Source organism: Rhizobium sp. 007 (genome assembly GCF_015353075.1).
GTDB lineage: Bacteria > Pseudomonadota > Alphaproteobacteria > Rhizobiales > Rhizobiaceae > Rhizobium.
Window position 1 is genome coordinate 1,674,895 of the sequence record NZ_CP064187.1, and the last position, 223,262, is coordinate 1,898,156.

Annotated in this window: 219 protein-coding genes, 1 tRNA gene, 6 pseudogenes and 3 riboswitches (2 of these 229 only partly in view); of the genes and pseudogenes, 113 read left to right on the forward strand and 113 right to left on the reverse strand. The window is 61.0% G+C overall.

The window, feature by feature from the left end; all coding sequences use genetic code 11:
• Window positions 1–194 carry the beginning of a MerR family DNA-binding transcriptional regulator gene (locus tag ISN39_RS08495; protein WP_022715690.1) on the reverse strand. The gene continues 199 nt to the left of window position 1, outside the view, so the window shows 194 of its 393 coding nt (coding positions 1–194); its start codon is at window positions 192–194; its stop codon lies off the left edge, out of view.
• A 66-nt stretch (window positions 195–260) separates the two neighbouring features.
• Entirely contained in the window at window positions 261–1,676 is a 1,416-nt protein-coding gene (gene mgtE, locus ISN39_RS08500; RefSeq protein WP_074068230.1) for a magnesium transporter, read from the reverse strand.
• 236 nt (window positions 1,677–1,912) lie between these two features.
• Between mgtE and ISN39_RS08505 the strand changes: the two genes are divergently transcribed.
• Both ISN39_RS08505 and ISN39_RS08510 read left to right on the forward strand, forming a co-directional pair.
• Window positions 1,913–2,407 carry a peptide deformylase gene (locus tag ISN39_RS08505; RefSeq protein WP_194729754.1) on the forward strand — a complete coding sequence of 165 codons (495 nt, stop codon included), beginning with the start codon at window positions 1,913–1,915 and terminating at the stop codon, window positions 2,405–2,407.
• 75 nt (window positions 2,408–2,482) lie between these two features.
• Window positions 2,483–2,980: a BON domain-containing protein gene (locus ISN39_RS08510; protein WP_194729755.1), complete on the forward strand. Its 498-nt coding sequence runs from the start codon at window positions 2,483–2,485 to the stop codon at window positions 2,978–2,980.
• 114 nt (window positions 2,981–3,094) lie between these two features.
• Here the strand turns inward: ISN39_RS08510 and ISN39_RS08515 are convergent.
• Window positions 3,095–3,179, reverse strand: a tRNA-Leu gene (locus tag ISN39_RS08515).
• Window positions 3,180–3,353: 174 nt separating this feature from the next.
• On the opposite strand from ISN39_RS08515, the gene lipB reads away from it, so the two are divergent.
• The 9 genes from lipB to sugE all read left to right on the forward strand — a co-directional run bounded on the left by lipB (window position 3,354) and on the right by sugE (window position 12,680).
• On the forward strand, window positions 3,354–4,067 hold the full coding sequence (gene lipB / locus ISN39_RS08520; protein ID WP_194729756.1) for a lipoyl(octanoyl) transferase LipB: 714 nt from the start codon (window positions 3,354–3,356) through the stop codon (window positions 4,065–4,067).
• Window positions 4,068–4,126: 59 nt separating this feature from the next.
• A complete protein-coding gene (locus ISN39_RS08525) occupies window positions 4,127–5,065 on the forward strand; it encodes a DMT family transporter (protein WP_194729757.1) in 939 nt (312 codons plus the stop codon).
• Window positions 5,066–5,150: 85 nt separating this feature from the next.
• Window positions 5,151–5,843: a hypothetical protein gene (locus ISN39_RS08530; RefSeq protein WP_194729758.1), complete on the forward strand. Its 693-nt coding sequence runs from the start codon at window positions 5,151–5,153 to the stop codon at window positions 5,841–5,843.
• Between the two features lie 104 nt (window positions 5,844–5,947).
• A complete protein-coding gene (locus tag ISN39_RS08535; protein ID WP_194729759.1) occupies window positions 5,948–7,957 on the forward strand; it encodes an acetyl/propionyl/methylcrotonyl-CoA carboxylase subunit alpha in 2,010 nt (669 codons plus the stop codon).
• Between the two features lie 114 nt (window positions 7,958–8,071).
• Window positions 8,072–9,334 (forward strand): hypothetical protein, encoded by a 1,263-nt coding sequence (locus ISN39_RS08540; protein WP_194729760.1) that lies wholly within the window; start codon window positions 8,072–8,074, stop codon window positions 9,332–9,334.
• 130 nt (window positions 9,335–9,464) lie between these two features.
• Window positions 9,465–10,592, forward strand: coding sequence for an S-(hydroxymethyl)glutathione dehydrogenase/class III alcohol dehydrogenase (locus tag ISN39_RS08545; protein ID WP_194729761.1), 1,128 nt, complete (start codon window positions 9,465–9,467; stop codon window positions 10,590–10,592).
• Between the two features lie 310 nt (window positions 10,593–10,902).
• Complete coding sequence (locus ISN39_RS08550; protein WP_194729762.1) at window positions 10,903–11,376, forward strand: YaiI/YqxD family protein; 474 nt, start codon at window positions 10,903–10,905, stop codon at window positions 11,374–11,376.
• Window positions 11,373–12,206, forward strand: coding sequence for an S-formylglutathione hydrolase (fghA, locus tag ISN39_RS08555; protein ID WP_194729763.1), 834 nt, complete (start codon window positions 11,373–11,375; stop codon window positions 12,204–12,206). Before ISN39_RS08550 ends, fghA begins: the two co-directional genes overlap by 4 nt.
• 159 nt (window positions 12,207–12,365) lie before the next feature.
• Window positions 12,366–12,680 carry a quaternary ammonium compound efflux SMR transporter SugE gene (sugE, locus tag ISN39_RS08560; protein WP_074068251.1) on the forward strand — a complete coding sequence of 105 codons (315 nt, stop codon included), beginning with the start codon at window positions 12,366–12,368 and terminating at the stop codon, window positions 12,678–12,680.
• Between the two features lie 36 nt (window positions 12,681–12,716).
• Here the strand turns inward: sugE and ISN39_RS08565 are convergent, their stop codons facing one another.
• The 7 genes from ISN39_RS08565 to crcB all read right to left on the reverse strand — a co-directional run bounded on the left by ISN39_RS08565 (window position 12,717) and on the right by crcB (window position 18,229).
• Window positions 12,717–13,109, reverse strand: a complete 393-nt coding sequence (locus ISN39_RS08565; RefSeq protein ID WP_194729764.1) for a DoxX family protein — start codon at window positions 13,107–13,109, stop codon at window positions 12,717–12,719.
• A 124-nt stretch (window positions 13,110–13,233) separates the two neighbouring features.
• Window positions 13,234–14,766, reverse strand: coding sequence for an acyl-CoA carboxylase subunit beta (locus ISN39_RS08570; RefSeq protein WP_194729765.1), 1,533 nt, complete (start codon window positions 14,764–14,766; stop codon window positions 13,234–13,236).
• A 36-nt stretch (window positions 14,767–14,802) separates the two neighbouring features.
• The gene (locus ISN39_RS08575) at window positions 14,803–15,261 is read right to left on the reverse strand and encodes a hypothetical protein (protein WP_074068258.1); all 459 of its coding nucleotides are present in this window, start codon (window positions 15,259–15,261) and stop codon (window positions 14,803–14,805) included.
• A 68-nt stretch (window positions 15,262–15,329) separates the two neighbouring features.
• Window positions 15,330–16,115 carry an ATP12 family chaperone protein gene (locus ISN39_RS08580; protein ID WP_194729766.1) on the reverse strand — a complete coding sequence of 262 codons (786 nt, stop codon included), beginning with the start codon at window positions 16,113–16,115 and terminating at the stop codon, window positions 15,330–15,332.
• 9 nt (window positions 16,116–16,124) lie between these two features.
• The gene (locus ISN39_RS08585) at window positions 16,125–16,775 is read right to left on the reverse strand and encodes an HAD-IA family hydrolase (protein ID WP_194729767.1); all 651 of its coding nucleotides are present in this window, start codon (window positions 16,773–16,775) and stop codon (window positions 16,125–16,127) included.
• Window positions 16,772–17,764 carry an RluA family pseudouridine synthase gene (locus ISN39_RS08590; RefSeq protein WP_074068261.1) on the reverse strand — a complete coding sequence of 331 codons (993 nt, stop codon included), beginning with the start codon at window positions 17,762–17,764 and terminating at the stop codon, window positions 16,772–16,774. The genes ISN39_RS08585 and ISN39_RS08590 overlap by 4 nt, the downstream gene beginning before the upstream one ends.
• An 87-nt stretch (window positions 17,765–17,851) precedes the next feature.
• A complete protein-coding gene (gene crcB / locus ISN39_RS08595; protein ID WP_194729768.1) occupies window positions 17,852–18,229 on the reverse strand; it encodes a fluoride efflux transporter CrcB in 378 nt (125 codons plus the stop codon).
• A 121-nt stretch (window positions 18,230–18,350) separates the two neighbouring features.
• Here crcB and ISN39_RS08600 point away from each other — a divergent pair, with 121 nt between their 5' ends.
• A complete protein-coding gene (locus ISN39_RS08600; protein ID WP_194730132.1) occupies window positions 18,351–18,617 on the forward strand; it encodes a hypothetical protein in 267 nt (88 codons plus the stop codon).
• A 57-nt stretch (window positions 18,618–18,674) separates the two neighbouring features.
• On the opposite strand, the gene ISN39_RS08605 is transcribed toward ISN39_RS08600, so the two are convergent.
• Window positions 18,675–19,640 (reverse strand): copper chaperone PCu(A)C, encoded by a 966-nt coding sequence (locus tag ISN39_RS08605; RefSeq protein WP_194729769.1) that lies wholly within the window; start codon window positions 19,638–19,640, stop codon window positions 18,675–18,677.
• Window positions 19,641–19,718: 78 nt separating this feature from the next.
• Window positions 19,719–20,102 carry a hypothetical protein gene (locus ISN39_RS08610; RefSeq protein ID WP_194729770.1) on the reverse strand — a complete coding sequence of 128 codons (384 nt, stop codon included), beginning with the start codon at window positions 20,100–20,102 and terminating at the stop codon, window positions 19,719–19,721.
• Window positions 20,103–20,262: 160 nt separating this feature from the next.
• Window positions 20,263–20,351, forward strand: a riboswitch (glycine riboswitch).
• Between the two features lie 3 nt (window positions 20,352–20,354).
• Window positions 20,355–20,435, forward strand: a riboswitch (glycine riboswitch).
• Window positions 20,436–20,507: 72 nt separating this feature from the next.
• Here ISN39_RS08610 and gcvT point away from each other — a divergent pair.
• The 3 genes from gcvT to gcvP are packed head-to-tail and all read left to right on the forward strand — an operon-like array spanning window position 20,508 to window position 24,897.
• Window positions 20,508–21,644 (forward strand): glycine cleavage system aminomethyltransferase GcvT, encoded by a 1,137-nt coding sequence (gene gcvT, locus ISN39_RS08615; protein ID WP_194729771.1) that lies wholly within the window; start codon window positions 20,508–20,510, stop codon window positions 21,642–21,644.
• A gap of 26 nt (window positions 21,645–21,670) precedes the next feature.
• Window positions 21,671–22,033: a glycine cleavage system protein GcvH gene (gene gcvH, locus ISN39_RS08620; protein ID WP_194729772.1), complete on the forward strand. Its 363-nt coding sequence runs from the start codon at window positions 21,671–21,673 to the stop codon at window positions 22,031–22,033.
• Window positions 22,033–24,897: an aminomethyl-transferring glycine dehydrogenase gene (gene gcvP, locus ISN39_RS08625; RefSeq protein WP_194729773.1), complete on the forward strand. Its 2,865-nt coding sequence runs from the start codon at window positions 22,033–22,035 to the stop codon at window positions 24,895–24,897. Before gcvH ends, gcvP begins: the two co-directional genes overlap by 1 nt.
• 173 nt (window positions 24,898–25,070) lie before the next feature.
• On the opposite strand, the gene ISN39_RS08630 is transcribed toward gcvP, so the two are convergent.
• Window positions 25,071–25,871 (reverse strand): class I SAM-dependent methyltransferase, encoded by an 801-nt coding sequence (locus ISN39_RS08630; protein WP_074068271.1) that lies wholly within the window; start codon window positions 25,869–25,871, stop codon window positions 25,071–25,073.
• A gap of 816 nt (window positions 25,872–26,687) precedes the next feature.
• Here ISN39_RS08630 and ISN39_RS08635 point away from each other — a divergent pair.
• Window positions 26,688–26,963 carry a flagellar basal body protein gene (locus tag ISN39_RS08635; RefSeq protein WP_194729774.1) on the forward strand — a complete coding sequence of 92 codons (276 nt, stop codon included), beginning with the start codon at window positions 26,688–26,690 and terminating at the stop codon, window positions 26,961–26,963.
• 17 nt (window positions 26,964–26,980) lie between these two features.
• On the opposite strand, the gene ISN39_RS08640 is transcribed toward ISN39_RS08635, so the two are convergent.
• The 8 genes from ISN39_RS08640 to ISN39_RS08675 form a co-directional block, all read right to left on the reverse strand.
• Entirely contained in the window at window positions 26,981–27,616 is a 636-nt protein-coding gene (locus tag ISN39_RS08640; RefSeq protein ID WP_237361670.1) for a LysE family transporter, read from the reverse strand.
• Window positions 27,617–27,705: 89 nt separating this feature from the next.
• On the reverse strand, window positions 27,706–28,101 hold the full coding sequence (sufA, locus tag ISN39_RS08645; protein WP_039846772.1) for a Fe-S cluster assembly scaffold SufA: 396 nt from the start codon (window positions 28,099–28,101) through the stop codon (window positions 27,706–27,708).
• 315 nt (window positions 28,102–28,416) lie between these two features.
• The gene (locus tag ISN39_RS08650; RefSeq protein ID WP_027512444.1) at window positions 28,417–28,797 is read right to left on the reverse strand and encodes an SUF system Fe-S cluster assembly protein; all 381 of its coding nucleotides are present in this window, start codon (window positions 28,795–28,797) and stop codon (window positions 28,417–28,419) included.
• A gap of 11 nt (window positions 28,798–28,808) precedes the next feature.
• A complete protein-coding gene (locus ISN39_RS08655; RefSeq protein ID WP_074068276.1) occupies window positions 28,809–30,050 on the reverse strand; it encodes a cysteine desulfurase in 1,242 nt (413 codons plus the stop codon).
• Between the two features lie 13 nt (window positions 30,051–30,063).
• Window positions 30,064–31,338, reverse strand: a complete 1,275-nt coding sequence (gene sufD / locus ISN39_RS08660) for a Fe-S cluster assembly protein SufD (RefSeq protein ID WP_194729775.1) — start codon at window positions 31,336–31,338, stop codon at window positions 30,064–30,066.
• A gap of 23 nt (window positions 31,339–31,361) precedes the next feature.
• Complete coding sequence (sufC, locus tag ISN39_RS08665) at window positions 31,362–32,117, reverse strand: Fe-S cluster assembly ATPase SufC (RefSeq protein ID WP_022715290.1); 756 nt, start codon at window positions 32,115–32,117, stop codon at window positions 31,362–31,364.
• A 72-nt stretch (window positions 32,118–32,189) separates the two neighbouring features.
• The gene (gene sufB, locus ISN39_RS08670) at window positions 32,190–33,659 is read right to left on the reverse strand and encodes a Fe-S cluster assembly protein SufB (protein ID WP_074068280.1); all 1,470 of its coding nucleotides are present in this window, start codon (window positions 33,657–33,659) and stop codon (window positions 32,190–32,192) included.
• A gap of 141 nt (window positions 33,660–33,800) precedes the next feature.
• On the reverse strand, window positions 33,801–34,967 hold the full coding sequence (locus tag ISN39_RS08675) for a cysteine desulfurase family protein (protein ID WP_194729776.1): 1,167 nt from the start codon (window positions 34,965–34,967) through the stop codon (window positions 33,801–33,803).
• 201 nt (window positions 34,968–35,168) lie between these two features.
• Here ISN39_RS08675 and ISN39_RS08680 point away from each other — a divergent pair, with 201 nt between their 5' ends.
• Window positions 35,169–35,846: an alpha/beta hydrolase gene (locus ISN39_RS08680; protein WP_074068284.1), complete on the forward strand. Its 678-nt coding sequence runs from the start codon at window positions 35,169–35,171 to the stop codon at window positions 35,844–35,846.
• 3 nt (window positions 35,847–35,849) lie between these two features.
• Here ISN39_RS08680 and ISN39_RS08685 read toward each other — a convergent pair whose 3' ends face one another.
• A complete protein-coding gene (locus ISN39_RS08685; protein WP_074068286.1) occupies window positions 35,850–36,371 on the reverse strand; it encodes a GNAT family N-acetyltransferase in 522 nt (173 codons plus the stop codon).
• Window positions 36,371–37,489, reverse strand: a complete 1,119-nt coding sequence (locus tag ISN39_RS08690) for an anhydro-N-acetylmuramic acid kinase (RefSeq protein ID WP_194729777.1) — start codon at window positions 37,487–37,489, stop codon at window positions 36,371–36,373. Before ISN39_RS08690 ends, ISN39_RS08685 begins: the two co-directional genes overlap by 1 nt.
• Before the next feature lie 110 nt (window positions 37,490–37,599).
• Between ISN39_RS08690 and tyrS the strand changes: the two genes are divergently transcribed.
• The gene (gene tyrS, locus ISN39_RS08695) at window positions 37,600–38,856 is read left to right on the forward strand and encodes a tyrosine--tRNA ligase (RefSeq protein WP_194729778.1); all 1,257 of its coding nucleotides are present in this window, start codon (window positions 37,600–37,602) and stop codon (window positions 38,854–38,856) included.
• Between the two features lie 48 nt (window positions 38,857–38,904).
• Here the strand turns inward: tyrS and ISN39_RS08700 are convergent, their stop codons facing one another.
• Window positions 38,905–42,303 (reverse strand): AsmA-like C-terminal domain-containing protein, encoded by a 3,399-nt coding sequence (locus tag ISN39_RS08700; protein ID WP_194729779.1) that lies wholly within the window; start codon window positions 42,301–42,303, stop codon window positions 38,905–38,907.
• 122 nt (window positions 42,304–42,425) lie between these two features.
• On the opposite strand from ISN39_RS08700, the gene ISN39_RS08705 reads away from it, so the two are divergent.
• From ISN39_RS08705 to ISN39_RS08725, 5 genes are all read left to right on the forward strand, one after another.
• On the forward strand, window positions 42,426–42,899 hold the full coding sequence (locus tag ISN39_RS08705; RefSeq protein WP_074068294.1) for a peroxiredoxin: 474 nt from the start codon (window positions 42,426–42,428) through the stop codon (window positions 42,897–42,899).
• 11 nt (window positions 42,900–42,910) lie between these two features.
• Window positions 42,911–43,720: a ferritin-like domain-containing protein gene (locus ISN39_RS08710; protein ID WP_194730133.1), complete on the forward strand. Its 810-nt coding sequence runs from the start codon at window positions 42,911–42,913 to the stop codon at window positions 43,718–43,720.
• 101 nt (window positions 43,721–43,821) lie between these two features.
• Window positions 43,822–45,132 carry a M23 family metallopeptidase gene (locus tag ISN39_RS08715; RefSeq protein WP_194729780.1) on the forward strand — a complete coding sequence of 437 codons (1,311 nt, stop codon included), beginning with the start codon at window positions 43,822–43,824 and terminating at the stop codon, window positions 45,130–45,132.
• Between the two features lie 157 nt (window positions 45,133–45,289).
• The gene (locus tag ISN39_RS08720) at window positions 45,290–46,783 is read left to right on the forward strand and encodes a DEAD/DEAH box helicase (protein ID WP_194729781.1); all 1,494 of its coding nucleotides are present in this window, start codon (window positions 45,290–45,292) and stop codon (window positions 46,781–46,783) included.
• Between the two features lie 7 nt (window positions 46,784–46,790).
• A complete protein-coding gene (locus ISN39_RS08725; RefSeq protein ID WP_074068301.1) occupies window positions 46,791–47,213 on the forward strand; it encodes an NUDIX domain-containing protein in 423 nt (140 codons plus the stop codon).
• Here the strand turns inward: ISN39_RS08725 and ISN39_RS08730 are convergent, their stop codons facing one another.
• Genes ISN39_RS08730 through ISN39_RS08760 form a run of 7 tightly spaced genes read right to left on the reverse strand, consistent with a single transcriptional unit; the run spans window position 47,214 to window position 52,899 of the window.
• Window positions 47,214–47,531, reverse strand: coding sequence for a TfoX/Sxy family protein (locus ISN39_RS08730; protein WP_194729782.1), 318 nt, complete (start codon window positions 47,529–47,531; stop codon window positions 47,214–47,216). It abuts the gene before it with no gap.
• A 2-nt stretch (window positions 47,532–47,533) separates the two neighbouring features.
• Window positions 47,534–49,168, reverse strand: a complete 1,635-nt coding sequence (locus ISN39_RS08735) for a molybdopterin-binding/glycosyltransferase family 2 protein (protein ID WP_194729783.1) — start codon at window positions 49,166–49,168, stop codon at window positions 47,534–47,536.
• Complete coding sequence (locus tag ISN39_RS08740; RefSeq protein ID WP_194729784.1) at window positions 49,165–49,872, reverse strand: XdhC family protein; 708 nt, start codon at window positions 49,870–49,872, stop codon at window positions 49,165–49,167. Before ISN39_RS08740 ends, ISN39_RS08735 begins: the two co-directional genes overlap by 4 nt.
• Window positions 49,872–50,201 (reverse strand): XdhC family protein, encoded by a 330-nt coding sequence (locus ISN39_RS08745; RefSeq protein ID WP_074068307.1) that lies wholly within the window; start codon window positions 50,199–50,201, stop codon window positions 49,872–49,874. The genes ISN39_RS08740 and ISN39_RS08745 overlap by 1 nt, the downstream gene beginning before the upstream one ends.
• Window positions 50,198–51,457, reverse strand: coding sequence for a VWA domain-containing protein (locus ISN39_RS08750; protein ID WP_194729785.1), 1,260 nt, complete (start codon window positions 51,455–51,457; stop codon window positions 50,198–50,200). The genes ISN39_RS08745 and ISN39_RS08750 overlap by 4 nt, the downstream gene beginning before the upstream one ends.
• A gap of 2 nt (window positions 51,458–51,459) precedes the next feature.
• Window positions 51,460–52,383: a MoxR family ATPase gene (locus ISN39_RS08755; RefSeq protein WP_194729786.1), complete on the reverse strand. Its 924-nt coding sequence runs from the start codon at window positions 52,381–52,383 to the stop codon at window positions 51,460–51,462.
• 21 nt (window positions 52,384–52,404) lie between these two features.
• Window positions 52,405–52,899 carry a flavin reductase gene (locus tag ISN39_RS08760; protein ID WP_039845008.1) on the reverse strand — a complete coding sequence of 165 codons (495 nt, stop codon included), beginning with the start codon at window positions 52,897–52,899 and terminating at the stop codon, window positions 52,405–52,407.
• A gap of 173 nt (window positions 52,900–53,072) precedes the next feature.
• On the opposite strand from ISN39_RS08760, the gene ISN39_RS08765 reads away from it, so the two are divergent.
• The 4 genes from ISN39_RS08765 (at window position 53,073) to purB (ending at window position 56,819) form a co-directional block, all read left to right on the forward strand.
• Window positions 53,073–54,155 (forward strand): ABC transporter substrate-binding protein, encoded by a 1,083-nt coding sequence (locus ISN39_RS08765; RefSeq protein WP_074070279.1) that lies wholly within the window; start codon window positions 53,073–53,075, stop codon window positions 54,153–54,155.
• 115 nt (window positions 54,156–54,270) lie between these two features.
• Window positions 54,271–54,948 (forward strand): ribulose-phosphate 3-epimerase, encoded by a 678-nt coding sequence (gene rpe / locus ISN39_RS08770; RefSeq protein WP_074068315.1) that lies wholly within the window; start codon window positions 54,271–54,273, stop codon window positions 54,946–54,948.
• A 19-nt stretch (window positions 54,949–54,967) separates the two neighbouring features.
• The gene (locus ISN39_RS08775; RefSeq protein ID WP_194729787.1) at window positions 54,968–55,453 is read left to right on the forward strand and encodes a hypothetical protein; all 486 of its coding nucleotides are present in this window, start codon (window positions 54,968–54,970) and stop codon (window positions 55,451–55,453) included.
• A gap of 64 nt (window positions 55,454–55,517) precedes the next feature.
• Window positions 55,518–56,819 carry an adenylosuccinate lyase gene (purB, locus tag ISN39_RS08780; protein WP_074068320.1) on the forward strand — a complete coding sequence of 434 codons (1,302 nt, stop codon included), beginning with the start codon at window positions 55,518–55,520 and terminating at the stop codon, window positions 56,817–56,819.
• Window positions 56,820–56,864: 45 nt separating this feature from the next.
• Here the strand turns inward: purB and ISN39_RS08785 are convergent, their stop codons facing one another.
• A complete protein-coding gene (locus tag ISN39_RS08785) occupies window positions 56,865–57,329 on the reverse strand; it encodes a low affinity iron permease family protein (protein ID WP_194729788.1) in 465 nt (154 codons plus the stop codon).
• A gap of 85 nt (window positions 57,330–57,414) precedes the next feature.
• On the reverse strand, window positions 57,415–58,212 hold the full coding sequence (locus ISN39_RS08790) for a DUF2189 domain-containing protein (RefSeq protein ID WP_194729789.1): 798 nt from the start codon (window positions 58,210–58,212) through the stop codon (window positions 57,415–57,417).
• Between the two features lie 166 nt (window positions 58,213–58,378).
• Here ISN39_RS08790 and ISN39_RS08795 point away from each other — a divergent pair, with 166 nt between their 5' ends.
• The 6 genes from ISN39_RS08795 to ISN39_RS08820 all read left to right on the forward strand — a co-directional run bounded on the left by ISN39_RS08795 (window position 58,379) and on the right by ISN39_RS08820 (window position 63,970).
• A complete protein-coding gene (locus ISN39_RS08795) occupies window positions 58,379–58,933 on the forward strand; it encodes an alpha/beta hydrolase (RefSeq protein WP_194730134.1) in 555 nt (184 codons plus the stop codon).
• Window positions 58,934–59,062: 129 nt separating this feature from the next.
• A complete protein-coding gene (locus ISN39_RS08800) occupies window positions 59,063–61,312 on the forward strand; it encodes an EAL domain-containing protein (protein ID WP_246763357.1) in 2,250 nt (749 codons plus the stop codon).
• A 229-nt stretch (window positions 61,313–61,541) separates the two neighbouring features.
• Window positions 61,542–62,306 carry a phosphoribosylaminoimidazolesuccinocarboxamide synthase gene (purC, locus tag ISN39_RS08805; RefSeq protein ID WP_022715264.1) on the forward strand — a complete coding sequence of 255 codons (765 nt, stop codon included), beginning with the start codon at window positions 61,542–61,544 and terminating at the stop codon, window positions 62,304–62,306.
• A gap of 30 nt (window positions 62,307–62,336) precedes the next feature.
• Window positions 62,337–62,579 (forward strand): phosphoribosylformylglycinamidine synthase subunit PurS, encoded by a 243-nt coding sequence (gene purS, locus ISN39_RS08810; protein WP_039845014.1) that lies wholly within the window; start codon window positions 62,337–62,339, stop codon window positions 62,577–62,579.
• A 273-nt stretch (window positions 62,580–62,852) separates the two neighbouring features.
• Complete coding sequence (gene purQ / locus ISN39_RS08815; protein ID WP_194729791.1) at window positions 62,853–63,524, forward strand: phosphoribosylformylglycinamidine synthase subunit PurQ; 672 nt, start codon at window positions 62,853–62,855, stop codon at window positions 63,522–63,524.
• A gap of 47 nt (window positions 63,525–63,571) precedes the next feature.
• A complete protein-coding gene (locus tag ISN39_RS08820; RefSeq protein WP_074068330.1) occupies window positions 63,572–63,970 on the forward strand; it encodes a hypothetical protein in 399 nt (132 codons plus the stop codon).
• Here ISN39_RS08820 and ISN39_RS08825 read toward each other — a convergent pair whose 3' ends face one another.
• A complete protein-coding gene (locus tag ISN39_RS08825) occupies window positions 63,971–64,222 on the reverse strand; it encodes a DUF1127 domain-containing protein (RefSeq protein ID WP_246763311.1) in 252 nt (83 codons plus the stop codon).
• Between the two features lie 74 nt (window positions 64,223–64,296).
• On the opposite strand from ISN39_RS08825, the gene ISN39_RS08830 reads away from it, so the two are divergent.
• The 4 genes from ISN39_RS08830 to ISN39_RS08845 all read left to right on the forward strand — a co-directional run bounded on the left by ISN39_RS08830 (window position 64,297) and on the right by ISN39_RS08845 (window position 69,137).
• Window positions 64,297–65,715, forward strand: coding sequence for a PLP-dependent aminotransferase family protein (locus ISN39_RS08830; RefSeq protein WP_194729792.1), 1,419 nt, complete (start codon window positions 64,297–64,299; stop codon window positions 65,713–65,715).
• A 224-nt stretch (window positions 65,716–65,939) separates the two neighbouring features.
• A complete protein-coding gene (locus ISN39_RS08835; RefSeq protein ID WP_194729793.1) occupies window positions 65,940–66,521 on the forward strand; it encodes an acyloxyacyl hydrolase in 582 nt (193 codons plus the stop codon).
• 128 nt (window positions 66,522–66,649) lie between these two features.
• Window positions 66,650–68,884, forward strand: a complete 2,235-nt coding sequence (gene purL, locus ISN39_RS08840) for a phosphoribosylformylglycinamidine synthase subunit PurL (protein WP_194729794.1) — start codon at window positions 66,650–66,652, stop codon at window positions 68,882–68,884.
• A 19-nt stretch (window positions 68,885–68,903) separates the two neighbouring features.
• Window positions 68,904–69,137, forward strand: a complete 234-nt coding sequence (locus ISN39_RS08845; RefSeq protein ID WP_039845020.1) for a BolA family transcriptional regulator — start codon at window positions 68,904–68,906, stop codon at window positions 69,135–69,137.
• A gap of 25 nt (window positions 69,138–69,162) precedes the next feature.
• Here the strand turns inward: ISN39_RS08845 and ISN39_RS08850 are convergent, their stop codons facing one another.
• The gene (locus ISN39_RS08850; RefSeq protein WP_194729795.1) at window positions 69,163–70,314 is read right to left on the reverse strand and encodes a hypothetical protein; all 1,152 of its coding nucleotides are present in this window, start codon (window positions 70,312–70,314) and stop codon (window positions 69,163–69,165) included.
• Window positions 70,315–70,470: 156 nt separating this feature from the next.
• Here ISN39_RS08850 and ISN39_RS08855 point away from each other — a divergent pair, with 156 nt between their 5' ends.
• The 4 genes from ISN39_RS08855 (at window position 70,471) to ISN39_RS08870 (ending at window position 73,844) form a co-directional block, all read left to right on the forward strand.
• Entirely contained in the window at window positions 70,471–70,698 is a 228-nt protein-coding gene (locus tag ISN39_RS08855) for a hypothetical protein (RefSeq protein WP_074068338.1), read from the forward strand.
• Between the two features lie 146 nt (window positions 70,699–70,844).
• Window positions 70,845–71,177: a Grx4 family monothiol glutaredoxin gene (gene grxD / locus ISN39_RS08860; RefSeq protein WP_022715234.1), complete on the forward strand. Its 333-nt coding sequence runs from the start codon at window positions 70,845–70,847 to the stop codon at window positions 71,175–71,177.
• A gap of 140 nt (window positions 71,178–71,317) precedes the next feature.
• Entirely contained in the window at window positions 71,318–72,523 is a 1,206-nt protein-coding gene (locus tag ISN39_RS08865) for a multidrug effflux MFS transporter (protein ID WP_074068340.1), read from the forward strand.
• Window positions 72,524–72,563: 40 nt separating this feature from the next.
• A complete protein-coding gene (locus tag ISN39_RS08870) occupies window positions 72,564–73,844 on the forward strand; it encodes a multidrug effflux MFS transporter (RefSeq protein ID WP_194729796.1) in 1,281 nt (426 codons plus the stop codon).
• A 75-nt stretch (window positions 73,845–73,919) separates the two neighbouring features.
• On the opposite strand, the gene ISN39_RS08875 is transcribed toward ISN39_RS08870, so the two are convergent.
• Both ISN39_RS08875 and ISN39_RS08880 read right to left on the reverse strand, forming a co-directional pair.
• Window positions 73,920–74,678 carry an aminoglycoside phosphotransferase family protein gene (locus ISN39_RS08875; RefSeq protein ID WP_194729797.1) on the reverse strand — a complete coding sequence of 253 codons (759 nt, stop codon included), beginning with the start codon at window positions 74,676–74,678 and terminating at the stop codon, window positions 73,920–73,922.
• Window positions 74,675–74,935, reverse strand: a complete 261-nt coding sequence (locus ISN39_RS08880; RefSeq protein WP_074068346.1) for a DUF982 domain-containing protein — start codon at window positions 74,933–74,935, stop codon at window positions 74,675–74,677. The genes ISN39_RS08875 and ISN39_RS08880 overlap by 4 nt, the downstream gene beginning before the upstream one ends.
• A gap of 206 nt (window positions 74,936–75,141) precedes the next feature.
• On the opposite strand from ISN39_RS08880, the gene ISN39_RS37615 reads away from it, so the two are divergent.
• Window positions 75,142–75,270, forward strand: coding sequence for a hypothetical protein (locus ISN39_RS37615; RefSeq protein WP_257788081.1), 129 nt, complete (start codon window positions 75,142–75,144; stop codon window positions 75,268–75,270).
• 123 nt (window positions 75,271–75,393) lie between these two features.
• Here ISN39_RS37615 and ISN39_RS08885 read toward each other — a convergent pair whose 3' ends face one another.
• The 10 genes from ISN39_RS08885 to ISN39_RS08930 form a co-directional block, all read right to left on the reverse strand.
• Window positions 75,394–76,218: an inositol monophosphatase family protein gene (locus tag ISN39_RS08885; RefSeq protein WP_194729798.1), complete on the reverse strand. Its 825-nt coding sequence runs from the start codon at window positions 76,216–76,218 to the stop codon at window positions 75,394–75,396.
• A 31-nt stretch (window positions 76,219–76,249) separates the two neighbouring features.
• Window positions 76,250–77,134 (reverse strand): tRNA 2-thiocytidine(32) synthetase TtcA, encoded by an 885-nt coding sequence (ttcA, locus tag ISN39_RS08890; protein WP_194729799.1) that lies wholly within the window; start codon window positions 77,132–77,134, stop codon window positions 76,250–76,252.
• A gap of 56 nt (window positions 77,135–77,190) precedes the next feature.
• The gene (locus ISN39_RS08895) at window positions 77,191–78,120 is read right to left on the reverse strand and encodes a glutaminase (RefSeq protein ID WP_194729800.1); all 930 of its coding nucleotides are present in this window, start codon (window positions 78,118–78,120) and stop codon (window positions 77,191–77,193) included.
• Between the two features lie 72 nt (window positions 78,121–78,192).
• Window positions 78,193–78,810 carry a 30S ribosomal protein S4 gene (gene rpsD, locus ISN39_RS08900; protein WP_022715225.1) on the reverse strand — a complete coding sequence of 206 codons (618 nt, stop codon included), beginning with the start codon at window positions 78,808–78,810 and terminating at the stop codon, window positions 78,193–78,195.
• A gap of 466 nt (window positions 78,811–79,276) precedes the next feature.
• Window positions 79,277–79,465, reverse strand: a complete 189-nt coding sequence (locus ISN39_RS08905; protein ID WP_194729801.1) for a hypothetical protein — start codon at window positions 79,463–79,465, stop codon at window positions 79,277–79,279.
• Window positions 79,440–80,948, reverse strand: a complete 1,509-nt coding sequence (locus ISN39_RS08910) for an ATP-binding protein (protein ID WP_194729802.1) — start codon at window positions 80,946–80,948, stop codon at window positions 79,440–79,442. The genes ISN39_RS08905 and ISN39_RS08910 overlap by 26 nt, the downstream gene beginning before the upstream one ends.
• Window positions 80,949–81,098: 150 nt before the next feature.
• Window positions 81,099–81,425, reverse strand: coding sequence for an MmcQ/YjbR family DNA-binding protein (locus ISN39_RS08915; RefSeq protein WP_074068355.1), 327 nt, complete (start codon window positions 81,423–81,425; stop codon window positions 81,099–81,101).
• Between the two features lie 67 nt (window positions 81,426–81,492).
• Entirely contained in the window at window positions 81,493–82,296 is an 804-nt protein-coding gene (murI, locus tag ISN39_RS08920) for a glutamate racemase (RefSeq protein ID WP_074068357.1), read from the reverse strand.
• Window positions 82,277–83,107, reverse strand: coding sequence for an RNA methyltransferase (locus ISN39_RS08925; protein WP_074070284.1), 831 nt, complete (start codon window positions 83,105–83,107; stop codon window positions 82,277–82,279). The genes murI and ISN39_RS08925 overlap by 20 nt, the downstream gene beginning before the upstream one ends.
• Window positions 83,108–83,185: 78 nt before the next feature.
• A complete protein-coding gene (locus tag ISN39_RS08930; protein ID WP_194729803.1) occupies window positions 83,186–83,746 on the reverse strand; it encodes a hypothetical protein in 561 nt (186 codons plus the stop codon).
• 192 nt (window positions 83,747–83,938) lie between these two features.
• On the opposite strand from ISN39_RS08930, the gene ISN39_RS08935 reads away from it, so the two are divergent.
• From ISN39_RS08935 to ISN39_RS08945, 3 genes are all read left to right on the forward strand, one after another.
• The gene (locus ISN39_RS08935; protein ID WP_039845034.1) at window positions 83,939–85,153 is read left to right on the forward strand and encodes an NADP-dependent isocitrate dehydrogenase; all 1,215 of its coding nucleotides are present in this window, start codon (window positions 83,939–83,941) and stop codon (window positions 85,151–85,153) included.
• An 80-nt stretch (window positions 85,154–85,233) separates the two neighbouring features.
• Window positions 85,234–85,680: a GNAT family N-acetyltransferase gene (locus tag ISN39_RS08940; protein ID WP_194729804.1), complete on the forward strand. Its 447-nt coding sequence runs from the start codon at window positions 85,234–85,236 to the stop codon at window positions 85,678–85,680.
• A 63-nt stretch (window positions 85,681–85,743) separates the two neighbouring features.
• The gene (locus tag ISN39_RS08945; protein WP_039845036.1) at window positions 85,744–86,364 is read left to right on the forward strand and encodes a glutathione S-transferase family protein; all 621 of its coding nucleotides are present in this window, start codon (window positions 85,744–85,746) and stop codon (window positions 86,362–86,364) included.
• 73 nt (window positions 86,365–86,437) lie between these two features.
• Here ISN39_RS08945 and ISN39_RS08950 read toward each other — a convergent pair.
• The 3 genes and pseudogenes from ISN39_RS08950 to recA all read right to left on the reverse strand — a co-directional run.
• A pseudogene (locus ISN39_RS08950) lies at window positions 86,438–86,752 on the reverse strand (helix-turn-helix transcriptional regulator); the annotation flags it as partial.
• Window positions 86,753–86,986: 234 nt separating this feature from the next.
• Window positions 86,987–89,647, reverse strand: coding sequence for an alanine--tRNA ligase (gene alaS, locus ISN39_RS08955; RefSeq protein WP_194729805.1), 2,661 nt, complete (start codon window positions 89,645–89,647; stop codon window positions 86,987–86,989).
• A 153-nt stretch (window positions 89,648–89,800) separates the two neighbouring features.
• Window positions 89,801–90,889, reverse strand: coding sequence for a recombinase RecA (gene recA, locus ISN39_RS08960; RefSeq protein WP_028739637.1), 1,089 nt, complete (start codon window positions 90,887–90,889; stop codon window positions 89,801–89,803).
• A gap of 232 nt (window positions 90,890–91,121) precedes the next feature.
• Here recA and ISN39_RS08965 point away from each other — a divergent pair, with 232 nt between their 5' ends.
• On the forward strand, window positions 91,122–92,063 hold the full coding sequence (locus ISN39_RS08965) for a carbohydrate kinase family protein (protein WP_194729806.1): 942 nt from the start codon (window positions 91,122–91,124) through the stop codon (window positions 92,061–92,063).
• Window positions 92,064–92,093: 30 nt separating this feature from the next.
• Window positions 92,094–93,020 carry a pseudouridine-5'-phosphate glycosidase gene (locus ISN39_RS08970; protein ID WP_194729807.1) on the forward strand — a complete coding sequence of 309 codons (927 nt, stop codon included), beginning with the start codon at window positions 92,094–92,096 and terminating at the stop codon, window positions 93,018–93,020.
• A gap of 30 nt (window positions 93,021–93,050) precedes the next feature.
• On the opposite strand, the gene ISN39_RS08975 is transcribed toward ISN39_RS08970, so the two are convergent.
• Window positions 93,051–95,660 carry a PAS domain-containing sensor histidine kinase gene (locus ISN39_RS08975; RefSeq protein ID WP_194729808.1) on the reverse strand — a complete coding sequence of 870 codons (2,610 nt, stop codon included), beginning with the start codon at window positions 95,658–95,660 and terminating at the stop codon, window positions 93,051–93,053.
• Window positions 95,661–95,939: 279 nt separating this feature from the next.
• Between ISN39_RS08975 and ISN39_RS08980 the strand changes: the two genes are divergently transcribed.
• Window positions 95,940–96,986, forward strand: a complete 1,047-nt coding sequence (locus ISN39_RS08980; RefSeq protein WP_194729809.1) for a flagellar biosynthetic protein FliO — start codon at window positions 95,940–95,942, stop codon at window positions 96,984–96,986.
• A gap of 87 nt (window positions 96,987–97,073) precedes the next feature.
• Here the strand turns inward: ISN39_RS08980 and dksA are convergent, their stop codons facing one another.
• Entirely contained in the window at window positions 97,074–97,493 is a 420-nt protein-coding gene (dksA, locus tag ISN39_RS08985; RefSeq protein ID WP_028739636.1) for an RNA polymerase-binding protein DksA, read from the reverse strand.
• Between the two features lie 275 nt (window positions 97,494–97,768).
• Here dksA and ISN39_RS08990 point away from each other — a divergent pair, with 275 nt between their 5' ends.
• The 4 genes from ISN39_RS08990 to ISN39_RS09005 all read left to right on the forward strand — a co-directional run bounded on the left by ISN39_RS08990 (window position 97,769) and on the right by ISN39_RS09005 (window position 101,647).
• Complete coding sequence (locus ISN39_RS08990; RefSeq protein WP_194729810.1) at window positions 97,769–98,263, forward strand: histidine phosphatase family protein; 495 nt, start codon at window positions 97,769–97,771, stop codon at window positions 98,261–98,263.
• Window positions 98,264–98,338: 75 nt separating this feature from the next.
• The gene (locus ISN39_RS08995) at window positions 98,339–99,814 is read left to right on the forward strand and encodes a YcjX family protein (protein ID WP_194729811.1); all 1,476 of its coding nucleotides are present in this window, start codon (window positions 98,339–98,341) and stop codon (window positions 99,812–99,814) included.
• Window positions 99,811–100,893: a TIGR01620 family protein gene (locus tag ISN39_RS09000; protein ID WP_194729812.1), complete on the forward strand. Its 1,083-nt coding sequence runs from the start codon at window positions 99,811–99,813 to the stop codon at window positions 100,891–100,893. The genes ISN39_RS08995 and ISN39_RS09000 overlap by 4 nt, the downstream gene beginning before the upstream one ends.
• Window positions 100,894–101,095: 202 nt before the next feature.
• On the forward strand, window positions 101,096–101,647 hold the full coding sequence (locus ISN39_RS09005; RefSeq protein ID WP_074068381.1) for a hypothetical protein: 552 nt from the start codon (window positions 101,096–101,098) through the stop codon (window positions 101,645–101,647).
• 53 nt (window positions 101,648–101,700) lie between these two features.
• Here the strand turns inward: ISN39_RS09005 and folK are convergent, their stop codons facing one another.
• From folK to folP, 3 genes are read right to left on the reverse strand one after another with little or no spacing between them, the layout of a single operon-like run.
• Window positions 101,701–102,228 (reverse strand): 2-amino-4-hydroxy-6-hydroxymethyldihydropteridine diphosphokinase, encoded by a 528-nt coding sequence (folK, locus tag ISN39_RS09010; RefSeq protein ID WP_194729813.1) that lies wholly within the window; start codon window positions 102,226–102,228, stop codon window positions 101,701–101,703.
• Window positions 102,209–102,580: a dihydroneopterin aldolase gene (folB, locus tag ISN39_RS09015; RefSeq protein ID WP_194729814.1), complete on the reverse strand. Its 372-nt coding sequence runs from the start codon at window positions 102,578–102,580 to the stop codon at window positions 102,209–102,211. The genes folK and folB overlap by 20 nt, the downstream gene beginning before the upstream one ends.
• Window positions 102,580–103,443, reverse strand: coding sequence for a dihydropteroate synthase (gene folP / locus ISN39_RS09020; protein WP_194729815.1), 864 nt, complete (start codon window positions 103,441–103,443; stop codon window positions 102,580–102,582). Before folP ends, folB begins: the two co-directional genes overlap by 1 nt.
• A 103-nt stretch (window positions 103,444–103,546) precedes the next feature.
• On the opposite strand from folP, the gene ISN39_RS09025 reads away from it, so the two are divergent.
• Window positions 103,547–104,173 carry a DUF922 domain-containing protein gene (locus ISN39_RS09025; RefSeq protein ID WP_194729816.1) on the forward strand — a complete coding sequence of 209 codons (627 nt, stop codon included), beginning with the start codon at window positions 103,547–103,549 and terminating at the stop codon, window positions 104,171–104,173.
• Between the two features lie 282 nt (window positions 104,174–104,455).
• Here the strand turns inward: ISN39_RS09025 and ISN39_RS09030 are convergent, their stop codons facing one another.
• On the reverse strand, window positions 104,456–104,776 hold the full coding sequence (locus ISN39_RS09030) for a 2Fe-2S iron-sulfur cluster-binding protein (protein WP_022715198.1): 321 nt from the start codon (window positions 104,774–104,776) through the stop codon (window positions 104,456–104,458).
• A 203-nt stretch (window positions 104,777–104,979) separates the two neighbouring features.
• Window positions 104,980–105,348 carry an Hpt domain-containing protein gene (locus tag ISN39_RS09035; protein ID WP_022715197.1) on the reverse strand — a complete coding sequence of 123 codons (369 nt, stop codon included), beginning with the start codon at window positions 105,346–105,348 and terminating at the stop codon, window positions 104,980–104,982.
• A gap of 463 nt (window positions 105,349–105,811) precedes the next feature.
• Here ISN39_RS09035 and ISN39_RS09040 point away from each other — a divergent pair, with 463 nt between their 5' ends.
• Together ISN39_RS09040 and ISN39_RS09045 are read left to right on the forward strand one after the other, a co-directional pair.
• Window positions 105,812–111,973, forward strand: a complete 6,162-nt coding sequence (locus ISN39_RS09040) for a hypothetical protein (RefSeq protein WP_194729817.1) — start codon at window positions 105,812–105,814, stop codon at window positions 111,971–111,973.
• A gap of 165 nt (window positions 111,974–112,138) precedes the next feature.
• A complete protein-coding gene (locus tag ISN39_RS09045) occupies window positions 112,139–112,399 on the forward strand; it encodes a hypothetical protein (RefSeq protein WP_074068397.1) in 261 nt (86 codons plus the stop codon).
• Window positions 112,400–112,881: 482 nt separating this feature from the next.
• Here the strand turns inward: ISN39_RS09045 and ISN39_RS09050 are convergent, their stop codons facing one another.
• Genes ISN39_RS09050 through ISN39_RS09065 form a run of 4 tightly spaced genes read right to left on the reverse strand, consistent with a single transcriptional unit; the run spans window position 112,882 to window position 116,933 of the window.
• Window positions 112,882–113,496, reverse strand: coding sequence for an ABC-type transport auxiliary lipoprotein family protein (locus tag ISN39_RS09050; protein ID WP_194729818.1), 615 nt, complete (start codon window positions 113,494–113,496; stop codon window positions 112,882–112,884).
• Between the two features lie 32 nt (window positions 113,497–113,528).
• Window positions 113,529–114,899: an MlaD family protein gene (locus ISN39_RS09055; RefSeq protein WP_194729819.1), complete on the reverse strand. Its 1,371-nt coding sequence runs from the start codon at window positions 114,897–114,899 to the stop codon at window positions 113,529–113,531.
• A 9-nt stretch (window positions 114,900–114,908) separates the two neighbouring features.
• The gene (locus ISN39_RS09060; RefSeq protein WP_194729820.1) at window positions 114,909–115,757 is read right to left on the reverse strand and encodes an ABC transporter ATP-binding protein; all 849 of its coding nucleotides are present in this window, start codon (window positions 115,755–115,757) and stop codon (window positions 114,909–114,911) included.
• Window positions 115,758–115,766: 9 nt separating this feature from the next.
• Window positions 115,767–116,933 (reverse strand): MlaE family lipid ABC transporter permease subunit, encoded by a 1,167-nt coding sequence (locus ISN39_RS09065; RefSeq protein ID WP_246763359.1) that lies wholly within the window; start codon window positions 116,931–116,933, stop codon window positions 115,767–115,769.
• A 100-nt stretch (window positions 116,934–117,033) separates the two neighbouring features.
• Here ISN39_RS09065 and dgcA point away from each other — a divergent pair, with 100 nt between their 5' ends.
• Window positions 117,034–118,017 carry an N-acetyl-D-Glu racemase DgcA gene (dgcA, locus tag ISN39_RS09070; RefSeq protein WP_194729822.1) on the forward strand — a complete coding sequence of 328 codons (984 nt, stop codon included), beginning with the start codon at window positions 117,034–117,036 and terminating at the stop codon, window positions 118,015–118,017.
• Here the strand turns inward: dgcA and ISN39_RS09075 are convergent.
• Window positions 117,969–119,189 carry an MFS transporter gene (locus ISN39_RS09075; protein ID WP_194729823.1) on the reverse strand — a complete coding sequence of 407 codons (1,221 nt, stop codon included), beginning with the start codon at window positions 119,187–119,189 and terminating at the stop codon, window positions 117,969–117,971. The two genes, dgcA and ISN39_RS09075, sit on opposite strands and share 49 nt — an antisense overlap.
• A gap of 244 nt (window positions 119,190–119,433) precedes the next feature.
• Between ISN39_RS09075 and ISN39_RS09080 the strand changes: the two genes are divergently transcribed.
• On the forward strand, window positions 119,434–119,940 hold the full coding sequence (locus tag ISN39_RS09080) for a GNAT family N-acetyltransferase (RefSeq protein WP_194729824.1): 507 nt from the start codon (window positions 119,434–119,436) through the stop codon (window positions 119,938–119,940).
• Window positions 119,941–120,013: 73 nt separating this feature from the next.
• Here ISN39_RS09080 and ISN39_RS09085 read toward each other — a convergent pair whose 3' ends face one another.
• Window positions 120,014–120,820: a UDP-2,3-diacylglucosamine diphosphatase gene (locus ISN39_RS09085; protein ID WP_194729825.1), complete on the reverse strand. Its 807-nt coding sequence runs from the start codon at window positions 120,818–120,820 to the stop codon at window positions 120,014–120,016.
• A gap of 211 nt (window positions 120,821–121,031) precedes the next feature.
• Between ISN39_RS09085 and ISN39_RS09090 the strand changes: the two genes are divergently transcribed.
• Both ISN39_RS09090 and ISN39_RS09095 read left to right on the forward strand, forming a co-directional pair.
• Entirely contained in the window at window positions 121,032–123,344 is a 2,313-nt protein-coding gene (locus ISN39_RS09090; RefSeq protein WP_074068414.1) for an NADP-dependent malic enzyme, read from the forward strand.
• Between the two features lie 126 nt (window positions 123,345–123,470).
• Entirely contained in the window at window positions 123,471–124,556 is a 1,086-nt protein-coding gene (locus ISN39_RS09095) for a DUF2865 domain-containing protein (RefSeq protein WP_194729826.1), read from the forward strand.
• A gap of 7 nt (window positions 124,557–124,563) precedes the next feature.
• Here ISN39_RS09095 and bluB read toward each other — a convergent pair whose 3' ends face one another.
• The 3 genes from bluB to ISN39_RS09110 form a co-directional block, all read right to left on the reverse strand.
• A complete protein-coding gene (gene bluB, locus ISN39_RS09100; RefSeq protein WP_074068416.1) occupies window positions 124,564–125,250 on the reverse strand; it encodes a 5,6-dimethylbenzimidazole synthase in 687 nt (228 codons plus the stop codon).
• A gap of 75 nt (window positions 125,251–125,325) precedes the next feature.
• Window positions 125,326–125,510: riboswitch (cobalamin riboswitch) on the reverse strand.
• A gap of 18 nt (window positions 125,511–125,528) precedes the next feature.
• Complete coding sequence (locus ISN39_RS09105; protein WP_194729827.1) at window positions 125,529–126,359, reverse strand: PD40 domain-containing protein; 831 nt, start codon at window positions 126,357–126,359, stop codon at window positions 125,529–125,531.
• Between the two features lie 20 nt (window positions 126,360–126,379).
• Window positions 126,380–128,059, reverse strand: coding sequence for an NAD+ synthase (locus ISN39_RS09110; protein WP_194730136.1), 1,680 nt, complete (start codon window positions 128,057–128,059; stop codon window positions 126,380–126,382).
• A gap of 179 nt (window positions 128,060–128,238) precedes the next feature.
• Between ISN39_RS09110 and ISN39_RS09115 the strand changes: the two genes are divergently transcribed.
• The 3 genes and pseudogenes from ISN39_RS09115 (at window position 128,239) to ISN39_RS09130 (ending at window position 131,410) form a co-directional block, all read left to right on the forward strand.
• Window positions 128,239–130,173: an LTA synthase family protein gene (locus tag ISN39_RS09115; protein ID WP_246763312.1), complete on the forward strand. Its 1,935-nt coding sequence runs from the start codon at window positions 128,239–128,241 to the stop codon at window positions 130,171–130,173.
• 239 nt (window positions 130,174–130,412) lie between these two features.
• Window positions 130,413–130,795 (forward strand): annotated as a pseudogene (locus ISN39_RS09125) (type II toxin-antitoxin system VapC family toxin).
• An 81-nt stretch (window positions 130,796–130,876) separates the two neighbouring features.
• On the forward strand, window positions 130,877–131,410 hold the full coding sequence (locus ISN39_RS09130; RefSeq protein WP_194729828.1) for a DUF1003 domain-containing protein: 534 nt from the start codon (window positions 130,877–130,879) through the stop codon (window positions 131,408–131,410).
• Here ISN39_RS09130 and ISN39_RS09135 read toward each other — a convergent pair.
• The gene (locus ISN39_RS09135) at window positions 131,407–131,802 is read right to left on the reverse strand and encodes a GFA family protein (RefSeq protein ID WP_194729829.1); all 396 of its coding nucleotides are present in this window, start codon (window positions 131,800–131,802) and stop codon (window positions 131,407–131,409) included. The genes ISN39_RS09130 and ISN39_RS09135 overlap by 4 nt on opposite strands.
• Window positions 131,803–131,994: 192 nt before the next feature.
• Window positions 131,995–133,368 (reverse strand): 3-deoxy-7-phosphoheptulonate synthase class II, encoded by a 1,374-nt coding sequence (locus ISN39_RS09140; RefSeq protein WP_194729830.1) that lies wholly within the window; start codon window positions 133,366–133,368, stop codon window positions 131,995–131,997.
• A gap of 306 nt (window positions 133,369–133,674) precedes the next feature.
• Here ISN39_RS09140 and ISN39_RS09145 point away from each other — a divergent pair, with 306 nt between their 5' ends.
• Window positions 133,675–135,003, forward strand: a complete 1,329-nt coding sequence (locus tag ISN39_RS09145; RefSeq protein WP_194729831.1) for a pilus assembly protein TadG-related protein — start codon at window positions 133,675–133,677, stop codon at window positions 135,001–135,003.
• A 28-nt stretch (window positions 135,004–135,031) separates the two neighbouring features.
• Here the strand turns inward: ISN39_RS09145 and gor are convergent, their stop codons facing one another.
• From gor to rpiA, 3 genes are all read right to left on the reverse strand, one after another.
• A complete protein-coding gene (gene gor, locus ISN39_RS09150) occupies window positions 135,032–136,417 on the reverse strand; it encodes a glutathione-disulfide reductase (RefSeq protein ID WP_194729832.1) in 1,386 nt (461 codons plus the stop codon).
• 111 nt (window positions 136,418–136,528) lie between these two features.
• The gene (locus ISN39_RS09155; RefSeq protein ID WP_194729833.1) at window positions 136,529–137,110 is read right to left on the reverse strand and encodes a DUF2059 domain-containing protein; all 582 of its coding nucleotides are present in this window, start codon (window positions 137,108–137,110) and stop codon (window positions 136,529–136,531) included.
• A 17-nt stretch (window positions 137,111–137,127) separates the two neighbouring features.
• Window positions 137,128–137,826, reverse strand: a complete 699-nt coding sequence (gene rpiA, locus ISN39_RS09160) for a ribose-5-phosphate isomerase RpiA (RefSeq protein ID WP_194729834.1) — start codon at window positions 137,824–137,826, stop codon at window positions 137,128–137,130.
• 143 nt (window positions 137,827–137,969) lie between these two features.
• Between rpiA and ISN39_RS09165 the strand changes: the two genes are divergently transcribed.
• Window positions 137,970–138,728 carry an HAD family hydrolase gene (locus tag ISN39_RS09165; RefSeq protein ID WP_194729835.1) on the forward strand — a complete coding sequence of 253 codons (759 nt, stop codon included), beginning with the start codon at window positions 137,970–137,972 and terminating at the stop codon, window positions 138,726–138,728.
• 697 nt (window positions 138,729–139,425) lie between these two features.
• Here the strand turns inward: ISN39_RS09165 and ISN39_RS09170 are convergent.
• On the reverse strand, window positions 139,426–141,288 hold the full coding sequence (locus tag ISN39_RS09170; RefSeq protein ID WP_194729836.1) for a murein L,D-transpeptidase: 1,863 nt from the start codon (window positions 141,286–141,288) through the stop codon (window positions 139,426–139,428).
• 407 nt (window positions 141,289–141,695) lie between these two features.
• On the opposite strand from ISN39_RS09170, the gene fumC reads away from it, so the two are divergent.
• Complete coding sequence (gene fumC / locus ISN39_RS09175) at window positions 141,696–143,087, forward strand: class II fumarate hydratase (RefSeq protein WP_194729837.1); 1,392 nt, start codon at window positions 141,696–141,698, stop codon at window positions 143,085–143,087.
• A 309-nt stretch (window positions 143,088–143,396) separates the two neighbouring features.
• Here the strand turns inward: fumC and ISN39_RS09180 are convergent, their stop codons facing one another.
• On the reverse strand, window positions 143,397–143,597 hold the full coding sequence (locus ISN39_RS09180) for a hypothetical protein (protein ID WP_194729838.1): 201 nt from the start codon (window positions 143,595–143,597) through the stop codon (window positions 143,397–143,399).
• 245 nt (window positions 143,598–143,842) lie between these two features.
• Between ISN39_RS09180 and ISN39_RS09185 the strand changes: the two genes are divergently transcribed.
• Window positions 143,843–145,450, forward strand: coding sequence for a fumarate hydratase (locus ISN39_RS09185; protein ID WP_194729839.1), 1,608 nt, complete (start codon window positions 143,843–143,845; stop codon window positions 145,448–145,450).
• A 6-nt stretch (window positions 145,451–145,456) separates the two neighbouring features.
• Here ISN39_RS09185 and ISN39_RS09190 read toward each other — a convergent pair whose 3' ends face one another.
• Entirely contained in the window at window positions 145,457–145,681 is a 225-nt protein-coding gene (locus tag ISN39_RS09190; RefSeq protein ID WP_194729840.1) for a hypothetical protein, read from the reverse strand.
• A 348-nt stretch (window positions 145,682–146,029) separates the two neighbouring features.
• On the opposite strand from ISN39_RS09190, the gene ISN39_RS09195 reads away from it, so the two are divergent.
• Entirely contained in the window at window positions 146,030–147,097 is a 1,068-nt protein-coding gene (locus tag ISN39_RS09195; protein ID WP_194729841.1) for a GGDEF domain-containing protein, read from the forward strand.
• Window positions 147,098–147,121: 24 nt separating this feature from the next.
• On the opposite strand, the gene ISN39_RS09200 is transcribed toward ISN39_RS09195, so the two are convergent.
• Both ISN39_RS09200 and ISN39_RS09205 read right to left on the reverse strand, forming a co-directional pair.
• Complete coding sequence (locus ISN39_RS09200; RefSeq protein ID WP_194729842.1) at window positions 147,122–147,733, reverse strand: pyridoxamine 5'-phosphate oxidase family protein; 612 nt, start codon at window positions 147,731–147,733, stop codon at window positions 147,122–147,124.
• 50 nt (window positions 147,734–147,783) lie between these two features.
• Window positions 147,784–148,737, reverse strand: a complete 954-nt coding sequence (locus tag ISN39_RS09205; RefSeq protein WP_194729843.1) for an alpha/beta hydrolase — start codon at window positions 148,735–148,737, stop codon at window positions 147,784–147,786.
• 45 nt (window positions 148,738–148,782) lie between these two features.
• Between ISN39_RS09205 and ISN39_RS09210 the strand changes: the two genes are divergently transcribed.
• Window positions 148,783–149,250 (forward strand): MarR family transcriptional regulator, encoded by a 468-nt coding sequence (locus ISN39_RS09210; RefSeq protein ID WP_074068453.1) that lies wholly within the window; start codon window positions 148,783–148,785, stop codon window positions 149,248–149,250.
• A 2-nt stretch (window positions 149,251–149,252) separates the two neighbouring features.
• Here the strand turns inward: ISN39_RS09210 and ISN39_RS09215 are convergent, their stop codons facing one another.
• Both ISN39_RS09215 and ISN39_RS09220 read right to left on the reverse strand, forming a co-directional pair.
• A complete protein-coding gene (locus ISN39_RS09215) occupies window positions 149,253–150,443 on the reverse strand; it encodes a low temperature requirement protein A (RefSeq protein ID WP_194729844.1) in 1,191 nt (396 codons plus the stop codon).
• 27 nt (window positions 150,444–150,470) lie between these two features.
• Window positions 150,471–150,845, reverse strand: coding sequence for a DUF971 domain-containing protein (locus tag ISN39_RS09220; protein WP_194729845.1), 375 nt, complete (start codon window positions 150,843–150,845; stop codon window positions 150,471–150,473).
• A 133-nt stretch (window positions 150,846–150,978) separates the two neighbouring features.
• Between ISN39_RS09220 and moaA the strand changes: the two genes are divergently transcribed.
• Entirely contained in the window at window positions 150,979–152,025 is a 1,047-nt protein-coding gene (gene moaA / locus ISN39_RS09225; protein ID WP_074068458.1) for a GTP 3',8-cyclase MoaA, read from the forward strand.
• 19 nt (window positions 152,026–152,044) lie between these two features.
• Here moaA and ISN39_RS09230 read toward each other — a convergent pair whose 3' ends face one another.
• The 3 genes and pseudogenes from ISN39_RS09230 to ISN39_RS09240 form a co-directional block, all read right to left on the reverse strand.
• Entirely contained in the window at window positions 152,045–152,236 is a 192-nt protein-coding gene (locus ISN39_RS09230; protein ID WP_074068461.1) for a hypothetical protein, read from the reverse strand.
• A 50-nt stretch (window positions 152,237–152,286) separates the two neighbouring features.
• Entirely contained in the window at window positions 152,287–152,493 is a 207-nt protein-coding gene (locus ISN39_RS09235) for a CsbD family protein (RefSeq protein WP_194729846.1), read from the reverse strand.
• Between the two features lie 80 nt (window positions 152,494–152,573).
• Window positions 152,574–153,346, reverse strand: a pseudogene (locus tag ISN39_RS09240) (SDR family oxidoreductase).
• Between the two features lie 483 nt (window positions 153,347–153,829).
• On the opposite strand from ISN39_RS09240, the gene ISN39_RS09245 reads away from it, so the two are divergent.
• From ISN39_RS09245 to mobB, 3 genes are read left to right on the forward strand one after another with little or no spacing between them, the layout of a single operon-like run.
• The gene (locus ISN39_RS09245; RefSeq protein ID WP_194729847.1) at window positions 153,830–154,738 is read left to right on the forward strand and encodes a DMT family transporter; all 909 of its coding nucleotides are present in this window, start codon (window positions 153,830–153,832) and stop codon (window positions 154,736–154,738) included.
• Window positions 154,739–154,746: 8 nt separating this feature from the next.
• Window positions 154,747–155,376, forward strand: a complete 630-nt coding sequence (gene mobA, locus ISN39_RS09250; protein WP_194729848.1) for a molybdenum cofactor guanylyltransferase MobA — start codon at window positions 154,747–154,749, stop codon at window positions 155,374–155,376.
• A complete protein-coding gene (gene mobB, locus ISN39_RS09255; RefSeq protein WP_194729849.1) occupies window positions 155,373–155,894 on the forward strand; it encodes a molybdopterin-guanine dinucleotide biosynthesis protein B in 522 nt (173 codons plus the stop codon). The genes mobA and mobB overlap by 4 nt, the downstream gene beginning before the upstream one ends.
• 48 nt (window positions 155,895–155,942) lie before the next feature.
• Here mobB and ISN39_RS09260 read toward each other — a convergent pair whose 3' ends face one another.
• The gene (locus ISN39_RS09260) at window positions 155,943–158,069 is read right to left on the reverse strand and encodes an OmpA family protein (RefSeq protein ID WP_194729850.1); all 2,127 of its coding nucleotides are present in this window, start codon (window positions 158,067–158,069) and stop codon (window positions 155,943–155,945) included.
• Between the two features lie 324 nt (window positions 158,070–158,393).
• Between ISN39_RS09260 and ISN39_RS09265 the strand changes: the two genes are divergently transcribed.
• From ISN39_RS09265 to ISN39_RS09280, 4 genes are all read left to right on the forward strand, one after another.
• A complete protein-coding gene (locus tag ISN39_RS09265; protein WP_074068473.1) occupies window positions 158,394–159,167 on the forward strand; it encodes an ABC transporter substrate-binding protein in 774 nt (257 codons plus the stop codon).
• Window positions 159,168–159,280: 113 nt separating this feature from the next.
• Window positions 159,281–160,084 (forward strand): ABC transporter permease, encoded by an 804-nt coding sequence (locus ISN39_RS09270; RefSeq protein ID WP_194729851.1) that lies wholly within the window; start codon window positions 159,281–159,283, stop codon window positions 160,082–160,084.
• Window positions 160,081–160,911 (forward strand): ABC transporter permease, encoded by an 831-nt coding sequence (locus ISN39_RS09275; protein WP_194729852.1) that lies wholly within the window; start codon window positions 160,081–160,083, stop codon window positions 160,909–160,911. The genes ISN39_RS09270 and ISN39_RS09275 overlap by 4 nt, the downstream gene beginning before the upstream one ends.
• Before the next feature lie 157 nt (window positions 160,912–161,068).
• Window positions 161,069–161,335, forward strand: coding sequence for an usg protein (locus ISN39_RS09280; protein WP_039845088.1), 267 nt, complete (start codon window positions 161,069–161,071; stop codon window positions 161,333–161,335).
• Between the two features lie 5 nt (window positions 161,336–161,340).
• Here ISN39_RS09280 and ISN39_RS09285 read toward each other — a convergent pair whose 3' ends face one another.
• On the reverse strand, window positions 161,341–162,066 hold the full coding sequence (locus ISN39_RS09285; RefSeq protein ID WP_074068482.1) for a DUF2270 domain-containing protein: 726 nt from the start codon (window positions 162,064–162,066) through the stop codon (window positions 161,341–161,343).
• A 124-nt stretch (window positions 162,067–162,190) separates the two neighbouring features.
• Here ISN39_RS09285 and ISN39_RS09290 point away from each other — a divergent pair, with 124 nt between their 5' ends.
• The 3 genes and pseudogenes from ISN39_RS09290 to ISN39_RS09300 all read left to right on the forward strand — a co-directional run.
• Window positions 162,191–163,003, forward strand: a complete 813-nt coding sequence (locus ISN39_RS09290; protein WP_194729853.1) for a methyltransferase — start codon at window positions 162,191–162,193, stop codon at window positions 163,001–163,003.
• A gap of 185 nt (window positions 163,004–163,188) precedes the next feature.
• Window positions 163,189–163,881 (forward strand): glutathione S-transferase family protein, encoded by a 693-nt coding sequence (locus tag ISN39_RS09295; protein WP_194729854.1) that lies wholly within the window; start codon window positions 163,189–163,191, stop codon window positions 163,879–163,881.
• A 2-nt stretch (window positions 163,882–163,883) separates the two neighbouring features.
• Window positions 163,884–164,144: pseudogene (locus tag ISN39_RS09300) on the forward strand (metalloregulator ArsR/SmtB family transcription factor); the annotation flags it as partial.
• Between the two features lie 16 nt (window positions 164,145–164,160).
• Here ISN39_RS09300 and ISN39_RS09305 read toward each other — a convergent pair.
• From ISN39_RS09305 to ISN39_RS09320, 4 genes are read right to left on the reverse strand one after another with little or no spacing between them, the layout of a single operon-like run.
• Window positions 164,161–164,979 carry an ATP-binding cassette domain-containing protein gene (locus tag ISN39_RS09305; RefSeq protein WP_194729856.1) on the reverse strand — a complete coding sequence of 273 codons (819 nt, stop codon included), beginning with the start codon at window positions 164,977–164,979 and terminating at the stop codon, window positions 164,161–164,163.
• A gap of 10 nt (window positions 164,980–164,989) precedes the next feature.
• The gene (locus tag ISN39_RS09310) at window positions 164,990–165,826 is read right to left on the reverse strand and encodes an ABC transporter permease subunit (protein WP_194729857.1); all 837 of its coding nucleotides are present in this window, start codon (window positions 165,824–165,826) and stop codon (window positions 164,990–164,992) included.
• Between the two features lie 25 nt (window positions 165,827–165,851).
• A complete protein-coding gene (gene ssuD / locus ISN39_RS09315) occupies window positions 165,852–167,027 on the reverse strand; it encodes an FMNH2-dependent alkanesulfonate monooxygenase (protein ID WP_194729858.1) in 1,176 nt (391 codons plus the stop codon).
• 36 nt (window positions 167,028–167,063) lie between these two features.
• Complete coding sequence (locus tag ISN39_RS09320) at window positions 167,064–168,029, reverse strand: aliphatic sulfonate ABC transporter substrate-binding protein (protein ID WP_194729859.1); 966 nt, start codon at window positions 168,027–168,029, stop codon at window positions 167,064–167,066.
• A gap of 271 nt (window positions 168,030–168,300) precedes the next feature.
• On the opposite strand from ISN39_RS09320, the gene ISN39_RS09325 reads away from it, so the two are divergent.
• On the forward strand, window positions 168,301–169,170 hold the full coding sequence (locus ISN39_RS09325; RefSeq protein ID WP_074068499.1) for an NAD(P)-dependent oxidoreductase: 870 nt from the start codon (window positions 168,301–168,303) through the stop codon (window positions 169,168–169,170).
• The gene (locus tag ISN39_RS09330) at window positions 169,167–169,850 is read left to right on the forward strand and encodes a DNA alkylation repair protein (RefSeq protein WP_194729860.1); all 684 of its coding nucleotides are present in this window, start codon (window positions 169,167–169,169) and stop codon (window positions 169,848–169,850) included. Before ISN39_RS09325 ends, ISN39_RS09330 begins: the two co-directional genes overlap by 4 nt.
• Before the next feature lie 271 nt (window positions 169,851–170,121).
• Here ISN39_RS09330 and ISN39_RS09335 read toward each other — a convergent pair whose 3' ends face one another.
• From ISN39_RS09335 to ISN39_RS09345, 3 genes are all read right to left on the reverse strand, one after another.
• Entirely contained in the window at window positions 170,122–170,610 is a 489-nt protein-coding gene (locus ISN39_RS09335; RefSeq protein WP_074061474.1) for an Lrp/AsnC family transcriptional regulator, read from the reverse strand.
• A 68-nt stretch (window positions 170,611–170,678) separates the two neighbouring features.
• Window positions 170,679–171,308, reverse strand: a complete 630-nt coding sequence (locus tag ISN39_RS09340) for a uracil-DNA glycosylase family protein (protein WP_194730138.1) — start codon at window positions 171,306–171,308, stop codon at window positions 170,679–170,681.
• Window positions 171,305–171,811: a thermonuclease family protein gene (locus tag ISN39_RS09345; protein WP_194730139.1), complete on the reverse strand. Its 507-nt coding sequence runs from the start codon at window positions 171,809–171,811 to the stop codon at window positions 171,305–171,307. Before ISN39_RS09345 ends, ISN39_RS09340 begins: the two co-directional genes overlap by 4 nt.
• A 153-nt stretch (window positions 171,812–171,964) precedes the next feature.
• Between ISN39_RS09345 and ISN39_RS09350 the strand changes: the two genes are divergently transcribed.
• A complete protein-coding gene (locus ISN39_RS09350; protein WP_074070294.1) occupies window positions 171,965–173,500 on the forward strand; it encodes an MFS domain-containing histidine kinase in 1,536 nt (511 codons plus the stop codon).
• Window positions 173,501–173,542: 42 nt separating this feature from the next.
• Complete coding sequence (locus ISN39_RS09355) at window positions 173,543–174,019, forward strand: GNAT family N-acetyltransferase (protein ID WP_194729861.1); 477 nt, start codon at window positions 173,543–173,545, stop codon at window positions 174,017–174,019.
• A gap of 11 nt (window positions 174,020–174,030) precedes the next feature.
• On the opposite strand, the gene ISN39_RS09360 is transcribed toward ISN39_RS09355, so the two are convergent.
• Together ISN39_RS09360 and cobT are read right to left on the reverse strand one after the other, a co-directional pair.
• Entirely contained in the window at window positions 174,031–174,423 is a 393-nt protein-coding gene (locus tag ISN39_RS09360; protein WP_246763313.1) for a diacylglycerol kinase, read from the reverse strand.
• Between the two features lie 122 nt (window positions 174,424–174,545).
• Window positions 174,546–175,562 (reverse strand): nicotinate-nucleotide--dimethylbenzimidazole phosphoribosyltransferase, encoded by a 1,017-nt coding sequence (cobT, locus tag ISN39_RS09365; RefSeq protein ID WP_194729863.1) that lies wholly within the window; start codon window positions 175,560–175,562, stop codon window positions 174,546–174,548.
• 156 nt (window positions 175,563–175,718) lie between these two features.
• On the opposite strand from cobT, the gene ISN39_RS09370 reads away from it, so the two are divergent.
• The 10 genes and pseudogenes from ISN39_RS09370 to ISN39_RS09415 all read left to right on the forward strand — a co-directional run bounded on the left by ISN39_RS09370 (window position 175,719) and on the right by ISN39_RS09415 (window position 180,387).
• Window positions 175,719–176,501 (forward strand): adenosylcobinamide-GDP ribazoletransferase, encoded by a 783-nt coding sequence (locus ISN39_RS09370; RefSeq protein WP_194729864.1) that lies wholly within the window; start codon window positions 175,719–175,721, stop codon window positions 176,499–176,501.
• 18 nt (window positions 176,502–176,519) lie between these two features.
• Window positions 176,520–176,729: a DUF1289 domain-containing protein gene (locus tag ISN39_RS09375; protein WP_074068513.1), complete on the forward strand. Its 210-nt coding sequence runs from the start codon at window positions 176,520–176,522 to the stop codon at window positions 176,727–176,729.
• The gene (locus ISN39_RS09380) at window positions 176,726–177,427 is read left to right on the forward strand and encodes a TIGR02281 family clan AA aspartic protease (RefSeq protein ID WP_194729865.1); all 702 of its coding nucleotides are present in this window, start codon (window positions 176,726–176,728) and stop codon (window positions 177,425–177,427) included. Before ISN39_RS09375 ends, ISN39_RS09380 begins: the two co-directional genes overlap by 4 nt.
• Window positions 177,428–177,636: 209 nt before the next feature.
• Window positions 177,637–177,960 carry a metalloregulator ArsR/SmtB family transcription factor gene (locus ISN39_RS09385; RefSeq protein WP_074068517.1) on the forward strand — a complete coding sequence of 108 codons (324 nt, stop codon included), beginning with the start codon at window positions 177,637–177,639 and terminating at the stop codon, window positions 177,958–177,960.
• Window positions 177,957–178,388, forward strand: a complete 432-nt coding sequence (locus ISN39_RS09390) for an SRPBCC domain-containing protein (RefSeq protein ID WP_194729866.1) — start codon at window positions 177,957–177,959, stop codon at window positions 178,386–178,388. Before ISN39_RS09385 ends, ISN39_RS09390 begins: the two co-directional genes overlap by 4 nt.
• Before the next feature lie 44 nt (window positions 178,389–178,432).
• Window positions 178,433–178,660, forward strand: a complete 228-nt coding sequence (locus ISN39_RS09395; protein WP_194729867.1) for a hypothetical protein — start codon at window positions 178,433–178,435, stop codon at window positions 178,658–178,660.
• Window positions 178,661–178,665: 5 nt separating this feature from the next.
• Window positions 178,666–179,133, forward strand: coding sequence for a DUF1801 domain-containing protein (locus ISN39_RS09400; protein ID WP_194729868.1), 468 nt, complete (start codon window positions 178,666–178,668; stop codon window positions 179,131–179,133).
• A gap of 9 nt (window positions 179,134–179,142) precedes the next feature.
• Complete coding sequence (locus ISN39_RS09405; RefSeq protein WP_194729869.1) at window positions 179,143–179,592, forward strand: DUF1801 domain-containing protein; 450 nt, start codon at window positions 179,143–179,145, stop codon at window positions 179,590–179,592.
• Between the two features lie 98 nt (window positions 179,593–179,690).
• Window positions 179,691–179,900, forward strand: a complete 210-nt coding sequence (locus ISN39_RS09410) for a hypothetical protein (RefSeq protein WP_052451528.1) — start codon at window positions 179,691–179,693, stop codon at window positions 179,898–179,900.
• A gap of 36 nt (window positions 179,901–179,936) precedes the next feature.
• A pseudogene (locus ISN39_RS09415) lies at window positions 179,937–180,387 on the forward strand (hypothetical protein).
• 1 nt (window position 180,388) lies between these two features.
• On the opposite strand, the gene ISN39_RS09420 reads toward ISN39_RS09415, so the two are convergent.
• From ISN39_RS09420 to ISN39_RS09435, 4 genes are all read right to left on the reverse strand, one after another.
• Window positions 180,389–181,150, reverse strand: a complete 762-nt coding sequence (locus tag ISN39_RS09420; protein WP_074061487.1) for an ABC transporter permease — start codon at window positions 181,148–181,150, stop codon at window positions 180,389–180,391.
• The gene (locus tag ISN39_RS09425; RefSeq protein ID WP_074068527.1) at window positions 181,147–182,073 is read right to left on the reverse strand and encodes an ABC transporter ATP-binding protein; all 927 of its coding nucleotides are present in this window, start codon (window positions 182,071–182,073) and stop codon (window positions 181,147–181,149) included. Before ISN39_RS09425 ends, ISN39_RS09420 begins: the two co-directional genes overlap by 4 nt.
• A 104-nt stretch (window positions 182,074–182,177) precedes the next feature.
• The gene (locus ISN39_RS09430; RefSeq protein ID WP_194729870.1) at window positions 182,178–182,999 is read right to left on the reverse strand and encodes a sulfite exporter TauE/SafE family protein; all 822 of its coding nucleotides are present in this window, start codon (window positions 182,997–182,999) and stop codon (window positions 182,178–182,180) included.
• Window positions 183,000–183,337: 338 nt separating this feature from the next.
• A complete protein-coding gene (locus tag ISN39_RS09435) occupies window positions 183,338–183,688 on the reverse strand; it encodes a VOC family protein (RefSeq protein WP_074068530.1) in 351 nt (116 codons plus the stop codon).
• Window positions 183,689–183,981: 293 nt separating this feature from the next.
• On the opposite strand from ISN39_RS09435, the gene ISN39_RS09440 reads away from it, so the two are divergent.
• Window positions 183,982–184,425 carry an SRPBCC family protein gene (locus tag ISN39_RS09440; RefSeq protein ID WP_074068533.1) on the forward strand — a complete coding sequence of 148 codons (444 nt, stop codon included), beginning with the start codon at window positions 183,982–183,984 and terminating at the stop codon, window positions 184,423–184,425.
• Between the two features lie 169 nt (window positions 184,426–184,594).
• On the opposite strand, the gene ISN39_RS09445 is transcribed toward ISN39_RS09440, so the two are convergent.
• Together ISN39_RS09445 and ISN39_RS09450 are read right to left on the reverse strand one after the other, a co-directional pair.
• Window positions 184,595–185,884 (reverse strand): extensin family protein, encoded by a 1,290-nt coding sequence (locus ISN39_RS09445; RefSeq protein ID WP_194729871.1) that lies wholly within the window; start codon window positions 185,882–185,884, stop codon window positions 184,595–184,597.
• A gap of 111 nt (window positions 185,885–185,995) precedes the next feature.
• Window positions 185,996–187,810, reverse strand: coding sequence for a methyl-accepting chemotaxis protein (locus ISN39_RS09450; RefSeq protein WP_074070295.1), 1,815 nt, complete (start codon window positions 187,808–187,810; stop codon window positions 185,996–185,998).
• A gap of 293 nt (window positions 187,811–188,103) precedes the next feature.
• Here ISN39_RS09450 and ISN39_RS09455 point away from each other — a divergent pair, with 293 nt between their 5' ends.
• The 3 genes and pseudogenes from ISN39_RS09455 to ISN39_RS36205 all read left to right on the forward strand — a co-directional run.
• Window positions 188,104–188,490, forward strand: a complete 387-nt coding sequence (locus tag ISN39_RS09455; protein WP_074068537.1) for an acyl-CoA thioesterase — start codon at window positions 188,104–188,106, stop codon at window positions 188,488–188,490.
• Window positions 188,491–188,494: 4 nt separating this feature from the next.
• A complete protein-coding gene (locus ISN39_RS09460; RefSeq protein ID WP_194729872.1) occupies window positions 188,495–189,082 on the forward strand; it encodes a hypothetical protein in 588 nt (195 codons plus the stop codon).
• Window positions 189,083–189,286: 204 nt separating this feature from the next.
• Window positions 189,287–189,439 (forward strand): annotated as a pseudogene (locus ISN39_RS36205) (transposase); the annotation flags it as partial.
• A gap of 161 nt (window positions 189,440–189,600) precedes the next feature.
• Here the strand turns inward: ISN39_RS36205 and ISN39_RS09470 are convergent.
• Complete coding sequence (locus tag ISN39_RS09470; RefSeq protein WP_194729873.1) at window positions 189,601–190,254, reverse strand: alpha/beta fold hydrolase; 654 nt, start codon at window positions 190,252–190,254, stop codon at window positions 189,601–189,603.
• 391 nt (window positions 190,255–190,645) lie between these two features.
• On the opposite strand from ISN39_RS09470, the gene ISN39_RS09475 reads away from it, so the two are divergent.
• Both ISN39_RS09475 and ISN39_RS09480 read left to right on the forward strand, forming a co-directional pair.
• Window positions 190,646–191,131, forward strand: coding sequence for a VOC family protein (locus tag ISN39_RS09475; RefSeq protein WP_194729874.1), 486 nt, complete (start codon window positions 190,646–190,648; stop codon window positions 191,129–191,131).
• Window positions 191,128–191,349, forward strand: coding sequence for a DUF4287 domain-containing protein (locus tag ISN39_RS09480; protein WP_092587333.1), 222 nt, complete (start codon window positions 191,128–191,130; stop codon window positions 191,347–191,349). Before ISN39_RS09475 ends, ISN39_RS09480 begins: the two co-directional genes overlap by 4 nt.
• 152 nt (window positions 191,350–191,501) lie before the next feature.
• Here ISN39_RS09480 and ISN39_RS09485 read toward each other — a convergent pair whose 3' ends face one another.
• Complete coding sequence (locus ISN39_RS09485; protein ID WP_074068548.1) at window positions 191,502–191,828, reverse strand: GYD domain-containing protein; 327 nt, start codon at window positions 191,826–191,828, stop codon at window positions 191,502–191,504.
• A 453-nt stretch (window positions 191,829–192,281) separates the two neighbouring features.
• Between ISN39_RS09485 and ISN39_RS09490 the strand changes: the two genes are divergently transcribed.
• Window positions 192,282–194,288, forward strand: a complete 2,007-nt coding sequence (locus tag ISN39_RS09490) for an ABC transporter ATP-binding protein/permease (protein ID WP_194730140.1) — start codon at window positions 192,282–192,284, stop codon at window positions 194,286–194,288.
• A gap of 181 nt (window positions 194,289–194,469) precedes the next feature.
• Here the strand turns inward: ISN39_RS09490 and ISN39_RS09495 are convergent, their stop codons facing one another.
• The 4 genes from ISN39_RS09495 to ISN39_RS09510 all read right to left on the reverse strand — a co-directional run bounded on the left by ISN39_RS09495 (window position 194,470) and on the right by ISN39_RS09510 (window position 198,162).
• Window positions 194,470–195,642 (reverse strand): DUF1501 domain-containing protein, encoded by a 1,173-nt coding sequence (locus ISN39_RS09495; RefSeq protein ID WP_194729875.1) that lies wholly within the window; start codon window positions 195,640–195,642, stop codon window positions 194,470–194,472.
• Between the two features lie 9 nt (window positions 195,643–195,651).
• Window positions 195,652–197,172 carry a DUF1800 domain-containing protein gene (locus tag ISN39_RS09500; RefSeq protein ID WP_194729876.1) on the reverse strand — a complete coding sequence of 507 codons (1,521 nt, stop codon included), beginning with the start codon at window positions 197,170–197,172 and terminating at the stop codon, window positions 195,652–195,654.
• A 110-nt stretch (window positions 197,173–197,282) separates the two neighbouring features.
• Window positions 197,283–197,636: a DMT family protein gene (locus ISN39_RS09505; RefSeq protein ID WP_022715110.1), complete on the reverse strand. Its 354-nt coding sequence runs from the start codon at window positions 197,634–197,636 to the stop codon at window positions 197,283–197,285.
• Between the two features lie 142 nt (window positions 197,637–197,778).
• Window positions 197,779–198,162, reverse strand: coding sequence for a YciI family protein (locus tag ISN39_RS09510; RefSeq protein WP_194729877.1), 384 nt, complete (start codon window positions 198,160–198,162; stop codon window positions 197,779–197,781).
• Between the two features lie 214 nt (window positions 198,163–198,376).
• On the opposite strand from ISN39_RS09510, the gene ISN39_RS09515 reads away from it, so the two are divergent.
• The gene (locus tag ISN39_RS09515; protein ID WP_194729878.1) at window positions 198,377–198,535 is read left to right on the forward strand and encodes a hypothetical protein; all 159 of its coding nucleotides are present in this window, start codon (window positions 198,377–198,379) and stop codon (window positions 198,533–198,535) included.
• A 95-nt stretch (window positions 198,536–198,630) separates the two neighbouring features.
• On the opposite strand, the gene ISN39_RS09520 is transcribed toward ISN39_RS09515, so the two are convergent.
• The 3 genes from ISN39_RS09520 to tnpA form a co-directional block, all read right to left on the reverse strand.
• Window positions 198,631–199,881, reverse strand: a complete 1,251-nt coding sequence (locus tag ISN39_RS09520) for an MFS transporter (protein WP_194729879.1) — start codon at window positions 199,879–199,881, stop codon at window positions 198,631–198,633.
• Between the two features lie 187 nt (window positions 199,882–200,068).
• Complete coding sequence (locus tag ISN39_RS09525; RefSeq protein ID WP_194729880.1) at window positions 200,069–200,728, reverse strand: dihydrofolate reductase family protein; 660 nt, start codon at window positions 200,726–200,728, stop codon at window positions 200,069–200,071.
• A gap of 184 nt (window positions 200,729–200,912) precedes the next feature.
• On the reverse strand, window positions 200,913–201,371 hold the full coding sequence (tnpA, locus tag ISN39_RS09530; RefSeq protein WP_281438310.1) for an IS200/IS605 family transposase: 459 nt from the start codon (window positions 201,369–201,371) through the stop codon (window positions 200,913–200,915).
• Window positions 201,372–201,407: 36 nt separating this feature from the next.
• Here tnpA and ISN39_RS09535 point away from each other — a divergent pair, with 36 nt between their 5' ends.
• The 3 genes from ISN39_RS09535 to uvrB all read left to right on the forward strand — a co-directional run bounded on the left by ISN39_RS09535 (window position 201,408) and on the right by uvrB (window position 205,791).
• On the forward strand, window positions 201,408–201,737 hold the full coding sequence (locus tag ISN39_RS09535) for a helix-turn-helix domain-containing protein (protein WP_194729881.1): 330 nt from the start codon (window positions 201,408–201,410) through the stop codon (window positions 201,735–201,737).
• Complete coding sequence (locus ISN39_RS09540; protein ID WP_194729882.1) at window positions 201,734–202,654, forward strand: RNA-guided endonuclease TnpB family protein; 921 nt, start codon at window positions 201,734–201,736, stop codon at window positions 202,652–202,654. The genes ISN39_RS09535 and ISN39_RS09540 overlap by 4 nt, the downstream gene beginning before the upstream one ends.
• Window positions 202,655–202,716: 62 nt before the next feature.
• Complete coding sequence (gene uvrB / locus ISN39_RS09545; protein WP_194729883.1) at window positions 202,717–205,791, forward strand: excinuclease ABC subunit UvrB; 3,075 nt, start codon at window positions 202,717–202,719, stop codon at window positions 205,789–205,791.
• Window positions 205,792–206,085: 294 nt separating this feature from the next.
• Here the strand turns inward: uvrB and ISN39_RS09550 are convergent, their stop codons facing one another.
• Window positions 206,086–206,691, reverse strand: coding sequence for a J domain-containing protein (locus ISN39_RS09550; RefSeq protein ID WP_028739613.1), 606 nt, complete (start codon window positions 206,689–206,691; stop codon window positions 206,086–206,088).
• A gap of 762 nt (window positions 206,692–207,453) precedes the next feature.
• On the opposite strand from ISN39_RS09550, the gene ISN39_RS09555 reads away from it, so the two are divergent.
• Window positions 207,454–207,666: a cold-shock protein gene (locus ISN39_RS09555; protein ID WP_018900054.1), complete on the forward strand. Its 213-nt coding sequence runs from the start codon at window positions 207,454–207,456 to the stop codon at window positions 207,664–207,666.
• Window positions 207,667–207,730: 64 nt separating this feature from the next.
• On the opposite strand, the gene dusA is transcribed toward ISN39_RS09555, so the two are convergent.
• Complete coding sequence (gene dusA / locus ISN39_RS09560) at window positions 207,731–208,771, reverse strand: tRNA dihydrouridine(20/20a) synthase DusA (protein WP_074068563.1); 1,041 nt, start codon at window positions 208,769–208,771, stop codon at window positions 207,731–207,733.
• A gap of 340 nt (window positions 208,772–209,111) precedes the next feature.
• On the opposite strand from dusA, the gene ISN39_RS09565 reads away from it, so the two are divergent.
• Window positions 209,112–209,471: a VOC family protein gene (locus tag ISN39_RS09565; protein ID WP_194729884.1), complete on the forward strand. Its 360-nt coding sequence runs from the start codon at window positions 209,112–209,114 to the stop codon at window positions 209,469–209,471.
• Between the two features lie 450 nt (window positions 209,472–209,921).
• A complete protein-coding gene (locus tag ISN39_RS09570; protein WP_194729885.1) occupies window positions 209,922–210,614 on the forward strand; it encodes a substrate-binding domain-containing protein in 693 nt (230 codons plus the stop codon).
• A gap of 518 nt (window positions 210,615–211,132) precedes the next feature.
• On the opposite strand, the gene ISN39_RS09575 is transcribed toward ISN39_RS09570, so the two are convergent.
• On the reverse strand, window positions 211,133–211,672 hold the full coding sequence (locus ISN39_RS09575; protein WP_074068568.1) for a Pycsar system effector family protein: 540 nt from the start codon (window positions 211,670–211,672) through the stop codon (window positions 211,133–211,135).
• Between the two features lie 138 nt (window positions 211,673–211,810).
• Between ISN39_RS09575 and ISN39_RS09580 the strand changes: the two genes are divergently transcribed.
• From ISN39_RS09580 to ISN39_RS09595, 4 genes are all read left to right on the forward strand, one after another.
• Window positions 211,811–215,569 (forward strand): FecR domain-containing protein, encoded by a 3,759-nt coding sequence (locus tag ISN39_RS09580; RefSeq protein WP_246763314.1) that lies wholly within the window; start codon window positions 211,811–211,813, stop codon window positions 215,567–215,569.
• Window positions 215,569–217,551, forward strand: a complete 1,983-nt coding sequence (locus ISN39_RS09585; protein ID WP_194729887.1) for a CHASE2 domain-containing protein — start codon at window positions 215,569–215,571, stop codon at window positions 217,549–217,551. The genes ISN39_RS09580 and ISN39_RS09585 overlap by 1 nt, the downstream gene beginning before the upstream one ends.
• 75 nt (window positions 217,552–217,626) lie before the next feature.
• The gene (locus ISN39_RS09590; RefSeq protein ID WP_194729888.1) at window positions 217,627–218,328 is read left to right on the forward strand and encodes a fumarylacetoacetate hydrolase family protein; all 702 of its coding nucleotides are present in this window, start codon (window positions 217,627–217,629) and stop codon (window positions 218,326–218,328) included.
• A 10-nt stretch (window positions 218,329–218,338) separates the two neighbouring features.
• Window positions 218,339–218,869: a gamma carbonic anhydrase family protein gene (locus ISN39_RS09595; RefSeq protein WP_074068575.1), complete on the forward strand. Its 531-nt coding sequence runs from the start codon at window positions 218,339–218,341 to the stop codon at window positions 218,867–218,869.
• Window positions 218,870–218,884: 15 nt separating this feature from the next.
• Here ISN39_RS09595 and ISN39_RS09600 read toward each other — a convergent pair whose 3' ends face one another.
• From ISN39_RS09600 to ISN39_RS09610, 3 genes are read right to left on the reverse strand one after another with little or no spacing between them, the layout of a single operon-like run.
• On the reverse strand, window positions 218,885–219,283 hold the full coding sequence (locus ISN39_RS09600) for a Fur family transcriptional regulator (RefSeq protein WP_074068577.1): 399 nt from the start codon (window positions 219,281–219,283) through the stop codon (window positions 218,885–218,887).
• Complete coding sequence (gene znuB / locus ISN39_RS09605; RefSeq protein WP_074068579.1) at window positions 219,280–220,092, reverse strand: zinc ABC transporter permease subunit ZnuB; 813 nt, start codon at window positions 220,090–220,092, stop codon at window positions 219,280–219,282. Before znuB ends, ISN39_RS09600 begins: the two co-directional genes overlap by 4 nt.
• Window positions 220,085–220,948: a metal ABC transporter ATP-binding protein gene (locus tag ISN39_RS09610; protein WP_194730143.1), complete on the reverse strand. Its 864-nt coding sequence runs from the start codon at window positions 220,946–220,948 to the stop codon at window positions 220,085–220,087. The genes znuB and ISN39_RS09610 overlap by 8 nt, the downstream gene beginning before the upstream one ends.
• A 101-nt stretch (window positions 220,949–221,049) precedes the next feature.
• On the opposite strand from ISN39_RS09610, the gene ISN39_RS09615 reads away from it, so the two are divergent.
• Together ISN39_RS09615 and ISN39_RS09620 are read left to right on the forward strand one after the other, a co-directional pair.
• Complete coding sequence (locus ISN39_RS09615) at window positions 221,050–222,036, forward strand: zinc ABC transporter substrate-binding protein (RefSeq protein WP_194729889.1); 987 nt, start codon at window positions 221,050–221,052, stop codon at window positions 222,034–222,036.
• A gap of 79 nt (window positions 222,037–222,115) precedes the next feature.
• Window positions 222,116–223,262 carry the 5' portion of a GTP-binding protein gene (locus tag ISN39_RS09620; protein ID WP_194729890.1) on the forward strand. The gene runs 35 nt beyond the window's last position, so the window shows 1,147 of its 1,182 coding nt (coding positions 1–1,147); the start codon lies at window positions 222,116–222,118; its stop codon lies off the right edge, out of view.

Sequence of the window (223,262 nt, forward strand, 5' to 3'; positions counted from 1 at the left end):
GCGATCGTGAAGCCGATGCGGCGGCCGCGCAGGATTTCCTGGATCAGGCGCCGGTCGGCCGGACGAAAGAGGCGCGTGCGCCCGCGGCGTTCCGGATGGATCAGGCCCTCGTCTTCGTAGAAGCGAAGCGTGCGCGTCGACACTCCGAATTCGCGCGTCAGCTCCGTTATGCTATAGTACTTGTTCACTGGCATTGGCTTCCCACTCTCGTAGCCCATAATATTGACTTTTACGTAATAGTCAATTTAGGCAAGTCCGGCTCAGATACCGAACCACCAGGTGGCGATACCGAGGAAAGCGAAGAAGCCTGTGCAGTCGGTGACGGTGGTTACGAAAACGGACGACGCAATAGCCGGGTCCGCGCCGACTTTATCCAGAAGAAGCGGCAAAAGAATGCCCGCCAGCGCCGCAGCCACCAGATTGATGATCATGGCGGCGCCGATGACCATACCAAGCTGGTAGTCGTGGAACCACGCGCCGGCAATCGTGCCCATGATGCTGGCAAAGACGATGCCGTTCATGATCCCGACGCCCGCCTCCCTGCGGATGATGCGGCCGGCATTGTATATGTCGAGGTCGCGGGTCGCGAGCGCGCGCACGGTCACGGTCATCGTCTGCGTGCCGGCATTGCCTCCCATGGAGGCCACGATTGGCATCAGTACGGCAAGCGCGATCATCTTCTCGATCGAGGCGTCGAAGAGGCCGATGACACTGGCCGAAAGCATCGCCGTGCCGAGATTGATCATCAGCCAAAGGAAGCGCGAGCGGACGGTCGATATGACATTGTCGGACAGCTCTTCGTCACCGACGCCGCCGAGGCGTTTGATGTCCTCATCCGCTTCCTCGTGAATGACGTCGACTACATCGTCGATGGTAAGAACACCGACAAGACGCTCGTTCTCGTCCACGACGGCGGCTGAGAGAAGGTCGTATTGCTCGAAGAGCTGCGCCGCCTCTTCCTGGTCCATCTCGGCTGGAATCGGATGGGTCGTCTCGCGCATGATCGCTTCGATTTTTGTCTGCCGCTTGGTGCGGAGAATCTGGTCGAGATCGACGGCGCCGAGCAGCTTGAAGGTCGGGTCGATAACGAAGATCTGCGTGAAGGAATAAGGCAGGTCCTCCTCTTCGCGCATATAGTCGATCGTCTGACCGACAGTCCAGAATGGCGGCACCGCCACGAATTCCGTCTGCATGCGGCGGCCGGCAGAGCTTTCCGGGTAATCCAGTGCCCTACGCAGGCGCACCCGCTCGGTGAACGGCAGCTGCGCCAGAATTTCTTCCCGGTCTTCCTTGTCCAGGTCCTCGAGGATGTAGACAGCGTCGTCCGAATCGAGGTCGCCGATTGCAGCGGCAATCTGCTCGTTCGGTATCTGATCGACAATTTCGCGACGGATCGTTTCATCGACCTCCGTCAGCGCCGTCATGTCGAAATCGTCGCCGAGGAGGCGGACAAGCGCTAGACGCTGATCCGGCTGGATCGATTCCAGCAGGTCGCCTATTTCGGACTCGTGAAGACGCGCGACGTTCTGCCGGAGAAAAATCGTATCGCGGTCGGCGATGGCAGCGCCGACAAGCGCCAGAAAGTCGCTGCGGACATTGCCGTCCTCGTCGTAGATGTCGGCTCCTTCGTCGTCCGGACGTCTGCGGATGCGGTCGTCTTCTCCGGTTTCCGTCATCTGCCGTCCTCGCATTCCAAGATTAACGACTGTCGCGCCGCATTCGAGAATGGCGGCTGAAAAAGCATTGTCAACAAGCGGATAAACGAATTCCGCCTGCCCTCTCGGCCCGCCCGAATTCCAGCCCCTGCTAACCGAAATGCTCGGTGTCGTCTAGCGCCAAAGCGCATCGCGCAGATGACAATGCGCCGTCTTGCCGATAGTTTCCGCGCGCCAGCAAACAAGGACCGCCGCCGATGGCCATTCGCCCCATTCTTCGCTATCCGCATCCCGGCCTGAAGACAGTCTGCGAACCGGTGGCGGTCTTCGATTCGGCACTGCGTCGGCTTGCTGACGATCTGCTGGAGACGATGCGCGTGTCACCCGGCGTCGGCATCACGGCCGCCCATGTCGGCGTCTTCCTGCGGGTGGTGGTGATCGAGCTCAACAAGGCGGACGGGGTTCGGATCTTTATCAACCCCCATATCATTTCGGTTTCGGATGAACTCATGCGCCAGACCGAAGGAAGCGTGTCGATGCCGGGCGTGACCGACGAGGTGACGAGACCCCGCGCAGTCCGTTTCCGCTACCAGGACATCAACGGTGTCCAGCATGAAGAGCATGCCGATGGCTTCCTGGCGATTTGCATTCAGCACGAAGTCGACCAGCTTGACGGAATTTTCTGGCTTCAGCGCCTGTCGAAGCTGAAGCGCGACCGCCTGATCCGGAAATGGGAAAAAGCGACGCTGTGATTTCACGAAACTTTGGCGAACCATTCCGGACCACGAGCGTTCTTCGATCAAGGTAACGCCTGAGGGAGAATGACGATGCCAAAGAAGAACGACAAGACCACCTTTTCGCGCGAAGACGATTATCGCGATTACGAAGAACGCAATCTTGACGACGGCTGGCCCTACTCCGACGAAGCAGGTGCGCGATCGCCTGAACCGCAAAATCGAGCCTACGGCGAAACGCCCGCAAACTTCGATCGCGAGCCTAACAGCGGCTTTCGCGTTGACGGCACGGACGAAGACGGAAACGAAAACCGGCTCAAGGATTCGCTCAGGGCCGATACGATCCATCGCGACGAAAGCGATGACCTTGAAGCGCGCGTGACGGAGAACCTGGAAAACATCCCGGATCTGAACCTCGACAGCATCGATGTTCACGCCGACGGCCATACCGTAACGCTGGAAGGCGCGGTCGAGACCATCGGAATGGCCCGGAAGGTCGAACTCGGTGCCCTTTCAGTTGATGGCGTCCACCATATCCGCAACCGGCTGGAAACGATCGGTGTTGATTCGCATCTATCGGACGAGGATTGAAGTCCAAGGCCAATCGAACCGTCGGGCATGCCGCAAACGAAAAGGGACCGGAAACCGGCCCATTTTTCATGTCGCACGCGAGATGGGACGTTCTAAAATTTCTCTGGAAGAGAATGGTGCGGTCGAGAAGACTCGAACTTCCACGGGTTGCCCCACAGCGACCTCAACGCTGCGCGTCTACCAATTCCGCCACGACCGCATCGTGGTAGGTGCCGATTTGCGTCGGCGGGGCAGCATGTAGCAAAAGCATTTGGGGTGCACAAGGGCGATATGGCAGATTTTTGCAAAACAAATCACAGCATTTGAATTGCCCGTCAAACGGGGCCATATAGGCGATCTGCCGCCTGTGATCGCCGTGCGGCGAGGGAAGTCTATGCTGCGCACCGATCTACAATTCTCGATGTTTCCGCTTGCAGGCTCAAAGCCGGTGCGTTGGCGCATCTCCGATGGTCTCATTCCTTATAGCGAAGCCGTCGAGACGATGGAGCGCGAGGTGGCCCTGATCGCCGAGGGCGGCGACGAGCTTGTCTGGCTTGTCGAGCATCCGCCCCTCTATACGGCAGGCACCAGCGCCAATGCGAAGGACCTTGTGCAGCCGGACCGTTTTCCGGTTTTTGCGACCGGCCGCGGCGGCGAATACACTTATCATGGCCCCGGCCAGCGCGTTGCCTATGTGATGCTTGATCTCAAACGCCGGCGGCAGGATGTCCGCGCCTTCGTCGTGGCGCTTGAAGAAGTGGTGATCCTTACGCTCGATTCGATGAATGTACGCGGCGAGCGGCGCGAGGACCGCGTCGGCGTCTGGGTGAGACGGCCGGAGAAACCGCATCTTCCGGACGGCAGCATGAGCGAGGACAAGATTGCTGCGCTCGGCATCCGGCTTCGCAGATGGGTGACGTTTCACGGCTTGTCGCTCAATGTCGATCCCGACCTCGACCATTTTACCGGCATCGTACCCTGCGGGATTTCTGCCTACGGCGTGACGAGCCTTGTCGATCTCGGCCTGCCGGTGATGATGGCGGATGTGGATATCCGCCTGCGCGAAGCCTTCGAATCGGTCTTCGGCAAAACGGTGGGCGAACGCTAGGCCATATTGATCGGCATGCATTCCTGTGGTTGATGGCTTCGTTTTCGAAAGCCTGCACCATGTCCCAAGAACAATCTCCGCATAATCCGCTTCAAGGCATGGTCATCATGGCCGGCGCCATGGTCGTCCTGCCCGCCATGGACGCGATCGCCAAATACATGGCGACCTTCGAGGCGATGTCACCGGGGCAGGTGACATTCTATCGCTTCTTCTTTCAGGTCGCCTGCACGCTTCCTATCCTGCTTGCCGTCTTCCGCTGGAAGGCGCTTTCGGCAAAGCGGCCATGGATGAACCTGCTGCGGGGCGCCTTGCATGGCGCAGCCAGCCTGCTCTTCTTCGTCGCGGTCAAATACATGCCGCTCGCGGATGTCTTCGCGATCTATTTCGTGGAACCATTCATGCTGACGGCTCTTTCGGCGCTCTTCCTCGGCGACAAGGTCGGTTGGCGGCGGTGGGCGGCGATCGTCGTCGGCTTCGCAGGTGCGATGATCGTCATCCAGCCGAGCTACGAAATCTTCGGCCTGAAGGCGCTGCTGCCAGTGCTTTGTGCCTTCCTTTTCTCGCTCTATCTCTTCCTTAACCGCGCAATCGGTGAAGCCGATTCGCCGTTAACGATGCAGACCTTGGCCGGAATCGGTGGAATGCTTTTCATGGGGGCCGCGCTCCTGGGCGGAAATGCGCTTTCAATGCCCGATTTCGAAATGTCGCTTCCCTCGTCGGTATTGGGCCTCGTCCTTTTGCTCGTCCTCGGCACCATCTCCGGCTATGCGCATATGCTGATCGTCAGGGCATTCCGCCTTGCGCCGCTGTCGCTGCTTGCCCCGTTCCAATATTTTGAGATCATTTCGGCGACCGTGCTCGGATACGCGCTGTTCAACGATTTTCCCAATTTTTCCAAATGGATCGGCATTTTCATCATCGTCGCGTCCGGCCTCTTCATCATCTGGCGCGAACGGGTTCAGTCAAGATCGCTAAAATCATCGGAAACACCTGCGTAGTCGATTAACCCTTGTCGTTGAGGGTTCTTCAATTCCGCTGGGCTAAAATCATTTCTGGCTTCATGAAGAAGTCTGGAGATGAAAGATGAGCGAATTCCGACTCGCTTTTCCGGCATGCGTGATCGCGGGAAAGCATCGGCTGGCCGCCGACGATATCAGCCTCTTGCGCAAGCACAGCTTTCCGCACGGCGTCCGGAGGGCCGACGACGTCGTTGTCATGCTTGCACTGAACAATTCCTGTCCTGAAAAATGCCCGGAATGGAGCGCCTTCTTCGTGGAGGAACTCGCCGGTTTCATTGTCAACTACAGCTATCCGCAGGGCTCGCTGGACGAGATCAATGTCGCCTGGATCATGCGCATGTTCGCGACCGACGGCGTCATCAATTCGACGCTCGAACTGGAACTCATACTGCACATCATGGAGATTTCCTCCCATGTACCGGACGAGCTGCGCGCCTTTGCGCTCGATCAGCTGCGCCTTGCGATTACCGACGATGTCGGCGGCTACAAGCTGTCGCGTGCAGTGGACCGCAAAGGCATCGCCCGCCAGGACATCGATTTCGTGATGCGCGTGCTGCGGAACATCTGCGAGGGCGGTGTGATTCCAGTTTCGCATCTCACCTACAGCGTCTTGCGCCGGATCGAAGCGGAAACGCTGCCGTCCGCCAATCATCCCCGCTGGGCTGAAATCCTCCAGGCGCTTCAGCTTCGGGATTACGCCGAACCGCGCACCAGCCGCTGGCTGCGGATCGTGGACGACGAACAAGCCGTTGCGTGACTTGCGTTAGGACAGGTCCCTTCCCCACCGTCAGATTTCGCACGATTGTGCGTCCCGGCGTTTCTGCGTAGAACTTCTGGACGCATTTTTCGGGTGGAGTCTGCATGTTCAAGAAAATTCTGATCGCGAACCGCGGCGAGATCGCTTGCCGCGTGATCAAGACTGCGCGCCGCATGGGTATTGCAACGGTCGCGGTCTATTCGGACGCAGACCGCGATGCCCTTCACGTCGAGATGGCTGATGAGGCAGTGCATATAGGCCCGGCGGCGGCAGCCGAGAGCTATCTCGTCGCCGAAAAGATCATCGCCGTCTGCAAGGAGACCGGCGCGGAAGCTGTTCACCCCGGCTACGGCTTCCTTTCCGAACGGGCCTCCTTTTGCGAGGCCCTCGAAAGGGAGGGCATCGTCTTCATCGGGCCGAAACCGAAGGCCATCAGGGCGATGGGCGACAAGATCGAATCGAAGAAGTTCGCCAATGCCGCCAAGGTTTCAACGGTGCCGGGCTATCTCGGCGTCATCGAGGATGCAGCGCATGCCGAGATGATCGCCGGTGAGATCGGCTATCCCGTGATGATCAAGGCTTCGGCCGGCGGCGGCGGCAAGGGCATGCGTATCGCCTGGAACGAGGCGGAAGTCCGCGACGGTTTCGACCGTGCCCGCTCGGAGGCAAGGAGTTCTTTCGGCGACGATCGCGTCTTCATCGAGAAATACATTGTCGATCCACGCCATATCGAAATCCAGGTGCTGGCGGATGCGCACGGCAATACCGTCTATCTCGGCGAGCGCGAATGCTCGATCCAGCGGCGGAACCAGAAGGTCGTCGAAGAGGCACCCTCGCCTTTCCTCGACGAAAAGACCAGACAGGCGATGGGCAAGCAGTCCGTCGCACTGGCGAAGGCCGTCGATTATCAGAGCGCAGGAACGGTAGAATTCATCGTCGACCGCGACCGCAATTTCTATTTCCTCGAAATGAACACGCGGCTGCAGGTCGAGCATCCGGTGACGGAGCTGGTGACCGGGATCGACCTCGTGGAGCAGATGATCCGGGTTGCCGCGGGCGAAACACTTCCCATCAGCCAGAAGGACATAAAGCTGAATGGCTGGGCGATCGAAAGCCGCCTCTACGCCGAAGATCCCTATCGCAACTTCCTGCCGTCGATCGGCCGCCTGACGCGTTACCGCCCGCCCGCGGAAGGCTGGCACGGCAGCACGATCGTCCGCAACGATACCGGTGTCTTCGAGGGCGCCGAAATCTCGATGTATTACGATCCGATGATCGCCAAGCTTTGCGCTTGGGCGCCGGACCGTTCGGCAGCGATCGAGGCCATGGGCCAGGCACTCGACGGCTTCGTGGTTGACGGCATAGCGCATAATCTGCCGTTCCTCTCGGCATTGATGAAGCATCCGCGCTGGCGCGAGGGCAGACTTTCGACTGGTTTCATTGCCGAGGAATATCCGGACGGCTTTGCGCCGATGGCCCCGGATCAGCGGGAGGAGGCTCTGCTTGCGGCCGTAGCGCTGTCCACAGCGCTGATCGAAGCCAATCGCCGCGAACGCCATATCGACCGATTGCGCGCTTCGGACGGTAATCTTCGCAAGCAATGGGTCGTGAAGATCGGCACGGACTATGTGCCGGTGAGGCTTGCCGATGGACTGGTGACCATCCCGTTCGACATGGAGATGGAAGCAGCGGGAGAAAAGTTCCATGTTGTCACCGATTGGCGACCCGGTGCGCCAGTCTGGAACGGGGCAATCGGCGGACGGGCGGTGACGGCCCAGATCCGGCCGGTTCTGAACGGCATGCGCATCGATTGGCAGGGCCTTGCGGTCCGCGCCACGGTTTTCACGCCGCGCCACGCCGAACTCGATTGCCTGATGCCGGTCAAGCTCCCGCCGGATACCTCGAAGCTGCTGCTTTGCCCGATGCCGGGGCTGGTGATTTCGATCGCCGTCGCGGAAGGCCAGGAGGTAAAGGCCGGCGAGACGCTTGCCGTCGTGGAAGCTATGAAGATGGAAAACGTGCTGCGCGCCGAACGCGATCTGGTCGTCGGCAAGATCAATGCGAAGCCTGGCGAGAGCCTCGCCGTCGATGCCGTGATCCTGGAATTCGCCTGATCCGGATTGGCACAGGTCCGTCTGCGCCGCCGCTGACGCGACTTCGCATTTGTTAAGGTCTTGCAGCCTAGTATGCGGCGTTTTCGTCCTGTGGCTGGGGCCTCGGAGACACGAATGACGGCGCTGCAATCTGCCGCCCTGCTGCTTTTCATCAATCTTGGCCTGCTCTGGCTGCTCATGCGCATCCCACTCGGCGTGCGCACCATTCGCCTGACGCGGACATTCCAGAGACCGCCGGAGGAGCTGTGGAGAGCGATCGATCCCGCCGGCACCGACGCCGACTGGCACCATTCCGTCATCAGCAGCAAGCCGCTCAAAAACCGCGCAGGCATCGTCGAGCAGATCTACAGCCATTTGGACCGCGACGGCGCACCTCTGCGCCGCTTGCTGGCTTTGGAGCCGTTGCCGGCCGCCGGCGGACGCGGCTTTCGTTCGCGCGTCGCTGACGACAGCACGCTTGATTTGGCCTTCTGGCGGGATTTCAGCGAAAGCAGGATCGTCCGCCGCCTGCCCGACGGCGCCGAGATCGAAATTACGCAGACGGATCGTTACCGCGGCCTCGCCTTCCTTCTTTTCCGATATGTCATGCTGCGCCGCGAGCTGCGTGCGCTCGAAGGTTGGCTTGAAACCGGTGCATCGGTTCCGCAGGGATATTTCGAACATCCCACGTTTCAATGCGGCCTGGCTATACTTTCGACGTTTTTGCTTTGGCCGTTCTTCGGACTGACGACATCCGGGCTGATGATCTCGACATTTCTTACCCTCGTCATCGCTCTGCACGAGCTCGGGCATCTCGCCGCCTACCGGACTTTCGGACATGAATCCGTGCGCATGATCTTCGTGCCGCTCCTCGGCGGCATCGCGATTGGCGGCAGACCCTACAAGAGCCATTTCGAGGTTGCCACCTGTGCGCTGATGGGGCCCGGCATCTCGGCCTTCTTCGTGCCTATCCTGATTGCCGGGGATAACATTGCGGCACATGGCCTGCTGTCGGAGCAATTCCGCGGGCCGCTATTGATCTTCCTGCTCATCCTCGGCGCTTTCAACCTGCTCAATCTTCTGCCCATGCAAAGGTTCGACGGTGGTCAGGTCTTGCGGCAGATCTTCAGGACACCCCGCTCGCTGATCGGAGCGAGCTTTGCCATTACGGCCTGCATTCTCGTCATCGGCTGGGAGGTCGGCGTTTCCAGCGGCATCCTGGCTGCGGCGCTCGCCGTCTTCATCCTGCTCAGCATGATTGGCGCGGGATCCCTCAAGCCTCGCCACAAGCTCGAGGAGATGAAGGCCTGCGAGCGCCTGCTGGTCACCTTCGGTCTTTATGCTGCGATCCTCATTCACGGCTATGCCGTTATTTTTTCGGCGGAAAAGCTCTTTTGACGCTCTGAGCAAACTGGTTGTCGCAAGTAGCTGATTTTGCGTTAATGTCGTCGCCGCCTTTCCTTTTCGCTTGAGCCGCCGTCGCCCGGCATGCCAAGGTTACGCCGGAAAATCACGAGGAGATCAGACGATGGATGTTCGCGCCGCCGTTGCCGTTCAGGCTGGAAAACCGCTGGAAGTCATGACCGTGCAGCTGGAAGGCCCGCGGGCCGGCGAGGTTCTGGTCGAGGTCAAGGCGACCGGCATCTGCCACACGGACGATTTCACGCTGTCTGGCGCCGATCCGGAGGGCCTGTTTCCGGCAATCCTCGGCCATGAGGGTGCCGGCATCGTCGTCGATGTCGGACCGGGCGTCACTTCGGTCAAGAAGGGCGACCACGTCATTCCGCTCTATACGCCGGAATGCCGTGAATGCCCGTCCTGCCTGTCGCGCAAGACCAATCTCTGCACGGCGATCCGCGCCACCCAGGGCCAGGGCCTGATGCCGGACGGCACGTCGCGCTTTTCGATCGGCAAGGACAAGATCCATCACTACATGGGCTGCTCGACCTTTGCCAATTACACGGTGCTGCCCGAGATCGCCGTTGCCAAGGTCAATGCGGACGCCCCCTTCGACAAGATCTGCTACATCGGCTGCGGCGTCACCACCGGCATCGGCGCCGTCATCAACACCGCCAAGGTGGAGATCGGCGCAACGGCGATCGTCTTTGGCCTCGGCGGCATCGGCCTCAACGTCATCCAGGGCCTGAAGCTTGCCGGCGCCGACATGATCATCGGTGTCGACATCAACAATGACCGCAAGGTGTGGGGCGAAAAGTTTGGCATGACGCATTTCGTCAATCCGAAGGAGGTCGGCGACGACATCGTGCCCTATCTCGTCAACATGACGAAGCGCGGCGCCGACCAGATCGGCGGCGCCGACTACACCTTCGACTGCACCGGCAACACCAAGGTGATGCGCCAGGCGCTGGAAGCCAGCCATCGCGGCTGGGGCAAGTCGGTCGTCATCGGGGTGGCCGGTGCCGGCCAGGAAATCTCCACCCGCCCGTTCCAGCTGGTCACCGGCCGCAGCTGGATGGGCACCGCCTTTGGCGGCGCGCGTGGCCGCACCGACGTGCCGAAGATCGTCGACTGGTACATGGAAGGCAAGATCGAGATCGATCCGATGATCACCCATACGATGCCGCTCGAAGACATCAACAAGGGCTTCGAACTCATGCATTCCGGTCAAAGCATCCGGGGCGTGGTGCTGTATTGATCTCGTGTCGGTAATTTAAAATCGATCTGGCATTGCAGCCGGCCGATTGATAGATACGGCTGCATTCCAGCACTTGAGCCGCTCAGATGCATTCATTCTCGAATTGGAAAGGCGATATCGAATCTTTGCTGAAACCCGCTTCTCAGCGTACAGCGCTTTCCGAAATATCCAAGCATCAGGATGTTCCAGTATCGGGACGACATCATCATCTACGATCCGTTGCCGGACGGCGCAGGCCTGGAACTGATCCGCATTCTCAATGCGGCACGAGACTACCATCGCTATTTCGACGATTAGAAACGAACGACACATGCCGCAAATATATGTCGATGCAGACGCCTGCCCCGTGAAGCCGGAAATCCTGAAGGTTGCCGAACGCCACGGCATCGAGGTGACCTTCGTCGCCAATTCCGGCCTGCGGCCCTCACGTGATCCTATGGTCCGTAACGTCATCGTCTCCAATGCCTTCGATGCCGCCGACAACTGGATTGCGGAACACGCAACCAACAGCGACGTTGTGGTGACTGCGGACGTGCCGCTCGCCGTGCGGTGCGTTGCGGGTGGTTCACTGGTGTGCGGCCCCACCGGGCGCGTTTTCGACGACACAAATATCGGCATGGCGAGCGCCATGCGCGATCTCGGCGCGCACCTGCGGGAAACCGGCGAAAGCAAGGGCTACAACGCCGCCTTCAGCCCGAAGGACCGTTCGCGGTTCCTCGAAACCTTCGACCGGCTTTGCCGTCGCGCCAAGGCGGCAGCCCCAGGAACGGGAGATCAAAAATGAACATCATTTCCCAGGCGACCGCCTTCGGAGGCATGCAGGGCGTGTATTCGCACGAATCCGAAGCCTGCAAATGCGAGATGACCTTCGCAGTCTTTGCGCCGCCGAAGGCCATCAAGGAGCCCTGCCCAGTTCTCTGGTATCTTTCCGGGCTGACCTGCACGCACGCCAACGTCATGGAAAAAGGCGAGTACCGGCGCATGGCGGCCGAGCTCGGCCTGATCATCGTCTGCCCGGACACAAGCCCACGCGGCAATGATATTCCCGACGAGCTCACCAACTGGCAGATGGGCAAAGGCGCGGGCTTCTACCTTGATGCCACCGAAGAGCCCTGGGCAGAAAACTATCGGATGTACACCTACATCACCGAGGAGCTGCCGGCCCTCGTCGCCAAGCAATTTCGCATCGACATGAGCCGCCAGGGCATCTTCGGCCATTCAATGGGCGGTCATGGGGCACTGACGATCGCATTGAGGAACCCGGACCGCTTCAGGAGCTGCTCGGCCTTCGCGCCGATCGTCGAGCCGTCGACCGCCGATTGGTCGGCGCCGGCATTTGAAAAGTATCTAGGTTCCGATCGCGCGGCCTGGCGCAAGTACGACGCATGCGCCTTGGTAAGCGACGGCGCACGCTTCCCGGAATTTCTGATCGATCAGGGTAAGGCTGACGGCTTCCTCGACAACGGCCTTAGGCCGTGGCTTTTCGAAGAGGCGATCAAGGACACGGATATCAAGCTCACGCTGCGGCTGCATGAGCGCTACGACCACTCTTACTATTTCATCTCCACCTTCATGGATAATCACCTGAGGTGGCACGCCGAGCGGCTTGGATAAGGAACGCAAGAAACGGTGGCATGGCAGCTATGCCAATTCCTACCTTGCAACGACAGTCAAACCGCGCATATGAGCACCAACGCAGACGACTGCGGCGTCCACTCCCCTGCGGGCGCAAACGTCGCGGGGACGGCCTCGCTCTTTAAAAAGGAGAGTGAGATGGCTTGGTTTCTGCTGTTTCTTGCAGGTCTTTTTGAATGTGGCTGGGCAATCGGTTTGAAATACACCGATGGCTTCACGCGGCCCATGCCGACGGTCCTGACCGTCATTTCCATGGTGATCAGCATCGTGCTGCTCGGTCTGGCGGTCAAAACGCTGCCGATCGGCACAGCCTATGCGGTCTGGACCGGAATTGGCACCGTCGGAACGGTGCTGCTCGGCATCTGGCTGCTTGGCGACCCCGTCACCGCGGCCCGCCTCGGCTGCATCGCACTCATCATCGCCGGCATTGTCGGACTTAAGCTCACTGTATGACGATGAATGCCGCGGGACGAACCCGCGGCATTCTTCTCAGGCGTTGCGCTTGTCGACCGAAAAGGCGCCTGCACCGGCGAAAACCAGGAACAGGAAGACGAAGCAGTAGAGGATCGCCGATTCGCCCTGATTGACGGCCGGGTAGAAACCCATCGGCACATGCGCCATGAAATAGGCAACAGCCATCTGGCCGCTCAGGATGAACGCGATCGGACGTGTCAGGAAACCGACGAGAATTGCCAGTCCGCCGACGAATTCCAGAAGCGCCGCCACGAGCATGAGCGGCGGAAGCGGGCCGCCCTCTCCTTGCGGGATCGGGAATTCAAACAACTTCATCGTGCCGTGCTCGATGAACAGAAGCGCAGTGATGATCCTAAGAGCGGCCAGCGCGTAGGGTTGATAGGCGCTGAGACGTTCGAAACCGGACATTTGGGCTCTCCCTTGAGATAAGACAGTCGAGCGTTAATTTCCTAAACGACCGGAATGAATACACGGATCGGTGACGTGCGTTCACTTCCTGTTGATTTCGCTTGATTTTCACGATTCTCACACCTCAGAGCGGAATATTGTCGTGCTTCTTCCAGGGGTTCGAGAGATCCTTGTTGCGTAGCATCTTCAGACCGCGCGCCAGGCGGCGGCGCGTCGAATGCGGCATGATCACCTCGTCGATATAGCCGCGCTCGGCCGCGACAAAGGGCGACAGGAAGCGGTCCTCGTACATCTTTGTGTGTGCCGCAATCTTTTCCGGATCGGTGATGTCCTTACGGAAGATGATCTCGACTGCGCCCTTCGCACCCATCACTGCGATCTGCGCCGTCGGCCAGGCATAGTTGAGATCGCCGCGCAGATGCTTGGAGGCCATTACGTCGTAAGCCCCGCCGAACGCCTTGCGGGTGATGACTGTCAGCTTCGGCACGGTCGCCTCCGCATAGGCAAAAAGCAGCTTCGCCCCATGCTTGATGAGACCGCCATATTCCTGCGCCGTGCCCGGCAGAAAGCCCGGAACATCGACGAAGGTGACGATCGGAATACTGAAGCAATCGCAAAAGCGCACGAAACGCGCGGCCTTGCGTGATGCATCGCTATCGAGCACGCCGGCAAGCACCATCGGCTGGTTCGCCACAAAGCCGACCGTCGAGCCCTCGACGCGCCCGAAACCGCAGACGATGTTCTTGGCGAAGCTTGCCTGAATCTCAAAAAAATCGCCATCGTCCGCAACCTTGTGGATCAGCTCCTTGATGTCATACGGCTTATTGGCATTGGCGGGGATGAGCGTGTCCAGCGATTGATCCCCATCCATCACCGACTGGTAACATTCGATCTCCGGCACCGGCGAGGTGTTGGAGAGCGGCAGGAAATCGATGAGGCGGCGGACCTGCAGCAATGTGTCGACATCGTTGTCGTAAGCGCCGTCGGCAATTGAGGAACGCGTCGTGTGAACAGAGGCGCCGCCGAGTTCCTCGGAGGTTACGGTCTCGTTGGTGACGGTCTTGACGACATCCGGACCGGTCACGAACATGTAAGAGGTGTCGCGCACCATGAAGATGAAATCGGTCATCGCAGGCGAATAGACGTCGCCGCCGGCACATGGGCCCATGATCACGGAAATCTGCGGAATGACGCCGGAGGCGAGCACATTGCGCTGGAAGACTTCGGCATAGCCGCCGAGCGCAGCAACCCCTTCCTGGATGCGCGCGCCGCCCGCATCATAGATGCCGACGATCGGCGCCCGATTTTTCAGCGCCATGTCCTGGACCTTCATGATCTTCTCGGCATGCGCCTCGGAAAGCGAGCCGCCGAACACCGTGAAATCCTTGGCGAAGACGAAGACCGTCCGGCCGTTGACGGTTCCCCAGCCCGTGACGACGCCGTCGCCGGCAATCCGGCTCTTGTCCATGCCGAAATCCGTCGAGCGATGCTCAACGAACATGTCGAACTCCTCGAAAGAGTCTTCATCGAGGAAGAGGTCGATCCGTTCGCGTGCCGTCAGCTTGCCGCGCTTGTGCTGCGCTTCGATGCGCGCCTGGCCACCGCCCTGCCGAGCAATCTCCCGGCGCCGCTCCAGCTCGTCGAGAACTTCCTTCATGAAATCTCCCCTCGCCGCTCGATCGCGGCATGATCTTCAGCCGCGGCCGGTATTGAGCTTAAAGGCCGAGCGGACTCGCGCTGCGATATCCTCCGCTAGAATCTGATCCGCCATGGCCCGATCGTTGGCAGTGCTGGTCACCTCGAACGAGCTGACGGCGATGACCGAGCCCTCGTCGACGGACGCCGCATCGATATTGATCTTGGCGATATTCCTGTTTTTGTCGAAGCCTGTGACTTTCTGGAGGGAAGCGATGCGAATCGTCAGCACGACGCGCGGATAGACCTCGGTCCGAACCGTTGCATTGATAGCGGCATTGATGCGGTCGCCGATGCCTGAAAGCAGCTCGGGCGGTGTATTCGGACCGCCGAGAACCACGGCACTGCGGACATCGTAGATAGGAGCGGCCGGCTCATCGGAGGTCAGGCCCATGCAGGACGTCAGCATGGCGCAGACCAGCCCCAGCTGACAAAAAAGCGACCTAAACCAATTCATGCTGAATTCCGCACCTCTCCCGCTCGGAGTCGCAGATTTCGCCATAATGGCTGCCAAAGCAATATGTTTCAGGCCTTTAGCGCCAAAAAAACCTCCGCCGCTGCCTTGAACTCCTCAAAGCGCTTGGCACGGCGCAGTTCGCCCTCCTCGTCGCTGCCCCAATGCTCGATCGTCCAATCCTCATCGAGATGGGCAAGCGACCAGACCTCGTCCAGGGTCAGATGGCGCTCGGCGAACCCCAGGGCCAGAAGGGCCGACCCGGTTAGCGTCGTTATCGTGTGAAGGGAGGCAAGTGCCAACGCACTATCGTGTCTGCGCAAAGTGACGTCGAAGGCTGCGACCGCTTCGCGCGGCTGCTCGTGATGCATCACGCCTTCAATCAGGATGAAGCGCGCGCCGAGATCATTCGCCGCCCAATCGAGAACCGGGTCCCACTGCTCGGTCTGGCGCTGCACCAGGAGTTCCGGTCCTTCGGCGCGGTAGCAGAGAAGATCGCTCGAGGAAAACCGCAGGATGTCTTCGAAGACGGCTTGCGTGTCCATCGCGACGCCGTCGAGCGCGGTATTGACGAGGCGTGTCACGGGCATGGTCGCCGGGTCAATCACTTCAGCCTGTGCATCCCACTCGGCGGCGAGGAGCTCGGCCAGAGCCTCTACCGGCACCGCCAGAACCTGTTTGGCGGGCGTGCGCACGACCTTGCCATCAAGCTCGATCGCGAAGGCGTCGTCCCGCTCGGCAACCGTGACGTTCTTGTAGAAGCGTTTCGGCAGCGGCCTTTTCATCTGGATCTGCGCGCGGCGGATCGGATCGGGGTGGCTCAGTCCTTCGGAAAGGTCGTTCAGCAGGTCGCGCATGGCGTCACCTCAAAAATGGTCAAGCACGTCATTCGGATGGTAAGCGACAGTATCGGCGCCGGCGGCAATCAGGTCGTCAACGCTGGCATAACCCCAAGATACACCAATTGCCTTTGCGCCTGCAGCCTTTGCCATCTGCATATCGTAGACAGCGTCGCCGATGACAATGGCATCAGCGGCCTTCATGCCGGCTTCGTCGCAGCATTCGGTTACCATGGCCGGATGCGGCTTCGACGGACAATCGTCGGCCGTCCGCGAGACGATGAAATGCGGCGTGAAACCGTGTGTTTCGAGGACGTTGACAAGCCCGCGGCGCGACTTTCCGGTGACGGCGCCGATCAGGATGTCTTCCCGTGCGGCGAGCCTGTCTATCATCGGCTTTATCCCGGCGAAAAGGGGCACATCCATGCCGGACTCCTGCCTGACATCCATGTAGATCGACTTGTAGTGGGCCGTCATGGCGATCGCCTCGTCATCGACATGCAGCTTGCCCTGCATGCGGGCAATCCCGATATCGAGCGTCAGACCGATGATCGATTTGGTGCTGGAAAGATCCGGCCGTGAATGACCGAATTGAACGAAGGTTCTGGCCATCACCTCATGGATCAGGGCGGCACTGTCGACCAACGTGCCGTCGCAATCGAAGAGAATAAGCTTCATTCGTCAATCCTCTCCGCACCGGCAAGATCAAGGCCGAGAAGGTTCCAGGTCTGCACCATATGCGGCGGCAGCGGCGCCGTGATGCGCAGGCGTCCGCCTGCAGGATGCGGGATGTCGATATGACGGGCATGCAGGTGAAGCCGCTTCTGGATGCCGCCGGGAAAGTCCCAGTTCGGGTCGTCGATGAAGTATTTTGGATCGCCGATGATCGGATGGCCGATATGCAGCGCATGAACACGAAGCTGATGCGTACGGCCGGTGTACGGCTCCATCTCGAGCCAGGCCAGGTTTTGCGCCGCCGTTTCAATCACGCGGTAGTAGGACACGGCATGATCCGCACCCTCCTCGCCGTGCTTGGCAATGCGCATGCGATCGCCGTCGGCAGTCGCTTCCTTGACGAGCCACGTGGAGATCTTGTCCTCATGCTTGCGCGGCACGCCCTTCACCAACGACCAGTAGGTCTTCTTGGTGTCGCGTTCGCGAAAGGCAGCCGTCAGCTTCTGAGCGGCACCACGTGTGCGGGCAATGACGAGCACGCCCGATGTGTCGCGGTCAAGCCGGTGCACGAGCCGCGGCTTCTCGCCTTTGGGGCTCGTCCAGGCCTCCAGCATCTGGTCGATATGCCGGGTCAGGCCGGAACCGCCCTGCACGGCAAGTCCGGCGGGCTTGTTGAGCACGATCACCTTGTCGTCCTCATGCAGCACCATGCGCTGAAGAAGTTCGTAATCGCTGGAATGCTTCAGCTCCTTCCCGGCGATCGGACCGCTCTTGACCTTCGCATCGACATCGAGCGGCGGCACGCGAACCATCTGGCCCGGCTGCACGCGCGCGTCGGTCTTTACGCGTCCACCGTCGACGCGGACCTGGCCCGAACGCAGCAGCTTCTGAAGCTGGCCGAAGCCGAGGCCAGGGAAATGAATCTTGAACCACCGGTCGAGCCGCATTCCCGCCTCGTCGGCATCCACCTTGATATGTTCGATTCCGGCCATTCTTGTTCTTTCGGAAATTCTTGGGCGCGCCACGCGCGGCTGTTGCCGGTGGCTTTAGAGCATTTTTCTCCGCGCGGAAACTGCCTTTCAGATCAAAGCACGCACAAGCGCGAGACCAGCCATGACAGAGGCAATCGAAAGCCCGACGCTTGCGGCGACGTAAAGTCCGCCGGCGACTGCCTCGCCCCGCTCGAAAAGCGAGATCGCGTCAAGAGAAAAGGCGGAAAAGGTCGTAAAGCCGCCGAGGAAGCCGGTGATGAGCAGCAGGCGCATCTCGACGGAGGCGTTGAACCGGCGCGCGATCATTTCGGCAAAAACGCCAATGGCGAAACAGCCAATGACGTTGACAATTAGCGTGCCCCAAGGAAAGCCAGGCCCCAGGAGCCGCAGCGACCATTGGCCGACATAATATCTCAAAAGCGAGCCGATAGCGCCGCCGGCGCCGACAAGAAGAGCCTGGATCATCGTTCTGGTTTACCTGACGAATTGACCGTTTCCAATTGGATGAGAAGAAATCCTACCGTTCATTAAAATGCGAATGATTTCCTTAGCCGCGCACGAACCGGCGATGTGTATCAAACGTCCTATGACACAGGTCGTCACCATATCCGCGAGCACGGCCGCCGCCGCTTTCGAAACGCTGAGGATTGCTCCCCGCGTGCCGACGAGCATGGCGGCAAAGGACGCGCGCCGGATCGCAGACCGTCAGCTCAAGGGCCGACATGACCAGGAGCTGAACGAAACGGCAAGCATCATTCAGTCCACCGAAGTGGCGCTCGACCTGATGGCCAAGGGCAACAAGCAGCCGCAGGCAGGATTGCAGCAGGCATTGAAATCCTACGAGGATTTTTGAGTTTCTCACCTTTGGAAAGCAGACGGCCCGCGGCGACTGCCGCAGGCCTGTTGCTGGTTATTTGCCCTGGGCCGAGAGAACCTCCAACGTCACGTCGATCTTGCCTGCCTTCTCAAAGGTTAGCGTCACCGGCACGCTCTCACCCTGCTTGAAAGGCGCCTTCACCTTCTGGAACATCAGATGCAGGCCGCCAGGCGCTAGCTTCACCGTCCCGCCCGCTGGAATGGCAATCCCATCCTTCAGTTCACGCATCTTCATGACATTGTTCTGCATGGCCATTTCGTGCATTTGAACTTCGCCCGCGGTCGGCGAGGAAACGACGACGAGCCTGTCGTCGGTCTTGCCGTTATTCTTGACAGTAAAGAAGCCGCCGCCGACCGGCTGGCCGGGCAGCATTGCCTTCGTAAAGGCGCCGGAGATTTCGAGGTCGCCGAGTGTTGCAGTGCCGCCTGCTGCAGCATTCATGTCCATCCCGGCCATGTCGCCATGGTCATGGCCATTGTCGCCACCGGCAACGACCTTCAGCAACGGCGCCGGGCTCTTGAGCCTATGGGGATCGCCGCCATCGGTTGCCACCTGTTCCCATGCCTCGGCCGCATCGCCGCAAAGCTGCTTCACCGGAAAGGCCAGCGATGTTCCGGCATCCACGCCCGAAACCTTGCCCTGGATCACGAAGGTATCGTAAAAATCGTCCGAGAGGTTGCCGCCCTTCCAGCGGATTTCGACTGCGCCGGATTTCACCTTGGTGCCGTGATTGTCGTAGGTCTTCTGATAGTCGCCCTTGATCACTTCAAGTTCCCAGCCGGACTTCGGCTGCGGCTTGGCGAATACAAAGCCTTCCGGCAGCTTCACCTGCACTTCGTTGGTGGGCTTGCCGTCACAGCCATGCGGCACCTGCAGCGTTGCGAGGAACGTCTTTTCCTGTGGGGCTTCGGGATTAAGAAAGGTGACATGCGCCTGCGCTGCCGTGAATGCGGCTGCGAAAACCAGGGCCGCAGCGCTGAGTGTCTTGATTGTCTTCATCGGGTATCTCCTCGCCGGCTGCAGCTCCCAATGGCTGGCGCACCGGCATTGTCGTGTCATTTCGGTGGTGGCTGGAGATCAGGCCAGAACCGGCGGTGCCCTGGACTTCGGCCGTTCGACGGCGTGCACCCCGATGGGGGTGTCAGCAACAACCGGGGGGTTATGCAGCGTCGCGAACTCGAGATGCAGCCAGGAGCCGTTATCCGGCACCGGCAGGATGACGAAAGCCGTAAGCCGGCAGACTTCGCAATTCGGCTTCGGAGGGACCGTCTTGCCGCTGCTGTCCGTAGCGGTCACGCAAAGCGAGGCGCGGGTGCCGTCCGGCAGGACGTATGCGGCGCTATTATAGTCCGCGTCCGCCGCAGCCGCCTGCGGCGCCTGTTGCGCAAGGCCAAGCATAAGCAAGCTCAGCGCGCAGAGAATGCGCGTCAGCATGCCAGCGTTTCGGCCCGTTTTCGTCATCTGGATCCTCTTTAGCGGATTTCGCGATTAAGCACTTTATCCGAAAAAAGCAAAAGCTCATTTGACGCAGTTCAACACTTTGTCGAAAGACGGCGCGACAAAAATTTGTTCGGCGGCGACATTCCCCCTTGCCAAGAGCCTGTTCCGCCGGATAATTGCCGCAACCCTGTTGGGAGAATCCGGTCTACAGACGGCCGGTGCCGAAGGAGCAACCGCCCCGGAAACTCTCAGGCCGAAGGACCAGCAAGGGGCAGACGGAACTCTGGAGAGAAGCGTTCTCGAAACGCTCGCCGAAGGGATAACAATCTCAGGCACAGGGACAGAGGGGGCTCGAAAGCAAGGCGTACCCGCGCCTTCAGATTGAGCCCGCGCATGGAATTCCACGCGCAAACCCCGGAGGCGTCGTTGGACGATACTGCTGCCCTCAAGAAAACTCCGCTACACGCGCTGCATCTTTCGCTCGGTGCCCGCATGGTGCCTTTCGCAGGCTACGAGATGCCCGTTCAGTATTCAGCCGGCGTGCTGAAGGAACACCTGCAGACGCGCGCCGGCGCCGGCCTCTTCGACGTCTCCCACATGGGTCAGGTCGTCGTGAGGGCGAAGTCCGGCAGATATGAAGATGCCGCCCTCGCACTCGAAAGCCTCGTACCGGTCGACATTCTCGGCCTCGCCGAAGGCCGCCAGCGCTACGGCTTCTTCACCGACGAAAACGGCGGCATCCTCGACGACTTGATGATCACCCATCTCGACGACCATCTCTTCGTCGTCGTCAACGCCGCCTGCAAGGAGGCCGATGTCGCGCACATGCAAAGGCATATCGGCGACCGCTGCGACATAACCCTTCTCGACCGCGCGTTAGTCGCGCTGCAAGGTCCGCGCGCCGTCAACGTGCTGGCCGAACTCTGGGCGGATGTCGCGGCGATGAAGTTCATGGACGTGCGTCACTGCCGCTTGCACGACATCTCCTGTCTCGTTTCCCGCTCCGGCTATAGCGGCGAGGACGGCTTCGAGATCTCCGTACCCGTTAACAAGGCGGAGGATGTCGCCAGGCGGTTGCTCGAACATCCCGATGCGCAGCCGATCGGCCTCGGCGCCCGCGATTCGCTGCGTCTGGAGGCGGGACTCTGCCTCTACGGCAACGACATCGACGCCACCACAACGCCGGTCGAGGCGGCGCTCGAATGGGCCATGCAGAAGGCCCGCAGGACGGGCGGAGCGCGCGCGGGGGACTTTCCGGGTGCAGCACGCATTCTCGGTGAACTCGACAATGGTGCCACACGCCGCCGTGTCGGCCTGAAGCCGGAAGGCAAGGCGCCGGTGCGCGGCCATTCCAAACTCTATGCGGATGCCGAAGGCAAGACCGAGATCGGCGAAGTCACTTCGGGCGGCTTCGGCCCGAGTGTCGAAGGCCCGGTTGCCATGGGCTATGTGCCGGTTTCGCATGCCTCCGTTGGAACCCAAATTTACGCTGAGGTGCGCGGCAAGTATCTCCCCGCTACGGTCGCCGCCCTGCCTTTCATCACGCCGACCTACAAACGCTAAGATATTTTCCAGAGAGGAACAAAACCATGCTGAAATTTACCGAAGAACATGAATGGCTGAAAGTCGAAGACGGCGTGGCGACGGTCGGCATTACGAATTATGCCGTCGAACAGCTCGGCGACCTCGTTTTCGTCGAATTGCCGGAAGTGGGCGCGACCTTTTCCAAGAATGACGATGCCGCCACCGTCGAATCCGTGAAGGCTGCCTCGGAAGTCTATTGTCCGCTCGATGGCGAGATCACCGAAGTCAACGAAGCGATCACTGCCGATCCGTCGCTGGTCAATTCCGACCCGCAGGGCGCCGGCTGGTTCTTCAAGCTGAAGCTCAAGAATCCGGCCGATGCCGATGGCCTGCTAGACGAAGCGGCCTATAAGGAGCTCACCGCGTAATGACGACGCCGACAGAATTCCAGTTTACCGACTACCAGCCCTACGACTTCGCCAACCGCCGCCATATCGGCCCGTCGCCGGCCGAAATGAGCGACATGCTGAAGGTCGTCGGCTACAACAGCCTCGACAGCCTCATCGACGCGACCGTGCCGTCTGCGATCCGACAGAAGGCGGCGCTTGCCTGGGGCGCGCCGATGACGGAGCGCGAGGCGCTCGACAAGCTGCGCGAGACCGCCAACAAGAACAAGGTCCTCGTTTCCCTGATCGGCCAAGGCTATTACGGCACCATCACGCCGCCGGTCATCCAGCGCACCATCCTCGAAAATCCGGCCTGGTACACGGCCTACACGCCTTACCAGCCGGAGATCAGTCAGGGCCGTCTGGAAGCGCTCTTGAACTACCAGACGATGATCTGCGACCTGACCGGTCTCGACGTCGCCAACGCTTCGCTTCTCGACGAAGCGACCGCTGCTGCCGAAGGCATGGCGATTGCCGAGCGCGTCGCGAAGTCTAAGGCCAAGGCTTTCTTCGTCGATGCCGCCTGCCATCCGCAGACGATCGCGCTCATCCAGACCCGCGCCGAACCGCTCGGCTGGAGCGTCATCGTCGGTGACCCCTTCAAGGATCTCGATCCGGTGGACGTCTTCGGCGCCATCTTCCAGTATCCGGGCACGCACGGCCACGTGCATGATTTCACAGGCCTGATCTCCCGCCTGCATCAGACGGGCGCGATCGCCATCGTCGCGGCCGATATCCTCGCGCTGACGCTTCTGAAGTCGCCGGGCGAAATGGGCGCCGATATTGCGATCGGCTCGTCGCAGCGCTTCGGCGTTCCGGTGGGCTACGGCGGACCGCATGCCGCATATATGTCGGTCAAGGATGCGCACAAGCGCTCCATGCCCGGCCGTCTCGTCGGCGTCTCGGTCGATGCCCGCGGCAATCGCGCCTACCGGCTGTCGCTGCAGACCCGCGAACAGCATATCCGCCGCGAAAAGGCAACGTCGAACATCTGCACCGCGCAGGTGCTGCTCGCGGTCATGGCCTCGATGTATGCGGTTTTCCACGGTCCCAAGGGCATCAAGGCGATCGCCCAGCAGGTCCACCAGAAGGCCGTGCTGATGGCTAAGGGCCTAGAAAAGCTAGGCTACAGGATAGAGCCAGAAACCTTTTTCGACACGCTCACCGTCGATGTCGGCCACATGCAGGGCCTCATCCTGCGCGCGGCCGTCGCCGAGGGTATCAACCTGCGCAAGGTTGGCACGACCAAGATCTGCATGAGCCTCGATGAGCGCACGCGCCCCGCGACGCTCGAAGCCGCCTGGCGCGCATTCGGCGGCAATTTCGCCGTGGCCGATTTCGAGCCAGGCTACCGCCTGCCGAAGGACCTGCTGCGCACCAGCGAATATCTGACGCATCCGATTTTCCACATGAACCGCGCCGAAAGCGAAATGACCCGCTACATTCGCCGGCTCTCCGACCGCGACCTCGCCCTCGACCGCGCGATGATCCCGCTCGGCTCCTGCACCATGAAGCTGAACGCCACGGCGGAAATGCTGCCTATCACCTGGCCGGAGTTTTCGGATATCCATCCTTATGCTCCGGTCGATCAGGCGCTCGGCTACCGCGAAATGATCGACGATCTGACGGAAAAACTCTGCGCCGTGACCGGCTATGACGCCTTCTCGATGCAGCCAAATTCCGGCGCGCAGGGCGAATATGCCGGCCTGCTCACGATCCGCAACTACCATATCGCCAACGGCAACGGCCATCGCGACGTCTGCCTGATCCCGACCTCGGCGCACGGCACCAACCCCGCCTCCGCGCAGATGGCCGGCATGAAGGTCGTGGTCGTCAAGGTTCGCGGGAACGGCGACATCGACATGGACGACTTCCGCGCCAAGGCGGAGGAGCATGCGGAAAATCTCTCCTGCTGCATGATAACCTATCCTTCGACGCATGGCGTGTTCGAGGAAACGGTGAAGGAGATCTGCGATCTCGTGCACAAGCACGGCGGCCAGGTCTATCTCGACGGCGCCAACATGAACGCCATGGTCGGCTTGTCGCGTCCCGGTGACATCGGTTCCGACGTCAGTCACCTCAACCTGCACAAGACCTTCTGCATCCCCCATGGCGGCGGCGGTCCCGGCATGGGCCCGATCGGCGTCAAGGCCCATCTGGCGCCTCACCTGCCCGGCCACCCGGAAACGGACGGACGCTCAGGCGCCGTCTCGGCAGCGGCCTTCGGCTCGGCCTCGATCCTGCCGATCTCCTGGAGCTATGTGCTGATGATGGGTGGCGAAGGCCTGACGCAGGCAACCAAGGTTGCGATCCTCAACGCCAACTACATCGCCGCCCGCCTGAAGGGCGCCTACGGGGTGCTCTACAAGTCCGAGAGCGGCCGCGTCGCGCATGAATGCATCATCGACACGCGTCCGCTGGCCGACAGCGCGAGCGTCACGGTCGACGACATCGCCAAGCGCCTGATCGACTGCGGCTTCCATGCCCCGACCATGAGCTGGCCGGTCGCCGGCACACTGATGATCGAGCCGACCGAGTCCGAAACCAAGGCCGAGCTCGACCGCTTCTGCGAGGCAATGCTGGCGATCCGCGAGGAAGCCCGCGCCATCGAGGAAGGCCGCATGGACAAGGTCAACAACCCGCTGAAGAACGCCCCGCACACGGTGGAAGACCTCGTCGGCGAATGGGACCGCCCCTACAGCCGCGAACAAGCCTGCTTCCCGCCCGGGGCCTTTCGTGTCGACAAATACTGGTCCCCGGTCAACCGCGTCGACAATGTGTACGGGGACAGGAACCTCGTTTGCACCTGCCCGCCGGTGGAGAGCTACGCAGAGGCTGCGGAGTAGAAGCGGTCGGGCAAAGCCCGAGCCGATCGATCCGGTCAATCGATTGCAGCGACGGATGCCCCGAGCCTGAAGCGGGGCTGGAAGGCTCCTCGTCGGAGGGGCCTTCGATTCCAAGATCAAGGATCGTGCGTGTAAGAAACGGCGGGGGGCCGATCAGACCTCTGGCTGCCGGCTCAGGGAACGATGCCGCGACAGGCCCATGCAACATTTGCGAACGACCTTGGACCATCGGACCGGCCCGCCTCGTATGCGTCGCGTACGGCAGCATCGATGCGCGCCCGCTCAGCGGCGTCGAGCGTCGCCACATATTTGCCAAGAGGGCCTTCGCCTGCGGCAATAGGTGCCCAGTAATCATTAAAGTTTTGGTACTCCATGCGGATCACCAGCTGAGTTTCGGTAACGTCCAGCAGACCCTGCTCGACAAAAGTCCGCTTCATTTCGCCAGGCTGCATCATCGGCTGAAAGCAATAGCGATTGCGCAGCTGCCGCCCGGTCTCGCTGAGCGCCGCCACCGTGTCGACCATCATTCGCATGCCGGGCATGCCGCCGAGATGATCCCAGACAGCTGCGGCGACTACCCCGCCCGAACGCACGACGCGGCGCATCTCTCCAACGGCCCGGCCGGCCTCGGGCACGAAATGAAGAACGAGCAGTGCGAGCGCGCGGTCGAAGCCTCCGTCTTCGAAAGGCAAAGAGCAAGCGTCCGCCTGCCCGATCTTGATGCGCGGGTCGATGTTGCGCCGAATTGCCTCCTCGACGAAGACTGGCGAATAGTCGACGGCAGCGATCTCGCTGAGATCAGCGGCCTTGGCAAGGGCAAATGTCAGGCTGCCCGTGCCGCAACCGACATCAAGTACCTTCTCACCAGCGGCAAGACCCGCAAACCCAATGAATGGCGACGCGAGCTTTTGGCTCCAGCGTCCCATGAGCTGCTCGTAGCCGGCCGCGTTGTGAACGTTAAAGCTTGAGGACATCGAAAGCTCCATCAGCCAGAGGCATGGCAGTTAAAACTGAGCACTTGGCAGGGCGGCCAAGCGGTCATTGGCAATGGCCATATTGCGCCGAAAGGAGCTTAGGGCAAAGGCCGTCGCCTAGGCCTTTCCCTCGCCGAGCCTCTGCACCCTGGCCAAATCCTCCGGCGTCGCCGGCGAAGGCTGAACATTCGAGGCGAGTTCCCGACCTTATCGTCATGGGAGTGCTTCGCGCCCTGGCCGCAATTGCCGACATGATATTTGCGCCATATCGCCTCGAACGTTGCCCTGGAACGGCAGAGTTCATCGACCAGCGCCGCATTACTTCTGATGACCCCGGCCCGCGCCTACTGCGCCCAGAAGACCGCAACCGCGAAACGCGCCTCCCTCTCCCATTACGGCATATGCTACCTGACGCAAGCTTCTCATAGTGGCCCATATAAGTGAAGGTCAAAATCAATGGCCGGCGGTCCACCGTCTCGACGCCGGCCCCCTCTACCGTCGGGGCTCGAAAGAAGGGCCAGGCGGGCGGATGCAATCACGGCGGCGCCGGACAAGGCGGCGCTTCAAGGACATCGCCGCCGTGATCGGCCGCCAATCTTCGGTCCCTCGCATCTGCTCGAGGGTTTGGAACGAGCGCCATTTCAACGCTTGACGATTGGCTCCGCCACGGCCGGCCAATCGGATGCCCAGGCATGACAATGTGCCATTTCCGGACGCTATGCCGACGGTCCAAGCTCGGCATTAACGAACTGCGTTCAGCTTTCCCTAAAACCTCTGCTGTACAGCGGCTCCTATAGAGACAAGAGGGAAGGGCTGATGAATGTGTCGAGCGTCATGAACACCGCTCTTTCCGGCATGCGCACGCAGACCAACAAGGTCAGCGCGATCGCCAGCAACGTGGCGAGTATCAGCACGCCGGGCTATGGCCGCATCGATCTCGATAGGCTGCCTGCCGATGAAGGCCAAAGTGTCGATCCCGCCACGGAACTGACAGGCCTGATTCAGGCCGAGCAAAGCTTCAAGGCAAATGCTGTCGTCTTCGAGACGGGCGCTGACATCTGGGAACTACTGATGAGCATCAAGCGCGACTGACCGGCGCCTGTAACTCTCTACGCAAGCAGCAGCCGCGCGGCAAAGCCGAGAACGACGGTGCCGAAGGCAATGATCAGGCCCCCGGAAATGTGGCGGATCAGCAGCGTGAGATCGCTTGAAATCCTGTCGCGGGCGAGATTCACCGCCGCGCTCAGCGCCGTCCACCACACCATGGCCCCGAAGAACACGCCGATGACGATCGATGCCACCTCGGTGACGGTTTTGCCATCGACCAAACCAAGGCCAGCAAAGAGGCCCCCGAAGGACAGAAGCGCGCCGGGGTTGGAAATCGCCAGCAGAAATGTCGAGGCGATCGTGCGCAAGAGATCGCGCGCACCGACCTGCAAGGCACCGGCGGGCGGCGTCATCAGGTCTCGGATGCCGAGAAAGATCAGAAGTGCACCGCCGGCCGCCGCAATCGGCAGCGAATAGTCATCGACGATATCCGAAACCATCGCGAGACCGGCGGCCGCGACCAGCGCGTAACACGCATCGCCAAGCGCTGCCCCAATGCCGATGGCTGCACCCGATCCGAAACCACGATGAAGGCTGCGGTTGATGCAGAGCGTCGCGATCGGCCCCGGCGGCGCTGTGACGATGAGGCCGAGGAGCGCGCCTTTGGCAAAGAGCAGTAGCAGCGTTTCGATGATCATAAGGTAGAAACTGTTTCGCTGCTGAAAGGGACAAATCAAAATAACAAAGCCGCCATCGCTGGCGGCTTTCGGTTGCGGTCTCGAAGAATTCAGTGCGCGGCAGGCACCACCGCGTCGCCGCGCGCGGCAAGCGCCGCGAGATCGGCAGGCTTGAGCTCGACGGATTCGCCGCAGCCGCAGGCCGATGTCTGGTTCGGGTTCGTGAAGGTGAAGCCCGAGCGCAGCGTCGTGGTCTCGAAGTCCATTTCCGTGCCGAGCAGATAGAGGACCGCAGAGGGCTCCACCCAGACCTTGGCGCCGTCGCGCTCGATCAGGTCGTCCTTGGCATTGGGTTCGCTCACCAGCTCGATGGTATATTCCATCCCGGCGCAACCGCCTTTCTTGATGCCGACGCGGATGCCCTTGGCGTCCGGCCCGGAATTTTCAACGATTGCCTTCACGCGCGCCGCGGCGGTGCCGGTCATGCTCATCACTGCAAAGCCCATCGGCTCATTCTCCTTCCACACCGGGGTCAAGATCCGGCGCTTCATCTTTTCAATTTAGGCAGTTATGCCTAATGCTTCAATCCCTTAATCAAACGCGAAATTCATCTTACGCCTTTTCATTGATGTATGTCCTCTCATCGCCAGGCGTCTGGGCGTTCTGGCAAGTGCTAAAAACATGAGCCAGCCGGCGCGCGCGAGGTTGGAATGAGCCGCTCCGCGCTTTACAAGGCGCTGAGCGGCCATCATCAAAGAAATGAAAGCTCTCGGGATCGGCCTTGCTCCCTTCATGCCAATGAAAAGTCGGCCGCCTGACCCTCAATACCAGCCGACGGCCACCTGCGCCTCTTCCGACATGCGGTCCGGCGTCCACGGCGGATCGAAGGTCATTGCGACCTCGACGCCGGATACGCCTTCGACGGCGCCGACGGCATTCTCGACCCAACCCGGCATTTCGCCGGCAACCGGGCAGCCTGGCGCCGTCAGCGTCATGACGATCTTCACCATGCGGTCGTCTTCGATGTCGATCTTGTAGATCAGACCGAGTTCAAAGATGTCGGCGGGAATTTCCGGATCGTAGACGGTTTTCAGCGCCCCGATGACGTCGTCGCTGAGGCGCGCCAGTTCATCGGCAGGAATGCTCGAATGCACGATGCCCTCGCGCACGTCGGTCTTCTGTTCGCTCTCGTCCAGGCTCATACGGACACTCCTCAAGCAAAGAACTTGCGCGCATATTCCAGCGCGTCGGCCAAGGCATCGACCTCGGCACGTGTATTGTACATGCCGAAGGATGCACGGCATGTGGCGGTGACGCCGAAGCGTTTCAAGAGCGGCATGGCGCAATGCGTGCCGGCACGCACCGCAACGCCCTGCCGGTCGATGACCATCGAAACGTCGTGAGCGTGAAGACCGGCGAGTTCGAACGCAAAAATGCTGCCTTTACCGGGTGCCGTTCCGAAGACGCGCAGCGAATTGATCGACCGCAGCCGCTCGCCAGCATAGGCCGTCAGTTCGGCTTCATGACGCGAAATCGCCTCGCGCCCGACCTTCTCCATATAGTCCAGCGCATAACCGAGGCCGATCGCCTGAACGATCGGCGGCGTCCCGGCTTCGAAGCGATGCGGCGGGTCGTTGTAGGTGACCGCATCCTCGGTCACCTCAAAGATCATCTCGCCGCCACCCTGGAATGGACGCATCTCGCGAAGCCGGTCCTTCTTGCCGTAGAGCACGCCGATTCCCGAGGGACCGTAGAGCTTGTGGCCGGTCATGACGTACCAGTCGCAGTCGATATCCTGAACATCGACAGGCAGGTGCACGGCACCCTGCGAACCGTCGATCAAGACCGGAATGCCGCGCTCATGAGCAATACGGCAGACTTCCTTGACCGGAACGATCGTGCCGAGCGCATTCGACATATGCGTGATCGCGACAAGCTTGGTGCGCTCCGTCAGGCTCTTCTCGAAGTGCTCGATATGAAAGGCACCTTCGTCGTCCACCGGCACCCAGACCAGCTTGGCGCCCTGCCGTTCGCGGATGAAATGCCAAGGGACGATGTTGGAGTGGTGCTCCATGATCGAGACGACGATCTCGTCGCCCTCGCCGATCTTCGGCATGCCCCAGCCATGCGCGACCGTATTGATCGCCTCCGTCGAGGATTTCGTGAAGACAATGTCGTCGACCGACGGCGCATTCAGGAAACGGCGCACTTTTTCGCGCGCGCCTTCGTAGGCTTCGGTTGCGGCATTGGAGAGGAAATGCAGGCCACGGTGCACATTCGCATATTCGGTCGAATAGGTCCGCGAGATGGCGTCGATGACGGCCTGCGGCTTCTGTGCGGACGCGCCGTTGTCGAGATAGACCAGTGGCTTACCATAGACCTCCCGCGCAAGGATCGGAAAATCCTTGCGGATGGCTTCGACGTCGTAGGTGGCTGCCGGTACTATCTTGTCCATGGCGCTTTTCCGATCAGGCGTGCTTTTCGAGCCAGGCCGAGATGACGCCTTCCAGCGCCTCGACCAGGGCTTCGTCTTCAAGTTCTTCGACGATCTCCGCAACGAAGGCATTGACGAGCATCGCGCGGGCCTTGTTCTCCGGAACGCCGCGCGCCATCATATAGAAGAGATGATTGTCATCGATGTCGGTAACGGTCGCACCGTGGCCGCACTGGACGTCGTCGGCGAAGATCTCAAGCTCCGGCTTTGTCGAAAAGTCGGCATCGTCCGACATCAGCAGCGTGTTGCAGGACATCTTCGCATCGGTCTTCTGCGCGTCAGGCGCAACCCGGATCATGCCCTGGAAGACCCCCTTGGCGCGGTCGAAGACGACGTTGCGGATGATCTCCGTAGAACCGGTGTGCGGAACGTTGTGGCCAAGCACCATCGTCACGTCGGTATGCGTATCGCCGCCGAGCAGGTTGATGCCCCGGAGCGTCAGGTCCGCACCCTCGCCCGTCACCTTGATATGCATTTCCTGGCGCACCAGCTTGCCGCCAGCGTTGATGACAAAGAGCTTCAGCTTGGCGTTGGCGCCGAGATCGATACGGATCTGGCCGAGATGCGTATCCTCGCGGCCCTGCTGCTGCAGGATGATCCAGATAAGTTCCGTGCCCTCGCCGATCGTGACGTCACTGACATGGGACACGAATGCCGCATCCCCGGTCACCGACAGGTGACGCTCGATCACGGTTGCCTTGACGTTTTCGCCGAAGGACACCGGCAGGCGGGTATGGATCTGGCCGCCGGCGTGAACGACGTCGATCTCCAGCGGCTTATCGAACTCAGTCTTTGCAGGGATATCGACGACATAGCCGTCGCGCACGAAGCTGCCATTGATGCGGCCGACGGCGTCATCGGCGCCGAGCGCACCGAGCGCGGCGGCAGCCGAGCCGTCGATCAGGCGCTGCGCGTAGCTGGAAATTTCGAGGTCGCCCGCCCTTACGCTAGGGTCCGCATGGCCCTGCACGATCGAAAGAACCGAAGAACCTTCGATCAACGGCTCGATCTCTTTCGACGCGGCGTCCCCGGCAGTGGCCGGCACCTCACGCAGCAGGTTCTTGAGGTCGGTATAGTGCCAGGCCTCGATCCTCCGTGTCGGCAGGCCGCCCTTCTTCAGGTCGTCGAGCAGCCGGTCGCGGGTCGCCGTCACGGCGCCGTCGCCCGGCAGATCGCCGAATTGATTGTTGAAAGCCTCAACGAGCGCCGCTTCCGCGGCAGTCAGGCGGCTCGTCGTCTGCATGTTCATGAGACCCGTCCTTTCCGCCTGAATCAGGCTGCCGCTCCGATGATGTCGGCGTATCCGTTGGCTTCGAGCTCATAGGCCAGCGTCTTGTCGCCGGACTTGATCACCTGGCCCTTGTAGAGGACGTGAACGGTATCTGGAACGATGTAATCGAGCAGGCGCTGGTAATGGGTGATGACGACCACCGCACGGTCCGGCGAGCGCAGTGCGTTGACGCCATCGGCAACGATCTTCAGCGCGTCGATGTCGAGGCCGGAATCGGTCTCGTCGAGCACGCAAAGCTGCGGCTGAAGCAGCGCCATCTGCAGGATCTCGGCGCGCTTCTTCTCGCCGCCGGAGAAGCCGACGTTCAGCGGACGCTTCAGCATCTCGGTATTGATCTGCAGCTTGCCGGCCGCGTCCTTGACGAGGCGCATGAAATCTGGCGTCTTCAGCTCTTCTTCGCCGCGCGCCTTGCGCTGCTCGTTCATCGCGACCTTCAAGAACTGCATGGTGGCGACACCCGGGATCTCAACCGGATACTGGAAGGCGAGGAAAATTCCCTTGGCGGCGCGCTCGGCAGCGTCGAGCTCGAGGATGCTCTCGCCGTTGTAAAGAATATCGCCTTCGGTCACTTCATAATCTTCGCGACCCGCGAGAATATAGGAGAGCGTCGACTTGCCAGAGCCGTTCGGCCCCATGATGGCAGCGACTTCGCCGGCCTTCACCGTAAGGTCCAAGCCGCGGATGATTTCGGTGCCGTCTTCGGCGATGCGGGCGTGCAGGTTTCTGATTTCGAGCATGGTTATGTCCCATAAAAAGCAATCGTAGAAAGGCGCGCCGCGCGCGCCATCGCGTAGTCGTTTCGGTTGGCGTTAGCCCACGCTGCCTTCGAGCGAGATGCTGATCAGCTTCTGCGCCTCGACGGCGAACTCCATCGGCAGTTCCTGCAGGACTTCCTTGACGAAGCCGTTGACGATCAGCGCGATCGCCGCTTCTTCCGGGATGCCGCGCTGCAGGCAATAGAAGAGCTGATCTTCGGAGATCTTCGAGGTCGTCGCCTCGTGCTCGAAATGTGCCGTCGAATTCTTTGCCTCGATGTAGGGCACCGTATGCGCGCCGCACTTGCCGCCGATCAGCAACGAGTCGCACTGCGTGAAGTTGCGCGCGTTAGAGGCCTTGCGGTGGGCCGAAACCTGACCGCGATAGGTGTTCTGCGACACGCCGGCGGCAATACCCTTGGAAATGATGCGGCTCGAGGTGTTTTTGCCGAGATGGATCATCTTGGTACCGCTGTCGACCTGCTGATGGCCGTTGGACACGGCGATCGAATAGAACTCGCCGCGGCTATCGTCGCCGCGCAGGATGCAGGACGGGTACTTCCAGGTGATGGCGGAGCCGGTCTCGACCTGCGTCCACGAGATCTTCGATCGGTCGCCGCGGCAATCGCCGCGCTTGGTGACGAAGTTGTAGATGCCGCCCTTGCCCTGGGCATCGCCCGGATACCAATTCTGGACGGTGGAATACTTGATTTCGGCATCGTCCAGCGCGATCAGTTCGACGACGGCGGCGTGCAACTGGTTTTCGTCACGCTGTGGCGCCGTGCAGCCCTCGAGGTAGGACACATAGGCGCCTTCCTCGGCGATGATCAGCGTGCGCTCGAACTGGCCGGTATCCTTCTCGTTGATGCGGAAATAGGTCGAGAGCTCCATCGGGCAGCGGACGCCCTTCGGCACGAAGACGAAGGAGCCATCCGTGAAGACGGCGGAGTTCAGCGTCGCGTAGTAATTGTCGGTCTGGGGAACGACGGAGCCGAGATACTTCTGCACGAGTTCGGGATGTTCTCGGATCGCTTCGGAGATCGACATGAAGATCACGCCGGCCTTCTTCAGCTCTTCCTTGAAGGTCGTCACGACCGAAACGGAATCGAAGACCGCATCGACGGCGATCTTCGGCTTCTCAACGCCGGCAAGGATTTCCTGCTCGCGCAGCGGGATGCCCAGCTTCTCATAGACCTTCAGAAGCTCCGGATCGACTTCAGCCAGCGACGACGGGCCTGATGTGCTCTTCGGCGCAGCGTAATAGTGGATTTCATTGAAGTCGATCTTCGGATAGTCGACGCGCGCCCATGTGGGCTCGTCCATCGTCAGCCAGCGCTTGTAGGCTTCAAGGCGCCATTCGAGCATCCATTCAGGCTCACGCTTCTTGGCGGAGATGAAGCGAATGATCTCTTCGGACAGGCCCTTGGGTGCCTTGTCCATCTCGATGATGGTTTCGAAACCGTATTTGTACTGGTCCACATCGATCTGGCGGACGCGTTCAACCGTTTCTTGGACGGCGGGCATGTCGTTCTCCAATCTCGCCGGGGAAAGGTCCGGCAGCTTGTCTTGGGGAAATTTTCCTTACCCCGTATGTAGGTGGCCAAAAGGCGCTTTTCAGCCCGATTGGCAAGCGGAAATTTGTGTTTCCGCAATTTAATGAGGCCGTCAGGCGGCCTCTCCGGCCGGCCTGCACCGCCCGGCTATCTTCGCAAAGGCGGCGACCGCCCTGTCGATTTCCTCTTCCGTCGTCGCAAAACCGAGCGAGATGCGCAGCGCGCCCATTTTCGGGTCGCCGCCCATGGCCACAAGAACATGGCTTTCGCCGACCTTGCCGGACGAGCAGGCGGAGCCCGCCGAAAGCGCAACGCCTTCGAGATCGAAGGCGATCTGGCCGGTCTCGGCCTTGAGGCCCGGAAGCGTGAAGAAGCTCGTATTCGATACCCGCGGCCCGTCCGCGCCATAAATCAGTAAACCGGGCGCTGCGCGCCGCATTCCGGCCTCAAGACGGTCGCGAAGCCTTTCAAATCTGCTATTGCGCTCGTCGAATTCGGCAAGTGCCGCGGCTGCGGAGGCACCGAAGCCAATGATGGCGGCGGAATTTTCAGTCCCCGAACGGTGACCTTTTTCCTGGCCACCACCGCGGATCAGCGGCCTCGGCATCAGAACTTCACCGCGCGAAACAAGCGCGCCGGCGCCTTTCGGCCCGCCGAGCTTGTGTGAGGACACGATCAAAAAATCGGCACCGAGCTCGTTGATGTCGAGCTTCAGGCGTCCTGCTGCCTGCACCGCATCCACTACGAGAAGTCCGCCATACGTCTGTACGATCTTGGCGGCTTCGCGGACCGGCTGGACGATACCCGTCTCGTTGTTGACGAGCATGATCGCCACCATCGGCAAGCCCGGGGCCTTGTCGTGGCCCGCAAGCAATCTCTCCAGCGCTGCCAGATCCACGACACCTGCGGACGTAACTGGAATCTCGGTCGTCTTCTCAGCAGGAAAGCGCCCGCCTTCTCGCACGGCCGGATGCTCGACCGCCGAATAGTAGAGATGGTCGATCGCAAGCGGCGTGCGCCCCATGCGGAAATCCGGCGTCAGCACCATATTGGCCGCTTCCGTCGCGCCGCTGGTAAAAATCACATTTGCCGGTTCAGCCGCGGTCAGCGCCGCAATCTGGCGGCGCGCACCCTCGATCGCAGCGCGTACGGCGCGGCCTTCGCCGTGAACAGAGTTCGGATTTCCAAACAGAGCAAGCGCGCTTAGAACCGCCTCGCGCGCTGCGGGATGCAGCGGCGATGTCGCGTTCCAATCAAGATAAAGGCGGGGCGGCGCCATGCTCTTTTGTCCTGCGCTTGATCCTGCTAGGCTGCCACGGTTCATTTTCCTTGAAATTTCCGCCGGGCTTGCCTTATGACACGTCCACGATGCGTGGATCGCATGCAAGTTTCGAATTGTTCTAAACTGCGTTTTAGAAAAGCTGACAACGTTCGTCAAGTCTAAGCAGCAGGAACGCGAAAATAAAAACCCGGAGTACCGATGCCCGAAGTCATTTTCAACGGCCCAGCCGGCCGTCTTGAAGGCCGCTACCAGCCCTCCAAGGAAAAAAGCGCGCCGATCGCCCTTATCCTGCACCCGCACCCGCAGTTCGGCGGCACGATGAACAACCAGATCGTCTACCAGCTCTTCTACATGTTCCAGAAGCGCGGGTTCACGACATTGCGCTTCAACTTCCGCGGAATCGGCCGCAGCCAGGGCGAATTCGACCACGGCGCCGGCGAGCTTTCGGATGCCGCTTCCGCGCTCGATTGGGTGCAGAGCCTGCATCCCGATTCGAAGACCTGTTGGGTCGCTGGCTATTCCTTCGGCGCCTGGATCGGCATGCAGCTGCTGATGCGCCGCCCGGAAATCGAAGGCTTCATGTCGATTGCGCCGCAACCGAACACCTACGACTTCTCGTTCCTGGCGCCCTGCCCGTCTTCCGGCCTGATCATCAACGGCGACGCCGACAAGGTCGCGCCGGAAAAGGATGTCAACGGTCTGGTCGAAAAGCTGAAGACGCAGAAGGGCATCCTCATCACTCACCGTACCGTGCCGAATGCCAATCACTTCTTCAACGGCCAGGTCGAAACACTGATGGCGGAATGCGAGGACTATCTCGACCGCCGCCTGAACGGCGAACTGGTGCCGGAACCGGCAGCGAAGCGTATTCGCTGACAATCAAATGTCGGTGGCGCCGAGCTCGAATGTCGGCGCCACAAAGCCGTCGATCAGCCGCGGCGCGACCGGCCGCATTCCGATCTTCTTCAGTACATGCTGCGAGGCGAAGTTTTCCGGATGCGTGAAAGCGATGAAACGCGTAGCGAAGCCCTTGTCGAAGAACCACATCGCAAGCGCACTGGCCACTTCCGTCGCATAGCCCTTTCCCCATTCTTCCTCGCAAAGCGCGTAACCGAGTTCGAATTCGTTCTCGTCGCGGTCATGCATCGAAATGCCAGCGCGGCCGATGAAGCGGCCGTCATCTCTGCTCAGGAGCTTGTACTTTGTCGTACCGTCCTGCGCATTCTCTTTGAACCAGCTGGCAAGCCGCTCCTCGCACTTCTCGATGCTCCAAGGCGCGCCGCCGGACATATAACGCGTTGTGCCGATCGTCGAATGCAGCGTGCGGACGAGTCCCGCATCGCTTGCGTCCCACATCACCAGCCGCAGCCGCGACGTTTCGAGAATAAGCGTTCCCACCATCATGGCCTCGCAAGAATGCCGCCGCTGACTGGTTCCCTGACGCCGGTCGTGCCCGGAAAAGTCAGCGGCAGTCCCTCCAGCGACCGGACTGCTAGATAGGCCCAGGCTTCAGCTTCCATGGCATCGCCGTTGAAGCCCGCAACCTCGGCGGAGATCACGTCGGCATTCTGGCGGGCAGCGAGATCAGCAAGATCGCGCATGATCGTGCGGTTCAGCCGTCCGCCGCCGCAGACAATGTAGAGCGTCGGCATCACCGGAAGGTGACCGGCCGATTTGATGATCGAGGCGGCAGCCACATAGGCGAGCGTCCTCGCACCGTCCGCGAGCTCGGCGTCCGCTCCGCTCGGCGGTAGAAAGTCATTGCGATCGAGCGAACGGCGTTTCCCCGCAGTAAAGAACGGGCTTTCCAGATACAGCTCGGCCAGTTCGGCGACGATCTTGCCTTCCGAAGCAATCATACCGCCCTGGTCGAACGGAACTCCGGCATTTGTCTCGACCCATTGGTCGATCAAGGTATTTCCCGGCCCGCTGTCATAGGCGACGATCGAGCCGTCGGCGCCGATATAGGTGAGGTTCGAGATGCCGCCGATATTGACGAAGCAGACCGGCAGCTTTGCGTCTCGAAGAGTCCCAGAAAGCGCCGCATGATAGGCCGGCACGAGCGGCGCACCCTGCCCGCCATGCACCATGTCGTTCGCCCGCATGTCGTAGACGATCGGGATGCCGGTCTCGCTCGCAAGCAACGGCCCGTCGCCAAGCTGGACGGTCAGCGCCTCCTCCGGCCGGTGCAGCACGGTCTGGCCGTGGAATCCGACGACATCGATCGAGCTTCGATCCAGACCGCAACGATCGAGAAACTCCGTAACGGCAGATGCATGACGCAGCGTGAGCTCTCGCTCGATTGTTGCAAGTTCGCCGGGGCGTTCCTTGCGCCTGAGTATGGATTTTGCGCCTTCAAGCGAAAGCTTCAGCCTGTCGCGAAAGGCCGGATCGTAAGGCACACCCAGAAACGGCCCGCGTTCCACGCTGGCTTCACCGTCCGTACGAACCAGGGCGACATCGATCCCGTCCATCGACGTTCCGCTCATCAGGCCGATTGCGGTTCTTATTTTACCCATCCATCCTCCAAAACATTCCGAACGGAATAGTGCACTTTCGGCAAAACAGTGCTAAACGCGCCGCGGCAGTTCAACAAGTATCAATCCGACACCCCCGAAGAGACGAAGTCATGTCCGAGTTCAAATCCGATTTCCTGCGCATCCTGAAAGAGCGCGGCTTCATTCATCAGATCTCCGATGAAGCAGGCCTCGACGATCTGTTCGCCAAGGAAACCGTGACGGCCTATATCGGCTTCGATCCCACGGCGCCGAGCCTGCATGCAGGCTCGCTGATCCAGATCATGATGCTGCACTGGCTGCAGAAAACCGGCCACGGCGCGATTTCACTGATGGGCGGCGGCACCGGCATGGTAGGCGATCCGTCCTTCAAGGAGGAAGCACGCCAGTTGATGACCGTCGAAACGATCGAAAGCAACATCGCCTCGATCAAGCGTGTCTTCTCGAATTACCTGACCTACGGTGAGGGTCCGAAGGACGCCTTGATGATCAACAACGCCGAATGGCTGCGTTCGATCAACTACCTCGATTTCCTGCGCGATGTCGGTCGCCACTTCTCGGTCAATCGCATGCTGGCCTTCGACAGCGTGAAGACGCGTCTCGATCGCGAACAGTCGCTCTCGTTCCTCGAATTCAACTACATGATCCTGCAGGCCTACGATTTCGTCGAACTGGCAAAGCGCTACGGCTGCCAGCTGCAGATGGGCGGTTCCGACCAGTGGGGCAACATCATCAACGGCATCGACCTCGGTCACCGCATGGGGACTACACAGCTCTATGCCCTGACCTCACCGCTTCTGACGACATCTTCCGGCGCCAAGATGGGCAAGTCGGCGACCGGTGCCGTCTGGCTGAACGCCGATATGTTCTCGGCCTATGACTTCTGGCAATACTGGCGCAATACCGAAGATGCGGACATCCCGCGCTTCCTCAAGCTTTACACCACCTTGCCCATGGACGAGATCGCACGCTTGTCTGCGCTCGGTGGCTCGGAAATCAACGAGGTAAAGAAGATACTCGCAACCGAAGTAACGGCGATCCTGCATGGCCGCACCGTTGCCGAAGAGGCCGCGGAAACGGCTCGCAAAACCTTCGAAGAAGGCGGGATCGCCGAGAACCTCCCCTCCGTCGATGTTCCTGCATCCGAACTCGACGCCGGTATCGGCCTGCTTTCGCTGATGGTCCGCGCCGGCCTTGCTCACTCCAACGGCGAAGCCCGCCGTCACGTTCAGGGCGGAGCCGTGCGCATCAACGACCAAGCGGTCAGCGACGAGCGTAGGCTGATCGGCAGCGGTGAAATCACCGCCGATGGCGTCATCAAGCTGTCGCTCGGCAAGAAGAAGCACATCCTGATCCGCCGCGCGGCCTGAGCCACACGGTATCGAAATCCAAGGAAGCCGGCCTTCGCGCCGGCTTTTTTATTGGAACTCGAAGATGTTGCGGAAAACGCCCGGCGCAATGATCGACAGCGGATTGATCTGCATGGCCGGATGGTCGAACTTGCCGGTCAGCTTGAACGTGATGCCGATCAGGCCGCGATCCGAACCGTTCCCGAGAATGATGCCAATGACCGGCAGTTCGGCAAACAGCCGGTTCAAGCCATAGGCCGGCATGAAGGTGCCGGTCATATCCATGTTGCCGCGCTGATCGCGGATCACGCCCTGGAACGTGGCCCCGATCTGATCGCCGCGCACCACGCCGTTTTCGATACCGACCACGCCGCCGCGGGACACGACGCGCGCGAAGCCGCGCTGGAAGCGCTGCGCGGAAGTGTCGATATTGCGTTTGACGGCGGAATTGAGGCTGCGCTGGTTCTCACCGACCGGCGTTGAAACGATCGAGTGCAGGCGCTGTTCGTTGACGATGGCGAAGCGGCGTATATCGACCGAGCCATCCCAATTGCCGCCGTTGCCGAGCCTGATCGACATGTTGAGCAGCCCGCCCTGCATATGCTGATAGAGATCGGCGAAGCGCGAGACGGCACCGGCATCGCCGCTCGTGATATTCAAGGCACGGCTTTCCCTTGTCTGGCTGACGACCGCCTCGCCGCTGCCGGTGATGCCGGAAAAGTTCAGCGCCTGCAGCCGGCCGCCGCTCGATACGTACCTGGCCTCGAAATTGCCGATCTTTTCATCGTTGAAGCCAACGACGCTGTTGAGATTCGCACGAACAGAGACGCTGGCACTGCCACCACCATCCCCGTCGCTGTCGCCCTGTCCGTTCTTCAGTCGTGCAAGGATCGGACGCGCATCGGCAGTGTTCCCAGATACCGAAACGTCGAAATTGCCCCTGTTGCGCCGGATCGATATCGCAAAGTCATCAAGGGACGAAAGTCTCACGCTGTCGAAATCGGCAGACTCGAGGTCGCCCTTGCTGAGGGCAAACGAGCCGCTGGCGCCAAAGCCGTCGCCCTTCAGACGGAAACTCCTGATCTGCGTTTTCTCGGGCGGTCCCGATACTTCGAATTCCGCCGTTGCGCCGATCCCGCTTCCCTTCGCCCAGCCGATCCAGGGAAGCTGCAACGACGCCTTGTCGAGATCGATCTGAACATTCTGGCGTTCCTCATCGATTTTGGTCAGCTGCATCGTCAGGCTGCCGTCGATGATCCCGGATAGGCCAGGAAGCACCTTTGCGCGCTGAGCGTTGTTCAGCGTCGCCGTGATGATGCGCTGCGGCTTGACGCCGGACGATTTGTCGGTCGGCTCGACAAGCTCGATCTCGGCGGGCACGCCGTCGATCTGCCCCTCGGCGTCGAGCGCCACTTGCTGCGGATCGGCGTCGAGCGCGCCGTTGAGACTGGTAATCATCCGGCCCGACACCGGCTTGCCGACATCGACGCCGCTGAGCTGCATGGTCGCCTTCCATTCGGGCGGCGGAGGATCCTGCGATCTCAGAAGGCCAAGCCGCGCCTCGACGTCGGCGGTGATCTTGCCCTTCAGGTCGCCAGGCACGAGGCCGGCGCGCTGCAGGACCTGGACCGGCTTGTAGGTCAGGAGTTCGCCCACCGCATCGGCATCGCCGGAAATCGCGAGCTTCATTTCCGCCATCAGTGGCTTCTGGTAAGTCGAGGGCAGTACGAACTGACCCTCTCCGAGGCTGACGGAACGGCCCGACGCAAAATATGACGTGCCACTCTTGATCGAAATCGTCGCCCTCTGGCCGGTCAGATCGAAATGGGCGGACGTATCGCGGATCGGCGGAATATCGCCTGCCACGTTCATGCGCGCATTCGCGATATCGAAATTGATACGGATTTGCTCATCGCCGAGTCTCAGCCCCTTGCCGACGGCCTCGTCCAATTTCCCGGACGGAATGAATACGGAGATCGACGCATTCGTGACCGTGCCGCCGAAGAGATTTCCCAGAACCCATTCGCGCGCCCTGGGCGCCATCCAAAAGGGCCAGAGCTGCTTGATCGCAGCCGTCTGAAGCTGCTGCGATTGTCCGACGAAGCTGATTTCCGGCGATTTGTCGCCGAATTTGACATGAAGCGATCCGAACAGCTGCCCCAGAGGACTAGAAACTGTCATGCCCGCGAACTGCAGTTCCCGCGAGGCGACGAGATAGCGGCCGGTCGTCTGGATATCGAATGGGAGCGGCTGTTCGCCCGACCCCACCGGCGCAGCCGTGCCGCCGCTGATCAGGAGATCGATGCCAAAACCCTTGCCGACGGCCGGATCGAGCTTGTCGAGGTCGATGATTGCGCCGTTGAACGGGACGGCGGTGTTGCCGAACTGCGCTTGCGATCTTGCGATCTCAAGCGTCTGCTTCGTAAAGTCATAGCCGAGATTGATGCGGCCGCCGGAAAGCTGCTGCTCGTCCCCGTCGACATAGATCGACCCGGGCGCAAGATCCGCCCTCGCGGCCAGGGACGGCGCAACATCGCCCGCACCCCGCACGGCGGAAACGGCAACGTCCGCAAAACTGTTCACGCCCTGCCGAATTTCCCCGAGCCCGTTCCTCTTCAAGGTAAATGGCGTCAGATCGGCATGGGTGAGTTTTGCCATGAACCGCGACGCTTTCCCGGCGCTCTTTTCAGCAAGCACGTCCAGCATCGCCACTTCGCCGTTGATCGCCACCTCGCCCGTCAAATGCAGCGAAGATGGCCCCGCATGCGCAAAGACCAGATTGTCGACCACGATCGAAAGCGGACCATTCGCGGTATCGGCGAGCTTGATGTCGATGCCGGAGAGACGCACGGTATCCGTACCCCCGCGCTCAACAAAATCGTCCAGGATATCGAGATGAGAAAACGCAGCTTCCATCGCCTGCGGAATTGCGTCGATGCGAAGCTTGCTTAAGTTCAGCGGGCTGCCGGACGGCAGAAGGGCCGTGTCGAGCGCAATATCGTCGGCTTCAATCGCCGTCACGGCCACCCGGCCGCGAAAAAGCGCAAACGGATCGAGCGCCATGCGCATCGCGCCAGTCGTCGACAGATGCTGCCCGCTTTCCTGATCGACCATATTGACGTTACGGGCTTCAAGCGCGAGCTGTGCACCGGAGGTGAAACGGATGACGGTCGACCCCACCTCTGCCCGGTAGCGGGGACCTATCGCCGAATTCAACGCCGTCTGCGCCTGGCGCGACAGCGTCGCGTCGAACATTCCGCTTTCGATAGTGAAAATGATCGCCGCCAGAACAATGAGAACGGCGGCAAAGCAACCAGCCGTCACATTGGCCGCACGTCGCATGCGTGAACGCCGCGGCGGCGGGCAATGCACGATGATGGGGTCTTCGGCCTGTGCGGAGGGAAGCTCATGCAGCGCGACGATGTCTTTTTTGCGAAACGTAATCTTTTCGCCGCGGATCACCGACATGCGCTTTGGATAACCCCGAGTTAGAATGTGGCCGCCCGGTCTGGCGGGACGATTTGAGCTTCAATATATATCCGCGGAACATAGTGTCATCCATAAACCCGGCAAAAGAAAGGTTTCCACATATGGCGGTTCTCGGCATCGGCGCCACGGCGCCGGATTTCAACCTTCCCCGCGACGGCGGCGGGCGGGTATCGCTTGCCGATTTCCGCGGAAAATCGCTGGTTCTGTTCTTCTATCCGAAGGACGATACGACCGGCTGCACCGCGGAATCGCTGGCCTTTACCGCTCTGGCCGACGAATTCGATGCCGCGGGAGCGGCGGTCGTCGGGATGTCCCCTGATTCGGTCAAATGCCACGAACGCTTCATCAAGAAGTACAGCCTTTCCGTTGCGCTCGCCTCGGACGAGGAGAAAACGACGCTGCAGGCCTATGGCGTCTGGAAGGAAAAGAGCATGTATGGCCGCAATTTCATGGGTGTCGAGCGCACGACCTTTCTGATCCGCACCGATGGTACCGTCGCGATGATCTGGCAGAAGGTCAAGGTACCCGGCCATGCCGAAGACGTTTTGAAGGCCCTCAGGAACCTTACTGCGTGAGCACGCTTTCGATGACATCGCTGCGCGGTGGCGCGATCGAGGCCATCCGTTCCGCCGATCTCGATCGCAAGACAGCTCTGGCGCAGGAAGCTGCGACCCGCTGGTTCGAACGGAGGGTTTCCCTACGTTCGCCGCGCGATGCGTCGCTGCCGGATAGGCCGGGCCGCCCCGAAAAGCCGACACTGGTACCCCCGACGCAGGTCGAGAGGCGCTCGCTGCACACCATCAACGGCCGCATCGCGCTTCTTCACGCGATCGCCCATATCGAGCTCAACGCCGTTGACCTGGCGCTCGATATCGTTGCGCGGTTTGCCACCGAAGCGGTCCCCAATTCTTTCTTCGACGGATGGATGCAGGTTGCCTTCGAGGAGGCGAAGCACTTCCGCTTGGTGCGCGGGCGGCTGCGCGATCTTGGCGCCGATTACGGCGATATGCCCGCGCATGACGGCCTTTGGCAGGCGGCGCACGCGACCAGAAACGATCTGACGGCGCGGCTTGCCGTCGTTCCCCTGATTCTCGAGGCCCGCGGCTTGGATGTCACGCCCTCGCTGCAGGCGAAGATGCGTGAAACCGGCGATCTCGAAAGTGCGGCCGTCCTCGATGTTATCTACAATGACGAAAAGGGGCATGTGGCAATCGGCGCCAAATGGTTCCGCTTTCTCTGCGCCCGCGAGCGCCGCGACCCGGCCCAGACCTTCAAGGAGCTGGTGCGTGCAAACTTCCGCGGTCCGCTAAAACCGCCATTCAACGACCTGGCGCGCGCCGAAGCCGGCCTCACGCCTTCTTTCTATCGCTCATTGACATCGACCAGCAATCTATAAACCTATGCGTGCATTAATATGCCCGCTAAGGTATTTGTTAACCATAACAGTGTGTAATCATTCCTGATCGAAGCACGGGCGCATCAATTGGGAGATTCTCCGTGACGCATGCACAGCATAATCGCGTATTCGGCAAGCGTTCGCAGGAACATATCCTCATTCTCGCCAGTGGCGACAAGGTCCGGCACGTAACGATAAAGCCGTGGATGGCAGCCCTCGGCTTCTGTTTTTCCGCCGTTTTCGTGATCGGCTATCTGCTTGCAACCTCCTACCTCGTCCTTCGCGACGACCTGATCGGCGCCACCATGGCGCGCCAAGCCCGCATGCAGCATGATTATGAAGATCGCATTGCGGCCCTTCGTGCGCAGGTCGATCGGGTCACCTCGCGTCAGCTGCTCGACCAGCAGCTGGTGGAAGACAAGGTGGACAAGCTTATGCAGCAGCAGATGGCGCTGACCTCGCGCCACGGCAAGTTTGGCTCCCTCCTCGACCGTGCGGAAAATTCCGGCCTGACGAGGAAGGATGAGATGATACCGGCTCAATCCCTCGTGCCCGAAGCAAAGGACAAGCGTGCATCGCTTTCAGCCGGTGCCCGGGCGATCGACAAGCTCCTGGCAGGCACGGACGAACCCGCCGACGCAACGCCCGACAATTCCACGCTCGCCTACGTCCCCACACCCGAAACCGTCGGCGATCGTGCCGACCGCCTGTTCTCGAAGGTCACGCTTTCACTGAAAGGCGTCGAGGAAGAGCAGCGCGCCCGCGTTGAGCAGCTGACCGTGGATGCGGGCGATGCCGCCAGCAATATCGAGAAAGTCCTGACCCGCTTCAGGATTGCCGTACCGGAGCAGGCAGCCGTCAAGCCCGATGATGATGACAGCGCTGTCGGCGGTCCCTATGTCGAGCCGGAAAACGGCGACAACTTCAACAATTCCCTCGCGCAGCTCGATACCGCCCTGACCCGGCTCGAAGCCGTTCGCAGTACGGCGGAATCCCTGCCGTTCCGCAATCCGGCCATCGGCAAGGAAATCACCAGTCCCTTCGGCAATCGGCGCGATCCTTTCCTCGGACGTCTCGCCCTTCATTCCGGCGTCGACTTTCGCTTTGCTGCGGGCGAAAAGATCCGCCCGACAGCCCCCGGCAAGGTCGTCAATGCCGGCTGGACGGGCGGCTACGGCAACATGGTCGAGATCGATCACGGTAACGGCATTTCTACCCGTTACGGCCACATGTCGCAGATTCTGGTGAAGGCCGGCGACACGGTTGGCCGCTCGGATGTGATCGGTCTTGCCGGAAGCACCGGCCGCTCGACGGGCACCCATTTGCATTACGAGGTACGCCAGAACGGCCGCGCGGTCGATCCGGTGTATTTCTTGAACGCAGGCTTGAAACTCGCGACTTATATCAAATAACCAATTGCAGTAACCACAGTTTTACCTGTTCGACGGCTGCAGAGCCCGTATTCCTTGACTTGCAAGCCGTTTGGGACTATGTCGCGCTGCATTGCGGCATGCAATCCCGCCGACTCAACCAGAGTATGGCCGAACCTGAACGGAAATAGTTTTCCCCTTGACGACATTTGCTGACCTTGGCCTGAGCCAAAAAGTGCTTTCCGCCGTTACCGACGCCGGCTACACGATCCCCACTCCTATTCAGGCAGGAGCAATCCCGTTCGCCCTGCAGCGCCGTGACATTTGCGGGATCGCGCAGACAGGAACGGGCAAGACGGCATCCTTCGTATTGCCGATGTTGTCGCTGCTGGAAAAGGGCCGCGCCCGCGCCCGCATGCCACGAACGCTCATCCTCGAACCGACGCGCGAACTCGCCGCGCAAGTCGCGGAGAACTTCGAAAAATACGGTAAGAACCACCGCTTGAACGTCGCGCTGCTGATCGGCGGCGTTTCCTTCGAAGACCAGGACCGCAAGCTCGAGCGCGGTGCAGACGTTCTCATCTGCACGCCCGGCCGCCTGCTGGACCATTTCGAGCGCGGCAAGCTTTTGATGAGCGCCGTCGAAATCTTCGTCATCGACGAAGCCGACCGAATGCTCGACATGGGCTTCATCCCCGATATCGAGCGTATTGCCAAGCTCATCCCCTTCACGCGTCAGACACTGTTCTTCTCGGCGACCATGCCGCCGGAAATCCAGAAGCTCGCCGACCGGTTCCTGCAAAATCCGGAGCGAATCGAAGTCGCAAAGCCGGCCTCCGCCGCCAAGAACATCACGCAGCGTTTCGTTGCTTCGCACGGCAAGGACTATGAGAAGCGCGCCGCCCTGCGCGATCTGGTCCGCGCGCAGGAAGACCTGAAGAACGCCATCATCTTCTGCAACCGCAAGAAGGACGTGGCCGACCTCTTCCGCTCCCTCGAACGCCATGGCTTTTCCGTCGGCGCGCTCCACGGCGACATGGACCAGCGCTCGCGCACCAACATGCTTCAAAGCTTCCGTGATGGACAGCTGCAACTGCTCGTCGCCTCCGACGTCGCCGCCCGCGGCCTCGACATTCCGGATGTCAGCCACGTCTTCAACTTCGATGTTCCGATTCATGCCGAGGATTACGTGCACCGCATCGGCCGCACCGGCCGTGCAGGCCGTTCCGGCGCTGCCTTCACCATTGTCACAGGCCGTGACCAGAAACATGCCGACGCGATCCAAAAGCTGATCGGCGAGAAGGTCGAGTGGCTGAATGGCGATCTTTCCGCTCTTCCGCCTCCGGAACCCGGCCGCGAAGACGATCGCCCACGCCGCGCAGGTAGCCGGGATCGCGACAAGGGCCGTGGCCGCGTCAAGGAGCGCCGGGGTCATAAAACTGATATCGGCGCCGATGATAATGCCGCCGAAGCCATCGAAGCAGCAGCACCAGCAAAGGCCGAAAGCGTGAAGCACGAGCGCAAAGCAGAAAACAAGCCGCAGAACAACGCGCGCAACTCTCGGCCCTATCCGGCAAACGACGATAATCGCGAGCGCCGCCGCTATCGCGACCACGACGACGGCCCGACGCCGGTCGGCTTCGGCGACGACATTCCCGCCTTCATGCTGATCGCGGCAAACGCCAAGGTTTGATCGTCCGATGGGCAAGCCTGGCATTCATTTTCCAGGTCTCGGCGTCGGCCTGGTGATTTTGCGCGACGGCAAGATCCTGCTTTACAAGCGCATTCGTGTGCCTGAGGCCGGTCATTGGAGCATCGTCGGCGGCAAAGTCGATCATATGGAGCCAATAGCCGAAGCCGCGCGCCGGGAAGCCGAGGAAGAAACCGGATTGACGATTGCTCGAACCGAACTTCTCGGTCATGCGGAAGTGATTTCAGGCGCCGATGCGCAGCATTGGGTCTCGTTTCTCTATATAGCTAGAGAAGTCAGCGGCGATGCGCAGTTGACGGAACCGGAAAAACTCTCGGATTTCGGCTGGTTCACGCGATCAGAACTGCCGACACCACTTTCCGACTTTGCCAAGGCCGCAATCGGTTATCTCGACAACGAAGACTTCCGCTGATCATTCGGCTCTAAGCGCCGCCTCATAGGCAAGCCGCACCCATCTAGCCATTTCATCCGGATCGTCATAAGCCGCGTCCGGGATCGACCAGTAAGGCATTTTCAAAGGATTGCCCTTCTTGCCCTCATAGAACCATTGGCTGGAGCCTGCTGCGGCAAACTCCGGCGAGCTCTTGTCGTCGGCCTTGAGCAACACCTCGCCGCCAACTTCGACCGCGACGATACGGCCGAGGTGATAGATGCCCTTGCCGCCGAACATACGCTTGATCGTCACGGGGCCGAGCCCCTGAAACATTTCCTCTATACCGGCCGCGTCCATTGCTATCCCTTCAATATGCCGCCTGCTGCGGCAATCGCCTCCGGCGTATCCACGTCAAGATGCGCACTTTCGCCGATATCGACATCGACGACCGGCAGCCGCGCCGTCTCGACGATGTGGCGCGCGCCGACATCGCCTTCGAGTGAAAGCACTGCATAATACAATGATCGCGGCAGAATGACCGGATTTCCGCGTTTGCCTCCGGAGACCGCCCGAACGATCGCCCGGCCCTCGGCCTGCTCGAATGCGCCGATCAAGTGATCGAGGTCCGCCGTCGAGACCCCCGGCATATCAGCAAGCATGACAAGGACGCCCTCGGCGCCGTTCGCATGGGCATGTGCGAAGCCGGCCGCGAGAGAGCTTGCCATGCCGGAGGCATAATCGGCGTTGAAGACCGGCTGCACGCTCAAGCCTTCAAGTGCTGCTTCAATCTCAGCACGGCGATGCCCCGTTACGGCCGTAACCGATAAAGCCCTGCTGGCAACAGCAATGGATGCCGAGCGGCGCACCAGCGGCATGCCATCGAATTCCGCCAGCAGCTTGTGCTGGCCGCCCTCGCCCATGCGGCGCGCTCTGCCGGCGGCAAGCAGGACGATCGCAACGGAAGCGTCGGCACGTTTCCTGGCAGGCACATCGCGCGGCTGCGGCCGCGATTGTATCTCCATTAGCAGGCCTCCGACGCCCATTCCGGTCACCTCATGCGCGCTCGGCTCTTCACCGGCCAGAATGCGGTCGAGAACCCAGTCAAAACCGTTTTCCTTCGGACTGCGGGCGCAACCAGGCGCACCGACGACATAAGTCTCGCCGATGCTGCCGAGGACCATCAGATTTCCCGGATCGACGGGCATGCCGACGCTCAAGATACGCCCGCCCGCCTCGCGTATTGCCTGCGGAATGACATCCGCCGCGTCGATGACCGCCGAGGCACCGAAGACGATGACGAGCTTCGGCGCCTTCTCCGGAATCCTCATGATATCCTGGATCGAAGCGGCAAGAGCCTTGGTCTCATGCGGCACGCGCCGCTCCCGCAGCAGACGATTGCCGCAAGCAGCCAACCGCCGCTCAAGGATGCGCGCCGTCTTGTCCATCACCGACACTTTCAGCGAAGGCAGTTCCGTGGCAATCAGCGAAACGGCATGGTCGGCAAACAGCTTCACCTGAAATGGCCCACTCGCGCGAAGCTCCGCACAGGCGGCAATTATCTTCGCGCCCGGAACCGCCAGGGGAATGATCTTGAAGGTCGCCACCATATCGCCGGCGCTGACATGTGTATGATCGGCAAGACAGGCGAGCGTGATCGCCGGGTCGATGCGGTTCAGGCGATCGACGGCCTCCCGGTCAGCCACGAAAAGCCCGTCCGCCGCAGCATAGATGTTGACGCGGCCGGTCGCAGCCTCCGAAAAGCGGAGATGATCGGGCGCGATTGCCTCACTCAGCCGTGCGGCCGCTTCGTCCTCGCCTAGATCGCCGTCCTCCAGGCGTGCCGCAACAATCTTCTCGATGCCCGAGCTCTTCAGCCGCTCGACGTCGGCAGCGTCAACCACATGCCCTTTGGGCAAAGTCCCATCCGGCATCTTGACGGAATGGGCGAGCATGAGCCCTTCCGCACCGCCGACATCGAATTCGCCAAAGATCATGCTTTGTCACCTTTCGGAGAGGAGACGTCGCGCGAGCGCAAGGCTTGGATGATCTGCGCAAGGATCGCAACGGCAATCTCCGCCGGGCTGGAGGCGCCGATATCAAGCCCGATAGGGCCATTGATCCTCGCCAGTTCGCCGTCGGAACAACCCTCCTTCTTCAGCCGCTCGAGACGCGAACCGTGGGTCTTGCGGCTGCCGAGCGCTCCGACATAGAAACAGCCCGTTCGAAGCGCCTCGGCGATCGGGAAATCATCGATCTTCGGATCATGCGTGACCGCGACGACAGCGGTATAGGCATCGAGCGGACGGTCCTTCAGCACATCGACCGGCCAGTCGGCGGTGAGATCTATGCCGGCGAAACGCTCCGGCGTTGCAAAGGCGCTTCGCGGATCGATGATGCGGACATCGAAGCCGGCAAGCGCCGCCATCTGCGCCAGGACCTGGCTAATATGGACCGCGCCGATGATGACGATATGGGCTGGCGGCAGGTGCACATTCAGAAAGTACCTGCCGCCATCGATGTCGCAGATGCCGGACTTGCCGGAGCGGAATGCCGCAGCGACGGTATCGCTCAGTGCGCTATCGACCGGCCCGCCTTCGACGATCACGCGATCCGTTCCATGCTCCAAGTTGGTGACCAGCATCACGGCCTTGCGTGCTCGGCGGGCGGCGTTCAGCCGCTCCAGATTGGCGGCGTCCATCAGGTAAGCCTTTCGACAAAGACGCGGATCCGGCCGCCGCAGGATAGCCCGACGCGCCAGGCGGTCTCGTCGGCAACCCCGAATTCCAGCATCTTCGCCTTGCCGTCGCCGATGACGTCCATCGCCTCCGCGATCACCGCACCTTCGACGCAACCGCCGGAGACCGAGCCCTCGAAATTGCCGTCACCATCGATGACCAGATGGCTGCCGGCAGGACGGGGCGCCGAGCCCCAGGTTTCGATGACGGTCGCGATCGCCACACTGCGGCCGCTTTTCATCCATTCCTCCGCCGTCATCAGCGGATCGAGGTCGAAAGACGTCTCGCTCATGCAAAACCTCTCATTCTGTCGAGATAGCGCCGCGGATCGTGCGCCGGTGATCTGCCCGCGTCGAGCGCCGCAGCAAGGTCGCTCAAGGATGATAGATTGTGAACCGGACGGAGTTCGTCAACATGCGGCAACATGGCGCGAACGCCGCGAGCCCGCGGCTCAAAGCCCTCGAAGCGCAGAAGCGGGTTCAGCCAGATCAGCCGCCGGCAGGATCGGTGCAGCCGGTCCATTTCTTCGGCCAGCAATTCGATGCCTTCCCGCTCCAGCCCGTCGGTGATCAGCAGCACCAACGCGCCCTGCCCGAGGACGCGGCGTCCCCACAGCCGGTTGAACTCCCTCACCGTTTCGCCGATACGAGTGCCGCCCGACCAGTCCTTCACCGCGGCAGCACATTCGTTCAGTGCCTCGTCCGGATCCTTGTGGCGCATCTGCCTGGTGACATTGGTGAGCCGCGTTCCGAAAAGGAACGTATGGACGCGGCGCCGGCTCTCCGTCAGCACGTGCAGGAAATGCAGGAAGATACGGGTGTACTGGCTCATCGAGCCCGAAATATCCGCAAGCACCACCAAAGGCGGTTGGATCTCTTTCTGTTCGCGATAGCGCGGCAGGATCAGCGACCCGCCGGTGCGCAGCGCCGAGCGCATCGTCGCGCGCGGATCGACCTGCCGGTGAACATGCGATTGCCTGAAACGCCGAGTTGGAACGCTGTCGAGCGGCAGTTGCAGCCGGACCAGTTCTTTTCTCGCCAACGCAATTTCCGCCGCCGACATTTGCGCGAAATCCATCCGGCGAAAGACTTCGTTCCCGGAGGTGGTGAACCGCGCGTCGATCTCGATATCCGGCTCATCACGAGGGGGCCTATTGTCGCGCCGATCACCGAGAAGCGCATCGCTGGCGCGCGTTTCGCCCGCCTTCGCCTTTTCCCTTCGACGGTTGTCCGGCGCCTGCGGCAACATCATCGCAATCATCTTCTCCACGAGATCGCGGGAGCGCCAGAAAAGCCGGAAGGCTTCGTCGAAGACAGGCCTGTCCTCGTGCCGTTTGACGAAGACCGAAAAGAGCGCCGCGTGGAATTCCTCGCGCGAACCCATGCCGATCGCCTCGACAGCTTCGATAGCATCGGCAATGGATCCCGGACCGATCTTGAGCCCGGCGTTACGGAGCGCCCTGGCGAAGAAGACGATATTGTCGGCAAAGCGCCCCTCGGCCGGCGGCGGCGGAACGACGATCCCATCCTGCGCAGGTTGCGTTTTCATCTTTAACCCGCTGCCCTCAACTCGTCCTTGACCTCGGTCAGCACACGAGCGCCTTCGCCGCCATGAATGCGCGCAATGTCGTCCTGGTATTTCAGGAGCGTACCGATCGTGTCGGAAATGGTCTCCGGATCGAGCGCCAGACGGTCGAGTTCGGTCAGCGCCGTCGCCCAGTCGATCGTCTCTGCCACGCCGGGGTTCTTGAAGAGATCGAGCGTGCGCAGCTTCTGCACATAGGCGATAATCTGCTGGGAGAGAGCCTCGTTGCAGCCGGGCACCTTCCGGCGGATGATCTCCAATTCCTGCGCGGCCTCCGGATAATCGACCCAGTGATAGAGGCACCGGCGCTTCAACGCATCGTGCACTTCGCGCGTCCGGTTGGTCGTGATGATGACGATCGGCGGCTCGGCGGCCTTGATGGTCCCGAGCTCGGGGATCGTCACCTGGAAATCCGAGAGCACTTCCAGCAGGAAGGCTTCGAAAGCCTCGTCGGTACGGTCGAGTTCGTCGATCAGGAAGACCGGCGCACGGCCTTCCGCAGACGAAAGCGCCTGCAACACAGGGCGGCGGATAAGGTAGCGCTCGGAAAAGATATCGGATTCGATACGGCTGCGATCGGTCAATCCAGAGGCTTCGGCAAGCCGGATCTCCAGCATCTGCGCCGGATAATTCCACTCGTAGACGGCGGATGCGATATCGAGGCCTTCGTAGCATTGCAGCCGGATCAGCGGCCGGTCGAGCGCCTTCGACAGCACCTTCGCGATCTCGGTCTTCCCGACGCCGGCCTCTCCTTCGAGAAACAGCGGCCGCTTCATCTTCAGGGCGAGAAAGAGGACCGTCGCCAGCGACCGGCCTGCGAGATAATCCTCTCTTGCCAGCATGGCGATCGTCTCGTCGATAGACGCGGGCGGCAGCGGATGATCGGGCATGTCTCCTCCCTTTTAAGGGAGTTATAGCGTGTGGTAGTCGCGGTTCATATAGAGCAGCGCCGGTTTTGTTTCGTTGAAACGCACGGCCACGACCTCACCGAAAATGATGTGGTGGGTCGACATCTCCTTGATCTCCATCACCCTGCAATCGAAGGAGGCAAGCGAATCCCAGAGCACGGGCGCACCGGTGACCAGCTTGTCGAACTTGCCGGTCGCGAACCGCTCATCGTTGCTCATCGGCGTTCGTCCGGAAAAGGCGTCGGCCAGCGCCTGATGGTGCGCGCCGAGCGTGTTCAGCGCGAAAATGCCGCTCTGGAAGAAGATGTCGTTCTTCGGATTGCTGTTGTTGAGGCAGACGAGCACGCAGGCCGGATCGTCGGATACCGAACAGGCTGCGGTGATCGTCACCCCGCGGCGTGTCTCGCCAAGCACCGTCGTCACGAGCTGCACATGACCGCCGAAACGGCTCATGGCATCGCGATAGAGCTGCGGATCGATCGGCTGCCTGTTCAACAAATGCGGTCTCCTGCGGCCGCGCCGCCTATTCTTGTGCCGCTAATATGGATGCCATCGGTTACCTTTTCTACAATGAAGCCGACGAAATGCGGCGCATTCCGCCTGTTTTTCTTTGACGATTGCCGAAGGGCAGCTAAAAGGGCATGAAGGGCGACAGGGAACCGGCGATTTTCATGAGTATTCTGCGTGGCATAGCGGCTTTTTCGATGCTGTTTCTTGCAGCAGCCGAAAGCCATGCTGCGGGCGTTACGATCGGCGTCGTCGCCCCCCAGGGCGGCAACCTGCAGCAACTTGGCGCGCAGGTCTTCGCCGGAGCGAACTATCAGATCACCAAGGATGGCAATACCGTCGTCACAATCAACGAGCCCTGCGAGGAAAACAGTGGTGCCGCGATTGCCGATGCGCTGGTGAACGCCAAGGTGCAAGTCGCAATCGGCTTTCTCTGCAGCGAAACGCTGGAAAGTGCATTGCCGAAGCTCAAGGATGCGAACATTCCGGCGATCACCGTCTCGGTACGCGCACGCATCCTGATGGAAGACGCATTGAAGAACGGCTGGCCGTTGTTTCGTCTGGCGCCGGCCGATGGCGCCGAAGCCGCACGCATCATCGACGCGATCCTCAACGACTGGGAGGCAGCGCCGATCGCCCTCATCGAGGACGGCACCATCCATGGCCGCGAACTGACCGAGGCCATCCGGAATGCGCTTGAGGAAAAAGGGCTGAAGCCCGTCTTTACGGACACCTATCGCCCGGGTCAGGACCAGCAGATCGCCCTCGTCCGCCGCCTGAAGAAGGCCGGCGCCACCAAGGTTTTCATCGGCGGCGACCGCGGCGACGTCGCAGTCATCGCCCGAGATGCCGCAGCTGAGAAGATTCCGCTCGCTATTTTGGGCGGAGATGCAATGCGCGCGGCAAACCAGCCGCTGCCGCTTCCGGACGGCGTGCGTGCGGTCACCATGCCGGAATTCGACACTCTGCAGCCCGCACAAGCCGCAGCGGCGGCATTGCGCGCGCAAGGCATCGAGCCTGAAGGCTATGTCCTGCCGGCAGCCGCAGCAGCGGCCGTCGCGCAGCAGGCGGCAACGGCCGCCACGGCAGAAGGAAAGACGGTGGCGGAAAAACTCGTCGGCACGAGGTTCTCTACGCCGATCGGCGATCTAACGTTCACGGCTGGCCACGAGCTTTCGGAGAACCCTTACAGGCTGCTGGAATGGCGCCGCGGCATTTTCGCCGCGCCCGCCGCGCCCGGCGATTAGCCCGAGACGAGAATGCCGTTTACGCAGAGTTCACGAGTGCAGCGTTGATGCTGTTGCCCGTTCGATTGAGCCCTGCTAAACCGCCGCAAGTTCCCCACGGAGAGAGAAGAGTGCCATGACCCTGCCGATCCGGATTGCCCCCTCCATTCTGGCTGCGGATTTTGCCAAGCTCGGACAGGAAGTGCGCGATGTGACGGCGGCAGGCGCAGACTGGATCCACCTCGACGTCATGGACGGCCATTTCGTGCCGAACATCTCCTTCGGCGCCGACGTCATCAAGTCGTTGCGCTCCTATACGGACGCGACTTTCGATTGCCACCTGATGATCTCGCCGGCCGATCCTTATCTGGAGGCTTTCGCCAAGGCTGGCTGCGACCGCATCACGGTTCATGCTGAGGCAGGACCGCATCTTCACCGCTCGCTGCAGACGATCCGCAATCTCGGTAAGAAGGTCGGAGTGACGGTCAATCCGGCAACACCGCTGTCGGCGATCGAGAACGTTCTCGACGACGTCGACCTCATCCTCATCATGTCGGTGAACCCCGGCTTCGGCGGCCAGAAATTCATTCCCGCGATGGCCGGAAAGATTGCAGCCGCGAAATCCCTGATCGGTGACAGGCCGATCGAGCTTGAGGTCGACGGCGGCGTCACGGTCGAGACCGCACCGATCGTCGGCAAGGCGGGCTGCAATGTGCTCGTCGCCGGTTCGGCGATCTTCAAGGGCGCCTCCGTCGAAGCCTACCGCACCGCCATCAGCGACCTGCGAAGCGCTGCAAAGGCCGGGCGCTCATGACATTGGCATATCGTTGACGATGGACCGGATACGCGCTGCCAGACCACCCATTTTCGAGCTGTTTGGCGGCGCCGCGCTTTGGGGCTTCATGATGATGGCCTCGGCGATGTCGGCGCTTTACATGCGCAATCGCCTCGAGACGGAACACGCGGCCGAACTGGCGCTTCTCTATTTCGCCGGCGGCCTTTTCTCCTGGCCCTTCATGCTGCCGATCGGCCGCTTCTTCGCCTACCGGCGCCGGATCGAAACGCGCTTTGCCGCCTTCTTCGTCTGCCTGACGGCGGGCACGATGCTGATGACGGCATTTCTCTTTTCCATGGACTACCGCATTTTCTATTCGCGCTGGCATGCGCCGTTCGGCAGCCTGGTATGGACCTACCAGTTCATCTTCACCGGCGCGAACGCCGTCTATCAGTTCCTGGTCCTCGGTCTGCGGCTCTTCCTGCCGTTCGGCCTCGTCTTCCTGCTTGTAACCAGCTACGCGCTTGCAAAACGCATGCGTTGAGATTACCGCGCGTCTTTGCTACAGGGGCGCCAGAAAGTCTTCCTCGCAACGAAAGCAGTGTGCCATGATCCCGCGTTACTCCCGCCCAGAGATGGTCGCCATCTGGTCGCCCGAAACCAAGTTCCGCATCTGGTTCGAGATCGAGGCACATGCCTGCGACGCGCTGGCCGAACTCGGCGTCATTCCAAAGGAAGCAGCAAAGACGATCTGGGAAAAAGGAGGCGCGGCAGAGTTCGACGTCGCCAGGATCGACGAGATCGAAGCCGTCACAAAGCATGACGTCATCGCCTTCCTGACGCATCTTGCCGAATTCGTCGGACCGGACAGCCGTTTCGTGCACCAGGGCATGACCTCGTCCGACGTGCTCGACACAACGTTCAACATCCAGCTGGTGCGCGCCGCCGACATTCTGCTCGCCGATATGGACCGCGTACTCGCAGCGCTCAAGACGCGCGCCTTCGAGCACAAGGACACGGTCCGCATCGGCCGCAGCCACGGCATCCACGCCGAGCCGACCACCATGGGGCTCACCCTCGCCCGCTTCTATGCCGAGATGGGCCGCAACCACGCCCGCCTCGTCGCCGCACGCGCCGAGATTGCCACCGGTGCGATCTCCGGCGCTGTCGGCACCTTCGCCAATATCGACCCGCGCGTCGAAGAGCATGTCTGCGCCAAGCTCGGCCTCACGCCTGAGCCGGTCTCCACCCAGGTCATTCCGCGCGACCGCCATGCGATGTTCTTCGCCACACTCGGTGTCATCGCTTCGTCGATTGAGAACATCGCGATCGAGGTCCGCCACATGCAGCGCACCGAGGTACTGGAGGCCGAGGAATTCTTTTCGCCGGGCCAGAAGGGCTCGTCTGCTATGCCGCACAAGCGTAACCCGGTGTTGACCGAAAACCTCACCGGCCTTTCCCGCTTGGTGCGCATGTCGGTCGTTCCGGCACTGGAAAACGTGGCGCTGTGGCACGAGCGCGATATCAGCCACTCGAGTGTCGAGCGCGCCATCGGCCCGGATACGACGATTACGCTGGATTTTGCCCTGAACCGCCTGGCCGGCGTCATCGAAAAGCTCGTGATCTATCCCGAGAACATGGAGAAGAACCTCAACAAGTTCCGCGGCCTTGTCCATTCGCAGCGTGTTCTCCTGGCCCTCACCCAGGCAGGCGTTTCCCGCGAGGACGCCTATCGCCTCGTGCAGCGCAACGCCATGAAGGTCTGGGAACAGGGCAAGGACTTCCTCGAAGAACTGCTCGCCGACCAGGAAGTCCGTGCGGCACTTTCGGAAGATGATATCCGAGAGAAGTTCGACCTCGGTTACCACACCAAACACGTCGACACGATCTTCAAGCGCGTTTTCGGCTAACCCCCGGCTGCATTCGAAAACGGCGCCGGAGCAACGGCGCCGATGTCATTTCTGCTTGCGCGTTTTCGATGGTGCAGCGTGTTTGCTTCCCTGCGATCTTTTGCGGCGTCCTTCCACCGCCGGCGATACATTGCTCGCCTCCGTCCGGCCTTTCCCTCTGGCGGCTTTCGCCACCAGCCGGTCTAGATGTTTCAAATCCTCCTCGTCGAGGTTTTCGATACCGATGAAGCGGTTCTCGGCATGGCTGGTCAGGATGAGTTCATCGAGCTTGGCCTGGATGGCTCGCGTGTCGCGCATCTGCGCGTTCTGCAGCACGAAAACCATGAGGAAGGTCACGATCGTCGTGCCTGTATTGATGATCAGCTGCCATGTTTCCGAATAGTCGAAGAACGGCCCCAACACCGCCCAGACAATGACGACCGCGACCGCGAGAACGAAGACGGCCGGCTTGCCCGCCCATTCCGACACGTTGGTGGCAAAGCGGGTAAAGACGTGCCGCGGTGCTGGCATGGAAGCCTCCTTCAAAGACATCGTCAGATTAACTTTGAAGGAGGTTGCAGGTTCCGCTCGCTTAACGCACAGACTGCATCGTGCCTTATGCAGGCGTGACCAGTTTTCTGTAGAGATGCCATGTTGCGTGGCCGAGGATAGGCATCACCAGCGCCAGCCCGACAAAAAGCGGGATCGTGCCGATGACCAGCCCCGCAGCAATGATCAGGCCCCACAGCATGACCGGTACCGGGTTGACGACAGTTGCGCGGATCGAAGCCGCCATAGCAGCCACCAGCCCTACATCGCGATCGAGAAGCAAGGGAAACGTGACGACGGTCGTCGCCAGAACCACGATGGCGAAGACCAGCCCCAGCAGATTGCCCCAGATGATCAGTTGCATGCCTTCGGGCGTGCCGAAAATCTGCGAGGTGAACACTTCGATCGACCGCGGGAAAACATCGCCGAACAGGTTCGTGTAGAGCGTCTGCGCTGCGACGAGCCAGACGATGAAGAAGCCGAACAGCAGCAGCCCGCCGACGATAATCGACGGCAAGGCCGGCGATTGCCTGACTTCGAGCGCATGCCTCCACGACGTATCGAGACCCGCCTCGCGGCGGCGGCTGATTTCATAGAGCCCGATGGCGGCAATCGGCCCGATCAGTGCAAACCCGGACATCAGCGGAAAGATCATCGGCAGAAGGTTTGCGTCCGATGACGCAAGGGCAAGAAAAATGCCGGCAATCGGATACATGAGGCATAAGAACACGTAATGGGAAGGCTTTTCGCGAAAATCGTCCAGCCCGCGACGTAACGCGTCGAAGACGTCTGCGGTGCTGATCTTGTTAATAGCAAGACGTGCGTAGCGCTCGCCTGATCCTGTCATAACATGAAATGCCGACATGGCTTTCTCCTCCGTAAGCCGATCGGCCGGCGGCGGAAATGCATCGGCATTGACGCAGCCGACACGAGAAACCGCAACCGGCAATGGCGCGATCATAACGAATTTCACTGCCGTTGTCGCGCTTTCCCTTGACAGAACGGCCAAGCTTTCTCACATCGGCGGGATCATGAAAGCTTCTGACGTCGACATTCTCATCATCCCTGGCTACACGAATTCCGGCCCCGACCACTGGCAGACGCGCTGGGAAGCAAAGCTCAGCACTGCGCGGCGCGTCGAACAGGCGGAATGGTCAAAACCGGTCCGCGAAGATTGGGTCGCCCGCATCGCCGAGGAGGTGAACGCCTCGTCCCGCCCCGTCGTCCTTGTCGCCCACTCGCTCGGAATACCATCGGCGATCCATGCGATCCCGCATTTCAGGAAGAAGGTGGCCGGCGCTTTCTTCGTGGCACCGCCCGATGTCGCCAATCCGAAGATCCGCCCGAAGCACCTCATGACCTTCGGTCCCTACCCGCGCGATCCGCTGCCGTTCCCTGCAATCACAGTGGCAAGCCGCAACGATCCATTCGGCAGCTACGAGCATGCCGATGACGTTGCCGCAAGCTGGGGCTCGCTTCTGATCGACGCTGGTGAATCCGGCCATATCAACGCGGAGTCAGGCCACGGCCCCTGGCCGGAGGGAACGATGGTCTTCGCGCAGTTCCTGAGCCGCCTGAAGCCTTAGGCTCTGGAAAACCGAAAGTTTTCCACGTCTTTCAGGCACTGCTTAACAGTTATTTTATTCAATGACTTCAGACTGCCTGCACGCGAATTGGGCGAGTGCGCAGTGAAGCAGCGAAAACAGGTCAGCGCGATCAATACTGACAACAAGCTTGCGGTGAAGCAGGCACCGGATACCTCCGATCTGGCGGAGCGCGAGAGCCGTTGGAACTATGCGCTCGTCGGCTCTGGCCTCGGCGTCTGGGACCACAACAACCTAATCGGCACCAAATACTACTCCGATACATGGAAAGAAATCCGCGGCATGGCTCCGCACGAGGAGGCCGACGGAGACTACGAGGAATGGCTCAAGCTTCTTCATCCCGATGACCGCGATTTCGTCATTGGGGCCATTGAGAAGCAGATCGCAGGGGACCCGGATTATCACGTCTTCGAATACCGGGAGCGCCACAAGGACGGCGGCTGGGTCTGGATCGAATGCCGCGGCGCCTGCGTTGAATGGGACGAAAACGGCGCCCCTGCCCGCATCGTCGGCACGGATACGGACATCACGGCCCGCAAACGATCCGAGGAGATGCTCGAGCACCTGTCGCGCAGGCTGGATCTCGCTCTCGAAATCTCGCGCATAGGCGTTTTCGAAGCCGATCTCAACGCCGGAACAGTCGAGTGGGACGACCGCTTGCTGGCGATGTACGGGCTTGAAGGCACGCCGCGCGTAAAGTTGAGCGAGGCATGGGAGCAGGCGCTGCACCCGGACGACCGCGAGCGCACGCTGAAGAACCTGGAGGCAAGTCTCGAAAAAGACCGCGGCCTGCTGCAGGAGTTTCGTATCATCCGCGGCGATGGCGCCGAACGCGTCATTCGCGCCCGCTCGGCTTTCTTCCTGGATGCCGACGGCAAGCGCAAGCTCATCGGCGCAAATTGGGACGTCACCGAAGAGGTCAGTCTTCGCAACGATCTGCAGAAGGCAAAGGATCTCGCGGAAGCCCGCAATCAGGAACTCGAAGCCGCCAGGGAAAGCATCGAGCATCTGGCGCTTCACGATTATCTCACGGAACTGCCCAACCGCCGCTATCTCGACCGCATGCTTGACGAGCGTTCCGCCGGATGCCGCGAGAATGGCTTGACGCTCGCGATCCTGCATATCGACCTCGATCGTTTCAAGCAGATCAACGACACGCTCGGCCACCGCGCCGGCGACGCCATGTTGAAACACGCGGCCAGGGTGCTGAAGGAGAGCGTGCGCGCGAGCGATTTCGTTGCGCGCATCGGCGGCGACGAGTTCGTCGTACTTTGCACGATCGACAGCTCTCCGAAGAAGCTTTCCAATATGGCAGCCCGCATCATCCGCGAACTCAGCAAGCCGATCCGCTACGAAGGTCATGATTGTCGCTTCGGCGCCAGCATCGGCATTGCCGCGGAAAGCGGCAAGGACCTCGATGCAAAGCAGTTGTTGCTCAACGCCGATATCGCGCTTTACCGCGCCAAGGGCGCAGGCCGCAACCGCCATGAATTCTTCTCGAAGGACGCCCGCCGCACCATCATCGCGGCGAAGCGCCTGTCGGACGAAATGCTGCTGGGACTGGAGCGCAACGAATTCATTCCCTTCTATCAATTACAGTTTCATGCCCAGACCCTGGAGGTTGCCGGCGTGGAGACGCTGGCACGCTGGCGGCATCCGGAGCACGGATTGCTGACACCAGGCCACTTCCTGACGATTGCCGAAGATCTTGACGTCGTCTCAGCGATCGACGGCCTGATCCTCGAAAAAGGGCTGGCTGATCGCGCCGCCTGGGCGAGAGACGGTTTCGTCACACCGAAGCTTTCGGTGAATGTCTCCTCCAGGCGCCTGGCCGATCCGGGCCTTGGCAAGAAGCTGCGGGTGCAGAAGATCGAGCCGGGGATCCTCTCCTTCGAGCTCTTGGAATCCATATCGCTTGACGATTGCGATGATGCAGTCCTGACCAATCTCAGGCAATTCCGCAAGCTCGGGATCGATATCGAGATCGACGACTTTGGTACCGGTCACGCCTCGATCGTCAGCCTGCTCAAACTCAGTCCTCGCACGCTGAAGATCGACCGGGAGCTGATCCGCATGCTGCCGCAGTCGGCCGAGCAGAGAAAGCTCGTCCGTTCCATCATCGATATTGGCCGTTCGCTGAACATCCTCGTCACGGCCGAGGGTGTCGAAAGCATGGATCATGTCCGCATCCTTGGCGATCTCGGCTGCGACATGCTGCAAGGCTATGCCCTGGCGCGGCCGATGCCGGCCATGCAGATTCCGGCTTTTGTACGCAATGCGGGCTGGCGGCGGCACGACGGCGGCGCCCACGCCCTTCAGGGCGTTCTTCGCCAGCAGATCAAAAGCAACCGCAGCAAATAAAGCCTGCATAAGCGGCCGTGCTGGCGGCTTTGATTCCACCGCATCACAAAAAACTGTAAGCTTATCTCCAGAAAGTCTTCGATTCTCTTGGGCCGCGTTCCTACATATCTGGAATCCGGGGAAGGAGTGACAGGCGCATTGTGAAACTCTCTCTTTTCCTTTATGGGGACGCCACGAGATCCATCCACTCGCGCTATCCCAAGAGCGCCAACGACAGAGAACAACTAAAATGAACCGTCGCCGCCGTATCTACGAGGGCAAGGCCAAGATTCTATATGAGGGACCGGAACCGGGGACTTTGATCCAGTTCTTCAAGGATGACGCCACGGCCTTCAATAAGAAAAAACACGAAGTCATCGATGGCAAGGGCGTTCTGAACAACCGCATTTCGGAATACATCTTCAGCCATCTGAACAAGATCGGCATCCCGACGCACTTCATCCGCCGGCTCAACATGCGCGAGCAGTTGATCCGGGAAGTGGAGATGATCCCCCTCGAGATCGTTGTGCGCAACGTCGCTGCCGGTTCGCTGGCCAAGCGCCTCGGCATCGAGGAAGGCGTGGTTCTGCCGCGCTCAATCATCGAATTCTACTACAAATCCGATGCTCTCGACGATCCGATGGTCTCGGAAGAACACATCACCGCCTTCGGCTGGGCAAACCCTGCCGAGCTCGACGACATCATGGCGCTCGCCATCCGCGTCAACGACTTCATGACCGGCCTCTTCCTTGGCGTCGGCATCCAGCTTGTCGATTTCAAGATCGAATGCGGCCGGCTGTTCGAAGGCGACATGATGCGCATCATCCTTGCCGACGAGATTTCGCCTGATTCTTGCCGCCTCTGGGACATCGAAACCCACGAGAAGATGGACAAGGACCGCTTCCGCCGCGATATGGGCGGGCTTCTCGAAGCCTATTCCGAAGTCGCGCGCCGCCTCGGCATCATCAACGAAAACGAGCCTGTGCGCGGCACCGGCCCGGTTTTGGTCAAGTAAGACGTTCTGGTCAAAGACAGGGAAGAAGAAGTGATCAAGGCTCGTGTAACCGTCACGCTGAAAAACGGCGTTCTCGATCCGCAGGGCAAGGCAATCGAAGGCGCGCTGAGCGGCCTCGGCTTCACAGGCATCGGCCATGTCCGCCAGGGCAAGGTCTTCGACCTCGAGCTCGAAAGCGCCGACAAGGCCAAGGCCGAAGCCGACCTCAAGGCCATGTGCGAAAAACTCCTCGCAAACACGGTGATCGAAAATTACACTATTTCTCTCGACTGACGGTTGCGGAGAATGTGATGGCTGACCTGACGTAGGAAATTGCTGTTTGAAATCTTGAGGAAAATTCAGTCCGATGTCTCTATATTGAAGGAAGGACAGAGGGGCATTCGTCGAGATATCAACAGCCTGCGCAACCATATTGCACGTCATGCAGGGCGACACCAACAATCTGCATGGCACGATGAGCCAGGTACTTGATCGCCTGGGCCGCATTGAAAATCGTCTCGAACTTCGAGAATTGGCAGAAGCACAAGCAAGGTTTGAACCGCACCCATGAAATCAGCCGTCGTTCAACTTCCGGGCCTCAACCGCGATCGCGACATGATCGCAGCGCTTACGAAAATTTCCGGCCACGCGCCGGTGACAATCTGGCAGACGGAAACTGACATTCCCGACGTCGATCTGATCGTCATTCCGGGCGGCTTTTCCTATGGCGATTATCTGCGCTGCGGCGCGATTGCGGCCCGCATGCCGGTGATGCAGGCTATCGTCGACAAGGCTCACAAAGGCGTCAGGGTTCTTGGCGTCTGCAACGGCTTTCAGATCCTCGTGGAAGCCGGCCTGCTGCCGGGTGCGCTGATGCGTAACGCCTCGCTGAGGTTCGTCTGCCGCGAGATCAAGCTTGAGGTCGCCAACGCCGATACGGATTTCACCCGCGCCTATGCCAAGGGTCAGGTCATACGTTGCCCGGTCGCCCACCACGACGGCAACTATTTCGCGGATGCCGAGACGTTGGCTGAGATAGAAGGCAACGGCCAGGTGGTTTTCCGTTATGCGGAAGGCACCAACCCCAACGGTTCGATCAACGACATTGCCGCGGTGATGAACGCCAAGGGCAACGTTCTCGGCATGATGCCGCATCCGGAAAACTTGATCGAAGCAGCCCATGGCGGCTCCGACGGCTGCGGGCTGTTTGCTTCGGCGCTCGACGTAATCGCTGCTTAACCTTCGGCGCGTAAGACGCACTCAAGAGGTCCACCGGAGCAAGATTGATGCGCCCTTCCACGAATATCGCAGCGGTTGCGGCGGCAAGCATGCTGTGCATTTTGATCGCGTCGTGCCAGTCCAGGGCACCCGCCTCCGGCCCGGATCGCAGCGCGCTTTCCACCATGGAGCGCGTTGCCGTCGGCGCCAATTCGTGCTGGTTCAAATCCGGCGATGCTGCATTTTCAGCCTACCGCCTGGCGCCGGAACTCAATTCCTTCTCCGGCCGCCCACGAATCCTGGTTGTCCACAAGAACAGCCCGGAAGGCAGGCCACTGCTCGTCGTTCAGGCCGAAGGCAACCCAGCCCGCCTCCAGGCCTTCGGACCGATGATGTCCGAGCCGGTTTCCACCCGCATTGCTAGCGACGTGACCCGCTGGTCCGGCGGCGGCAAAACCTGCCGCTGATCAATCCCAAAAACGCGACTTGCTGATTTCTTTCGCCGCATCTGCCGGCGAAAGCCCGATGTCGCGCAGCTGCCAATCCGCCATCTCGCGCAGGGCTCGCCGCCCTTCGCGCTTCATGCTACAGCAAGACAGTATGTCCTGAATCTTGGCAAGCAGCCCTTGGGTTGGCCTGGGTTGCAATTTGTACCGCTCGCCCATGGCAACAATTGATACAATATGCTGATCGATCTTCTGATTGATAGACATCGTCATGAAGGTCCGCTTCGTTACTGACGATTGTTCATACTCTTGACATGTGAAGGGTGACAATCTATCAAATTGTTACCATGACAAATTGGCTCCCTGATCTTTCGCGCGGCTCCGGCCCAGTATACATGCGTCTGGCGGACAGCATCGAGTCCGCCATCGCCAGCGGCGCCCTCCCCGCAGGCAGCAAACTGCCGCCGCAGCGGAACCTTGCCTACGATATCGGCGTGACGATCGGCACAATCGGCCGGGCCTATGCTTTGGTGCACGAACGTGGACTGGTGGCGGGCGAAGTCGGGCGTGGAACCTATGTGCTTGATCGCGCGGAGACGGCGCCGGGCGAACAGGCCGATCCGCTGACGATTTCGCTTGGCGGCACGCGGGTTCTCGACGCGCCGGCAAACAAGATCCGCTTCGACACCACCGCGGCTCCCGATCTCGGCCAGGGCCGCATTATCGGTCAGATCCTCGCCGAAATCGGGGAGCAGAACATTTCGGAGATATCCTCCTACTCCCGCAATTTTCCGCGGAACTGGTTCCTGGCAGGGCAGAGGTGGCTGGCGCGAAATGGCTGGACGCCGGAGACGGAGAATATCGTTCCGACGCTAGGCGCCCATGCGGCCGCGGTGTCGATCATCTCGGCCGTGTCCTCGCCCGGCGACAAGATCGTCTTTGAGAACCTGAGCTACACGCAGGTGAGCCGCAGCGCCCGCCTGCTGGGTCGACGGACGATCACCGTCGATTCCGACGAGAACGGCGTCCTTCCTGACGACTTCGAGCGGCTATGCCAGCAGCAGCATCCCAAGCTCGCCTTTTTGATGCCAACCGCGCACAACCCGACGCTCGCAACCATGCCCTATGAACGCCGCGCCGCGATTGCTGCGACGGCCCGCAGGCATGGCGTCTGGCTAATCGAGGACGACCTTTATGGCGGCATGACGGGTGACGAAATCCCTTTGCTGGCGTCGCTGGCGCCCGACCGTACCTTCCTCGTCAACGGGCTTTCCAAATCGGTCGCTGCCGGCGTCCGCGGTGGATGGGTCGCCTGCCCGCCGCATTTTGCCCAGCGAATCAAGGTCACGCACAAGATGATCACGGGTGGCTTGCCGTTCATTCTCGCGGAGACCTGCGCACGCCTCGTCGAAAGCGGCATCGCCCATGCCATGCGCAAGGCAAGTATCACCGAACTCGCCACACGAGAGCGGCTCGTCCGCGAATTGCTGGACGGGTTCGATTTCGAATCACACCCGCATGTTCCCTTCCTCTGGCTGAGGCTTCCCGATCCCTGGATGTCCGGCACCTTCAAGAACGCCGCGTTTCGCGATGGCGTGCTCGTCGATGACGAGGATGAATTCAAGGCCGCCCGCGCCGACAAGGTCTATCACCGCGTGCGCATCGGCTTCTCCTCGCCGAAGAGCAAGGACGCGCTTGAAAACGGCCTGATCATTTTGAGAAGCCTGCTGGAAGGCGGCGGCTCGGCCTATGTCGGCGAAATTTAACATCTTCCCCGCCCGAAAGGATGGGGATTTTCAGGGGCGGCTCGGGCCGCCCTTTCGCGTTCTCGGGCGACGGGTTTAACCGCCTTCGATGGCCGTGTTCGGGCCGCTAGGATGTTGACCGCCGCGTTGACAGCATGAACATAAGACAGCCGTGCTGGCTTGGCAGCGACTCATGCTACCAATCCTCCTGTTCTGCCCTTGGCGCGGAACAAGGAGGACACCGGATGACGATCCCTAATCGCGGGTTGGTGCTGCGTTCCTTGAGTAGTCTGCTGGCGTCATTGATCGCCGACGTCTCGGACGTCTCGGCATCCGCTCATGCGGAGGAACGAATTTTCGATGAACTGCGTTTTGGCGCGTCAACCTCGACCCAGGGCGGCGACGAGCGTGAGGACGGCGTCTTCCCCGAAGTTACGGCATTCTTCGATCCCTTCGGCGCCGATTCCGCTACCGATTGGAAGCAAAAGCTGGTGCGCCCCCGCATTCACCTCGGCACGTCGATCGGAACCGGGGGTGAAGCGACCCAGGTCTTCGCCGGCCTTTCCTGGACCGCCGATATCAATGACAAACTTTTTGCCGAAGCCGGTTTTGGGGGCCTTATCCACACTGGCGATCTCGATGACGACGGCGATGGGCCGGCACTCGGCTGCCGACTGCTGTTTCATGAATATATTGGTCTGGGCTACCGTTTCGACACCCACTGGAACGTCACGGCGCAAGTTGCCCATTCCTCGCACGCAGATCTTTGTGACGGTCCGAACGACGGCATGACGCGCGCAGGCGTCCAGATCGGGTATAAATTCTAGGCGAACGCCTGGCCTCAAAGGCACTTCGTCCGCTCTTTGTTGACGGTGGGCATTTTCCTGTCGCGTGTCGCCCTTACATAGGTTAAAGACACCGCAAAACGCGCAACGGCAGGGACTTTCGAGAGCTCATGACCATATCCAATACCCGCCCGATCACCCCCGAACTCATCGCCAGCCACGGCCTGAAGCCGGATGAATATCAGCGGATACTGGACCTGATCGGCCGCGAGCCGACCTTCACCGAACTCGGCATCTTTTCGGCCATGTGGAACGAGCACTGCTCGTACAAATCTTCCAAGAAGTGGCTGCGCACGCTGCCGACCAAGGGGCCGCGTGTCATCCAGGGCCCAGGCGAGAACGCCGGCGTTGTCGATATCGACGACGGGGATTGTGTGGTCTTCAAGATGGAGAGCCACAACCACCCCTCCTATATCGAGCCGTACCAGGGTGCTGCGACTGGCGTCGGCGGCATCCTGCGCGACGTCTTCACCATGGGCGCCCGCCCGATCGCAGCGATGAACGCTCTTCGTTTCGGCGAGCCGGATCATCCGAAGACCCGCCATCTCGTCTCTGGCGTCGTCGCCGGCGTCGGCGGATATGGCAACTCCTTCGGCGTTCCGACGGTCGGCGGCGAGGTCGAGTTCGACGCCCGCTACAACGGCAACATCCTCGTCAACGCCTTTGCGGCGGGGCTCGCGAAGTCGAATGCCATTTTCCTGTCGGAAGCCAAGGGCGTCGGCCTGCCGGTCGTCTATCTGGGCGCCAAGACCGGCCGCGACGGCGTCGGCGGCGCGACGATGGCCTCCGCCGAATTCGACGAGTCGATCGAGGAAAAGCGCCCGACCGTCCAGGTCGGCGACCCCTTCACCGAGAAGTGCCTGCTGGAAGCCTGCCTTGAACTGATGCAGACCGGCGCCGTCATCGCCATCCAGGACATGGGTGCGGCCGGCCTCACCTGCTCGGCCGTCGAAATGGGCGCCAAGGGCGATCTCGGCATCCTGCTCGAACTCGACAAGGTTCCGGTCCGCGAAGAGCAGATGACCGCCTACGAGATGATGCTCTCGGAGAGCCAGGAGCGTATGCTCATGGTCCTCGAGCCGGACAAGGAGGCGGTCGCCAAGGCGATCTTCGTCAAGTGGGGCCTCGATTTCGCGATCGTCGGCAAGACCACCGACGACCTGCGCTTCCGCGTCGTGCATCAGGGCGAAGAAGTCGCCAATCTACCGATCAAGGACCTCGGCGACCAGGCGCCGGAATACGACCGCCCCTGGCGGGAATCCGGTAAGCGCGCTCCCCTCCCCGCTGAGCTCGTATCAGCACCGGACGATTATGGTAAGGCGCTGCTGCAGCTCGTCGGCTCGCCCAACCAGTCCAGCCGCCGCTGGGTCTACGAACAATACGATACGCTGATCCAGGGCAATTCGCTGCAGCTTCCGGGCGGCGACGCCGGCGTTGTCCGCGTCGAAGGCCATCCGACCAAGGCGCTCGCCTTCTCGTCCGATGTCACGCCGCGTTATGTCGAGGCCGATCCGTTCGAAGGCGGCAAGCAGGCCGTCGCCGAATGCTGGCGCAATATCACCGCGACGGGAGCCGAGCCGCTGGCTGCGACCGACAACCTCAATTTCGGCAATCCGGAGAAGCCGGAAATTATGGGCCAGTTCGTCGAAGCCGTAAAAGGCATCGGCGAAGCATGCCGTGCGCTGGATTTCCCGATCGTTTCCGGCAACGTCTCGCTCTACAACGAGACGAATGGCATCGCGATCCTGCCCACCCCGACGATCGCAGGCGTCGGCCTGCTGCCAGACTGGCAGGCGATGGCGCGCATCGGCGGCGCATCCGAAGGCGATCAGCTGATCCTGATCGGCACCGACGGCAGCCATCTGGGCTCCTCGATCTACCTGCGCGATATCGTCGGCAGCATCGATGGTCCGGCGCCGGAAGTGGATCTCTTCGCCGAGCGCCGCAACGGCGATTTCGTTCGTTCCGCAATCCGCAACGGCCAGGTCACTGCCTGCCACGATATCTCTTCCGGCGGCCTCGCTCTGGCGCTCGCGGAAATGGCGATGGCATCGGGGACGGGCCTGATGGTGACGCTTGCCGAAGGCAAGGGCGCGCCGCATGCCCTCCTATTCGGGGAAGACCAGGCACGCTACGTCATCGCGGTCAAACCCGACGTCGCCGATTTCGTCTGCGCCAATGCGGAAGGCGCCGGCGTGCCCTTCCGCCGTCTCGGCACGCTTGCCGGCAGCGACCTCGTTGTCGATGATCTTTTGTCGCTCCCCATTCAGCAATTGCGCAACGCCCATGAATCGTGGTTCCCTGAATTCATGGATAGCGCAGAGGCATTTGTCGCTGCGGAATGATGTGCAAGGAGTTACGATCATGGCCATGAAACCCGGCGATATCGAAGACATGATCAGGGCCGGGATACCCGGTGCCAAGGTGACGATCCGCGACCTTGCGGGCGACGGTGATCATTACGCCGCCGAAGTCGTGGCCGAAGCCTTCCGGGGCAAGAGCCGCGTCCAGCAGCACCAGATGGTGTATGAGGCCCTCAAAGGAAACATGGGCGGCATCCTGCACGCACTGGCGCTGCAGACATCGGCCCCGGAATGATGCTTCGATAATTGGGAATGCCCGGTCACAAGCCGGGCATTTTTTGCAGTCCGCCATCGGCGACAAGCGCGGCAGGCACCGGTCCCGCCGTCAGCAGCGTGAAATCGAAGGTTGCGCGCAGGTCCGGCCCCAGCACGTATTGCCGGTGCACCCGCAGGAAATCCAGCTTGATCTTCTTGTAGTGTTCCGGCGCCAGCATCTGCTTGACGCGGATGAACTGCATTCTTGCCTGCGGCGCGTCCGGATGGCCCGCTGCGGCGACAACCGGCACCTTGTAGAAATGGATGGCGTCCGTCAGGCAGTGCACGTCGAGCCAGAAGACGGATCGGCAGCACGCGATCCGCCCGACACGGGCGCGCAGCGCTTTTGCGGGTGACAGCAGCGCGCATTGCAGCACCGCCGAACCAAGCGAAGCAAAGACGACCTGCTTGCCGTCGAAGAGTTCCGGCTCCTTCTCAAGGAGCAGACCGACGACATGCGCGGCAACGCTCGAGCCCATGCTGTGCGACGAGATCACATATTCGTCAGCATCCTCCAGCAGCGCCTCGCGCGCCGCAGTCGCACAGCGTACGAGCCATGCGTCGACCTCGGGGCGATCCATGCGCCCGAGTGCAACCGCCATTTCCCAATCCGCGAAGAGATGCAGGGCGTAGAAGCGTTCGGCGAAAGGTAGGAAGACATAGACGAAGAAGGCAGCCGCCGCCGGCAGGCTCCAGACGATATGCCAAACCCGGAGACCGAAGCCCATCGGCGCCGAAGCGATCGTGGCCATCAGCATGAGGCCGAGCAGCATCAGCACGAACGGAAAGATGAAGAAAAGGCCGAAGCGCCAGGCATGGCGGAAATAGCCGGCCAATCCCCCGTCCACGATGATGCGGCCGCAGGCGGCAAAGCCGTCGACTATGCGCTTTACCGCCGGCTTGGCGCTAAGATGCTGTACCAGCACGTCATGATCGAAAACATGAACCCTGCTTGCGGTCTGCCAGAAATCGGACGCGGCGAGTACGTCGAATTTCGCAAACTCGTGGCAATCGCCTATTTCGCCTAACTGCGCCTGGAAGCCCCAAACCTTTCCGCTTTGTCTGGCCGTTCGCTCGTAGCGCGCCCGGTGAGCCTTCCCGTCCAGCGGTTCGAAACCCGGGAAGTGAAGTACCACCCTCTTCTTGATCAATTCCATAAATATCTTTCCGGCGAGCTCGGCCCGCCAATTCGCAAAACGCGCATGCATGTGAAATGTGGCGGAAAAAGCTCTCGTGCTGTTGAAGAGCGCTTGCTAACCGAAAGCATCGGGAATTCAATAGCCACGAAGCGTTTGGGTGCTGGAGGGATTTGAATGGCTGATATCGTGAAGGAACTCGTGAGCGGCGTTGTCGAGACCGTGCTCAAAGAAATCCTCAAGAAAACTGCGCTCCGAACCACCACCAAGCGAAAGAAGCGCCAGACACGCTCTTCCACGACCGGGCGCTTCACCCGCACTGGCTCAACAGCGAATAAACCCGCCCGCAAGCAGGTCAGCAAACGCCGCACTGCCACTGCCCGCAGCAGGCAGCGCAGCCGCTAGGCGTTCCGCCATCGTGCCATCATCCACCGTAAGCATGCTTATCTTTTTTTGATTTTGGCGGCTGGAATTTGAGCCGTCACATGCTATCTAAGGCTCACGATTGAAACGGCAGGCCTTTAACCTGCCTGTTGAAAGGATTAGGTCCCATGAGCGGTATCAACGAATTCATCGACAACGAAATCAAGACGAACGACGTCGTCCTTTTCATGAAGGGCACGCCGCAGTTTCCGCAGTGCGGTTTCTCCGGCCAGGTCGTCCAGATCCTCGATTACCTCGGTGTCGACTACAAGGGCATTGACGTGCTCGCCGATTCGGAAATCCGCCAGGGCATCAAGGACTATTCGAATTGGCCGACAATCCCGCAGCTTTACGTGAAGGGCGAGTTTATCGGCGGCTGTGACATCGTGCGGGAAATGTTCCAGGCCGGCGAGTTACAGCAGCACTTCCAGGAAAACGGCGTGACGGTTCGCGCCGCCTGACAGGTCACCGGGCGTCCGTCCGGTTTCCAAATCTGTTCTAATTCGAGTTCAAGGCGCTGTGCTCAACAGCGCCTTGACCTGTTTATGGGATTTTCATTGTGACAGATTCATCTCAAGCCGTGTCCGCGGGCCAGACGCCCATGGGCAAGCGTGAATTCATCGCGCTCGCCGCCTTTTTGATGGCAACCAATTCGCTGGCAATCGATATCATGCTGCCGGCTCTGCAGCAGATCGGCGCCAATCTGGGCGTCGAAAGCGAAAACCACCGGCAATTCGTCGTCTCGTCCTATCTTCTCGGCTTCGGCGGCGCTCAGCTCTTCTATGGCCCTATTTCCGACCGCTTCGGCCGGCGCCTGCCGCTTCTCGTCGGTCTGGGGATTTATATCGCTTCCGCGATTGGGATTGCTTTCATACCTTCGTTTGCCGGCTTACTCGTCCTGCGTTTCATCCAGGGCATCGGCTCTGCCGCAACGCGCGTCATCACCATTTCGATCGTCCGCGACATCTACGGCGGCCGGCAGATGGCCGAAGTCATGTCGCTGATCATGATGGTGTTCATGATCGTGCCCGTCGTCGCGCCCGGGAGCGGCCAGATCATCATGCTCTTTGCGAGCTGGCACATGATCTTCGTCTTCATCGCCGCAATGGGGGCGGCAATCGCCGCATGGACCTTCTATCGCCTGCCGGAGACGCTCGATCCGCGCAACATGCGCCCCTTCACCGCGCGCTCGATCCTCAGCGGCTTCCAGCTCGTTCTGACGAACCGCATTGCACTTTGCTATACGCTTGCGACCACCTTCATCTTCGGCTCGCTGTTCGGATTCATCAACTCCGCGCAGCAGATCTATGTCGGCATCTACGATCTCGGCGTCTATTTCCCCTTCGCCTTCGCCGCTGTCGCGGTCTTCATGTCCATTGCGTCGTTTCTCAATTCGCGCTTCGTCGGCAAGTTCGGCATGCGGCGGCTGTCGCATGGATCGCTGCTCGGTTTCGTCGCCGTCAACACGCTCTGGATGATCGTGCAGGTCGTTGGCCCGCAGCCAATGCCTTTCTTCCTATTCATCGGCTTCTTCGGCATTGCGATGTTCCAGTTCGGCTGGATCGGCTCGAACTTCAACTCGCTCGCCATGGAGCCGCTCGGCCACGTGGCGGGCACCGCCTCCTCCGTCCTCGGCTTCATGAGCACGATCGGCGGCGCAATCATCGGCGCGGCAATCGGCCAAGCCTTCGACGGGACGGCGCTGCCGATGGTCTCCGGTTATTTCGCCGTGTCGATCATCGCACTCGTCTTCGTCCTGATCGCCGAGAAGGGCCGTCTGTTTCAGCCTCACAATCCGCGTCTCTGAGCAGGCCATCTAACCATTTTACATTGACTGGATTTGAAGAATGATCCCGCAGCATAAACCGCACACTGAAAATCAGGGCTCCAGCCGCATCGGCATGGGCTTTACGGAATTCGTCATAACCATCGCGATCATGACCGCCAGCATCGCCATGGCAATCGACAGTATGCTGCCGGCGCTTCCCGCCATCGGCCGCTCGCTGAGCGTGACGAGCACCAACGATGCGCAACTCATCATCGGTGTCTTCTTCTTCGGCTTTGGTGTCTCGCAGATCATCTTCGGCAGCCTGTCCGACACCTTCGGCCGCCGCCGCATCCTGCTCGGCGGCCTCGCCGTCTACGTGCTGGCGATGTTCGGCGCGGCACTGACCGGCAGCTTCGAGATGCTGCTCGTCATGCGCTTCGTCCAGGGGATTGGCGGTGCCGCGGTGCGCATCACCACGATGGCGGTTGTCCGCGACTGCTTCGGCGGCCGCGAAATGGCCCGCGTCATGTCCTACGTGATGATCGTCTTCATGATCGTGCCGATCGTCGCGCCTTCCGTCGGCCAGCTGATCATCAGCTACGCCGACTGGCATTGGATCTTCATCCTGCTCGGCATCGTCGGCGCGGTCCTCTTCCTCTGGGCACTGCTACGCCTGAAGGAGTCGCTGCCGGTCGATGAGCGCATCCCGCTCTCCGTCGGCTCGATCGTCGACGGCTTCAGGACCGTTCTCACCAACCGCATCACCTGCGGCTACATGATCGGGCTCACGATGTTCACGGGCGTAATCAGCGCCTATGTGATCTCCGTCCAGCAGGTTTTCGGTGAAGTCTACGGGCTCGGCGATTGGCTGCCGATCGCCTTTGCGGCAACGGCAGGCGGCATTGCCGTTGCCAACTTCGCCAACGGCTTCTTCGTGCGCACCTTCGGCATGCGCCGCATCTCGCACACCGCAATGATCCTCTTTACGGTGATTTCGGCATTCGGCTACGTCATGGCGCTCGATGCCAACGTCAATTTCGCGTTGGACTACGCTCTTTTCTCCATTCTGCTGATGATGTTTGCCGTCATCGCCACGAACTTCACGGCAATCAGTCTGGAACCGATGGGCAATCTTGCAGGCACGGCGACCGCCATCACCGGTTTCGTCTCGACCTCCGTCGGCGCGCTGCTCGGAGGAGGCGTCGGCCAGCTCTTCAACGGTACCGTCCAGCCGCTCTTTGCAGGCTTTGCGGTCTTCGGCGCAATCAGCATCGTCGCCACGCTCTTTGCCGAAAAGGGCAAACTCTTCACCCACCCGGGCGACAGCCCGCAACTCGACCCGGGTGCTGCGCATTTGTGATGGTGTGCCATGTCAGCCTGCGCCTTGCGCCCGAAGGCGGAACTTCGATTTGGAGAATTTGCGATTGGCGCGCGATCAGATATCTGACCAACCCGTGTCAGCCATACGTATCAGTTCGTCTTCTTCCTTCGAAACTCCCTCTGCCAGCCGGGCCGCGGCAACAAAGGGCAACCAGGCGAAAATATCGCCTAGGGCAAGGCCGCTGGCTCTTGCATAGGTTTCGGCATAGGAAGTGGCTATTTCGGGAGCTGCATGACGTATTAGGACATAGGTGCGACAGACATCGGCGGCCGGGCTGCCGGCGCATGCGTCCAACCAATCCACGACCATCGCTTGACCAGGTGAGCCGAGGATGTTTGAGGGATGAAAATCTCCGTGACAGAGAGCGTTCCCGTTCGGCAGCGTATCGAGCCCCCTCAGAAGCCTTTCACGATGTGCTGTATTTAAGGATGGCGCATGCCGAATATTTGAGGCCAGTCTCGCCTTAAGCTCCGGAAGTGCGCGTGCGGATTGGCCGTGGATTTCCCTGTGCAGCCGCACCATTTCATCCAGGTATTTTGGAATCAACGCGGGCTGAGAGATCATCGCGTTGGCAAATGGCTGCCCGCGGGCCCGGGTCATCACCAGTCCCCAGCGGTCGCCATACTGTCTGACGTCTGAAACCTTTGGCGCCGGCAGGCCAAGTGGCTCGATGTGTGCGAGAATCGCGGCTTCTCTGAACGCAGCACTTTTGGACGCGGTGACCCTGTAAAGCTTAAGGACCAGCGCCCCATGCTCGTAGACCTCCGCCTCCTTGCCGGTACCGAGCAGATCGCCAATATCAATGGAGCTCATCGAGCCGGATCAGACAAATATTCCAGGTGCGCCTCGCTGGCCGCGACCAGGAACTTCTTCCGCACCTCAGCGGCCGGCGTCGCATCGTTGAAGGCATCCAGACATGTGATCTCGGCGCGGTAGAGCGCCGGGCCATCGTGGATCGGCCATTCGGTGACCATCAGCTTGTAGGCATCGTGAACCGTCCTGACGACGCGATAGCGTCCGCCGAGTTTGATCCTGACGGGCGGGAATTTCCGGATATCCTTTTTCTCCATGACGCAATACCTCACGCAAAACATTCGACTCAACGAATCACCGGGCGACTCGTTCCAGCACAATCGCTCGGGTACCGAGCAGTCTGACGGCACGCCGCACGCGACGATGCGGAGACTTTCCATGACGTTTTGTTCATCTGGCGTTCATATTTCTTGTGGCCATCGCCCTTTCGGGCTAATCTGCCCTGGCAACGATGGAGCAAGAGATGATCAAGACCACCGTCGCGGCTTCTGTATTTGCCGCTTATGCCTTTGCGATGTTCGCAATCGCATCCCTCCCGCAAAACTCGCCTGGCATCCCGGTCGATCAGGTGACGACAAGTTCGACGAACTAAGCCCAACCCGACACGAAAAACCCCGCTTAGAAGCGGGGCGGTATCGTGATCAAAACAGCTTGGGAGGAAATATGCATTTCTGCCTATATGTCGGGCATGGATCGAGGCTTACGCCCTCAATCCTCAGACCGTGAAAACCTCCCGCCGCAGCAACTCCCACGACGCCTTGTCCGGAGCGATCAGCAATCCGCCGCCGACGTGGTGCGGAAGGTAGGCCGTTCCATCGAAACGCGCCGCATGGGCGCCCGCCTCCTGGCAGATCAGCGTTCCCGCCAGATGATCCCAGGGCATCAGCTTATTGTACATCAGGTAATGCACGTGTCCTGACGCGAATGTCCGGTATTCATGCGCGGCGCAGCGGTAATTCACGAGAAAGCGTACCTTTGCGAGATTTGCGAGAATTTCCGGACGCTTCTCCTTCGGGAGGTAGCCGGTCGAAGCCATACCGACCATCTGTTCCAATGCCACCGGCGCTGCCACCGAAAGCCGCTGCGCCTCGCCCTCCGGCCGTCGCAGCCAGGCGCCGCCCCCCTTTTCCGCCATCACCCAGTCGTCGCCCATCGGGTCGTAGATGATGCCGGCAACGGTTTCGCCCTTCGACACGACTGAAGCCATGACGCCGAAGGCGGGAATGCCGGAAGCAAAATTGAAGGTGCCGTCGACTGGATCGACGACGATCGCAAGATCCGCTCCCTGCAGCTTGCCGAGCAGCGCAGGGTCGGCAGCAACCGACTCCTCGCCGATGAAGACTGCGTCCGGCCAGCGTTTTGCCGCCTCCGCCTTCATCATCCGCTCAGCCTGCTCGTCGGCTTCCGTCACCAGGTCAGTCGCCTCGGTCTTGACCCGTACGTCGCCGCTGCCAAGCCGCCGGAAGCGCGGCAATATCTCGGCCTTCGCCGCCCGCCTGAGGAGATCGGAGAGCGTCGTCACATCAACTGTCGAAGTCATGGCATGTCCTTACTTTTGAGCGTTCGCCCAGTTATGCGCTCTTCGGTGACGGCTCTGTGACCATCAGGCTGGAAAAATCGAAAAGCTGCGGATCGAGCAGGTGTGAAGGGTTCACATGCGCGAGCGCCCGCAGCATCGTATCCTTGCGGCCCGGCATGCGCCGCTCGATATCCGCAAGCATATCCTTCATCGCATTGCGCTGCAGGCCGTCTTGCGAGCCGCAGAGATCGCAGGGGATGATTGGAAACCGCATGGCCGCAGCAAACTTCGCCATGTCGTCCTCTGCGCAATATGCAAGCGGCCTGAGCACCATGAGGTCGCCTTCGTCGTTGAGCAGCTTCGCCGGCATGGAGGCGAGACGCCCGCCATGGAAAAAGTTCATGAAGAAGGTCTCGAGGATATCCTCGCGGTGGTGGCCGAGCACCAGGGCATCACAGCCCTCCTCCCGCGCGATGCGGTAAAGGTTGCCGCGGCGAAGACGGGAACAGAGCGAGCAGTAGGTCGCCCCCTCCGGTACCTTCTCCTTCACGATCGAATAGGTATCCCGATATTCGATGCGGTGCTTCACGCCGATCCTCGTCAGATAATCCGGCAGGATATGTTTCGGAAAGTTCGGCTGGCCCTGGTCGAGATTGCAGGCGATCAGCTCGACTGGCAGCAGTCCACGCCATTGCAAGTCGAGCAGCAGCGCCAGCAAACCGTAGGAATCTTTGCCGCCTGAAATGCCGACCAGCCAGCGCTTCTGACCCTTCAGCATGCCGAAATCGTCGAAGGCTTGGCGAACTTGCCGGAGCAGGCGCTTGCGCAGCTTGTTGAACGAGACGGAACCCGGGGCATCGGCAAAGAGCGCATGGCCGGTCACGCCGTCTCCCGCAGCCTCCCCGAATGCCTCATCAATGTTGGCTGCGCTATTCATCGTCCTACCCAATCCAATAACTCTGCCTTAGCAGAAAGCCATGCGTCAACGAAGCATCAATCGCCGAAAACCGACCAGCCCGTGCGCGCGGCGAGCATCTCCAGCGCCACGGCCGCAAGCTGCGAATTGCCCACCTTGTTCAAACCTGGCGACCAGGCGGCGATCGAGGCGACCCCCGGGGCAACAGCGAAGATGCCGCCGCCGACGCCGCTCTTGCCGGGAAGGCCGACATGATAGGCGAAATCGCCCGAGCCGTCGTAATGGCCACAGGTGAGCATCAGGGCATTGATGCGCCGCGCGCGCTTCGGCGACACGACCGAATGGCCGGTCATGGGATTGCTGCCGCGGGCTGCAAGGAACAGCCCGGCCGTTGCGAGTTGCTCGCAGCTCATAGACAGCGCGCATTGATGGAAATAGACGCCAAGCACATGTTCGACCGGATGATCGATGTTCTTGTAGGCGCGCATGAAATTGGCGAGCGCGAAATTCCGGTATCCGGTCTGCGTCTCGGAGCGCGCCACCTTCTCATCGATCGTCACCGACTCGTCGTCCGCCAGATAGCGAACGAAGCGCAGCAGCTCGCCGATCGCCTCGCGCGGCGCATGACCGGCCATCACGACGTCGGTGACGGCGATTGCCCCGGCATTGATGAAGGGATTGCGCGGGATTCCGTGCTCATGCTCGAGCTGGACAATGGAATTGAAGGCTGACCCGGAAGGTTCGCGCCCGACGCGCTTCCAGAGTCCCTCGCCGACCTTGCCGAGCGCTAAGGTCAGCATGAAGACCTTGGAAATGCTCTGGATGGAGAACGGCACGTCGGCATCGCCGGCGCGGTAGATCTTGCCGTCGACCGTCACGACCGCCATGCCGAACTGGTTCGGATCGATCTTTGCAAGCTCAGGGATATAGTCCGCGACCTTGCCCTCGCCGATGCGGGGGGTCAGCTCCTCGTAGATGCTGTCGAGGACGGCCTGCAAATCCACCATGGCTTTCTCTCCAGAGAACAAAAAAGCCGCCCAGGAGGCGGCTTTTCCGTATGCGAAAACGCCTCGCGTCGATTATCGCGAATAGAATTCGACCACCAGATGCGGCTCCATGACGACCGGATACGGAACGTCGGAGAGCGAAGGAACGCGTGCGAAGGTCGCAACCATCTTGTTGTGATCAACTTCGATGTATTCCGGAACGTCACGCTCAGCGAGGCCGATGGATTCCAGAACGGTTACGAGCTGCTTCGACTTCTGGCGAACTTCGATGACGTCGCCGGCCTTGCAACGGTAGGAACCGATGTTGACGCGGACGCCGTTCACGGTCACGTGGCCGTGGTTCACGAACTGGCGGGCAGCGAAAACGGTCGGAACGAACTTGGCGCGATAGACGATCGCGTCGAGACGGGACTCCAGAAGACCGATCAGGTTTTCCGAGGTGTCACCCTTGCGGCGGTTGGCTTCGTCGAAGATTGCACGGAACTGCTTCTCGCGCAGGTCACCGTAGTAACCCTTCAGCTTCTGCTTGGCGCGCAGCTGCACACCGAAGTCGGAAAGCTTGCCCTTGCGGCGCTGACCATGCTGGCCCGGGCCGTATTCGCGGCGGTTCACCGGGGATTTAGGACGGCCCCAGATGTTTTCGCCCATACGGCGGTCAATCTTGTACTTGGACGATTCGCGCTTGCTCATCGTATTTCCTTTCAGAGTGTTAGGACGGTTTGTTGCCAAACCGCGCGAAGGAAACACGCCCTCCTTTGGCTTTCTTCCGAAAGCCCGACAGGACTATCCCATTACGCGAACAGGACAAATCCACGGGACATGTCAAATGAAACACCGGACATTGCTGCCCGGTGCTCACGCGGTCTTTAGGGGCTCGTCATGAAAATGTCAACAGCGGAGCGCGTTGGGGATATCGCGTTTATCGCTATATTCAGCTGCTCGTTGATCGCTATCGCGAATATCACAATGCCGCACATCGGTCGCTCGAAAATTCTCAGGTTGGTTGGGCCACACGTGCAATTACAGAAAATGGCCTCATAAGAATTATTGCCAATCCCAGGTATCCTGACAGCACGAATTCTCCGCTGATGTTGTGGAATGCGATCCGAGATATGAGTTTTGGCCGGAGGCGGTCAGAATTTGGATAGCCGCTTTTTCAGACCGAATCGCTTACTGTCGTCCCGACAGACAACAGATAGATTCTGTTAGGATAGGCGGCCGATACGGCGGCTACCTTGCAACGTTCGACCGACGCATCAATGCCGATGCCGTCATCGGCGGTGTCGAAGCCCTCCATCTGATTGAAGCTTAGCTGTGCGTCATTCCGCCGCTTGTCGCGCATCATCAGGCGCATTCGCATCGCCCGGCGCAGTCTGGCAGTTCATATCCGGGAAAGCCACAATGCGTTTGCCCGCGAAATCAGTGTGCACGACGATCGTACCCTGCTCCTCGAAATAGCCGAGGAGACGCCTGGCCCGGCGGGCCGAATGCGTGCCGTAGGCACGCGCTATCCGGGCGTCGGAGGGGCAAGGCTCGCCGCAGACCGCGGCCTTGGCCAGCATCAGGAACACGCCCTGCAGATCGTCGGTCACGCCGGTTGAAAGCGACAGCGCCGTCGCCCAGGCTGCCGTCCCGGCCGTTGCGGCATCGACGCCCGACCGCGAGATTGCCACGTGCCGGCGGAACTCCGGAAGCGACATCGGCGGCCCGGGCACGCGGCGCATGCGCAGCCGCACCAGGAATTCCTGATAGAGTACCGAATCCGTCCGGAAACCCGAAGCCGGATCGTCGAGGATTTCCAAAAGCACGGCCGAAAGCCGTTCCTCGCGCTCCTCGGTGGAGAGATCCGGATGGTTTGCACGCGGCTCGGCCGGCGCTGCCGTCGCAGCGGGCGCGGAGCGCGAAAGTTCTGCCAGGATGTCCGTCGTCGGCCGTGGCGCCGGTGCCGTTCGGCGCATGATTGGCCGCTGGAATTCCTCAGGGTCAGGCGTGAAGATCAGATCCTCGACATCCCGCGGCGCATCCGGCAGCGGCATCAGCTTTGGGCTCGACGAGCGCGCTGAGGTTTCCACGGCACCGATCTGGATCGGCAGCGGACGGCGAGACAGTGCCGGACCGAGGGCCACGAAGTTGCCGCGCTTCAGATCGCGGAACATTTCGGCCTGACGCCGGTCCATGCCGAGAAGGTCGGCGGCACGCGCCATGTCGATGTCGAGGAAGGTGCGGCCCATCAAGAAGTTCGAGGCTTCCGCCGCAACGTTCTTCGCAAGTTTCGCGAGGCGCTGCGTGGCGATTACGCCCGCCAGCCCGCGTTTGCGGCCGCGGCACATCAGGTTCGTCATGGCGCCCAGCGACATCTTGCGGGCGTCTTCGGAAACATCGCCACCGACCGACGGGGCAAACATCTGTGCCTCGTCGACGACGACGAGCACCGGGTACCAGTATTCGCGATCGGCATCGAACATACCGTTAAGAAAGGCAGCCGCAGCCCGCATCTGCTGCTCGATGTCGAGACCTTCTAGCGTCAGGACGCAGGAAACGCGATGCTGGCGGATACGGTTGGCAATGCCCGCAAGCTCAGCCTCGGTCCGTTCGCCATCGACGACGACATGGCCGAACCGGTCGCTGAGCGTGACGAAGTCGCCTTCCGGATCGATGATGACCTGCTGGACCCATTGCGCGGACTGTTCAAGCAGGCGTCGCAGCAGATGCGACTTGCCGGAGCCGGAATTGCCCTGGACGAGAAGACGGGTCGCCAGAAGCTCCTCGATATCGAGCGTCGCCGGGGTGTTCCCTGACGCCATTCCCATATCGATACCAACCTGCAATGCAATGACCTATCAGATGAGACTCAATGATACGAAGCGCCATTGTCCTGAAACGGCGCGCTTCCGTCTATCAAAGATTTCCGGACATTTCGCCCACGCGTTTGCAAAACCCACAGCGAATGCGGATATTCCGCCTACGCGGTCTGGCGTTCATCGCCGGGCCGGCTTCCCAGGCTGCGCATGCGCCCACGCCATGCGCAATGCATTCTCGAGATCCTCCTCGCCCAGCCGCGACAGATCGGTGGCCGTCCAGCCCCGCCTGCCCCAGGCATTCGGCACCGGCGAGAAAGCATCCGGCAACATCATGCATTTGAATTGCTGTTCGTCGGGCGTTAAATTGAAGTTTGCCGTCCGGCCGTCGGCGGCGAGTGTGACGTAGATTCGCGCGACCTTGAATGCCATTCGATCGAAATGCGGGGCCTCGAGCGTACCCGCCAGTGATAGCGCGATGCGCCGCAAGTCTTCGCCCGTCGCCATTGCACGCCCACCTTCGAGGTTGATCCGATCGTGCACCGTATCCTATCACGATTGAGTACCGGAAGCGTCACCTGACTGTCAGCCCGAAGCCTTGCATCAAGCGCGTTGTGGCGAAATCCGGATTGCCCGAGGTGAAGACCGCAAAGTCGAAATCGTCGGGGTGAACGCCATCGGCCACCTGCGGCACAAGGCTGCGCGCCCGCCGAGCGATTGCCTCCGCCGGATCAAGCCAGTCCACGGGCCATGGCGCCAGCCTCCGGAAAAGGTTCGCCATGAAGGGATAATGCGTGCAGGCAAGCACGACGATGTCCGTCTTGCGTCCGTCCTTTTCGACGAAGCACTGGTCGATTTCCGTCATGATGGCCTCGTCCGAGACGGCGTCGCCGCGGATATAGGCCTCCGCCATGCGCGCTAGGTTTTCCGAGCCCACGAGGCGTACGTGGCATTGCTGCGCGAAGGACTGGATCAGATCCCGCGTATAGGCGCGTTTGACCGTGCCGGGCGTGGCAAGCACGGAGACGAGGCCGGAACGCGTCCGCTCGGCGGCGGGCTTGATCGCAGGCACCGTGCCGACGAAGGTCTTCTGCGGAAAGGCGGCGCGCAGATCGGCACCGACCAGCGTGAAGGCGGTATTGCAGGCGATGACGCAGACTTCCGGATCGTATTCCCCGAGCAGCCTGCCAAAGAGGGTGATGATACGCTCCTTCAGCGCCTGCTCTTCCCAGCCCCCATAAGGAAATCCCGCATCGTCGGCGATGTAGATGAAGCCGCGTTCCGGCATCAGCACGCGGGCTTCGCGAAGCACAGTCAGCCCCCCGATACCGGAATCGAAGATCAAGACCGGTTTCAGCTCATTCGCCGCTGATGTCATCTTTTGGCTGTTCCTTGGCGTCTGCAGGCGGCCGGCTTCCGCGCGGATACTTGCGCGAGAAGCGGTCAAGGGAGGATATCACACCGCGCAGCACGCTGATTTCTTGTTCCGTGAAGGCGCGGCGGGAAAGGACTGCACGCAGATTGTCCACCATTTTCGGCTTTTTCCCGGCAGGATGGAAATAATTGCGTGCCTCTAGCGCCTCCTCCAACTGGTCGAAAAGGCCGAAGAGCTGCTCCTTCGTCGATTGCGTCTGCGACGTCGCCTGGAACGGCACGGTACCTGTATCCTCCATGCCGGATTTCATCCACTCGTAGGACATCAGAAGCACAGCCTGCGCGATGTTCAGCGAGGCAAAAGCGGGATTGACCGGGAAGGTCACGATCTCGTCGGCGAGCGCCACTTCCTCGTTGGTCAGGCCCCAGCGTTCACGGCCGAAAAGGATGCCAGTGCCCTCGCCCGAGCGAAATTTCGCCCGCAGCGTTTCGGCGGCTACCACCGGGGAACGCACCGGCTTGAAGCCATCGCGTTCGCGCGCCGTCGTCGCATAGACGAAATTGAGGTCGGCGACCGCCTGCTCCAGCGTCTCGAAAACCTTAGTGCCTTCGATGACGTGATCGGCTTTCGAGGCGGCGGCCTGTGCCTTCTCGTTCGGCCAACCGTCGCGCGGATTGACGAGGCGCAATTCGGCAAGGCCGAAATTCGCCATCGCTCGCGCCACCATGCCGATGTTCTCGCCCATCTGCGGCTCGACCAGAATGATGACCGGTCCTTCGGCCAAAAGTTTACGCTCGCTGTTCGTGCCTGCCATGAATGCCGTCCTTGCTTTCATGCGGGGAATAGCTTTGCACAACCGAAACGGCAAGGCCCATGCCTCAGGATAGACCAGTTATGGGTGTCGCCGATCAAATCGGACGTCGCCTTCACTCGCACCCCTGGCGATGGCAACCATTTCCGCCTTCAGCGAGCGCATTTCCTTTGTCTCGGCACTCTCCATCATGATGGCGTCGATCAGTGGCTTGCCGCCATCAGTGACCATCTCGAAACGCACGGTCGAGATCGTCTGCGCGTCCGGGCCATCGCCGCAGGCCATCTTGCGGAAGCTGACGACGACCTCCTCCTTGCCCTCGGCAGCCGCCTGGGCTGTCAGCGTCAGGTCTTGGAGCGGGCATGCGTCCTGTGCGTTGACGATCACGTCGTAGTCGAAGGGCGAGATGCCGTCCTCCATCGCCGGGTGCTTCTCAGCCTCATGATACTTCGCGACAAAATCCTTGCTGTAGAGTTTGTCGAGCTTTCCGGGGCCGAAGATGTCGATCCATTCGGTTTCGTTGCCCGACCAGTTCTTGACGGTCGCATCCATGATTTCCTGCACCGGCGCCGGAATCTCCGCTCCATCGCAGACGGCAGGAAGACCAGCGAAGGCAAGAAACAGAAGGGCGATCGTCTTCATGATGAAATATCCGGTTCGAAAGGCAATAGCGGCGGACACTAGCCGAATCTTCAGACTAGGCAAAGGCACGCCAAAATGCGCTTTGAACGGCGCTTGCGGCTTTGCGTTCCCGGCTCGCAATGCTATAGCGCTCGGGATTTTTTCGTCACCCACCCGGGACATGCGTCCCCATCCAGCTTACGAGGCAGATACATGAAGAAGATCAAGGTCGCCAATCCCGTCGCCGATCTCGACGGCGATGAAATGACTCGCATCATTTGGCAGCTCATCAAGGACAAGCTGATCCATCCGTATCTCGACCTCGACATCGACTACTACGATCTCTCGGTCGAAAACCGCGACGCGACCAACGATCAGGTCACCGTGGACGCCGCCAACGCCATCAAGAAATACGGCGTCGGCATCAAGTGCGCGACGATTACGCCGGACGAAGCCCGCGTGAAGGAATTCAGCCTCAAGGAAATGTGGAAGAGCCCGAACGGCACGATCCGCAACATCCTGGGCGGCGTCATCTTCCGCGAACCGATCATCTGCAAGAACGTTCCGCGCCTCGTTCCGGGCTGGACCAAGCCGATCGTCGTCGGCCGTCACGCCTTCGGCGACCAGTACCGCGCAACCGACTTCAAGTTCCCGGGCAAGGGCAAGCTCACCATCAAGTTCGTCGGCGAAGACGGCCAGGTCATCGAGAAGGAAGTCTTCAACGCGCCGGGTGCCGGCGTTGCCATGGCCATGTACAACCTCGATGAATCGATCCGCGAATTCGCGCGCGCCTCGATGATGTACGGCCTGATGCGCAAGTGGCCTGTCTACCTCTCGACGAAGAACACCATCCTCAAGGCCTATGACGGCCGATTCAAGGATATCTTCGAGGAAGTCTACGAGACCGAGTTCAAGGATCAGTTCAAGGAAGCCGGCATCACCTATGAGCACCGCCTGATCGACGACATGGTCGCTTCGGCGCTGAAGTGGTCCGGCGGCTACGTCTGGGCGTGCAAGAACTATGACGGCGACGTCCAGTCCGACACCGTTGCCCAGGGCTTCGGTTCGCTCGGCCTGATGACCTCGGTTCTGCTCACGCCGGACGGCAAGACGGTCGAAGCCGAAGCCGCACACGGCACGGTCACCCGCCACTACCGCCAGCACCAGAAGGGCCAGGAGACCTCGACGAACTCGATCGCCTCGATCTTCGCCTGGACCCGCGGCCTCGCGCACCGCGCCAAGCTCGACGACAATGCCGAGCTCGCCCGCTTCGCCTCAACGCTGGAAAAGGTCTGCGTCGACACCGTCGAAGCCGGTTTCATGACCAAGGACCTGGCACTGCTGATCGGCCCCGACCAGCCGTGGCTCTCAACCACTGCCTTCCTCGACAAGATCGACTCCAACCTGCAAAAAGCCATGGGCGCCTGAGGCACCCGGAGACATCGAACAACGAAACGGCGGGTTCTTCCCGCCGTTTTCATTTCAGCGACAGAATGGGGAGCACCAGAATGACCACATCCATCCGCCCGCTGCAGCCTTCTGACCGCGCCGCCTGGGAGCCTCTGTGGGCCGCCTACCAGCGCTTCTACGAAGTCGTTATTCCGCTGGAGACCACCGACGTGACCTGGAGCCGCTTCCACGACCGGGCCGAAGAGGTGTACGCGCTGGGCGCCTTCGATGGCGATGGCCGCCTCACCGGCATCGTGCACGCCATCTTCCACCGCTCCTGCTGGCTGCCGCAATGGACCTGCTATCTACAGGACCTCTATGTCGAAGCCGACCAGCGCGGCCGTGGAACTGGAGCGGCCTTGATCGAGGCCGTTGCCGACCTTGCGCGTAAAAATGGCGCCGGACGCCTCTACTGGATGACACATGAGACCAATGCGACGGCGCGGCGCCTCTACGACCAGATCGCCGAACGCTCCGGCTTCATCCAGTACCGCAAGGCGCTTTGAGCGCAAGGCTTGATTTTGCTTGGGCGCACGCTAAACCGGAATTAAGAACAAGAGGAGGAGAACATGGCGGAAGAACTGGTATTCTATACGAACCCGATGTCGCGCGGCCGCATCGCCCGCTGGATGCTGGAGGAGACCGGCGTTCCTTACCGCACGGAAATCATGACCTTCGGCGGCACGATGAAGGCGCCGGAATACCTGACCGTGAACCCGATGGGCAAGGTGCCGGCGATCCGGCATGGCGATACGGTCGTCACGGAATGCGCCGCGATCTGCGCCTATCTCGCCGAGACCTTTCCGGAAAAGGAGCTCGCTCCAAGACCGAATGAACGGGGCAGCTATTACCGATGGATGTTCTTTGCCGCCGGCCCACTTGAAGCCGCTGCCACGAACCGTGCACTCGGCTTTGTGACCCCCGCAGAAAAAAGCAGGATGGCTGGTTACGGTAGCTTCGGCGACGTCATGGATACGCTCGAAAAAGCTGTCAGCGCCTCGCCCTATATCGCCGGCGACCGCTTCACGGCCGCCGATGTCTACGTCGGTTCGCATATCGGCTGGGGGATGGGCTTCGGCACGTTCGAAAAGCGCCAGGCCTTTGCGGATTATCTGGGCCGCGTGACCAACCGCGAAGGCTACAGGCGAGCCACCGCACTGGACGATGAAGTCATGAAGCAGATGCAATAGGCTTCATGCGAGCGGCATGTAGATATCCGTCAGCAATTCGGTCGGCGGAACGTCGCGGGGATTGTTCTTCCGTAAGGTTTATGTCGAACATCGCCGCTGTCTTTCCGTTAGGTGAGGGTTCAAAGGTTTTATGGCTTCCCTCTTTCCGGTAGCGCGCCGGCGGCATGCGGTAGACAGACTTGAAGATGCGGTTAAAGGATTGGAGATTGAGATAGCCGGATCGCTTCGCAATCTCGCCGACGGTGAGATCCGTGCGGACGATATCGCCCGCCGCGCGATGCAGCCGCAGCCGCTTGACGGTCGCCGCCAACGTCTCGCCGTAAATCGCGCGATAAATCTTGTGCCAGTGATAGCTCGACATGCAGGCGATTTCGGCAAGGCGCTCCATATCCAGATCCTCGTCGAGATGATCGTGGATATAGGCCGAAACCCGCCGCAGGCGGTTTTCATAAAGTGCCCATGCCGTTTCGCCATTCGTGTCAAAGCCCCGTGCAAATCGATCGGCTGCAGAAAACCATAAGGCGATTGACAAATCCTGAGGAATTGCGTGCCGATCACGGGGGCACGCACACAAAAAGCGGAGGACTAGCCCCCGCCTTTCAAACCTCATCGGCAGATGAAATCAGCTTGCAAGTGCTGCCGCCACCGCCTCGATCGCCTCGTCGGCCTTGGAGCCGTCTGGGCCGCCCGCCTGTGCCATGTCCGGCCGGCCGCCGCCGCCCTTGCCGCCAAGGGCAGCAGATGCGACGCGCACAAGATCGACGGCGCTGAACCGCGCCGTCAGGTCCGGCGTTACGGCAACGACTGCGCTTGCCTTGCCGTCGTCGGAAACGCCGATCAGCGTCACGACGCCCGAACCGATGCTTGATTTGCCATCGTCGGCAAGCCCCTTGAGATCCTTCGGATCGACGCCGGTGATCGCCTTGCCGAGGAATTTTACGCCGGCAACCTCACGCGCCGCGTCCGTCGAGCCGCCCTGCCCGCCGCCCATGGCAAGCTTGCGCTTGGCATCGGCGAGTTCCCGCTCGAGCTTGCGGCGCTCGTCCATCAACCCTTCGACGCGCGAAAGTACGTCGGCAGGCTGAACCTTCAGCGACGAAGCAAGCGTTTTCACGCGCTCGTCCTGTTCGGCCAGATATTCGCGGGCGTTCTCACCGGTGACCGCCTCGATGCGGCGGACACCCGCGCCGACGGCACTTTCGCTAAGGATGCGCACAAGCCCGATCTGACCGGTCGCGGCGACATGCGTGCCGCCGCAGAGTTCGATCGAATAAGGCTTGCCGGCCTTCGTGCCGCGCACGCCCTGCCCCATAGCGACGACGCGCACTTCATCGCCGTATTTCTCGCCGAACAGCGCCATCGCACCTTCGGCAATCGCGTCATCCACGCTCATCAGCCGCGTCGTTACCGGCGCGTTCTGCAGCACGATCTCGTTTGCCATATCCTCAACGACCTTGAGCTCTTCGGCGGACATCGGCTTCGGATGCGAAACATCGAAACGCAGGCGTTCGGGCGCGACCAGCGAACCCTTCTGCGCCACGTGCGTACCCAGCACTTCGCGCAGCGCCTCATGCAGCAAGTGCGTTGCCGAGTGATTGGCGCGCAGGCGCGACCGGCGGGCATGATCGACGGTCAGCGCGACGGCCTCGTCGGTCTTCAGTAAACCTTCGACGACAGTCCCTGAATGCACGAACAGGCCTTCGCCCTTCTTCTGCGTATCGGTGATTTCCACTTTCGCATGGTCCGAGCTGATGATGCCTGTGTCGCCCATCTGGCCGCCGGATTCGCCGTAGAACGGCGTCTGGTTGACGACGATCTGCACCTTGTCGCCGGCCGAGGCGGATGCGACGGCGGCACCGTCCCTGACGATCGCCTGGACGACGCCTTCGGCGGTCTCCGTGTCGTAGCCCAGGAATTCGGTCGCGCCATGCTTCTCCTTGAGTTCGAACCAGATGGTCTCGGTCGCCTTGTCGCCGGAGCCGGCCCAATGCGAGCGGGCTTCGGCCTTCTGACGCTCCATCGCATCGGTAAAGCCGGCGAGATCGACGCCGATTTCGCGGGCGCGCAGCGCATCTTGCGTCAGGTCGAGCGGAAAGCCGTAGGTGTCATAGAGCTTGAATGCCGTCTCGCCGTCGAGCATATCGCCCTTGCCGAGCGTCATCGTCGCGTCGGAAAGCAGCGACAGGCCGCGCTCCAGCGTCTTGCGGAAACGGGTTTCCTCGAGTTTCAGCGTCTCGGAGATCAGTGCTTCGGCGCGTGCTAGCTCCGGATAGGCGCGGCCCATCTGCTGGACGAGCGCCGGCAGCAGCTTCCAGATCAGCGGTTCCTTGGCACCCAGGAGCTGCGCATGGCGCATGGCCCGGCGCATGATGCGGCGCAGCACGTAGCCGCGGCCTTCGTTCGACGGCAGCACGCCATCGGCAATGAGGAATGCGGATGAGCGCAGATGGTCGGCGATGACGCGGTGGCTCGCCCGGCGCTCACCCTCGGCCCTGACGCCGGTTGCCTCCTCCGAAGCTTCGATCAGCGCGCGAAACAGATCGATATCGTAATTGTCGTGCTTGCCCTGCAGCACGGCCGCCACGCGCTCCAGTCCCATGCCGGTATCGATCGAGGGACGCGGAAGGTCGACGCGCTCGTCCTTCGTCAACTGCTCATATTGCATGAAGACGAGGTTCCAGATCTCGATGAAGCGGTCGCCGTCTTCCTCCGGAGAGCCGGGAGGGCCGCCCCAGATGTGATCGCCGTGATCGTAGAAGATCTCCGAACAGGGACCGCACGGGCCGGTATCACCCATCGCCCAGAAATTATCGCTGGTCGGAATGCGGATGATATTTTCGTCCGAAAGCCCGGCGATCTTCTTCCAGAGGTTAAAGGCTTCGTCGTCCGTGTGATAGACGGTGACCAGCAGGCGCTTGGCGTCGAGACCGAATTCCTTGGTGATCAGGTTCCAGGCAAGCTCGATCGCCCGTTCCTTGAAATAATCGCCGAAGGAGAAATTGCCGAGCATCTCGAAAAAGGTATGGTGGCGCGCGGTATAGCCGACATTGTCGAGGTCATTGTGCTTGCCGCCGGCGCGGACGCATTTCTGTGCCGTCGATGCCGTCCTGTAGGGGCGCTGTTCCAGGCCCGTGAAGACGTTCTTGAACTGTACCATGCCGGCATTGGTGAACATCAGCGTCGGGTCGTTGCGCGGCACGAGCGGGCTCGACGGCACGATCTCGTGGCCGTTCGTCTTGAAATAGTCGAGGAAGGTCGACCGGATATCGTTCACGCCGCTCATGCTATGCCCTTCAATGCTGCCCAAGGCAGGTCAAACTCAAATCCAGTGGCTTTTATCGTCCGCATTAACCACTGTCCAGCAGACAAAGAAAACCGGCCGCATTCTGATCAAGGAATGCTGCCGGTTTCGATACATCAAAACTGAAGCTGCAAATTACATATCCGTGTCTGTATCGCCATCGTTGGCGTCCGGCCCGCCATTCTGCAGGAAGCGGTCAGCAATCAGCCCCGCATTCTGCCGAAGCGCCATCTCGATCTCGCGGCCGAGATCCGGGTTGTCGCGGATGAAGAGCTTGGCATTCTCGCGGCCCTGGCCGAGGCGCTGGCTGTTATAAGAGAACCAGGCACCGGATTTCTCGACGATGCCGGCCTTGACGCCGAGATCGATCAGTTCGCCAGTCTTCGAGACACCCTCGCCATACATGATATCGAATTCCACCTGCTTGAAGGGAGGCGCCATCTTGTTCTTAACGACCTTGACGCGGGTCTGGTTGCCGACAACCTCTTCGCGCTCCTTGACCGCGCCGATACGGCGGATGTCGAGCCGGACGGAGGCGTAGAACTTCAGCGCGTTGCCGCCTGTCGTCGTTTCGGGCGAGCCGAACATGACGCCGATCTTCATGCGGATCTGATTGATGAAGATGACCATGGTGTTCGACTTGGAGATAGACGCCGTGAGCTTGCGCAGCGCCTGGCTCATCAGGCGCGCCTGTAGGCCTGGAAGGCTGTCGCCCATCTCGCCCTCGATTTCGGCGCGCGGTGTCAGCGCTGCAACGGAGTCGACGACGAGAACGTCGACGGCGCCGGAGCGCACCAGCGTATCGGTGATTTCGAGCGCCTGCTCGCCGGTATCCGGCTGCGAGATCAGGAGGTTCTGGAGATCGACGCCGAGCTTGCGGGCATAGACCGGATCGAGCGCATGTTCTGCATCGACGAATGCGCAGATGCCGCCCTTTTTCTGCGCTTCGGCGATCGTCTGCAACGCAAGCGTCGTCTTGCCGGAGCTTTCCGGTCCGTAGATCTCGATGATGCGGCCCTTGGGCAAACCGCCGATGCCGAGCGCGATATCGAGGCTGAGGGAACCGGTCGAAATAGTTTCGATCTCGACAACATTCTCGTTGGAGCCGAGTTTCATGATCGAGCCCTTGCCGAACGACCGCTCAATCTGTGAGAGTGCCGCTTCAAGCGCCTTGCTTTTGTCCACCGATTTGTCCTCTACGAGCCGCAATGAATTTTGAGACATCCGATCCACCTTTAGGTTATTGAAGCCGCTTGAGCAATGTCTGGTTTGTACTCTATTTGTTCCAGTCGCGCAATAGGTGCCCAAATAATTGAAAGAAAAAGGTAAAACAGCTCGTGTTCTATATATGTTTTATCGATGCAAAGCAACGCCTTAGGAGGCGTCACACCAAGGCTGCCGCATCCGGCGCCCTGCTACGATTCGTTTCCTCCATCGGCTGGGAGCATTCAGGGCGATGAAAAGAATCCTCGTTCTCGGCGGCGCACATATCGATCGGCGCGGGCGCATTTCCGGCGAGACGGCGCCAGGCGCCAGCAACCCGGGCGCTTGGTTCGAGGAACCGGGCGGCGGCGGCTTCAATGCTGCGAGAAACCTTGCACGGCTCGGCGTGGACGTCACCATGATCTCGCCGCGCGGGGGCGATCCGGCGGGCGAGATGGTGACGGAGGCGGCTTATGCAGCCGGCATCAATGACCGGCCGTTCGTCTTTCTCGATCGCAAGACACCGAGCTACACGGCCATTCTGGAGCGGGACGGCAACCTAGTGATCGCGCTCGCGGACATGGAGCTTTACCGTTACTTCGTCCCGCGCCGGCTGGCGATCCGCTGGGTGCGCGAAGCCTTCGCCGCAAACGACCTCATCCTTTTCGATGCGAACCTGCCGGAAGAGACGATCGCAGCGATCGTCAGCCGCGCCAATTCGCTCGGCGTACCGGTGGCCGCGATTGCCATATCGCCGGCAAAGGTGGTCAAGCTCAAGCCCTGCATCTGCGGCATCGACCATCTCTTCCTCAACGAGGCGGAGGCCGCAGCCCTGACCGGCCAATGCCCGGACAAGCCGGAGGATTGGGCGTCACTGCTCGGTGATATCGGCCTGAAGAGCGGCGTCATCACGCGCGGGCAGCGCGAACTGATCGCCTTCGGCAAGGGTGGCACCTTCTGCCTGCAGCCGCCGTCGGTCGAGACCATCGCCGACGTAACGGGCGCCGGAGATTCGCTTGCAGCCGGGGTCCTCTTTGCCTTGATGCAGGATCTGCCGCTCGAGGAAGCCCTGCGGCACGGCGTGGCCGCTGCTGCACTCACGGTCCAGTCGCCCTATGCCGTCAACGAAAAACTCTCCGCGGAACTGCTTGTGGAAACCCTTGCCCTTGTTCAGCGTGCCAGAATTCTGCATTGAAGCGGCAACATCGATGAAACGGAAGAGACAATGACGAAACCGATCTCCCCCCTCCTGCCGGTCTCCTATTCCAAGGAGGTTGCCGCTGCAAAGCAGCGCGGCGCGCCGCTGGTGGCGCTTGAATCGACGATCATCACGCACGGCATGCCCTACCCCGGCAATATCGAAATGGCGCGCAGTGTCGAGGCGATTATCCGTGAGCAGGGTGCCGTTCCGGCAACGATTGCCGTCATTCACGGCGTCCTGCATATCGGCTTGGAGCCGGAACAGCTTGAGAAGCTCGCGAAGGAAAAGGACGTGATGAAAGTCTCGCGCGCCGATCTCGCCTTCGCGATCGCCGAGCGCCGCACCGGTGCCACGACGGTAGCTGCCACGATGATCGCCGCTGCTTGTGCCGGCATCAAGGTCTTTGCGACCGGCGGCATCGGCGGCGTGCATCGCGGTGCCGAAGAGAGCTTCGACATCTCGGCCGACCTGCAGGAGCTTGCCCGCACCGGCGTCATCGTCGTCTGCGCCGGCGCAAAGGCGATCCTCGATATCCCAAAGACGCTGGAAGTGCTGGAGACCAGCGGCGTTCCTGTCGTCACCTACGAGAGTGCCGAGTTCCCGGCCTTCTGGTCCCGTTCCTCGGGCCTGCGCAGCCCGCTGACGTTGAACAGCCCGGCCGCCATCGCCAATTTCCAGATCACCCGCGAACAGCTTGGCATCGAGGGCGGCATGCTGATCGCCAATCCGGTCCCTGAAGAAGATGAAATTCCGCGCGAGGAGATGGAGATCTATATCAAGCGCGCACTCGACAGCGCCGAGCGCGACGAAATCAGCGGCAAGACCGTGACACCTTATCTTCTCAGCACGATATTCGATCTGACCGACGGACGGAGCCTGCAGACGAATATCGCGCTCGTCGAGAACAATGCCCGCCTGGCGGCAGAAATTGCCGTGGCGCTCGACGATTGAGATTTTGACGGGAGGCGCTTGCCGCCTCCCCTATTCGCCTTCCAGGGTTTCCTTGACGACGACGGCGAGCTGCTTCAGCGAGAAGGGCTTCGGCAGGAACCCAAACTTGGCGTCCGGAGGCAGGTTGCGGGCGAAAGCGTCTTCCGCATAGCCGGAAACGAAGATGAATTTCAGGTCCGGATATCGCTTGCGCAATTCGCGCAGCAGCGACGGGCCGTCCATTTCCGGCATGACGACGTCAGAAACGACGATGTCCACCTTGCCGTCCAGCTCGTCCATGATGTCGAGCGCTTCGACGCCTGAGCCGGCCTCGTGCACGGTGTAGCCGCGCGTTTCCAGCATGCGCTTGCCGCCGCGGCGCACCGCTTCCTCGTCCTCTACGAGCAGGATGACGGCGTTGCCCGTCAGATCTTCCGGTTGTTCCGGCTGAGCTGCGGCCGGCATTTGTTGAGCCGCACCGGTCTCGGCTGCCGCAACAGCGTCCGCCTCGGCGGCGACAGCCGCGTCGAGGGCGTGGCGCGGCAGGAAGACCCGGAAGGTCGTTCCCTTCCCGACTTCGGATTCCGGCTGAATATAGCCGCCGGACTGTTTGACGATGCCGTAGACCATCGCCAGCCCGAGACCCGTGCCCTTGCCCACCTCCTTGGTTGTGAAGAAGGGCTCGAATATCTTGTCCATGATGTCGGGCGCAATGCCGGTGCCGGTATCGGCCACCTCGATCAGCACCATGTCCTCATGCGGCATGTAGGAATAATTGAAACCGGCCACTTCCGCCGCCGTCACGTTGCGGGTGCGCAGCGTCAGCTTGCCGCCCTCGGGCATCGCGTCGCGCGCATTGACGCAAAGATTGATAAGCACCTGCTCGAACTGCGACAGGTCAGTCTTCACCGGCCAGAGATCGCGGCCGTATTCGACATCGAGCTTGACGTTGGTGCCGGATAACAGCCGGTCGACAAGCATGCGCAGGTCGCCGACGACATCCGTGAGGTTCAATACCGTCGGACGCATCGTCTGCTTGCGCGAGAAGGCAAGCAGCTGGCGGACGAGAACCGCGGCGCGGTTCGCATTGCGCTTGATTTCCATCAGGTCGGCAAAGCTTGCATCGGACGGCCGCGCTTGCAGCAGCAGATGGTCGGAAGACAACAGGATCGCCGTCAGCACGTTGTTGAAGTCGTGCGCGATTCCGCCGGCAAGCGTGCCGACCGCATTCATCTTTTGCGTCTGCGCCATCTGCGCTTCCAGCGCCTTTTGTTCCGTCATCTCGACGGCATAAACGATCGCGGCCTCTTCCGGCGCCTCGTCGCTCTGGTCGATGACAGCGTTGACGTAGAAACGGAAATGACGCGCTTCATCGTTCGGCATGCGCGAGTCGATCGGCGGGATATCGCCCTGGCGGTCCTTTGCCGCCACCAGGGCATCCTTCAGCCTCTGTCGATCGCTTTCCTGAAGGATGACTTCCAGCGCTGCGCCATTTTCGACGTCATCGCGCGAAACGATGCCGGAGAAGAGCTTGAGGAATGGCGCATTCGTGCGCAGGATCCGACCGTCGCCGTCGACCGAGGCGATCGCCATCGGCGTGTTGTTGAAGAAGCGCGTGAAGCGCATCGCCGCGGCAGAAGCGGATTGCTCGTTCTCGCCGCCCGATTGCCGCCTGAGCACGATCGTCCGGCTCTCGCCCGGCGCGCCGTCGCGCATGGAAGTCACGCTGTGTATGATCTGCACCGGCAGGCTCTGTCCGTTCGCCTTCTTGAGGTCGAGGTCGAGCGTATCGGTTTTCTTAAGACCGGGCTCGGCCTGCACCGACTGAATCAGTGCCAGCCCGCCGCCTGCCACGAGATCTCCGATCGTCATCGAGCCCGGCACGAACTTCGTGAGGTCGAGTCCCAGCCATTCGGCAAGTGTTGCGTTCAGGTAGAAAATCTCGCCCTTGCGCCCTGCCGAGAAGAAACCTGCCGGCGCATGGTCGAGGTAATCGATCGCGTTCTGCAGTTCCTTGAAGAAGCGCTCCTGGTCATCGCGCTCGGCGGTGATGTCGCTGATCTGCCAGATATGCAGCGGCTTGCCGGAGCCTTCCTCGGTTCGCAGGGTTCGCGCCTTGAGACGGTACCAGTGAGCGCCAGAATTGTTCGTTGCCGGGCCAAGGGTCCGCAGCAGACGGAATTCCTCCTGGCCTTCCTTGCCCTCGCGCAGCCCGTTCGACAGACGGTAAAGCGCCTCGTTCGATTCCCGGTGGCGTGAAAGCAGCGCTTCGAGCGTCTGCACTTCGGTCGGTTTGCGGGCGCCGGTCAGCTTTCCATAGGCCGCGTTGGCATAAATGATCCGGCCCTTCCCATCGGTAATCAGCGAACCGTCCGGATGGCTATTGAGAAATGACCTGGCGAGACTATCCGATTGCCGCTGGGGCATGACCTCGATGAAGCCGATGACCGAGGAAACGAGGAAGAAGATGCCGACCATGGCCAGCACGCCCAGCACGCCGAGGACCATTTCATTTTCGAGCGAATCCTTGAAGTACACAAAGCTGCCTGCGGCTGCGACAAGCACAAGCGCCAGAAGAATGATGCGAACAGCCGTTCCCGAGCGTCCTCCGCGATCCACGATCGGGGCATTGTAGTCGTCAGCCTGACGTGGTGTCGTCATCTATTCCTCACATGAGCCTGTCCAACATTCGCTTATAATCTCAAGACAAAGCAGGAATCAGGCGTTCGTTCCTTCTTAGCAAGTTGCTGCGTCCGCAAAAACACTGTGAAGAGCCAAGAATGCTTGAATTCACAACGAACGGCGCCACTTTCGACAACCAAGCGCGCCGCAGAAACATGTCCTGGCGTTCGGACATGACTGGACAATCAGGCTGCCTATTGCCTAAGGAGCTGAAAAGCCGTCATGTTATGGCGAACGCGGCAACCGGAGTAAAAGATCATGTTCGACGAAGTAATGGGCGCCTATGGCAGCCGTTTCCTCCTCGCAGCGGGCGGCGTCGGCATCGCGCTGGTGCTCCTGATCGGTATCTTGTGGATCCTCCGCAGCCGAGCGCCCTCACCCTTTGTACGCGGCGGCAAGAACCGTCTGCCGCGATTGCAGGTGCTGGATGCCGCAGCCGTCGATACGCGCCGCCGGCTGGTGCTCGTGCGCCGTGACGACGTTGAGCATCTGATCATGATCGGTGGTCCGACCGACATCGTTATCGAAAGCCGCATCCTGCAGGATACAGATGAGGGTTCCGACCACGCCTTCATAGCGCCCTTAGCCCCGCCGGCGCCTCGGCCGGAGCCTGTCGTTTCGACGCCCGAAGAGCCGCCCGTCAAGCCGGCAAGACCGGTCACAGCTTTCGAGCGCGAACCGGAACCTGACGAACCCTATGCTCCGGCTCCGGCTCCGGCTCCCGCGCCTGCCGTCGAGCCGCGTCTGCATCCCGTGGCAACCGCTCCTGCCGTAGCGCCCGCACAACAGGAGCCCGCAGCGCCGTCTGCGGCAACATCGGCCGTGGCGGCAAAAATCGAGCGGGAGCCTGCCAGCCCTGCTGCTTTGCCGCCGATCATTCCGAGGCCTGCGGAGCGGCCCGCCGCCGCCCCGGTGATCGAGGCAGCCAGCGCCGCCGACATCCTCGACGCGGCGCGCCAGCGCGTTCTGCCGCAGCAGCGGATGGAGCCGCAGGTCTCGACGCCGCCAGCACAGAGCCTTCCGACCGTCGCCGAAGGCATACCTGTCGTGACCGGCGACGCTGCCACCACCTCGAAGGCAGCGCCCAGCGACTTCGAGCGCATTCTTCAGGAAGAGATGAACAATACGCTTGCGGCGCAGCGTATTGTTCCCGCTGCGAACGCCCCTGCCCGCCCGGTTCCGCCGCAGCCCGGCAACCCGCAGCGCCGCGATCCGGACATGGCACCGATCACCGGCGCCGATGCCGACCTTCAAAAGGAAGTGGCCCGCATCTTTGGCGAAATGAGCGTCAATCGCGAAAAGTAAGCCGCCCTGCCTGCAGGAAAGCTCTCGCAAGAAAAAAGGCACCGCAGACTGCGGTGCCTTTAATTTCTACGAAGAACTTTGAAAAGCTCACTCGTCGCGATAAACCTTTTCGCGCCGCTCGTGGCGCTCCTGCGCCTCGATCGACAGAGTTGCGATCGGACGTGCGTCGAGACGCTTGATGCCGATCGGCTCGCCGGTTTCCTCGCAGTAGCCATAGGTGCCGTCTTCGATCCGCTGCAATGCTGCATCGATCTTGGAAATCAGCTTTCTCTGGCGGTCGCGGGCGCGAAGTTCGATCGCCCGGTCCGTTTCTGAAGAGGCTCGATCCGCGAGGTCCGGATGGTTGGCGCTTTCTTCTGCGAGATGGTCGAGTGTCTCGCGCGCTTCTCTAAGGATATCGTTTCTCCAGGCAACAAGTTTGGCTCTGAAGTAAGCCCGCTGATTTGCGTTCATGAATTCCTCGTCTTCCGAGGGAACGTAGCTGCTAAGATCGATCTTCTCACTCAACGCGATTCTCCTGAAGAACATCTCATATGGCGGGGTGTATATCCCAAGCGCTATCGCGGGTTCAAGCCAAATACGACAGGTAAACAGATTTTTAAATCTGTCATATTTTTAAGCTAACAGACTATTTTCGCACCACTATTAGGAATGCTGGTTGTTGCTTCCCGTTCAAGAACGCGTGTTGAGCTTACTGTTTTGCGCCATCGCTATGCCGATGCGGTTGACGGCGGTGATCTGCGGACGCTACTGAAAAGGCTCCTTCGCTCGTGGAATCTTCTATGGCCGCAACCTTGCCCTCGCCTTCACGAATCTATCTGTTGCGGCATGCAGAAGCCGCCTGGGCGCAGCCCGGCGAACGGGATTTTGACCGGCCTTTGAATGAAAAGGGCTATGACGACGCGGAACTCGTGGCAGACCGCGCCGCCGACAAAGGCTACCGGCCGGAGCTTTTGATAAGCTCCACTGCGAGGCGCTGCCGCGAGACCACGGACGCCGTGCATCGCGCTATGGGATTGTCGCTCGACATCCGCTACGTCGACCAACTCTACAACGCCACCCCCGAGGTCTACCTCGATATCATCGACAGCCAGACCGTGGGCTCCGTCATGCTTGTCGGTCACAACCCGACAACCGAGCAGACGCTTGAAGCGCTCATCGGTCACGATGCCCTGCTCCGTGCATTGCCGGACGGCTTTCCCACGGCGGGCCTTGCAGTCCTCGATTTCGACGGCGCGTCTGCAGGGTGGAAGCTTACCGACTTCGTGCACGACTGACGTCTTTCGCGCCGCTTCTTTTTCGGACAGCATCCACGTCCTATATGCTTGAGCACTGACAATCGGAATTCCGCCTTGCCGCCAAGCCTGACATCCCTTACCGGCGACGCGCGTATCGCGCTCGACAACCTCGCAGACCGCGCCTCGAGTCTCGTCAAACCGACGATCCGCCTCGGCGTCACCGGGCTTTCCCGGTCCGGTAAGACGGTCTTCATCTCGTCCCTCGTGCATAATTTGCTGCATGGCGGACGCCTGCCGCTTTTCGAGCCGGTTCAGTCCGGCCGGGTGTCGGCCGTGCGACTGGAACATCAGCCGGATGACGCCGTGCCACGTTTCCAGTACGAGGATCATATCCGGGCGCTGGTGAAGGACCGTGTCTGGCCGGATTCGACCCGCGCCATATCCGAACTGCGCATCACGCTGAATTATCAGAGCGCCAGTGGCTGGAACCGTCTGTTCTCGCCCGGCCGTCTCTCGATCGATATCGTCGATTATCCCGGAGAGTGGCTGCTTGATCTACCGCTGCTGGCCAAGGACTACCGGACCTTCAGCGAGGAGACGCTGGCGCTCGCCCGCAGCGGCATCCGCGCGGAACTTTCTCGCGGCTGGTTGGCACTGACCGGAGCCATCGACGTCAAGGCGCCCGCCGATGAGATGCAGGCGCGCGATCTCGCGACGGCTTTCACCGATTACCTGAAAGCCTGCAAGGCCGACGAGCGCTCGCTGTCGACATTGCCGCCCGGCCGCTTCCTGCTTCCCGGCGACCTTGAAGGTTCTCCCGCGCTCACCTTCGCGCCGCTCGCTTTGCCTTCCGAAGGCAAACCGCCCAAAGGTTCGCTCTGGGCAATGATGGAGCGCCGCTACGAGGCCTACAAATCCGTCGTCGTCAAACCCTTCTTCCGCGAACATTTTGCCCGGCTCGACCGCCAGATCGTTCTCGTCGACGCGCTGCAGGCGATAAACCGCGGCCCGGAGGCGATCCAGGATCTGGAGCGCGCGTTGACGGATGTGCTTGCCTGCTTCCGTCCCGGTACGAACTCGCTGCTTTCGTCGCTCCTCGGCCGCCGGATCGACCGCGTTCTCGTGGCCGCCACGAAAGCCGATCATCTGCATCACGAAAGCCACGACCGCCTCGATGCGCTGACGCGCCGCCTTGTCGAGCGCGCCGTCCACCGGATCGGCATGGCAGGCGCCGGCTTCGACGTCATGGCACTTGCCTCGGTGCGCGCCACGCGGGAGGCGACCGTCAAGCGCGACGGCCACGATCTGCCGGTGATCGTCGGCACGCCAATCGATGGCGAAACGATCGCCGGCGAGCGCTTCGACGGCATGAGGAAGACGGCGGTCTTCCCGGGCGACCTTCCGCAAGACCCCGAAAGCCTGTTCGACGGCATTGAATCTGCCAGCCGCGATGTCCAATTGCCGGATGTTAACATTGTGCGCTTCCGGCCGCCGCAGCTCGAGGAAACCGGCAGCGGCATCAAGCTTTCGGTCCCGCATATCCGGCTCGACCGGGCCATGCAGTTTCTGTTTGGAGACCGCCTCGCATGAGCAAACCCGCTTCTGGAGATTCGGACCGGCCGCGCCGCACACCGGCGGCCTTTGCCTATGAGGACGATCCGCGCGCCGTCGAGACGGACAGGAAGCAGGAGGCCCGCAAGCCGGCAAGCTTCGGCGGCGAAGTCGTCCTCACATCGGACGAAGACGACCCCTTCATCAATTCGGACAAGGATATCGCCCCCTTGCCGGTCGCAGTGCCGCGCAAACGGCGCACCTCCTTTGCCAAGATCGCACTAACTGCTTTCGGCGTCCTGCTTTCGCTCGCCTTCGGCCTGTGGACCGACAGCCTGATCCGCGACCTCTTTTCCCGCGCCGACTGGCTTGGTTACACGGCGCTGGCGGCGCTCGCGATCGGCATCCTCGCCGTCGTCGCCATCGTGATCCGCGAAACGGCGGGTATAATGCGCCTCGCGGCGGTGCAGACGATCAAGGCCGAGGCGGAAGCCGCCATACTGGAGACGAAGCCCGCCAAGGCACGCGCCCTGGTGAAGAACCTTTCAAACCTGCTTGCCGGAAAGCCGGAAACCGCCAAGGGCCGCGCAACCTTGAAAGCCGCCGAAGGCGACATCATCGACGCGCCGCATCTCGTCGCACTCGCCGAACGCGAATTGCTGGCGCCTCTGGACCGCCAGGCAAGAGCGCTGATCGTCAATTCATCGAAGCGCGTTTCGATCGTTACCGCTGTCAGCCCGCGCGCGATCGTCGATCTGCTCTACGTGCTTTTCGAAGCCTCGCGCCTGATCCGCGCCATGGCCGAGCTTTATGGCGGCAGGCCCGGCACGCTTGGGATGATTCGCCTGATGCGGGATGTTCTGGCGCATCTCGCCGTCACCGGCTCGATCGCCGTCGGCGACAGCCTCGTGCAACAGGTCCTGGGCCACGGCCTTGCCTCCAAGCTCTCGGCCAGGTTCGGCGAAGGCATTATCAACGGGTTGATGACAGCCCGTATCGGCATAGCTGCGATGGATCTGTGCCGTCCGCTTGCGTTCCGCGCATTGAAGCGGCCGGGAATCGGCGACTTCATCGGCGATCTGGCGCCCTCCGTAGTGCCGCGCACCGGTCGCAAATAAACATTTTCGCACCTGGCGCCTTCCGTAACGGAGGGAATTGCAAAACGCAGGAAATTCATGGCACTGGCAATATGAATTGAATTTGGCGAGCCTTTGGAAAGCCCTTTGTTTCCGTGCATTTCGGCCCATTGGAAACCAAGCATTAACCATTATTCGGCAAAACTCCAGGCTACTAACGGGTGGTGTTTGCCAAGGAAAATCCATGTATTCGCGCAAAGTTCTCTTCGTATGCGGGCTCGTCGCCGCGGCATTGTCTCCGGCGGCCGATATTGCCCCTGCTGCCACCGCCGCCACACGCGACAAGGCTTTCTTCGAGTCTGTTGCGGGCAACTGGAGAGGTCCGGGCGAAATCGTCGCCGGCAAATACAAGGGCACGAAATTTAGCTGCAACCTCATCGGTTCTGCCGTGAGCGACGGCGGCGCCGGCATCAAGCTCGACGGCTCTTGCCGCGTTGGCGTGTTCAAACAGCCGATGTCCGCCGTCATCACCCAGTCGCGCGGCGGCTATAAGGGCAAATTCCTTGATGGTGCCGCCGGTAAGGGTCTCGATGTCGTCTCGGGCACCGTCACACAGGACACCGTCGTCGTCGGCCTGAACCGCGCCAAGCTGAACGGCGCGATGATCGCCCGCGTCCGCGACGACAAGACGATGAACGTCACCGTGTCGGTAAAGGTCGAGGATCGCATGGTGCCGGTGATCGGCCTCACCCTGACCCGCCAGATCGATGAAATGACGGTCGGCTCCGTCGAGTAAGGGCTGTACGATAGCAGTCACCCAAGCGGCGGATTTTCCGCCGCTTTTTCATTTCAGGCGCTGCGCCACCACTCGCGATCGGCATCGGCGATCTCGATGCCTTGGATATCTGCTCGCGAAAGCCAATCCGCGACGGTGCGGCCCTTGACGATGAGGTCCGCGGCAAAATCTGCAAGCGGCATCAGAACGAAGCCTCGCTCGGTCATGCGCGGATGCGGCAGTTCCAGCCTCGGCGCCCCCTGTTCGATATCGTCGAATGTCAGCAGATCGATGTCGAGCGTTCGCGGTCCCCAACGCTCGATGCGCTCGCGTTTCATGTCGCGCTCGATGCCGAGACAGACGTCGAGCAATGCCTCCGGTTCGAGCAACGTATGGAGTGCCGCGCATGCATTGAAGAAGAAGGATTGGTCCGTCTTGCCCCAGGGCGGCGTGCGGTAGAGCCGCGACACGGCGGTGAGCCGGCAATCGTCACGCCCGTCGAGCTTCCGCAGGGCGGCAGCCATCGATTTCACGGGGTCACCGAGATTGCCGCCGAGACCGAGCGTGGCGGGTCTGAAACGATCAGCCGGCAAAGTGTTCAACGCTCACCTGTACGAAATCGAGAACGCCGGGCACTGGCGCATTCGGCTTGCGCACCGTGATCTTGGCGCGCCTGATCTGATGAAACTTTTCGCAGAGACCCTTGGCGATATCGAGCGCCAGCGCTTCGATCAGGTTGCGGCGCCTGCCGGTGACGATCTCCTCGATCACGGTGAAGGCAATCCCGTAGTTCACGGTATCGTCGATCGAGTCGCTTTCGAGCGCACCCGCCGCGACGACGTCGAGCTCGGCATCGACGAAGAACCGCTGTCCGAGGAACTCCTCTTCGTCGTGAACCCCGTGACGCGCAAAGAACGCGCAATTCTGCAGCGTGATTGTATATTTCGTGCCCATCAGCCTTCTCTTTGCTCGAAATCCCGGCGCGCCGCCAGCATAGCATCCGCGACCGCCAGCGCATCCCTGTTGATTGCGACATTGTGCACCCGGAAAACCGCAGCACCCTGAAGCCTGAGCAGTGCGCTGCTCGCCGCCGTTGCAACGTCGCGCTCAGCCGCATCCCGTCCTGTGACAGCACCGACGAAGCGCTTTCGCGATGTGCCCGCCAGCAGCGGCAATCCGAAACGCTGCAATTCGGCAAACCTCGCCATCAGCTCCAGGTTCTCGTCGGCGTCCTTGGCAAAGCCGAATCCCGGATCAAGCACGATCCGCTCGCGCATGACGCCTGCTTCCGCGGCGATCTCCAGGGAGCGGACCAAGAAATGATATTGATCCGCAATCACGTCCGGCAGCTTCTCGCGTTCGCGGCCCGTATGCATGAGGCAGAGTCCGGCGCCGGTATCGGTCGAAACCCTCGCGATCTCCGCCTCCTTCTGCAATCCGAAGACGTCGTTGATGATATGCGCGCCGGCCCCGACGGCGAGCCGCGCCGTCTCCGCCCGGTAGGTGTCGATCGAAATCAGCGCATCGCTCCTGCCGCGCAGAGCCTCGATCACCGGCAGCACGCGGGACTGCTCTTCCGCAGGGCTGACTTCGGCAGCACCCGGGCGTGTCGACTCCCCGCCGATGTCGATGATCGCGGCTCCCTCGCTGACGGACTGAAGGGCATGCTCGACGGCGGCATCCACGCTTTCGTAGCGTCCGCCATCCGAAAAGGAATCCGGCGTCACATTGATGATCGCCATGATTACGCCGCGCGGCCCGAGTTCTATTTCGCGGCCATGCGCCACGCGCCAGAAACTGCTTCGAAGCTGTAGCATCGGGGTTTATCCCATTGATAATAAAAAAAGCCGACGCCCTGTATTGCGCTCGCGGTGGCTATGCCCCAAGCTCCGCCGAACTTCAACACGGGTAGCGTCAAGAATGCCTTCCGCATCGCGTTATATGCGTTTCGTCCTTGCTTTTTCCACGACGGTTGCCCTCTGCATTCCCGCCTCGGCTCAAGTCGTTGCGACCAAAAGCTACTCCTATTTCGACATCCGAGGAAAGAGTGCCGGCGAGCTCGATGAGGAACTGAGCCGCCGCGGGCCGACGGCGAGTGGCTCCTCCGCGCGCCACCCCGGCGCCACGAAAATCCGCTTCGGCGGCGAGGCGACCTACGTGCAGAGCAACGGCCGCTGCCGCATCACCAGCGCAAAGGTGACCGTTCACACGCAGATCATCCTGCCGCGCTGGCGAAACCGCAACGGCGCCAGCAAACAGCTGTCGACGATCTGGGATGCACTCTCGAGCGACATCAAAAGGCATGAGGAGCGACACGCGGAAATCGCCCGCACACAAGCGCGTCTCATGGAGCGACGGATCCTCGCGCTGCCCGCCCAGCGCAGCTGCGGAGCCATGCAGGAGCTTGTCACGGAAGAATCTAATCGCGGAATAGAAGAACACGACAGGTTGCAGGCGCGTTTCGACCGCATCGAGGCAGTCAACTTTCAGAGCAGGATGATGCGCTTGCTCAACAAGCGAATCAGTTCGTCCGGCAGCGAAAAATAACCCAATCTTCGCAATAAGCACGCGATATCGTTAGCTGAGCAACGAAACTTATGCGAAGCTTTCCTCCTCCAAAGCCTGTTAATGATGAAAATTAGCGATATGCGACTCAACCCGCACGCGCTAATATGAACACATTCGGAAGTTCAGGTGGGATTGACCTGATCTTCTGTTACTGGGTTCTCCTGGCGCGTTCTAAGCCGCGGGCGGTCCTCCCTCGCCCGATGGTTATGCGCCCGCCTCGCCTCGCACGTCATCCGGCGCGCGAGGCTTTTTTTGCACAGATCAGGCCTGGCGCTCGGGCACCTGGACGATAAGTCCGTCGAGCGCCGCCTTCATTCTGATCTGGCAGGAAAGCCGCGAAGTCGGGCGGACATCGAAGGCGAAGTCGAGCATGTCTTCTTCCATCGCTTCCGGCGGGCCGACGCGCTCGGCCCATTCTTCGTCGACATAGACATGACAGGTCGCACAGGCGCATGCGCCGCCGCACTCGGCTTCTATGCCTGGCACCGAGTTGCGCACGGCATTCTCCATCACAGTGGAGCCTTGATCGACATCCAGATCGAAGCGCGTGCCGTCGAAGGCAACGATAGTCAGTTTGGGCATGATGCTTTCCGGTATTACATGAAGAGGGAGGATCGAAATTTTTCTTCCAACAAATCCGATGGGCAGTCAACATCGACCGCCTTCACGGTTTCATTCCATATTTAAAAGCGACGGGCTTTTCCATTTGCGTCATACCGCTGGCCACAAAAAGACCCGCTGTTCCGGAATGGAGCAGCGGGCCGAGTGGCTTAAAATGCTCGGCTCTAGCGGCTGAGCTTGAGAATGAAATTTTCGGCTTCGACGACAGCGGCTCCGACCGCGGCCATGCACGCTGCATCGCCGCAATTGTTCTCGAGCATGTCTGCCGCTTCGGATACCTGGAAGGCCCCAACCGCGCTCGCCGCCCCTTTCAGCCGGTGGGCAGCGGCTTGCATCTTCTTTGCATCGCCCGACGAAACCTCCTGCAGGCAGGCGCGTGCCTGGCGCGCAAATATCTTCAGGACCTCGACTTCAAGCGCCTTGTCGCCCATCGTCTGCTTTGCCAGATGAACAAGGTCGATCGGGCGGCCCTTTGAGGGGCAAGGCCCGTTTGAATTATCCGGCGCCTCGAACGCAATACTGACTGCTGCCATGTGCCAATTCTCCCGTCTTTACCCCGCAGGTGGATTCACACTGCGGTTGGAGAGTGGCGATCGCGTTAAATTCTGGCACATTGAGGGCGGAATTCTACCGCTATGGTTAACAACCGCTTAACGCCCCTAAATTATTGGTTTTTCGACGTCCGCCTGCGTTAAATTATGTTAACAACGGATTAATGGATGGTGATTAGCAAGGCTTCATTAATTGTCTCGGAAGCCCGGATGTGTCACTACGATACTAGTAAACTAGGTTTATGGTACGCGCCTTTGCTGGCCAAGTGGATAGTGGTAATGTTTTGATACCGTCCGTTTGAAAAAGCGGCTATCTACTCTGAAATGACATGCTTATCCGTACGTCGGCTCGGATGGGAAGGTCAAAGGCAAAGGTTGGAATCCGGACGCGGCACTGTCCGGGAAATGCGGCTGAACCGGCTGAGATGTAACGAGGCGTAACCGAATGGCGAACAACAAGTACAGCGAGTCGATCGAGGACAAGGCCTTCAAAGCATTGGACGAAGCTCTCCAGATCGACTTCAGCCAGCAGAAGGCGCCGTCTCGCGGCGCTAAAACGCCTGACGCCCCGGAGGCCAAAGTGTCCGACACGCCATCTGCCCGCAGCAATCAGCAGGACCAGGATGAGAGCCAGCGCCGCCGCGGCCGCGGCTCCAGGGCGGAGCAGGTGGCCCGCGCGCCGGCGCTGGCCGCGGCGAACGATGCAAACCGCATGACGGCCGCCTCCATTCTGAAATCGCTAGACGGCGGCTCGACGCGTTCGGCCGTGCGCAACGCCACGCTCTTCTCGCTGCTGTGGATCGTCGGCGGCGTCGGCCTGATGGCCCTGCTCTACTCGCCGCAGATCTGGCAGATCCGTTCCGTTACCGATCTCGCGGCCCTCCCCGGCGTCATTGCCGGCATCATCGGCATCATCGTGCCGGTGCTTCTGTTCTATGCCTTTGCAATCATGATCTCGCGCGCTCAGGACATGCGCAACGCCGCCCGCTCCATGGCGGAAGTGGCACTGCGTCTCTCCGAACCGGAAACGATCGCATCCGAACGCATCATGACGGTCGGCCAAGCCGTTCGCCGTGAAGTCTCCGCCATGAACGAAGGCATCGAGCGCACGATCGCGCGCGCTTCCGAGCTTGAAACCCTGGTTCACTCCGAAGTTAACGCGCTTGAACGCAGCTATGCCGATAATGAACTGCGCGTGCGCGGCCTGGTTCATGAACTCGGCTCCGAGCGCGAAGCGATCGTCAATCACGCGGAGCGCATCCGCAGCTCGATCGTCGGCGTCCATGACCAGCTGAAGGAAGACCTTTCGCTCGCGACGGAAGAGATCGCCGTACGCCTTGCGACGTCAGGCGAAGCCTTCGCATCGATGATCGACACCCGGGCTGCGACGCTGACGGAAAAATCGGAAACGGCGATCCAGTCGCTCGGCTCGCTTCTCGCAGCCAAGACCGACTCGCTGCTGCAGACGCTGACCTCCTCCGGTTTTGCGCTGGCACACGAATTCGACACGCGCCTGGAGTCGCTCACCTCCAACCTCAATGATCGCGGTGAGCAGTTGCTCAGCCAGTTCGAAACGCGTGCCTCCACTATGGACAGCAGCGCCGAGAAGCTGAATGCGGCGCTGAACGACCGCGCCCGCCAGCTGAACGAAATCCTGATTGCCCGCACCCGCGAAATCAACGAAAGTCTGACCGGTGGCGAACGCGAAATCACCGGCACGCTCGACGACGTGCTTGCCAAGCTCAACGCGTCGCTCGACGATAAGAGCGCAAGCTTCCGTCAAAGCCTGCAGTCCAGCGCCGACGACGCCATCATGGACCTCGACCTGCGCTCCGGCTTCTTCGACGAGCGCCTGCAGGCAACCGTCGCCCAGATGTCGACCGCGTTCGACGAGCGCGTGGCGGAATTCACAAACGCCTTCGACAAGCGCGCTGGTTCGCTCGACACCAAGCTGATGGAAAGCCTCGCGCGCATCAACGAGACGCTGGCCGGCGGCTCGGAATCGATCGACGGCATCCTCAATTCCAGCATCGAGCGCCTTGGCGCCTCGATGACCGACCAGTCCTTCGCGCTGGCGACTGCGCTGAGTACGGGTCAGGAAGTCCTCGAAAGCTCTCTTGGCAGCAAGGTCGACGAAATCTCCAACGCCCTTTCGGCCCGCACCAGCGAGATCACCTCTGCCCTGCAGTCTGCGAGCGGCGGGATTTCCGAGGCGCTCGCCTCCGGCGTTTCCGAGCTGCATGGCAGCCTTTCGGCCCGCAGCAGCGAGATCACTTCTGCCTTGCAGTCCGCAAGCGGCGAGATTTCTGAGGTGCTCGCCTCGGGCGTCTCCGATCTGCATGGCAGCCTTTCAGGCCGCACGAGCGAGCTCACCTTCGCGCTGCAGAGCGCAAAGGATGAAATTTCTGAGACGCTGGCGTCCGGCACCACCGATCTGCGGACGAACCTTTCGAGCCACACCGGCAAACTGACCTCCGCGCTCAAAAATGCTAAAAGCGAGCTTTCCGAGGCTCTCACATCCGGCACTTCTGAGCTGCAGGCGAATCTTTCGGGCCGCACCAGCGAATTGGCATCTGCTCTGCAGAACGCCACCGGTGAAATTTCGCTAGCGCTCGCAACCGGCACGTCCGAACTCCACAACAATCTCGCGGCGCGTTCGACGGAATTCCGCGAGACGCTGCTGTCGACCACGTCCGACCTCACGGCTGCCGTCTCCGCCGGCACGGAGCAGATAACCTCCGCATTCGGCCGCGCCGACGAGCTCAACAACGTAATCTCCCAGCGTGCCGCGGCGATCACCCAGGCCCTGGATTCCGCCCATGAACGCATCGACGGTGTCATGGCGGAGCGCAGCAGCGCACTCGTCAGCGCGCTCTCGAGCAATCACGACCGCCTGGCCGACGCCCTCGACGAAAAAACGATGGCGCTCGCCATATCGCTCGACGATAGCCAGAGCCGCTTCGACAGCGCACTTGAAGCCCGCACCAACGCACTCCTCGATACCGTTGCAGGTGCTGAGGCCCGGGTTGCCGGCGCCTTCACCGACAAGGCAGAGGGAATCCGCAGCGCTTATACCGACAACCAGGAACGGCTCGAACGGTCGCTCGGCGAACACGTCGCAGCGCTCTCCTCGACACTCTCCAGCAGCAACAACCGCCTTGAGTCGCTGACGGGCGAAGCAGCCGCACGCATGGAATCGCTTACCAGCGAAGCTGCCGCCCGCATCGACGGCAGCCTTGCCTCCGCCCATGATCGCATCCGCGCAACGCTGGACGACCGTGCGAACGCGATCAGCCTTTCGCTCAGCGACGCCCATGCGCAGCTCAGCGATACGCTGTCCGAGCAGACGACGACCATCGGCGCCTCGGTCGCCGCAAGCGCCAGCATGCTCGAAATGTCGCTGGAAGATCATGAAGCCTCCATCCGCCAGACCATCGACGGCAGCGCCAGGTCGCTCGAAGAGCGCCTGCGTGAAGGCGCCGGCCAGATCGCCGGCCGCTTCCAGGATGCGGCAAGCGAAATCTCGCGCTCGGCCGAAACTTTCTCCATGCACCTCGATCAGTCGATAGACGGTATGACCGGCCGTTTTGCTGAAACCGGTTCGCGCGTCGAAGCGGGCCTTGCCGCTCTCGAAAACCGCATCCGCGACGGAGTCGCCGGTGTCGCAACGCAGGTGGATGCCGCAGGCAGCCGGCTTGCGGAAACACTTAACGACAGCATTTCGCAACTGCGCGAACTCGGCGACGATGCCGCCTTGCGCGTTACGACTGTCCTGGAAAGCACGAGCGATACGCTTACCGGCGCGATCGATGAGCGCACGGCAAGCCTCGCCGGCGCCATCGATGAGCGCACAGCAAGTCTCGCAGCTGCGATTGGCGAGCGGACTTCGGCTCTGACTGCCGCTGTCGATGAACGCGCTGCAAATCTCACGATGACGATCGACGATCGTGCCGCAAATCTCGCAACGTCCATCGACGACCGCACGGCAAACCTTGCACAGGCGATGCATCGTGGCAGCGAGCATATCGACGAACGCCTGTCCACCATGGACCGGGCGCTCACCCTTGGCCTCAACGCCGTCAATCAGACGATCGAAGGCAAGGCCGCCGGCCTCGCCTCGACGCTGCGCAGCGCCGTCGCCGATGCTGCCCAGGGCATGGATGCCGAAGCCGCACGCACGGCCGAACTGATGGCCCGCACCGGCCAGCAGTTCACCGAAGGCCTCGACCAGAAGAGCGGCGAGTTCGCGCGTGCCATGGACGAGCGCTCCGAACAGATCGTCGGCCGCGTTTCCGAGGCGCAGAACCGCCTCGCGAGCCAGGCAGCCGCCGTCGCCCAGACCTTCTCCGAGGCCGGCAATGCGATCGTCAACAAGGTCGCCGAAGCCGAAACACTCGTCAGCGGCCAGGTGAATGCCATTTCGCAGGCTCTCTCCGAGGCCCAATCCTCGCTGGAGAACCGCGGCGACGCAATCCGCTCGACGATCGCAAGCGCCAGCGAAGGCATCGCCACGACCATGTCGAACGTCGACAGGGCTCTCGAAGCCCGCAGCAGCGCGATCCGCTCCGGTCTGGAAGAGCGCGCACGCGAAATTGATGCGACCTTGACCGATGTCGAAAAGGCACTCGAAGCCCGCGGCCATACGATCCGCTCGACGCTCGACGAGCGCACCCGCGAGCTCAACTCCATGCTCGCCGGCCGTTCTTCCGAGCTCTCGCGCCTGATCGACGAAACCGCGCATCCGATGATCGAGCGCTACACGGAAGCGGGCAAGGAGGCCGCGGCCCGCATCGCCGCCGCAGCCGAACAGAGTGCGGACCGCCTGCGCGCCGAAAACGCAGTCCTGGCGAATGCGATCGCGGCCCGCACCGAGAGCGCTTCCACGGCGGTCAATGCTATTGAAACGAGCCTGCTTGCCAACGTCAACGCACTCATCGAGCGCCTGTCCGAAAACAGTGCCTCGATGGCGATGATGATGAACAGTGCGGCCGAAGATCTTGCCACTGTCGACGGCCGCCTCGGCGAGACCACCTCGCGCTTCACCGACTCGGCGTCGAAGGCGGCGGAGATGGTTTCCGCCTCGACCCGTCTTCTCGAAGGCAAGGTCGACCGCCTCTCCGACATATCGGGCCAAACGCTGGCGCAGGTCGGCGGCATCATCGGCCGCTTCGACGAGCACTCGAAGGTCCTAAGCCAGGCTTCAAACCTGCTCGCGGCTGCGCAGTCGAATCTCGTCTCGACACTCGAGGAACGCGAAGGCGCCCTGCAGAGCCTCTCCGTCGGCCTCGTCCAACGTTCCGAAGAGATTGAAAAGACGATGCGTGCCCTCTCCGGCATGGTCGAGAATGCCTTCGAGCGTGCCGAGCAGCGCTCCAACCAGGTCACCGGCAATCTGCGCCAGGGCGTGCAATCCTCCTTCGCCGATATCGGCCGCGTGCTTTCGGAGACGGAAAAGCGCGCCGAGGAAGCCGCTGAAGCGATGCGCAGCTCGATCGTCAAGGCTGGCGAAGAAGCGAGCGCAACGATCGAAGGCACCTTCGACAATGCCGAACGTCGCTCGAACGATCTGGTGAACCGCCTACGCGGCGGGCTGACCGCGTCGCTTTCGGATGTCGAGCGAATGCTCGGCGAGGCAGGCCGCGCATCGGACGGTGCTGCCCAGCAGCTCCGCGAATCGCTTCGCGAAGCCGTCGAGGAAGCGGTTGCCCGCTTCTCCGGCGCCACTGACGAAATCCGCCGTTCGGCCGGCGATATCCGCAAGGAACTCGACATGACGCGCAGCGAATTGAAGCGCGGCGCATTCGACCTTCCGGAAGAAGCCAAGGAGAGTGCGGCCGCCATGCGCCGTGCCGTTGCCGAGCAGATCAAGGCGCTGCAGGATATTTCGCAGATCGTCAGCCGTTCCACGCAGCAGCTTGAAGTCTCCGAGCCGGTCGCCCGAGCCGCCGCACAGGCCCAACCCGCTCCGCGCCCGGCGCCTGCGGCCCAGCAGCCTGGCCCGGCGCCCGCCCGCCAGCCCGTCGTCGAAGACGGCTTTGCGCTCCGCGGCACGATCGCTCCGCCGGCGGCCCCTGCGCCGCAGCGGGCCGCGCCTGTACCGGCCACGCCTGCCCGTCAGGAAACCGGCGGCTGGATCAGCGACCTGCTGCGCGGCGCCTCGCGCGATGAAGCCGCCGAGGAGGCGCCCGCTGCACGCACGGCAGCCCCGAGCGCCCAGCCCGCGCCGGCACAGCAGCGCAGCGCCGATACCCGCAATCCGCGCCACGTCGTCGAATCGCTGAATTCGCTCTCGGTCGATATCGCCCGCGCGATCGATCACGACGCCTCGGTCGATCTGTGGCACCGTTATCAGCGCGGCGAACGCGACGTCTTCACCCGCCGCCTCTACACGTTGAAGGGCCAGCAGACCTTCGACGAGATCAAGCGCAAATACGATCGCGAACCGGAATTCCGCACCGCCGTCGACCGCTACATCGCCGATTTCGAGAAATTGCTTGCCGACGTCGCCCGCACTGACCGCGACCGGACGATTACGCAATCGTACCTGACGTCGGATACTGGCAAGGTCTACACGATGCTGGCCCACGCCGCAGGCCGCCTGAGCTAACGGAAGCAAAGCTGACGATTGCTACAGGAAGGGTCGCCCAAAGGCCGCCCTTTTCCTGTGCTTTTTACCAGACGGGACGGCCGTTCTGTAGCAAAGCGGATATCGGATCGTCCAGCCACACCCTGGCCTGATGGCTGAATGTGATGGCCATGGAAGGAGAGATCTATGCGCGTCCAACTCGTCATATTTGCCGCCGCCGCGATGACAACCAGCATGGCGGAGGCAGGAAGCCAATCGTCGAACACAAGCTCGAACAGGTCATCCAACAGCGGCGTCGTGCGCGAGCGGATTGTCGATACCTACTGCGAAGACGGCTTTTGCCAGCGCTACGTCCGGCACCGTGTATATCGCGACGACTGGCAGAGTGGCCACGAACGCGAACGGCGCCGCTATCGCGACCCCTATTATGAAGATGATGACGATTGAGCTCACTGCAGACTCGAACTCATCCGTTCGATCCAGCGTATTTTCGACCGTAGTTCATGGACGCAATGTGCAAAGTTTCCGGGCCGCCGATTGGTGAATCAAATGCTGGATGGATGAAGAACGAGCAGGCGAAGCCCGACGCCTCTTCGCAATTGCTGCCAATGAGCTGCGCAGTCTCGTCACAGGCACGAAATCAACAAGCGACAAGAACCGGAATTCTCTCGCTTAGGTTGATAACGGCATGAAGGTTCCAGGCGAGCACACACATGCTTTCGAGGTGAAGATCGATGGCGCTCAGCAAGGATATTCCGCAACCTTCACTAGCTCGGCGAACTCATCTCCAGCCTTGAGAAGATCAATGGCCTCATGCAGGTCGAGAATATGTCGCCCCAAGCAGCGACATATGATGGAGAGGTCGACCACGACATGGAGCGTCTTCGCCGAATCGAAGGCCAATTGAACGGCCCCGAAAACCGGCTCGCTCAGATCGATCGCAGCGTCCAATCGACGATTTCGCCAGTCACCGCTGCAAATGCGCGGTCGAGCGCCTTGACGTAGCTCTGGCTCGATCCGCCGGCGGCGGGAACGGCGGCGCGAAAAACCTTCTGGGCGCGGACCGTACCATTGCGATCGTTGAGGATATTCGCGGAGATTTCGACGACCGCCTGGCCGCCGGCGCTGTTGTCAATCTCGAAGGAGCGGATGTCGGTCACGACCTGGTAGTCGATCGCAAGGCCCTGCCCCGGCTTGCCGACGCCACCGAGCTTGCCGGAGTTTTCGAAGGCCTCGACCAGCTTCGACTGCACGATGCGGGGCAGCCTGTCGCTCCATTGCGAACGCGACAGATACTGGATTTCGGAGGGCGAAACGCGGACAACGATCTGTTCGCTGTCCAGCGCCTTCAGCGCCGTCGGCGCTGGCACGAGGATCTGGCGGCGCTTGGCAGCCCGGCCATCAATGCTGACGGAGGCGGAAAGATCAAAAGTATCGTTCTTGGGCGCCGTGCCGCAGCCGGTCACTGCCAGCGCCATAAGCGGCAAAAGGAACGCCGTCCTTGCCAGCAATGAACGGCGCGCCAACACATGCGATACGGCCATATTTTATTACCCCTGCTTCTCAAATATCCATGTCAACGGCGCGTCCGGCCGTCATATTGTTTCACCGTATCGCCACCAAAAATCAGCCGCTGCGGATTCTGATCGAAATTGCTGATCGCACTGTTGAGATTCTGCATGGTCTGGCGGGCATCGTCGACGAGCGACTGCACGTCGCGCAAGCCGCCGCTCGAGAATCGCTGCAGATTGTCCGCGATCGGACCGATCCGGGCGTTGAGGTTGTCCGCCATCTTCTTGAAAGATTCGAGCGTCGCGCGCGCTTCGGTAAAGAGCGACTGCGAATTGTCGGTGCCGAACAGCGCGTCGAGCTTGATCAGGATGCCATCGACGCGCGTCGAAGCCGAGTTCAGTTTGTTCGCCATCTGCGAGACGTCCTGGATCGTCTGGTCGATATCCTTCTGGCGCGCCGAAACCGTATTGGCCACGTCCCGAATGGAGGCGACCGCGACGCGCGCATCCTTCGTCGCCTGCGCAATATCGTCGACCGACCCCTTCACCTTGGCGGGATCGATCTGCGCCACCAGCGTGTCGACGCGATCGAGCGTCGTCTGCGCCTTCTTGCCGAAATCGTTGAAAGTCGTCGCCGTGTCGTTGAATCTCTGGATCGCACCCTTCAGGTCGCCGGAGGCATTCGCGATATCGCGGCTCACCTTTTCGGCATTGCTGAGGATCGTATCGATCTTCTTCGCATCCACCGCACGCACCAGCGCCTCGACGGCCTCCAGCGTAGAATCGACCTTGCCGGAAACGTTGCGCACTGTTTCGGAAAGCTGGCCGACGCTCTGTAGGAAGGAATCGATGTTCCCGGAGTTCTTCGCCAGCGCGTCGGAGAAGGTCTCGGCATTCTGCAGCGTCTTCGTCAGCGGTCCGCGCGCGTCGCGGACAAAACCCTGAACCTCTCCCACCGCATCGTTCGCCCGGTCGAGGATCCTGTCGGCCGTCGCCAGGAGGTTCGTCACGCTCGATTGATCTGCGACGATGACCGCGCGCTTGCCGGTCTCGATGGCCTTCTGCAGGATGTTCTCCTCACCCACCTTACCGCCCGAAAGCTCGATATAGGCCGCACCCGTCAGGCCCTGGATTTCAAGGATGGCCCTGGTGGAAGGATAGATCGGCGCATCGACGCGCACCTCGGTGAAAGCCAGCGAATATTGCGGGTCGTCGGCATCGATCGACAGCGACGTCACCGAACCCACCTGGATGCCGTTGAAACGCACCGGCGACCCGACGCTGAGACCGTTTGCCGATCCCGGAATGCGCACGACGAGTTCCGCCATGGGACCGCTGCGTCCGTACTCGGCCATCCAGTAGACGAAGCCGAATGCGGCGGCGATCACCAGAACAGTGAAAAAGCCGACGATCGTGTAGTTCGCTTTGGTTTCCATCGTTTCCGGTCACTTCCCGCGGCTGTCGCCAGTGCTTTCGGCACGGCCGGCAGCTGTTTCTTCTTGCGGCACGATCGAGCGCGCGCGCTTGCCCTTGAAATAGGCCTGAACCCACGGATCATCATAGGCCAGCATGTCGTCGATCGTTCCCTCAACCATTACTCGCTTGTGTCCAAGCACGGCAATACGGTCGCAGACGGAAAACAGGCTGTCGAGGTCGTGGGTTACCATATAGACCGTCAGCCCCAGCGTATCGCGCAGCCGGGCGATCAGTTCATCGAATTCCGCAGCCCCGATCGGGTCGAGGCCCGATGTCGGCTCGTCCAGGAACACCAGTTCCGGATCGAGCGCCAAGGCCCGCGCAAGGGCAGCGCGCTTGATCATGCCACCGGAAAGCTCGGAGGGATACTTGTCCGCCGCATCGGCAGCAAGACCCACAAGCCGGATCTTCAGCTGCGCCAACTCGTCCATCAGCGATTTCGGCAGATCCAGATATTCGCGCATCGGCACCTGGATATTCTCCCTCACCGTCAGGGAGGAAAACAGCGCGCCCTGCTGGAAAAGCACCCCGAGCCGCATGTCGAGCGCATTGCGCTGGTTTTCATCGAGCTTGTCGAAATTCTGCCCCAGGATCTCGATCGTACCGGAGCGGCGCGGCAAAAGGCGCAAAATGGTCCGCATCAGCACCGATTTGCCGGTACCCGATGCCCCGACGAAGCCCAGGATCTCGCCGCGGTAGATATTCAGGTTGAGCTTATCGAGCACAATCTTCGGGCCGAAGCCGACGGTCACGTCCCGCGCCGAAAGCACGATGTCCCGCTCCTTCTTCTCACCCAGATCTGACTGCTTCCCGTCCACGCTGAACCCTTAAAAATTGATGGCCGCATAGAACATGGCGAACAGCCCGTCCATGAGGATGACGACGAAAATCGACTTCACCACGGAAGCCGTCACGTGTTGGCCGAGCGATTCGGCGCTGCCTCCGACCTTAAGACCTTCCACGGCCGCGACAATACCGATGACGAGCGCCATGAACGGCGCCTTGATCATGCCGGAGAGCACCGTCGACAGCGTGATCGCCTCGTGCAGGCGCGACAGGAAGGTCGCGAAGGTGATGCCGGAATAGGCCCAGGCGACCGCGGCCGCGCCGAACAGCGAGGCGAAGTTCGCCAGCACCGTCAGAAGCGGCAGCGCCACCGTCAGTGCCACAAGCCGCGGGAAGATCAGCACACCCACCGGATTGAGGCCCATGACCTTCAGCGCGTCGACCTCCTCACGCATCTTCATCGAGCCGATTTCGGCCGTGATCGCGCTGCCCGAACGGCCGGCGATCATAATCGCCGTCAGGAGCACGCCGATTTCGCGGAGCTGCAGGATGCCGACGAGGTCGACGACAAAGACTTCGGCCCCGAAATAGCGGAGCTGGAAGGCCCCCTGCTGCGCGATGATGGCGCCGATCAGGAACGACATCAAAAGGATGATCGGAACGGCGCGCACGCCCATGTGATCGATCTGGTTGACGATCGAGGCCGGAGAAACGCCGCTGCCGCGCCCGAACTTCATCTGCGCACCGCGCACCGCCGAGCCCAGGATATACATCGCGGCCGTGAGGTCATTCCAGAGGTCCATGGTCATCTTGCCGACCGGCGCGAAGATGCGCTCGGCAATGCCGCTTTTCATCGCAGCCTCAGTCGCGTCCTCCTCCGGCTTCTCGGAGAATTCCTCGATCATCTCGTCGATGTGTGGATTGGTGCCTTCAAAACGAACGTGCCGCCCGGCCGCCTCTTCCTGCAGCTTGAGCCGGCAAAGCAGCCAGACACCGGCCGTGTCGATATCCGTGACGCCCGACAGGTCGAGCGTCAGACCACCTTTAGCACGGGCAATCTTCTCGAAGTCGTGGAGGACGAGGTGGATGTTCGCGCTGCGCCAATTGCCTTCGAGATGAACGCGGCGTCCTCCACCATCGGCTTGGTCGTCCACGTGCAGTGAGGCGGCGTTGCGGGTGTCGGGCTTCAAAATGCTTGTGTCTTTCAAGGCTTGCGGCGACATTGCCGACTCGCGAACAAATCGCTCACGCCCGGCGCGTCAATATACCGAAGACACATAGAATTTCCATGCTCGCAGGATTGCAATTATGCCACGCTCGCTCGAAATCCAGATGAATTCCTTCCCCATTGCGGGCATTTTCACGATCTCGCGCGGTGCAAAGACATCGGCGGACGTCATCACCTGCATTCTGACGGAAAACGGCAGGCGCGGCTGGGGCGAATGCGTCCCCTACCGACGCTATGGCGAAACGATGGAAAGCGTCGCCGCGCAGATCGAGGCCGCCCGACCGCTGATCGAGCAAGGCATTTCAGGCGAAGAGCTGCTTTCGGCATTGCCGCCCGGCGCAGCGAGGAATGCCGTCGATTGCGCGATATGGGACCTCGAAGCCAAGCTCGGCGGAAAGAGCGTTGCCGAACGCATTGGGCTTGCGACCGCAAAGCCGCTCACGACCGCTTACACCATCTCGCTCGGCGAACCGGAGGTCATGACAGCGCAAGCGCGCGAATATTCTGCAAGGGCGCTACTCAAGGTCAAGGTCGGCACCGGCAACGATGAAAGCCGCATACGCGCCGTGCGCGAAGCCGCGCCTGACAGCACCATCATCCTCGATGCCAACGAGGGCTGGCCCGAGGAAACGCTGGAACATCACTTGCGCATCGCCGCCGAGATGAATATCGCCCTCATCGAGCAGCCCCTGCCCGCCGGCCGGGACGAAATGCTTGCCGGCATCGCGCGCCCGGTCCTCGTCTGTGCCGACGAGAGCGTCCATCATACCGGCGATCTTGCGAGCCTGCGCGACCGCTACGACGCGATCAACATCAAGCTCGATAAGACCGGCGGCCTGACGGAGGCACTCGTCATGAAACGGGAGGCTCAGCGCCTCGGCTTCCAGATCATGCTCGGCTGCATGGTGGGCACATCGCTCGCAATGGCGCCCGCCGTGCTCTTGGCGCAGGACGCGGAATTCGTCGATCTCGACGGTGCGCTGCTTCTTGCCCGCGACCGGGAATGCGGCCTGCGCTACACCGCTTCCCTTGTCTGGCCGCCCGAGGCCAGCCTTTGGGGCTGAAGGTAGTAGGCGACGAAGACCAGAGACATTCCCAGCACCGCGACGAGTGCCATGACGTAGAAGCTTGCGAGGCCGAGCCAGGCATAGATGTAGCCGGAGGCGAGCGTCATCAGCCCCATGAACATGCCGTTATAGAAGAAATAGGCGCCCTGGGCCGACGATTCCTGCGTCTCCTGTACCGTTGCCACGATCCGCCTCTGCACGCCGGTATGCACGAAGGCGAAGCTGCAGGAATGGAAACACTGCAGCACGAAAAAGCCAACGAAGCCCCAGTGCATCGGAAACAGGATCCAGCGGCAGATGCAGACCGCGCAGCCGATGCGGATGAGCGTCCAGGCGTTGAAGCGGCGGTTCAAATGCTTCGAGACGAAGAACACCATGACTTCGGAAGCGACGCCCGCACTCCAGAGAATACCGACCTCCGTTCCCGAAAAACCGAGGTGATGCCAGTAAATCGAGGCGAAGGCATAAAGAAGCGCGTGGCTGGACTGCTGGATCGCCACGCCCCAAAGCAGCACCAGCAGGTGCGGCTGCCGCAGCGAACTGCCGGTGGCAGCCGGTATGTCGACCGGCGTGCCGCGCCGGCGCGTCGGCCCGATGCGCGGACAGTAGATCGCCATCAGTATCGTCGTGACGAAACCGAAAATCATCACCGGCAGCACCATCGAGCCACCCGAATAGCCGATCATCTCGCCGCCGATCAGGGTCGATGCGATGAAGGCGATCGAGCCCCAGACGCGCATCGATCCGTAGTCGAGTCCCCATCGGCGAACGCCGGAAATGACGATCGATTCGACGACCGGCAGATAGGGCGCAAAGGTCGCCCCCTGCATGCTGAAAACGATCAGGACCGGCCAGAAACTTGTCGTCCAGCAGAGCGCGACCGCCGTCAGCAGCGACAGTCCGCCGGACCACAACAACACGTCGGCGCGCTCCTTCATTCGGTCGGCGTACATGGCGATGATCGGCGCAACGAGGACGCGCACCACCATCGGCACCGCCAGGATGATGCCGATTTCATGATCGGAGAATTCGTGGAACGCGAGCCAGACGGGAAAGAAGGGAAGAACGACACCGTTGACAGTCAGCGGAGCGCAATAGGACAGGGCGCTGAGCAGCCGGAAGCGCGGCGGCGCCCCCTCGCCTGTCGGGGCATTCTGGGCGGGAATCATCGGTGGACCTGCAGGAAACTAGACCTTGCCTAGCACATCAACCCAAGGGCGACTATGGCCAGAAATAGCCTTTCTGAAACGTTTCAAGAAAAAGCTTGTCCCCTTCGCTCACAATCCATCGTAACTAAAAGTCGCTAACGTTTGGGGCCCGCGCAGAGTGTCGTGGATTTTGAGCCAAGCGTCATGCGGCCGTTACCGTTAGGTGGTTCGGTCGCCCTTCCAAGAAAAAGAAGGGGATATACCTGTGTGCCCATATAAGATTCGCCGCCTCGACCGGAATGATGCGTCCTCTTTTAGGGAAATTCGCCTGGAGGCTCTCGCGAACCATCCAGAGGCATTTGGCGCGTCATGGGTAGAAGAGCAGAGTCAATCGGGGGCCCAATTCGCTGACAGGCTCGAGAACGGTCTTGTCATCGGAGGGCTCTTCGATGACGGAATGCTTGCCGGAACGATCGGTGTGTCGAAATCCAAAGGCATCAAGACGCAACATATTGGATCGATCTGGGGAATGTACGTCCGCCAAACGGCACGGGGCACAGGACTCTCACGCTTACTGCTGAGTGCTGCCATCGACGAAGTTGGCACGATTTTACGCTCGCTCCGGCTCAGCGTCGTGTCGTCCAACGTTCCGGCCATCCGGCTTTACAAATCCGTAGGCTTTGAAGAATGGGCCGTCGAAATCGAAGCTCTAAAGGTGGGCGAGACTTATTATGATGAAATTCTCATGCGGCTGGAACTAGGCCCGCGATAGTCGACGCCACGAGCCAGCTCGCTGCATCGCACTCGGCACCGTCCTATATCGCTTCAGTATTCACAACAGAAATTCAGGCGGCCTGCGGCTCGAGTTCGCTGTCGCGGTGCTCGATCGCCAGCGGGATGGCTTGAGCGTCGGCTAACGTGCTCCAGGTGATGAGCTCGAACGTGCCGTCCTCATGCTCGGCGATCGCCGTACAGCTCTCCACCCAGTCGCCGGTGTTGATATAGCGCACGCCGTCCATGTCCTCGATCACGGCATGGTGGATGTGGCCGCAGATGACGCCGTCGGCGCCATGCTTTCGGGCTTCGTCGGCCACGACGCGCTGGAACTCGCCGATGAAATTGACGGCATGCTTCACCTGCAGCTTGGCCCAGGCGGAGAAAGACCAATAGGGCATGCCCATGCGGCGGCGGATCGCGGCCAGCACGACGTTGATCTTGATCGCCGTGTCATAGGCCCAGTCCCCGAGATAGGCGAGCAGGCGGGCATTGCGGACGACGACGTCGAACTCGTCTCCATGCAGGATCAGGTATTTCTTGCCGTCCGCGCCGTCATGCATCATGCGCTCGGCGACTTCGATACCGCCGAAATGCATGCCGGGGAAGTCGCGCAGGAATTCGTCGTGATTGCCCGGGATATAGACGACCCGCGTGCCCTTGCGGGCCTTGCGCAGCAGCTTCTGCACGACGTCGTTGCAGACCTGCGGCCAGTACCAGCTGCGCTTCAGTCGCCAGCCGTCGACGATGTCGCCGACGAGGAATATCGTATCGGCGTCGTGGTAGCGGAGAAAATCGAGGAGGAAGTCCGCCTTCGCCGCCTTCGAGCCGAGATGCACATCGGAAATGAACAGAGTACGGAAGTGTCGAGTATCCATATTGTCTTTCACAAGCATCTTGCCTGCGTCCTATCGTTCATCTCGCCTTCCAAAATCAGACTCGTGTTTCAGGAAGATGACAGATGCGCGAATTGGCGCATCGCAGCGCTCACGAGTTTTCCGCCCGGATGCGAATTTCTGACTGTCCCTTCCAGCCGATTGATGTATGGAGAAGTCTTCAAAAGATGTGAGTGCGGCAGCGGAGACGGCAATGGATCATCAGGAAAAATCCAAGACGGAGAAGAACGAGACAGGCGGAAACCTCGACGAACAGGCGCTTTTCTTCCATCGTTATCCCCGTCCCGGCAAACTTGAAATCCAGGCGATCAAGCCGCTCGGCAACCAGCGCGACCTGGCACTCGCCTATTCGCCCGGCGTCGCAGCACCTTGCCTTGCGATCCGTGACAATCCGGAGACGGCCGCCGATTATACCTCGCGCGCCAATCTCGTCGCCGTCATCTCCAACGGCACAGCGGTTCTCGGCCTCGGCAACATCGGCCCGCTCGCCTCCAAGCCCGTCATGGAAGGCAAGGCCGTTCTCTTCAAGAAGTTTGCAGGCATCGACGTCTTCGACGTCGAAATCGAGGCCCCCACCGTCGACCAGATGGTCTCCACCATCGCCTCGCTCGAGCCGACGTTCGGCGGCATCAATCTCGAGGACATCAAGGCGCCGGAATGCTTCGAGGTCGAGCGCCAGCTTCGCGGGAAGATGAAGATCCCGGTCTTCCATGACGACCAGCACGGCACGGCCATCATCGTCGCCGCCGCGATCCTTAACGGACTGGAACTTGCCGGCAAGAAGATCGAGGATGTGAAGATCGTCGCCTCCGGCGCGGGTGCCGCAGCACTCGCCTGCCTCAACCTCCTGGTGACGCTCGGCGCGAAGCGCGAAAACATCTGGGTCCACGATATCGAAGGCCTCGTCTATGAAGGCCGCACCGAACTGATGGACGAATGGAAGGCTGTCTATGCACAGAAAAGTAAGATGCGTACGCTCGCCGACAATATCGGCGGCGCCGATGTTTTCCTTGGCCTTTCGGCTGCCGGTGTCCTGAAGCCCGACCTCCTGTCACAGATGGCGGACAAGCCGCTCATCATGGCTCTCGCCAATCCGACCCCTGAAATCATGCCAGACCTCGCGCGGGCCGCCCGCCCGGACGCAATGATCTGCACCGGCCGCTCGGACTTCCCGAACCAGGTGAACAACGTCCTCTGCTTCCCCTATATCTTCCGCGGCGCGCTCGATTGCGGCGCCACCGCCATCAACGAAGAAATGAAGATGGCGGCCGTCAAGGCCATCGCGGGGCTTGCCCGCGAGGAAGTGTCGGACGTCGCGGCCCGCGCCTATTCCGGCGAGACGCCTGTCTTCGGTCCGAATTACCTCATTCCTTCGCCCTTCGATCCGCGTCTCATCCTGCGCATCGCCCCGGCTGTCGCCAAGGCCGCCGCCGAGACGGGCGTCGCGTCGCGGCCGATTGCCGATTTCGACGCCTATCTCGATCAGTTGAACCGCTTCGTTTGGCGTTCGGGCTTCGTCATGAAGCCGATCTTTACCAGCGCCAAGCTTTCTGAGAAGAAACGCGTCATCTTCGCGGAGGGAGAAGACGAGCGCGTCCTGCGCGCGGCTCAGGTTCTGCTGGAGGAAAAGACCGGCGAGCCGATTCTGATCGGCCGCCCCTCGGTCATCGAGGCTCGCCTCAAGCGGTTCGGCATCCGCATTCGCCCGAACATCGATTTCGCCGTGGTGAATCCCGAAGACGACCCGCGCTACCGCGACTATGTCGAAGACTACTTCGCCCTCGTCGGCCGCGCCGGCATCAATCCGGAAGCCGCCCGCACGATCGTGCGCACCAACAACACGGTTATCGGCGCCTTGTCGGTGAAGCGCGGCGAGGCGGATGCCCTCATCTGCGGCGTGGAAGGCCGCTTCGACCGCCACCTGAAAGACGTCGGCCAAATCATCGGCAAGCGGCCAGGTGCCTGCACCTTCGCCGGTCTCAGCCTATTGATCACCCAGAAAGGGCCGGTCTTCTTCGCCGATACCTTCGTGAACTACAATCCGACACATGAGGAAATCGCCGAGATCGCCGTTCTCGCGGCCCAGGAGGTTCGCCGCTTCGGCATTACGCCGAAGGCCGCGCTGATCTGCCATTCGAATTTCGGCTCCCGAAACTCCGAGAGCGCACGCAAGATGCGCGATGCCCTGCAGCTCGTGCGCGAACAAGCACCCGATCTGGAGGTCGATGGTGAAATGCAAGCCGGTTCTGCACTGTCGGAAGCGCTGCGCAAGCGCGCCATGCCGGATAGTTCGCTTGCCGGCGAAGCCAACCTATTGCTTTTCCCGAACCTCGATGCCGCCAACATCTCGCTCGGCCTCGTCCGCACCATGATGGATGCGCTCCATGTCGGCCCGATTCTGCTGGGGACCGCACAGCCTGCGCATATCCTGTCGACTTCGGTCACCTCGCGCGGCGTGGTCAACATGGCCGCGCTTGCCGTCGTCGAGGCTTCTCAGCCGGCGTAAGTTGTCGCAAAATGCGAAAATGCGTTACAATTGCGTCGCCAGCTTGTTAACGGAAGCAGGTTAGAAAGCCGGGATGCGGCGAATGTCACGCCGTGCTCTGGCCTGACCTTGCTGCGGGATGATGCCGTGAAACGCCGAAACCTGACCCTTGCGATCCTGCTTGCCTTGGCCGCGCCTGCTGCCGCGCAGACGCATGCGATCTGCGACGACCTGCGCGGCCGCATCGCCGATCTGCCCCATGTCATCGGCAACGGCCCCGAAGTCCGCCAATATGCGAGCGCGATCGCCGAGCAGAATCTCGAGCTTCGTAAAGTCCGCAACGACCTTCGCGGCTACGGCTGCTCGATGGACAGCATGGTCGTGATCGGCGGCGAGAATGCGGATTATTGCAGCGAGCTGCAGCAGTCCGAGGCGCGCATGGTCGACAACATTCGATACCTGCAGGAGCGGCGCAACGAACTGCGCAATCAGGGCGGCGCCGATTATCGCGCGCGCCGCGAGCTGATGGCGGCGCTCGAAGACAACGGCTGCAACGACGAGCTCGACTATGCGCCGGATCCGCAGGCCTATGCGCCGGCACCAAGTCCCGAAGAACAGGCGATGCGGAGCGATACCTTCATTCCGCTTGGAGAAGGCGAACACGGCGACATGCAATATGGCGTGCCGCGCGGCGAGCTCATGTCGCATGTCAGCACCATGTGCGTGCGCACCTGCGACGGCGGCTTCTTCCCGATCACCACGAATGCAACATCGATCGATTTCAACCGCGACGCAGCGACGTGTTCGAAAATGTGCCCCGGTATCGAGACGGAGCTTTTCTATCAAGACATCTCGAATACCGAAGCCGCAAACATGATCTCGGCCTCGACCGGTGCGCCCTACAGCGCCATGCAGAATGCCTTTGCCTACAAGAACCGCGCGCCCGGCCAAAAGTCCTCCTGTTTCTGCAATCTCTCTGCCTACTACGAGAACATGCGCAAGAATCAGGCGATCAGCGAACCGCCGAGGAAAGGCTCGATCACCAGTATCAAGACGAAGCCGCCATCGGGCGCCGCATCCACGCCTGCCCCGCAGCCGCAGGTGCCGGACCGCCCTTATGACCCGGCGAACAGCAAAGTCCGCCAGGTCGGTCCGCAGTTTCTCGCCGGCGATCAGGGCGCGATCGATCTCAAGAACCCCGCAACGCCCGGACCGCAGCCGCAGCAGAACTGACGCGGCGCTACTGGCTTCCCCATCGGTCGGAGAAGACCAGTTCTTCCAGCGGCAAGCGCTGTCGCCAGCCTTTCACGGCCAGTTCCGGCGCGGTGTAAAGCTGATCGACATAACCGAGGCAAAGCCAGGCGACGATCTCGATCCGCTCCGGAATGCCGAGCAGTTCCCGAATATCCGCATCGTGGAAGATGCTGACCCAGCCGACCCCGACGCCTTCGGCCCGGGCCGCAAGCCACAGGTTCTGCACGGCGCAGACGGTCGAATAGACATCCGTACGCGGATTGTGGGTGCGGCCGATGACCACCGGCCCTGCCCTGTCCGGATCGCAGGTGACGCAGATGCTGAGCGGTGCCTTGCGGATGCCTTCGAGCTTCAGGCTTCTGTACATATCCCGCCGCTCCTCTTCAAACATCTCGGCCGCTTCCTTGTTGGCGCGCGAAAACGCCTGCCACGCGGCCTGGCGCACCTTCGGATCGCGGATCACGATGAAATTCCAGGGCTGCATGAAACCGACCGACGGCGCGGCATGCGCTGCCCCAAGCAGCCGCGACACCAGATCGTCGGGCAGAGGATCGGGCAGAAACTGGTCGCGCACGTCGCGGCGCGTTTCGATGGCTCTATAGACCGAGGCCCGGTCGTGTTCGGAGAACTCGCCGGCCGGCACCAGCGCGCGGGCGAAAGGATCAAGTTGCATCGTTAAATCCCCAACAATGCTTGAGCACCCGCACCGCAGCGCGGGAAGCGTCAAAACCTCGCCGCCGTCCGCGCGGTTCGGTCTATCTTGCCAGGCCGGTCTTCTGACTTGGCGTCACCCGCTTTCTGCGGCCTTCCCGGCAGATGCCAGTGGCCATTGTTGCAGCAAGCGTCAGCCTCACAGCGTTGGGCACGTTCCGGTCCTTCACCGGATTCCCGATTCTCCTGCTGGATGCAGGCACCTGACGGCAGTCTCTATCTCCTGAGTCGGCGCCTCGTTCAAGTCTCCGGGAAGTAACGCACATAGGCAAATTCGTCACCATCCGGTGACCAGCAGGGTACATTGATCGTGCCCTGCCCACCGAAGAGCTCGAACAGCGTAGTCAGGTTGTCGCCGTCTATGTCCATCAGCCGCAGCCGCACATCAAGGTCGCGCGGATGATCGAAGACCTCCGGATCGTAAGAAAGGATCAGCACCTTGTCGTTCTTCGGTGAAGGATGCGCAAACCAGTTGCCGTAATTGTCGTGCGTCACCTGCTCCAGGCCGGTTCGATCCGGATGGATGCGCCAGATCTGCATGAGACCGGTGCGGCTGGAGTTGAAGTAGATCCATTTCCCGTCGGCCGAATAATCCGGCCCGTCGTTTCGCCCCTCGCCATGCGTCAGCCGCTTTTCGGGGCCACCATCGACGGAAATCGTATAAATGTCGAAGACGTCGTCGCGAATGCCGCAATAGGCGAGCTCCTTCCCGTTCGGCGACCAGCCGTGCCAATAGGAGGGCAGATTGTCGGTAATCAGCCGCGGCGTCCCGCCAGCCGCCGGCAGAATATAGATCGCCGACTTGCCGAATTCCGTCTTGTCCGAAATGACGATTTGTGTCCCGTCCGGCGAAATGCCGTGATCGTTATTGCACTGCGTCGCAAAATCCGTATCGACCTGCTGGAGGCCGCCGGAGCCGTCCGGCCGCAGCCGGTAAAGCAACCCGTCGCCATTCAACAGCATATAGGCGCCATCGGGCGAAAAATTCGGCGCCTCGATCAGCTTTTCCGTCTGGACGACAATCCGGCTTTCCCCGGTGCGGATATTATAGATCTCGACCGAACTGCGCATGCATCCTCCAGGATTTTGGGTTACCGGTCGCGGAACCGGTTGGTGATCGGGTAGCGGCGATCGCGCCCAAAGTTCTTCTTGGTGATCTTCACGCCCGGAGCCGACTGCCGGCGCTTGTATTCGGCGAGATAGAGCAGATGCTCGACGCGGTGGACGGTCGCCACATCATGCCCACGCGCGAGGATCTCCTCGACCGCCATCTCCTTCTCGATGAGGCATTCGAGGATGTCGTCGAGCACCGGATAAGGCGGTAGCGAATCCTGGTCCGTCTGGTCCGGGCGAAGCTCGGCGGACGGCGCCTTGTCGATGATGTTCTGCGGGATCACCTCGCCGGACGGCCCCAGCGCGTCCGGCGGCACATGACCATTGCGCCAGCGCGACAGCGCATAGACCTGCATTTTGTAGAGGTCTTTGATCGGATTGAAGCCGCCGTTCATGTCGCCGTAGAGCGTCGCATATCCAACCGACATTTCCGACTTGTTGCCGGTCGTGACCACCATGGAACCGAACTTGTTGGAAATCGCCATCAGGATCGTGCCGCGCGCCCGGCTCTGCAAGTTCTCCTCGGTAATGCCGCTATCGGTTCCTTCGAACAGCGGCGAGAGCGCTGAGGTGAAGCCCTTCACCGGCTCCTCGATCGGCACGATGTCGTAGCGGCATCCGAGCGCCTTGGCGCAGTCGGCCGCATCCTTCAGCGAATCGGTTGACGTGTAGCGATATGGCAGCATCACCGTTCGGACGCGCTCCTCGCCGAGCGCATCGACGGCGATCGCCGCGCAGATCGCCGAGTCGATGCCGCCGGAGAGGCCGAGGACGACATTCTTGAAGCCGTTCTTATTCACATAATCGCGGAAACCGACCAGGCAGGCGCGATAGTCGGCCTCGTCGGGCTCGGGAATACGTGACATCGGGCCTTCGCTACAGCGCCAGCCGTTTTCGCCGCGCTTCCAGGTCGTCACCGCCAGCGCGGTTTCGAACTGGCTCATCTGGAAGGCCAGCGATTTGTCGCCATTGAAGGCGAAGCTCGCACCGTCGAAGACGAGTTCGTCCTGCCCGCCGAGCTGATTGGCGAAGATTAGCGGCAGGCCGGTTTCGATCACCTGCTTGAGCGCCACCTGATGGCGCACGTCGACCTTGCCGCGATAATAGGGTGAACCGTTCGGCACCAGCAGGATTTCGGCGCCACTTTCGGCGAGTGTCTCGCAGACGCCGAGATCGTTCCAGATCTCTTCGCAGATCGGCACGCCGATCCGCACGCCGCGGAAATTCACCGGCCCCGGCATCGATCCTTCGGAAAAGACGCGCTTCTCGTCGAACTCGCCGTAGTTCGGCAGGTCGATCTTGTCACGCAGCACCAGGATCTGGCCGCCGTCGAGAACTGCAACCGAGTTATGCCGCCCCGTCTTTCCCTGCCGCGGGAAGCCGACGATGACGCCGGGGCCGCCGTCTGCGGTATCGGCCGCGAGGTCCTCGACCGCCTTCAGGCAGGCCCTCAGAAAGGCCGGTTTCAGCACGAGGTCTTCCGGCGGATAACCGGAAATGAAAAGCTCCGTCAGAAGCAGCAGATCCGCGCCTTGGCGGGCCGCATCGGCGCGTGCCTCACGAGCTTTGGCGAGGTTTCCGGCGACATCGCCGACTGTCGGGTTCAACTGGGCAACGGCAATCTGGAGCGTATTCAAAGGAGCGTTTTCCTGTGTCATGTCATCCATTTAGCGCGGGCCGCCCGCCGCTTCAATTGCCCGCGCCATGAAAAGCCGCGGGGTCTGCCGGGCGAAAAACTCAAACCATAGGGAAAAGCCGGGAAACCGAAAGGTTCATCTAGCGTTCATGACAGGCATGTGACACTTCGGTGAAGATTTTATGACGTCGGAGTATGCCGTTGATTGCGTTGATAATGAAGTCCGTACCGGCCAGAAAAGCAGCACCGCTTTCCGCCGGTTTCGGGTCGAGTGTTCAGTCTCCGGCAGCGCGCGCGGCAATCGGCATCGTATTTTCGTTTTCTCTCGCTTTCCTCAGCGTTATCACCGTCGAGTGGATTGCGCGCGGCACGTTGACCGATGTCGGCGAGTTCCTGACATCGACGGTTAGGCCCGGCATGACGACCGTCGCCATGCTGACGATCGTGATGTTGACCCTCGATGCCGTATTTGGACGGCGCTACCAATCGGCATTGGTATTGATCCCGCTTTTCCTGATCCCGGCCTTTGTCTCCAATCAGAAGCAGCACTTTCTCTCCGACCCCTTCTATCCGTCCGACGTACTCTTTACCCGTCAGATCATGGAGCTGCTGCCGGTCATGGTGCGAGACAGCCCGTGGACCGCCACAGCACTTCTCGTCGGCATCGTGCTTTCCACCGCAGGCATCGTTTTCGCATGGCGTTATGCCTGGCAGAACTTCCCGAAACTCTCTCGCCAGGCGCGCCTGCGCCACCTCTGCCTCGGGTTGCCGGTGCTAACGGCCTTCGCGTCGCTCATGGACTATTCGCAATATTCCTACATTCGCGACCGCCTGCAGGTGGTACCGATGATGTGGGACCAGAAGGAGAACTACCGCAGCAACGGCTTCATACTGGCCTTCCTCTTCAACATCCCGATGGCCGATGTCGCAGCGCCCGCCGGTCTCAACGCCGATGCGCTCGACGCGATCCCCTCGCGCAACTACGGCTATCTAACCGGCCCGGAAGAAAAGCCGGACATCATCATGCTGATGAGCGAGTCCTTTTGGGATCCGATGAGGTTGAAAAACCTCTCATTCAGCGCCGATCCGATGCCGAACGTCCGCGCCGCGCAGTCCGGCTACGTCTTCTCGCCGGAATTCGGCGGCATGACCGCCAATGTCGAATTCGAGGCACTGACCGGCTTCTCGAATGCCTTCCTGCCTTATGGCAGCATTCCTTACCAGCAATATGTCCGCAGCGACGTGCCCTCGCTTGCCACCTTCTTCCGCGGCGAAGGCTATATCGCCCGCGCCCTGCACCCCTTCAGCGGCTGGTTCTGGAACCGAAACCAGGTCTACAAGGATTTCGGTTTCGAGGAATTCCGGACCGAAGAAACGATGCCGCCGATGGAAAAGCGCGGCATCTTTGCCTCCGACGATTCCCTGATGAAGGAGATCATGCGCGAGGGCGACGGCCTCGATAAGCCGTTCTTCTTCTTCGCTGTCACCTTGCAGGGACATGGTCCCTACGAGCCGTATCGCTATGCACGCAACACGATCGGCATCCGCGGCAACATTCCGGAGGCCGACCGTGCGACGCTTGCGACCTATACGCAGGGCGTGAAGGAAGCTGACGACAGTCTCAAGATGCTGATGGATTGGGCCTCGAAGCGTGAGCGCGAAACGATCATCGTACTCTGGGGCGATCACCTGCCGCCGCTCGGCAACGTCTATATGAGCGCCGGCTACATGGCGGACCAGGTCGCGACCCGCAGGGCGCCGCTCGACGTGATGAAGCGCGAGCGTGAAACGCCGCTGGTCATCTGGTCGAACAAGAAAGGCGTGAAGGAGAACGTCGGCACGATCAGCCCGTCGCTGATCTCCTACAACCTCCTCAAGTTCGCCGGTTTCGAGCATCCCTTCTACACCGGCTTCCTCGGCCGCGTGCAGAAGAAATACGACATCATCGACCGTTACCAACTGGCGGCGCGCAACAACAAGGCGACGCCGGACTGGGTGCGCGACCGGAAAAAGCTCGATCCTCTTGTGCGTGATTACGGCTACCTGCAGCACGACATCATGTTCGGCAAGGCGCGGACGCTAGAGCGCTTTTTCCCAAAGCACGACCTGTTTGCCGAGGGCTACCAGGGCCATTGAGGGCAGTCAGCGGCTGCGGATACGCGCCGCCACGCATGGCCGCTCCATGCAAGACGAAGCCCGTGACATCCTCCGCACGGCGCTGGCCGTCGTCAACCGTCAGCACGCAACCTCTCCGAGGCCATTCGCAGACGCGTGCTGCCCCGTTGGTGGTGTCGGAGCTTGACATTCCACCGCGCGAAACGATCCGCGACCTACCGGATTTCGACAACGATACCAATGTCATTTCGGAACTGCTGATGCGGTCACCGAATGTGGACATCGTTGACTGGCTCGTGAGGCAGCACTCTTCATCGGTATTCACGACGGCGGTTACGGAAGCCGAAATCCTTTACGGGCTGCGCATTCTTGCCGAGGAGCGCCGCCGCCAGGAGCTCGAGGCCGCTATCCTGCCGATTTTGCGCGAAGATATCGGCGGGCGTGTCCTGCCCTTCGATCGGGGCGCATCAGATGTCTGTGCGACCATTGCCACGAACCGTCGCAAACCGGCCGACCGATCAGCCAATTCGACGACCAGATCGCAGCCATTGCCATCTCACGTGTGGCGTCACTTGCAACCCGCAACATGACCGACTTCGACGGAATTGGCCTTGATGTTATCAATCCCTGGAGGATTCGGTGATGGTGGCAAAGGCGCAAGCTGAGCGCACCATCGCTGACGAAGCAGATCTTCCACCCGTGGTGCCAAATATCGGAGCCAGTCATGCATAGTATCTCGAATTTCGTTCACCTGCATTTCGACAGGCCGACCGAGGAACTCGGCGACATCGAAAAACGCGTCCTCAGGAGGACACACGAACGCAAGGTCATCTCGACCGACGTCAACGAAGCCTTTGCCGCCGAGGCGAGTTTCGGAGCGCGCGTCGCTGACGGTATCGCAAGGGTCGGCGGCTCCTGGTCCTTCATCATCGCCTTCCTCGCTTTCCTCGCGATCTGGGCGGTAATCAACACGATTGTCCTCGCGACGCGCGCCTTCGACCCCTACCCCTTCGTCTTCCTGAACCTGATCCTCTCCATGCTTGCCGCAATCCAGGCGCCGATCATCATGATGTCGCAGAACCGGCAGGCCGAGCGCGACCGCTTCGAAGCAGCCAAGGATTATGAAGTAAATCTCAAGGCCGAGCTCGAGGTCCTGTCGCTGCACCAGAAAATCGACATTCACGTCGTGACCGAACTCGCTGCACTGCGCGAAGAGGTCGGACGCCTGAACGCTTCGCTGGCCGCGAAAGGGGTTTAAACACCTTTGGCGTATTGCGGCGCGCCATCGTTGATCTCATAGAAATCGCCCTTGTCGGCACAGTAGATATGATACCCGAAGGAAAGCCCGCTCGGCAGGTTGAAGGCGCCGGCCATCACGGATACTTCTGGCGATCCCTTCCTCTGCCAGAAGAGCGCCGAGCCGCAGTTTGCGCAGAAGCCGCGCTCAGCCGTCTCGCTCGACCGGTACCAGCGGATCGAGCTCTTGCCCTCGATCGTCAGGCTATCCCGGGAGACGTCGCAAGACGCGTAGTAGAGCCCCGTCTGCCGTCGGCACTGCGAGCAATGACATGCGACGACCGGACCGGGCTTGCTCTTGCTCGTAAACCTCACCGCCCCGCAGGCGCAGCCGCCCGTAGATTCCTTCGTCATTCGGACCCCCGTTCTCGATGGACTGCGAGATTGGCCGCTTGCCTGGGGCTGCGTCAAATCCAATTCCTTGAAGCAGAGCGTCAGAAATTTTGATGCCGAGATTCTTGAAATGCCACGACCAGCAATCTGTGCACGTTCAATAAAGAAAGCCCGGCGCTGGGCCGGGCTCTCGATTTCAGTCTTTCGGGTAGATCAGCCGTTGACGGCCATGCGCTTCTCGTCGCGGCCACCCTTCATGCGCTCGGCGAGCAGGAAGGCAAGCTCGAGCGCCTGGTCGGCATTGAGGCGCGGATCGCAATGCGTGTGATAACGGTCCTGCAGATCCTCGGCGGAAACAGCGCGGGCGCCGCCCGTGCATTCCGTCACGTCCTTGCCGGTCATCTCGATATGAATGCCGCCCGGATGGGTGCCTTCGGCGCGGTGGATCTGGAAGAAGCTTTCAACTTCCGACAGGATGCGTTCGAACGGACGCGTCTTGTAGTTGTTGAGCGTGATCGTATTGCCGTGCATCGGATCGCAGGACCAGACGACCTTGCGGCCTTCGCGCTCGACCGCACGGATGAGGCGCGGCAGGTGGTCGGCGACTTTTTCGTGACCGAAACGGCAGATCAGCGTCAGGCGGCCGGCTTCGTTTGCCGGGTTCAGGATGTCGATAAGGCTCAAGAGATCGTCCGCCTGCAGAGACGGACCGCACTTCAGGCCGATCGGGTTCTTGATGCCGCGGCAGTATTCGACATGCGCGTGATCGGCCTGGCGCGTGCGGTCGCCAATCCAGATCATGTGGCCAGAGGTCGCGTACCAGTCGCCGGAAGTAGAATCGACGCGCGTCAGCGCTTCTTCGTAGCCGAGCAGCAGCGCCTCGTGGCTGGTGAAGAAGTCCGTCTCGCGCAGGCTCGGATGGTTCTCGGACGTGATGCCGATCGCCTTCATGAAGTCCATGGTTTCGCTGATCCGGTCGGCAAGTTTGCGGTAGCGCTCGCCCTGCGGGCTGTCCTTGACGAAGCCGAGCATCCACTGGTGCACATTCTCGAGATTGGCATAACCGCCCATTGCGAAGGCGCGCAGAAGGTTCAGCGTCGCGGCCGACTGGCGGTAAGCCATGGCCTGGCGTTCCGGATTCGGATTGCGCGCTTCCTCGGTGAATTCGATGCCGTTGATGATATCGCCACGGTAGCTCGGCAGCGAGACGCCGTTCTGCGATTCGATGCCCGAAGAGCGCGGCTTGGCGAACTGGCCGGCAATACGGCCCACCTTGACGACCGGCAGTTGTGCGCCGAACGTCAGCACGACGGCCATCTGCAGGAAGGCGCGGAAGAAGTCGCGGATCGTGTCGGCGCCATGCTCGGCGAAGCTCTCGGCGCAGTCCCCGCCCTGCAGCAGAAAACCGTTGCCTTCGGAGACATTGGCGAGATGCTTCTTCAAACGGCGCGCCTCGCCCGCAAAGACGAGCGGCGGATAGCTAGCGAGCTGGGCTTCCGTTGCCGCCAAAGCGGCCTGGTCCGGATAATCCGGGACCTGCTGGATCGGCTTTTGCCTCCAACTGCTCGGGGTCCAAGTCTCTGCCATTTTAGTCACCTTTGTCTCGCCGGGATCACTGCCCGGCGCCTGTCGTCCACAATAACGGCGGCTTATAAACCTTTAGCATCCGCTTGCCTAGCGCCGTTCGACACGTTCTGAGCGGGTCGCTAAGCCTGCCGCGCTTATAAGGGAAGCCTCTGATGCGCCTTCAATCCCGCCCTCCGATTTACGCTAAATATACCATGAATTTTGGGGGGTAATTCAGCTATCTGTGTCAAACCCGAATCTGAAACTGCACGCCATGACGGGCGCGCTTTGTCTTCGCCGATGATCGGCCCGATCCTGGGGAATGGTATGAAGAAGCTGGCGCGCCGTTTTTCGGCTGACCGTTCGGGAAACTTTGGAATAATGACAGCATTGCTGGCCGTGCCGGTCCTCGGCGCGGCGGGCATGGCAGTCGATTTTGCCCACGCGCTCAGCCTCAGGACCCAGCTCTATGCAGCAGCGGACGCAGCGGCCGTCGGTTCGGTCTCGGAAAAATCGGATGCCGTGACCGCGGCCATGGCGATGAAAGGCGACGGCAGCATTTCGCTCGGCAAGGCCGATGCACAAAAGCTCTTCTTCGCCCAGATGTCCGGAGAACTTTCGGACATCCCCGTCGACCTCGACATCGATGTCGCGAAGACGACCAACAAGCTGAACTCGACTGTCACCTTCAGTGCCACCGTCCCGACTGCATTCATGCAGATTCTTGGCAAGAACAGCATTGCAATTTCAGGCACGGCGACCGCGGAATATCAGACCGCTTCGTTCATGGATTTCTACATCCTGCTCGACAACACGCCCTCCATGGGCGTCGGAGCGACGCCAGAGGATGTCGCACTTCTGAGAAATGCGACCAAGAATGGCAACAAGGAGGGCAAGGACAAGGATTGCGCCTTCGCCTGCCATATCGTTTCGGAGAGCGGCGTTGAGGATAAGGAAAGCTATTTCTATCTCGCCCGCAGCATCGGCGCGACCATCCGCATCGACGTCGTCGCCAAGGCGACCGAGGCTCTCATGACGACGGCCAAGAAATCGCAGGTGGCTCCGGCACAGTATCAGATGGCCGCCTACACGTTTGGCAAAAAGTCATCTGACGCCAATCTCTACACCGTTTCGGAATTGACTGACGATCTCACCGCAGTTGGTGAAGCGACGAAGAACATCACGCTGATGAGCATTCCGAGCCACAACACGCCCAACAACCAGACAAGCTATGACAACGTGCTAACTTCAATCGAAAAGAAGATCCCCACGGGCGGCAGCGGAATGACCAAGACGGATCGCGAGAAAATCCTGTTCTTCGTTGCCGATGGCGTCGGAGATAGCATTAAGCCAACTACCTGCACAAAGCGGCTCAATGGCGGCAAACGTTGCATGGAGCCGATCGACACGAGCTACTGCCAAAAGCTCAAGGACAAGAATGTCAAGATCGCCATCCTATATACGACATATCTGCCGCTTCCCGAAAATAGTTTCTATAGAGATTGGATCGCGCCTTTCCAGTCCGAAATTCCGCAGAAGATGAAGGAATGCGCCTCCCCGGGCCTCTATTTCGAAGTGACGCCGACGGAGGGCATTTCGGACGCCATGAATGCCCTCTTCTTGAAGGTCATTCATAGGCCACGGCTGACCGGCTGAGAGCCGCAGTCCGCCAATTGGCTCTGCCTCAAACCCGCTCCCCATCCCGAATTCGATAGCTCGGCACATACATCGTCACGAGCTCTTCCGCCGCCGTCGGGTGCACTGCCATGGTGCGGTCGAAATCCTCCTTGGTGCACCCCGCCTTCAGCGTGATCCCGAGAATCTGCGCCATCTCGCCGGCGTCGTGCCCGAGGATATGGGCGCCGACGACCTTGCGGCTTTCTGCATCGACGATCAGCTTCATCAGCATCTTTTCGGAACGGCCGGAAAGCGTCGCCTTGAGCGGCCGGAACTGCGCCCGGTAGACCTCGAGCTCCCTGTAGCGTTTCGCCGCCTCCTCTTCCGAAAGGCCGACCGTGCCGATCTCGGGCTGGGAGAAGACAGCTGTTGCGATCTGCTCGTGATCCGGCTTCGTCGGATTGTTCTTGTATTCCGTCTCGATGAAGCACATCGCCTCGTGGATCGCGACCGGCGTGAGCTGTACCCTGTCGGTGACATCGCCGAGCGCGTAGATGTTGTCGGCGCTCGTCCGCGAATATTCGTCGACGACGATCGCGCCGCGCTCGTTCGTTTTCACACCTGCCGCCTCAAGCCCAAGCCCGTCGGTATTCGGATCGCGTCCGAGCGCGAGCAACACGGCGCCGGCATTCAGCGTGCCATTATTCAAGGTCTCGACGGCAAGCCCTTGCTCGCCCTTCGACACCATTTCCAGGGTGTCGCGGCACAGGATGCGGATACCCTTGGCAACCATTGCCTCATGCAGGCCGCGGCGCAGATCCTGGTCGAAGCGCGAGAGGATTTCCGCCCCGCGGTAGACCAGCGTCGTCTCGACGCCCAGTCCATGGAAGATATTGGCAAATTCCACCGCAATATAGCCGCCGCCCGCAATCACGATCGCCTTCGGCAGGTCTTCGAGATGGAACGCCTCGTTGGAGGACATGCAAAGCTCGTGCCCCGGAAGGGCCGCATGCGGGTTCGGCCGGCCGCCGGTCGCAATGACGATGGTCTTAGCCGTCACGGTCTCACCGGTCTTCACCAGCCGGATCGTATGCGCATCGACAAGCTCGGCGCGCGTCTCGAGGATTTCCGCATTCGCGCCGGAAAGCCCCTTCTTATAGAGCCCCTCCAGCCGCGCGATTTCGGCGTCCTTGGCAGCGATCAGCTTCTTCCAGTCGAAAGAGCTTTCCCCGACCGTCCAGCCGAAGCCGGCGGCATCCTCGAAATGCTCCTGATATTGCGACGCATAGACGAACAACTTCTTGGGCACGCAGCCGCGGATGACGCAGGTGCCGCCGTAGCGGTATTCCTCTGCAATCGCGACCTTCTTGCCGAGCGACGCGGCAACGCGCGCGCTTCTCACGCCCCCCGAACCGCCGCCGATGACGAAGAGGTCGTAATCATAGGAAGACATGGACGGGTGCTCCGTTAGGAATCGGCAGGAATGGTTCGACGGATATAGTATCTGTGCCTGCAAAAACAAAAGCCCGGACGATGCCGGGCTCTTGCGATCACATCAGCCGTGTCAGGGCTTTGCATCAGGAGCAGGAGCAGGCGCACCTGCCGGCTTGTCGCCAGCCGGCGGAGTTTCCGGCACAGGCTCTACCTTGATGACCTTGCTGAGTTCCGTATTGGCATTCTTCTGGAGATCGCGGGCAATGCCCTGCGCCCAGATATCGGCTGCCCTGTTTGTTTCCCGCGAAGCGATGGGGCCGTCCTTCAGAAGCTTCTTGCCGACCGGCGAGTTGTAGAAGTCGGCGATGGCCTTCAGCTCTTCGACCGTGAATGCCTTCGCATAGTTCGCTGCCGCTTCCTTCTCGAGATCGGAGCGGCGCGGTGCGAGCGCCAGAGCCTGCGCGTCGACCGTGGCGCTGATCACGTCTTCGTAGTTCGGCGAATCCTGAATGAGGCCGGCCTTCAGGCGTTCGGCGAGGCCGGGCAGGATATTGTCGAACTGCGCCGTTGCGCCGATGGCGGCAACGGCTGCACGCGCGGCCTTCAACTGCTCGTCTGAAATTTCCTGCGCCTGCGCAGCTGAGCCGAAAGCGATGCCGGAGAGAATAACCGTCGCGGCGGCAAAACGGCCAAGACCTGCAAATTTCTTCATGAGTTTCTGTGCTCCTGTTATCTGTTCGCCTGCAGCGTGCGCGCACCCGCTGGACCCGCGATGATCGCAAGTGACGCCATATTGAGAAAAAGCCCGTGCTCAACGACGCCGGGTATCGAATTCAGCTCGCTCGAAAGCGCGTCTGCATCAGGAATGCGGCCAAAAGATGCGTCGATGATGTAGTGGCCGCCGTCCGTGGTAAATTCTCCGTCACCGGATTGGCGAAGTGTCAGGCTGCCGGTCAGACCGAGCCTGGCAGCCTTCCTTTCGATCGCGATCCGTGTGGAAACGAGACCGAATGGATTGACTTCGATCGGCAGCGGAAACCGGCCGAGCGTCTCGACCAGCTTGCTCTCGTCGGCAATCACGATCACGCGGTCTGAAGCCGCCGCGACGATCTTTTCGCGCAGCAACGCCCCGCCGCCGCCCTTGACCAGGCGCAGGCTCGCATCGATTTCGTCGGCGCCGTCGACCGTCAGGTCGAGTTCCGGGAGTTCATCGAGAGATTTCAGCGGTACGCCGAGCTCGACGCAAAGCCGCGCCGTGCGCTCCGACGTCGGAACACCCTCGACCCTGAAGCCACCGGCAACCTTCTCCGCTAGCAGGCGAACGAACTCCTCTGCCGTACTTCCCGTCCCGATCCCGAGGCGCATTCCGCTCTCGACGTGGGTAAGAGCCGCCTCGGCGGCCTTGATCTTCATTTCGCGGGCGTCCATGCGCCGCCTACTCCGGTTGTTTCGTTGGATGTGCTGTTTACACGGCTCGTATGGCAAACGAAAGCCAAAATAATAGCAGGAAACCGAAATGCGAAAGCATCGCGCTGCGGCGTTACGGCCATAGTCTTGGCGTTGCTTTTTCAATGCCCATCACCTACTCCGGGAAGACCGGATTTCATGAAGAGGCAATTTCCTTGACCCCTGCTCTTGTCGTATTCGATCTCGACGGCACGCTGCTCGATACCCACGCCGATCTCGTCGAGAGCCTGAATCTCACGATCGCCGCGCTCGATCTCGCGCCCGTGACTTATGCCGATCTGACCCATCTCGTGGGCCACGGTGCCAAGGTGATGATCGAGCGCGCCTGCACGCTGCGCGGCCACCCGCTTTCGGAAACCGAGCTGCCGCCGCTGCTGGAACGCTTCATCGCCCATTACACCGATACGATGCCCGGTCATACACAGCCATATCCCGGCCTGATCGCTGCCATGGATACTTTAAAAATCAAGGGATACAAGCTCGCCGTCTGCACCAACAAGCTGGAATCGCTGACGCTGACGCTTCTGCGAAAACTCCACCTCACCGGTTATTTCGACGCCATCACCGGCGGCGACACCTTTCCGGTCCGCAAACCCGATGCGCAGCACCTGACCGGCACGATCGAACGCGCCGGCGGCATACTGGCACGCAGCATCATGATCGGCGACAGCCTCAACGACATCGCCGTCGCTAGAAACGCCAACGTTCCATCGATCGCCGTCCCCTTCGGCTATTCCGACGTGCCGGTCGAAACGCTGCGCCCGGACCGGATCATCCTGCATTATGACGAACTGACGCCCGAACTCGTCGAAACCGTCATCCGCAATTTTGCGCGGTCGAACGCGGTGGCTGCTTCTCGCTGAAATTCCCGATCAAGCGCGCGGCAAACTCATTTGGACCGCGGCTCCAATATATGGCGAATTATTCGAACTTCCTCTCGCTCGCGCTCTCAAATATGAATGCCTTTGACACGTTGCTTGCAGGACGGTCAACGACCCGGAGCCGGGTCGGCCAGTATAGTGGCGCTTGGACCGCGATGTCGGTGGCAATGGCGAGAAAGGTTCACGCAACGCAATGAGGAATGGGCCAGGTGGCATATCCTTGGGTTCGGAAAATGTAGAATTATCCCAAGTCACGGTTAGGTTTTCCGGCGCCGCGCCGCGCAATACTTCGTCGACCAAAACGTCGAAACGCGCATAGTCAGTCAAGAAACCAGTGATATCCCCAAGGGTCTTCCGCATATCGGGAAAACGGGCTAGCGTCTTTTGGTGCCGCTCTCGCACGACTGGATCAAGAACGACCTCGTAGCTGGAAATTCTGCCGATAATCACTACGTCGGCGAATTCAACATCGTGAAGGTCGATGGCGGCTTGCATCTTACATGCGCTGGCTGATCCGCCCGTAAGCATTGCGCCAAGATTCAGGAAGGCAACAGGCCAAAAGCCCCGCGTCCTCATCCTCCGCTTCGGAATCACCGCAGCCCTGCTCTCGGATCCGGCACTAGCATTTGCGCTGGCGGCGATCCCGAAGACCGCCGCCCCCATTTCGGATCGAAAACAATCAGATCTGAGCGTCCCGCGCCTTCGTCGTCGCCTCGAATGCCTTCTCGACATAAGCATCGCGGCCATAGACATCGTCGAAATATTCCACGACGCCCTCCTTGTTCGGCCATGCCGTGAAGTAGGACACGTAGACCGGAATTTTCTGCGGAACCGAGACCGCCTTGTTCTCGCCAGCAGCGATCTGCCTTGCCACATCGGCGACGCTCGTGTTGAGCACGGCCGCAGCCATCGCGCGCGGATCGGCAAGACGCACGCAGCCATGGCTCAGCGCCCGCATGTCGCGCTTGAAGAAGCTCTTCGACGGCGTGTCGTGCATGTAGATCGCATGGCTGTTCGGGAACAGTATCTTCAATTCGCCCAAGGCATTGTCGCCGCTCGGCGGTTGGCGCACGGAGACATTGGAGGTCGAACCGTACCAATCGACACTGGAAGACGGAACCGCATGGCCGTTGATCGCCACTTCATAGCCGAGGCGGTCGAGATAATTCGGGTCGGCGCGCAGCTTCGGCAGCATCTCGTTGATGATGATCGACTGCGGAACGCCCCAGAACGGATTGAACTCGACGGTCTCGATCTCGTCCTGGAAGAAATAGGTCTGGTTGGACTTCTGGCCGACCACGACGCGCATCGACAACTGTTCCTTGTTGTCGTTGTGGTAGTAAACCATAAAGGCCGGCTGGTTGATGAAGACGTAGCGCGAGCCGAGATCTTCCGGCAGCCAGCGCGCCTCCTCCATCGCGACGGTGAGCTTCTCGATCTTCGAAGCGTTGCTGTCGCCGCCGATCATGATGCGGACGGTCGCCTGGCCGATTACGCCGTCCGGCTTCAGATTGTGTTCCTTCTGGAAACCCTCGACCAGCGAAACCAGCTCGGGCGAGTAGACGAAGCCGCCGCTATAGGCGGCGAGCGTTGCCGCATGCTGCGCCTTCAGCGCTTCCGAGCCGTGCTTGCCGATGGCCTTGACGATATTGGCGACTTCCGGCGAGCTGTCGCCCGGGCGCAGCAGCCGATCGAGCGAGATCGTGATGGGCTCGTCGCCAGCCGTCTCGGCCCTGAGCTTGGCGAGTTCCTCCTTGAGTGCTGCGAATTGCGGGCCGTCGGGCGTGCGGCTAGTCAGATAGGCGCCGATATCCGGGCTCATGCGTGCAAGCTTCAGAACCGGACCGAGGTTGACCTGCTTGCGCCTGAAATCGTGGTAGCCCGAAATCTTGTTCGGATCGATGCGTCCGCGCACCGTATCCTGGACATAGGCGAGCACCTTCGAGGAAAGCTGCAGCTCGAACTGCGTAAGAGCGCGGTCGCGGGCGGCCGGATCCGGATTGGCCGGGTCGACGGCCGGCAGGTCGACGGCGTAGTCGGCCGGGTCGAGGCCGACGGAACCGACACCGGAAAGGAAACTCATCGCCGCCTTGGCACGATCGTTGATCTCTGCGCCGGTCAGCCAGACAAAGGGGTTCTTGGAGCTGCCGTAATAGGCTTCGAGAGCCTTTGCGACATTTACGTCGGCGCGAACCTTCGCTTCGGCGAGGAACTGGCGTTCGACGACGACCGGCGCCATGGCCGCTTCACCGGACGCAGACGCGATCGCGCCCGTCACCGTCGGCTCGGCAAACTTGGCGATATTGACGAAGCGCATCGCGTCCGGCTTGTAGGTATAGTAGCGCGGACCGCTGACCTTCGGTAGCGGCATGGCCGGCATTTCGCCGAACTCGCCTGGATTGGCGGGATTGATGATCGGGGTCCGCTCGCGGTGGCCGCGGATCATGTCCATCAGCGTATAAGCATGCGCCGGCGCGGCCATCGCCGCAAATCCGCAGGAAAGTGCCAGTGCGGAGACCGCACCCTTGAAAAACGATGTCATGCTTTTTTCCAGTCCCAGTATCACGCTGTCCTTGGCATGGGCAAAGCCCATTTCAAAATTCATATAGTCTGGCTTTCCCGGTCCATTGGCAGAAACCGGCTCCGAGCGCCAGAAGCACCGGCACGACTTGTGTGACGCCGTCAAAGCGTGCCGCCGGCAAGCAGTTCACACAAAATTATGAAATTATTAGTTAATTTTTTACCGAATTTCGCGCGATTGCCACAGTGGTCAAACGCGCCCTCCGGGCATAAAGTTTCAAGCGTGTCCTAAAAACCACGAAGAACACCTAAAACATGAATAATGCTCTCATATTTCGTCTCCGGCCCGGTTTTCTTGAGGTCCGTTCGGACCTATAAGACCGACCTGAAACGAACGCGCTTCGGCGCACGCGACAGGAAGGCATGGCTATGACCTCGACCCGTACCGAAACAGATACCTTTGGCCCGATCGACGTGGCGGGCGACCGATATTGGGGCGCCCAGGCGCAGCGCTCGCTCGGCAATTTCAAGATCGGTTGGGAAAAGCAGCCGCTGTCGATCGTGCGCGCCCTCGGCATCGTCAAGCAGGCAGCCGCCAGGGTGAACATGGAACTCGGCCAGCTCGATCAGGCAATCGGCAAGGCGATCGTCGACGCCGCTCAAGAAGTCATCGACGGCAAGCTCAACGAGCATTTCCCGCTCGTCGTCTGGCAGACAGGTTCGGGCACGCAGTCGAACATGAACGCCAACGAGGTGATCTCCAATCGGGCGATCGAAATGCTCGGCGGCGTCATGGGGTCCAAGAAACCGGTGCATCCGAACGACCACGTCAACATGAGCCAGTCTTCGAACGATACATACCCGACGGCCATGCACATCGCCTGCGCCGAGCAGATCGCCCACCACCTGCTACCGGCCCTGAAGCACCTGCATGCGGCCCTCGACATGAAGGTCGTCGAGTTCAACCACATCATCAAAATCGGCCGCACGCATACCCAAGACGCGACGCCGCTGACGCTCGGGCAGGAATTCTCCGGCTATGCGGCACAGGTCGGCTCCGCCATCAAGCGCATCGAGATGACGCTTCCCGGCCTTTGCGAACTGGCGCAGGGCGGCACCGCCGTCGGCACGGGGCTGAACGCGCCGGCCGGCTTTGCGGAAAAGGTGGCGGAGGAGATCGCGAAGATTTCCGAGATGCCGTTTGTCACCGCGCCAAACAAGTTCGAGGCGCTTGCCTCGCATGACAGCATGGTTTTCAGCCACGGCGCCATCAATGCCGCAGCAGCCGCCCTCTTCAAGATCGCCAACGACATCCGCTTGCTCGGCTCCGGCCCACGTGCCGGCCTCGGCGAGCTGTCGCTGCCGGAAAACGAACCGGGCTCGTCGATCATGCCAGGCAAGGTCAACCCGACGCAGTGCGAGGCTCTGACGCAGGTCTGCGCCCACGTCTTCGGCAATCACGCCGCCCTCACCTTCGCAGGCAGCCAGGGCCATTTCGAGCTCAACGTCTATAACCCGATGATGGCCTATAATTTCCTGCAGTCCGTCCAGCTTCTCGGCGATGCGGCTATTTCCTTCACTGACAATTGTGTCGTCGGCATCGAGGCCCGCGAAGACAATATCAAGGCCGGCCTGGAGCGTTCGCTGATGCTCGTCACCGCGCTTGCCCCGACGATCGGCTACGACAACGCCGCCAAGATCGCCAAGACGGCGCACAAGAACGGCACGACGTTGAAGGAAGAAGCACTCGCAAGCGGGCTCGTCACCTCTGAACAGTACGAGGAGATCGTCCGCCCCGAGCAGATGATCGGCCCGAAATAAACTGGCGCGATCTCGTCCGCCTCCCAAACCTGTCCGGCAGGCGAAAGCTGATGGGCGGTCGCCCTGAAACCGGCTGACCGAAAACAAAAAAGGCTCGCAGAGCTCGATCGCGAGCCTTTCGCCTCGTGATCGGTGTTACGCTCGATTACCAGATCGTCGACAACCTTTCGACGAAGCTGACCGCCACCTAGGTCAGCCGTGATCACGAAGCCGCCGACGACATCGACTTCGTGCAGGGCTTCTTCCGCCTGCAGCGTGCGTTCTAATCTGATCTGACAGGATTCGCCCGGCTGCGGGCCGGGCGGGTTTCTACTGACGTGCTGCCGGAAGCTCCGGCCGCTTCAAGGAACCGGCATAGAAAACCTCGGCAGGATTAAGCCTTGCAAGGATTTCAGTGTGGAAGGCGCCGGTCAGATAACCGCTGCCTTTGCTGAAGGCGATTGCAGCGCTGCTGACGATGATGAGAGCCATCGCTAACGACAAAAAATGATGATGCTGAGACCTTTGCATCGTCGTATCTCTTTGCTCGGCCTGTTCGGCGTTCTGCCCGACCCGCTTACTGATATCTGTGCTCGCTGAAGTCCGGTTTAAAGCCCGTATAATCACAGCTGATCATGCATGAACGCCGAATAATCATGCCGCTGTGGTCGTCATTCGATGGGGCAACGATGCCTGCTTGACGATTGCATTTGCCGTTCGCCCGATTTAGATCGGTTCCAAACTGTGCGATGCCAATCTCAAGAAAGGTCACTTCGATGGCTGACGATCTCTTCCCGCTCGGCAAGGACACCACCCCTTACCGCAAGATCAGCAGCGACCACGTCTCTGTCGACAGCTTCAGGGGACAAGAGATCCTGACGGTAGAACCCGAGGGCATGCGGCTGCTTGCCGAAACTGCCTTTGCCGACATCAACCATCTGCTGCGGCCCGGCCACCTGAAGCAGCTTGCCGCCATCCTCGACGATCCGGAAGCAACCGAAAACGACCGTTTCGTCGCCTACGACCTTCTGAAGAACGCCAATATCGCCGCAAGCGGCATCCTCCCCATGTGCCAGGACACCGGTACTGCGATCATCATGGGCAAGAAGGGCCGCCGGGTGTGGACCGAAGGCGGCGATTACACAGCGCTCGCAGAGGGCGTGATGGACGCCTACGAGAAGAAGAACCTGCGCTATTCGCAACTCGCGCCTCTCAAGATGTTCGAGGAGAAAAACACCAAGAACAACCTGCCTGCCCAGATCGACATTTATGAGGAAGGCACCGATTCCTACGATTTCCTCTTCGTCGCCAAGGGCGGCGGTTCGGCCAACAAGACCTTCCTCTATCAGGGCACGCCGTCGCTTCTGACGCATGACCGCATGATCGACTTCCTCAAGGAAAAGATCCTGACGCTAGGGACGGCAGCCTGCCCCCCCTACCATCTGGCGATCGTCATCGGCGGCACCTCGGCCGAAATGAACCTCAAGACCGTCAAGCTCGCCTCGACACGTTACCTCGACGGCCTGCCGACGGAAGGCTCCGAGAGCGGCCACGCCTTCCGCGATGTCGAGATGGAAAGGGAAATCCACAAGCTGACGCAGCAAATGGGCGTCGGCGCCCAGTTCGGCGGCAAATATTTCTGTCACGATGTGCGCGTCATCCGCCTGCCCCGCCACGGCGCATCGCTGCCGATCGGCCTCGGCGTCTCCTGTTCCGCCGATCGTCAGGCCAAGGGCAAGATCACCCGCGAGGGCATTTTCGTCGAACAGCTGGAAACCGATCCGTCCAAATATATGCCGGAGATCGACGAGACGAAGCTGTCGGAATCGATGGTCCGCATCGACCTCAACCAGTCGATGGCCAACATCCTTGCCGAATTGACCAGGCATCCGGTCAAGACACGCCTGTCGCTGACGGGAACGATCATCGTTGCGCGCGACCTTGCCCATGCGAAAATCCGCGAACGCCTCGAAAAGGGTGAAGGCATGCCGGACTACATGAAGAACCACCCGGTTTATTATGCCGGTCCGGCAAAGACGCCAGCCGGCTACGCCTCGGGCTCCTTCGGCCCGACCACCGCCGGCCGCATGGACAGCTATGTCGACCAGTTCCAGTCTTTCGGCGGCTCGATGGTGATGCTTGCCAAGGGCAACCGTTCCCGCGCCGTGCGCGAAGCCTGCAAGGCGCATGGCGGCTTCTATCTTGGCTCGATCGGCGGTCCGGCCGCCCGCCTGGCGCAGGATTGCATCAAGAAGGTCGACGTCCTGGAATATCCGGAACTCGGCATGGAGGCCGTCTGGAGGATCGAGGTCGTGGATTTCCCGGCCTTCATCGTCATCGACGACAAAGGCAACGACTTCTTCCAGGAGCTCAATCTCGGCTGAGTGCCATCAATGAACCACGGCGGTCTTGCGCGGATCGATCTGCTGGGTGCTGGCCAGGCTATTCAAAGCCTGAAAATCGGCAGCGCCCAGCGATTCTTCCGCCCTTACGCTGGCGAGGATATCGGTGCGCAACGCGCCGTCGAAGAAGCCGCTGTCCTGCAGCAATAATGCCGAGCCGGCGACAATGGCGGCCGTAAGAATGACCGGTAACGTATGACGAGAGGTTTCCATAATCTCATGCCTTCTGCAGGACCGCTCTAGGTCCATTGAGAAGGAATGTGCGCCTCGTCCACCGTTTACAAAAGGGCACATTTTCGACACCAACTGTCAACAAATCGAAGACGCTTAAAAACAATCGTCGGAAGCCCGCATATTTTGGGGGTTTTTCGCGGCAAAAATGCGCCAAAATGTGAGGAAGACTCAGGTTCTCGCCTGATTTCCATTGCCTAGTATTTCATCGCCGGGGGGACCAGAATACTCACATCTAATCTTTAGTATATATGCCTTTAATCCTTTCCCAACGAATTTAAGCTAGTCAATAGAAGATTGCCTTCGAAATCTCATTGAGGAGTATGCCGAATGACTGCGGCTGCAGCGCCAAAGGCGCAGGTTCCCGACGTGGCAGGTCAGATCACCTATGCCATGCGCTCGATGGGGGTCGCGCCAATCCCGCGCAATTACGAGCTCTTCTATGAGGCCTATATCGGCTCCAACCCCGCCTTGACGCGCGACCTTGCTGCCCTTGGCAGTCAGGCAACCCAGGTAGAACTCGACGCGCTCGGCGCACAGCACTTCACCCATTCGCCCGCCCGTGTCTTCGACGACGCCCACACGCGCATCGCCGCCGAGCTCGAAGGGCTCCTGCGCGTCCTGCGCCAGGAGCAGACCTCGCTCGAAAGCTACAACCAGCTGCTCGGCGAAACCTACAAGCGCATCAATTCCAAGAGTGCCGCCAGCGTCGAACTCATCGAAAACGCCATCACTATTCTCACCGAGGCGACCGGCGATACGATGGCGCATGGCGAAAGGACTGTCGAGAACGTCGCCCAGCGCTCGCAGGAGATGGACCGGGTCCGCAAGGAACTCGATGAATACAAGCGCATAGCCAATACCGACTCGCTGACGCGCCTTTCCAACCGCCGGGCCTTCGACGATCGCCTCGCCGCCGTCTTCGACAATCCGGCACTGAAGCCCATCACCGCGCTGGTACTTGCCGATATCGACAATTTCAAGAAGATCAACGACACTTACGGCCATCCGGTCGGCGACAAGATCCTCGCGACCGTCGCCTCCGTCATCCGCGCCAATGTCCGCCGCGATATCTTCGTCGCCCGCACCGGTGGTGAGGAGTTCGCGCTGATCGTCGACGGCAATACGCCGGAGGAAGTGATGAGCATGGCGGAGCGCATCCGCCGCACGCTCGAGGCGACTCCCTTCAAGAATTCCCGCACTCGCGTGAATTATGGCCCCGTGACCGTCTCCATGGGTGTCTGCATGGCATCGAACGCCGATGATCCGGGCGAGCTTTACCACAAGACCGACATCGCTCTCTACGGAGCAAAGAATGCCGGGCGCAACTGCTGCATCCTCTATCAGGATGGTATGCAGAAAGACTTCAGCAAGAGCTGGCTGATCTACAAGTCGTAACAGTCACCATTCGGTGACGGCTGCCTACCACATCGTCTTTGCCGCACGGCCCGCCCACTCCCGGTCGTAGGTTTCGTGATCGAAATCTTCCGCCGCCGCCGTGAGCATCAGGCCGGGCGTCGGTAGCTTCGCCGGATCGGCAAAGTTCTCCGGGTTCCAAAGCTGCGCTCGTATAAGCGCGCGGGCGCACTGGAAATAGACGTCGTCGATGGTGATCACCACGATGGTGCGCGGATGCTTACCATCCATCTCGAAACTTTCGAGCAGCGCCTCGTCGTTCGACACCACCCCGCGGCCGTTGATGCGCATCGTCGTGTTCGAACCCGGCACCAGGAACATGAGCGCAAGGCGCGGATCGCGCACGATATTTGAAAGCGAATCAATGCGGTTGTTGCCGCGCCAGTCGGGCAGATGCAGCGTCTTTTCGTCGATCACCCGCACGACACCGCCGATGTCGCCGCGCGGCGAGCAGTCGAGCCCTTCCGGCCCGACGGTCGCCAGCGCCATGAAGGGCGAAGCTTCGATCATCTGGCGGTAGAGCGGCGTCAGCACCCTGGTCACCTTGGCAACGGACGCCTGCGTCAGGCCTCCCGCATAGATTTTGCCGAGTTCCTCAACCGTCCTGATGACTTTCATGATCGTCCTGCCACGTTTCAAAGACCGCCCACTAGCCGCCAGAAATGACGCTAAAATGACGCCCGTTTACCCGGAAGCTCAAAAAGCGGAATGATCTCAGCATCATTTTTGATGGGATCATCGGCAAGGAAACGCTGGATCTCCGCAAGCACCGGCTCGGCGCTGACGATCCGCCGGTGGCCGAAGCCGTTGGCCCAGAAGAGGCGCACGCTCCTGCCCGAGGCGGCGTAGCGCCGCGCATGATTAGCGCTGACTTCCTTGTCGTCTTCGGCGTGGATCACCAGCATCGGGCGCGCCATTGTTGCAGCAGCCTCCCCCGCATCGAAATCCTCCAGTCTCCGGCCGGTCAGCCGATGCACCTCACCCTCAAGCGCCGCCTGTGCCGCCCTTTCGAGGCCGACCATCCTGCCGAAGCCGGCAAACAGCCATTTCATCTCGCTCGGCGAGCCGATCGTGACGATCTTTCCGGCCGACAGCGCTTCGATTTCAGGTAGCAGGCCGGCGGCCGAAACCATCAGGGCCGCGCCGCCGAAGGAATGGCCGACTGTCGCGTCGAATGGCCCAAACCGCGCCTCGGCTGCGGCGATCGTCTCTACAGCAAGCCCCATATGCAGGAAGCGTCCGCCTGCGCGCCCGTGGCCCGGAAAATCGACGCCGATCACCTCCGCGCCGCTTGCGGCAAGCGCACCGATCAGATCGGTCATGTATTCCATGCTCGATCCCCAGCCGTGCGTCACAAGGTAACGCTGCCGCCTGCCGGCAGCACCGCCGTTGATCCGGTAGGCATGCGCCCGCCGCCCACCCGCAAGGCGAAACTCGATTCGCTCCGCCGATTGCAGGAAAACCCGGCCGGCCGCATGTGCCGCTCTGGCCTTGGCGCCCTTTGGTTTTGCGGACGGCGTCAGGCAGAACAGCCGGAATGCCGTCTTGCCCGCAAGAAGCGGTGAAACCGCCTGCAACAGCGAAAATCCGAGGCGGGTGACCTTCAGTGCAAAGTTTGGCATAGTGGGAATCCAATAATGTTCAACACTGAACAATAAAGTACAACGATGAACAAAAATCAATCCCTTCCTTGGGATCATCCGCGTTTTCGCAGCTGGATCGCCGTCGCCCGCGCCTGCCAGTTGATGCAGCAATCCTTGGGCCGCTCGCTGGCAGAGCTCGATATCAAGACCCCGCATCTCGATATTCTGATCAATCTTTATCGCTTCGAGGGCATCTCGCAGCAGGAGCTTGCCCGCAAGCTCCTCGTCGGCCGCTCCAATATGAGCATGCTGCTGCCACAGATGGAAAAACGCGGCCTGATTAAGCGCCGCGGCGACGACAAGGACAAGCGTGTGCTGCGGCTCTACCTGACACCCGAGGGCCGCAGCGTCACCGAGCGCGCCATGGTGATCCAGACCGACCTGATCGAGCGGGTGCTGTCCCCCGAGCCGATCGAGCAGTGCATGGCCATGGCAAACTCGATGGAACGCATCATCGGCGTGCTGCAGCAGGATCTGCGCGACGAGGATTGATATCAGTGCAGCGTGCGCCCGGCCGGGCGCCCGGCAAGCGATCTGTATTCCCATGCGGCAACGACGATCAGCACCAGCGTCGCCAGAATGCCCATCACATAGACTTCGAGCACCGGTGCCAGGAACGCCAAAAGGACTAGAAGCACAAGGCCCGCGAAATGCGAAAGCGGCGCTCGCCCGCTCGTTGCGCCCTTGAACCAGAGATTGCCAACAAGGAAAAGCCCCGAGCCACCGAGGATCGCAGCCATCACGCCGACATCGCCGCTGTCGTGGGGATGCGAGAACATGAACTCGACGGCCACCGCATGCACGATGATGCCGGCGAGAATCGGAATATGAGCATAGGTGAAAGCCTGCCGCGCAAGGCGGCCCGGCGTCTCGTCATGCTCGATCCGGTGTGCGGCCCGCTGATGCCCGAACCGGAAATAGAGCCACCACATCGCGACGGTTCCAACAAAGCCCGTGACGAAAACGACGGTCGTTAGACCGGAAAACGGCAGTTCCGAAAAGGTGCGGCCGGAAACGAGGATCGCTTCGCCGAGGCAGATGATGATGAACAGCGCGCAACGCTCCGCCATATGGGCGCCCGAGACATCCCAGTCCGCCGCCGTCGACTTGCCCAGCCCCGGCACGAAGAAACCTGAGGCCGGACCCGCATAATCGATGAGGAGCGCGATAATCCATGTAATCAACCGCCCCTCATGCTCCAGAAAACCGCCGGCGATCCAGAAAACGCCGGCAACCGCAAGCCATGTGCTGATGCGGATGAAGTTCAGATAGTTCGAGCGGCCGGCATCCTTCATCGCATAGAGCGCAAAAAACGACCGTCCGACCTGCATCAGCACGTAGGCAGCGGCAAAAAGCAGTCCCTTGTCGCCGAAAGCTTCGGGAATCGAAGCCGAAAGCACCAGTCCGAGCAGCATCAGAGTAACGAGCATGCCGCGCACCGGCATCTTTTCCGGATCGAGCCAGTTCGTTACCCAGGCGGTAAAGACCCAGACCCACCAGACGGCGAAGGTCATCAGCGCCGCTTCGACTGCGCCGAGCAGCGTGTAGTGGGCCGCCAGCGCGTGGGAAAGCTGTGAAATGGAAAAGACGAACACCAGGTCGAAGAAGAGTTCGAGAAAGCTGACCTTGCTGTCGGCCGGACTTCCCTTCGAACGCAGCCAGCTTTTACCTGTGGTTCCCGCCATTTTCCCCCCTTTATGGCTGTTGATCGCTCAGCGCGGCTTTTCCGCGACGTCGCGGCTCATGCCCTTCTCGCCGAGTTCCTTCTCGTATTCCGCAAAAAGCTCCTCCCCACGCTCGCCGAGCTCGCGCAGATAGACCCAGGTGAAGAGGCCCGTATCGTGCATGTCGTCGAAGCCGATGCGCACGGCATAATTGCCGGTCGGCGTCATCGAGATGATTGCGACGTTGCGCTTGCCGGGAACCGTCAACTTCTGCCCCGGCCCATGGCCCTGTACTTCTGCCGAGGGCGAAAGCACGCGTAACATTTCGGCCGAAAGATCAAAGCTCTGGCCGTCGTTGAAGGTCACGGTCAGACGCTGCCGGTCCTTCGAGACACGCAGTTCAGTGGGCCAGATATCGCTCATCGCTCTCTCCAATTGTCACAGAGCAGTAGGCAATCGAGCATTTCGAGGCAAGCTCAATTTACCGTGCGTCCCCCGCCTTTCCCTTGACGGTGCAGCCACATCTGTCCACATTACCATGACGACGGAGGTATTGGTGAACAGCAACGTTGGAACGATAGCAAGCGCATCGCCTCTAGTGGCAGATGCAGCCCCGATGATCGACCCCTTTGGACGGGCGGTCACTTATCTGCGCGTCTCCGTCACCGACCGCTGCGATTTCCGCTGCACCTACTGCATGGCGGAAAACATGACATTCCTGCCGAAGAAGGACCTTCTGACGCTGGAAGAGCTGAACCGGCTCTGTTCGGCCTTCATCGCCAAGGGCGTGCGCAAGATCAGGCTGACCGGCGGCGAGCCGCTGGTGCGCAAGAACATCATGTTCCTCGTCCGCGAGCTCGGAAAGCGGATCGGCTCCGGCCTCGAGGAACTGACGCTGACGACCAACGGCTCCCAGCTTGCCCGCCATGCGGAGGAGCTCTACGACTGCGGCGTGCGCCGCATCAACGTCTCGCTTGATACGCTCGACCCCGACAAGTTCCGCAAGATCACCCGCTGGGGTGATTTCGCCAAGGTCATGGAAGGAATCGACGCGGCGCAGAACGCCGGCTTGAAGATCAAGCTCAACGCGGTCGCGCTCAAGGATTTCAACCAAGCCGAGATACCGGACATGCTGCGTTTCGCCCATGGCCGCGGCATGGACCTCACCGTCATCGAAACCATGCCGATGGGCGAGATCGACGAGGATAGAACCGACCAGTATCTGCCGCTCTCCGAGCTTCGCGCCGATCTCGAACGTGAGTTCACGCTAACCGATATCGGCTACAAGACCGGCGGTCCGGCACGCTATGTCGAAGTCGCCGAAACCGCGGGCCGCCTCGGCTTTATAACGCCGATGACGCATAATTTCTGCGAAAGCTGCAACCGCGTCCGCCTCACCTGCACCGGCACGCTCTATATGTGCCTCGGCCAGAACGATGCCGCCGATCTCCGCTCTGCACTGCGCGCCACGGACGACGACGGCCTGGTCTACGCCGCGATCGACGAAGCGATCACCCGCAAGCCGAAAGGCCACGACTTCATCATCGACCGCACCCACAACCGCCCGGCGGTCTCCCGCCACATGAGTGTCACCGGCGGGTGAGCGGTTCCACTTGAGTGCGTCAAGCAGCGCCGGCGGGATCGCCGATCGGCAACAGTGCCGGATCGAGGGGCGACGGATCGTTGGGATTCTTGTCGTCCGAGGGGTCGTGAGCCGGTTTTAACGGCGGCTTTTCCTGAACGCGATCGGGCGCGTCCGGTGTCGGTGTGGGACCACGCGGCGGTTCAGTGGAATTTGGAACATCTTCCGGCATGATGTGTCTTCTTTTTTCTGGAGGAAGCCCGGCGAGAGCCGGGCTCATGCTCAATGCCAGGTCTGGCGCTCATACCAGTCGTCGACCTCGCGATGGATGCGATCCTTGGCAAGGCCGTAGCGCTCCTGAAGCTTGCCTTCAAGCTGCTCGCGGCGGCCCGCAATCTGGTCGAGATCATCGTCAGTGAGCTTGCCCCACTGTTCCTTGATCTTACCCTTCATCTGCTTCCAGTTCCCTTCGACACGATTCCAATCCATCTTCCTTCTCCTCGTTACTTGGACATGAATGGAAAACGCCAACAGCCCGGATTTGTTCAAATTTTTTGAACGGGGGGACGTTATGTGCGATTGATCGAAGCGCCGCCGTCGGCGAGCATTGTCGAACCGGTGACGAAGCTCGCCATATCCGAGCCCAGGAAAAGTGCCACCTTGGCGATCTCTTCCGGCTGGGCGACCCGCTTTAGCGCGTGCAAGCCTTTGACGAAGGCGATCGTCTCCGGCGTGGCGTCCGGGAAGTTGATCGGATTTGCCTGTGTGTCGACGCCGCCCGGAAGCAGTGCGTTCACGCGCACATTCTTCGGCCCCAATTCAACCGCCAGCACCTGCACGAGCCCCATCAGCCCCGCGCCTTCGCCGCCGCATAAGCGCCCATGCCGGGCATGCCCACCGTATGGCCGACAAAGGTCGAGGTAAAGATGATCGATCCGCCGCCGCGCTCAGTCATCGCCGGCGCCTGATGCTTGGCGGCAAGAAATCCGCTTGTCAGGTTGAGGTCGACGGTATCGCGCCAATCGCCGAGCGAGATATCGGCAAGCGAGCCATAGGTGCCGGTGCCGCCCGCATTATTGAAGGCGATGTCGAGCCCCCCGAAACGCCTTGACGCCGTTTCCACGAGCGATCGATGCAGTTCCTCGTCGCGTATCTCGCCTGCAACGGCAACCGCCTCCCCGCCGTCTGCCTCGATCTCCTCGTCGAGCATTCCCAATGCTGCCTCACGCCGTGCTGTGACGACGAGTTTCGCGCCCTCGGCGGCAAAGAGTTTGGCCGCGGCGCGGCCGATACCGGCGCTGGCGCCACTGACGATTGCGATCTTTCCATTCAGGCTGTTCATGCCGGACTCCGTTCATTGCTGAAGATCAAGTTCGGCACTCAGATCGCAAAACCGTGCGGCTGCAGCCACCCGTTTCCTGCGCTGCTTGAAGAAAACAAAAAAACACGGACGGTCGAGGGCGGATTCCAATTCTGCCGGTGGCGATCTTATCAGGCGGCCCCGCCGCGTCCCCAGCCAGAGATCACCTCGCTCTCCGGCACACACGTCCGGAACTGCTCGATCATGTCCGAAAGCATGTCGAATAGAAGGACTTTCGCGACAATGCGGCGGCGATGGCGTGGCCACTATTCCAACACGCCACTGCAACGAAAGGATTTGCCTTTGAAAACCGTGGCTTGAGCAAAGCCGCGGCCACCAAACTCGGTAGCGGCGCCGCTTATTGTGCACCGCGCAATCGATTTATTTTGGATGTGACTTTCATTCGATTCCCTTGATGCGCGATCCCCTCTAAAAGGACGGCACGAAAATCGGGAATCTCTTTTCATGCCGCGGTCTCGCAATACCCAGGGCGCAATCTTCATGAGCTTGGCCATGGCCGGCTTTTCCTCTAGCGACGCCCTCTCCAAGTCGGTCATCAGCTATATGAACGCTGGCGAAATCATTTTTATCCGTGGCATCTTCACCAGCATTCTCGTCTATCTGATCGCCCGACATCTAGGGGCGCTCCGCTCCTGGCGCATCGTGCTGAAGCCGATTATCATCCTGCGCGTCATCTGCGAAGTGCTTGCCGCGGTCTTCTACATCACGGCGCTGGGCATGATGCCGATCGCCAATGCCTCGGCCATCCTGCAATCCCTGCCGCTCGTCGTGACCTTCGGAGCAGCACTCTTTTTCCGCGAGCCAGTCGGCTGGCGGCGCTGGTCGGCAATCCTGGTGGGCCTCCTCGGCGTCATGATCATCATCCGTCCCGGTCCCGAAGGCTTCACACCCGCAGCCCTCCTCTGCGTCGCCAGCGTCCTGGTGACGGCGGGGCGCGATCTTGCAACCCGCTCCATCGATCCCGAAATCCCCTCGCTAATGGTGACCGTCGTCACCGCGATGTCGGTCGCCTTCTTCGGCGCGCTCCTCATGCCGGCGCTCGGCGGCTGGCAGCCCGTCAGCCTCACTTCGCTTTCGCACCTGCTGCTCGCTTCCGTCCTGGTGCTGATCGGCTATCAATGCGTCATCCTCGCAATGCGCACCGGCGAAGTCTCCTTCGTCGCGCCCTTCCGCTATACGAGCCTGATCTTCTCCGCACTTCTCGGCGTCTTCTTCTTCGCCGAGGTGCCCGATTTCTGGACGCTGTGCGGGGCTGCGGTTGTCATCGCGTCCGGCCTTTATACTTTCTATCGCGAGGCCAAACGCCGCGTGCCGCCGATGGCGCAGGAATCCGAGCCCAGAAGCCCCGTCTGAGAACCGCCATGGCCGATTTTTCCCTGCAGAACACCAATATTCCCGGCGTCATCCTTGCCGGCGGCCGCTCGACGCGCATGGGGCAGGACAAAGCCTCCGTCATGCTCGGCGGCCGCTCACTGCTCGATCATGCCATCGCGCGGCTGGCCCCGCAGGTCTCTACAATTGCGGTGAATGCCGACAGCGAGCCGCAATGCGGCCTGCGCTTCATTCCGGATATCGTCCCCGGCAAAGCGGGACCGATGGCCGGCATCCATGCCGCAATGGCGCATGCGGCCACGCTTCCGGGCGTCAGCCATGTCGTGACCGTTTCGATCGACAGTCCCTTCTTCCCGGCAGAGCTCGTCGCAAATTTCGCCGCCGTAATCGATTCCCCGGCAAAGATCGCGATCGCCGTCTCCGAAGGTCGCCCTCATCCCGTCTTCGGCCTTTGGCCGGTTTCGCTGGGGGACGAACTCGCCGGCTGGATCGAAGCGGACGAAAAGCGGCGCGTGCGCGACTTCCTGTTACGGCATAACGTAACGGAAGTTGCCTTCCCACTGCATCCGACGCGCGCCAGCCTGCTCGACCCTTTCTTCAACATCAACACGCCCGACGACTTGGTGGAAGCCGAGCGCTGGCTGCAGGTGCTGTCATGACCGGACCACGCATATTCGGAATCGCCGGCTGGAAGAATTCGGGCAAGACGGGCCTTGCCGTACGTCTCGTCGAGGAGTTTACCCGCCGCGGCTACCGCATCTCGACGATCAAGCACGCCCACCACGATTTCGATATCGACAAGGTCGGCGCCGACAGCTACCGCCACCGGCAGGCCGGCGCGCATGAGGTGACGATCGTCTCCGGCACCCGCTATGCCATCATGCATGAGTTGCGCGGCGCCCCCGAACCGGCCTTCGAGGAAATCCTCGCACGCCTCGCTCCCTGCGACCTGGTACTGATCGAAGGCTACAAGCGCGAACCGATCCCGAAGATCGAAGCCCGCCGCCTGGAAGCGGCCAGGCGCGATCTGCTGGCGCCGACCGATCCGCATATCTGCGCCATCGCCGCCGACCATCCCATCACGGACACGGATCTGCCGGTCTTCAATCTCGACGACACGACAAAGATCGCCGATTTCATCGCCGCCACGATCGGGCTTTCTCCGACTTGCAAATAGAAAAAGCCGCCGCGCTAGCGACGGCATTTTCTCCTCGAGCTGATGACCTTACTGGTTCGACGCGACCGGGCGCACCAGAGCCGTGACGCGGCGAATGGTCACGCGGCGGTTTTCCTGTTCCGGACCATCCATATTGACCTTCAGATAGCGCTCGCCATAACCCTGCGTCGCAAGGTTTTCCGGCGGAATGCCATAGACGTCCGTCAGCACGTTGGCGACCGATTCGGCACGCTGGTCCGAAAGGACGAGATTGCTCTGGTCGGAGCCGACCGCATCCGTATGGCCTTCGATCAGGAAGGTCTCGCTCTGATCCTTTTGAAGCACCTCGTTCATCGCATCCGCAACCTTGCGCAGGCTCTGGGCCTGGCTCATCGGGATCTCGGCGCTACCCGTCGCGAAGGTGATCGTATCGAGGTCGATGCGACGGACTTTGTCGCGGATACGGGCCGAATACTTCACCTCGTTCAGCGAATAGACGCGCTCGACGGGTTCCACGGGCGGCTCGCTCAGGAACTCGTAGTAATCGCGATCGGGATTGCTGCTTGTGTCGATGATGTAGTCGCGCACCGGGATCCCCAGCCGCATCGGCGGCAAATCAGCGCCCGGATCCTCGAAGTAGCCGCGGTCCGGATCATCGTAGAGTTCCGGCGAATAGTAGAGAACGTATTCGCGGCCGCCGCTGTCGATGCGCGAGCGCTGGATGATATCACCATAGCGGTTGCGGATGGTCACGATGCGATAGCCTTCCGGGCGCTCGATCGTCTCGCGGTAACGGTCCCGCGAAAGCTGCTCGTAGAGCGGCCGTTCGCCGTCCCTGAGGAAGCGGCGGTCGTCATCGCTGCGCACCACGATCCGGTTGTTGTACTGTATGATGGTGCGGTTGTCGTCACCCTCGTAACGTTCGACGCGCGCACCTTCCGGGCTCATGAACTCTGGCCTGCGGTCAAGCCTGCGGCCCTCTTCGCTCGTCACCGCCTCAAACTTGACCGGAGGACGGCGTTGGCCTTCCGGCGCGAGCTGCGCATCGGCATCGGATTTCGGGGCGGCGATGACCTGCTGCTCTGCAGCGCGCAGGCGATCACGTTCACGCCGACCGCCCCGACCGGCAGCCCGGTCGGCATCCTTGTCGCTGTCGAGCACGGCGGCACCGTTTTCGACCGGCAGGACAACGGTCTCGTTGCTCTTGCTCGGATCCTCGGCGATCTGCTTGCGGCGATCGAGCTCTTCCGGCGTCACCTTCTCAGGAGCAGGAATTGCCTGTTCTGTCGGCTGCGCATCACCGGTCGGCTGTTCGCCAGTCGGCGCTGCGGGTTGGACGGGCACCTGCTCGCCCTGCTGTTGTAGCGGCTGTTCGCCACCTTCGGCAGGCTTCTGCGCCTCGCCCGGCTCTGCGGGAACCGGCGGCTTTTTGGGTGCCGGAGATTCGGCGGGCACAGGAGCCTTCTCGGGCGCCGGTGATTCCTGCGGAACGGCTGCCTTATCTTCGGCCGGCTGCTGCTCGGGCTGAGCTTCTTTCACGGGCTTGCGGCCGGGTTTTACCGCGGGCTGCTGCTCACCTTCGGTTGCTTGCTGCTGCCGCTTGCGCGGACGCTGCTGCTCGGGCTGCGCCTCTTCCGTCTGCTGTTGCGGCTCGTCGGCCTGCGGCAGGGCTTCACCCTGCTGGGGCGCTGTTTCCTGCTGTGCAGGCTGCTGTTCGCGCTGCTTGCGGCGCGGCCGCTCGCGATTCTGCGCGGGCTGCTGTTCCGGCGCAGCCTCAGGCGCTACCTGCTCCTGCTGTGGCTCGGGCGCGGCCTGTTCCGGCGCGGCTTGACGCTTCTTGCGTCGGGGCTGCTCCTCGCTTGGCTGAGCCTGCTGTGCTTCCGGGGCCTGCTCGGGTTCGGGTTCTGCCTTGCGCTGCTTGCGGCGCGGCGCTTCCTGTTCGGCCTGCGGCGCCTCCTGCTGGGGTTCTGCCTCAGGCTGCTGCTCCTCGGCAGGCCGCTTGCGTCTCTTCTTCAGAAGCTCTTCATCCGAAGGCGCAGCATCCTGCGCGACCTCGTAGCTGCCGCTAATCACCTGCGGTATGGGCCGCAGCGCACTTCCACCAACTGCGGTCGCTGCATGGGCCGGCGACATAGCCAGCGACAGCGAAAGCAGCGGGAAAGCGGCGCTGGCAAACAATCTTGATTTCATTCCCATGGGGTTCCTCGTCTTCTTGTTGAGCCTTTTGGAACACCCGCAGGGCGTCCCGACGTTTGTGGGCGGACTCAGGATCGAAATCGACCAAATCCGGATTTGTTCCCCCTGTTTTAGGAAGCCCGTCATTAACCCGGTATGAATGCTGCGGTTCGGTGCCGTTCATCTTTGCCACAGTTTGCGCCGCACCATTCCGCTGCGATTCCAGTTGCAATTTGCAAAAAAAAGGTTTGATTATCGCGCCAAGGCGGTGCCCCGTGCCCGCCGCTTTCCGGTCGCTGGCGGATAAGAAGAAGACGCAGCGGCCAACCAACAGAGAGGATCCTCATGCGTATCTCCACCCGCTTTCTCGCAGCCGCTTCACTCGCAGCGCTGTCGCTTTTCGCAGGTTCGGCAATGGCCGACGGCGAGAAGTACGTGATCGGCACCGACTCGACCTACCCGCCCTTCGAATTCGTTGACGCCAGCGGCGAGATCAAGGGCTTCGACATCGACATCGCCAAGGCGCTCTGCGCTGAAATGAAGGCCGAATGCACCTTCGTCAGCGCCGACTGGGACGGCATCATTCCGGCGCTGCAGGCCAAGAAGTACGATATGATCGTTTCGTCGATGTCGATCACGCCGGAGCGTCTGAAGCTCGTCGACTTCACCAACAAGTACTACAACACGCCGCCGGCCGTCGCCGTGCCGAAGGACTCGACGATCACCGACGTCGCCGGCCTGAAAGGCAAGACGATCGGCGCACAGACCTCGACGACGCACGCCAACTACGCCGAAAAGCACCTTGCCGACACGGAGCTCAAGCTCTATCCGACCGCCGACGAGTATAAGCTCGACATCTCGAGCGGCCGTATCGACGCCGCCATCGACGACGTCGTCGTTCTCTCCGAATGGGTCAAGTCGGAAGCCGGCGCCTGCTGCAAGATCCTGACGACGCTTCCCGTCGACAAGGAAATCAACGGCGAGGGCGCCGGCATCGCCGTGCGCCAGGGCGACCCGCTCAAGGACAAGCTGAACACCGCAATCGCAGCGATCCGCGCCAACGGCAAGTACAAAGAAATTCAGGACAAGTACTTCGACTTCGACGTTTACGGCGAATAGGAAAACTTGTAACTGACCGGCAAAGATGGTGGCGGAAGGCTTGCTCTTCCGCCATTTTTGTTTGACAACCATGGAAAGATCAAAACGGCATAAGCCGTGAGGGGAAAGTTGGCATGGGCGGATTGTTTTCCGCGCCGGGCTCGTTCTGGGCCTGGATAGGATATATCTTTGATCCGCTCTGCGGACCTGCCGGCGTTTTCACCTGGTTCGGGCAATCGACCATCCTCGCCTGTGGCGATGCGGGCTGGGGCGACGAAATCGCGCTCGGCCTGAAGACTACAGTCACCGTGGCGCTTTTGACGCTTCCCGTCGGCCTCATCATCGGCTTCTTTGTCGCGCTTGGCCAGCAATCGGAAGAAAGGTCGGTGCGCCTTGCGTCGGGCATCTACACCACGATTTTCCGCGGCCTGCCCGAGCTCCTGACGCTCTTCATCATCTATTACGGCCTGCAGATCCTGATCCAGTCGGTGCTCACCTCCTTCGGCTACGAGCAGCGGGTGGAGATCAATGCCTTTGTCGCCGGCATGATCGCGCTCTCGGTGGTCTTTTCCGCCTATTGCGCGGAAGTGCTGCTGTCGGCCTTCCGTGCCATTCCGAGGGGCCAGTACGAAGCCGGCTATGCGCTCGGCCTTCATCACGGCCGCACGCTCGGACTGATCGTGCTGCCGCAGTTGATCCGCATCGCCCTGCCCGGCCTCACGAACCTGTGGATGATCCTGCTCAAGGACACCTCCTACGTCTCGATCATCGGCCTTGCCGACATCCTGCGCCAGACCGGCGTCGCCGTCCGCGTCACCAAGCAGGCTTTCTTCTTCTACATCATCGCCTGCGGCCTCTATCTCGCGCTTGCGATCATCTCGTCGATCGGCCTCAGCTATATCGAACGCTGGGCGAAGCGCTCTGGGGCTCGCCGATGAGCTATGCGCAAACCCTCATCCCGCCGCAGCCGGCGCCGAAGGAAATCGTCAAGCCGATAACGGGCATGCGCGTCGTCGGCTCGTTCCTCGTCCTCCTTTGGGCGCTGCTTGCCGCAAGCCTGATCTACATGGTGATCGCCGGCTGGGACGTGGACAAGTTCACGCGCTACGGTCCGCGCTACCTGCACGGACTGATGACGACGATCATCCTGGTGACGATCTCCGTCATCTTCGGCGCAGCACTTTCCCTGCCGCTCGCCTTCGCGCGCATGTCGAAGAACAGGATCATCAGCACGCTTGCCTATTGCTACGTCTACGTCTTCCGCGGCACGCCGCTCTTGGCACAGCTCTTTCTGATCTACTACGGCCTCGGCGGCTTCCGCGCGCAGCTCGAAGCCGCCGGCCTCTGGTGGTTCTTCCGCGACGCCTGGTATTGCGGTCTCTTCTCGATGACGATCAATACCGCTGCCTATCAGGCCGAAATCCTACGTGGCGCCATCGAAAGCGTGCCGAGCGGCCAGCACGAGGCAGCGTCAGCGCTCGGCATTCACAAGGCCGTCGCCTTCCGCAAGATCGTTCTGCCGCAGGCGCTCATCGTGGCGCTGCGCCCCTACGGCAATGAAATCATCCTGCTGATCAAGGGCTCTGCCGTGGTCGCCATCATCACCGTTCTCGATCTGATGGGCGAAACCCGCTACGCCTTCTCGCGCACCTTCGATTACCAGACCTATCTCTGGGCGGCGATCTTCTATCTTTCGATGGTCGAAGCGCTCCGGCATTTCTGGAACTGGATCGAGCGCCGCCTGACACGGCATCTAAAGCGCTGACCGCTTGGTAGCACTCCCATATGAGTGCTGCCAAGCCATTGAAATCAAAAACAAATAGCCTTTTCCTCCCACATCTGTCAAGCTTTCGTTAACCGACGCATGTTTCCATTTCATATAATGTTCACAAACGTGACATGGGAACGAAACCGAGGCTGAGATGAACAAGGATTTCGAAAAGCAGCTTCAGGGATACGGGCTGACCACCGCCCACATCCTCTACCACCTGCCGGATCACCCGGCGATCCTCCAGACCTACATCTGGCAGGAATACGATCTTGCTCCGGATTTTCCCGAAATGCGCGGCTTTCTGAAGTTCTGGCAGGAAAAACTGGACGGCCCGCTGCATTCGGTGCGCTACATCCACCGCAAGCTGATTTCGGCAACGGAATGGCGCGCCCTGAAAGGCGAGTTCATTCTGCATTGAGGCCGCTAGACATGCGCCTCGCCATGAATGAACTCGCCTTTGTCGGGTTCCCGGCGTAACACGCCGTAGAGGATGGCGAGATAGAAGGCCACCACGAGGGCAATCACCACGAGCCCCGGAAGCGGTCCGAGCACGGCATTGTCGATCACATAGGTCCAGGAATGTGCCTGTGCCAGCGCGCTGCCCTCGGTCTGCAGTTTCGGCGTCGTGATTTTCAGCGCCCAGGCAAGCAGCATGATGAGATACATCCAGCTGTAGTTGCGCCGCAGCCGCCGCTGGACGGCATCCGCATAGGTCAGCAGGAACGTCGGCTTGCGCAGGCTCCTTGCGACCACTGGACCCCAATCGCGCGCGGAATTCGCCTCCGGCGACAGGATCTGCGCGAAATAGTTTTTTTCGACCTGCCGGACCCGGGCCCGGTAGATATCGAAGAACCGGTAGCGCCTCGCCTCGATGAGCAAGAGCAGCGAGATCAGCATTATTCCGAAGAGAAGCACGCCATGATGCGCGGTCGGCGTCGACAGCGAGAGGGAGAGCAATGCTGCGACCACCGTGATCGCCCAGTTCGACGTCCGGTCGATGCGATCCCGCCAACTCGTCATGCGTCCGAGTTCGCCGCGATAATAGTGCGCGAGCGTATTGGTGATTTCGACCGGCGTCAGCGGCAGTGGCGGCGTTGCCTCCTTCCGGGCGCTCTCGTCAAGGCCGGGCTTGCTGATGTCCGTCGTCATGGCATTCCTCCCTTTCCTTCTTATTGACATCTCCATTTCGCATTCTGCGCCTCCAAGGCCGCCATTGCAAAAGGCGGCAAGCCGCCTTAGAGGCTTGCCTGAACTTAAAAAGGTGGTGACGGCAATGGCAAAGAAGATCGACGAGGAAGCGCTTGCGGAAGCCTATAACCGCGCCCTTGCCCTCGAAAAGGCCGGTGACATCGACGCTGCCGTGAAGGCCTATGAGGAGGTGCTGGCAATCGACCCCGAAGACCACGGCGGCGCGGCCGTCCGCATCGCCTCGATGGGCCGCGGCGAAACGCCGGTCAGGGCGCCGGATGCCTATGTCGAAACCCTTTTCGACCAGCATGCCGAAGTTTTCGAGGACGTGCTTGTCGAGCAGCTCAGCTACCACGTCCCCATGCTGGTGCGCCAGCGCCTGCAGGAGCTGAAGCTCGATCGCTTCAAGCGCCTGCTCGACCTCGGCTGCGGCACGGGGCTCACGGGCGGCACGCTGCGCGACCTCTGCGAGGAGATGACGGGCATCGATATTTCCGAAAACATGGTCGAGATCGCCCATGAGAAGGAAATCTACGAGACGCTCTTCGTGGCCGAGGTCGAGGACTTCCTAGACGACAACGACGAAGACGCCTTCGACCTCATCACCGCGACCGACGTGCTGCCCTATCTCGGCGCCCTGGAGCCGCTCTTCTTCGGCGTCGCCGAAAACCTGACGCCCGGGGGCCTCTTCATCTTCTCCTCCGAGACGCTCCCGCCAACCGACGGCCGCCTTTACGCCGTCGGCCCGCACCAGCGCTTCCTGCACGCCGAAGCCTATATCCGCGACCGCCTGATAGCGACCGGCTTCGACCTCGTGGAGATGTGCGAAATCAACGTCCGAATGCAGGAAGGTCAGCCCAGTCCGGGACATCTGGTGATCGCGCGGTTGGCCGGCTGAGGCGCACGATCCTTCAAGCTAACTGCCTTCGCTTATGAGCATCTAGCCTCCCTGACGCGACATAAGAAATAACGGATCGCGCTGCATCGGACACTTACCCAATCAGGAAACCATCCCTTGCGGCCCGCGCAGCAACCTGATACTTAGCCATTCAGTAAACTTTCCGATCACTGAAGGCTCGATCCATGTCGCTGGTTCTTTACGGACATCCCCTCGCCTCCTTCTGCCACAAGGTGTTGATCGCGCTTTACGAGAACGGCACGCCTTTCGAAAACCGCACCGTCGATCTGGCCGATGAAACGTCGAGCGCCGATCTGTTCCGCTTTTGGCCGGTCGGCAAGATGCCGGTCCTGCGCGACGAGGCGCTGGACAGCACGATCCCCGAGACGAGCATCATCATCGAATATCTCGACCGACATTACCCCGGCCCTATCCGCCTGTTGCCGGACGATATCGACCGGGCGCTTCGCGTCCGCCTCTGGGACCGCTTCTTCGATCTCTATGTGCAGACGCCGATGCAGAAGATCGTCACCGATACCCTCCGGCCGGACGGCGGCAAGGATCCGCATGGCGTGCAAGAGGCACGCGGCACGCATGCAACGGCCTACGGCATGATCGAGCAGCAGCTCGGCAGCAACCAGTGGATCACCGGCGACAGCTTCACGATGGCCGATTGCGCTGCGGCACCAGCCCTCTTCTATGCCGAAACGCTCGTTCCCTTCGGCGACGACCAGCCGAAGCTCCGCGCCTATTACGAACGCCTGCTCGAGCGGCCGTCCTTTGCGCGGGTGCTGAAGGAGGCATTGCCCTACTTCAAGTTCTACCCGTACAGTCACCAGCTCCCCGAGCGCATCCGCAGCGAAATGCCCACCGACTGATCATGGAACCTGCCACCCTCGACCGGATGTTTCACGCTTTGTCCGACCGCAGCCGCCGCGGCATGGTCGATCGCCTCGGCCGCGGCCCTGCCTCCGTCATGGAGCTGGCAAAGCCTCTCTCCATGACGCTGCCGACAGTGATGAAGCATCTGAGCGTGCTGGAATCGAGCGGCCTCGTTCAGTCCGAAAAGGCCGGCCGCGTCCGCACCTACCGCCTGCAGCAGGACGCGCTTGGCCATCTCGATCGCTGGATTTCCGAGCGAAATCGACAAAGCTAATCTAACGCGCCGCGTCCTTGCCGAGGATCGCCGAAAGCAGCTTGCCCTCCAGTTCGGCGAGTTCGGCATTGCCGTGCCTGCGCGGATGCGGATAAGGGATCGCCAGATCGAGCGCGATCCGCCCCTCATCGAGGACGATCACCCGGTCGGCCAGATGCACCGCCTCGCTGACGTCATGCGTCACCAGTACGGCGGTGAAGCCGAGTTCGCGCCAGACGCGATTGAGGAGTTCCTGCATGCTGATGCGCGTCAGCGCATCCAATGCCCCGAGCGGTTCGTCAAGCGCCAGCACGCCGGGCTTGCTCACCAGCGCCCGGGCCAGCGCCACGCGCTGCCGCTGGCCGCCGGAAAGCCGTGACGGCCATTCTGACGCCTTTTCGGCAAGCTGCACTTCGAAGAGCACCGCCGCCGCTTCCGCCAGTGCCAACCGCGTCTCCACATTGTCGCCGAGCCCGACGGCTACATTCTCCGCCACGCTCAGCCACGGCAGCAGGCGCGGCTCCTGGAAGACGATGCGCGCGTTCGGCTGGCCCTCGGCACCGGCGGTATTTTCGAAGCGCAACTCACCGGCCGTCGGCCGATCGAGCCCCATGAGGATCCGAAGCAGCGTGCTCTTGCCGCAACCGCTCTTGCCGATCACCGCGACGAACTGGCCCGCCGGAATGTGCAGGCTGATGCCGCGCAAAACCCGGTTGCCGCTGAAACTCTTCTCAAGGCCCGTCAGCGTGATCGAAGCGGCACCGGCTTGCGCAACGGCCGCTTCCGTCTCGTATTCCGGCTCAGTAGCCCCCTGGAAGCGCTCATGCGTGATGACGGTCATTGCGTCTCTCCTATTTCTGATAGACCGGGTTCCAGGTCAGCGCCCGCCGCTCCAGCGCCCGCGCCACGACATCCGCCAGCTTGCCGAGCACGGCATAGATCACCAGCGCCAGCACCACGACATCCGTCATCATGAACTCGCGGGCATTGTTCGCCATGTGGCCGATGCCGGAAGACGCGGCGATCGATTCCGAAACGATCAGCGTCAGCCACATGATACCGAGCGCATAGCGCAGCCCGACGAAGATCGAGGGCAGCGCGCCCGGAAAGATCACCTTGCGAAACAGCGTCCAGCCGCCCATGCCGTAGACCCTGCCCATCTCGATCAGGTCGCGGTCGACGTTGCGCACGCCGTGATAGGTATTGAGATAGACCGGGAAAAGCACGCCGAGCGACGTGAGGAAAAGCTTCGATTCCTCGCCGATCCCGAACCAGAGAATGACAAGCGGGATCATCGCCAGATGCGGAATGGTGCGCAGCATCTGCAATGTCGTATCCGTCAGCTGCTCGGAAATCTTCGAAACGCCGTTTGCAATGCCGAGCAGGAAGCCGATCGACCCGCCGACGATGAGCCCCGCGAAAGCCCGGCACGCACTGACGAGAACGTCATGCGGCAACTGCCCGGATAGCGTGGTCGACCAGAAGGCGACAGCCACATCCGCCGGTGACGGCATGACACGCGAGGAGATAAGCCCTGCCGAAGACGCCGCCTGCCAGGCGAGAATGATTACGAGCGGTACCAGATAGGGCAGCAGCGCTTCGCGGCTCGGAAGCGAAAATCGAGAGCGCACCTTGCGGCTCTCCTGCCCGGCGATCGCTCGCGTGAACGGCGTTTCGAAAACCGACATGCTTATCTCCTTGCGTGCTTTGAAATCAGGAGCCGGAAACGACCTTCAGGTTGCCGCCATGGCTGCCGCCGCCGAAGACACGGTGACGGCCGAAATCGCTCTTGAGGCCGTGGCGCTGCTCCTGGCGCTCGAGTCCCAGTTCGGGAAACAGCAGTTCGGCGACACGGTAGGCCTCTTCCAGATGCGGATAGCCCGAGCCGATCACCGTCTCGATGCCGAGGTCCTGGTATTCGCGAAGCCGTGCGGCGACCGTCTTCGGCGAGCCGACCAGTGCTGTCCCGGCACCGGCGCGCACAAGGCCGACGCCGGCCCAGAGGTTCGGCGAGACCTCCAGCTTGTCCCGGCGACCCCCGTGAAGGGCCGCCATGCGCGCCTGGCCGACGGAGTCGGACCCCTTGGCGAAACGCTGCTGCGCTTCCTCGATCGTCGCATCGTCGAGCTTGGAGATCAGCCGGTCGGCCGCCGCCCATGCTTCTTCATCCGTTTCGCGGACGATGAAATGCAGGCGGATGCCGAAGCTCACGTCACGGCCTTTCTTGGCCGCGGCGGTGCGCACGCGCTCGATCTTTTCGCCGACCTGTGCGGGCGGCTCGCCCCAGGTTAGATACTTGTCGACGCGGCCCACCGAGAAATCGATCCCGGCATCCGACGAGCCGCCGAAATAGAGCGGCGGTCGCGGGGTCTGGACGGACGGAAAGCCGAGCTGCGCATTGGTTGCCTTGATATATTTGCCGTCGAAGCTCGCGACACCCTTTTCCAGCAGCTCTTCCCAGACGGTGAAGAACTCCTCGGCATGCGCATAGCGCTCGTCATGCTCCAGATGGATGCCGTCTCCGGCAAGCTCGCCCGGGCTGCCGCCGACGACGATGTTGAGCAGCACGCGGCCGTCCGAGATGCGGTCGAGCGTCGTTGTCAGCCGCGCATAATAGGCCGGCGACGCGGTGCCTGGACGAATCGCGACGAGGAACCTCAACTTCTCGGTCTTGGCCGAAAGGGCTGCGGCCGTCACGAAGGACTCCTCGCAGGCGACGCCCGTCGGCAAAAGCACGCCGGAATAGCCGAGCCGGTCGGCGGCCTGCGCGATCTGCGTCATGTAGCCGATATCCGGAGCGCGGGTCAGCTCGCCGGAGCCGAGATAGGCCCCGTCGCCGGAGGTCGGGATGAACCACAGGAAATCGATAGGCTTGGATGAAGCGCTCATGGGTCGGAAATCTCCTTTGAAAACCGGAAACAGAAATCAGCTCGCCTTCGGCCGCCAAACGATATCGCCGGTGGTCAACTGCTTCGGCACGATGCCGAGCTTGTAGAATTCATCGGCAAGCGCCTGCTGGTAGGCCGCCGCGTCGTCGGTGATAGTCGTCACGGCGCCTAGATCGGCGCCCGGCCGCGACAGCGTCACGCGGGTCACCTCAGCCGGCACGCCGGTGATTTCGGAGAGCTCCTTGACCGTATCGTCGAGCTTGCCCTGCGCCGACTTACCGGCCTTGCCGAGTTCATCGATCACGTCGACGATCACCTGAGCGTTGGCATCGGTGAATTCCTGATTGGCGAGGAAGTAGCTGTATGAGGGAACGATGCCCTCGGCCGTCGTCAGGATACGGGTCTCCGGATCGGCCTCGGCGATTGCAAGATAAGGGTCCCAGATCGACCAGGCATCGATGCTGCCGTTCTTGAAGGCAGGGGCCGCATCCGGCGGCGCAAGGTCCAGCGGCTGGACATCATCGATCGTCAACCCCGCCTTGCGTAAGACTTTTACCGTAACGTTATGCGCGCTCGACCCGCGCTTAAACGCAATCTTCTTTCCCTTCAGGTCTTCGAGGGTCTTGATCGGAGAATCCTTGCGCACGAGGATCGCCGAGCCCGCCGGGCTGCCACGATAGGTGCCGACATAATAGAGATGGCCGCCTGCAGCCTGCGCAAAGAGCGGCGGCACGTCGCCTGTCGCGCCGAAATCGAGCGCACCGGCACCAAGCGCTTCGAGCAGCGGCGGGCCGGAGGTGAATTCTGACCAGCTGACCGAAATGCCGCGATCGGCAAGCCGGCTCTCCAGCGCCCCGCGGCGCTTGGCGAGCGCCAGCACGCCGTTCTTCTGCCAGCCGATCCGGAATTCGGTGGCTGCAGCGCGTGCGGGTTTGATGGCCGGCAGAACGGCAGCCGCCGCAGCAGCACCGAAAAGTCCGAGCGTCTGGCGTCGAGAAATCATGGCAATCCCCTTTCCTTCGCGGCAGCATTGATCTGCCGGTCGTTGCGATGACTCGATAATGATAATGTCTATATATTATATCGACAATTTTATTTGTAAGTTTTGCCGCCCCGGCAATTTTCCTGACCGGAATGTCCCCGTTTTGCGAAATATTATTCCAAAACACGCCGCCGAGGAATTTCGCAGGCAAACCGGACCGGCGTTACTTTGGCTTTCCTGCCGCGGCACTTTCGGCTAATCATGCCCCGAATTCAGGAGAAGGATCTGGCATATGGCAAAAGTCGCGTTCATCGGTCTCGGCGTCATGGGCTTCCCCATGGCAGGTCACTTGAAGACGAAGGGCGGCCACGACGTCACGGTCTATAACCGCACGGCATCCAAGGCTGCGGACTGGGCCGCCAAGTTCGGCGGCAAATCCGCCGCGACGCCTGCCGAAGCTACAGCAGATGCCGATTTCGTCTTCACCTGCGTCGGCAATGATGACGACCTGCGTTCGGTCACCACCGGCAGGGGCGGCGTTTTGGAAGGCATGAAGAAGGGCGCCGTGCTCATCGACAACACCACCGCCAGCGCCGAAGTCGCCCGCGAGCTTTATGAAGCCGCCAAGGCAAAAGGCAGCGATTTCATTGACGCGCCGGTTTCCGGCGGCCAGGCAGGTGCGGAAAACGGCGTGCTCACCGTCATGTGCGGCGGCGATGAAGCCGTCTTCGAAAAGGCAAGGCCGGTCATCGACGCCTATGCCCGCATGGTCGGCCTCATGGGTCCTGCCGGTTCCGGCCAGCTCACCAAGATGATCAACCAGATCTGCATCGCCGGCATCGTTCAGGGTCTCGCCGAAGGCATCCATTTCGGCAAGCGTGCCGGCCTCGACATCGAGAAGGTTATCGACGTCATCTCCAAGGGTGCTGCCGGCTCCTGGCAGATGGAAAATCGCCACAAGACCATGAGCCAAGGTAAATACGATTTCGGTTTCGCCGTCGACTGGATGCGCAAGGATCTCTCCATTGTGCTCACCGAAGCACGCGCCAACGGCGCGAAACTGCCCCTCACTGCCCTCGTCGACCAGTTCTACGGCGACGTCCAGGCGATCGGCGGCAACCGCTGGGATACGTCCTCCCTGCTCGCGCGTCTGGAAAAATGATCGGCCCCTCCGCAAGCGCAGCCGAGCTGATCGCGCATCTGCAGACGCTGCGCTCGGAGGAGAACATTGCCGGCATGATCCGCTTCGGCATCGTCACCGGTAGCGCGCTCGGCATCTCCAATCCCGATCTCCAGAAAATCGCCCGCCTTGCGAAGAAGGACCACGCCCGCGCGCAGGAGCTTTGGCAAAGCGATATCCGCGAGGCACGCATGCTGGCGCTCTACACAGCCGAGCCGAAGAAGCTCACGCCCGCCGAAGCCTGCCGCTGGGTAAAGGATTTCAACTCCTGGGAAATCGTCGATTGCGCCGCAGACCTCTTCGTCGAGGCGAGGCTCGATGACGTGATTTTGCAATTTGCCGCCGACGATCGCGAATTCGTCCGCCGCACCGCCTTCGCCATGATCGCCGGCGCTGCTGTCCACCGCAAGCAGGACCCGGACGAAACTCTCCTCGCCTGGCTCCCCTTGATCGAGGCGCATTCCGGCGACCCGCGCAACTTCGTGCGCAAAGCCGTCAACTGGGCGCTGCGCAACATCGGCAAGCGCAGCCGCGACTGCCACGCCCCGGCTCTGGCCCTCGCCGAACGCCTTGCCGCAAGCCCCGACAAGATCGCCCGCTGGATCGGCAAGGACGCCGTCAGGGCGTTGACCAATGAGAAGGTAATGGGGCGATGGACCTAGGAGCCCGGCGAGTGCGAGCATGAGGGAATGCAACGGCAGATGCGACGTTCGCTATTTGCAGCATCGTGTCTGCGCCGTGAATGACTGATGCGACGTTTAAGGGCCTTCCGCGCCCAAGGACTTGGGCGCACTGGTCTGTGACGAGCACAGGCATGAGGCGGGGCAATGACAGCACAAAACAGCAACGTTGCCGGTGCGGTTACTTGACCGCGATAGCCGCGATAATAGGCGGCACGTGCCAACCTTGCTCCTCCCGCACAATGGCTAGACCTCAATCCTCGCTGGACTTCGCATTGTCCAGGACCATGTAATCAAGCGGCAGCTGCGTCGAATACTTGATCTGCTCCATGGCGAAAGCCGAGGAAACGTCGCGGATCTCGATCTTGGCGATCAGCCGCTTGTAGAAGGCGTCGTAGGCGGCGATATCCGGCACGACCACGCGCAGCAGGTAATCGACGTCGCCGCTCATGCGGTAGAATTCGACCACTTCGGGAAAGTCCGAGACGACTTCGGAAAAACGCCTCAGCCACTCGATCGAATGCGTCGCCGTGCGGATCGAGACGAAAACCGTGACCTTCGTGTTGACCTTCTCGGGGTCGAGGATGGCGACGCGGCGCTTGATCACGCCGTCCTCTTCCATCTTCTGGATACGGCGCCAGCACGGCGTTGTCGAAAGCCCCACCTTCTTGGCGAGATCGGCAACTGCCAAAGTCGAATCTTCTTGCAAAAGACGCAGTATCTTGCGGTCGAGACGGTCCATATGCGAAAGCCCTTTTCGAATTATTTTCTCTATATAACGCGATTCCGGCGCCAGAAAAGAATTTTGTTTCAGGATATGAGCAATTTTACTCTGTTCCGCAGCACCGGAAGCAGTTCCTCGTCGAACCAGGGATTGCGCTTCAGCCAGCCGCTGTTGCGCCAACTCGGATGCGGCAGCGGCAAGACCGCCGGACTGCGGTTTGAAAACAGCGTCTCGCGCCACGCCTTCACCGTTTCGGTCATGTTCGGCTTGCGCAATCCGCTCATATGCCATGCCTGGGCATATTGCCCCACAGTGAGCACAAGCTCGATCTGCGGCATCCGATCGATCACCCTCTGGCGCCAGAGCGGCGCGCATTCCCGTCTCGGCGGCAGGTCGCTGCCCTTGGCGTCGTAGCCCGGAAAACAGAAGCCCATCGGCACGATCGCGAACCGCTTTGCATCGTAGAATGTCTCGCGCTCCACCCGCAGCCAGTCGCGCAGACGGTCGCCGGAGGCATCGTTGAAGGGAATGCCGCTTTCATGCACCCTAAGGCCTGGCGCCTGGCCGGCAATCAGGATGCGCGCGGTGGACGACATCACGACGACCGGCCGCGGCTCGTGCGGAAGCCGATCGTCGGCCCGCAGTGGCCGATCGCGGCAGATGCGACAGTGCGCAATTTCGCTGTGCAGCGCGGCAAGCGCCGCTTCGCCCGTCACTGCCATCCCCTCACCTGCCGGACAAGCCGCCTCGCATCCTCGAATCCCGATTGCCTGTGCTCATGGTCGCGCACGTCGCGCGGCCGCTCGAATGTCCCCGCCCAGAGACCTGCCCTTTCCGCCCGCGCCCACTCCTCTTCCCGCTCGTAGTTCCCATAAGAGACGGCCATGCCTCTCGCCACCATCTCTCCGTTGAGATCGATGCCGCCGCTCCGGCAGACGACGAGCAGCCGGTCATACTGGTCCCGTTCGGCGCCGCCGCATCGGGTATCCCGGCCAGCCACCAGACCCTGCAATGTCTCTTTTGCCTCCCGGCCGCAGGCCCAGCGCCTTCCGCCGCGCTCGCAGATCTGGTTGAGCTCCGGCGCATCGATGCCCTTCAGCCGCATGCGTTCGGCACCGATCGTCAGGCTGTCGCCGTCTGCCGCATGAAATTGGCCGGCGTGAACGGTATCGGGCTTGTCGTTGAGCTTTGCGGCGATCAGCCAGATCAGCGCGAGCATTGCGAAAGCTGTGACACCGTCGCGTATCGTTTCGAAACCACGCGCCACGCTTTCGCCTCCTTGAAAAACAAACCGTTGGCAAAAATGGCAAACAACTTCTTAAGAATTGCGGGTTACGGTGGAACCATCCGCGGATCAAGTATCATTGTGCACATGAGTACCGGCGTTAGCACATCGACCGATAAGATTATCGTCGACAAATCCCGCAGTCACCGCAACAAGCCTGTCTCCAGGGCTGTGCGGCAGACGCGCGAGCGGCTGCAATCCGGCCATTCCTCCGCCGCCGCCTTCGATCGGGACGCGCTCAGGATGTATATGAGCGCCTTCATTCAGGGCGCGTCGATCATGCCGCTCTTCGTCATCATCATTGCGGTCCTCGGCATCTATTTCACCGGCAACACACAAATCTTCCTCTGGGCCGTACTGACGCTGACTGCCTATGCGGCAAACGTCTATCTCGTGCGCCGCGCCCGCAAAAAGGAGATAACTCCGGAATCGGCGCGCAAATGGCGCCGCGTCTTGCTTTTCGGCCAGCTGATGATCGGCAGCTGCTGGGCCGTCTTTGCGCTTCAGGACTGCAGCGCCTGCGATCCCTCCGGCTTCATCCTTTTTAAGGGCGCGACGCTTCTCATCGCACTTTCCGTTACGGCAATGTCGAATTTCATGCTGACGCCCGCCGTGCTCGTTGCCTTCGCACCCTCCGTCGTGGCACTCGCTGCAAAGGCCGGCATCTCGCGCGACCTGCTTGAGCTCAGCCTCACTGCCGTTTTCACGACGACCATCATTTTCTTCAACTACATCAGCGACCGCCTCTTCCAGTCGAACCTCAAGATCCTCTCCTTCCAGTCGGAAAAGGACGACTTGATCGCCGAGCTCGAAGTCGCCAAATCCATGTCCGACGAAGCGCGCCGGCGCGCGGAAGAGGCCAACCTTGCCAAGTCGCGCTTCCTCGCCTCCATGTCACATGAGCTGCGCACGCCGCTGAACGCCATCCTCGGCTTCTCCGAGGTGATGTCGGCCGAGGTCATGGGCCCGCTGAACAATCCGACCTACAAGGAATATACGAACGACATCCACCGCTCCGGCCAGCATCTGCTGAACCTCATCAACGAGATCCTCGACCTATCGCGCATCGAGGCCGGGAAATACGAGCTCATCGAAGAAGCGATCTCGCTCCTTGATATCGCGGAAGATTGCATCGGCATGGTGCAACTGCGTGCCAGGGGCAAGAACATTTCCATCACCCAACAGTTCGAACCGGAGCTGCCGTCAGTCTGGGCCGACGAGAAGTCGTTGCGCCAGGTGGTGCTGAACCTGCTCTCAAACGCAGTGAAGTTCACGCCGCAAGGCGGTGAAATCCATGTCAAGGTCGGCTGGACGGCAGGTGGCGGCCAGTACATCTCCATCAAGGACAACGGCCCTGGCATTCCCGAGGACGAAATCCCCGTCGTGCTCTCCGCCTTCGGCCAGGGCTCGATCGCCATCAAAAGCGCCGAACAGGGCACCGGCCTCGGCCTGCCGATCGTCCAGGCGATCCTTGCCAAGCATGACGGCCAATTTGTCCTGAAATCAAAGCTGCGCGAAGGCACCGAAGTGATCGCCATCCTGCCTGCCCGGCGCGTGCTGCAGAGCCTGCCCGCCGTCGAGGAAGCGCAGCCCGTTTCCCGCAAGCGGAAGAGCTTCGCTTAATCTCGGCAATCTGCGCGAAACCAGGGTGACAGATCAGTGCAAATGATATTGACCGTCAGAGAGGAAAGCCCGCGGCAAGATGACGTGGCGTCGCTTCTCTTACTGTCCGATGCAGTTGCGGCTTCGCTCTATCCCGGCGAGTATCGAAGGCCGCTCAATCCGGAGGCATTATCCGCACCACATATTTCAGTCTTTGTCGCACGCACTGGCGATCTTTCCGCAGCAGGGTGCTGCGCGCTCGTCGACGATCATGATGGCACGGCGGAGCTCAAGCGGATGATCGTGGATCAGAGGGTCAGACAAAGGGGCGTTGGAAGAGCACTGTTGCAAGCCGTGGAAGCAGCGGCCTTGTCCAAAGGAATTCGTCTTATCAAGATGGAAGTCGGTATCAGGAATACGGATGGACAAAGCCTGTATCGTTGCGCCGGATACAAGGAGCGCGGCCCCTTCGGCGCCTACAGGCCGTCACCGATCAGCCTGTTTTTCGAAAAAGCGATCGGAGAAAATCCTGATGCCTGACGCCATCCGCCTCAGGCGAAGACGATCGCGATGAGGCGCGTGCCGATCGTGACGAGAAGATAGAGCCCGCACGCGGCAATCGCGCAGAGGACGGCAAAGGAGCCAAGATCCTTCGCATGTTTGCCGACCATCGAGATTTCCGGCGAGATGCGGTCGATCACCTCCTCGATTGCCGTATTCAGCGCCTCGACGGCGAAGAGCACCAGAAACAGCACGACGGCAATCATCATTTCCCACCGCGATGCACCGACGGCGGCAAGCAGGATCAGCGAAACCGCGGCAAAAAGCAGCTCCTGCCGGAAAGCCGATTCCTTGATCAGGCGCTGGAAGCCCGCCCAGGAATAGACGGCGGCAGCGAAGAAATGGCTCACACCCGTCAGTTTGCCTATGGCAGGTTTGGTCAAAGCGCGCCCTCGTCTTGCAGTCGGCGGCGGCCGCAGCCGCCGTCTATCGGTCAAAATGCGAATACCGGTTCCAGGCTTCCGCCGCAAGCACCCGTCATCCATCTGACACAAAGCCGCAGCGCTCAGTGTCTGTTGGTAACGCCCGCCTGCGAGAATGTCGCCATTCCGGAATGGCAGGCCGCGGCGGCCTTCACGATGCCGGCGGCAAGGGCCGCACCCGTCCCCTCGCCAAGCCGCATGCCGAGCGAAAGAAGCGGCGTTTTGCCGAGCATCTCGATCGCCCTGAGATGCCCCGGTTCGCCTGAGACATGGCCGATCAGGCAGTGATCGAGCGCCGACGGATTGGCCGCCTGCAGGATGGCGCCTGCCGCCGTCGCCACATAGCCGTCGATCAGCACCGGTATCTTTTCGACGCGCGCAGCAAGAATGGCGCCGGCCATTGCCGCAATCTCGCGGCCGCCGAGGCGGCGCATGATTTCCAGCGGATCGTTCAGATGGTCGCGATGCAGCTCGACAGCGCGCTCGACGGCTGCCACCTTGCGCTCCAGCATCTCGCCCTCGGAACCGGTTCCCGGGCCGACCCAGTCGCGCGCCGAGCCGCCGTAAAGCGCGTAATTGATCGCCGCAGCGATCGTCGTGTTGCCGATCCCCATCTCGCCGATGCAGAGCAGGTCCGTGCCACCCGCAATCGCCTCCATGCCGAAGGCCATGGTCGCCGCGCAGTCGCGCTCGGAAAGTGCTGCCTCTTCGGTGATGTCGCCGGTCGGATAGTCGAGCGCCAGATCGAAGACCTTCAGCCCGAGATCGTAGGCGACGCAGATCTGGTTGATCGCCGCACCACCGGCAGCGAAATTCTCCACCATCTGCTGCGTCACCGCCGGCGGAAAGGGCGTGATGCCCTGTTTCGCCACGCCGTGATTGCCGGCGAAGATCGCAACCAGCGGCCGGTTGACGGCCGGCGCCCTGCCCGTCCAGGCCGCCAGCCAGAACGCGATCTCCTCGAGCCGCCCGAGCGCGCCCGGCGGCTTCGTCAGCTGCGCGTCGCGCTCGCGCGCTGCCACCAGCGCCGGGGTATCCGGTCCCGGCAGATCGCGCAGCAGCGCACGGAAATCGTCGAACGGCAGGCCTGAAACGCTCATGAATGCGGCTTCCTTGTATTTGCTTCTGTCCGGAGATCCGGGGCCAACTTGTCTTTTGCAGACAAATCGGCTTCTTTCGTCGCGACTCTATTAAAGGCAGCGGCCAGGCGTCACAACTCGAAAAGCGTCGCACCTTTCATGCATGAAGTTGGGGACATGAACATCAAGGCCTATGCGCTCGACACCGCCCGCGCCGTCGCTTTCCTGAGCCGGCTTCCCGTGCCGCAATGGGTCTTTTGCGCAGACGACGGCAAGCTCAGTCGCACGGTACGCGCCTTCCCGCTCGCCGGTATTCTGATCGGCCTTCTTCCAGCCCTCGTCTTTCTCATTCTCCTTGGCCTGCGCGCCGACCGTCTGATGGCGGCGTTCGTCGCACTCGCCGCCCAGACGCTCATCGTCGGCGCGCTGCACGAGGACGGGCTCTCCGACACTGCCGACGGCATCGGCGGCGGACGCGACCGCGACCACGCGCTGGCGATCATGAAGGACAGCCGCATCGGCAGCTACGGCGCGATTGCCCTCGTCTTCTCGCTAGCACTTCGCGCCGCAGCCCTTGCCGCCATCGCCCGCGAGGTCGCCCCCCTTGCCGCCGCCTTCGCTATTCCCGCGGCCGCCTGCCTCAGCCGTGCCGCCCTCGTCTGGCACTGGCACCGTCTGCCGCCCGCAAAAACGGACGGCATCGCCGCCTCCTCGGGCCAGCCCGGCGAAAGCGCAATGCATGTCGCGGTCGTGTCGGCCTGCCTCTTTTCGGCCCTTCTCGTCTGGCCGGCGCTCGGCCTGCTGGCGCTTGTCTGCAGCCTGCTTGCAACCGGCATCGCGGTCATCGCCTTCACGCTCTATATCCGCCGCAAGCTTGCGGGCCATACGGGGGATACGCTCGGCGCCGCCCAGCAGATTTCCGAAATCGCAGCTTTCTGCGCCCTTGCCACGGCCTTGTGAAATCACGATATTCCGCTCATGCAAACGCCCTGCATCCACGTATGCTCGATCGATCCCGCAACCGGCTTTTGCACGGGTTGCGGCCGCACGCTTCAGGAGATCGGCAACTGGATGTCCTATTCGGATGAGGAAAGGCAACGCATCATGACTGTCCTTGCCGCGCGCCTCTTTGCCGAACCGGCGGCCCTGGTCCGCGAGGCGGCCGCAATGCCGGAGCACCGTTCATGAACCGGCTCGGGCTCTTCCTTCTGATCCTCGCGATCGGCCTTGCGGTGCTCGTCTACAACCACGACAGCGACCGCGTGCTCGGCATGAACATCGACGATTTCGGGCGCATGGTCTATCTCCTGCCGATCGTGCTGATGCTGTCTGCCGGCATTTGGGCAAGCCGCCGCAGCGCCGGCGAAACCATGCGCAACCTGATGATCTGGCTGGTCATCATCCTGGCCCTCGCAACCGTCTATCTCTACCGCCAGGACCTGTTCGGCGTCGGCAACCGCCTGCTTGCCGGCCTCGTGCCTGGCCGTGCCGTCGTCGTCACCACCAGCGAGGGCAGCAGCGAGATCATCCTGCACAAACTGCTGAACGGCCATTTCGAGGCCGACGTCTCCGTCAACGGCCAGACGATCCAGATGCTCGTCGATACCGGCGCCAGCATGGTGGCCCTGTCGCATGCGGATGCCGAGCGGATCGGTATCATCCCTGAAAACCTCACTTATTCGATGACCGTCATGACGGCGAACGGCCGCGCCCGCGCCGCGCCCGTGACGCTCGACCGCATCGCCATCGGCCCCATCGTGCGCACCGACGTCGCCGCCAGCGTCGCCGAAGACGGCGCGCTCGACCAGAGCCTGCTCGGCATGAGCTTCCTCCAAACGCTGGGTTCCCTGCAGATGCAGACGGACGAGCTCAGGATGCGCGACTAGGCTGCAATAGCAGCAACAGGGCGCGCTTCGCCTCATTGCCACGGCCACGTATCTTCGGTGACGACAATGCACCACGCATAGCCAACGGGGTATGGTAAAATCGTGGATGCCTATTCGGCGATCGGCACATCCGGTCCGCGTTTCAGCTTGACTCACTCATACCTCTACGGCTATACGTAAATCAATAGTCAACGGGGTATGGATCCCAAATGTCGAACGATCCCGATATGCTCTTCAGAACGCTCGCCGATCCGACCCGGCGAGCTCTCTTCGAGCGGCTGTGCCGCGAGGGAGAAAAGACGGTCGGGGCCTTGACGGCCCGGGCCGGGGTCTCACAGCCGGTCGTCTCAAAGCATCTGGGGGTCCTGAAGCAGGCCGGGTTGGTGCGCGACCGACACGAAGGCCGCCATACGCACTATAGCGCGCAACTCGGCGCCCTGGCCCCGCTGATCGACTGGACAAGCCAGATGGCGGGCTTCTGGCAGAGCCGGTTCAACGACCTCGAAGATCTGCTCAAAAGGATGGACCAATGAACAAAGCCGCGACCGAATCGCTTTCCGTCATTGTCGAACGGGAGATTCCTTTTCCGCCGGAAAAGATCTGGCGCGCGCTCACGCAACCACACCTGATCGAGGAGTGGCTCATGAAGAACGACTTCAAGCCTGACGTAGGCCACCGTTTCAATCTTCGCGGAGACTGGGGCGGCGTGCTGGACTGCGAAGTCCTCGCCGTCGAGCCGAACAGAACACTATCCTACACTTGGAATTTTGCGCACAATGATGCAGCCTTTAATCTGCAGAGCGTCGTGACCTTTACGCTCACCCCAACGAGCACGGGGACCCACCTGCGCATGGAGCAGTCGGGCTTCCAGCCGGATCAGAAGCAGGCTTACGGAGGCGCAAAGGCAGGGTGGCAGCAGTTCTTTGCAAACCTGGAGCAGGTCTTGACGCGGGCAGACTGATGTTTTCCGTGTTGCGCTTCGGCTGATACTCAGAGGAGGTCCCATTGAACTGGAATTATTGGATTCGGCAGTTCCACCGCTGGCTGTCTATCGCCTTTACGGCGACCGTGATCGCCAACTTCGTCGCGATGGGATTGGGAGAACCTCCCGGCTGGGTCGTCTACTCGCCACTGCTGCCGCTATTCTTGCTCCTGTTTAGCGGTCTCTACATGTTCGTGCTGCCTTACGCCACGAAGTGGCGCAGCGCGCGAAGCGTCAGCGGGGAGGCATGAACACAATGGACCGCAAGACGCCCAGGAAGTCAGCGAAGGCCGCAAACGAGGCCACAGCCAAACCGGCCTCCACAGAACCAGTCCTCCTCTCAGGCGGCAACCCTCAGATCGCCAAGGGTTACGGCGACGCCCCCGTGCAGACCTACGTCGCGGCCATGCCGGGCTGGAAGAGCGGCGTCGGGCGCCGCCTCGACGCGCTCATCGAGCGCACCGTCCCCGGCGTGGACAAGGCGGTCAAATGGAACTCGCCCTTCTATGGTGTCGAGGACCATGTCTGGTTCCTCAGCTTTCATTGCTTCACGAAATACGTGAAAGTGACGTTCTTCCGCGGCACATCGCTTCGCCCTCTTCCGCCCGGCCGATCCAAGCACAAGGACGTGCGCTATCTCGACATCCATGAGGACGAACTGGACGAAGCTCAGTTCGCCGACTGGGTGAAGCAAGCCAGCCAGTTGCCCGGCGAACGACTGTGAGCGACCACCATGATGAAAGCGACAACCACCATGAAGACGAACGCCGTGAAGGAAGCAGAAGCCTCTCCGTCTCAACTGATCGATGCGAAAGTAGCGGCGCTGGGCGATTGGCGGGGCGAGACGCTCGCCCGGCTGCGAAGCCTCATCAAGAAGGCCGACCCCGAAGTGGTCGAGGAGGTAAAGTGGAGAAAGCCCTCGAACATGTTAGGGGTTCCCGTGTGGGAGCACGCCGGCATCATCTGCACCGGCGAGACCTATAAGAATGCCGTGAAGTTGACCTTCGCCAAGGGAGCCTCCTTGGAGGATCCCTCAGGCCTCTTCAACTCCAGCCTCGAAGGCAACACGAGGCGCGCCATCGATTTCCATGAGGGCGACGAGATCGATGAAAAAGCGTTGGAGGCGCTCATTCGCGCCGCTGTGGCACTGAACACCTCGCAGAAGGCACCCAAGAGCGCTTGAGGAGCGGCGCATAGCGTCGCGCCCGGCTCTATATTCTTCAACCCATGGAACCTTGCGTCCCGCATCTGGGTTGAAAGGATTGAAAGGAGGCGCTGGCCATGGATAATCCCTCGAAGCAACTCGCGGACGAATATATACGCCTGGGCGGCCATCGCCGGGCGGTGATCGACGATAACATCGTATCCACACGCTGCTGGGAAAAAGATACGCCCGAGGCCGCACAATTCTGGAAAGACCGTATAGACACCCTGGATGCCGCCAACCGCAGGCAGGTCGTATCCTTCCTGCCGACAATCAACAGGATCTGATCGCCGGCCGGCACAGTCTTGCAAAGGCGGCCGATCATGTCGAACAGCGCCAAGACCGGCAGCACGGACGCGTTTAACTGGCATCAGCCGCACACGCTTCGGTAAATCGGTCGAAAGCCAAGCGCAGATCGATGATGCTGCGAAGGAAGCTTCCGCAGCAGCGGGCGATGGCGGAGCGCTCAATGTCTATCGCCTGGTCCCGGTCGCCGCCGCCAACGATCTAAACTGGCAAAATTCACCCGCACAGGGCGAGATCGTGGTCGAAGCCCGCACGGCAGGCGATGCCAGCATCGTCGCCGCAAGCTGCGAACTCGATTCTCATGGAGGTCGATTCAGCGCCGCCGAAGACGTTACCACGATGAACGCCAGCGCCTTCCGCAACGACAAGCTCTATACCGTCGTCGAGATCGAGCACGGCAGGCGCTTAGAGCGCGGCGTTATCGAAGGCGACATCGCCGTCGACAACATCCGCCCGGCGCAGGCCTGACTCAGTTCCGCAGCCGATATCCCGTCTTGAAAATCCAGCCAAGTGTCGCAAGGCAGATCGCCAGGAACATGGTGATCATCCCAAGGCTGAGCAACGGATTGACGTCGGCGATGCCGTAGAAGCTCCAACGGAAACCGCTCACCAGATAGAGCACCGGATTGAAGTGGCTGACGGCCTGCCAGAAGGGCGGCAGCATGTTGATCGAATAGAAGCTGCCGCCAAGGAAGGTCAGCGGCGGCACCACGAGCATCGGGATCAGGTTCAACTGCTCGAAGTTGCCTGCCCATATGCCGATCATGAAGCCGAACAGGCTGAAAGTGACCGCCGTCAGCAGGAAGAACAGGATCATCATGAAGGGATGCTCGATCCTGACCTCCACGAAGGCATTGGCCGTCAGAAGGATAATGAGCCCGATCAGCAGCCCCTTGGTGGCCGCAGCTCCCACATAGCCGAGCAGGATCTCCGTCATCGCAACCGGCGCTGACAGCACCTCGTAGATCGTGCCGGTGAATTTCGGAAAATAGATGCCGAAGGAACCGTTGCCGATGCATTGCCCGAGCAGCGTCAGCATGATGAGCCCCGGCGTGATGAAGGCGCCGTAGGAAACGCCTTCCACCTCTTGGATGCGCGAGCCGATCGCCGCGCCGAAGACGATGAAATAGAGCGAGGTGGAAATCACCGGCGAGAAGACGCTCTGCAGCAGCGTGCGGCGCGTGCGCGCCATTTCGAAGAAATAGATCGACTTGATGGCTTCGAAGTTCATTTCGTGCCTCCCACGAGCGCCACGAAGATATCCTCGAGCGAACTCTGCCGCGTCGAAAGATCCTTGAAGTGGATGTTCTGCGCCGCAAGCCGGGTGAGCAGCGCGGCGATGCTCTCCTGCTCGCTATGCGCATCGAAATCGTAGATCAACCGGTTTCCGTCGGGTTCCAGCGACAGGCCGTTTCCGGAGAAACATTCGGGCAGCTCGTCCAGCGGTTCGGCAAGCTCGAGGATCAGCTGCTTGCGGCCGAGCTTGGTCATCAGCGCGGTCTTGTCTTCGACCAGCAGCAGCTTGCCGCCGTTGATCACGCCGACGCGGTCGGCGATCTCTTCGGCCTCTTCGATGTAATGCGTCGTCAGGATGATGGTGACGCCGGACTCGCGCAGCCTTTCCACGACCCGCCACATATCCTTGCGCAGCGTCACGTCGACGCCCGCCGTCGGCTCGTCGAGGAAGAGGATCTCCGGCTCGTGGCTGAGTGCCTTGGCGATCAGCACGCGCCGCTTCATGCCGCCGGAAAGCTCCCGCAGCATATTGTCCTTCTTGTTCCACAGCGAAAGGTCGCGCAGCACCTTCTCGATATGCGCCGGGTTCGGCTTCTTGCCGTGCAGCCCGCGGGAAAAGCTCACCGTATTCCAGACGGTCTCGAACTGATCCGTCGTCAGTTCCTGCGGCACCAGCCCGATCATCGTCCGCGTCGCCCGGAAATCCTTGACGACATCGTGCCCGGCGACCAGCACTTGGCCGCTGCTCGGATTGACGATGCCGCAGACGATCGAAATCATCGTCGTCTTACCCGCGCCGTTCGGCCCGAGCAGGGCCAGGATCTCGCCCTTCTCGACATCGAGATCGATGCCTTTCAGCGCCTCGAACCCGTTGGCGTAGCTTTTTGTGAGGTTTCGGATGGAAATGATGGGTGCCATTGCGGATTTCTTGAGTATTTCCTCGTTTTTCGTCCGCTATATAGCCCCTTTGTTACACTTTGACATCCTGCCGGCGCTGAACAGACTATTCAGCGAAAGCATCTTTATGCGTAGATGCTGATGAGGAACCGCGCCGCAGTGACGATCAGGAAGATGCCGAAGCCGATCTCCAATTGACGCTTGCTCATCCGGTGGGCGAGCCGCGCGCCGATCGGCGCGATATACATCGTCAGCGGAATAATGAACACCACGGCGATCCAGTTGATGAAGCCGGTCGAAAACGGTGGCAGGCCCGATACACCCCAACCGGCCCAGACATAGCCGAACAATCCGGGCAGCGAGATCAGCACGCCAACGCCTGCAGACGTCGCCACCGCCTGGTGCATCGGCCGCGAATAGAGCGTCATGAAGGTATTGTTGAGAACGCCGCCGCCGATCCCCATCAGGCCGGAAAGAATACCGATGCCCGTCCCGACCAGGAACTTGAATGGATTACCCGGCAAGTCGCTGCCGAGCCGCCAGCTCGCGCGGTTGAAAATCATGCGGAAGGCGACGAGCAGCGCGACGGCTGCAAAGATCAATCGCAAGGTCACGCTCGACGCTTCAGAGGCAATCACCGCCGCGATAATCGCGCCGAGCGGCACGGCGATGATCCAACCGCTCAGGAGCTTCTGGTCGACCGCCCCGTGACTGCGATGCGCCATATAGGACCTGAGCGACGTCGGAACGATGATCGCAAGCGAGGTGCCGACCGACAGGTGCATGCGCACCGCCTCCGGCACATCGAGCCAGCCGAACACCTGATAAAAGACTGGAACGAGGATCGCGCCGCCGCCGATGCCGAAGAGACCGGCAAGCAGGCCCGCAACCGCGCCCGCAGCCGCCAGCATCAGTGCAAAAAGGGCAAGCTCCGAAACAGCCGGCATCGCGATCTCCCCACCTTCCAAGCAGGCCGGATCACGGAAAAGAAAATCAGCCGCAGGTTTTATTTGTCATCAAGCGGTGATCTTCTTCGCAGATAAGAAGTGTCGAGGCAAGCAACGGCTTCCGCGCCGCCGCCCATTCCTTTGCGGAACCGTTTCCAGGGCGCTCGTTACGTCCGATTTTCGCTGCCTCGCGTATAGTAAGCAGTCATTGCCAGTCACGAAATCCTAAGAATCCGGCCTCGCGTTCCCCTGCCCGGCCGGCCCAGCTTGAGCCGGCTCCTGGGCCGGCTTTCTTTTTTCGTCTAAAAGCATCCGATTCCTGCCATACCGCAGTGAAATTACGCATGCCTCAGGATATTCACCAGGCGGCCGAAAGGGTCGCGCACGTAAAACCGCCGCACCCCCCAAGGCTCGCTCGCCGGACCATATTCCACCACGATACCTTCGCGGATGACCCGCTGATAGACCTCATCGAGATTGTCGACTTCGATAGAGAGGTCGGGCACAGCCGTTCCGGAGCCACCTTCGGTCGCAAAGCTGACCTGCGGCCCCGCGCTCGCATCCGCCGCATAAGTTACGATCCATCCATGATCCATGACGACATCCATGCCGAGGATGCCTTGATAGAAAGCCTTGGCGGCTTCTATATCGGAAACCGCAATGTTCGCGACAATGCGTTTGACGGTCATGTCGTCCTCCCTGGTAGCGTGCCATGGGACAATACTTACGGTCGCAATGGTGGGATGTAATTTGGTCGCCTATGCGGCAGCCGGTCAGCTAAGCTGCCTCTAGTGGGCAACGTCTGCGTTTTGGCGCAAAGCGGAAGGGTTTGTTTTTCCGACGATGGCTGATCTCGGTTAAAATCGTACAGCGTGGGGCCTCAGTAATTTTACCTCAACAACAGATCGATCCGGTGTCGGATTGGCAAAGCCTCGTACGTCCTTAGGATCGTTAATTCCATCAATTCAAAAGGATCACGACCATGCCGAACACCATACGCTTGCATCGCGTCCTGGCAACCAGCCCGGAGAAGGTCTATCGCGCGTTTCTCGAAGCGGATGCGCTCGCCAAGTGGCTCCCCCCTAACGGCTTTACCTGCACTGTGCATCACTTTGAACCGACAGTCGGCGGAAAGTTCAAAATGTCCTTCCGGAACTTTACAACGGGCAAAAGCCACGCATTTGGTGGCGAATATGTCGAGCTCGCCCCAGGCGAACGCCTGCGCTACACGGACAAATTCGACGACCCCAACCTGCCTGGCGAAATGGAAGTCGCTGTGACCTTGAAGAAAGTTTCGGTCGGGACCGAGCTGGAGATAACGCAGGCAGGCGTGCCCGACGTTATTCCACCAGAGGCGTGTTACCTCGGTTGGCAGGAGTCGCTGCGAAACCTGGCACGGCTCGTCGAGCCGGAGATCAATGAGTAGCACTCAGGATCGAGCAAAGGTTGTCGGGATCGGATCGCGTTGACGATCTTCGCGATCCGGTCTGAGAATACGCTTTAAGTCGGCATTGCCAATGCGAGCGCTCCGCCTGGCTCTTGGCGCCAAGCTGCCATCCGCTACCCACCTGCCCCGCATCGGTCGCCCACCAGGTTTAATTGCAATAAACCCTGCCGCCTTTGCGGGATCTGAGATCGAAGTGAAAATGGTTCCAGTGCTCCGGGTTGCTGCCGGGACCGAGCACGGTGTTGAAATACCGGCAGCTGTCGGAGCGCACGGCCTTGAGTAGCCTGCCCTCGCGGAACGAGAAGAGGCCCTTCCTGCGCACGTCGATCTGGTGGCCGTTCTTCAGCACGAACTTGCCGACGTCGATCGCGTTGCCGCGTGCGTGTTCGGACATCGGATTGTATCTCTGGCGGCTGTTGTTCATGCGCCGGCAGGAATAGCCGCCGAGCGGCTGGATCGTCTTGACGCCAGACCAGTAGCGAAAGCGGGCCGATGGCGCGAGTTCGTTCTTCACCCATTTGGCGAAGGCAAGCGTCACCTGGCAGTTCAGCGTCACCGCAGGCCTCACGCCGATATTGCCGGAAAGCCCCTGCAGCGAGACCGGATAAGGCACCTGGCAGGACGGGCCGTCGTTGATCGCCGGCTTATCGGTGAAGATCACGCCCATGCGCTTCAGCTCACGGCGGCAGGCAAGCTCGGAGGCCGGCATCACGTTCGGGTCCGGGGCGACGGGCCGGCTCATCATCGGGTCGTTCGGCCTGAGCATCGCCACTTCCTGGCTCTCGTCCTCTTCGGGAACGCGCGACGGCTCGATCACCGAACTGCCGTCGTTCCACACGGGGGCACGGCTCATCTCGGTTTGTGCGGCGGGCCGCGGCATTGCCGTCCGGTTCAATTGCGTCGGATTGTCGGTGCCGATCCCGTCGACCACAGGTTCAGCCGAATTTCCTTCGGCGATCTGCATCTGCTGTTCCTGCGCCAGCCCGACGACGGGTTCCGCGCCAAGCTCCGCATCCATGTTGACGCCACCGGAAGGCACTGCAAGCTGCTGGGTGCCGCCCCAGTTCCGCGGCTGCCCCTGCCCTTGCGCCAGTCCCTCATCGCTGTCGATCATCGGCAGCTTCTTCGGCATCGGCTGGCTGCCCGCGCGCGCAGAATGCCCGGCGCCTGCAAGGTTCGGCGTGTCGAGATAATCGATCGAGCCTTCCGTGTTTGAAACCGGTGCGTTGGAAACGGGATAGGAGGGCTGGGCATCGGCGGGCGCCATGCGCTTCGCGCCTTGCCCCGGCATAGGCGAGATCGAACTCACCTTGGTGCCCCGGTCGATGCTTGCCGGCGGTATCATGCCGTCGCTGATGGAACAGGTCGCGAGGGTGGTGGATATCAGGACCGGCAGCGCGACGCGCCGCAAAAGGGAGGTAGACACAATACTCTCCATCGCTCCCGCAGCCCTGCTTGCATTGAAGAATTTGACTCGAATTTAGCTAAAAACGATGAATGAAAGCTTACCCTTGGGAGTGGAGCCGGGCGAGCCCGGCTCCACTGCTGATCAAGCTGCGTGCCGTGCGTAATGCTGCGACGTGCGCGAGCCGAGGCGGAACTTGGCAAGCAGCGTACGAAGCTGGCTGCTCTCTTCGGCAAGCGTCTGGCTCGCCGCCGTCGTCTCCTCCACCATGGCAGCGTTCTGCTGGGTCATCTGATCCATGTGGTTGACCGAGGTGTTGATCTCGTGGAGGCCCGTTGCCTGCTCGCGCGCCGCGGTGGCAATTGTATTCACATGGTCGTTGACCTTGTTCACCAGCGTCTCGATCTCGACCAGAGCATCGCCCGTCGAGCGAACCAGCGCCACGCCGGATTCGACTTCCGCCGCCGAGTTGCTGATCAGCGTCTTGATCTCCTTGGCGGCGTTTGCCGAACGTTGCGCGAGTTCACGAACCTCTTGCGCCACGACCGCAAAGCCCCGGCCGGCCTCGCCTGCGCGTGCGGCCTCGACACCGGCATTCAGCGCCAAAAGGTTGGTCTGGAACGCGATCTCGTCAATCACGCCGATGATCTGGCCGATCCGGCTGGAGGAGTCCTCAATCCGGCTCATCGCGCTAACGGCATTCCGCACGATTTCGCCGGATTTTCCAGCACTCGCCTTGGTCTCGGCGACCATCTCGCGGGCTTCGGTCGCCCGTTCGGACGCGGTCCGCACCGTTGCGGTAATCTCATCGAGTGCGGCTGCCGTCTCTTCGAGAGCAGCAGCCTGCTGCTCGGTGCGCTTCGACAGATTGTTGGTAGCCTCGCTGATACCCGATGCGTTGTCGTTCACGACATTGCTCGATTCGGCGATCGCCTGGATGACGTCGTTGAGCGCGCCGACGGCGGCATTGAAGTCGGTGCGCAGCTTTGAATAGTCCTCGCCGAGATCGCCGATCGAAACCGTGAGATCGCCTGCTGCAAGCTTCTCGAGGCCGGCCCCCAGCGTCTGCATCGCGTGGTTCTGGCGCTCGGCTGCGGCGCGCAGGCTCTCTTCATTGCCGCGGCGTTCGCCGTCGATCTCGCGCTGGCGCTCGTCTTCACGGGCACGCATTTTGGTGCGGTCGAGCATCGAGTCGCGCAATACCAGCAGGGCCTTTGCCATGTGGCCGATCTCGTCCCGCCGATCGCTGTCGGAGACTTCGACCGCCCCGTTCTCGCCTGCGATCTCATGCATCGCCGCGCCGATCCGTGCGACGGGTGCGGTAACGCTCTTGACGATCGCATAGGCGACGGAAACGATGATCGCAGCTCCGATCGCGCAAAGGATCGCCGTCCAGATCGCATTCTGCCAGTAGAGGGCTGCAAGGTCGTCGGAATAGACGCCGGTGCCGACGATCCAGCCCCAGGGCTCGAAGCCAGCGACGTGCGAGTATTTCAGGACGGGCTGTTCAGCACCTGGCTTCGGCCAATAGTAGTCGACAAAACCCTCGCCACGGGCCTTCACGACATTGACGAATTCCATGAATAGGAATTTGCCGGCCGGGTCCTTGTTCTGCGAAAGGTCGGTGCCGTTCAGCTCCGGCTTGATCGGATGCATCACCATGACCGGGTGCATGTCGTTGATCCAGAAGTAGCCGCTGCCGCCGTAGCGCATGGCAGCGATCACGTCTTTCGCCGCCGTTTGCGCCTCATCGCGCGTCAGCGTGCCGGCCTGTTCCATCTTGTAGTATTTCTGCAGGATGTTGACCGCCGTCGCATCCATCTGCGCAAGACCGGATTTTCTTTCCATTTCCAGTTCGGAATAAGAATAGTTCAGAAAGAAAACCATCGTCGCCACAAAGATCGCCAGCGTCAGGCCGACGAGACAATAGAGACGCGTTGATATCTTGATGTTACGCATGAATTCCCCCGGCATTCCCATGCAGAATCGATCTTTGAATGATGAGGGGGATCCATTACTGGACGGTGAACTAATATTAGAGTGAGGCGACATAACGTGACGGAAGGTGGATGCCGGCGGTCCGGCTCCCGTTGCAACAATCTGAATTATCTTAGAATTTTATATTAAAGAGATTTATTTCAGTACCGGCGACGCCTAGCGCACAAACGCCGGCCGTTTGCGTGTTCATTTCGCTTGCGCTTTGCATTACCGTGCGGGCGGAATCGAAACCGCAAACATCACGAAGTAGGACCATGACCGAAACCCCGAAGCCGAAAGGCGAATTGACGCTCCGCACGCTTGCCATGCCTGGCGACGCCAACCCCGCAGGCGATATCTTCGGCGGATGGGTCATGGCGCAGATGGACCTGGCGAGCGGCATCCGCGCCGCCGAACGCGCCAGGGGCCGCGTGGTCACCGCCGCGGTCAAGGAAATGGCTTTCCAGTTGCCGGTGAAGATCGGCGACACACTTTCGGTCTTTACCGACATCGACCGCGTCGGCCGCACCTCGATCACCCTCTGCGTCGAGGCCTGGGCGCACCGTTCGCGCTACAACAAGATGGAAAAGGTCACGGCCGGCACCTTCATCATGGTGGCGCTCGACGAAAACGGCGCGCCGAAGCCGGTCCCCGAGGAGTGACATCGTGCAGGCGGCGGCGACACCGGAGGTCTTCGTTTATATCCGCGCCATAATGGCGATGGTCATCGGCCTCAGCCTCACCCGCCTGCTCACGGGTCTCGCCGGCATCGTCCAGTCGCCTAAGAAACACCGCGTCTACCACGTCCATCTCGGTTGGGTCGCGTCGATGTTCCTCTTCATCATCCATTTCTGGTGGTGGGAGTATCGCCTCGGCTCGCTGGTCGTCATCACCTTCGGCGTTTACCTCTTCCTCATCAGCTTCTGCTGCCTGTTTTATTTCCTTAGCGTCCTGCTCTTCCCGACCTCGATCGAGGAGTATGGCGACTACGAGGACTATTTCATCTCCCGGCGCACATGGTTCTTCGGCATGCTGGCGCTGACCTATGCCGTGGACCTCGGCGATACCTGGCTCAAGGGCCAGGCCTATGTCCATGCGCTCGGCCGTGAATATCTCATCCGCAACCTCGCCTATATCGTCCTCTGCGTCGTCGCGGCTTGGACGCGGAACCGCCGCTTCCACATCGCCTTCGTCAGCCTCGGCCTGCTCTATCAGATCAGCTGGATCTTCCGGCTCTATGATGTGCTTGGGTGAGGTATGCTTAGGTCTCCGTCTCACCCGTAAGCGGGAGACTTCATCTTTTATGGCGGCAATTGGTTCCATCCATCCTCATTGCTGTGCCGGTCGCAGGAATCCAGCCACCTGCGCAGTTCGGTAGAAGTGCCACCAGCGGCAGCTTCCTTTCTTGAAGTCGATCGACGTGTCCGAAGGGTAGCTCACCAAGACTCCGTCACCACGCGGTTTATGAGTGTTCCAGGTGTCGGATACGCGACGGCATTGAGCTTCAAGGCTGCAGTCGACGACGATCCGGGCCGCTTCAAAAGCTCGCGGACCGTGGGAGCCCGCTTCGGGCTCCCACCGCGGCGTTTCCAGTCAGGTGAGAAGGACAATCCCGGCCGTCCTCGAATGCTGCGACGCTCTGCGCTGCCGCCAACGAGGGAATTTTGCGACAGAGATTTCCTAAAAATTCAGCACCGTCGGTTTTTGGCGCGAAAATTAGGAATTTCGCTGCACGGCATGTCGTATTGGGGTGGATTGCAGTCGTTGGTTTGTCAAACCTGAGCTAGCAATATCTCGGTCAGAGCCTCGGGCTCCAGCCGTGCTACATTGTGCCCGCAATCGAGGGCAAAGGTCGACCACTCCGGCTCGCCGTTTAAGCGTTGATAAAGGTCAAGGAACGGACTTCCTTCCCATCCAAATGCGCCGATGAAGGTCTTGCGCGGCACTTCACGCCAACGTCCGCTGAGATTGATTGATTGGAGAAACGTCCCAATCGGATGCGGTCGGCATCGCGGGTCAAGATTGGGAGGCGGCGCGCAAGTTAGTCCGTCAGCCTTCGCGCCCGCGACGAAGACATCTCGAAAACGAGGCGTCGTCAGGGACCAGACAGAGTCACCGGAATCAGGCACATAGGCGTCTATATAGACCAACGCCCGGATTTGCGATGCCGCAGCATCAGCTGCGCCGCTCACGACCATCCCGCCGTAGGATTGTCCAACAATCACCAGGTCGTCGCGATGCGACTTCACAGCACTAACGACCTCATCTATGTGATCTTCAAGATTGGCCGTTGGGGCGGGAGCATCGCCGAGCCCCGAAAGAGTGATCGGTAAGGCTTTGTGCCCGTGCGCAGTAAGTATATCTGCCACCTTTTGGTAGACCCAACCGCCCTGCCAGCCTCCGGGTATAAGGATAAAGGTGGCCATATTGTTCATCCCTGATTTTGACGCCTACGGAGCTTCGACACCTCTTTCGCCGAAATTAAGACCACTGTGCCGGCTGACTGTGCTGAGTGTCCATAAAGGCGCCGAAAGCGGTTATTGACCTTTCGCAGAAGTCCCCGATTAAAACGACACTTGTTTTCCTGACTTTTACGACATCGCAGATAGGGAATTCTGCAACGGTCGCAATGGCCGCTCTTGGCGCGCAAGGCGGCCGAGGCTGCCTGTCGGCCCGAGGCGTTTGGCCTGCGCAAGACGAGAGGTTAAAAAAGAGCAGCGATTTTGATCATGATGTCGGATCGGGGGCGGCTGGTGCGTCATCGTATCATCAGGTCGGGCTCTCGATCTGAAGGACAACGACCAGGAGAACGACGCGATGTCTAAGAACACCATTTGTCTATGGTACAACAAGGACGCTGAGGAAGCCGCTTGCTTCTATGCCGACACCTTCCCAGACAGCAAGATCGGAGCCATCATCCGCGCGCCCGGCAAATACCCCGACGGAGAAGAGGCAGACGTGTTGGTCGTCGAGTTCACGGTGGCGGGTGTCGCGTGCATCGGATTGAACGGCGGCCCCACATTCAAGCACAGCGAAGCCTTCTCATTCCAGATCAGCACCGAGGATCAGGAAGAAACAGATCGCTATTGGAACGCCATCGTCGGCAATGGCGGTCAGGAAAGCGAATGCGGCTGGTGCAAGGATAAGTGGGGAATATCCTGGCAGATCACACCTCGCATTCTAATGGACGCGCTTGCAGCAGGTGGCGAACAAGCAAAGCGCGCATTCGACGCGATGATGACGATGAGGAAAATCGACGTAGCTGTGATCGATGCGGCACGAAAAGGGAATGACGCGCTATGACCACCGAGAAGATCAAAGGACCTGCTTCCTATTTTCCATCAATCGAGAAGAAATACGGCCGTCCTATCGATGACTGGCAAGAGCTCGTGCGAAAGCACTATCCTGCGAAGCACATGGAACTTGTCGGTATGCTGAAGAGCGAACACGGAATGGGCCACGGTCATGCAAATGCGGTCGTGGCGCACACTCTCGCGGAAGACAAGCAGCCAGCCTCTTAAACGGAGTGTGGTGCGAGGCGAAACGTCTTGTCTGCTTCCGGCCCCATTGCGGACCCTTATTGCCTCCGGCGCAATTCACAGAGATTGCGCCGGGGACGAGACAGGCGCGAAGCACTCGTCTTCAACATGGATGGGAAGCATTGGGCCGCCGCCTACGCTGCCGGGGGACGATATCGAATCGACTTCGCCTTTTCCAAGGCTTCGATCGTATCCTCGACGCTGAGGAGGACAGTGGTCTCAACAGAGCTGAGCGCGCCTCCTGCGCCGATAGCAAGCGCGACAGCCGCCATCGATACGTTATCAGGCGCCTCCCACAGATTCCAACCATCATGCTCGCCAAAGGCGTACCAGAACCCATGGAGCTTTCCGCCCACGGATTCGATATAAGTACGTGCCGCCTCTCGGCGATCCTCGGGGTTTTCGATCATGCGCGCCCACGTTTCGGGCGTGTAGCTGAAGCGCGTGAGATACATGGCCATGGTTTACCTCCTCCGTCAGAACAACAGTTAACGCTCAAGCCGGGGAGAACGCCAGTCATTTCCAATGTGCGGAACAGGCCTCCCTGCCTGTTTGGTTCGCAAAGAGGCAAAGTATGGCACGTGTCGCGAGAGCGAGGGGCAGGATGTCGCGGGAAGCCGCCTTACATTCATTGAGGACGTCATAACTACGGGAGGAGCGGTACCCGACTACCGGATGGCAGCCGAAGAAAGGGCTCAAGTTCTTGCAGTTGTCTTGCCGGGCGTGGTCGTTGGGCCCGAGCCTCCCCTTCTCAGCATCCACGATGCCGACTTGGAGAATGCGCAATGTGGCGTGGCGTCCCGGTGCCTTGTGAGTTCGAGCGGCGACCGCCTCATTTTCTCGACACGCCCTCCGATGCCATGTTCGACACTGGCATCATGAAACCTTTTGATTTTTACGCCGTTGTCGTGCGTATGACCGACGCTAAATTCAATCCGAAATCGGTCGACGGCACCAACCCGCACGGTGCCGAGACGTCGCGCCAAGAGAAGGCATCGACTGTGGAGGTCGCGCCGCCCCCAAATGTCATCGAACCCGATACAGAGTTGACCCCTGAGGAGGCCGAGCAGGCGCGCAAGAGATATTTGCTAACGCGCTTCTGGATCAGCGCGCGCGGTTACTGGGGCCGCGGCGGCGACAGCCTCGCTTGGCCGTGCTCAATCGGGCTATTGACCCTGATCGGCATCAATGTCGGCTTCCAGTATGGAATCAATGTCTGGAACCGCGCAATTTTTGACGCCATAGAGCAACACAATGCCCGCACCGTATATTTTCTGAGCGCCGTATTCCTGCCACTGGTGCTCGGAACCGTCGTCCTTGTCGTTGCACAAGTCGCCCTTCGTATGACGATTCAGCGCCGCTGGCGTTGCTGGCTCACTACCGCAGTCATCGCGCGCTGGCTCGCAAACGGCCGTTACTATCAGTTGAACCTCATCGGCGGCGACCACAAAAACCCCGAAGCGCGCGTCGCGGAAGATTTGCGGATTGCCACCGAATCACCCGTCGATTTCATCGCGGGTGTCATTTCCGCATTTCTGTCTGCCTCGACCTTCATCGTGGTGCTTTGGACCATCGGCGGAGCCCTCAGTCTGACAATCGCAGGTTCGACCGTCACTGTTCCTGGCTTCCTTGTCATCACCGCGGTACTCTATGCCGCGATCACATCGAGCTCGATGGCGGTCATCGGCCGCCATTTCGTCCACGTCTCTGAGGTCAAAAATCAGGCGGAAGCCGAATTTCGCTACACGCTGACGCATGTACGGGAAAACGGCGAGAGTATCGCATTGCTCGGCGGTGAAGAGGAGGAGCGTAACGACGTCGAGAAGACGTTCGCCAAGGTGCTCAGGCAATGGGCGCTCCTTGCGCGCCAACACATGCGCACAGCGCTTGTGTCGCAGGGATCGAGCTTGTTTGCGCCAGTCGTGCCGGTTTTGCTTTGCGCTCCAAAGTTTCTCGAAGGCAGCATGACCCTTGGACAGGTGATGCAGGCTGCCTCTGCCTTCGCCATCGTTCAAAGCGCGTTCGGATGGCTGGTCGACAACTACCCCCGTCTCGCCGATTGGAACGCCTGTGCACGCCGCATCGCTTCGCTGATGATGTCGCTCGACGGGCTCGAGCGCGCGGAACAGAGCAACGCCTTGGGACGCATCAAGCGCGGTGAAACTGAAGGCGATACGATGCTCAGCCTGAACGATCTCTCCGTGTCGCTTGACGACGGCACTGCAGTGGTCAAGGAAACCCAGGTCGCGATCGAACCCGGCGAGCGGGTGCTCGTAGCCGGAGAATCCGGTTCAGGCAAGAGCACGCTCGTGCGGGCCATCGCAGGTCTTTGGCCGTGGGGTGACGGCAGCGTCAATTTCCACGCCGACAGACGACTGTTCATGTTACCGCAACGGCCCTATATCCCTTCCGGGACGCTTCGCCGTGCGGTCGCCTATCCCCGCGCCGCCGATAGCTGGACGCTGGATGAGATCAAGGCGGCCCTCGAGAAGGTGGGACTTGATTATCTGAACGACAAGATCGAGGAGGACGCGCCATGGGACCAGACGTTGTCGGGTGGCGAAAAGCAGCGGCTCGCCTTTGCGCGTCTCCTGCTACACACTCCCGATATCATCGTGTTGGATGAAGCAACGTCAGCACTCGATGAGAAGAGTCAGGACAAGATGATGGAGATGTTGATTTATGAATTGCCGAAGGTCACCATCATAAGCGTAGCGCATCGAGCTGAGCTCGAAGCCTTCCATAGCCGCAAGATCACATTGGAGCGGCGCGAGGGCGGCGCAAAGCTTGTCAGTGATATTGATCTTGTCCAGCGCAAGAGAAAACGGAACTTGCTGTTGCGCCTTTTGGAGAACCGGCGCTCCCCACCGAAAGGACGCACGACCTCGAGTAACGCGGCGCTGCCCCAGAATAGAAATTGAAGTCCGCCTTCCTTTGTTGGCGCAAAGAGAGCCTCCCTGCGCTCAATGCCGGGGCGGGCTGGATGCCGGTGACAAGCACAGGCATGAGCGAAGGCAATAGGCATACCTCCGTGGGCATCGATTGCAGCAACAAACCCCGGCAGGAGCTAAGGACTCCTAACAACCTAACGCACGGCCTTCATCACGCCTTCAAAAACTGCGAGCCCTTGTCGAAGCTCAATCCGGGGAAAATCTTGCCCGTCAGGTCCCCGGCCGTCACGTCGAACTGCCGGTAGAGCATCGCGGCGGCAATCTCGCGCACGTCGGCCGTCGGCATCAGGTCGCGGTCGTCGAGCAGTTGGCCGGCGCCAATGCCGGGCCATTTACCGAGAATGCGTCCGCCATGGATCGCCCCGCCCGCCAGCACCGCGCAGCCGCCGGTGCCGTGGTCGGTGCCGCCGGAGCCGTTCTGACGCACGGTGCGGCCAAATTCCGTCATCGCCAGCACCACGGTCTTCGACCAGACCTCCGGACCGAGCGTCGCTTTCAGTGTATTGATCGCCTGTGACAGATCCTCTACCGGCCGTTTGAACTGCCCAGTCTGTGCCACATGCGTATCCCAGCCGGTGATCGAGAAGCTCGCGATGCGGTAGTCGCCCTTCAGCATATTGCCGGCGAGCGTCGCAACGTCGGCGATCTTCTCGCCGCGCTTGCCGTCCGGCTCGGTGATCATCGCCGCATTGTTCGCGCGCGTCGCCTCTTCCATCGCCTTGGCAAAGGCCGGATCGCCGGCATAGAGCCGCATCAGGAACTGCATCTCGTCCTTCGCCGTTCCGAGATTGGAATCCGAGGCCCAGACGTCGACATTGTTCGGGCCCGAAAGGATCAGCTCCGTCGAGGTATTCACGTCGATCGCCTTGCGGGCATCCGAGCGCGGGATCACCGAAAGCGCCCGGTTCAGCCAGCCGGTCTTCTCCTCGGCCACATGTTCGCCGCCCGATTCCAGCATGTCCTGCCCGTCGAAATGGCTGCGCTGGTCGCGATAGGGCGTCGAAACCGCATGCACGAAGGCAAGCTCCCTTCTCTTCCAGAGCGGCATCAGGTCGGCCGCCGCCGGATTGAGCCCGAAATGCCCGTCGAGGTCGAGAAGCCCCTTGTCCGGCGTCAGCGCCAACGTCGGCCTCAGCGCCGCAAAAGCTGCGTCGCCGTAGGGCTGCACGAGGTCGAGGCCGTCCATCGCGCCGCGCAGCACGATGGTTACGAAGCGGTTGTCGCCGGGCATGGCGGCGAAGGTGACCGGCGTGAAGATCGGAACGGCAGCAAGGCAACAGGCGGAAGCGAGAAAGCCGCGGCGGGAAAGCGTAATCTCGGTCATGACCAGCTCCTATCGGCGGTTGAATTCGGGGGAAGCAAGAACCAGCGTCAGGCCGCTGATCTTGCTCGGCGCCTGCGAAACCACGCGGATCGTCTCGTCGCGCGCCGCATCGGCAAGCGTCGACCTTAGGAATTCGCGCGGATCCTCGTCCTTGCCGAACTGGGCGCAAGCGCGCCGCGCCCAGGCAAGCCGCTCGGCAAGCTGGCTCGCCGTTATCCAGGCGGAGAAATTCTCCTCGAAGCCTGCGGGGCTCGGCGGCAGCCAGGTCGGCTGGCCCATACGGCGAAGCGCACCCTGCCCCAGCGCCCGCTCCGTCTGGAAAGCCTTGCGCCGCTTGGACTTGGCTTCATTGACAGGATCGGGCGCCATTGCGCCCGCATCGCCGCCCATGGCATTGTCCTGTCCCGCCATGTCCTTCGGCGGCGCCATCACATCGTCGTCGTCTTCCTGATCGGCCTTCATGAAGTCGCCAGCAATACCGTTGCCGCTGCCGGCGTTCAGCGCCCGCAAGCCCGTCACTACATAGTCGAACGGCTGGCGCGCCTTCGCGCCCTCGGCGCGCCACGCTGCGGGATGGTCGAGCATTGCGCCATAAACGGCCGTCAGGTCGCCGTCCGTCCGTTTCCAGACATCCGCCATCGCCGTCACCATCTCCTCCGGCGGCTGATCGGAGATGAAGTGAGCCGCGAGCTTGCGGCTGATATGCTGCGCCGTCTTCGGATGGACAGCGAGATCGTCAAGCAGCGCCAGATAGTCTTTCCGCGACCGTTTCGCGCCGCCATAGCTGACACCGAGAACCGTATGTCTGCCGGGCTCCGAAATGCCGGGACGGAAAGCCGCGTCCATCTCCTCGCGATCGATCGTCAGCCCGGTCAGCACCATCGCCGCGGCGCGCACGTCGGCCTGCGTGTAGCCACTGCCCGCACCCAGCGTATGCAGTTCCAGCAGTTCGCGGCCGAGGTTCTCGTTGAGACCCTTCTTCTGCTTCATGCCGCGGGCCGATTCCGGCCCCTGCGATTGCGCCTGATCGAGATAGATGAGCATCGCCGGATGCTCCGTCGCGACCCGCAGCAGGTCGCGGAACGATCCGCCGATACTGGGCCGGATCGCCTCCGCCTCGTAAAGCGGCACGATCATCCGCATCGGCAGGCTTTTGTTCGCGCTCGTCGAGAAATGATTGGTCCAGAAGGTCGCAAGCCGCTCGTAGAATCCGTTCGGCGAAAGCACGGCCTGCATGAGCCGCGCGTCGGCGTCGCGCTGGAACCCCTGCTCCTGCTTCTGGATCGCTTTGCGCCTTTTCCGGCGCAACTCATCGTCGCTGCCGCTCTGGCGCAGCTCCCGGAGCCGGACCTGCAGATCGACAATCTGCTGATGGCGTCCATCGATGCCGCCGGCCGGAAAAGACGGCGCGCGCAGTGCGGCGTCCTTCACCTGACCAAGCAGTTGATCCTTGTTCTGCGGCGGCGCCTCGCCCGGCCGGAATCCATAGCCGAACCGGATCGCCGCCATCGTCTGGAAAGAGAGGCTCATGACCGGTCACCTCCTGATCACTGAATGGTGACAGCCTCCCAGCCAAATGCGTCAGCAATTCGGTAGATTTCCCCACATGGACTATTTGTAATCCATTAGAAAGGTAGCGTTCATGCGCGGAAGATGAAGGAGGCGCCGACGGCGATCAGCGCAAAGCCGATGGCGTGATTCCAGGTCAGGTTCTCGCCAAGCCAGAAAACCGAAAAACCGGAGAAGACCATCAGCGTGATCACCTCCTGCATCGTCTTCAACTGCGCCGTCGTATAGACCGCCGAGCCGATACGGTTCGCTGGCACCGCCAGGCAGTATTCGAAGAAGGCAATCCCCCAACTCGCGACGATGGCAAGGGCGATCGCACTGCCCTTGTGCTTCAGGTGCCCGTACCAGGCAAAGGTCATGAAGATGTTGGAGGCGAAAAGCATGACGACAGGCCAGATGGCGGCGGGGCTTAGCGAAAAATACATGGGCGAATCCGATGGGAGAAAACTTGCGCCAGCTTGTATCTCCAAATAGCCATGGCTCAAGGGGCCATGGCGACATGCCGCAGCCCTCTCCACCGAAGACGCCGGTATAGCGGTGCGAATGCCACCGCCGACAGCTCGGGCGCTAACCCTCGTCCTCCGATGCCAGTGGCGCACCAGGGAGATAAAGCGAGATCGGCCGGATTTCATAGACCGCGGAGGGATTGGCGCGGCGCAGGTCGCGCGCTGCGGCGACGGCTGCCTCAAGCGTTGGATAATCCACGACGTAGAAGCCGAGCAATTGCTCCTTGGTTTCAGCAAAGGGGCCGTCGGTGATCATGCCGGCACCCGTCCCCCGCAAGGTCACGGCGCGCGCCGTCGGGCCAAGCCGCGCAGCCGGTCCCAAATGCTTCTCCTCGACGAGGCGATCATTGACCTGGAGCAGTTCGCTCATCAGCGCTGCATCCTCCTCTTTGGTCCAGGATTCGACCACTTTCTCTTCGTGATAGGCCAGGATGGCGTAAAGCATGGAATGTCTCTCCTTGTGTCATTTTCCGCCACTCGAACGTCATCGCACAAAATCCTCACAGTCCAAGCGGATTCGACTGAAGCCAGAAACTGAATGCATGCGTTGATTACATAGGACGGATACCTGGCGAGCAAGTTCGCCCGATTCAAATACTGCGGTCCTGTGGCCAAAAACCCGTCCTATCGCAAGCCACCCAACAATAGATCATAAGACAATGACCAGATTTTCGACCGATGCTGTGGTGCGCTTCGCTCGATTCGAGCCGGGCGACGAGCAGGAACGTGCAGCCGAACGTCAGCATCATGACCGGCAGCAGAAAAGCGAAATTGTCAGTGGAAGCCATCAAACCCTCGCGGCGGGACGCAATAGCTGATCTCCGCGCGAAAAACATTAGCGTCGGGCGGTTAAGAGGGGCCCATGGCAAGACGATGAGGAACCCGGCGCACATCGCGCCAGGTCCCTCGCCGTTCAGCTGTGCAAAACGCCCTGCGGCGTTTCGGCCTCCTCCGTGCCGAAACGCACGTTCTTCTTCTCGTAGCCGAAGCCGGAAAGAAGCGCGACGGCTACCGCCACCGCGCTGGCGACGATCAGCAGCGCCGTCGCATAGTCGCCGTTCCAGCGCGCCGCGAGCCCCGCCTGCATCGTGGCGTTGCCGGAGGCAAGCAGGTTGCCGAGCTGGTAGGCGAAACCCGGGAAGGTGCCGCGCACCTCGTCGGGCGACAGCTCGTTGAGATGCACCGGCACGATGCCCCAGGCGCCCTGCACGAAGAACTGCATCACGAAGGCGCCGACGGCGAGCAGCACCGGCCCCGGCGCATGGACCCAGATCGGCGCAACGGGCACGGCAAGCAGCGCGGCGATGACGATCGCCCGCTTCCGTCCGATCCGCTGCGATAGCTGGCCGAAGAACAGCCCGCCGCAGATCGCGCCGATATTGTAGACGATGGCGATTGCGCCGGTCGTGTAGCTGTCGTAGTTGCGCTGCGTTTCCAGGAAGGTCGGGTAGATGTCCTGCGTGCCGTGGCTCAAAAAGTTGAATGCCGTCATCAGCAGCACCGACCAGACGAACAGCGGAATGTTTTCCCTGAGGATGGTGAGGAACGGCCGCCGTCCCTCCGCCTGCCGCTTCAGGAAGACCGGGCTTTCGGTGACATTGCGGCGGATATAGAGCACGAGAAGCGCCGGCAGCGCGCCGACGAAGAACATGCCGCGCCAACCGATCACCGGAAAGAGCAGGAAGAAGACGATCGAGGCGACGAGATAGCCGGAGGGATAGCCCGCCTGCAGGATGCCGGAGACGATACCGCGGCTCTCCTCCGGCACGGTCTCCATGACCAGCGAGGCGCCTACGCCCCATTCCCCGCCCATGGCGATGCCGTAGAATCCGCGCAGCACGAGGAACATGGTCAGGCCCGTCGAGAATCCGGTCAGGAATTCGAACAGCGAATAGAGCAGCACGTCGGCCATCAGCGTCACGCGCCGCCCGAACCTGTCGGCCGCAAGCCCGAAAATCAGCGCGCCCACCGCCCGCATCGCAAGCGTCAGGAAGATCGCCACCGAAACAGCCGGGACGTCGGTGTGGAACTCCTCGGCGATATGCTTGAGAACGAAAACGAGAATGAAGAAATCGAAGGCATCGAGCGTCCAGCCGAGATAGCTGGCAATGACGGTGTTGCGCTGCTGCTGGCTGAGCGCCCGTAGGCTTTCCAATGCGGACATTATGCTTCCTCCGTCCGAAAGCGGCGGCGAGGCGGGCAATGTCCGGATGCCGTCGAAGAGAGGTTGGCCCGGAACCGGGGTTGCCGGATGGCAACGCCGGACAACGGCAGCACTCCTGCCCTTGTTCCGTGCCTGCGACAGTTTGACCGCCACAAAGCACCGGCCCGGCCGGCCGTGCCCGTTCGCCTCAGCTCAGGTTCCTGCGCCGCTCAAGCTCCGCCGCGGTCGGCTGTTCGAATTCGAATGAGCCGGTGACGACGTCGCCGTCGCGGACGTATTTGTTGATCGTGACGCCGGATCCGGAGACCTTCGATCCGACGAGTTTCAGCGCGCCCGCAAAGGCACCGTCGCCGAACAATTTCTTGCCCTTCCCGAGCACGACCGGAAAGAAGAAGACATTGATTTCATCGACCAGGTCGTTTCTGAACAGGGTCTGCAGAAAGTCGGTCGAGCCCTGTGTCAGAAGATCCGGCCCCTCCCCGCTTTTCAGCGTCCTGAGTGCGCCGACCACGTCGGCCCCGAGCACCCGGCTGTTCTGCCAGCTGAGCATGAAGTCCGGATTGCGGGTCGCGACATATTTGGTGATTCGGTCGAACAGCGGGCCGATCGGGTCGTCGGCAGCGACATAGGGCCAATGCGCGGCGAAAATATCGTATGTCTTACGGCCGAGCAGAAGATCGAACGGCCGTGCGAACATCTCGCCCACGGCCTTTCCCATCGCCGCGTCGAAATAAGGGGCAACCCAGCCGCCGTACTTGAAGCCCCCGACGGGATCTTCATCTGGGCCGCCCGGGGCCTGCATGACGCCGTCGAGACTGACAAATGCACCGGTGATGATCTTTCTCATATCTGCGTTCCTTAGTGGCGCCAGTGGCCCGTTAGATGCCCCCGTTACATGCCCCCGTTAGATGCCCCCGTTACATGCCCCCGTTACATGCCAAGGACGTGGGGCAGTTGTCCGCGCCGACAACGGCCGGGAAAAAATGGCCCGGGAAAAAATTGATCGGCACTATTCACCAAATCCGAACGATTCACCGTGAACCTCGCGGGATACCCCGGCGTTCAGGCCGGGGAGGAACGCGAGAGCGGCCTTGGGCCGCTTCCCGCTGGGATTTGACATATTCGGCGATCACCGAGAGCGGTGCGCCGCCACAGCTTGCCGCAAAGGAGGACGGCGACCACAAAACGCCCTTGTGGTAGCGCCCGGTGATTTCCCGGCGGCTCTCGCGCAGACGTCGGCTGGATACGCCGTTGCGGCTGTTGACCAGCTTCGACAGGGCGATCTTCGGAGGGTCATGCACCCGCAGGGGAACATGATCGTCCTCGCCGTCGCATTCGATCAATTCGGCCTCGAAGTCGCGACACAGCTTGGCGACGATGCGCCGCAGGTGGCGGATTGCCGGTTCTGACAGAACGTCACGGCGGTATTTCGTGACAAAGACCAAATGACCATGGAGCATGTAGACGACATGCCTGCCGGTGCGATCCACGGTTGCGCTCCTTGGAGCAATTGATAGAATCGTAACATGATCCACCGCGCTTTCCGCTACAAGCTCGCTCCGACCGCCGAACAGGAAGTCCTGTTGCGGCAGTTCGCGGGTGTTGTGCGGCTGGTCTATAATCTGGCGCTGGAGCAGCGCAGGGACTGGTGGCGGCATTACCGGCGGCAGACCGGGAACCGCTTGAACGACATCGCCCAGGCGCGGGAATTGACCGCACTGCGGGCCGCGTTCGACTGGATTGCCGCCGTGCATGTGACGCCCCAGCAGCAGGCCCTGCGCGATCTGGATAAGGCGTATGCCAACTTCTTCGCGGGGCGCGCAGGATATCCCTCGCGGCCCGCAAGAAGGGCGTGAACGGCGCCTTCCGCTTTCAGGGGCGGGAGATCGAGGTCAAGCGCCTGAACGGCAAGTGGTCCGCCGCGCGCCTTCCCAAGATCGGCTGGGTGAAGTTCCGCGACACGCGGCTCCTGCGTGGCAAGACCATGAATGTGACGGTGAGCCTGGCGGCGAACGGCTGGCACATCGCCTTCGCCTGCGAAATCGACCATGCCGTCCCGCAAAACGATTTGCCCGCCGTGGGGATCGACCGGGGCGTGGCGAACACGCTGACGCTTTCGACCGGGGAGCATTGGTGGATGCCTGCCGGCCTTGCGGAGATCGAGCCAGGAAGCGCCGGGCAGCGCGTTCTGGCGCGGCGCAAGCGCGGGTCGCGTCGCCACGCGAAGGCCCGCCGCCGCGTTGCCGCCTTGCAGGCCCGTGCTGCCCGCATCCGGCAGGATTGGCGGCACAAGGCCAGTCTTGATATCGCCCGTCGCTTCGCAACGGTCGTGCTGGAAGACCTCGCCACGCGCAACATGACGCGCAGCGCCAGGGGAACCGTGGACGCGCCCGGAACCAACGTCTGCCAGAAGGCGGGCCTGAACCGGGCGATCCTCGAACAAGGCTGGCACGGCTTTGAAACCGTGTTGGCCTACAAGCTCGAAGAACGGGGCGGATACCTGTGCAAGGTCGATCCCCGCCACACCTCGCAGACCTGTTCGGCCTGCGCAGCCGTGGACAGGGAAAGCCGCGAAAGCCAAGCGTCTTTCCGCTGTTGCCAATGCGGCTTGCGCGCCCATGCCGACCACAATGCTGCAATCAACATCCTGCGTCGGAACACGGCGTCTATGATCGTGGAGGAAGGGCAGCCGCTCTCCGTTGAAGCGATAACCATCGGCGGAGCTTCGCGCCCCCTCGGAAATCCCCCGCTCTCAAGCGGGGGGAGATGTTAATCGTTTCCCTTTTGTACTCTTTGCCTCTTCCCTTTAGCGCTGACTCTCTCCATATTCCGCGCATGGCCAAATCGACGAAGAAATCCCCCGCCCCGAATGGCTTCGAGGAAGCCCAGCAGTCGTCCATTGAAGGCGCTCCATTGGAGGGCTCCGTCGCCGACTGGGTGAAGCAGCTCGAGGCCGATGCCGAGGCGTCGAGCGTCGAGACGCAGCGCGAGTTAGCCTCCAAGGCCGGCAAGCACCGCAAGAAGGTGGAGATCGCCGCCTCGAAATCGGCGCGCGGCACCTCGATGGGCGGTTCGACCGATCCGAAGACTCGCGCCGCCGCCGGCCTCAATCCGGTCTCCGGCATGGATACGACACTGGAGGAGGCCTCGCAGCTTTCGGCCGGCACCGCCGTCACGGCCACGGTCGAAGCGCTTTCGGCGCTCATCGAGTCCGGCAATCCGCTGCACAAGAACGGCAAGATCTGGACGCCGCACCGTCCGGCCCGGCCGGAGAAATCCGAAGGCGGGATCACCATCCGCATGGCTTCGGACTACCAGCCCGCCGGCGACCAGCCGGCCGCCATCAAGGACCTCGTCGAGGGCCTGGTAAACGGCGATCGCTCGCAGGTGTTGCTCGGCGTCACCGGCTCGGGCAAGACCTTCACCATGGCCAAGGTGATCGAGGCGACACAGCGCCCCGCCGTCATCCTGGCGCCGAACAAGACGCTCGCCGCCCAGCTCTATTCCGAGTTCAAGAACTTCTTCCCGGACAACGCCGTCGAATATTTCGTCTCCTACTACGACTATTACCAGCCGGAGGCCTACGTCCCGCGCTCCGACACCTATATCGAGAAGGAATCCTCGATCAACGAGCAGATCGACCGCATGCGCCACTCGGCGACACGCTCGCTGCTGGAGCGCGACGACTGCATCATCGTCGCCTCCGTCTCCTGCATCTACGGTATCGGCTCGGTCGAGACCTACACCGCCATGACCTTCCAGATGTCGGTTGGCGACCGTCTCGACCAGCGCCAGCTGCTCGCCGATCTCGTCGCCCAGCAATACAAGCGCCGCGACATGGATTTCCAGCGCGGCTCGTTCCGCGTCCGGGGCGACACGATCGAGCTCTTCCCGGCGCACCTCGAAGATGCCGCCTGGCGCATAAGCATGTTCGGCGACGAGATCGACGCCATCACCGAGTTCGACCCGCTGACCGGCCAGAAGACCGGCGACCTGAAATCGGTCAAGATCTACGCCAATTCGCACTATGTCACACCACGCCCCACCCTCAACGGCGCCATCAAGGCGATCAAGGAGGAGCTGAGGCTCCGCCTCGCCGAGCTGGAAAAGGCCGGCCGCCTGCTGGAGGCCCAGCGCCTGGAGCAGCGCACCCGCTACGACATCGAGATGCTGGAGGCCACCGGCTCCTGCGCCGGCATCGAGAACTATTCGCGCTACCTGACCGGCCGCGCCCCCGGCGAGCCGCCGCCCACCCTCTTCGAATACATCCCTGACAACGCCCTGCTCTTCATCGACGAGAGCCACGTCACCGTGCCGCAGATCGGCGGCATGTACCGCGGCGACTTCCGCCGCAAGGCGACGCTCGCCGAATACGGCTTCCGCCTGCCGTCCTGCATGGACAACCGCCCGCTGCGCTTCGAGGAATGGGATGCGATGCGCCCGGACACCGTCGCTGTCTCCGCCACACCGGGCAGCTGGGAGATGGAGCAGGCCGACGGCGTCTTCGCCGAACAGGTCATCCGCCCGACCGGCCTCATCGACCCGCCGGTGGAAGTCCGCTCCGCCCGCTCCCAGGTCGACGACGTGCTCGGCGAAATCCGCGAGACTGCCGCCAAGGGCTACCGCACCCTCGTCACAGTACTCACCAAGCGCATGGCCGAGGACCTCACCGAATACCTGCATGAGCAGGGCGTGCGTGTCCGCTACATGCATTCCGACATCGACACGCTTGAGCGCATCGAGATCATCCGCGACCTGCGCCTCGGCGCCTTCGACGTGCTGGTCGGCATCAACCTTTTGCGCGAGGGCCTCGATATCCCCGAATGCGGCTTCGTCGCCATCCTCGACGCCGACAAGGAGGGATTCCTGCGCTCCGAAACCTCGCTGATCCAGACGATCGGCCGCGCCGCGCGCAACGTCGACGGCAAGGTCATCCTCTATGCCGACACCGTCACCGGCTCGATGAAGCGCGCCATGGAGGAAACCAGCCGCCGCCGCGAAAAGCAGGTGGTCTACAACGAGGAACACGGCATCACCCCGGAATCGGTGAAGGCCCGCATCTCCGATATCCTCGATTCGGTCTACGAACGCGACCACGTCCGCGCCGACATCTCCGGCGTCTCCGGCAAGGGTTTTGCCGACGGCGGCAACCTCGTCGGCAACAACTTGGCTGCACATCTCAACGCGCTGGAAAAACAGATGCGCGACGCTGCCGCCGACCTCGATTTCGAAAAAGCCGCCCGCCTCCGCGATGAAATCAAGCGCCTCAAGGCCGCCGAGCTGGCGGTCATGGACGACCCGATGGCCCGCGAGGAGTCAAGAGCGATGGAGGGCGGACGTAAGGATGCTTCGAGGCTCCGGTCTTCGAGCTCCGCGCCTCAGCATGGGGGTGGAGCAAGCCGTGCCGCAACTGGCGCCAGCAGAAGCCCTCATGGTGAGGAGGCTCAAAGGACCGTCTCGGACCACGAGGGCGGGCGTGGAACCTCCTCCTTCGCCAAACCCAGCCTCGACGACATGGGACCCGGCACCGACACCGCAATACCGCTCTTCCGCAAGCCCGATCTGGATGAAATGGGCCGCGACATCGCCGAACCCGTGAGGAAGCCCCTTTTCCGCAAAAACACCCTCGACGAAATGACCGTCGGCCGCACCGAAAAACCGGTCACCGGCAAGCTGCCGATAAAGCCGGATGCCGCGAAGAGCACGAAGCCCTTCTCACCGCTGGAAGAAGGCCAGCCGGAACGCGCCGACGCGCCCTCCTCTCCGTCATCCTCGGGCTTGACCCGAGGATCCAGTGACGACCCCCGCCCCCTCGTCCGCGGCAAAACGGGCGCCGGCTCCTACGAGGACCCTGCGGATCAGAAGCGCAAGGGCCGGACGAAGGGCAAGACCGGGCGTCCGGGCCACTGAACTTCCTCCCCATCCCGGGTTCGGTCCGGGATCCAGCCACCGGGCGTCGGCGCGGTGAATGACCCTTTTTCTATGCACCCTTCAGCCAAGCCACTGATCGATGTGCAGCACCTTGTCGGAAGTCGTTGTCGATCACGACATGCGAAAGCAGCTTCCGACCGACGGTCCATAATGCGCGCATATGATCCGTATCCTCATGCCTGCGATGCGCCTGCGAGGATCGATATCCAGAATTGGGCGTTAGCATGGATCCTCGGGTCAAGCTCGAGGATGACCGAGAGCTGTGGAGCGCCCCTACTCCGCAGCCTCCCCCCGCCGCTCCGTTACGGTCACCATCGCCACCATTTCCACCTCATAGGAATACCCCTCGAGCATCTGATAGGCATGCTCGATCGCCTCGATCTGGCCTTCCGCCTTGCGGATGGCGTCGGTGATCGACTGGCTGCGGGCGCGCAGCATGGAGCCGAGCACGTCGGTTTCCGGGCGACGGCCGAGGCGGTCGATGTGCTGGCGCACGCGGTTGCGGTGGCGCTCCAGCTCCAGGATGTGGAAGCGGTTCTTGACGATGTCGTCGGAGAGTTTTCTGCGCATGGCCGCCACCGCGTCGAAGCTGCCGGGCTCACGCTCGTCGAGGATGACGTCGTTGACGAGCTTTTCCAGCATCAGCACGCCTTCGAGGTCCTTGGGGTCGGCAAGCTGCGGATCGTAGCCAGTGTCGTCGTAGACGCGGCGGCGCACCGGGTCCTTCAAGAGTTCGTAGGCGGTCTGCAACCGGCCGAAATGCTCCGCATCGCCGCCCGAGTCGGGATGCGCGGTCTTGGCGGCCTTGCGCCAGGCGCTGCGGATCGCCTGCTCGCCGGCGTCGCGGTCAAGTCCAAGCAAAATATAGGGATCGATCAAACCGCCCACCTGTCCTTTAGCATTCACCTGTCCCCACACCCGTGACCTACCCCCTCGGCCCTCCGGCATCAAGCCCGAAGCACCCGCGCCCGCCATATTCGGGTCCAGTCGGGACGAAATTGTGGAGCGGCATGTGAATTCACTGGGGCGCACGAGCGCTTCGATGAGCCAATTTCGGCGGCCATCCCTCATCCCTATGCTTGTCACAGGGATCCAGCGGCGCCATGTCCATGGCGCGGGAGGACACGGCGTCGGCATGGCGCCGACGCGCCGTGGTTGGATTGCTCTGAAAAACACAGGGAATGAGGCGCGCGGCAGATGGCGGCGGGTACGGAACCGCAGGGTGCAAGGCGGCGGTCGATATCGCTGCAGAGGAAGGGTGGCACGGTCCCGTTCCGGTACGGAATCCGAAAATGACACAGGCCGCACTTTGAAAGGTAACATTTCGTCAAGTGTTTGAATCTTTGGCGTTTCCGGGCTTGCATCAGCGCATGCCACAATATTGCCGCTTGCTTTTTTCCCGAAATGCTGTCACCAATTGCAGCACTCGGGCATTAGCATGCCGGTGACTGGACAGATGTGGTAAAGCCTTCCGTTACGGAAGGCGGCGCGGGTAACCCCCGCCTGCGTAGACGTTCTTTCCCCGTACGTGACTTCTCCGACTGACCCTTCGTTCCGGTCTAACGGGACGAAAGCTAAAGCCGTCCGCTTCCTCTCGGGGGCGCGGATACCAGACAGACTAAGGGAAAAGGACTATCCCACATGGCCACCAAAGGCGTCGTAAAATTCTTCAACCAGGACAAGGGTTTTGGTTTCATCACTCCTGACGGCGGTGCAAAGGACGTATTCGTCCACATCTCCGCTCTCCAGGCATCCGGCATCCAGTCGCTGCGCGAAGGCCAGCAGGTCACTTTCGACACCGAGCCGGACCGCATGGGCAAGGGCCCGAAGGCCGTCAACATCTCGGCCAACTGATTTTAGCTTCTGCCACGGCAGGAATGAGAACGGCGCCTCCCGGGCGCCGTTTTTGCTTTGGGCCTCAGGCGCTCAGCGCCTCCTTGGCACCGGAAAAATCCACCGCCGCAAACGCCGCCGCGATCACCTCCGGCCCGGCGCCTGCCTTTGCCGCATCGCTCGACAGAATCTGCCGGTAGCGCCTGGCGCCTGGCAGCCCGGTGAAGAGCCCGACCATATGCCGCGCCACATGCTGCAGCCGCCCGCCGCTTTCGGTATGCCGCAGGGCATAGGCCATCATGCGGTCGCGCAGCCCGTCCCAGTCCGGCTTGGCCGCCGGCGCGCCGAAGAAGCGGTGATCGAGATCCGCCAGGATCCCCGCATTCTGATAGGCCGCCCGCCCCAGCATCACGCCGTCGACATGCTCCAGATGCGCCGCTGCCTCGTCCAGCGTCTGGATGCCGCCGTTGATACCGATAAAGACCTCCGGCCACCGCTCCTTCATACGGTAGACGATGCCGTAGTCGAGCGGCGGGATCTCGCGGTTCTCCTTCGGGCTCAGCCCTTTGAGCCAGGCCTTGCGCGCATGGATCCACACGGCATCGGCGCCTGCGTCCAGCACCCGCGCCAACAGTTCCGGCAGTGCCTCTTCCGGCTCCTGCTCGTCCACGCCGATCCGGCACTTTACCGTGACCGGTACCTTGGAGACTGCCTTCATGGCCTTAACGCAATCCGCCACCACCTCCGGCGTCAGCATCAGGCAGGCCCCGAAGGTTCCCGACTGCACCCGGTCCGAAGGACAGCCGACATTGAGGTTGATCTCGTCGTAGCCGTAGGGCCCGGCGATCCGCAGCGCCTCGGCAAGTTTCACCGGATCCGATCCGCCGAGCTGCAGCGCCACCGGATGCTCGTCGCTATCAAACGACAGCAGCCTCTCCCGCGGCCCGTGAATGATCGCGTCCGCCACGACCATTTCGGTATAGAGCAAAGCATTCCGGCTGATCTGCCGGTGGAAATACCGGCAATGGCGATCGGTCCAGTCGATCATGGGTGCAACCGCGAGCACAAGGCCATTGGAATAGTGGGATTTTCCTTGTGTTACAGGCCTTCTGGTGAGTTCCGTCATGTCTCGTTCGATCTCGTTTTCTGCCTTTTGCGCCCGTTTTGACATGCCAATGCTACGGCGTAGCACTTGCAGGAGGTTTTGTAGCACTCTAATGCCGCCGGTAGCCATCACTATCAACCCGAGCCTGCGCTGATACAGGGCCGCTTTTTTGAAGCCGAACTAACGAATAGTTGCCCGCGTCTGCATTCAAAGCAGCTCGCTTTTTCGGCCGTTCTTTGACACTATACGTCACGCTTTCTCATTGACTGAAACGGGGCGGCCGCCCGCTTCGCTCCCGATGTCACGGCAACCTTGCTGGTCGGCCAGCGTTTCACGCCGAGTTTGGCCCGGAGAAGAACAAATGAACCTGCAGAAGATCTACACCGCATTGCTCACCGCAGACCTTGCGGCGGCCGAAGGCTGGTATACGAAGCTGCTCGGTCGTGGACCGGATTATCGGCCAATGGACACGCTGGTGCAGTGGGAGCTCTTTAATCAGGGCGGGTTAGCGCTTTCAACCGACGACGAGATCGCCGGCAGGGGCGTGATGTTCCTTGTCGTCGACGATGTCGCGGCCGAGCGCCGCAGGCTGCAGGGCGTGGGGATCGTGCTCGGGGACGACATTGAGGGCGACTACTCGACGCTGGCGCAGGTGCGTGATCCTGACGGCAACCTGCTCACGCTAGCGACGCCGCCCTCGCGGCCCTATCCGCTCGCATGACCGCGATGAAGGCTGGCTCATTGCGCGCGATCTTGCCGGCCGAAAGATCGAGGCTCGCCGGAACTGCGATCTGCTAGTGCCCTCGCTGCTGGCGCGGCACGGACGGAACTCGGCACTCGATGCGGTCGCCATTGCGGTCGAGGCCAATGACAAGAGATCATGAAGTTCGAGAAATCATCTGCAACTGCGTTCGGTACTGAATGCTGGGTGGCCGCCGGTCAAGGTTAGATCGAATGCACCGCCAATTGCGGCTTGGGCTCGCCTTTCCCCTCTCTTTGAGCGTGCTTGAGAAGTGCATTCTCAGCATGACTCTGGTATGGATTCATTGGGTGTCGGTTTGTTTCGGAGGCCGACACGATGGACGCTGAACATAGATTGGCGCGCAGCCGTGGAACGCGGGCTGGATACGCATTGTAAGGAAGATCGTTTCGACCGATTTCAGGTTAGGCCATGAATCAGGAAATCCGGCTTTTTGGCGCTATTGCGGTCCGACCCGCCGTCCTCGCTCTCATATCCCAGTTCGAAACGGCCACAGGATTGACAGTTGCGGTCAAGTGGGAACTCAATCCGACGGTAAAGAAGCAGATTGAAGCTGGGGAACCTTTTGACCTCGTCATCATCAATCCGAACCTGGTTCAGGATCTGACCGCCTTGGGAAAAGTCAAGGCGGGAAGCCAGGTAGCGTTCGGCCGGATAGCAATGGGGGTGGCGGCCAAGGCAGGCAGTCGACCGCTCAACATTGGGTCCGTAGGAGCATTCGAACATGCGTTGAAGAGCGCCAGATCAATCGCCTACGCCAGTGAAGGAACCAGCGGTGGCTACTTCTCCGGTTTGCTGGAACGCTTGGGAATAGCGGATGAGGTAAAGCCCAAGCTGGTGGCCGTACCAGGAGGGCAGACAGCGTCGGCCGTAGGCCGTGGGGAAGCCGAGCTGGCGGTCGTTCCCGTGACTTCGATTCTTGCAGCCGCTCCCCAGGTCATACTTGTCGGTCGGTTTCCGGCAGAACTCCAAAGTTACGTTGACTTCGCCATTGGAATTAGCGCCGATTCAACGGACGCAGAAGCTGCCAAGCAGCTGTCGGAATTTCTGATGTCGACAGCCGTTGATGACATCTTGGTGGCAATGGGCGTCGAGCGCCGCTAAAGCGCGCTTGATAACACGGTGGCAGGTCGTGCGGCAGAAACCGGCACGCAGGAAGTAAACGCCGCCGCCCCCCGGGCTCGGCTTTTGGAAGCATCGGCGCGATCAGCGCCCACTGCCCATCCGCCAGGTGCGTCGCGTATGGACAAGTCGCGTAAAGCGCCTCACGATCAGGCTGCGTGAAATATTGAGACGTATGATGTCCACTGTGAAGACCGGTTCAAGGATCTCTCAGGCAACGGGTTTTTATGATGCTCCGGCGAATTGCCAGAGCTGCCTAATTTGATCTTATGGAGCCGTGGGCTTCCGCCGCCATGTCGCTCCCAGTCTAGTCGATCATCGGCGCAACGGCGAACACGGGGGCCATTGGGTGCCACTTGCCGTCCGCCACAGAGATCTTACCGCCTTTTCGCTGTCGCCCCGCTGCTCCGAACCGGAGCATGGTGCGCTTAGCTCGCGCGGTACGAGGGCTCATAGCGAAGAAATAGGTCCAAGGCCAGCTTGCGTCGCAGCTGCATCGCTCAAGCCGCAATGAGCAGGAGCACGTAGGCGATGACGGTCACCATCAGCCCACGGAAGGCAAAGGTCACGCAGCGGTACTTTCCACGCGCGATGGCCGAGAGAATATCGGCATTGTTCAGGTACTCGTTGAAAAGATAGACCTCGTCCCGGCGCTGCGCCGCATCCCAGAAGCGATGGCGGTGCTTGCCCCAGGAGCCCCAGAACAGGGAGGTCGACTTGTTCACGTGGCGCGGCAGAACTACGAGGATGGCCGATATGATTGAAAAGACCGAGGCCGCGGCAAGCAATCCCGAGAAAAGCATGCTTTGCTGATAACCGTTCACATAGCGCTCCAAGGTAAATACGCTGCGTACATCGCTTGAACTTACCAAAAAGGCGAGCATAAAAGTAAAGATATACGCGGCTTTCTGGTCAGAAATCTTGATCTGGTCGTAAAAGATATCGTTGATTTTCTTTATGTGATCAAAATACTCTGCACCGATATCCTCCGTCGAAGGCCCACTCCTCATAAGCTCTGCCGCACTTTCAAAATCCGTCACGTTCTCAACTCCAGCCCAAAAGTGTTTCCGTGATATTACACTTCACAGCCAAAGCAATAGCGCGGATGCAGCGCATCTTGACTTTTCAACTTCATATAGACAAACGCTTTAGACATGAGGGGTAGATTCATCAGTTCCATGTCCGCCGTTACGGCGTTGAGCGTGGCGGCGTGCTGTCTTGCGCGGCCGGCAGCCGCTGAACCCGTACAGCGCGCGGCACCGGCCGCAGGCTCCGTCATCGACCGCAAGGTCGGCGAGGAAGTCCGCTTCGTCGACCTGTCGAACTGGCAAAATGTCGACCTGCACCAGGAGCTGCTGGGCGGTGACGTGCTGCGTACCAATGCCACCGGCCAGCTCGCGGTCCTATTCGCGGACCGCACGCAGGTACGCCTCGGCCGGAATTCGTCGCTGCAGGTCAAACAGATGGCGCCGGCGGGCGATACGATCCTCAACCTCCAATCCGGCACGATGTGGGCCCGCGCCCAGCGCGGCGGATCGGGCCTGACCGTTCAGACACCGGCCGCGGCAGCCGCCATCCGAGGCACCGACTGGACGCTGACGGTCAAGGGCGACCAGACCTCGCTGATCGTGCTGGAAGGCCGCGTGGAGCTGAAGAACGAGCACGGCAGCGTCGAGGTTGCGCAGGGCGAAGCGGCCGTCGCCACCATCGGCCAGGCGCCGCGCAAGCTCGTCATCGTTGCGCCGGACGACCGCGAGCAGATGCTGTTCTACCTGACGCTGCGCAGCGGCTTCACCTTCATGCCCGCCTCGCCGCTGACCGTGCAGAAAATGCGCAGCGAACGCCTTCGCATCAATAACAAGCCGCCGCAGAGCCGGACGGCGGAAGACTGGCTGACGCTCGCCGAAGTGCAGCTGACGATCGACGGCCGCGCTGCCGCCTTGCAGTCGCTTGCCAGGGCGCGCGCTCTTGGCCTCTCCTCAAGCCAAAGCGCTCGGGCTGACATGATCGAGGCACTCATTGCAGGCGCTGAAAAACGCTATACGGACTCAGCCCGTCTGTTTGCCAGGGCCCAACCCCGCCTCGACTCAGAACGCCGCGGCGTGGCTGCCTATGGTGCCTATTACGCCCGCTCCCTTCTCAATCCCAATCGCGTAGAAAATCAGCCTGCAAGAACAACGGGGCGATATGCCGAAGTGATGAGGGCATACACTGCGGGCTTCCTCGAAGACATTCCGGCAGCGATCGAAGTGATCAAGGGCGCCGAAAAGCAACATCCGAGCGACTCGACCCTTCCGGCGCTGCGTGCGCTGCTCTCGTTGCTGATCGATGATCGGATGCAGATGAAGGAGGCGATCGACCGGTCGCTTGCTATCGACCCGACCGATCCGAACGCGCTTGAGGCGCGTGCCAAATACCGTGCAGGTTACGAGAGCGACATGAACGGCGCGCTTGCCGACCTCCAGCAGGCTATCAAGGAAATGCCGGGCTCGGCCTCGGCCTGGAACGACCTCGGCCTGCTCTATATTGCGCGTGACGCCCATCGTGAGGCGCAAGAGGCCTTCAAGAAGGCGATCGAACTCGATCCCGCCGATCCGATCGCCCACGCCAACCTTTCCATTCTTTACCTCGACCAGTCGCGGATGAAGGAGGCAAAGCGCGAAATCGACGCGGCGCTCGCGGCCGATCCAGCGTTCGATATAGCGCTGCTTGCCCGCGGCCGGTACTATCTTCAAATGGGCGAAAGAGATAAGGCGCTGGACGATCTTCTCGCCGCCTCCACGGCAAATCCGGCTCATTCGCAGTCGCAGCTCATGCTGGCCGCCGCCCACTACGAAAAAGGTGACCGCGATCCTTCCAACCAGGCGCTCGACAATTCCGACCGGCTGGACAAGAACGATCCGGTTGTTTCCTCATTCCGAACAGCGCTCGCAATCGACGATTACGACGCCGATGGCGCGATCCGCAACGCGCAGGAGTTCCTGCGCCGCTCAAGGGCGCGCGGCGGCGACTACGGCTCACTCGGCGCCAGCGAGGACGCGGGCTCGACCCTCAACAACGCCTTCCGCCTGCAGGGCCTGGATGCATGGGGACGCTATTACGGCGACGCCGTCTTCGATCCCTTCGAAGGCAGCGGCTATACGGACCAGGCGATCAAAGGCAGCGTAGACCCCTTCAGCAATGCAATTCTCTTTGGGGACAGTGTTGTCAACTACCAGACAAACGCCTCAAGCTTCTCGTCGCTCTTCCAGGGCCTCCTGCTCGACCCTCATATGCTTGCAGGGCGATCACGCTCAGCCAATTTCCTGAATATTCCATTTATCGAAGGATCGGTTGGCGGAGGCATCACGAATATAGATGGCCATATTCGGCGCACCGGGGAAGCTGAAATCCAGGGTTTTAGCAATGAGACGATCCCGCTGAGTTTTTACGGAAATCTCCGCTGGGAAGAGATTGCGAATGAGGGCAGCTATGACGATTACGGCGGCTTCTCGACCGAAAACAAGATTCTCGACGGCAACGGATACCTGACAGCAAGTTTAACGCCGGACGATCATATTGTCGCTTATTTGAATACTGCGAAAAATGACCTTCGGCTGAATGCGCTAACCGAGGATACGGCCGCCTCGACGCGGCTGAATAATGAGTTTTTCATCCCTATTTTCGGTGTTCCGCTTGCGCCGAGCGTATTGCCTTTATATCGCGAGCAGAGAAATACGGTCACGAGCACGAATGCAGGCATCGGCTGGAGTCACACATTCGGGTACAGGAACGTGTTGAATGCCGCCCTGCTCTATTCGGAAGTGAAGTCCAAGACCACAAACTACCTAGAATTTGACCAGGCCCCGATGTTCGGCTTCACCGATCCAGACCTCGTTCCGTTTGGGCGCACCCGTCAAGAAGCGACCGCAAAGACATATATTGCTGCCCTCAGCCACAGCATCGGTGACGATGACCTGACCTGGCGATATGGTATAGAGGGTGGCTGGATCGATGCCAGCGCAAGCGACTATTCTGAGCTCTTTGCAATCACTCCGCTTCCGCCGCTCCCGCTGTCTATCCCCGGTGTTGTCAATGGTCCGAATGAAGTGAGCAGCCGGCTTGATCTTGGCCGCGCATATGTTGACGTAATCCATGAGATTACGCCGAATCTGAAAGGCGAATATGCCCTTTTCGGGACTTACATGAATGGCGGAAACGTCGACGTAAGCCGTCTTGAGCCGCGCATCGGCTTTGCCTGGGCACCTTTCGACGATCATTGGCTGCGCGCTGCTTTCATGCGTCAGAGCGTCGAGACCGGCTCGCCGACGCTCGCGCCAATCGGTATTCTGGGTCTGCAGCCCAACCAATTCGCAATCGGCACGGACGGTTATAGCGATACCGCCGCATTCCAGTGGGACGCCGAATGGACCGATCGCTTCTTTACCACGGTCGAATATCAACATCAGGAGCTACACGATTTCTCGGTCGGCTTTCCCCTGACTGCACTTCCGCTTGTTGACAGCCTTCCGCTTTCGAGAGGAAGCCTCGATCGCGCAAGTGTGACCGCAAATGTCGCCGTCGCCTATGGATTCGGACTGTCGGCGACTTATGCCTACATGGACTCGAAGAATAAGGACGAGACGAGCGCGAATTTCGGCGGTTCACTGCCCTATGTCCCGGAAAACTCCGGCCAGATCGCCTTGACCTGGGTTAACGAGGCAAAGGTCAAGGCAACCATCGCTGCCAACTATATCGGCGAGCGTGATGGCGATGACATTGGCACAAAGCTCGACGATTACTGGACCTTGGACGCAAATCTTATCTGGGAGCCGTTCGATAAGCGTTTCGCACTCGAAGCCGCCGCCTACAATCTTCTCGATGAGGATTTCGAAGTTGCTCCGCGTGTTCCAGGCTGGGGCCGCGCCTTCAAGGCCACCCTCAAAGCGCGCTTCTGATGACTGGGGAGGTCGGACCCGGGCATAGAGTACACCAACCCGGCTGGCCGTTCAGCAGCCGGCCGGTACGGTTGGGGGTGCTAGTGCTGATCACGCTCATCGCCATCTCGCTGCTGTCGCGCCTCCCCGCCTGGTCGCTGCTGGAACTGCGGAGCTTCGATTATCTCTCCACGGTCGACGACCCGCTACCGCCTGCGGATGCGCCGGTGATCGTGGCGATCGACGAGCCGTCACTGGCGGAGATGAATGAGCAATGGCCCTGGCCGCGCAGCCTGCATGCCCGGCTGATCCGGCAGCTGCGCGCGGCGGGCGCCAAGGCGATCGGCCTCGATATCATCATGGCCGAACAGTCTTCGCGAGAGGACGATGCGGCAATAACGGCGGCCGTCGGGCCGGACATTGTGCTTGCCGGCGACGAGACGCTGATCCAGACGCCGCAGGCCGACCAGTTGATCCGCGCCACGCCGATGCCGCAACTGACAGAAGCCGGCGCGAGAACCGGCATTGCCTCGATCGATCTCGGCGGCGACGGCGTCTTCCGCAACATCCCGTCCTATCAGGACGGCTTTGCCATAACCCTTGCTCAGGCAGCCGGAAAAGCACCGGGCCGCCTGCCCGCCAACGCGCTGATTCAGTCCTTCGGACCATCACGCAGTTATCCGACGGTTTCCTATTATCAGGCGCTGGACCCAGAGAACTTTCTGCCGAAGGATTTCTTCAAGGACCGCGTGGTGTTCGTCGGGCTCAGCCTGCAGAATGCGCCGGAAATCGACAAAGGCGGTGCCGATGCGTTTGCGACGCCTTACACGGTCCATACGGGCAGACTGGTCGCCGGCGTAGAAATCCAGGCGACGATCTACGACAATATCGTGCACCGCTATTCGATCGAGCTGGCGCGCCTTCCAGTGGTTGCCTTCGCCATCCTGATTGCCGCCATTCTCGCTGCTGCGACCGTCTGGAAATCCACGGGCTGGCGGACATTCGCCGCCACGGTTGTCTTCATCGGCGTGGCGGCGGCGCTGAGCTATGCCGGCATCCGCTTCGGCAATCTGTTCGTCTCGCCGCTGGGGCCGGTCGTGGCTTATGTGTCCGTCGCCTTCGGACAGGCGGCATTCGATTTTGCCGAAGAGCGGCGCAAGAAGAAGCAGGTCACCCTCGCCTTCTCACAATATATATCGCCCGATCTTGTCAAACGGCTTTCCGAGGATCCATCACAGCTGAAGCTCGGCGGCGAGCGGCGGACGCTCTCGGTCCTGTTTTCGGACGTGCGGGGCTTCACGACGATTGCCGAAACGCTGAAGGACGATCCGGAGCAGCTCACCGGCCTCATCAACCGCCTGCTGACGCCTCTTTCCGATGTCGTGATGGATCACGGCGGGACGATCGACAAATTTATGGGCGACTGCATCATGGCGTTCTGGAACGCGCCGCTCGACGATGCGGATCATGCGCTACATGCTGTTGCCGCCTCGCTCGCGATGCAGGAAGCGATCGCGAGCCTGAACAGGCAGCTCGAGAAAGAGGCCAGGATAAACGGAACGCCGCTGCATGCGCTGAAAATGGGCGTCGGCATCAATACCGGCGAGTGCGTTGTGGGCAACATGGGCTCGAACAGGCGTTTCGACTATTCCTGTCTCGGGGACGCGGTCAATCTCGCCTCGCGCCTGGAGGGAGCCTCGAAGAATTATGGCGTCGCTCTGCTTCTCGGCGAGCAGACTGCGAAGCTTGTGGCGGGCACCTATACGGTCGCCGAGCTCGACCGTGTCCTCGTCAAAGGCAAGACGCTCCCCACCCCGGTTTTCACGGTGCTGCATCACGCGGATGCCGCGGCGCTGGCGGCGCACCAGGCCTTCGTGGAAATGAAATATGCCGGCAAGCTTTCGCCGGACGATCCCGTATTCCAGACGCTGCCGCAGGTGATCCCCGAACTTGCGGCCTATTATGCGATCGTTCGCAGCGATGTCTCGGGCACGGAAGGATAATCGTCCCGTTGCGCTTTCCCCGCTTGCGATTTTCCGTTTAAGATCGCCGGACTCGAAAACAGCAAGAGCATCTCAATGTCCGCAACAAGCCCCGACACCGTCATCCCACTTCCGCAGCCGGTTCTGCTTCCCATCGAAGCCAGCAGCGACGTCTTTCCGGTGCGCCGCGTCTATTGCGTTGGGCGCAACTATGCGGACCACGCGATCGAGATGGGGCACGACCCGAGCCGCGAGCCGCCCTTCTTCTTCCAGAAGAACGCCGACAACCTGCTGCCTCCCGGCAAGCCGTTTCCCTATCCGTCTCTTTCGAATGACGTGCATTACGAGGCAGAATGCGTGATTGCGCTGAAATCCGGCGGCGGGAACCTTCCCCTCGGCAACGCGCTTGACTGCATCTATGGCTACGCCGTCGGTATCGATTTCACCCGCCGCGATCTGCAGGCCGAGGCAAAGAAGCTCGGCCGTCCATGGGAAGTTGCGAAAGCGTTCGAATATTCGGCGCCCGTTTCGGCAATCGTGCCCGCAAGCCGCCTCGGCCATCCGGACGCGGGCCGCATCTGGCTCGACCACAACGGCAAGCGCGTTCAAGACGGCGATCTGAAGCAGATGATCTGGAAGATGCCGGAAATCATCGCTGAGCTCTCCAAGCTCTTCGTCCTGGCGCCGGGTGATGTCATCATGACCGGCACGCCGGCCGGTGTCGGCGCCGTCAAGAAAGGCGATCGCGTCGAATGCGGCATCGACGGTATCGCGACGCTTTCCGTAACCGTCGCCTGAGGAGATTGCCATGCCCGTTTACGCGCTTGGGGGACTGTCGCCGAAACTGCCGCCGAGCGGGCTCTACTGGATTGCGCCGGACGCGCATGTAATCGGGCAGACGGAGCTTGGCGAAGGCGTCGGCATCTGGTTCGGCGCCGTGCTTCGCGGCGACAACGAGCCTGTCACCGTCGGCAACAACACCAATATCCAGGAAGGCGCGATGCTACACACCGATCCGGGCTTTCCGGTGACGATCGGCGAAGGCTGCACCATCGGTCATCACGCGATCGTCCACGGCTGCACGATCGGCGACAATTCGCTGATCGGTATGGGCGCAACCGTCTTGAACGGCGCAAAGATCGGCAACAACTGCCTTGTCGGCGCCAATGCCCTGGTGACGGAAGGCAAGGAATTTCCGGACGCTTCACTGATCGTCGGTTCGCCTGCCCGCGCCATACGGACGCTCGATGAAAAGGCGATCGACGGGCTTAGGCGCTCGGCGGAAATATATGTCGCCAACTGGCAGCGTTTCGCCCGCGACTTGAAGCGGATCGACTAACTCCCCGGAATTGCGCTAGGCGGCGCAGGTCTCGCAAAGACCGCGGATTTCGATCGTCGTCTTCTCCGCCTTGAACTTCTTGCCGCGCGTCCAGTCCATCAGCCGGTGATCGACCTCGTGATCGTGGAACTCCATGACATGGCCGCAGCTTTCGCAAATCGCGAAGGCAACGGTGCCGTGGCTGTGGCAATTCTCGTTCGGATGGGCGCAGACGACGAAGGAATTGATACTCTCCAGGCGATGCACGACGCCATATTCGAGCAGCTTCTCCAACGCACGGTAGACCTGCAGCGGCGCGCGGAACCCGTGGTCGCGCAGCTTGTCGAGGATCGTATAGGCGCTGAGCGGGCCGTCGGCCTTTTCCAGCACGTCGAAGACCAGCGCCTGGTTCTTGGTCAGTTGCGGTGCGTTCATGAGCCTTGTCCTTGCGGTTCCTTGCGCCCCAGCCGCGGCAGCAGGCTGAGGACGAAGAGAATGAGTGCGGCAACCACGATCGAAGGGCCTGACGGCGTGTCGTAGGTGAGCGACCCGAATAGGCCGCCGACGACGGCGGCAGCACCGATCAGCGATGCGAGAACGGCCATGACCTCCGGTGTCGACGAGAAGCGGCGGGCCGCGGCCGCCGGGATGATCAGCAGCGACGTGATCAGCATAATGCCGACGATCTTCATGGCGATGGCGATGACGACCGCCATCAAGAGCATGAAAAGGAGCCGCGCCCGCTCAGGCTGCAGCCCCTCGGCCTCGGCAAGCTCGGGGTTGACGGTCGATGCCAACAGCGGACGCCACAGCCAGGCGATCGCGGCGACGACAAAGAGGCCGCCACCCCAGATCAACGCGATGTCGGTTTTCGAGACGGCGAGGATATCGCCGAAGAGGAAGGCGATGAGGTCGATGCGTACCCAGCTCATGAAGGCGACCATGACGAGCCCGATCGCCAGCGTCGCGTGCGACAAGATGCCGAGCAGCGCATCGGCTGACAGCGCCTGCCGCTTTTGCAGGAAGAGCAGCAGGATCGAAACCGTCGCCGCAACGGCGAAGACGGCAAGCGTCAGGTTGAATTCAAAGAGCAGCGACAGCGCGACGCCGAGCAGCGCGGAATGAGCGATCGTATCGCCGAAATAGGCCATGCGCCGCCAGATGATGAAGCAGCCAAGCGGCCCGGTGGTGAGCGCCAGACCGACACCGGCAAGGATCGCGCGGACGAAGAAATCGTCAAGCATGGCGATCTCCCGCATGATGGTGGTGGTCATGATCCGAGTGGTCGTGATCGTGGTGATGGCCGTCGTCCGGATGGCAATGATCCGTCACCGAACCATCCGAATGCAGCACGCGGCCGTCCGGCAGATGCGTGTGGTCGTGGTGGTGGCTGTAAACGGCGAGCGTCTTTGCCGCGCGGCTGCCGAAGAGGCGCACATATTCCGGGCTCTGGCTGACCGTCTCCGGCGTGCCACGGCAGCAGACATGGCCGTTGAGGCAGATCACGGTATCGGTCTCGGCCATGACGACATGGAGATCATGCGAGATCAAGAGGATGCCGCAGCCGGTGGAATTACGGATCTGCTTGATGAGATCGTAAAGCGCGATCTCGCCGGAGAAATCGACACCCTGCACCGGTTCATCCAGCACGAGCAGATCGGGCTTGCGGGCAATGGCACGCGCCATCAGCGCCCGCTGGAACTCGCCGCCGGAAAGGTGCTGCACCTCGGCATTCAGCATATGAGCCATGCCGGCGGCCTCGAGCGCGGCCATCATCTCGTGTTCGGGAAGCGGGCCGGTCAGCGTCATGAGGCGCCGGACGGTGAGCGGCAGCGTCCAGTCGATCGCAAGCTTCTGCGGCACGTAGCCGACCTTGAGGCCGCTTGCCCGCTCCACCCTGCCCTCATCGGGCTTCAAAACGCCGATCGCCGCCTTGGCGCTTGTCGATTTTCCGGAGCCGTTCGGACCGATCAGGGTCACGATCTCGCCGCGTGAAATCGAAAACTCCACGCCCCGGACGAGCCAGCGGCCATCCCGCCGGACACCCACATTGTGGAGGGAAACCAGCGGCTTCGAGGCAGGGTTTGCGGGAGATAACATCATTTTTCCGACAGTGCTGTTGCGTCATGCTATCGCACACGTTATAGCATTACGCAATTGATGTAATAACATTACAATTGCTATTCAAGCGGAGCGTGAACATGAAACTGGCTATGGGTCTTTCCCTCGCGATCCCGGCGATCCTGCTGGCCGGGGCCTCCGAGGCGGCGGATGCGCCGGCAGTCGTTACTTCGATCAAGCCGATCCATTCGCTGGTTTCGGCGATCATGCAGGGCGTCGGCACGCCGGAACTGATCGTCGATGGCGCCGCCTCCCCGCATACCTACAACCTCAAGCCGTCGGATGCGAGCGCACTGCAGAGCGCCAAGGTGATCTTCTGGGTAGGTCCTGGCCTCGAAGCATTCCTCGAAAAGCCGCTGGAATCGCTAGGCTCCGGCGCCAGCATTGCCGAGCTTGAGGATGCGCCGGGCCTTGTGAAGCTGAAGTTTCGCGAAGGCGGTGCCTTCGAACCGCACGATGACGGCGACGAGGTGGAAGCCGGGCATGAGCACGAAGAGGCCGGGCACGATCATGACGCGCATGCAGAAGGCGATCACGATCACGGCGAGTTCGACACGCATCTCTGGCTCGACCCGATGAATGCCAAGGCCATGGCTGCGGAAATCACCACGACGCTGGTGGCCGCCGATCCCGCCAACGCGCTGACCTACCAGGCCAATGCCAAGGCGCTCGACGAAAAGATCGATGCGCTGGACAAGGAAATCACCGGCATCGTCACCTCGGTAAAGGACAAGCCTTTCATTGTCTTCCATGACGCCTACCAGTATTTCGAGCACCGCTATGCCGTCCGCGTCGCTGGCTCCATCACGGTGAGCCCGGAAAACATGCCCGGCGCCGAGCGCGTTTCGGAGATCCACAAGAAGGTCGCCGACCTCGGCGCCACCTGCGTCTTCGCCGAACCGCAGTTCGAGCCGCGCCTAGTCAATGTCGTCATCGAAGGCACCGATGCGAAGGCCGGCGTACTCGACCCGGAGGCGGCAACGCTGGAGGCCGGTCCCGATCTCTATTTCACACTGATGCGCGGCATCGCCAACAGCATGAAGGATTGCCTTTCGCGCGAAAGCTGAGCCGGAAAGGCGAGCGCGCTTGTGCTCGCCTTTTTCAGGCATCGTTCTGTAATGATATAACATTTGTACGGAGTAGACCATGGATAAGAGACTTCCCGTCACCGTGTTGTCCGGCTTCCTCGGGACAGGAAAGACGACGCTGCTCAACCATGTGCTCGGCAACCGCGAAGGCCTGCGCGTTGCGGTAATTGTCAACGACATGAGCGAGGTGAATATCGATGCGGCGCTTGTGAGGGGCGGCGGAGCGAACCTTTCGCGCACGGAAGAGCAGTTGGTCGAAATGACCAACGGCTGCATTTGCTGCACCCTGCGCGACGATCTCCTAAAGGAGGTCAGGCAGATCGCCGACCAGGGCCGGTTCGATTACCTGCTGATCGAATCGACCGGAATTGCCGAGCCCCTTCCCGTCGCGACCACCTTCGAATTCCGCGACGAGGACGCCGCTAGCCTTTCTGACGTCGCCCGGCTCGACACCCTGGTGACGGTGGTCGACGCCGCCAATCTGCTGGCCGACTACGCGTCCTACGATTTCCTCGCCGATCGAGGCGAGACGGCCGGCGATGGCGACAACCGCACGATCGTCGATCTCCTCGTCGAGCAGATCGAATTTGCCGATGTCGTCGTGCTTAACAAGGTCGAAACGGCAACGCCCGAACAGCGCGACGCGGCGCGCAAGATCATCGCCGGGCTCAATCCGGATGCGAAGCTCATAGAAACGGATTTCGGCCGCGTTGCGTTGAAGGATGTGCTGGGAACCGGCCGCTTCGACATCGACAAGGCCGAGACCCACCCGCTCTGGTACAAGGAATTGCACGGCTTCAAGGACCATGTGCCGGAGAAATACGGCATCACCTCCTTCGTCTATCGCGAAAGGCAGCCCTTCGACCCGGTGAAATTGCAGGCCTTCCTCGACCGGACCTGGCCGGGCGTCATCCGCGCAAAAGGTTTCTTCTGGCTGGCGACGCGGCCGCACTATGTCGGAGAGATCAGCCAGGCGGGTGCGATCGTCAGGACAAGCAAAATGGGTCTCTGGTGGTCGGCCGTGCCGAAAGAGCAATGGCCGCGCGAACCGGGCTTCCGAAAGGCGATCGCCGCTTATCTCGATCCCGTCTGGGGCGACCGCCGGCAGGAGATCGTCTTCATCGGCGCCGATCCGATGAACGAGGACTGGATCCGAAGCGAACTCGACGCCTGTCAGATAAAATCGGAACGCTTCACGCCCGAGA

Excerpts from the sequence above, each read along its gene's own strand:
- ISN39_RS08610 (WP_194729770.1), bottom strand. The coding sequence starts at position 20,102 with ATGACGAAAACGGGCCGAAACGCTGGCATGCTGACGCGCATTCTCTGC.
- ISN39_RS08850 (WP_194729795.1), bottom strand. The coding sequence starts at position 70,314 with ATGGAATTGATCAAGAAGAGGGTGGTACTTCACTTCCCGGGTTTCGAA.
- ISN39_RS08550 (WP_194729762.1), top strand. The coding sequence starts at position 10,903 with ATGCCGCAAATATATGTCGATGCAGACGCCTGCCCCGTGAAGCCGGAA.
- ISN39_RS09145 (WP_194729831.1), top strand. The coding sequence starts at position 133,675 with ATGAAGAAGCTGGCGCGCCGTTTTTCGGCTGACCGTTCGGGAAACTTT.
- ISN39_RS09455 (WP_074068537.1), top strand. The coding sequence starts at position 188,104 with ATGACCGAAACCCCGAAGCCGAAAGGCGAATTGACGCTCCGCACGCTT.
- ISN39_RS08630 (WP_074068271.1), bottom strand. The coding sequence starts at position 25,871 with ATGTCCTCAAGCTTTAACGTTCACAACGCGGCCGGCTACGAGCAGCTC.
- purQ (WP_194729791.1), top strand. The coding sequence starts at position 62,853 with ATGAAATCAGCCGTCGTTCAACTTCCGGGCCTCAACCGCGATCGCGAC.
- ISN39_RS08935 (WP_039845034.1), top strand. The coding sequence starts at position 83,939 with ATGAAGAAGATCAAGGTCGCCAATCCCGTCGCCGATCTCGACGGCGAT.
- ISN39_RS08635 (WP_194729774.1), top strand. The coding sequence starts at position 26,688 with ATGAATGTGTCGAGCGTCATGAACACCGCTCTTTCCGGCATGCGCACG.
- ISN39_RS08880 (WP_074068346.1), bottom strand. The coding sequence starts at position 74,935 with ATGGAGAAAAAGGATATCCGGAAATTCCCGCCCGTCAGGATCAAACTC.
- cobT (WP_194729863.1), bottom strand. The coding sequence starts at position 175,562 with ATGAGCGTTTCAGGCCTGCCGTTCGACGATTTCCGTGCGCTGCTGCGC.
- ISN39_RS09615 (WP_194729889.1), top strand. The coding sequence starts at position 221,050 with ATGAAACTGGCTATGGGTCTTTCCCTCGCGATCCCGGCGATCCTGCTG.
- ISN39_RS09500 (WP_194729876.1), bottom strand. The coding sequence starts at position 197,172 with ATGAGCCTCTCTTTCCAGACGATGGCGGCGATCCGGTTCGGCTATGGA.
- ISN39_RS08710 (WP_194730133.1), top strand. The coding sequence starts at position 42,911 with ATGACATCGCTGCGCGGTGGCGCGATCGAGGCCATCCGTTCCGCCGAT.
- ISN39_RS09570 (WP_194729885.1), top strand. The coding sequence starts at position 209,922 with ATGAATCAGGAAATCCGGCTTTTTGGCGCTATTGCGGTCCGACCCGCC.
- ISN39_RS09480 (WP_092587333.1), top strand. The coding sequence starts at position 191,128 with ATGACCACCGAGAAGATCAAAGGACCTGCTTCCTATTTTCCATCAATC.
- ISN39_RS09230 (WP_074068461.1), bottom strand. The coding sequence starts at position 152,236 with ATGCCGGAAGATGTTCCAAATTCCACTGAACCGCCGCGTGGTCCCACA.
- ISN39_RS09135 (WP_194729829.1), bottom strand. The coding sequence starts at position 131,802 with ATGACGAAGGAATCTACGGGCGGCTGCGCCTGCGGGGCGGTGAGGTTT.
- ISN39_RS09590 (WP_194729888.1), top strand. The coding sequence starts at position 217,627 with ATGTCCGCAACAAGCCCCGACACCGTCATCCCACTTCCGCAGCCGGTT.
- ISN39_RS09185 (WP_194729839.1), top strand. The coding sequence starts at position 143,843 with ATGGCTGACGATCTCTTCCCGCTCGGCAAGGACACCACCCCTTACCGC.
- ISN39_RS09165 (WP_194729835.1), top strand. The coding sequence starts at position 137,970 with ATGCCCATCACCTACTCCGGGAAGACCGGATTTCATGAAGAGGCAATT.
- ISN39_RS08535 (WP_194729759.1), top strand. The coding sequence starts at position 5,948 with ATGTTCAAGAAAATTCTGATCGCGAACCGCGGCGAGATCGCTTGCCGC.
- ttcA (WP_194729799.1), bottom strand. The coding sequence starts at position 77,134 with ATGAATAGCGCAGCCAACATTGATGAGGCATTCGGGGAGGCTGCGGGA.
- ISN39_RS09470 (WP_194729873.1), bottom strand. The coding sequence starts at position 190,254 with ATGGCCACCTTTATCCTTATACCCGGAGGCTGGCAGGGCGGTTGGGTC.
- ISN39_RS08675 (WP_194729776.1), bottom strand. The coding sequence starts at position 34,967 with ATGGCGCCGCCCCGCCTTTATCTTGATTGGAACGCGACATCGCCGCTG.
- ISN39_RS09260 (WP_194729850.1), bottom strand. The coding sequence starts at position 158,069 with ATGGGAATGAAATCAAGATTGTTTGCCAGCGCCGCTTTCCCGCTGCTT.
- ISN39_RS09245 (WP_194729847.1), top strand. The coding sequence starts at position 153,830 with ATGCCGCGGTCTCGCAATACCCAGGGCGCAATCTTCATGAGCTTGGCC.
- ISN39_RS09310 (WP_194729857.1), bottom strand. The coding sequence starts at position 165,826 with ATGTCGGTTTTCGAAACGCCGTTCACGCGAGCGATCGCCGGGCAGGAG.
- ISN39_RS08785 (WP_194729788.1), bottom strand. The coding sequence starts at position 57,329 with ATGCCAGCACCGCGGCACGTCTTTACCCGCTTTGCCACCAACGTGTCG.
- ISN39_RS09435 (WP_074068530.1), bottom strand. The coding sequence starts at position 183,688 with ATGACCGTCAAACGCATTGTCGCGAACATTGCGGTTTCCGATATAGAA.
- ISN39_RS09335 (WP_074061474.1), bottom strand. The coding sequence starts at position 170,610 with ATGGACCGTCTCGACCGCAAGATACTGCGTCTTTTGCAAGAAGATTCG.
- ISN39_RS08530 (WP_194729758.1), top strand. The coding sequence starts at position 5,151 with ATGAGCGAATTCCGACTCGCTTTTCCGGCATGCGTGATCGCGGGAAAG.
- ISN39_RS09610 (WP_194730143.1), bottom strand. The coding sequence starts at position 220,948 with ATGTTATCTCCCGCAAACCCTGCCTCGAAGCCGCTGGTTTCCCTCCAC.
- ISN39_RS09565 (WP_194729884.1), top strand. The coding sequence starts at position 209,112 with ATGAACCTGCAGAAGATCTACACCGCATTGCTCACCGCAGACCTTGCG.
- gcvP (WP_194729773.1), top strand. The coding sequence starts at position 22,033 with ATGACGACGCCGACAGAATTCCAGTTTACCGACTACCAGCCCTACGAC.
- ISN39_RS08650 (WP_027512444.1), bottom strand. The coding sequence starts at position 28,797 with ATGAGCCTGGACGAGAGCGAACAGAAGACCGACGTGCGCGAGGGCATC.
- ISN39_RS09485 (WP_074068548.1), bottom strand. The coding sequence starts at position 191,828 with ATGGCCATGTATCTCACGCGCTTCAGCTACACGCCCGAAACGTGGGCG.
- sufD (WP_194729775.1), bottom strand. The coding sequence starts at position 31,338 with ATGAACATGCAGACGACGAGCCGCCTGACTGCCGCGGAAGCGGCGCTC.
- ISN39_RS09105 (WP_194729827.1), bottom strand. The coding sequence starts at position 126,359 with ATGCGCAGTTCGGTCGAGATCTATAATATCCGCACCGGGGAAAGCCGG.
- ISN39_RS09205 (WP_194729843.1), bottom strand. The coding sequence starts at position 148,737 with ATGCCAAACTTTGCACTGAAGGTCACCCGCCTCGGATTTTCGCTGTTG.
- ISN39_RS09130 (WP_194729828.1), top strand. The coding sequence starts at position 130,877 with ATGCATAGTATCTCGAATTTCGTTCACCTGCATTTCGACAGGCCGACC.
- ISN39_RS08565 (WP_194729764.1), bottom strand. The coding sequence starts at position 13,109 with ATGTCCGGTTTCGAACGTCTCAGCGCCTATCAACCCTACGCGCTGGCC.
- ISN39_RS09090 (WP_074068414.1), top strand. The coding sequence starts at position 121,032 with ATGGATCATCAGGAAAAATCCAAGACGGAGAAGAACGAGACAGGCGGA.
- sufB (WP_074068280.1), bottom strand. The coding sequence starts at position 33,659 with ATGCCCGCCGTCCAAGAAACGGTTGAACGCGTCCGCCAGATCGATGTG.
- ISN39_RS09055 (WP_194729819.1), bottom strand. The coding sequence starts at position 114,899 with ATGGAAACCAAAGCGAACTACACGATCGTCGGCTTTTTCACTGTTCTG.
- folP (WP_194729815.1), bottom strand. The coding sequence starts at position 103,443 with ATGCTACAGCTTCGAAGCAGTTTCTGGCGCGTGGCGCATGGCCGCGAA.
- recA (WP_028739637.1), bottom strand. The coding sequence starts at position 90,889 with ATGTCTCAAAATTCATTGCGGCTCGTAGAGGACAAATCGGTGGACAAA.
- ISN39_RS09040 (WP_194729817.1), top strand. The coding sequence starts at position 105,812 with ATGGCGAACAACAAGTACAGCGAGTCGATCGAGGACAAGGCCTTCAAA.
- ISN39_RS08525 (WP_194729757.1), top strand. The coding sequence starts at position 4,127 with ATGTCCCAAGAACAATCTCCGCATAATCCGCTTCAAGGCATGGTCATC.
- ISN39_RS08580 (WP_194729766.1), bottom strand. The coding sequence starts at position 16,115 with ATGCGCGACCTGCTGAACGACCTTTCCGAAGGACTGAGCCACCCCGAT.
- ISN39_RS08765 (WP_074070279.1), top strand. The coding sequence starts at position 53,073 with ATGAGTATTCTGCGTGGCATAGCGGCTTTTTCGATGCTGTTTCTTGCA.
- alaS (WP_194729805.1), bottom strand. The coding sequence starts at position 89,647 with ATGAGCGGCGTGAACGATATCCGGTCGACCTTCCTCGACTATTTCAAG.
- ISN39_RS08540 (WP_194729760.1), top strand. The coding sequence starts at position 8,072 with ATGACGGCGCTGCAATCTGCCGCCCTGCTGCTTTTCATCAATCTTGGC.
- ISN39_RS09305 (WP_194729856.1), bottom strand. The coding sequence starts at position 164,979 with ATGACCGTCATCACGCATGAGCGCTTCCAGGGGGCTACTGAGCCGGAA.
- ISN39_RS09030 (WP_022715198.1), bottom strand. The coding sequence starts at position 104,776 with ATGCCCAAACTGACTATCGTTGCCTTCGACGGCACGCGCTTCGATCTG.
- ISN39_RS09425 (WP_074068527.1), bottom strand. The coding sequence starts at position 182,073 with ATGGCACCCATCATTTCCATCCGAAACCTCACAAAAAGCTACGCCAAC.
- ISN39_RS08905 (WP_194729801.1), bottom strand. The coding sequence starts at position 79,465 with ATGATGCGCGACAAGCGGCGGAATGACGCACAGCTAAGCTTCAATCAG.
- uvrB (WP_194729883.1), top strand. The coding sequence starts at position 202,717 with ATGGCCAAATCGACGAAGAAATCCCCCGCCCCGAATGGCTTCGAGGAA.
- ISN39_RS09375 (WP_074068513.1), top strand. The coding sequence starts at position 176,520 with ATGCAAACGCCCTGCATCCACGTATGCTCGATCGATCCCGCAACCGGC.
- ISN39_RS09385 (WP_074068517.1), top strand. The coding sequence starts at position 177,637 with ATGTCGAACGATCCCGATATGCTCTTCAGAACGCTCGCCGATCCGACC.
- ISN39_RS09295 (WP_194729854.1), top strand. The coding sequence starts at position 163,189 with ATGTCGCTGGTTCTTTACGGACATCCCCTCGCCTCCTTCTGCCACAAG.
- ISN39_RS09380 (WP_194729865.1), top strand. The coding sequence starts at position 176,726 with ATGAACCGGCTCGGGCTCTTCCTTCTGATCCTCGCGATCGGCCTTGCG.
- ISN39_RS09450 (WP_074070295.1), bottom strand. The coding sequence starts at position 187,810 with ATGCGTAACATCAAGATATCAACGCGTCTCTATTGTCTCGTCGGCCTG.
- ISN39_RS08690 (WP_194729777.1), bottom strand. The coding sequence starts at position 37,489 with ATGGGTAAAATAAGAACCGCAATCGGCCTGATGAGCGGAACGTCGATG.
- ISN39_RS08835 (WP_194729793.1), top strand. The coding sequence starts at position 65,940 with ATGACGATCCCTAATCGCGGGTTGGTGCTGCGTTCCTTGAGTAGTCTG.
- ISN39_RS09505 (WP_022715110.1), bottom strand. The coding sequence starts at position 197,636 with ATGTATTTTTCGCTAAGCCCCGCCGCCATCTGGCCTGTCGTCATGCTT.
- ISN39_RS09520 (WP_194729879.1), bottom strand. The coding sequence starts at position 199,881 with ATGTCCGCATTGGAAAGCCTACGGGCGCTCAGCCAGCAGCAGCGCAAC.
- mobB (WP_194729849.1), top strand. The coding sequence starts at position 155,373 with ATGACCGGACCACGCATATTCGGAATCGCCGGCTGGAAGAATTCGGGC.
- ISN39_RS08545 (WP_194729761.1), top strand. The coding sequence starts at position 9,465 with ATGGATGTTCGCGCCGCCGTTGCCGTTCAGGCTGGAAAACCGCTGGAA.
- ISN39_RS08855 (WP_074068338.1), top strand. The coding sequence starts at position 70,471 with ATGGCTGATATCGTGAAGGAACTCGTGAGCGGCGTTGTCGAGACCGTG.
- rpe (WP_074068315.1), top strand. The coding sequence starts at position 54,271 with ATGACCCTGCCGATCCGGATTGCCCCCTCCATTCTGGCTGCGGATTTT.
- ISN39_RS09330 (WP_194729860.1), top strand. The coding sequence starts at position 169,167 with ATGATCGGCCCCTCCGCAAGCGCAGCCGAGCTGATCGCGCATCTGCAG.
- ISN39_RS09600 (WP_074068577.1), bottom strand. The coding sequence starts at position 219,283 with ATGAACGCACCGCAACTGACCAAGAACCAGGCGCTGGTCTTCGACGTG.
- ISN39_RS08945 (WP_039845036.1), top strand. The coding sequence starts at position 85,744 with ATGGCGGAAGAACTGGTATTCTATACGAACCCGATGTCGCGCGGCCGC.
- ISN39_RS09510 (WP_194729877.1), bottom strand. The coding sequence starts at position 198,162 with ATGCTTTACGCCATCCTGGCCTATCACGAAGAGAAAGTGGTCGAATCC.
- ISN39_RS09535 (WP_194729881.1), top strand. The coding sequence starts at position 201,408 with ATGATCCACCGCGCTTTCCGCTACAAGCTCGCTCCGACCGCCGAACAG.
- ISN39_RS09195 (WP_194729841.1), top strand. The coding sequence starts at position 146,030 with ATGACTGCGGCTGCAGCGCCAAAGGCGCAGGTTCCCGACGTGGCAGGT.
- ISN39_RS09035 (WP_022715197.1), bottom strand. The coding sequence starts at position 105,348 with ATGGCAGCAGTCAGTATTGCGTTCGAGGCGCCGGATAATTCAAACGGG.
- ISN39_RS09210 (WP_074068453.1), top strand. The coding sequence starts at position 148,783 with ATGAACAAAAATCAATCCCTTCCTTGGGATCATCCGCGTTTTCGCAGC.
- ISN39_RS09155 (WP_194729833.1), bottom strand. The coding sequence starts at position 137,110 with ATGAAGAAATTTGCAGGTCTTGGCCGTTTTGCCGCCGCGACGGTTATT.
- ISN39_RS08845 (WP_039845020.1), top strand. The coding sequence starts at position 68,904 with ATGGCCATGAAACCCGGCGATATCGAAGACATGATCAGGGCCGGGATA.
- mobA (WP_194729848.1), top strand. The coding sequence starts at position 154,747 with ATGGCCGATTTTTCCCTGCAGAACACCAATATTCCCGGCGTCATCCTT.
- ISN39_RS09555 (WP_018900054.1), top strand. The coding sequence starts at position 207,454 with ATGGCCACCAAAGGCGTCGTAAAATTCTTCAACCAGGACAAGGGTTTT.
- ISN39_RS09140 (WP_194729830.1), bottom strand. The coding sequence starts at position 133,368 with ATGGCAGAGACTTGGACCCCGAGCAGTTGGAGGCAAAAGCCGATCCAG.
- ISN39_RS09390 (WP_194729866.1), top strand. The coding sequence starts at position 177,957 with ATGAACAAAGCCGCGACCGAATCGCTTTCCGTCATTGTCGAACGGGAG.
- ISN39_RS08655 (WP_074068276.1), bottom strand. The coding sequence starts at position 30,050 with ATGGACAAGATAGTACCGGCAGCCACCTACGACGTCGAAGCCATCCGC.
- ISN39_RS09170 (WP_194729836.1), bottom strand. The coding sequence starts at position 141,288 with ATGACATCGTTTTTCAAGGGTGCGGTCTCCGCACTGGCACTTTCCTGC.
- ISN39_RS09275 (WP_194729852.1), top strand. The coding sequence starts at position 160,081 with ATGAGCTATGCGCAAACCCTCATCCCGCCGCAGCCGGCGCCGAAGGAA.
- ISN39_RS09220 (WP_194729845.1), bottom strand. The coding sequence starts at position 150,845 with ATGAGCGATATCTGGCCCACTGAACTGCGTGTCTCGAAGGACCGGCAG.
- ISN39_RS09345 (WP_194730139.1), bottom strand. The coding sequence starts at position 171,811 with ATGCTCGCGCTGATCTGGCTGATCGCCGCAAAGCTCAACGACAAGCCC.
- ISN39_RS09180 (WP_194729838.1), bottom strand. The coding sequence starts at position 143,597 with ATGCAAAGGTCTCAGCATCATCATTTTTTGTCGTTAGCGATGGCTCTC.
- ISN39_RS08705 (WP_074068294.1), top strand. The coding sequence starts at position 42,426 with ATGGCGGTTCTCGGCATCGGCGCCACGGCGCCGGATTTCAACCTTCCC.
- znuB (WP_074068579.1), bottom strand. The coding sequence starts at position 220,092 with ATGCTTGACGATTTCTTCGTCCGCGCGATCCTTGCCGGTGTCGGTCTG.
- ISN39_RS09005 (WP_074068381.1), top strand. The coding sequence starts at position 101,096 with ATGTATTCGCGCAAAGTTCTCTTCGTATGCGGGCTCGTCGCCGCGGCA.
- ISN39_RS08975 (WP_194729808.1), bottom strand. The coding sequence starts at position 95,660 with ATGACGACACCACGTCAGGCTGACGACTACAATGCCCCGATCGTGGAT.
- ISN39_RS09265 (WP_074068473.1), top strand. The coding sequence starts at position 158,394 with ATGCGTATCTCCACCCGCTTTCTCGCAGCCGCTTCACTCGCAGCGCTG.
- ISN39_RS09075 (WP_194729823.1), bottom strand. The coding sequence starts at position 119,189 with ATGATTCCCGCCCAGAATGCCCCGACAGGCGAGGGGGCGCCGCCGCGC.
- ISN39_RS09580 (WP_246763314.1), top strand. The coding sequence starts at position 211,811 with ATGTCCGCCGTTACGGCGTTGAGCGTGGCGGCGTGCTGTCTTGCGCGG.
- ISN39_RS08685 (WP_074068286.1), bottom strand. The coding sequence starts at position 36,371 with ATGGTGGGAACGCTTATTCTCGAAACGTCGCGGCTGCGGCTGGTGATG.
- ISN39_RS08980 (WP_194729809.1), top strand. The coding sequence starts at position 95,940 with ATGTTCGACGAAGTAATGGGCGCCTATGGCAGCCGTTTCCTCCTCGCA.
- murI (WP_074068357.1), bottom strand. The coding sequence starts at position 82,296 with ATGACATCAGCGGCGAATGAGCTGAAACCGGTCTTGATCTTCGATTCC.
- ISN39_RS09280 (WP_039845088.1), top strand. The coding sequence starts at position 161,069 with ATGAACAAGGATTTCGAAAAGCAGCTTCAGGGATACGGGCTGACCACC.
- ISN39_RS08600 (WP_194730132.1), top strand. The coding sequence starts at position 18,351 with ATGACACAGGTCGTCACCATATCCGCGAGCACGGCCGCCGCCGCTTTC.
- sugE (WP_074068251.1), top strand. The coding sequence starts at position 12,366 with ATGGCTTGGTTTCTGCTGTTTCTTGCAGGTCTTTTTGAATGTGGCTGG.
- gcvH (WP_194729772.1), top strand. The coding sequence starts at position 21,671 with ATGCTGAAATTTACCGAAGAACATGAATGGCTGAAAGTCGAAGACGGC.
- ISN39_RS09495 (WP_194729875.1), bottom strand. The coding sequence starts at position 195,642 with ATGACCGAGATTACGCTTTCCCGCCGCGGCTTTCTCGCTTCCGCCTGT.
- ISN39_RS08970 (WP_194729807.1), top strand. The coding sequence starts at position 92,094 with ATGACGAAACCGATCTCCCCCCTCCTGCCGGTCTCCTATTCCAAGGAG.
- bluB (WP_074068416.1), bottom strand. The coding sequence starts at position 125,250 with ATGCAACTTGATCCTTTCGCCCGCGCGCTGGTGCCGGCCGGCGAGTTC.
- rpiA (WP_194729834.1), bottom strand. The coding sequence starts at position 137,826 with ATGGACGCCCGCGAAATGAAGATCAAGGCCGCCGAGGCGGCTCTTACC.
- ISN39_RS09325 (WP_074068499.1), top strand. The coding sequence starts at position 168,301 with ATGGCAAAAGTCGCGTTCATCGGTCTCGGCGTCATGGGCTTCCCCATG.
- ISN39_RS08510 (WP_194729755.1), top strand. The coding sequence starts at position 2,483 with ATGCCAAAGAAGAACGACAAGACCACCTTTTCGCGCGAAGACGATTAT.
- ISN39_RS08925 (WP_074070284.1), bottom strand. The coding sequence starts at position 83,107 with ATGGCAGGCACGAACAGCGAGCGTAAACTTTTGGCCGAAGGACCGGTC.
- ISN39_RS08865 (WP_074068340.1), top strand. The coding sequence starts at position 71,318 with ATGGGCAAGCGTGAATTCATCGCGCTCGCCGCCTTTTTGATGGCAACC.
- tyrS (WP_194729778.1), top strand. The coding sequence starts at position 37,600 with ATGTCCGAGTTCAAATCCGATTTCCTGCGCATCCTGAAAGAGCGCGGC.
- ISN39_RS09525 (WP_194729880.1), bottom strand. The coding sequence starts at position 200,728 with ATGAGAAAGATCATCACCGGTGCATTTGTCAGTCTCGACGGCGTCATG.
- ISN39_RS37615 (WP_257788081.1), top strand. The coding sequence starts at position 75,142 with ATGATCAAGACCACCGTCGCGGCTTCTGTATTTGCCGCTTATGCCTTT.
- sufC (WP_022715290.1), bottom strand. The coding sequence starts at position 32,117 with ATGCTCGAAATCAGAAACCTGCACGCCCGCATCGCCGAAGACGGCACC.
- ISN39_RS09285 (WP_074068482.1), bottom strand. The coding sequence starts at position 162,066 with ATGACGACGGACATCAGCAAGCCCGGCCTTGACGAGAGCGCCCGGAAG.
- ISN39_RS09355 (WP_194729861.1), top strand. The coding sequence starts at position 173,543 with ATGATATTGACCGTCAGAGAGGAAAGCCCGCGGCAAGATGACGTGGCG.
- ISN39_RS09410 (WP_052451528.1), top strand. The coding sequence starts at position 179,691 with ATGGATAATCCCTCGAAGCAACTCGCGGACGAATATATACGCCTGGGC.
- ISN39_RS09000 (WP_194729812.1), top strand. The coding sequence starts at position 99,811 with ATGAGCAAACCCGCTTCTGGAGATTCGGACCGGCCGCGCCGCACACCG.
- rpsD (WP_022715225.1), bottom strand. The coding sequence starts at position 78,810 with ATGAGCAAGCGCGAATCGTCCAAGTACAAGATTGACCGCCGTATGGGC.
- dgcA (WP_194729822.1), top strand. The coding sequence starts at position 117,034 with ATGCCACGCTCGCTCGAAATCCAGATGAATTCCTTCCCCATTGCGGGC.
- ISN39_RS08775 (WP_194729787.1), top strand. The coding sequence starts at position 54,968 with ATGGACCGGATACGCGCTGCCAGACCACCCATTTTCGAGCTGTTTGGC.
- ISN39_RS09440 (WP_074068533.1), top strand. The coding sequence starts at position 183,982 with ATGCCGAACACCATACGCTTGCATCGCGTCCTGGCAACCAGCCCGGAG.
- ISN39_RS08915 (WP_074068355.1), bottom strand. The coding sequence starts at position 81,425 with ATGGCGACGGGCGAAGACTTGCGGCGCATCGCGCTATCACTGGCGGGT.
- ISN39_RS09215 (WP_194729844.1), bottom strand. The coding sequence starts at position 150,443 with ATGGCGGGAACCACAGGTAAAAGCTGGCTGCGTTCGAAGGGAAGTCCG.
- sufA (WP_039846772.1), bottom strand. The coding sequence starts at position 28,101 with ATGGGCTTTGCAGTGATGAGCATGACCGGCACCGCCGCGGCGCGCGTG.
- ISN39_RS08830 (WP_194729792.1), top strand. The coding sequence starts at position 64,297 with ATGACAAATTGGCTCCCTGATCTTTCGCGCGGCTCCGGCCCAGTATAC.
- ISN39_RS09085 (WP_194729825.1), bottom strand. The coding sequence starts at position 120,820 with ATGGATACTCGACACTTCCGTACTCTGTTCATTTCCGATGTGCATCTC.
- fghA (WP_194729763.1), top strand. The coding sequence starts at position 11,373 with ATGAACATCATTTCCCAGGCGACCGCCTTCGGAGGCATGCAGGGCGTG.
- mgtE (WP_074068230.1), bottom strand. The coding sequence starts at position 1,676 with ATGACGGAAACCGGAGAAGACGACCGCATCCGCAGACGTCCGGACGAC.
- ISN39_RS09405 (WP_194729869.1), top strand. The coding sequence starts at position 179,143 with ATGATGAAAGCGACAACCACCATGAAGACGAACGCCGTGAAGGAAGCA.
- ISN39_RS08640 (WP_237361670.1), bottom strand. The coding sequence starts at position 27,616 with ATGATCATCGAAACGCTGCTACTGCTCTTTGCCAAAGGCGCGCTCCTC.
- ISN39_RS09235 (WP_194729846.1), bottom strand. The coding sequence starts at position 152,493 with ATGGATTGGAATCGTGTCGAAGGGAACTGGAAGCAGATGAAGGGTAAG.
- ISN39_RS08990 (WP_194729810.1), top strand. The coding sequence starts at position 97,769 with ATGGCCGCAACCTTGCCCTCGCCTTCACGAATCTATCTGTTGCGGCAT.
- purB (WP_074068320.1), top strand. The coding sequence starts at position 55,518 with ATGATCCCGCGTTACTCCCGCCCAGAGATGGTCGCCATCTGGTCGCCC.
- ISN39_RS08940 (WP_194729804.1), top strand. The coding sequence starts at position 85,234 with ATGACCACATCCATCCGCCCGCTGCAGCCTTCTGACCGCGCCGCCTGG.
- ISN39_RS08885 (WP_194729798.1), bottom strand. The coding sequence starts at position 76,218 with ATGACTTCGACAGTTGATGTGACGACGCTCTCCGATCTCCTCAGGCGG.
- ISN39_RS09045 (WP_074068397.1), top strand. The coding sequence starts at position 112,139 with ATGCGCGTCCAACTCGTCATATTTGCCGCCGCCGCGATGACAACCAGC.
- ISN39_RS09110 (WP_194730136.1), bottom strand. The coding sequence starts at position 128,059 with ATGACACAGGAAAACGCTCCTTTGAATACGCTCCAGATTGCCGTTGCC.
- folB (WP_194729814.1), bottom strand. The coding sequence starts at position 102,580 with ATGGGCACGAAATATACAATCACGCTGCAGAATTGCGCGTTCTTTGCG.
- fumC (WP_194729837.1), top strand. The coding sequence starts at position 141,696 with ATGACCTCGACCCGTACCGAAACAGATACCTTTGGCCCGATCGACGTG.
- ISN39_RS09430 (WP_194729870.1), bottom strand. The coding sequence starts at position 182,999 with ATGCCGGCTGTTTCGGAGCTTGCCCTTTTTGCACTGATGCTGGCGGCT.
- ISN39_RS08820 (WP_074068330.1), top strand. The coding sequence starts at position 63,572 with ATGCGCCCTTCCACGAATATCGCAGCGGTTGCGGCGGCAAGCATGCTG.
- ISN39_RS08570 (WP_194729765.1), bottom strand. The coding sequence starts at position 14,766 with ATGAAGGAAGTTCTCGACGAGCTGGAGCGGCGCCGGGAGATTGCTCGG.
- purC (WP_022715264.1), top strand. The coding sequence starts at position 61,542 with ATGAACCGTCGCCGCCGTATCTACGAGGGCAAGGCCAAGATTCTATAT.
- ISN39_RS08605 (WP_194729769.1), bottom strand. The coding sequence starts at position 19,640 with ATGAAGACAATCAAGACACTCAGCGCTGCGGCCCTGGTTTTCGCAGCC.
- ISN39_RS08795 (WP_194730134.1), top strand. The coding sequence starts at position 58,379 with ATGAAAGCTTCTGACGTCGACATTCTCATCATCCCTGGCTACACGAAT.
- lipB (WP_194729756.1), top strand. The coding sequence starts at position 3,354 with ATGCTGCGCACCGATCTACAATTCTCGATGTTTCCGCTTGCAGGCTCA.
- ISN39_RS08585 (WP_194729767.1), bottom strand. The coding sequence starts at position 16,775 with ATGAAGCTTATTCTCTTCGATTGCGACGGCACGTTGGTCGACAGTGCC.
- ISN39_RS09515 (WP_194729878.1), top strand. The coding sequence starts at position 198,377 with ATGACCAGATTTTCGACCGATGCTGTGGTGCGCTTCGCTCGATTCGAG.
- ISN39_RS09475 (WP_194729874.1), top strand. The coding sequence starts at position 190,646 with ATGTCTAAGAACACCATTTGTCTATGGTACAACAAGGACGCTGAGGAA.
- ISN39_RS08930 (WP_194729803.1), bottom strand. The coding sequence starts at position 83,746 with ATGAAGACGATCGCCCTTCTGTTTCTTGCCTTCGCTGGTCTTCCTGCC.
- ISN39_RS08875 (WP_194729797.1), bottom strand. The coding sequence starts at position 74,678 with ATGAGCTCCATTGATATTGGCGATCTGCTCGGTACCGGCAAGGAGGCG.
- ISN39_RS09400 (WP_194729868.1), top strand. The coding sequence starts at position 178,666 with ATGGACCGCAAGACGCCCAGGAAGTCAGCGAAGGCCGCAAACGAGGCC.
- ISN39_RS08725 (WP_074068301.1), top strand. The coding sequence starts at position 46,791 with ATGGGCAAGCCTGGCATTCATTTTCCAGGTCTCGGCGTCGGCCTGGTG.
- ISN39_RS09025 (WP_194729816.1), top strand. The coding sequence starts at position 103,547 with ATGCCTTCCGCATCGCGTTATATGCGTTTCGTCCTTGCTTTTTCCACG.
- ISN39_RS09350 (WP_074070294.1), top strand. The coding sequence starts at position 171,965 with ATGAGTACCGGCGTTAGCACATCGACCGATAAGATTATCGTCGACAAA.
- ISN39_RS08590 (WP_074068261.1), bottom strand. The coding sequence starts at position 17,764 with ATGGCCGGAATCGAACATATCAAGGTGGATGCCGACGAGGCGGGAATG.
- ISN39_RS08740 (WP_194729784.1), bottom strand. The coding sequence starts at position 49,872 with ATGGACGCCGCCAATCTGGAGCGGCTGAACGCCGCCCGCCGAGCACGC.
- ISN39_RS08755 (WP_194729786.1), bottom strand. The coding sequence starts at position 52,383 with ATGCCCGATCATCCGCTGCCGCCCGCGTCTATCGACGAGACGATCGCC.
- ISN39_RS09200 (WP_194729842.1), bottom strand. The coding sequence starts at position 147,733 with ATGAAAGTCATCAGGACGGTTGAGGAACTCGGCAAAATCTATGCGGGA.
- ISN39_RS09490 (WP_194730140.1), top strand. The coding sequence starts at position 192,282 with ATGACCGACGCTAAATTCAATCCGAAATCGGTCGACGGCACCAACCCG.
- ISN39_RS08730 (WP_194729782.1), bottom strand. The coding sequence starts at position 47,531 with ATGGACGCGGCCGGTATAGAGGAAATGTTTCAGGGGCTCGGCCCCGTG.
- ISN39_RS09370 (WP_194729864.1), top strand. The coding sequence starts at position 175,719 with ATGAACATCAAGGCCTATGCGCTCGACACCGCCCGCGCCGTCGCTTTC.
- purL (WP_194729794.1), top strand. The coding sequence starts at position 66,650 with ATGACCATATCCAATACCCGCCCGATCACCCCCGAACTCATCGCCAGC.
- ISN39_RS08750 (WP_194729785.1), bottom strand. The coding sequence starts at position 51,457 with ATGAAAACGCAACCTGCGCAGGATGGGATCGTCGTTCCGCCGCCGCCG.
- ISN39_RS08790 (WP_194729789.1), bottom strand. The coding sequence starts at position 58,212 with ATGTCGGCATTTCATGTTATGACAGGATCAGGCGAGCGCTACGCACGT.
- ISN39_RS09320 (WP_194729859.1), bottom strand. The coding sequence starts at position 168,029 with ATGATTTCTCGACGCCAGACGCTCGGACTTTTCGGTGCTGCTGCGGCG.
- ISN39_RS09445 (WP_194729871.1), bottom strand. The coding sequence starts at position 185,884 with ATGGAGAGTATTGTGTCTACCTCCCTTTTGCGGCGCGTCGCGCTGCCG.
- ISN39_RS08680 (WP_074068284.1), top strand. The coding sequence starts at position 35,169 with ATGCCCGAAGTCATTTTCAACGGCCCAGCCGGCCGTCTTGAAGGCCGC.
- dusA (WP_074068563.1), bottom strand. The coding sequence starts at position 208,771 with ATGACGGAACTCACCAGAAGGCCTGTAACACAAGGAAAATCCCACTAT.
- ISN39_RS08575 (WP_074068258.1), bottom strand. The coding sequence starts at position 15,261 with ATGAATTGGTTTAGGTCGCTTTTTTGTCAGCTGGGGCTGGTCTGCGCC.
- ISN39_RS09190 (WP_194729840.1), bottom strand. The coding sequence starts at position 145,681 with ATGGAAACCTCTCGTCATACGTTACCGGTCATTCTTACGGCCGCCATT.
- ISN39_RS09595 (WP_074068575.1), top strand. The coding sequence starts at position 218,339 with ATGCCCGTTTACGCGCTTGGGGGACTGTCGCCGAAACTGCCGCCGAGC.
- ISN39_RS09420 (WP_074061487.1), bottom strand. The coding sequence starts at position 181,150 with ATGAACTTCGAAGCCATCAAGTCGATCTATTTCTTCGAAATGGCGCGC.
- ISN39_RS08895 (WP_194729800.1), bottom strand. The coding sequence starts at position 78,120 with ATGGTGGATTTGCAGGCCGTCCTCGACAGCATCTACGAGGAGCTGACC.
- ISN39_RS09585 (WP_194729887.1), top strand. The coding sequence starts at position 215,569 with ATGACTGGGGAGGTCGGACCCGGGCATAGAGTACACCAACCCGGCTGG.
- ISN39_RS08870 (WP_194729796.1), top strand. The coding sequence starts at position 72,564 with ATGATCCCGCAGCATAAACCGCACACTGAAAATCAGGGCTCCAGCCGC.
- ISN39_RS09270 (WP_194729851.1), top strand. The coding sequence starts at position 159,281 with ATGGGCGGATTGTTTTCCGCGCCGGGCTCGTTCTGGGCCTGGATAGGA.
- ISN39_RS08700 (WP_194729779.1), bottom strand. The coding sequence starts at position 42,303 with ATGTCGGTGATCCGCGGCGAAAAGATTACGTTTCGCAAAAAAGACATC.
- ISN39_RS08965 (WP_194729806.1), top strand. The coding sequence starts at position 91,122 with ATGAAAAGAATCCTCGTTCTCGGCGGCGCACATATCGATCGGCGCGGG.
- crcB (WP_194729768.1), bottom strand. The coding sequence starts at position 18,229 with ATGATCCAGGCTCTTCTTGTCGGCGCCGGCGGCGCTATCGGCTCGCTT.
- ISN39_RS09290 (WP_194729853.1), top strand. The coding sequence starts at position 162,191 with ATGGCAAAGAAGATCGACGAGGAAGCGCTTGCGGAAGCCTATAACCGC.
- ISN39_RS08735 (WP_194729783.1), bottom strand. The coding sequence starts at position 49,168 with ATGATCTTTGGCGAATTCGATGTCGGCGGTGCGGAAGGGCTCATGCTC.
- ssuD (WP_194729858.1), bottom strand. The coding sequence starts at position 167,027 with ATGAGCGCTTCATCCAAGCCTATCGATTTCCTGTGGTTCATCCCGACC.
- ISN39_RS09050 (WP_194729818.1), bottom strand. The coding sequence starts at position 113,496 with ATGGCCGTATCGCATGTGTTGGCGCGCCGTTCATTGCTGGCAAGGACG.
- ISN39_RS08825 (WP_246763311.1), bottom strand. The coding sequence starts at position 64,222 with ATGACGATGTCTATCAATCAGAAGATCGATCAGCATATTGTATCAATT.
- grxD (WP_022715234.1), top strand. The coding sequence starts at position 70,845 with ATGAGCGGTATCAACGAATTCATCGACAACGAAATCAAGACGAACGAC.
- ISN39_RS08505 (WP_194729754.1), top strand. The coding sequence starts at position 1,913 with ATGGCCATTCGCCCCATTCTTCGCTATCCGCATCCCGGCCTGAAGACA.
- gor (WP_194729832.1), bottom strand. The coding sequence starts at position 136,417 with ATGTCTTCCTATGATTACGACCTCTTCGTCATCGGCGGCGGTTCGGGG.
- ISN39_RS08745 (WP_074068307.1), bottom strand. The coding sequence starts at position 50,201 with ATGAGCGAGACGTCTTTCGACCTCGATCCGCTGATGACGGCGGAGGAA.